Here is a 219,432-nt window from a genome sequence, read left to right as displayed (position 1 = left end):
CCACTATTGAGTTGAGGAAAGCCCCTATTGAGTTAACGATAGCGGCTTCTGTTGTTTGTTGGCAAGTTTGCGATCGCAGGTGAATATCTCACGATAAAGCCTGGAGTGCCAAGTATAGCAACCCAGTTGTTTGTGTTATGACATTAACATCGGTCGGCTGAAAATACTCATGACTTCATTCGGCGGGGTCACCCCGCCCCTACGAGTTACGGGCTTGGTAAATTGATGATTGGGATGTATTTTTATTTAGAAGTGCCTAACTAACGAGCAGTTCTAGAAGTGACAGAACGCTGTAAATTAGCCAAAGCGCGATTGTAATCCAAAATAGCTGTAACTCGATTACCTTCAGCCCTTGTCAAGTCATTTTCCGCAGCAATTACCTCTGTTTGCGTACCAACGCCGGCTTGAAACCGCAGCCTAGCTATTTGCAAAGCTTCCCTCGCTTGAGTTAAAGCCAAAGTAGAAGTTTGCACATTATCGAGATTAGATTGCAACTGGAAATAGTATTGTTCCACATCAAAGCGAATTTGGTCACGCTGGTTAGCAAATTGAGTTTCTGCGATCGCAATATTAGCTCGTGACTGCGCTGCTCTGGCTCTGGCTGCACCACCATCAAATAAAGTTAAACTAGCTTGCAGTCCCACAGAATAGCCATCAGCAACACTAATTTCATCGTTAAACCGATCTTGCAAACTATAGCTACCAGTTACACCCAGTTGCGGCCCTAACTGTGAAAGTGCTTGTCGTCGCTGTTGTTCGGCTTGATTGCGTTGTGCTAAAAATTGGGGCAATTCTGGGCGGTTTTGAAAAGCTTGTACAATAGTCTGTTCAAGTGTTGGCTGCCACAACCCAGCTAATTTTACTGGATCGGCGGCACTAATATCAACCGACTGTGGCAAACTTAAGAGCGTGCCAAATTGACGGCGGGCAATTCGCTGCGATGAAATTGAATTAGTCAGTTCTTGTTGGGAATTAGCTAAATTCACTTGAGCTTGTAGTACGTCGAATTGTGTACCTACTCCCGCTTGCAGTCGAGCTTGAGCATCTCGTAAACTAGCTTGGGCATTCGTCACCGCAGACTGATTAATTCTTACTAGTTCATCTGCTCCTTGTAAATTGTAGTACTGGGTAGCAACATTTAAACTAGTTACCAAAGATTGATTTTCAAAATTCAATTCATCTATACGTACTTGTTCCTCAGCAGATCGAATATTAGCTTGTCGGTTACCGGAGGTATAGAGGTCATAATTTATTTGTGCTTGACCGCTAAAAGATGTACTGGATTGAGTTGAACCACGGGTAAACAAATTATTACCATTATTATTCAAATTCCCATTAATATTAGCGTTAGGAAGTAAAGCAGCCTGAGCTTCCCGTAGCGCACCCTGACTACGTTCTAACTGCAATTGCGCTGCTTGTAACTCCCGATTGTTGCGTTTTGCTAGTTCCAAAGCCTGATCCAAAGTAATAGATACATTTCTCTGAATTCTTACTTCCTCTGGTTTGGTAGGAAATTGTAAAGGATTAGGATTGGGGTTGAGATTATCGAGAATCGAGGCAGAATTATTATTTGGAATACTTTGAGATTGCAGTATTTGGGCGGTAGTTTCTGCATCTGCATTTTTGGCGAAAGTTGTGATTAAAAGAGCAACTAGCACTGCAATCCAGGGAGAATGCACACGGAATAAGATGAAATTCATGGGTGATGTGGTAGTAAATTTGGTTTATTTCACGCAGAGGCAAGGCAGTGCGTTGGGCGGGTTTCCCGACTTGAAGCAACTGCCGCGCAGAGCCGCAAAGAAGAATGCAATATTTTTGTCTAAAAAAATGAAATGCTCTAAATATAAAAATTCATCTGTAACTCGATTTCTCTGCGCCTCTGTGACTCTGCGTGAGACGAATTCATAATTGTTGTTTGCACCGCAGATTGAATTTTTTCAGCCCACAATTAAACCATCCTGTACGCGGATAATTCTTTGAGTTTGAGCAGCAATATCTGGTTCATGGGTAACAATGACAATTGTAATTCCTTGTTCATTTAATTCTGTTAATAAATTCATGACCTCGTAAGAAGTTTCCGTGTCTAATGCGCCTGTGGGTTCGTCTGCTAAAACTAATGCAGGTCTGTTTACCAACGCGCGAGCGATCGCTACTCTTTGTTGTTGTCCTCCAGAAAGCTGACTAGGACGGTTCGCCACACGTTCTTTTAGCCCGACTCTTTCTAATGCTTCTAATGCTCTTTGCTGGCGTTTTGGCTTGGGTACATTAGCGTAAACCATTGGTAGCATGACATTATCTAGCGCTGTTGCTCTTGCCAAAAGATTAAATTGTTGGAAAACAAAACCAATTCTTTGATTGCGAATATAGGCTAATTCATCATCATTAAAGGTAGTTAAATTTCTACCTTCAAAAATATAATGTCCTGCGGTTGGACGATCCAAACAGCCTAAAATATTCATTAGTGTGGATTTACCCGAACCTGATGCACCCATAATAGAAACATATTCTCCTTCCTCTATTGAAAGTTGAATTCCCTTAAGTATGGGAACATCAAGTTCTCCTAAGTGGTAAGTTTTCGTAATAGATTCCATCCAAATCATTGTTGTCATTTGTCAGTTGTCAGTTGTCAGTTGTCATTTGTCATTTGCGATTGGGCATTTCTTATTTATCTCCCTTTTCCCCCTTGTCCCCCTTGTCCCCCTTAATCACTCCGTAAAGCGGTAATCGGATCTAATTTAGCGGCATTTCTGGCGGGAATTACACCGGCGATTAAGCCAACGCTTAAAGAAAGTCCAAAACCAACAATTATTGATATCAAAGAAATTACAAATGGAAATTTAAAAATAGTTGAAGCGCCAAAAGCGATCGCCACGCCACTTACCATCCCAATGGTTCCACCGGCAATGGAAATGACGATCGCTTCGGCTAAAAATTGATTTAATATGGCTGAATTGGTGGCTCCTACGGCTTTGCGAATGCCAATTTCTCTGGTGCGTTCGACTACGGAAACTAGCATAATATTGGCAATCCCAATACCGCCAACTACGAGGGAAATTCCGGCGATCGCTACTACCATTACTGTAAATAAACCAACAACGTTGGTAAAGGTGCTGACAATATCAGCTTGGTTAGTTAAGCGAAAATCATCAGCTTGCGGTGGATAGATATTGTGACGCAGGCGTAAGAGATTAGTAACCTGAAACTGCGCCGCTTCTAACTGTTCTTGATCGGCTCCTTTGACTAAAATGCCACTCACAGAAATTCCTGCTAGGGCATTGTTACCAACTAGTCTGGCGGACATACTAGTTAGGGGGATGAAAATTTGGTCATCTCGATCCATTGGCCCCTGAGAACCTTTCGGTTCCATGACACCAATGACTTTATAAGCCTCTCCCCGAATGCGGATGGTTTCATCTATAGGATTGGCTCCCTGGCTAAAGAGAGTTTTCTGGACTGTAGGCCCAAGCACAGCAACCTGTGCAGCAGTATCGAGTTCTTCTTGGGTAAAATATCTTCCCTGTTGGGGATGAGTATTTCTCACTTCTGGGTAGTCCAAATCAGTTCCATAAATTGTTGTTGATGTGTTTTGTCCCGCATAAACAACTTGAGCGCTCCGCTGTAGATAGGCAGAAACCATCTGCGCCGATGGCGCTTGTTGCGCGATCGCCTTAGCATCTTCCCAGGTTAAAGTGCTGCTCGAACCTATCCCTTGACTGATATTTCCACTTCTAGCTGCACCAGCTAAGATTTGAATTACATCTGTTCCCAATGCTTGTATTTGTTGCTCAACTCCTTTTTGTACCCCTTGACCAACGGAAGTAATCGCAATAACTGAAGAAATACCAATAATTACGCCCAGCATCGTTAGTCCTGTGCGTAATTTGTTACTCCATAAAGTCTCTGTTGCCATTGACAAGATTTCTAGCAACGGCACTGTACGGGTATTTTTTGTTTTGTAAAAACCGGGGAATATCTTAAACATAGGGGCTAGGGGCTAGGGGCTAGGGGCTAGAGGGGACAAATGACCATTGACCATTGACTCTTTAAAGTGAACCACCACCTTGAGAACGTCCACCACCGCCACCACCACCGCCTTGAGAACGTCCGCCGCCACCGCCGCCACCACCTACACCAGGGAAGACTCCGCCTCTTGGTGTTGATTGGGGTCTTGACCCTGGTGGGAAACTGAGCAATACTTTTTCTTTTCCTGTCAATCCAGATTTAACTTCGGTAAATTTATTGACAGTAACGCCAGTTTCAATCGGGGTAAATACTGGTTTGTTATCTTGTCCTGCCACAAATACACCTGTGGCATTTTCTCGGCGCACTACTGCTGCTGTTGGTACTACCAGTACATTCTCCAATTGACCTACTTGGAAATCTGTGGTGACGTTCATCCCCGACCGCAGTAACCTTTGCGGATCGGCAAGTGATACTCTGACTTCAAAACTAGTAACGTTTTGGCTGACTACAGATTGGGCGGCAATTTGCCTGACTCTACCTTCAAATATTTTTCCGGGATAAGCATCTGCCCTGACTGTAACTTTCTGACCAATGCGGATTTTAGAAATATTAGTTTCCGCTAAATTGGCGACAACTTCATTGGTAGAAGCTAGAGCCAAAATTGAAGAAGAAGTAGCAGATGATACGTCACTACTCGCCGTTGTCGGAGTGACAAAAGCCCCAGGATCGGCGTATTTTTTGGTCACTACACCTTCAAAGGGTGCGCGAATGATGGTGTCATTAATTTGGGCTTGGACGTTTTGCAGGGAACCACGGGCAGATGTTACTTGGGCGCGTGCTGCGTCTATGTCTTCTTGGCGCGTTCCTGCTTTTACAAGTGCTAAAGCTTGCTGTCTTTGGCTAACTGTAGCTTTTGCTTGCTCGATGTCTTCTGTCCGCGATCCGGCTTTTTGTAAATTTAATGCTTGCTGGGCTTCATTCACCGCAGCTTGGGCGCTGTCACGATCTGCACGTTTTTGGTTGACTGTCTGAAGGGAAATCCCACCAGAATTGTAAAGTTGCAGATTGCGACGGTAATCATCTTCTGCTTTACTCAGGGCAGCTTGGGCGCTTTGTAAGCGTGCTTGTGCTTGGGCAATATCCTGAGGACGATTCCCTGCTTGTACTTTTTGCAAATTCGCCTGGGCTTCGTCCAATGCTCCCTGTGCTTGAGCAATATCTTGAGGACGATTACCTGCTTGGGCTTTTTGCAGATTCGCTTCAGCTTGTGCCAATTGTCCTTGAGCAGAGGTGAGTTGTCCTCGCAGGTTGGAATCATCCATGTAAGCGACAATCTGCCCTTGTTTGACGATATCTCCTTCCTTAGCCAAAAGTGTTTTGAGAATGCCGGAATTTTTCGGGCTGAGGTTAATTGAGCGCTCTGGTTTTACCGTACCATTCGCGGAAACTGCGATCGCTAAGTTCTGCCTTTCTACAGGCTGTGTCAGCACTCGCCGTCTCGCTTGCTGAGTCGGAGCCACAGCTACTTGGTAATAAATTACGTAGCCAATTCCACCTAAAAGCACAAGGGTAAGTAGCCACGGCAGCCATTTAATCCTGCCTTTGCTTCTTTTGACTTCGGGAATCAAAACTGATGAATCTACAGGGTTTGAGGCATCAATTGTCATAGCTACTCTTTTTTTTTAACGGTAAACATGACTTGACCACAATATTTTTGTATAAATTCATGCTAGTAATTATCGTTCATAATCTGCCAAATTGGTGCATGACCAAAGTCACTAGTAATTCCCAACTGGCACATGACCAAAGTCACCAGTTTTTCAGAAATAAAGTGCATTTCAGTGATGCAGCTACACGCGAAATTAAGCCAGCAAAAAAATTATCAGCGCTGTGCCTAGTAAACATTTCACACATGACTAATTTTTATACTTTGTGATCAATAATTGCAACTATCTATCATGTGAGGCTGATTAGCCAAATTAAGCATCAGGTTAGAAAACTGTTTTCATAGTGATATACTGAAAAATCCTCTTATTACTAATATACTTTGTAGCTATCTATATCTTGATTGAATTATGTAACTTTCCAAGTTGCTTTTGTTGCTTGCAAGTGTTCGTAGAGATTGAGTCTAGTTCAGCAGAGCCACTTAATTTGCCTACATTTGTGGTTGTTACTGATAACAAATTGCTACGGTTTAGAGTTAATGCTCTTTCATCGAATAAAGTGTCTAAAATAACTTTAACTAACTCAAGTCAGAACAAATTATTTTCTCAGAGAGTTGGACATCTAATGGTTAAAATTGGAGAATTTTGTTAGCTCATATAAAGCAACTACCGCAGGATATAAATCTACTTACTCGTAGAAAATGACTCAGTAACAACATGCAATTAGAACCCAAAAAGTAAGCAATCACTTATTAATAAGTCAAAAAAAGATTGATAGAAGTTGCTCGGTTGTAGCTATCTGGGAGAAATTCCTTGCCAGAGAATGTCCACAAGATTGTCAACAAATACTAATTCATCTGTGGGTAGAGATTCTGGCGATGATATCTGCTCTAACAATACATGGTTCATTAAAGACCCTAATAAAATATGCGCGATCGCCTGCGGTTGGCAAGGGCGAAGCCGACCCTGTTTAATCTCAAACTCCAAAAAACTAGTTAATACCTTGACATCCCGAATTGGCTTTGATTCTAGCTTCAATCCCATTTCTGGAAGTGCATTTCCTTTAGCACGCAGCATCATCATTCGCGGCATAACATCACGGTAAAATTCGAGAATTCCAACACAAACCTGATTCAGGTTGGCTTTGAGTTCGCCTTTACCAGAGAGTGATTCCAGCTGATTCACCCAAGGGGGTGTTTCTGGAATTCCCATCGCCGCAAAAAACAATTCTTCTTTGGTGGAGAAGCGTTTGAAAATCGATGCTTCAGAAATACCAGCTTTTCGCGCTATTTCTTGAGTTGAACCGCCGAAGCCTTTCTCTAAAAAGACTTCTGTTGCCGCCTCTAAGATTTGCTGATTGGTTATTTTGGGAAGACGCGCCATAAATAAGTGAGTGTATACTTATTAATTTAAAAGTTTTTCAGAGGAATGTCAACTCAAGGATGAAGGATGAAAAACTTCATCCACAATTCGGAGTTTGTGGGAAAGGTGAACTCGTTGACCCTTCTGGAGATGAGGGAGATAAGGGAGACAACCAGACGCAGGGACAGGGAGAATGACAACTGACAAATGACCAATGACAAATGACTATTGACTATTGACAAATTTGCCTTTCGTCTAGAGCGGAGATCGTTTAAGCTAGCTGAAAGATTCGTTGATTTGTGGTAAGAGGGGGTAGTGTGCTTAAAAATGTTAAACTAATTTCTTTTCTAGTTGTCTGTAGTTTGTGGAGTATGCCAAAAGCTGCGCAAGCACAGGCCCTAGTACCGCATACACTGCAACTTGATACAGGGAAATTGGAAAAACAAGGTTTGAGCTTGGCACAAGAAGCGGCTCAACTAGGTCAGTTTCAACAGTTTGAGTTAGCTTTACCACGAGCTAAGCTGGCTAGTCAACTAGCTCCGCAAAATGATAAAGTTTGGTTTCTCTTAGGTGGTTTGCATCTACAAACGAAAAAGTTTGATGAAGCGATCGCGGCTTTGAAAAAAGCACAATCTCTCAATCCAAAAAATCCTGATGTGTTTTTTGCGATTGGTTCAGCTAACTTTCAGCAGCAGAAATATCCAGCAGCGATTGCTAGTTACCAAGCTGGCTTGAAGTTAAAACCCAACGATCCAGAAGGTTTATTTGATTTAGGGAATGCTTACTATATGACTGGTCGCTTACCAGACGCGATCGCTCAATATCAAAAAGCTGTGTCCCACGATCAGAAATTTTGGCCGGCGATTAACAACACTGGCTTAATTCAATATGAACAGGGTGATATCCCAAGTGCAATTAAGCAATGGCAAACTGCCGTATCCTTGGATAAACAAGCCGCAGAACCTTTATTAGCCTTGGCAGTGGCCTTATATACTAAAGGCGATCGCCAACAAGGTTTAGCAATGGGAGAAGCGGCAATCCGCATCGATCAGCGCTATGCTGATTTAGATTTCCTCAAGCAAAATCTTTGGGGTGAGCGTCTACTCTCTGACACCAAAAAATTCCTGGAATTACCCAGAATTCAAGCAGCTCTACAGCAAAAGGAAAGTCCATTAAACCCAAGCCAACCGCCTGCTCAATAGGAGAATAGTGATTGGCAATTGGTAATTGGAACCGCTTTTACCCAATACTCATTACCACTTGCCGAACCATCCCCTTTCATAGTACATATATACTCAGGTAACTTCGGAGCATTGCTGACAGCAGTCACCAATTCTCAGCTTTTGTCTGTGGGTAGAAGTGCCAGGATTTGGTCAACAAAAAGTTGATGGTCAACTACAGGCTTAGAGATGTAGCCGTCAGCGCCGCTTTGCTTCAAGAAGTTCTCGCGATCGCCTTCCATAGCGTGAGCGGTAACCAGAATTACAGGTAAATTGGCTGTTTTTGGGTCAGCTTTTAACATTTGTGTAATTTTGATGCCATCCACAGATTTACCTTGGTAAACACTTCGGGAGAGAGAAACGTCCATTAATATCAGGTCTGCATCGCCAGCTTGGGCGATTTCGATTACTTCTTCCACATTTTCTGTATGTTTAACATCTAAGCCACCGCGCTTGGTCAAAATCTTGGAAAAAACGCGAGCATTGATTAAATCGTCTTCTACAATCAAAACAGTTTTCATGAGAATTTAACTTATGAGAATTGGGGGGATGAACTCCTTTTTAGTCTTCAATGTGTCTCCCCGTCATCAAGGATAATACTACTGCTTTTTATCCTATGACTATCAAGATTTGGTTAGAAATTGCTTTTCATCCGTTATGCTGTGGTTGTTGCAGCGTTAATTTACAGCGACTTTTGTGTAGTTAAATTTCAGGGAACAAGCTCATGGCAAAACAGTTAAACCTTCTCTCAACGGGACAGGTAATCACCACAGCCCTGCACACTGAGATGCAACGGTCTTACCTAGAATATGCCATGAGCGTAATTGTAGGGCGAGCGTTACCAGATGTGCGTGATGGCTTAAAGCCAGTGCATCGGCGGATTTTGTATGCGATGCACGAACTGGGATTGACACCGGATAGACCCTATCGCAAATGTGCCCGTGTCGTGGGCGATGTCCTAGGTAAGTACCACCCCCACGGCGATCAAGCGGTTTACGATGCCTTAGTTAGGTTAGTACAAGACTTTTCCAGCCGCTATCCCTTACTAGCAGGACATGGTAACTTTGGTAGCGTTGACAATGACCCACCAGCCGCGATGCGTTACACAGAAACGCGCCTCGCCGCCATTGGTCATGAAGGAATGCTGACAGAAATTGGCGAGGAAACGGTAGAATTTATCGGTAACTTCGATAATTCCCAGCAAGAACCAACAGTATTACCAGCACAGTTACCATTTTTATTACTTAATGGCTGTTCTGGTATTGCTGTGGGAATGGCGACAAATATTCCGCCCCATAATTTAGGGGAAATTGTTGATGGTCTAATCTCCTTAATTGACCAGCCAGATTTATCAGATGAAAAATTATTCGACCTAATTCCTGGGCCTGATTTTCCCACCGGTGGAGAAATTATGGGGTCAACCGGAATTCGGGAAGCATACACCACAGGTAAGGGTAGTATTGTTTTACGCGGAGTCGCAACCCTAGAAGAGATACCACCTGTTAGAGGTAGTAAGCGACGGACGGCAATTATTATTACAGAACTGCCATATCAAGTAAATAAAGCAGCCTGGATTGAGAAAGTCGCAGAATTAGTAAATCAAGGGCGTTTGTTAGGAATTTCTGATATTCGTGACGAGAGTAATCGCGAAGGAATGCGCGTAGTCATTGAACTCAAACGCGATATCAATCCCCAAGAAATACTCCAACATTTGTATCATCAAACCGCTTTACAAACCAACTTTGGGGCCATTCTCTTAGCGTTGGTAGATGGACAACCCCGCCAGTTAAGCTTACGCCAGCTGTTGCAGGAATTTTTAAGTTTCCGGGAGCAAACCCTTTCACGGCGCTACAGTTACGAGTTAGGTAAAGCCGAAAGTCGCCTGCATTTGGTAGAAGGGTTACTATTAGCTTTGTCTAACGTCGATACAGTAATTGAAATTTTGCGCCAAGCGGCTGATGGTAGCACCGCCAAAATTAGTCTTTGTAGCCGACTAAATTTCACGGAAGTACAAGCAGATGCTATTTTAGCTATGCCATTGCGCCGCTTAACCAGCTTAGAACACCAGAATTTGCAGCAGGAGTTTGAGCAACTGACAGCACAAATTAATTTATTACGGATATTATTGAGCGATCGCAAAGAATTACTCAAAGCACTGAAAAAAGATTTGCGATCGCTCAAGCGCAAATACAGCGATCCGCGTCGGACTAAACTACTACCTTTGAGTGCGGAGGTGAAAAAACCCGAAGAGAAGGGGAAAGTTCGCCAACCAACAGAAGAAGATGAGGAAAATCCTCAATCCTCCCTACCCGCAGAAGAAACGATTTTAGAATTTACCCAACGGGGATATGTGCGCCGGATTCAGCCCAACGGTAAAAAACCCAAAGCTGAAAATGGTCTTAATGATAACGACTTTATCATCCAAACTCAGTTAACTGACACAGCAAAAGATCTGTTGGTACTTACCAGTGGAGGTAAAGTCTACCCGGTGACGGTAGGAGATATCCCCCTGATTACGGGGCGTTCTCCCAAGGGAAGACCACTGATCACCATGCTGAGTAATACAGCTCAAGGTACTCAAGAAGCTGTTGTTAATCGCTTTGTCATACCAGAAAATGCTGAAACTACTCAGATGATTCTGTTGACAAAACAAGGACGAATTAAGCGCCTGTCTTTGGAAGAATTGACTAACCTCACACGTCGGGGAGTGACAATTGTCAAGCTCAAAGACGATGATGAATTATTATTAAGCCAATTCACTACTACAGGAAAACATCTGATTGTCGCCAGTTCCAATGGACGTTTATTAAAATTTCCCGTGAATGACGAACAACTACCCGTTATGGGTCGTGCTGCTATGGGACTCCAAGCCTTACGAATGCTCAAACATCAGCAAATGGTAGGCTGTGTAACGGTGAATGAACAAGAAGATTTGTTGCTAGTTACCGAAGAAGGATATGCCAAGCGTTTTCCTGTAAATCAGTTACGATCTGCCAATAGAGGAGATTTAGGCACGCAATACCTAAAATTCACGAACAAAACTGACAATTTAGCCGGAATGGTAGCAGCGATCGCCTCTGCTGAAGTAGCGTTAGTGACAAATAAAGAACGGGTAATGCGCCTACCAGTAGAAAGCGTACCCCTATTGAATAGAGATAGCAAAGGAGAAAGCATCCTCCAACTCCACCGTGATGAAAAAATCATCACCGTCGTCGAAGTGCGTTAGCTGAATTTTTCCGCCATAAAATTATTTTCCCCCGTATGGCGGGGATACCCCGTGGCGATCGCATTCCCCGTTAGCATTCCCCAAGCGAATTTGTAAATAAATATTGATATTTCTGAGAAGAAAATTCATCTAATTTTTCCGAAAAATACCTCACAGACTTTGTAAAGACTTGATATCTAAAGTTTCTACAACAGATTTCTCTGTTGGCAAGATTTTTGCCAATTGAGCAACTCTCCTAAGATTAGGTAAAATATTTGCAAAAGAATTTCAATAAATTATTGCATTGCTCAACACTAAGTAATGCCAATTCAGCCTCTAGCTTAAGATTGGAGCATAAATTGTTGATTTTATTGAGTATAATTACCCAGTATTTTTTCCAGCAATTCAACTGCTTCCCTACCTCTAGAGATAGATATTTCCGCCCCTGAGTATCAGGCACTGTTTTTTAAGTCAAGTTTTAGCAACAAAAATACAAATTGATTCTGGCAATTATGAAAATAGTTGTTATATTAGTTTACATAAGTCAATAAACCTTAGTAATCACCCTTTGGAGTTTCCACCATGACTAATGCCACAAAAACCCTTACCGCTCCTGTAGTAGAAGATCGCAATGCTTGGCGCTGGGGTTTTACTCCCCAAGCAGAAATTTGGAACGGTCGCTTAGCAATGATCGGCTTTTTAGCAGCGGCTTTAATTGAGCTGTTTTCTGGCCAAGGCTTCCTACATTTTTGGGGTATTCTGTAATCCCAATTTTGCATTTGCACCTGTAATACTTGGCAATGATTCAAAGCTTTTGCTATCAGGCTGTTGTTTAAGCATTAAAATACAAAATTAACTACAAATGAAAAACCTGGAGATGAAAATATCCCCAGGTTCTTTATTGTTGATGATTTGTATTTGGTTATTGTCAGGAGTCAAATACAAATGACTAATAACCAGTGACTAATGATTAACGGATATATTCCTTAAGAACACTGTTACGATTTGGGTGGCGTAACTTGCGGAGTGCTTTCGCTTCAATTTGGCGAATGCGTTCGCGAGTGACGTTAAAAATCTGCCCAATTTCTTCTAAAGTCTTCATCCGACCATCATCCAAACCGTAGCGCAATCTAAGAACATCTCTTTCGCGGGGGCTAAGACTGTCGAGGACTTTTTCCAAATCTTCGCGCAGCAGATTTTTGGAAACTTGGTCTTCTGGAGTCTCGCCATCGGATTCAATAAAATCACCTAATCGAGAATCTTCTTCTTTCCCGATGGGTGTTTCTAGAGAAATGGGCAATTGAGCCGATTTAGCAATAAACCGCAGCTTCTCAATCGTCATTTCCATGCGGGTAGCAATTTCCTCTTCAGTGGGTTTACGTCCCATTTCTTGAGAAAGCAGCTTAGTGGTTTTCTTAATCCGAGAGATAGTTTCGTAGAGGTGAACAGGAAGACGAATCGTGCGGGATTGATCGGCTATTGCTCTGGTAATTGCTTGACGAATCCACCATGTAGCGTAGGTAGAAAACTTATAACCTTTTTCATGGTCAAACTTTTCCGCAGCACGAATCAAGCCAAGACTACCTTCCTGAATTAAATCTTGGAAGGACAGACCACGATTCATATATTTCTTGGCAATTGAAACTACAAGGCGCAGGTTGGATTGCACCATTTTATCTTTCGCCCTGCGACCGATATGTAGTTTGTAGCGAAACGCTGACAATGGTAATTGCACAGCTTCTGCCCATTCGCTATCCTTGGGATCGCGTTCCAACTGTTCGGAAAGCCTTTCCCTGATCCTCTCTAATTCCAGCAATTCAGCGATTTTTCGCGCCAATTCAATTTCTTCGTCTGCCCGCAACAGACGAATTCGGCCGATTTCTTGCAAGTAAAGACGAATCGAATCTTCGGTATAATGCTTTTTCTTGCTTTGTGCCCGACGACGCGACTTAGCGGCTTTTCCAGACTTTGCGTCGTCCTCATCAGACTGAGGCTCTAAAAATTCATCAATTTCGCCTTCATCGCTGAGCAATAAGTCCTCATCGACTTCGTCGTCGATTAACAATGGATCTAACTCGAGATCAGGCTGATTTATCATTTCTAGGTCAGGCTGATAAATGCTTTCGAGTACGTTGTTAGCCTGGTTCATGCCGCGTTCCTCATGCTCCTTGCAGAATCAATTACTCAAGATGTGTTTACTTACTGCTCTTATTTAATGAGCTAGTTTACTACCGAAAATATGTTTTTGGGCTGGGTTGCCTGGGATATTTTCGGAAATTTTATCTCTCCTTTGGAGGAGTTTTTTACTAAGTGTGGAAATCACCGTTGTAGCTGACTTACTCACCATAGTAAAGGCTATGCGTATTTTTATCGCATACTACCTTTAACTGACTTGTCTCAAAAAAGACATGTCTTGAGAAAAAAATTTACCTCTACAGTTAAATAAGTATAACTGTTGGTAGATTTCTTCCGTAAATACTGTTCCGATTGTAGCCTGTTTCACAGAAATTGCACTCTTTTTGTGTGTTAATCTTGTAGTCCTTAAGAGAGGTAAAGCCACTATTATCAAAAAGAACTTCAAAATGGTAGTCATACCCTTAAATCTTTTCTGAAACTTTTTGGAATTGCAGTGGCATTGTCATTACTTTCAAAAGTAAGTACACCTCTGGATGCACGATTCTAAGTACAATGAACAACATTAATTACTTAAGAACAGCGCATTTTATATTAACTCAACCCAGAAGCAATAGCGCAGGTATTTTTACATTTCCTTCATAAATGAAGGAAGTTCGTGAAGAAGCAGCGAAATCAAGCGCTAGGTAGATACAGCACATATGATGATGCTACTCTTGGGGGACTCTGCATTGTGTGTACTATTTACCTAAACTAAGGAGTTGAGGTAATGGTGGAATCAGCCTGATAGCAGATCAATTTAGATTCAACTATTTGCCCTTATTCACACGTTAGCGCACTACTGCAATTTCAGCCCTATGAATCTTGACAAACTTTTCCTATTGTATACAACGATATTTTAATCAATTCATCAAAGATTTGACATCATAGACGCTCCATTATTTGCCCTTTGAAGCTTAAGAATTTAGAACGTGGGTTGGACACCTACTAAAAGATGTACTTTAAGTAAAATAAATGTAAAGTTTAATACCCCTTGTGCTAGTAGTTTATCAGCCTGAGGTTTAATGATTAACCTTTAAGTTACATAGCAAATGCATCATAGTATATGAGATTAAGCATTGCTCTTTCAGGATAACAAATACCTTTCTAAGTAGGGTAAAAAATTTACATGTATCCATTAAGTGTTGTTTTAAAGTTGTTGTGAAATAGAGATGAAGCTAGGAAATTTGCCAATGCTCAATCCCGGAAACTAACAACCATGACTTGACAAAAAATAATTTATATGTATTGCAGAATTTCAATGAATTTTATCAGCTTTGTAATTAATGTTTATTTATTGTATCAACCAATTCTCATTGTCTAACTTGCCAAACTAATTTTGTGGGGTATGTAGTGAGTGCTATGGCGCTAGCTGAAGCTGAGAAGGGAAAGTGAAGAATTTTAAACTTGTAAAGGATCTGTGACAGATTAATAGTATAGGAAATGTCTAAAACCTTAACGCCCAGCGCCGAGACGGTAATTTTCTCACGAATAAGCTGCGAAGCATCTAATTTGTCATCTAATTTGTATATAAGACGCGGGCAAGATGCCCGCACTACAATTATTTTGCGTTTTTGATTTATATAATTTAGCTGCACATCAGCTTAGCGCATAGTGTTTTAGAGATGAACAGCTAGAGCCAAAAAATAGGGCGCGGTAACCGCGCCCTGCAATTTATTGTAATAAACCTAGTAGAAAGTTAACTATCAGCAGACTTTAAATGTCTAAATCCGTTAAATTCAGTTTAGATCCATAGGTTTCGATAAATTCTCGCCGGGGTGCGACGCGATCGCCCATTAAAATTGTGAAAATGCGATCGGCTTCGGCAGCATCCTCAATTTCCACTTGCTTCATTTTCCGGGTTTCTGGGTTCATTGTCGTTGTCCAGAGTTGTTCTGGCATCATTTCACCCAAACCTTTGAATCGTTGGATAGTATAGTTGGCATTGCTAGGAAATGCGGCAATTTTTTGTTGTAATTCGCGATCGCTATAGCAATACTCATGATTGCGTCCCCGTTCTAATTTATAGAGTGGCGGACAAGCAATATAAATGAAACCCTGTTCAATTAACGCCCGTTGATACCGATAGAAAAATGTTAACAAGAGAGTACGGATATGCGCCCCATCCACATCAGCGTCAGTCATAATGACTATGCGATGATAGCGCAGTTGGGTAGAGTCGAATTCCTCGCCTTTGACACCCAAACCTAGTGCTGTAATTAAGGCTTGGATTTCATTGTTTTTATAAATTTTGGAATCGTCAGTTTTCTCAATATTGAGGATTTTACCGCGTAGGGGGAGGATGGCTTGGGTACGGCGATCGCGTCCTTGTTTGGCACTTCCACCTGCTGAATCGCCTTCGACAATATAGATTTCCGATTCGCTGGGATCGCGAGTACTACAATCAGCCAACTTTCCAGGTAATGGTGATGATTCCAGTACCGACTTGCGGCGTACTAATTCCCGTGCATGACGCGCTGCTTCAGCCGCTTTGAAAGCTTGGATGGCTTTATCTAAAACTGAATCAGCAACACCTGGGTGAAATTCTAGGTATTCGGTGAGAACTTCACCAACCAATGAATCAACGATTCCCCGTACTTCAGTGTTACCAAGTTTGGTTTTAGTTTGTCCTTCAAACTCCGGATCGGGGACTTTTACAGAAATAATTGCTGTCAAGCCTTCGCGGACGTGTTCACCACTGAGGTTAGGTTCATTTTCTTTAATTTTGTTACGTTTGCGGGCGATCGCATTTAATGTCCGAGTCAGAACTGCCTTCAAACCTTCCAGGTGTGTACCACCATCAACTGTACGAATATTATTGGCAAATCCTAGGACATTATCTGTATAAGCATCAGTACACCACTGCAACGCCACTTCAACTTGGACATGACTGCGTTCTCCCTGCACATAAATAATTTCTTCATGTAGGGGCTGCTTCTCGCGGTTCATGTAGGCAATATACTCTTTGATCCCACCCCTGTACTCGTATGTTTCTACCTTGGGTGTATCGCTTTTGAGCAGTTCTAGTCGGTTATCAGTAAATGTAATTTTGACCCCTGCATTCAGATAAGCCAATTCCCGCAGGCGACCCGATAAAGTAATATAATCAAACTCAGTACCAGTGGTAAAAATTTGCGAATCAGGTTGAAAGGTGACCGAAGTTCCGGTTCTAGCTTCTTTGTAAGGCTTCGCTTGTAGTTCAGTAACTGGGATACCCCTTTCATAACGCTGGAGATGAACCTTTTTATCTCGCCAAACTGTCACTTCTACAAATTCAGATAAGGCGTTAACAACAGAAATTCCTACTCCGTGTAATCCTCCTGAAACTTTGTAGCCACCGCCACCAAACTTGCCTCCGGCGTGCAATATGGTCAAAACCGTTTCCAAAGCTGATTTTCCGGTTTTGGGGTGAATATCTGTAGGAATACCCCGGCCATCATCTGTTACAGTCACAGAACCATCGGCGTTAAGATCCACCTCCACATGGGTACAGTAACCGGCTAAAGCTTCATCAACAGAATTATCCACCACCTCGTAAACTAAATGATGGAGTCCCTTCGGACCAGTGGAACCGATGTACATACCTGGTCGTTTGCGGACGGCTTCCAGACCTTCCAGAACTTGAATCTGATCGGCACTGTAACTGCTCGTCATGAAAATTCTCCTGATGTGTGGGGTTAAAATCGCTTAAATGCTGAAAAAGTCAAATCACTCCAAAATTTTAACACAAAAGCCTTGCTAGCGTCTGTAGGGCAATTTTGTGAGAAGTTTATACAGGGACTGCATCCCTAGATATGGGAGCAGGGGAGCAGGGGGAACAAAGAGAAATAATAAATGACTATTGACTATTGACAACTGACAACTGACAAATGACTAAATTAGTTGTAATTTGTGGAGCAACGGCGACGGGTAAATCAGGTTTGGCTTTGGCTTTAGCTAGGCGCTTGGGTACTGTGATCCTCAGTGCAGATTCTCGCCAAGTTTACCGGGATTTTAATATTGGCACAGCAAAGACTACAGTAGCGGAACAAAAATTAGTGCCGCACTATTTAATAGATATCTATGCTCCGACAAACACGATGACGGTAGCAGATTACCAAGAACAAGCGCAAGCTTACTGTGCTTCTGTTTCTGATTCTCCTTTATTGCTGGTTGGGGGTACAGGTTTATACATACGTTCTATTGTCCAAGGTATGAAAATTCCCAGGGTAGCACCGCAATTAGAATTGCGATCGCAACTCGCAGAAATTGATCAAAATCAACTTTACGCTATGTTGCAACAAGTTGATCCTACTGCTGCACAAAAAATTCATCCCCATGACTCAGTTCGGACTTTAAGAGCATTAGAAGTGTATTACGTTACGGGAATACCTATCTCAGCACAACAAGGGGAAAACCCCCCAGATTATCCGATTTTGCAAATTGGTTTAGATTGCGATCCCCAAAGGTTGCGTCTACGGATTCACCAACGTACTAAGCAGATGATCGCCGATGGATTAGTTACTGAGGTCGATGAACTTTGTCAGAAATACGGTGCTGATTTACCTTTGTTGAATACTTTAGGCTACCAAGAAATCAAGCAATATTTGTCGGGAAAAATTTCTTTAGATGCAGCTCAAGAATTAATAGTTTTACATACGCGACAATTTGCCAAGCGACAACGCACTTGGTTTCGAGCATATCCACAAATTGAGTGGTTTGATGCCGATGATCCTGATTTATTCGCGCAAGTTTTACAACGAATTAAAGAATTTATTGACAAATGACAAATGACAGTCTTCATGCCAAAACTACAACACTAACCTTTGATAGATTCATACAAAGCATCTAATCTAGCTTGTATAGCTGGAGGTTTAGCAGTGAAATGTAGATAAAAATTGCCATTTTCTGCTTGTTTGTCGAACACCTTGGCATAGATATCTTCTTGAAGTTCGGGTGGGATGTTTGGTACTAATAATTTGAGCTTGATATTTGTCTGTGCTGGCGGTAAAGAACCTATGACTGCATTTTCGATGCGAATCTTAGCACCCTTAGCTGAGAGTTCAACGATACTTCCCTGATATATAGTTGTGCTAATATGCTTGTCTTCTAAAATTGCGTATTGTACAGGAATAATTCCCGAAACTGGGAAAAATTCTTCTTCTTCTCTAGGTATGAAAAGATTGTAATCTCCGCTGATGCCGTATACTTCGTAGATAGTAATTGGCTGTTTTACACCTTTGGGTTGTACCTGTTTGTGTCCACTTACTTTGACAATTGATCCAGCGGCTTTTAATGTCTCCTCGGAAATCAGAATTTCACCACCTGTTGTATAAGATTCGATGCGGTAAGTTAGGTTGACTTCACTACCGACGATCCCGTATTTTGTGCGTTTTTCTGAGCCGATATTTCCCAAAATTACCAGTCCAGTATTGATCCCAATGCCCATGTCTAATTGAGGAAAGCCTAAATTTTTCAATTTTTGATTTACAGCACCCATTGCTAATTGCATCGCACAAGCACAAGCTACCGCTTGAACAGCATCGTCTTCTTTTGGCATAGGCGCACCAAATAGAACTAAAATGCCATCACCCATGAATTCGTTAATAGTTCCGTGGTACTGGGTAATGACATCGGCCATGTATTCTAGATAAATGTTGAGGATAGTAATTACTTCTTCTGGTTGCGATCGCTCTGATATGGCTGTGAATCCTCTTAAATCGGAAGTCAGAATCGTGATTTTCCGCCTCTCACCGCCTAATTTCAATCCTTCAGGACTATCTAACAAATTTGTGACTATGTCATCACTGAGATAACGTCCAAACACCTGACGAATCAGCGAGTTCCTTTTTTCTAAATCTGTGTTGGCTTGAGCTAAATCAGCAGTGCGTTCTGTCACACGCACTTCTAACTCCCTAGCAGTTTGACGCAGCCTACTAATCACCAAGGTTAACCCAGTGAGTCCCAATACAGATAAACCACCCAACATCATAGATGCCGTTTGCAAACTTTTGTTAGTCTGATCTGTAAAGCTATCTAGAGATTGAGTAACAGATAAAACTCCGCGCACGTCTCCCACTTGCCAATTCTTCTTGGGACTATTCGGATCGGTGTTATGACAAGCAACACAAGTCGCCTCCATACGCACTGGTTCACCATATCGCCAGAAGCTGCGACCGTTTTTTTCTTCCAGGCGTGCAAAATTTTTCTCTTCAGGATGTGCTCTCAAGAAGGTGAGAGCCTTTTGCTCAAAATCATCTTTGGGACCACCTTCAGCTTTTCGCCAGGGAAAGGGATAATCACTGTATAGACGGACTGACATCCCGTTTTGTTTGACACTGATATTTTTTCCCAATTCAATCGCATAAGTTGAAGGTGGAGGAATTGCACCGTCTTTGATCAGGTAGTCGTGAACAATGCTAATCCCTTTGACTTTTTTGGCGCGATCGGCAGCTGCATTGCTATATAGTGTCCAAGCATCCATAATTGATTGGGCTTGTAATTGAGCATTCGTCATTGCTTGGGCTTCCATTAGATTAGTCGAGAGGTTAGACATATTTGCCAACGCTACACCCACGCCAATGGAGAACAACAGCAGCAGAATCAGGACTGTTTGTTTGAAAAGCAGACTCACCGAAAACTTCCACAAGCGAGAAATCAACTGTTCCATCCCCTTACCTCAGTCGTATTAGTTACTAGATTAAATAGATTATGATATATACTCTTTGTGACATAGCAAAATTTAGCTAATTTTCCAACTTTTTTTGTGCTGTATTTTTCTCTAATGATTACAAAATATTAAAGCAATAATTTCCCAGATGACTGGTTATATTACATTTATTTAATTTATTAGTAAAAGTTAGGAAATGTCTCCAACTGGCTATATCTATACATACACAAGCAAATTCGGAATATATTAGCGACTAGTTAAGTCGCTGAGTTGAAATATTTGCATCAAAAATCTGACGAATATTTCTTTTGTTGAAGATTATTAATTATTGAGAATATAAAATCATTATCTGATTTTTGAAGTATAGCTATTATATAGCAATCCTCAATCATTCGTGAACAGCAAGATCCCCGACTTCTTCAAGAAGTCGGGGATCTGAAGTCCCTACTATTAACCCGCATTTCTCACAAAAAGTAGGGGCGGGTTCACAGATATGCTTTCTTAATTTACGACTATCTGGCTTAACCCGCCCCTACGGCTGTAGACACAGAGAAGAAAAAATCTCGTGAGAAATCCGGGTTAAGTAGCATTAACAAGCAAAACCTGAATGTGGTGGGCAATGCCCAGCCTGCGAATTTTTATAGATATTTTCTGGATCAATACTCATAGACCTAAGTATTTGTGCTAATAATTGAGCGCGGTTTTCTGCTTATCCAGCAAGCTCCTCTCCAGTTGCTAAAACAGTACCATTTTGCGCTTATTTACAGCTTAGTTGACTGGAGTTGGGAAAGTGCATAATTGTTGACCTAATTGCACCCATCTGAGAATCTCTAGAACTGGGTATTTTGCACTGAAGTGAATATAAAAACTTCCTGACTCTGCCGATTTTTCTGAAACCTTGGCATATATATCTTCTTTAAGTTCACCGGGGATACTTGGTACCAATAAGTTAAGTTTGATATTTGTTTGTGCTGGTGGTAAAGACTTGTCAGCTTCATTTTCACAATAAACTTTAGCTCCTTTGGTTGAGAGTTCAACTAAATTTCCTTTGAAGACGATTTCATTAATATGCTTGTCCTCCAAAACTGCGTACTGGATGGGTATGATTCCAGAAAGGGGAAAGAAGATCTCTTCTTCTTTAGGCAGATAGAGGTTGTAAGCACCGCTGATACCATCAACTTTGTAGACAGAGATCGGCTGTTTTACTCCTTTTGGGTGTACCTGCTTTTGCCCACCAACTCTGACAATTGATCCTGCTTCTTGTAATGTCTGCTCGGAAATTAGAATTTCACCTCCTATGGTGTAGGACTCAATACGGTAAGCTAGATTCACCTGGCTGCCTACGATACCGTACTTAGTGCGTTTCTCTGAGCCGATGTTTCCCAAAATTACCAGGCCTGTGTTGATGCCAATGCCCATGTCTAGTTGGGGAAAGCCTAAATCCTTGAGTCTTTCATTCACAGCACCCATTGCCAACTGCATGGCACAAGCACAAGCTACAGCTCTTGCAGCATCATCCTCTCTTGAGGTGGGGGTACCAAACAAAACCAAAATCCCATCTCCCATAAATTCATTAATGCTGCCCTGATACTGGGTAATTACATCTGCCATGTATTCAAAATAAATGTTGAGGATAGTAATTACTTCTTCTGGTTGCCATCGTTCTGATATTGCTGTGAATCCTCTTAAATCAGAAGTCAGGATAGTCATTTTCCGTCTATCGCCGCCAAGTTTCAATCTTTCTGGGCTTTCCAGCAAATTGGCTACGATCTCATTACTGAGATAACGTCCAAAGACTTGGCGAATCAGTAAGTTCCTTTTTTCTAAATCGGTGTTGACTTGAGCCAGTTGGGCAGTACGCTCCTGCACTTTTTGTTCCAGAGTTTGGTAGAGCAGTGCGTTTTCAATTGAAATCGCCGCTTGGCAAGCTAAGATTTTCAAAACTTCCAGGCGGTTGGGCGTAAATGCACCTGTCATCAGGTGATTTTCCAGGTACAGCACGCCAATGAGTTTGCCTTGATTGATGATGGGCGCACAAAGAACTGACTGGGGTTGATGTTGTCTAATAAATGGATCGCTGATAAATAGTCCTTGACGAGTAGCATCCGTAAGCACGACATCAGATTGGGTTCTCACCACATAATTGACGATCGCTGTTGGTAGTAAATCACTGTTGTCCACTGGTAGCGATCGCACAACCCTGACTGCATCGTTATCCGCCTCCTTGATGGCATTAATCTCCAGTTCACCGTTCCGGGAGAGGATGAAGAAGCCTTTGGTAGCTCCAGCATTCTCAATAACTATCGTCATCAATGTTGCCAGCAAGTTCTCGAAAACGATTTCACCTGCGATCGCCTGGGAAGCTTTGATCACGGCTGCCAAATCCAGCGCGTCTGAAACACCAGTCTCAGTGCTAGAAGAAGTTGTGAGGCGACTTAAAGTTTGAGTTATGCTGCTAGAGACTTTTTCAACTCTACCCGATTGTCGGCAAAGTAACTGGGGATAAGTGTTTTCTAGTTGTTTAACTTTCGCTGTGGCTCCCCATTGCTGATAACAATAATGGGCATCCATCATGTAAACCTGGGCAATTTTAGTCATGCCTTTTGCCAGGTAAAATTTTGCTGCCAGTTCCTGCGCTAAGGCTTCTTCTTGGATGTATCCATGTTCTTTTGCCAAATCTATGGCACGATTGTAGTTGTCCATTGCCTGAGCTTGTTCACCAAGAACCCGATGCCTTTCAGCGGCAACTAAATGAAATTTGTGCAAAAAATTCATTGGCGCATGGTGTGCCCAGAATTGCATTTTTTCTTGGTTAGTTTGCACCTTCTCCAAAATATGCATTTTCTCAGGATCTTGGGCATCCGCATACATTGCTAATTGGCCTAAAGAATCATAAAAATTGAAGATCGCTCCTAAAATAAATGCACATCCACTATCTAAATAATTCTCTGCTAGGACTGCATATTGAGTAACTTTAGCAAAATCTTGCAGTAGGTAACTAACTATTAACTTGCTAATCGCAAAAATAAAAATTGAACTGCGAACGCGAACATTGGCTGACAAAAAATATTCCAGAACTATTTCATCATTGAAATCTCCCCGATCCCACCCAATTGGAATTTCCACTCGGCCAAGTAGATTCAGGATTGATTGGCGCAATATTTCATTTTTACAAAGCATAGTTTCTTGTTTTAGGTCAATCATTACATGACTGTACTTTGCCATTTCTTGTTCAGTCTCTATCAATGATCTGCCCGAAATATAAGAGTGACAACCATAATGGAAAGCGGCTCTAGCTGCATATTCAAAATCTGCCATTTCAAAGCCAATTTGATAACTTTGCAGCAAAGGATTCAAAGTTTCTTGAATATGCTGTTTCCAATGTTTAATAGATATGTTAAAAGCAACAATTGTCTTGGCTTGAAATTCTTTAGTGTCAAATTTATCTAAAATTTCTAAGGCAAGTTTACCAAATTGATAACCTGTATCAATATCTCCAACAATCCCCGCTAAAAATAAACCATACCAAGCATAAGATGTGGCAGCAACCGCAGCATTACCATACTGAACTAACAGCTTAATTTGCTGCAATACCATCAATTGGAAGATCATTGGTACGCTATTATAAGCACTGATGATCACGCTCGTCATCAGCCGCATTGCTGCTATTTTATTATCATCTGTCATCTCTGGTAGGTTAATTAACTCCAAAGGTTCCTTACCAGCTAATACCTGTTTTGTTTCTTCGTAACTCTGTTTAACATCTAACTCGCTGGGATTTTGGGGAAATTTAATATCTAACAAATCCAAAATTTCTAAGGTTGTTTCTATCGCTCCCTGCATCTGATTCCAAGCAGCATAAAATTGGATCTTTATTTCATACACTTTTACTTTGTCAAGCACAGTTTTTGCTTGTTGTAAAACTATTTGAATATACCGATCCATTTCCGGAAACTCGCCGTTGATGTATGCTGCTTCTGCCGCTTCTACATACAGTGCCAGTGTCAGTTCATACTGCTCTTGCCAACTAGATGACTCTAACAAATTCATCCCCACCCGCAAGTAATTCATTGCACAACTATAGGCGGCGGATGCCTTGGCTTTTTTCCCGGCAATGAGATTTAATTCTGCCAATTCATGGCGTTTTGATTGATTGATAATTAATTGAATGCCAAAATTGAGTTGATTGACAATGTCGAATATTTTCTCATTTAGTGTATATTCATTATTTCTTAGCAGCAGATACCCTACTTGTAAGTGGACGATTTGCTTCTGGTTTTCTGGAATTAGGCAATAAGCAGCTTGCTGTACGCGGTCGTGCAAGAACTTGTAAGATATCAAAGATGAAATATTCTCAATTGGAAATTTTAACTCTCCTTCTGTTTCTTGATTTGCCCAGTCCTCAGCAATCAGCAGTTGCTCTTCATTTCCTAGTGGCAGAATTAGCCCTGACTCAATTGCTTCCCATAAATCATGAGCGGTTTGGATCGCAGTTTTTTTATACACAATTGACAGAGTTTGTAAATAAAATTGATTACCAATACAAGCAGCTAACTTTAAAATTTGCTGTGCTTGAACAGACAAATCTTGAATTCTGCTTGCCATTAACTCAACGACATTATCTGTAATTTGTGAGGCTTGAATTTTCGCGATATCCCACTGCCATACTCCCTGATTAAAATCAAATTCCACTAGCTCTTGCATGTACAAAGATTTTAAGAACTCGTTCACAAAAAAAGGATTACCATGCGTCTTCTCGATCACAAGTTCTGCTAAGGGTAATGCCCTTGATTCATCGCAATGTAGCGTCTCTGCAATTAACTGGATCACATGGGTCAAATTTAAAGGGGAAAGCGCAATATGATTGACGCTAGGATAAATCTTTTGACCACAATAAATCGCATTGGTTTTTTGAATTTCTTCTAAGATCAACATCAATGGATGAGTTGCACTGACCTCATTGTCTCGATAAGCACCAATAAGGAACAGATATTGACTATCTGATTCTGTCATCAGTAACTGGATCAGTTTTAGGGAAGCAGAATCTGCCCATTGCAAATCATCTAAAAAAATCACTAACGGGTGTTCGGGTTTGGTAAACACATGGATGAAGTTTTGCAAAACCCAATGAAAGCGATTTTGCGATTCTGTCGCTCCTAGTTCTGGTACAGTAGGCTGTTTACCTACAATGAGTTCGACTTCAGGAATTACATTAATAATCACCTGACAATTGATAGGTAAGGCAGCTAAAATTTTTTCCCGCCAGATAGCAATTTGTGCCTCAGTTTCTGTCAACAACTGTCGAATTAATTTCTGAAATGCCTGAATTAAAGAAGCGTAGGGAATATTCCTCTGCAACAGGTCAAACTTCCCAGAGATAAAATATCCTTTGTGCCGTGTAATCGGTTTATAAACTTCTTGTATCAATGCGGACTTACCGATCCCGGAATAACCAGATACGAGCATCATTTGCGAAAAAGAGGATGGGGAATACAAAGATAATTCTTCGCTGTCTCCCCTGAATACTCTTTCACAGGCAGTCAACAATGTTTCAATCTCTCGATCTCTGCCATATAATTTTTGTGGAATTTGGAAAATTGGTGAAATATCCTGCTGTCCAAGTGGGAAGCAGAGAATCTGATCAGTTTCGCGCAACTGAGTAAGGCATCTTTGCAAATCGGCTATCAATCCATAGCTACTTTGGTATCGTTCCTCAGGCATTTTGCCTAACAACTTTAAGACAATAGCTGAAATTGGTTTGGGAATACCTGGATTCAATTCATGAGGTGCTACAGGCTGTTTAGCAAGATGACAATGAACCAACTCCATGACATCGGTAGTTTCAAATGGTAGATGCTGGGTGAGCAGTTCATAAAAGGTGACACCTAGGGAGTAAAAGTCTGTACGATAGTCTATTGACCGATTCATTCGCCCGGTTTGCTCCGGCGACATATAAGCTAGTGTGCCTTCTAGGCAATCGGGATTACAGATGAACTGGATTTCTCTGGAAAGTCGAGAAGCGATCGCAAAATCTGTAATTTTCACCTCGCCTGTTTGCGAGTTAATAATAATATTTTGCGGCTTGATATCCTGATGAATAATCCGATTTTTATGTAATTCACCTAGTGTTTCCACCAGTTTCATGGCAATTGACAAAAATTCGTTGATTTTTAATTCTTGTATCTTCATAAATTGATGGAGTGATTCTCCACCAAAATCTTCCAGGATAAGTACAAGAGAGCCATGATAATTTTTCAGACTATAAGACTTGACAACTCCCGATATATTAATAGCCTGAGTAATGTCATATTCATGCTTCAATCTGGCGATATCAGTCAGGGTAGGATACTCCTTGTTCACTACTTTCATGACTACTGGTTTTTGATCCCAGACTCTATAACCTCGATAAATAACCGTCTTTGATCCTACATAAATCACTGCTGTGATTTGATATCCGGGAATTGTCATCATATTTGTATTACTTAACTCCCAATAAGTAGTGCCGATTTTTTGATTTTCAATCTTCATAGAATTGTTCTTTTCCTAGATATTGAAATCTCAAGCATTATGGGAAAATGCAAAAAATGACTTATCCATTTTTTTTGGATTCAAAACGACTTTTACTTTTACCTTGCATTCACAGCAATGGGATATTTATTGAATGGTAAATTTATTGTGAATGGGAAATTTATTGTCAGATGATTAGATAAAGTTGGAATTTGACGCTGGCAAGCTTGCGGGTAATTTGCTCAAAATCTGAGCATTATAAAAACTTTTTAAATTGAGGAATAGAATATTTACCACTATTTAAAAGTTTAATAGTTACCATTAAAATCTTAAATAGTTATTCAGCAGTTATCAATTGTTTATGATTCAGTAATTCAATCGGAAAAAAGCTTAAATTTTTCTTATAAGTGGTGATTTTAATTAATTTATTAGAATTTTGAGTAAATGTTACAGAAAATAGTTTTTTGATTAAATATTAGGAGACCTAAAATTTAGGCGATCGCTCTCAGGTAATGATATGTATCATCTAATTTTTATCAGAAAAAATGTATTGAGCAATACGGTTTTCTGACAATTTTTTCGGTATTTATTAATAAGTAAAACTCATAAGTAAACTCAGTAACCAATGCTAAAAGCAGCCTCAGTGGTAGCTTCTGAGCGTTAAAGTTAATTTAAAGTTAAAGATAAATAATTTTCAGACTGAGGAGTATTTAGTTTGGCTGTGTTGCAATTATCCACAGTTTTAACTGATAGTCAAAACTTATAATAAATAGTTAAATGTTGAAAATAAGATATACCAATTCAGATACAAAGTAAGTGTTAAAGGTAGTATATATTTGAAATTTTAATTCGTGCAGGCACTCAGATAAATACCACTGAAACCTATACTTAAGTAAGTAAGTCGGTGGAAAAAAACCAAACTATGTTACGAAACGTAAATTGGCTTGAAACCCTTACCAATGACAAATGACAAATGACAGTCCTCGCCAGTTATGTTTAATTGCACCGCCCTACTTATTAAAAACTTTTCCTAATACTTTAGGTTTAATTATCATTTTTATTTAGCACTAATTGAACTTTTTATTCTGAGAATTGAGATCATCTATCTAGAGGTACATTTATTCTGTACACCAGTAAGTCTGACGCTTACAAGCTCTAGATATTCATGATGGAAATGTTAGCTATTACTTGAGGTAGATAAGGAGGAACTAGACAATTGATTAGAATTAAGCGTATTTACAAAACTGCTTACACTTTAACTAAGTAAGTCGGTGAGAATAAACCTAACTATGTAACAGATTGTAAAATCGACATAACACTTGAGATTGCTACCCTTCGGGAAGCCGCTGACGCTCCTTCTCCCAAGGGGAGACGCTACGCGAACGTCGCTACCGCTGACGCTCGAAGACTCGCTAACGCTGCGCTAACGCTAACGCGTCTACATTCCACTTCGTTTCATTCGCAATGACATAGCGTGAATTATTTAAGCCGTTCTACTTAGTACAGCACGGCGTAAATAAAGCTCTCATTACAAATCGCCTTAAGGCTGACTATACGGCTTTCATTTGAGACTTTAGACTTCAGCTTTTGTGTACTAGTCAGGTATATGGTTCATGTAGGCTATAGTATAAGAAACTTTAAGTAAAGTAAAGAAAGTTTATATTTATCAATAAAAAATATAAATCTTATAAAGAATAATAATCAATTGAGACAAAGCTTGCAGACGCACTCGTATGCATCAGCCTTAATTACCTTCTGATTGAGAAACGCCAGAAATACATGGTCATTAAGTGATACAAATCAAAGCCAAAGATGCGATCGCACTCTTGTAACTCCTGTCACAATAATCTTTAGCATTAGCCATGCATTTGCAGGCGATGAGTGCATCCCCATAACAAACCACTTATGCTCACCCAAGATAAACAACAACGTAACTGGAAACCAATCATCAGCGCTTTCGAGGCTGTTCTTGGTAAAAATGGCGTGGTACAACGACGAGAGGAACTAATTACTTATGAATGCGATGGTTTAACAGCCTATCGCCAACGTCCGGCGGTAGTTGTACTACCGAGAACGACAGAACAAGTTGCGGCGGTGGTGAAGATATGTAACCAATACTCCCTTCCCTTTATTGCGCGGGGTTCTGGAACTGGTTTATCTGGTGGTGCTTTACCGCTGGAAAATTCAGTTTTAATTGTCACTTCCTTAATGCGGCAAATACTCAGCATTGATTTAGAAAATCAAAGGGCTGTTGTGCAGCCAGGGGTAATTAATAGTTGGGTGACACAAGCTGTAAGTGGTGCTGGTTTTTACTATGCACCAGACCCCTCTAGCCAAATTATCTGCTCAATTGGCGGCAACATCGCGGAAAATTCTGGTGGAGTACATTGCCTGAAATATGGTGTAACTACTAACCATGTTTTAGGATTAAAACTAGTGCTTCCCGATGGTGAGATTGTGGATGTGGGAGGACAAATTCCGGAAATGCCTGGTTATGATTTAACAGGTATATTTGTGGGTTCGGAAGGTACTTTGGGGATTGCTACAGAAATTACGCTAAAAATCCTCAAAACTGCGGAATCAATTTGTGTATTGTTGGCAGATTTTACTAGTGTAGAAGCGGCTGGGGCTACGGTTTCCGATATCATCAGCGCGGGGATTATTCCTGGTGGTATGGAAATGATGGATAACTTTAGTATTAATGCTGTGGAAGATGTTGTCGCTACAAATTGTTATCCCCGCGATGCTACGGCAATTTTGCTGATAGAAATTGATGGTTTGGAAGTAGAAGTTGGCGGGAATAAACAGCGAATAATCGAAATTTGTCAACAGAATGGTGCGCGTAGTGTGACATCTGCTAGCGATCCTGAAACCCGTTTAAAACTTTGGAAAGGGCGCAAAGCTGCTTTTGCAGCTGCGGGACATCTAAGTCCAGATTATTATGTTCAAGATGGGGTAATTCCCCGGACACAATTACCCTATGTATTACAAGAAATTGAGTTATTAGGTGAAAAATTTGGTTACCGTGTAGCAAATGTGTTTCATGCAGGTGATGGAAACCTTCACCCACTAATTCTTTATGATAATGCTATTCCTGGAGCATTAGAAAAAGTGGAAGAATTAGGCGGAGAAATTCTTAAACTTTGCGTCAGAGTAGGCGGTAGCATTTCTGGTGAACATGGTATCGGTGCTGATAAAAAATGTTATATGCCAGATATGTTTAGCCAAACTGATTTAGAAACTATGCAATGGGTAAGGGAAGTATTTAACCCTAAAGGTTTAGCAAATCCAGAAAAGATATTTCCGACACCCCGCACTTGTGGTGAAGCGGCCAATGCTGCAAATGTCAAGCAGTTTGAAGGTGTGGAAAGATTTTAATTGTCATTTGTCATTTGTCATTTGTCATTTGTTCTTACCTAAATAGGTGACGAGTTCTTGATTAACCTCACCCCTAGCCCCTCTGCTAAAATGAGAGGGGAAAGGAGTAGCTTTTATTATTAGTGAGGAGCAAAAAGCCTAATTTAGCCTTACTCCTCCCTTTGCTTGAATAAGAGGGAGGTTAAATGGGTGAGGTTTTTATAATTCACGTTAACTTAATTACGAATTAGGAATTACGAATTATTTAGATATGAATACATAATCCGGATTCTTGCATTTTATTTTGTAGTTATATATATTCCTTGTATCCATTTAAAAGTAAGTCAAACCCACAGATGAATCGGTTTGCCCGCCGTTATTTTTGTTACTGGCTGTGTTTGGGATTAATTCTAATTTTAATCACATTTTCGCTTCCTTCTCATTCAGTTAATGACCAAAAAGCCAGTCATCTAACCACAACAGAAATTCGTGGGGTTTGGCTAACTAATGTTGCTAGTGGCGTGTTATTTGTACCTTGGGGTATTAACCGTGCTGTTAACCAACTCTCGGCACTGAACTTTAATACGATTTATCCTGTAGTTTGGAATCGGGGACATACTTTTTATAATAGTGCGGTTGCCAAGAGATTTATAGGTATAGATACCCAACCTTTTCTGAAAATTGTGCATGGTGGACAGGATGTTTTAGACAAGTTTATTAAACTTGCTAAACCTAAAGGTTTAAGTATTATCCCTTGGTTTGAATATGGGTTGATGACTCCATCTAATTCGGAATTAGCAAAGAGATACTCGGATTGGTTGACAATTGGGCAAGAAGGTATCAAATCAGTTAAAGAAATTCCCCCGGAGGAAATCGAAAATAATCATACTAGTAAGCAAGCTTGGCTGAACCCTCTACATCCGCAAGTTCAGGAGTTTATTCAAGAGCTAATTGTGGAAGTTGTGAGTAATTATGATGTAGATGGTATTCAGCTTGACGATCATTTTGGGATGCCAGTACAGTTTGGTTACGATGCTTTTACTGTTGAACTTTATCAGCAAGAACATCAAGGTAAAAGTCCGCCAAAAAATCCTTTTAACCCAGAATGGATGCGTTGGCGATCTGATAAAATTACTGATTTCATGGCAGCAATTTATCAAGCGGTGAAGGCGGTTAAACCTTATGCCAAAATTTCTTTGTCTCCCAACTCTCAAGCTTTTGCTTACAAATACTACTTACAAAATTGGGAAGATTGGATCAAAAAAGGTTTGGTGGATGAGTTGATTTTGCAGGTATATCGCGATGACAAACGTAGTTTTATCCGAGAACTAGAACAGCCTGCGGTGGAATTTGCGCGCAGTCAAATTCCTGTAGGTATTGGAATTACAACGGGAACTTTACGGAATTCTGTGGATATTGCGCAAATTCGAGAACAGGTGAAGGTAGTGCGCGATCGCGAATTTCCTGGTATTTCTTTTTTTTACTGGGAAAGTTTATGGGGTTATATCTCGCCGGAATCACCACAACAGCGACGCAGGGCTTTTCAACAGATATTTGAGGCTAAAGCTACAAGACCAATCCTACTACCAAAGAGAATTTGATGCTGTTTGCGCCTGCTAAAACTCAATTTAGCTTTACATTACAATGGACGATCGCCACTTTTAGCGGTTTTTTGGTGAGTTTGCTATTCATTGAAATTGGTGAAAAGCCCGATGTGGGGATTCTACAAGCTGTTATTGGCGCACTAGCGATCGCAGTAGCTCAAAGTCTCATTCTCAGACACACCAGCTTTGCTAGCAAATGGTTGTTTTTCACTGTAGTCGGTTGGATAGCGATCGCAATTATGGGTTTGGGTGTATTGGGTTGGATTGTACCTACAACTCAGTTCTTTCCCCAAAGAATCCTCATGGCTGCATTTTACGGCGCAGTCGGCGGTTTTGTCATTGGGCTAGCTCAATGGTTAGCAATTTACCAATCAGTTCCTTTAGCGTGGCGCTGGATATTCATTAGCCCAGTTAGTTGGGCGATCGCTATGTCTATTGGTTCCGCTATTGGGATAATTTTACGCCAAATTACCCAAATATTTTTAGGCGAAGTCATCGGTTTAGCGATCGCTTGGCTGGTAGTTGCAATTCTCACTGGTATGAATGCATATCAATTGGTTAATTGTCAATAGTTAATGGGCATGGGGCATTGGGCATTGGGCATGGGGCATTGGGCATTGGGCATGGGGCATGGGGCATTGGGCATGGGGCATTGGGCATGGGGCATTGGGCATGGGACATGGGGCAACAGTCTGTAGGGGCGGGTTTATTTAGATCATTGTTGATCCACGAGGATATCTGTGAACCCGCCCGTACAACCGTCAACCGTCAACCGTCAACCGTCAACCGTCAACCGTCAACCGTCAACCGTCAACCGTCAACCGTCAACCGTCAACCCCCATCTATGAAGAATTATCACAATTCTTGACGATCCTGCTTGCTTATACATACAATACGTGCAAAAATCTTAAGGAAATGTTAACAGTCAAATCTCGAAATCTCTTTACACTAATTTAGCCATTCATTTTCGCCTTCCATGAGTAAGAAATTTTTCAGCTTATTTATATAGGCTTTTCGAGATTTTTGATTGTAAATAGCAAATAGAAACAAAATATCAATAAATAAGGGCTGACAATCCTTTGCTTGAGGCGCTAAGGAGCATTTTTACAACACTAAAAATAAGAGAGCGCCTAGATGAGTAACTAATACCAGACAGGGATTCTCTGATGAATATTAATCAATCTGAATCAATTGTAGAGATGAAACCACTATCACCGCCTTATTTTCTCTTCGGAACAGATGCGGATAAAAGTAGTAGTGAGCAGTTTCTACTGAGCATATATGATTCTGGGCAAGCATCTATTTTTGTGGTTGATGTTCTGGAAGATGGGGATTTTCGGTATGTGGCGCTTAACCCTACTCATGAACGATGGATAGGTATTCGTTCAGATGAGCTTAAAGGTAAAAGACCAGAGGATATCCTATCACCAACGGATGCGGCTAGGGTACGCCAGCATTATAGTGATTGCGTGCGTTTTGGCAAAACCATTTCCTACGAACAATGTTTGCAATTTCAAGGAGTGAAGACTTGGTGGAGTACGACTCTGACACCATTGCGGGATGGTAACTCCAGGATTTACCGACTAATTGGCACTAGTAGTCATATTACTCCGGCAAAGCAGGGAAAGGTTATTGATAGACTTGGGCAGCAAAGAGCGCAATTAGTAGAAGAGATCGCCCAAAAAATTGGTCAATCTCCAGAGTTAGAGACAATTCTCTCACAGATAGTTCAACAAGCGCGGAATTTATTAGATAGCGATCGCGTTTTAGTTTACCGTTTTTTGGCTGATGGCAAGGATACGATCGTTGCCGAAGCTACTGTGGCTGCTAGCGGCTCGTTACTGGATAAAAATATCACAGATCCTTGCTTTAGCAGCAAAAATCGCGATCGCTATAAACGGGGTGGAATCCAAGTAATTGAAGATATTTATGCAGCTGGATTACATCCTTGCCAAATAGATTTTCTCGCTTCTTTGCAAGTGAGGGCGAATTTAGTTGTACCAATTATTGTACAGCAAGAGTTATGGGGGCTATTAATTGCCCAGCATTGCGGTAAACCCCATCAATGGCAAGATTCAGAAATTGACTTACTCAAGCACTTAGCAACTCAAATCGCCATTGCGGCGCAGCAGACAGAACTTCAGCAGCAAGTAGAACAGCTCAAAGCTGAGATAGAGTTGCAAAGACATAACTATACAGCCCAGTTGCAGAAAATTCAGGAATTCCAAGCACTAACGCGACGCATCACTGAAACAATCCGCGACAATGTAGACGCAAGCCAGGTACTAGCAACAGCAATTTCGCAATTAGCCGAATTACTCGAAAGCGATCGCTGTCACATTGAACTCTATGATCGTGATTGCACCATAGCAACCATTGCCTATGAGTACAGCAATAGCCCACCTTTCTGTGAAGGATTGAGTAAAACAGTTGCAGACTTTCCCGAAGTTTATCAACGACTGTTAGAAAAACAACCTCTGCATTCGTTGGAAATTTTACCGGAATGGCAACCAAAATTGCGAGTAATTACCCAGACAGCTTATCCGATTTTTGATGCTCAAGGAATAATCGGCAATCTTTGGGTGATTCGCGCCAGACAACAGCCATTTGATCAATGGGAAAATTGCATGGTGGCGCAAATCGCCAATGAATGTGCGATCGCCCTTCGCAAATCTCGGCTGCATGAAGTGATTCAAAGCCAGGCGAAAGAATTAGAAACTAGCGATCGCCTCAACAGCCAATTTCTCCGCACCCTAGCCCAACAACTGCGTACACCGATCACCAGCATCAGCCTTGCAGCCCAAACCCTGGAAGGTTTGCTGACAATCGAGAAACTTGCAGATAAAGACATAGTTTCCCAACTGTTGCAGATTCTTTATAGCGAGTGTGGAAGAGGTAGCAAATTAATTCACGACTTACTGACACTTACCCAAAACCAAACCCCATGCGATCGCCAAACCCTGATCGCCATCGACATCCAAACCTGGCTTCCCCCCATAGTCGAGTCATTTCGCGAAGTGACAGCTTGTCAGCGACAGCATTTAAAATTAGATATTGAAACAGCACTGCCAGCATTAGAAACAGATCTCACAGAATTAGAGCGCATTGTCACAGAACTTTTGAGCCATGTCTGCAAATACACACCTGCGGGAGAAACAATTACAGTATCAGTGCAATTGATAGCAGATATGATGCAGATTAGTTTCCACAACTCCGGATTAGAAATATCTGCCAAACAACGAGCAAGAATTTTCGAGCCGTTTTATCACATTGCCAAAAACGACCCTTGGAAACATAGCGGGACTGGACTAGAACTAGCATTAGTACAGAAAATGGTCAGACATTTAGGCGGTACAATTCACGTAGAAAGTGTAGCCGGGGGAACTACCTTTATCGTCAAATTCCCCATAGCCTAAATATTTCACCGATATAGCACTAGTAAAGCCGCCAGGAATTTGCTATAATCACTTTTCGTATGGGTGACTAGCTCAACGGTAGAGCATCGGACTCTTAATCCGCTGGTTCTGAGTTCGAATCTCAGGTCACCCATCTTTTGAAAGTCTTGAAATTATTTAGATAGCGATCGCATTTTCAATGAAGCTTGAGAGTGAGTGGATGCAATGCCTACGGTGGTAAGACATACACTGTTGCCGATGATGGTTGAGATAAGCGATCGCAAAATTTCATCAGCTGTACTCACTCAAATCACGACGTTCATCGAGAACATGACGACGTTCGTGATGAAAGCGATCGCGTTGGTGACGAATCTAATTACGTTCGTGATGAAAGCGATCGCGTTGGTGACGAATCTAATTACGTTTGTGATGAAAGCGATCGCGTTGGTGACGAATCTAATTACGTTTGTGATGAAAGCGATCGCGTTCGTTACCAACATAACCACGTTCGTGATGAAAGCGATCGCGTTGGTTACCAAGCAAGCGGCTGAGATTAAACTGATGTTTGAGACGAGGAAATGCGATCGCACTATTTTCTAAAACCAAATGGGCGATGATATTACTGAATTTGTCAATATTATTTAATACGAATGTCTTTAGAATTGGTATTGATATAATGACTGATAGCGCGACTAGTTCGCCAAGCTATAATGGACGCGATCGCAAATGACACCAGCATACTCACAGTCACGATTAATCTCTCAACTCCTTTAGTATGCTCTACAGAGATTGTCCTTTCGACCTCTTTAACTTCAGCATTTTCTAAAATGTTAGTCAGTGTTTGAGAAAGCTGCTCTAGCCGCATAGCTGTGTCGCCGTGCATAATTTTGAGCAACCGCTTTCGGACTGAGTCAATTTTCTGCGGCTGCACGTTTTTGGCATCAATCTCCCGCAACACAGGCTCTATCTGATTAACATAAGAGTCTAGGTTAGTTGCATAATCCTCCAATAAAGCCTCGAAAGTAGTAATTGTTGCTGCTAATGCTTGAGGTTGTGCGTCAATAAAACCATTAATTTGTGACTCGAAGCGCTTAGCTTTCTCTACACTTTTTAGAAAGTCAGCTTTTTTAGTTTGTAATATTTGTGGATCTTCTAAGACTGCGACTAAGTTGAAGCTATATAATTGTGCCCCGATAACTGCGTTTTTATAATTGGTAAGTAGTTGACTTTGCTCATGAGCTTGGTTAAATTGCCTAACTTCTCTTCCCCGGTAATAGTTTGCGATTACCAAACCTATGATCGAGCCATTCAACGCAATTCCAATTGCTACAACATACCCATAGCCAATTTTTTGTTCTATCGTCCAGGATTTCGCTGGCAGATTTTCTCGAATCCACTTATTATTAAAAACTTCTTGGTAGATACGATTCCGTACACATAAAAAACCATGTTTGGGTCTTACAATACCTGAAAGCTTCAAGTGGGATATAATAAAAGATTGGTCTTCATCGGAAATGGGAGGCTTACCTTGGCGGATCTTTCGATATGTACTTAAGAGATAAATCTTCTCTGGTGCCCACTTAACTAGCATATCGCGTACAAATTGCAAGTTATTATCTTGCATACTCATCACACCAAAAAAAGTGCTGCTCACTATTTGGTCTATGAGGACTTCATTAAAAACATAAGATTGTCCTGCTGCTTCTAATCCTTCAGATTTCATGTGTTTTAATAAAACACCACACAAACGCTGGGTTAAATATGGGTGTCCCCCCGTCCACTTCAGCACCCACCGAAGCACTTGCTTTGCCTCCTCCGTAGGCAAACTCAATCCATCAGCCAGGGGTAAAGCTTCCTCAAAAGTAAAATCAGTTAAATCCACACGTTGGCCAATGTTAAACGGCGTGCGCCTGGGATCGCGAATTAAATCGCTGGGAGTTGCCACACCAATCAAGACCCAAGAGAGACTCTGAAACTCAGGATTAGTCGCACGGGCAACGTAGAGATAACGAATCGCTGCATAGAAATCATCTGTAAACTCTAGGCTGAGAGTGGTATCAATCTCATCGACAAAAATCACCACTCGTTCCTTTACCTCAGCCAGTAACACCTGCTGACAGAACAGCGTCAGCCGTTGCGAAACTCCCAAATATTCGTGTTCTTGCCACCAACTCACCACATCTGTATTAAACATGAGTTGGTCATCCAGCTTCACCAAAAAGCCAAAGTACCATTGTTCTGCTGTAACCTGCGCCCCCAATTCCTGAAGGTCAACAATAACAGCCCGTATCCCCTCCTCTGCCAATGTTTGCGCCGTGCGTACCATCAAACTCGACTTGCCCATCTGGCGCGGCGTGAGGACATAAGCAAAAGTTGCGTCCCGGCATAAATTCAATAATTCCTCATCAGCTTGGCGGGGAATGTAAATCCCACCACCAGCCTGCACCGTCCCGCCGACTGTGTAAATGGTTGGTTTAGACATGATTATTCCCCCCTTGCCCACTTATTCTTTAACTGGATTGCAACGCCGTCGTCACCCCACCCCTTGGCAAGGCTACAGTGTACACACAAATCGGAGTTACTTTGAGATCCGGGTTTTACCCCCCTTAATCCCCCCTTATAAAGGGGGGAAACCGGAAAAACTAGTTCCCTCCCCTTTATAAGGGGAGGGTTAGGGTGGGGTAATTCGAGGACTGGTAATGATTCGATAACTTGTGTGTACACCTTAGCCTCACCCACGAAGATTCTCCCGGAAATAATCAGCGTAAAGTTGACAACGCGGGATCACTGTTCTCCCCTCCCGGCGCACCAAACCCGCACCCCGCAACCTAAAGAAAACGCGCTCATCATCGCAAGTATTATGGCGAATTACCTGAAGCATACTTTGCACCAATTCCGCTTTACTATGCAACCTAAACAAATGGTTACGCAAATGATTACCAAAGGGGCCATTATCCGCCGTGGCTTTGGCAAATAATTCGGCAGTGGTGAAGCGCTGACTGGCTATTACATAAAGCGCCAACCGCACTAAATAAGGATGTCCATTCAGCAACGCCATTAACTGCTGTGCTTCATTCGAGTTCAGCGGTGAACTGTGACGGCGATTGAGGTCTGTAACTTGTGCAGCGGTAAAATCTTCTAAGTCAATTACCTCGCCCACATTAAACGGCGATTGGTTGAGATTATCAATTAATTGGTAGGGTTCGGTGGAAGTCACCAGGGCTAAATCGAGTTGCTTCCAAATCGGTGTGGTGGCGCGGTTGTTGTGCCAACTGCGAAGCATTCCAAAGAAATCGGAACGAAATTCGGTATCAAAAGCCCTCTCGACTTCATCCATTGCTAACACCAAGGGCTGACCAAATTCTTTCAATAAATAGCGCCCAATATAGCGGGTGCAACACTGATTATTACTTAACTTGGGATTCCAAAATTCATCAACTCTATCCGCCATTTCTATTTCATCCGTTAGCCAAGAGCAGAATTGCCGAAAGAATAAGTCAGCATTAGTTAAGGCTGCTTGATCAAATAATTGAAAATCCAAGAAAGCCACCCGCTTACCTGCTTTTATCGCCGCGTTACAGGTGCGAATTAACAAGGAACTTTTGCCCATTTGTCGGGGGCCTTTAATGGTGATTGTCACACCTTGTCGCTGAATTGCATTTAAAGCTAGAACATCACAAGCGCGTTCCACATAAAACTGAGACTCGCTATCCATTGTCCCTTCTGGCATTTCCAGCGATATCGGCTGTGCGGAAGGAAATGGCTGAGGTAAAGCTGATGCTTGACGTGGCTGAAGTATATCAGCTTTATTTGAGTTTGCGATCGCCAATTCACCCCCAGAAATCGCCTGCATCAATTCGGCAATCAAGCGCGGTGTATCCTCGGCATTTCGCCAAATTGCCCAATTAATCCCATCAAGATAAGCACTCAAAGGATACTGAAACGGTTCTAGATACGCCAGCCGCACGGGGAGAATCATCGGTTTTCCGCCTTGTTGTTTAGCCATGCGGTTGGCGGTAGCAATTTCCGCTTCTACCATCTCACTGTGGACAGAATGCTCGGAAAGGAAAACAATCAAAAAATCGGCTTGGTAAAGTTCAGCTTCAATGCGTTCAGCCCAGCGTGTACCTACCGTGATAATTTGGTCGATGAAAACTGTGTGATGTTGAGCCAGCGCTTGGTAGACTTGCAACGCAATCGGCTCATCGGGGGTAACATTACGCTTGTAGCTGATGAAGATACGTTTGGGTGAGGAGTTGGGGGAGGGGGAAAGGGATGAGATTTCTGGTTGTGGTGCTTGTTGTGTAAGTGGGGGTTTACGGCTTTTTAGCACAGGGGTTGCATATTCGGGGATATTTTCTAAATCAATGGCAATTCGCCCAAACTCATAAGCATCATCGTAGGATCTACCTGCCCCTAGAGCATCATAAAACCCGACAGCAAATTTAATTGCCGCGCGATCGCCGATCGCTTGATTCATTCCCACTACATAATTAATATGCTGGTAAATCGCCTCAGCTTGCGCCTCACTATAACAGGCGTTTAACACCACACACTCTATGCTGTCCTGAAATAAGTTAAACAGCCTACCGAGTGAATCTGTACTCACCAGCTGCAACTTTCCGGTATCATCTTCCAAAACCAAACCTTTATCCCCTTCTCCATGTCCAGAGAAATGGACAATCTGAGGTTGATGATCTAAAAGCGATCGCCGCAAATCCTCAGGACGCACAGCCCATTTTGTAATCATCTCAAACTGCTCTCGAATCCGGGCACGTTCCAACCCCGCCTGAATTTCCCTTACTTCCTCATCCAAGCGCCGTCTCGCCGTATTCTTAGGATTTGCTGATAAAACCAGGATTTTTTTCACAATGCCATTCAGTATTGCCACTAGGCTTTGTCTTTAGTTGCAGTTTACTACAGCAGAGTTATGGAGAATTACGCGCAGTGTTAAGAATGTTGGGGGGAGGGGGGAAGGGGTAAAGGGGAAAGGTGAAGCTAGTGGCAAATGAGATCTAAATACTCGTTAAAGGACATCCAATTTTTTAAATACCCATTAAGACCCCGCCCTTAATTGTAGTGCGAGCGTCTCGCTCGTTAGTGTTCTCATTTGTAGTGCGATCGTCTCGCTCGTTGGTGTTCTCATTATTTAATACGTGTAATTATTTACTTATATTCTGACGGTATTTATTAAGTAATAAATCGCACTAATTTTATTACTTAAATAAGTCAGTAACAAAAAAATAATGTAGATAAATAAATAAATATAAATTTATATTGAAAGTGTGTTTTTACTGAGGTAATGGTAACTAGAATTATTGACGTTGCGTTGTCGCGCAGCCTGAAAAAAACGCTATTTTATAGTACTTTGGGAACCACAGCAAAGCATTGGCTTATCTACATTGAAATTTGTGAACATAGGTTTAAATTTTACGCTGACTTACTTACTTATCTTGTGAATCTGTACAGATTATTACAAGAGAAAAATTACCAAAAATAAAAAGGTAAGTAAAAAGAGTACAAAAATATACTAAACATATGTTAGATTCATGTCTATTGTTTTTCCTGACTCCAGAGGGTAACCCTCAGAGTAGGGTAAGCAAATGAATGTGTATGTGATCCCAATGACAAGGCTGACAGGTGGAAAATGCGTGATCGTTTAACAGATCTAAAAAATTACTCAATGTCGAAGTATGAAACGCTTAGTTGTCTGCTGTGATGGAACTTGGCAACAGTTAACCAATCCTTACCCAAGCAATGTGGTGAAGTTAGCTCAATCCGTCAAACCAATTGCCAAGGACGGAGTAGCGCAGATCATATTCTATGATGAGGGGGTTGGCACTGATAGTCAAAAAGTTTTAGGTGGAGCAACCGGATTAGGAATCGATAAAAATATCGAAGATGGCTATCGGTTTCTTTGTCTCAACTATGTTCCGGGTGACGAAATTTATCTGTTTGGCTTCAGTCGTGGTGCTTACACAGTCAGAAGTTTAGCGGGGATGATTTATTGTTCAGGTCTTCTAGAACGTCCCCATGTGACTAAAGCACATGAAGCTTACGAACTGTACCGGACACGAGGTATTAAACCAAAGGATAAAGAAGCAGTAGAATACCGTCAAAATTATGGCGATCGCGTTCCGATCACCTTGCTGGGTTGTTTTGACACTGTTGGTGCGCTGGGTATTCCTGGGTTAGCCGCCTTTAAAAAGTTTCACGATCAGATCAATCAGCGCTACAGATTCCATGACACTACTTTAAACAAAAGTGTCCAGAATGCACTGCACGCTGTAGCCATTGACGAAATGCGGGAAATCTTTGATGTCACTCCCATGCAAAAGCACCCTGAAGCCCAAAACCAGAAAGTGATTCAAAAGTGGTTTCCCGGCGATCATGGTTGCGTTGGCGGTGGAACCAAAGAAAAGAGCGGGTTATCAGATGCAGCCTTAGAGTGGATGATTGATTCTATCGGTCACCTAGGATTGGGGCTGGACTTGGATACAAATGTGATTCCCACAGGTATTCACCCTGATTATGAATGTGAGTTTAAGAACGATCCGGGATTCTTTAAATTGGCAGGAATCAAGCTGCGTGATGTTGGCGAAACGATAGAAGATCTTCATGAAAGTACAGTCAAGCGGTTGAAACTGCGCAAGGACTATCGACCCAAAAATTTACAAAAGATTATTCCCAAAATCTTGGATTAATTGTTCAAAAGAGATTCTAGGTTCAAGCAAAACACCTAACACATACACGAAGAGTCTCATGTCTGATTGAGAACAGTATGATAATATCCCTGTGGAAAAGATTGCAAAAAGAGCCAAACTTGTCGGTCAGTAGATAGCGACTGATTGGCGCGGCTTGTTGACAAAACTGAGAGAAAATTGAATACAAAATTGGAAAAAAAGAGGAATAATTATGACTGGTAAAAGAGACACATCTAAAGACGGATTCAGCAACAAACTGCAAACATTTGTTTTAACAAACTTTAAAGGAATTTGGGAGTTAGTCCAAAGCAATGAATCGCTAAAACGTAAAGTGAATAAAACACTGCTCAATAGTCTCATCTACAAAATTCCGACTCGTCCCAATCCCTACAGTATGATGACACTAGATGAGCATATTCCTGATACTAAAATTCCTAAGAAACTTGATACTTATACTTCTTGGGAATCACTTAACGATCGCACTTATACCGGACGACATTTACCACCCGATCCCAAGTTCAATTCTGAGGATAACCTCCCAAAAGTTGAAGACCTAGCTGTTTTATTTCGTAAAAGAGATGGTCAAACCATTTACTCTACCAAATCAAGTATGCTGTTTCCCTATTGGGTCCAGTGGTTTACTGATAGTTTTCTCCGCCTGGATAATTACAATAAATTAAAAAATACTTCCAATCATGAAATTGATTTATGTAATGTTTATGGTTTAACCAGAAAACAAACACACCTTTTAAGAACCTTTGAAAAAGGTAAATTAAAAACTCAAAAACTCAAACGCCAAGATGGTGTAGAAGAAGAATATCCTCCGTTTTATTATGCCGATCCAGCGCAGGGTCTAGTTGACTCTCAATTTATTGGTCTTTATGAACCCATCAATGATGAAAAAAGGCAGCCAGCAGATAAAAAACAATATCTGTTTGCGATGGGAGTCGAACGAGCAAATGTGCAAATTGGCTATGTCATGCTCAATACTTTATGTTTGAGAGAACATAATCGTCTATGTGATGTATTAGCAAAAAATTATCCCGATTGGGATGATGAACGTCTCTTCCAAACTGCCAGAAATATTCTCATGGCAATTATTCTCAAAATCATCATGGAAGAGTACATTAACCATATCACTCCCTATCACTTTAAGTTGTTTGCTGACCCGGAAGCTTTTATTAAAGAAAGTTGGTATCGTCCTAATTGGATGGCAATAGAGTTTGACTTTGTTTATCGCTGGCATAGTGCAATTCCAGAAACCTTTAAATGTGACGGTAAACCCACTCATGTTGCTGCTACTCTTTGGAACAATAAGATATTAATTGATCAAGGATTAGGGGCATTAATGGAAGAAACTTGTTCCCAACCAGGGACAAGAATTGGTTTATTCAACACTCCTGATATCTTAGTTGAGTTAGCTGAGTTACCCTCAATTAGATTGGGGCGGAAGTTACAATTAGCCAGCTACAATGATTATCGGGAAATGTGTGGTTTTCCCAGAGTAACGAGTTTTGAGCAAATTACTGGTAATGAATTTGCGCAACAGAAACTCAAAGATTTATATGGACATGTTGATAATATTGAGTTTTTTGTGGGACTCTACTCTGAAGATGTGCGGCAAAATTCAACGATTCCTCCTTTAGTAGCACGGTTAATTGGAATTGATGCTTTCTCTCAAGCACTAAACAATCCTTTACTATCACCCAATATCTTTAATAAGGAGACTTTTTCTCCTGTAGGTTGGGAAATAATTCAAAATACAAACACCGTCTCAGATTTAGTTAATCGCAACGTTCCGCCCGCAAACAAGAAGTACAAAGTTAGTTTTGACCTTTAAGAAATTATCAGATTATTCCACATGGCGAGCGCCATGTGGAATAATCTGAATCAGGCGCTAGAGAATTGATGAATTAATCAACTTAAAAAAATGAACCTATTTACCGAATACCCAGAAAAAGACGAAGCCAAATATTGCGCTCTCATGAGTGAGCTAGTCAAAAAGAACATGGACAACCTTTACAAAGGTGAAAAGCAAAAAATTGCCAAGAGAGATACTCACTCAAAAACCCACGCTGCTGTTCAAGGTACGCTAGAAATCTTTGATTTTGATGAAGCAGGAATTAAGCAGGAATTAAGCAAACTCACTTCATTAACTGAAGCTCAACTTTCTGCAATTTCTCTAAAACAAGGTTTATTTGCACAACCGAAAAAATATCCAGTTTGGCTACGATTTGCCAGTGGTGCGTTTTCAGTTAAGAATGATTATGAAGGAGATACGCGCTCTATGGCCGTAAAAGTCATAGGGGTAGAAGGAGAACGACTAGCGCAAAGTCACGAGTTAAAAACCCAAGATATTATAGTCCACAATACTGAACTCTTTTTTATTAGAACCATCAAAGATTTCCACAGCTTTTTCTTGGCAATTTATCGAGCTGGTCTGTCTCCAATTCTCAAGCTGTTGGTGCTTTTATGGCTAAAGTTGCATCCCTACGAAACTACACTTTTACAAACCAGTTTCAAACGGTTTCCCAAGACTTTGCTAATAGAACGCTATTGGAGTGCTTCGGCGTATGCTGTAGGACTAAAATCTGATTTTGATCCATCCCAACCAGGTCGAGTTCCTGTGGAATATCCGGCTGTAATTAAATATGGATTTATTCCGGTTTCCAGCCAACCACCTCATCAACCACTTCCTCTAGAGTCCAGACCAGAAAGTGAACTAAAGCAAGCTAAAGCATCAGGTGCAGAGGACAACTACTACCGAGATGATATCATTCAAACTTTAGCAAAACCTGAAGCTGAATACACTTGGGACTTTCAAATTCAATTTCAAACTAAACCAGAGATGTCTATTGATGATACTACTATTCCTTGGAATGAAGCGGAATCACCTTTCTTTACAGTTGGTCGTCTGACAGTTAAACATCAGCAGGTTGATTCTCCCCCAGAAAATGACTTTGGGGAAAATCTCAGTTTTTCTCCGGGAAATGGTCTAGCAGTACATCGTCCTGTCGGTGCGATTAATCGATTACGCAGCATTGTTTATCCTATTGTTGCTAACTCCCGTCACAGTAAACGAGGAGTCAAATATCAGGAACCAACAGATGAGGTAAAACTTTAAGCGATCGCGCAACTAGTGGTTGATCGCATTAATTCTCTAGGTATAACTAGTTTGTAGTCAGGACTTCAATTGGTGGCTTTGGAAGCACGATTTGTGCTTACTAAAAGCACAGAACTGTTAAAATATCCTCTCGGAGGATACTCAAATTTTTAGTTGGACTAGGGCGATCGCACAGCTAATACAAAAAGTGATCGCATTTTCAATGAAGCTTGAGAGTGAGTGGATGCAATGTCTACGAAAAGGCTGAGGTAAAGCTGATGCTTCCCGTGGCTAATGTTCCCTACTATGTAGATAATTCCAGCCTAAATGAACTGTTTAAAAATATGGAGCGATCGCTTATAAAATACTGAGATAGGTTTGCTCAGAATTATTGGCAAAACCCGCAACTTTCGATTTTTCAGATCCGGTTCTAACCCTAAAACTTCCATAGGTGTAACACCCAAAAGAGCATAGGGTACATCCGTTAGTTCCAAACAATCAAAAGTGCCTTGGCGTTCTCCAATACTTAGTTCAACATCTCGGAAAATTCGCCCTTGCTGCATTCCCGCAGCCGTCTCTACCTGAGCTTCTCCACCTTGGACTAAACCTAATTGACTAATAATGCTCTCAAACTGCAACGCCATATAAATAGTTATGGAGTGATTATTTTCAGTCCGTACTAACTTAATAAGAGATACTCCGGATGAGATTCCAATTGGTATTCTTCGTGATCAGTTTTGTGACAAACTCAGCATGGCAAATTCAAGATATGAAGCAATGTGCGAAGAGTCATGAAAACTCTGTTGAAACTGGGCGAAATTATTTTGTTTTTCAGCAACGCTTTGCGGTTAAATCCAGACGAGTTTATGCACAGGAACTCAGCTTCCAGCCCAATTCTGCCTATAAAAAAGAGTCAATTCACGGTTTTTCAGTCTGGATCGCTCAGGATGTGCTTGAACACAAGCAAAAAGCTAAAGAGATGCTCAAAGAACTAGATTGGCAGCTTCTACGAATAACTCGTGTTGTGCCTCCCAAGCCACTGTCCGCCTTGCAAAAAGTCCGGATCTGGGTTGAGTGGGAAAAGCAAAACGGGGCTGCTGAATTCCACGCTTCTGCAGAATGGCTCAGGCACAATGGCTACAACCCCGATAAGGCTGGTTGTGTTGAGGTGTCAAACACCCGCAACTTCGTCAATTGGTCTCGTAGTGATCAGCCCTGGATAATTTTGCACGAGCTAGCTCATGCCTATCATTTCCTCATACTTGGTAATCTGTATCCGGGTATTGAGGCTGCCTATCAGCACGCAGTGGATAGCAGATTGTATAAATCTGTCGATTACATCAAGGGTGGCAAACGGAAAGCCTATGCTCTGACAAATGCCAAAGAATACTTTGCCGAGTTGTCAGAAGGATATTTTGGGAAGAATGACTTCTACCCTTTCACGCGCACTCAATTGAAAAAATACGATCCAGTAGGCTATCAGCTGATGGAAAAAACTTGGGGCAAGCCTAATAACTCCAGCGTATAAGTAGCTCAACCTAATTAAACGTCAAATGTCATTACGAGCGGAACGCAGTGAAGCGAAGTAATCGCCAAGACTCTATTTTAAGTTTTTCAATGTTGACCTACTTATTTCATTTCACTCTATTTAATTACTTTCACCATTGTCCCTTGCACGTTGTACCTTCTCAACTTGCTTGAGCGCTTCTACTTCTCTAAAGAGTAGAATCGCTTTATCAAAATTTTCCTGACTTTTTTCTAATTCTTCCATCTTTTGATAAGTCAATGCCAATTGATAGTAAGCTTTAGCAAGGTCACATTTAGCACCTATTTTCTCCAGCAGTTCTATCGCTTTTGAATGATAAGAAAATGCTGTTTCAAATTCTTGCTGTTCTCGATAAAGTTCTGCTAGACCAGTTAAAGCCCTAGCTTTAATTTCAGTGTAATGGTTCTCATCAGCAAAAGTAACAGCCTGATTGTACATTTGAAAAGATGTTTTGATATCTCCTAAGTTTTTATAAGTTAATCCTAGAAATATAAATCTATGTCCTATAGCCCATTCATTTAATTCATCTGAATCATCTTTTGATGGATTATAACTTTTATTCGCAAAATCTTGTGCTTTTTCTTTAAAGGATGTATTTGAATATATAAAAGCTAAAGAATAGTATGCTTCTATTTGAAAATTATAATGATTTTTTTGCTGAGAAATTTCTAAAAGCTTTAAAAAAATTTCTTCTGCTTCTTGCATTTCTAATAAATCTATTTTACAAAGACCCTTGCCTACTAATGAGACCATATAAAACCTATCTAATATTAAATCATTCTGGCTATTAGTATTTGCATGTAAGCATTCTATATGTAATATTTCTGCATTTTCATACTCCCTAAGGCTTTCAGAAAGATTACCAACAATCCAATAGCTTACAGCAAGATTAAGGTGAATGCTTGTCAAATTTATTCCACGTAAAACATTACCAATTATTTGAGTTCCTGCTAATATCAGTTTTTGTAATAAGCCTAATGTCCGAAGTGAAGTACCTAGATTTTCTCCACCTTCTAAATTATGCCATTTCCATTTTGATTGTCTTTTATATACAATTACACTACAAGCCGCTTCAAAATCATCAATAGCTAAATAATGATAGTAAGCTTCAAAAGCTTGTAATGCTTCTTCAAGAATATCAACCTTATTAACACTATTTGTCCAAAATTCTGCTGCGTTACGGTTTGCTGTCTCCCAATCTTCACTTACTCTCAGTTTATTTATTGCTTCTTCTCTAATCACTGGATGCAACCAGTATTTGCCATTTTGAAACTCTACTAAAGAGCGATCGCGCAAAGAATTAACTACGCGCAGATGTTGTGACTCTGGCACATCCCATAGCAAAGAAAAAAGCCCATCAATCGGAACTGTTGCAATATCTTGATAACGATAACATCCTAAACGGCAGAGGAGTTTAAAAGCTGGAGAGTGGTGTTGTGACAAACGATTAAGCTGACTGGTGACTAAATCTCTTAAATCAGCCTCAACTAACAAATCTCCCTGATTCATTTGCCAATACTGCTCTACATTGCCTGCATAATCTACTTGAATAGCACCAACAATAATTTCCATTGCTTTAGCATTTCCTCCGTAGGCATTATGCATAGCACTCAAGGCTGAAGAATTTGTTTGAATATTGCGGCTGTGAAAATATTGTTGCCATGTATTAACAGACAAACCTTCCAGAATATAATTCCAAACAGAAACATCAGATTCATGTAGGCGATCGCGGCTGGTAATCAGCGTCAAGGACTGCAAACTTGCATCGGCTAAAACTCGCAATAGCTCTACATAGCGGCGGTGAGGCTTGATAAATTTACCATTCTCATCCAGTGCGGGTTCAAGATTATCAATTAAAACTCCAATTCTTTGAACCTGAAGTTTCTGCCGAAAGCGTTCGAGTGATACGCCAAACTCCCGCCCTGGTTCTTCATTAAGTTGGCGTAGCCGTTCCTCAAGTAAACTTTCGATGGGAGTAATATTCTCGGTTTCTTTGGCAATCGGAAACTCTATATAAGAACCAAATTTTTGCTTGAGATAATTTCTGGCTAAAGTTGTCTTACCTACACCACCTTTTGCTTGAATCAGGATAACTTTTGCACCTTGGCTGTAGAAGTCGTTGACATCTGCGATCGCACTTTCACGCCCGACAAAATTATTATCTGGTATTCTCTTCTGAGTTATCGGTTCTAATGTTGCGGTTTCTATAGAAGTTTTACCACCTACTAACTCTGGCTTGTACTGCTGAAAAAGAGCAATCAAATCAGCACGTTTTGAACGGCGTTCGTCTGGAAACTCATTTTCCAAACCAAACTTCCCAGAGATGATGCTGATGTATTGTCTTACCGTTGCTGTAGTAATATTTCGGGATTTGGCGATCGCTTCATCTGTCTCTCCAGCCAAAAACTTGATCAATACTTCCCGTTGCTTGTGTGTTAACTCGTTGAATGCTTTGTCAAACTGTCCTTTACTCATATTTTTATGCTAGATGCAAACGGCTTCACAAGTGTTTACTGGACTTGTTTATTAAGACTCACAGTTTTGTGCAGTCGGTGTTTATTCAACCAGTGCAACTATGAAATTAAGCCGATATCGGTTTAACAAAGCAACAACAAAACAACAAACCACTAAGTTGCTCAAAATTATCTCAAATACCAGGAGGCAAAAAGTAATGAGTAGTTTCGAGAAGATTTCCGCCCTCATAGCTGTCATCGGTTTGAGTATCCAGTTTTCCGGGTTATGTATTCAGTTTACTAGGTCTTTCGACCCACCTAAGTTAAATAAAGTACAAACACCAATGCTTCAAACAACCTCTGATATTAAACAAAGCAAAAGCTATATTGCTGGCTGTACTGAAGCTTTGATATTTTCCAACTCCCAACATTTAACTCTGACACAAGGGGAAACACCATGAAAACCACTGTAGATAATAGTTACAATCTCCTATTTAAGTGGACTTGTAAGGGACTGAAATATTTTCTACTGACTTTGTTTGGTTTTGTAATGGCCTATGTCATTTCTCAAGTTTTTGGGGCTGACACAATTGTGCAGATGCTTTTATCTCCAATTGTCAGGGAATGGCTTTTACGCATTGCAGTACTGCTCTTATGTGGTTTTGCGATCGCCATAATCTATGAGTCTACGCGCTAATTCTCTATGGAGATTTTTTTCACCTATGCAATATTCGATGAGATTACCTGTCCAACTCACTAAGCACATTAAAGAAATATGTTTGAGCAAAAGTATGAGTATTCAACGCCACACTGCTTTAATTCCAGTTGCACTCAGCACTATCTCTTTGGTTTACTACTTGACAGTTTTTGCAAAAGTGCCAATTCATCTAACCCTAACTACTTCTACTTTTACTGTGAAGATGATGGTTGAAATTCATCCCGATAAATGTATACATAAACCAGAGATTTACCGCTAAAAGTGTTGCTAGCTAATGGCTTCTAAAATTATGTTGTTTCATAAATTTAAAGCAACACCCTCAACAATTTCTGATTTTTTACTTGTCGAATTGAGTGTATCCTCTAAAAGCAAAAACCAGTCAAGAAGTCTAATTTTTTCAGACTTCTTGACTGCTATTTCTGTATTATCGGCTATTGTCCAGAGGTTGTAGGGGCGGGTTAAGCCAGATAGTCATAAATCATTGGATCGTATCTGTGAACCCGCCCCTACGAGAAATGCGGGTTTTAAACCATCTCAGATGAAGTCTGCACTACAGGCTGCGGCTGGGGTTGGAACATGAACAAGGAGTAAACCACATCTCGGCGGATGTTGACCATCATATCCAAGAAGAGTTCATAACCTTCGCTCTTGTACTCAATCAGCGGATCTTTTTGACCGTAACCACGCAAGCCGACAGATTCGCGCAGTGCATCCATTTGTTGCAGGTGTTCGCGCCACAGAGTATCAATCCGTTGCAAAATAAAGAAGCGTTCGGCTTGGCGCATCAATCCCGGCTGAATTTGGTCAATCTGGGCTTCCTTCATGTCGTAGGCAATTCTTACCTGTTCATGGAGAAAAGCTTTAATTTCCGCGATCGCCATATCTTCTAATTGACTTGGTTGTAAGTCCGCTAGCAGATAGACAAATTCTTTAACCTTTTCCACCAACTTTTCTAATTCCCACTCTTCTGAGGGCAAATCTGGGTTGATGTAGTAAGTAACGATGTCATCCATCGTTTTTTCGGCGTAGGTGATCACCTGTTCTTTTAAATCTTGACCTTCTAGCACCCGGCGGCGTTCGGCGTAAATGGCGCGACGTTGGTTGTTCATTACTTCGTCGTACTCAAACACCTGCTTGCGGATGTCGTAGTAGTAGGTTTCAACTTTTTTCTGTGCGCCTTCCAAGCTGCGAGTTAACATACCCGATTCGATTGGCATATCTTCTTCGACGTTGAAGGCGTTCATTAATCCCGCAACGCGATCGCCACCAAAAATACGCAACAAGTTATCTTCTAAACTGAGGAAGAATCTTGTGGAACCAGGGTCACCTTGTCTTCCCGCCCGTCCGCGCAATTGGTTGTCAATCCGGCGCGATTCGTGGCGTTCTGTACCAATTACGTGCAAACCGCCTAATTCTACAACTTCTTCGTGTTCGCGGGTAGTGAATCGTTCATATTCGTGCTTGACAAGGTTGTAAGCAGCCCGCAATTTTTGGATTACAGGGTCATCAATGGGGGCTTTTTCGGCGGCTACAGCTACTTTTTCTTCGGCTTCTAATTCCGGTAAACTGCGATCGCCATATTCCCGCACCGCCAAATCTACAGCTTCTTTTAATTGCTGTTCGGCTTCTTTGGACAACTGTGTGGGGAAAATTTCTGGCGAAGCTTTCCAAGTTTTCACTTTTTTGCCGGGGACAAAGCCTTGTCCGCCACCAGTTCCCGTTGGCAAACCTGATGCCCTTTGAATACCAAAGGTGTCCTCATCTTCTGGCTGCACAATCCGGGGCATAAAATATTCCCGCAGCTTCAACCGCGCCATGTATTCGGAGTTACCACCAAGGATGATATCAGTACCTCTACCAGCCATGTTTGTGGCGATAGTCACAGCACCCCTGCGTCCTGCTTGGGCGACAATTTCGGCTTCCCGTTCCACGTTTTCCGGACGCGCATTCAGTAATTCGTGGGGAATTTCCATCTGCTTCAGCAGTTTGCTGAGATACTCAGATTTTTCCACACTGGTAGTACCTACTAACACAGGTCTACCGAGTTGGTGCATTTCTGCACATTCTCGCGCGATCGCTTGCCATTTGCCTGGTTCTGTCTTAAAAACCATATCAGACAAATCTTGCCGTCTTCTAATCCGGTTGGTAGGAATGATTGTAACTTCAAGTTTGTAAATTTTTTCAAACTCTGCTTCTTCTGTCTTGGCTGTTCCCGTCATTCCCCCCAGTTTGGGATAAAGCAAGAACAGGTTTTGATAGGTAATCGTCGCCAGAGTTTGAGTTTCCGGCTGAATTTCTACGTGTTCTTTAGCTTCAATGGCTTGGTGCAATCCATCACTCCAACGCCTTCCGGGGAGCACGCGACCGGTAAATTCATCAACAATCACCACTTCGCCGTTGCGGACGATATAGTTTACATCCTTAAGGAACAATTCTTTAGCTTTAATCGCATTAAATACAAAGTGCGCCCAAGGATCTTCTGGGTCAAATAAATCTGTTACACCCAACAAGTTTTCTGCTTCCGCAAAGCCTTCATCTGTCAACAGCACGTTCCGCGCTTTTTCATCTACCTCATAATGCTCATCTTTTTTGAGAGTAAAAGCGATTTCGGCTGCTTGCAAATATTTTTCTGTCGGTCTTTCTACCTGTCCAGAAATAATTAGAGGTGTCCGCGCCTCATCAACTAAAATTGAATCTACCTCGTCGATGACGCAGTAATTAAATGGGCGTTGCACCACATCTGCCATTGATGTCGCCATGTTATCCCGGAGGTAATCAAAACCTACCTCACTGTTGGTAACATACGTAATATCACATTCATAGTTTTTCTGACGTTCACTGGGAATCATGTTCGCCTGAATTAGACCCACACTCAATCCCAGGAAGCGATGCACCTGACCCATCCATTCCGCGTCCCGACGTGCCAGGTAATCGTTTACGGTAATAACGTGTACACCTTTACCAGTTAGGGCATTTAAATAACTCGGCAAAGTCGCCACCAGGGTTTTACCTTCCCCAGTTTTCATTTCCGCGATTTGCCCAGTGTGCAGAATCACACCGCCCAACATTTGGACATCAAAGTGCCGCAAGCCTAAGACTCGCCGTCCTGCTTCCCGAACCACCGCAAAAGCTTCCGGCAGAATATCATCAAGGGTTTCCCCTTTGGCAAGCCGCTGTCTAAACTCGCCTGTTTTGCCTTTCAACTCATCATCGGAAAGGGCTTTAATTTCTTCCTCTAAGAGGTTAATTTCCGCAATGTAAGGTTGGTATTTTTTAAGTTTACGAGCGTTGGGATCGCCCAACAAGTTTTTTAGCATGGCAGGTTATGGCACTAAATAAAGGGGGATGGGAATTAAAGTTTTGGCATAGATTATAAAAATTTAACCCAACCCAGCTCTTTTGGTTGTTGATGGGTAGGAAATGAGAATTAACTCACAAACAGCAAAAAGGCTGGCCAATCAGTTTACTAAATGATTGGTTTTATTTCATTATGTTATGTTGTCGGGTAGGGCAGGGGCATTTCTGTCCCTTTCCCCCCTAAGAACCGTGCTTACAGGTTTCCAAGTACACGGCTCAAGCAAGTCAATAGCTACCATATTAGTACTTCCTCTGATTGGGAGGAGTATTTCGTATGATTGGAATGGATTTGTTGATGGCAGTAGTAATGCACTAATTGTAGATTGGCAAGATTATTTTTGCCGTTTTGGTGTCGGGGGGTGATGTGGTGTCGGTGAAGAGTTTCACCGTTGAATAGGGATTCATGACACACTGGGCAGAGATAGTCTTGTTTTTTTGCTATCTTTTGGTTATTGGGTTCTAGAGTTTGGAATTTGCTCTTTTCTCTTTCAGCCCAGTATTGCCTTAGTTCCGGGTCATCGGGTGAGGATGTACCTTTTACTAGGGTGTGTCTTTCTATTTTGAACCAGGAAAATTTTAACAGGATTTTATTGGATGCTTTGTTGCCAAAAACCCAGTTATCCATCCTGTCTAGGTTCAATCTTCCCCAGTATTTTTTCTCCCGCCACTTGTCCGACTTGTTAGGGTGCATTCTCTTGGTGTATCTTTTTTCCCTAATGTACATCCAGCAGTCAAGACTACTGAATGCTTCTGCGGAAACTCCTACGCGGAGATAATTAGCTATTCCCCTGATGATGGGGTTTAGTTTATCTATTAGGTAATCGATGTTCTGGCTTTTATTTTCTAGCCATACTTGTCTGATTTTGTTCCGCACATTCTGCATGGTTTGTTTACTGGGTTTTATCAGTAGTTTAAATCCTGTTTTCGTGTTGGATACAGGGTATTGTCTGACGTTGAATCCAAGGAAATCGAAACCTTGTATGAGGTGAACGATTTTTGTTTTCTCCTCAAAGAGGGAAAGTCCTCTGTCTTTCATCCAATTACTCAGGATGTCTACTGTTTTTTCTGCATCTTCTTTGGTTTCGCAGAATACTACAAAGTCATCAGCATATCGGACAATGGCGCGTTTACCTATTAGTTCGCCTCTATTATTGTGTTTTATGCCTAGAGCTTTTTCCAGTCCATGCAGGGCTATATTGGCTAAAAGAGGACTGATGATTCCGCCTTGGGGAGTTCCCGTTTCGGTTTCACAAAAAGTCCCTTTATCCACGTACCCCGCTTTTAACCATAGGTTGATTAATTTCCTTGCTGGGAAATTTCCTATGACTTTCATTAAGGGTTCATGGGAAATATTATCAAAACAACCCTTTATATCCGCATCAACTACCCACTTTTTTGCCCTATGGGGACACGCAATACCATATATTTTTGTTATTGCATCGTGAGCGCTTCTGCCTGGTCGAAAACCGTAGCTGCTACCTTCAAATTTGGATTCCCAGTATGGCTCCAATGCGTTTTTTACAATCGCCTGTAGGCATCGGTCTATGATACTCGGTATTCCAAGAGGGCGTTTCTTGCCATTAGCCTTTGGGATGTACACCCTCCTAGTGGGATATGGTTTCCAAGGGATAAATTTGGTTAGTATATCTACTAACAATCCTCTGGCTGCTGGCGTTTTTACCACTAGCTTATCCACACCTGGAGTCTTTTTACCCTGGTTGATTTGCGTCACTTTTCTTACTGAGATAAGAATGTTTGAGTAGCTTCGCATTAGCAACCTTTGCAGGTTGCGAACCAGTTTCAACTTCCCAGACCTTGTAGCCTTGAATATTCTTTGTCTCAATCGCCTGACTACCTTATTGGCTTTGCGCCATTTGACGCAATTCCATTGGGTAGTTCTCTCAGTTACATTCGCATTCCTTACGGATTGCATCCAACTTTTCCTTTTGAGTTAGGTAATTTTACATCGGTATTCAAGAGACTCACCTGCCATACGTCAGCACTCTTTCGAGTTGAGTATTACTCTATCTGTCCGGTTACTTATTCCCGTTGCCTTTCGGCTGACAGCATTCGCTTTTTATGGCATCCTTTTCCCACTGAGGAGTTCGGGTTGGATTACTCCTTCCTTACTAGTGACATAGGTCTAGCCTCTAGACCCCATTGGGCTTACTTCGTTCCACACGTATGAGATGCGATTGAGTTAGGTACTCTCTATATTCCGGGGAGTTTGGTGTCCTAGCATTAACCAGTCCAGAGGTTGTTGCCTTTTAACAAGAAAATAGTCGTTTTCTTGCCCTTTCCCAACACTGTCGTTGTATCAATTTCTTGATCACAGCCACTTGCAACAGCCTTGAATTAACGAAACCTAATTGAGAGTTCATTTTCATTTACCTTATCAATCTTCCTCTTGCCTCCCCCCGAATGTGGTTATCAGGAAAGGTTAGGCTTTTCTCTTTAGCTGTGAAACAAGGTAATTACTTACCTTGCCCCTTTGAGATGAGGACAAGCGTTGGACACTCGCTTGTAAATATCCTTCGGCATCGGTGCAATAATTTTGCTTTGGTTAAGACCTTATCCAGTCAAGATATTTAACTCAATACGTGCGACATCGAATCGCACTGGACTTTATTCATAGTATCATTTCACCCCCAGCTGAGGCAGAGAAAGCCCACCATGCTCAAGTAGCGATTTCACCCATTTGGGGCATGGGGCATGGGGCATTGGGCATTTGTTTCCCTTGTCCCCCCTCATGCCTTCACCCTTCCTCACCTGAAAAATCAGCGACAATGGCGCGAATTTCATTTGCGCCGATATCTTCTTGGTCGGATTTAGAATAAATCGTCAGTAGCAAAATACTTGTAGGTGATTCAAGTTGATAAATGAGGCGGTATCCAGCACTTTTACCTTTTTGAATATTGCTGTTGCGAACTCTCACCTTGTAAACAACATACTCCTCACCCAGACCGCTAATCTTATCTCCGACAACATTTCCTTGTTGTAGTTCCTCGATAATTGGTTGAACATCAGAGCGAATATTGCGAAATCTTTTAGAAAGGTCACGCAAGTTTTGTTTATATTCAGGAGTTAAATCGATGAATACCGATGGCTGTTCATTCGGCATCAATTCCCTCCCACATTTGGGATAGTGGTAGGCGTTGTCCTGCTTTGGCTTGCTGTAAGGCTCTCCTCAGGCTGGCTTTAATTTCCTCAACGGGTGTATCATCAGGGTCAATCTCTGCTACTTCTGAGTGTTCTGGAATCAACACAATCACCTGAACCTGATGAGGATAACTCGTTTCCTGAATCGGCTCATCGAGAATTAGGTTTCCCTGAGCGTCAATCCTACCAGTAACTGCGATCGCTTTCATCTGCCATCTACCTGATTTTGTAGCAGATCCTAACACGCCCAAATTCAGTCAACGGTCAACCGTCAACAATCACGGCGAGTTCTCCATTTCCGGACTCAGGCGGCGGAAATTGTAGTCACCTGCGCTGGGATGACAGCTAACACAACTATTAATTTGTACAGGACGTGGTAGTTTGACTTTGGGATGTAAGGCTTTAAAATAACGTGAATTGTTGACGCGATAAGCTGTTTCTTCGTCTTTGCGCTGGGGACGAGAAAAAGTTTGCAGATACCTCCACACTAAAACGCGGGGCGGATCGATTAATGGCTGTAGCTGTGCGCCGTAATGCTGGGAGTCTTCCAAAAGATTTTTCCAGGTTTGGCTAGGTAAAACTGCTGGCGGTAAAGCAATGTGACAAGTTGAGCAGTTTTCTAAATACAAGTCTTGCCCCAGTGTATATTGGGCAGGTACTACGTCAACAGTGCCAATTTCTGTATTAGGGGTAGCACCTTGGACATTGCTAGCTTGGGCTAACAGCCAGCCCATTGCTAGGCTCCATGCCAATACTACCAAAAGTAACCCTAAGGGTTGGCGTTTAAATTTGCGATCGCCTTTCGGGCGAGTTCTCCGCTTGAGCAGATTTGACATACCTCACATCCCCAAATTCACAACCTATAGCACTGATATTACAGATATTGCGCTGCCAGATCCCCGACTTCTTCAAGAAGTCGGGGATCTGATCCTATATTGTGCGACGCGCAAATTTTTGCATATGTTCTCCCTCTATGAGATATAGATGATTACTGCTATTTGAGGAATATCATGTCATACCATCTTAAATCCCTCACCCTGTTTACTTTAATACTTTCTTTAATTTGCCCTGTAGCCTCAGCAGCTAATAACCGTCTAGCACTCAAGGATACTTTAGCCCAAGCTACAACAAATCAAAACCGTCAAGCCCAAGCCAATAAGCTGTTACAGCAAGGAATTACCCAATTAAATGCTCAGCAGTTAGATGCTGCATTAAAGTCTTTACAACAAGCATTAGCTATTTATCAACAAATTAAAGACCGTGCGGGAGAAGGTGAAACACTGAAAAATTTAGGCAGTGTTTATGCTAATAAAAAAAAGAATTCTCAAGCTATTGAATTATATCAGCAGAGTTTGGTAATTGCGCGAGAAATTAAAAATAGCGATTTAGAAGCTGAAAATCTGCTGAATTTAGGTACTATTCATAACAGCATCAAGCAACCCGATCAAGCGTTGGGATTCTTGCAGCAGAGTTTGCAGATTGCTCAAACAACTAAAAATCGTGAGGTGCAATTCAAGGTTCTGCCCCTGTTGATTGAAGCTTATAATGCTAAAGGTGATCCTCAAAAAGCCCAGGAATATACACAGCAATTATTAACTAACTTTCCTGGGTTATCAAAATATTTATTAGCCTTCACTTTATTTGGTCAGCTATCAGCATATAATCAGCAAAAAAATTACCCTAAAGCTATTGAAGTAGGTCAGCAAGCCTTAGAAATATTTCAGAAAACAAAATTAGAGCCAGAAGACGTAAACTTATTGCTGAGTTTGTCCGATACAAAGTTAAAAGGTGCTTCAGCCGAGTTGATACAGACAGTTTTTCAAATTCTAGTCATGGGAGAAATTTTAACATCTTATGATGCTATTACTGACTATCCAAAAATTATTGATTTAGGACAGCAATTAAGAAAGCTTACTCAAAAACTGAAGGATGATGACTGGAAATTTATTGCAGATGTCTCAGGAGAGAATCAACCCAAGCGATCGCCTGATTACTTCAAGAAAAATTTTCAATTATTCGGTGTATATTTACTCAGTAAGGCATATGATATTTCCGGTGATTATGAAAAGTCTGTTTCCTTTGCTCAAGAAGCATTGCCAATTTCCAGGGAAATAAAAAATACGGAAACTGAAGCAAATGTTTTACTAACTCTAGCTAGTGCGTCTAATTCCCTAGCTGTGTCTGATGCGGAACATGAAAAAAGTTTGACATTGGCTCAAGAAGCTTTAAAAATTGCTAAACAAATTAAAAATATAGAAATTGAATCGGAAGCTTTAAATAAAATAGCTGATATTTACGACGATTTGGACGAATATCAAAAAAGTATTGAGTTTGCTTCTGCTAGTTTAGCAATTGCTAAAAAAAGTAAAGACCCATCTGCAATAGCCAAACCTTTATTGACATTATCTAGTACTTATCTCAATCTCGGAGATTACCAAAAATCTAATCAGTTCGCGCAAGAAGCCTTAACCACTGCACGAAAACTTAAGCAAGTTCCTACAATCGAAGCATTTTCTTTGTTATTTTTGACTTTAAATCAGTTTATTCAAGGAGATTATCAAAAAACAATTGCTTCTGCACAAGAGGGTTTAAATTTAGTACCTAAAATTAATATTCCTTACTATCAACAGCAGTTTTTAATGTTTAATAACCTGTTTTTAGGAATAGGATATGGTGGCTTGAATGATAACCAAAAAGCCATTGATTACGTTCAAAAAAGCTTGCAAGTAGCTAAGGATGCAAAAAATGCTAAATTAGAAGCTCAAGTGCTAGCATTTTTAGGTGGATTTTATCGGAGAAATAAACAATATCAGCAAGGTATTGATGCATATAATCAAGCATCGGCGATAGCTGACAAATTAAATTATGATGGTAATCGCGCTATATTATACGCAGGTCTAGCTCGAATCTATCGGGAGTTAAATCAACCAACTACTGCTATAACTTATTATCAAAAAGCGATTAACGATATCGAAAAAGTCCGAGAAAAAAATAAGGGTTTATCACGAGAATTACAAACATCTTTGCTAAAAGCAATTCAGGATGCTGATAGAACTAGCATTGCTGATATATATCGAGAGTATGCCAATTTATTACTGTCGCAAGGTCGAAGTTTAGAAGCTAGTCAAGTATTAGAACTATTAAAGGTACAAGAATTAAGTGAATTTACCAATAATCAAAAATTTGGCAATGTACCTAAGCCAATTGCGCAAACTCCAACTGAAGCAAAACTTATTCAAAAGTATGGAAGTTTGATTGCTTTTGGGCAAAAATTTGATGAATGTCAAAAGACTAGTTGCTCAGAGAAAACTAAATTAGCCGATGAAAGGGATGCTTTGATTTCTGAATTTAATCAGAGAATTCAAAACCTAGAGAAAAATGTCCGCGATCGCCTTTCTAAAGACCGAGGTAATTTAGATACCCAAGACTTACGAAGTGTCGGGAAGAAAATTGTCGAATCTCAAGAAGCTACAGTTTTAATTAATGTATTTGTGGTTGAGGATAAAACTTGGGTATTGTGGGTATCTAAGGGGGGTGTGGTTAAAAGTGTAGAAGTGTCCGTAGGTGAAGCAAAAATTCGGGAGACTGTCAATAAATTCCGCAGATTATTACAAAATCCCAGTTCTGATATTCAGGAGGTTAAAGCTACTGGTAAACAACTTTACGACTGGTTAATTAAACCTGTAGAACCAGAATTAAAAGCAAATAAAATCCAAAATCTGGTATTTTCCTTGGATCGGGCTGCGCGTTATATCCCGATAAGTGCTTTATTTGATGGTCAACAATACCTGGTGGAAAATTACAATATTTCTACAGTACTATCGGCTGGTTTAACAGATACCGAATCGCGACTTCCTTCCGGAACAGCCAATACCAAAGTTTTAGGCTTAGGTTTATCTAACGCTGTATCAGGATTTAATGCTTTACCCAATGTCCCCGCAGAAATAGACGCAATTATCCGCCAAAAACCCAGTGATAAAAATGGTATTTATCCTGGTGAAGAATATCTTAACCAAAAATTTGACTATCGGGCTTTGCGTGATAATCTGAAAGGACATAATATTTTGCACATCGCTACTCATGGCGTATTTGTACCCGGAAGACAAGATGATTCTTATTTGGTATTAGGGACTGGGGAAAAATTACCAATTCCCAAAATTGATAATTTAGAAGATTTAAGTGATGTGCATTTAGTAGTATTATCTGCTTGTGAAACTGCACTGGGAGAAACAGCAAAGGATGGGATAGAAATTCCTGGTGTCAGCTTTTATTTTCTCAACCGTCGCGCTAAGGCGGTGATGGCTTCTTTATGGTTGGTAGATGATGCTAGTACTAGTTTGTTGATGCAGCAATTTTATGGGAACTTAGCTAAAGATACTCACCAAACAAAAGCCCAAGCTTTGCGTCAAGCCCAACTAAGTTTGTTGCGTAGCAATAATTCTGCAAATACAAATGTTGATCGAGGTGCGATTAATGTTGAACAAGTACCAGGTGCATCTACAAAACCACCAAGAAATGCGACTAACTTTACGCATCCATATTATTGGGCACCCTTTATTTTGATTGGTAATGGATTGTAATATTACCTAAGTCAAAAATCTTTGTACTCAGGACTTTAAGACTACAAACTCAGTAACCATGTATTCGCTATTGTTATAAACACACTCAAAACGGGAAAACTACCAGTAAATACAATTAAAGCAAACTATGTAAAAGGGATAAAGGGGAAAGGTTTTTACATTATTACCTAACTCTTTACCCTTCTTAATATAGTTATGTAGCTTTTCACTAAGCTACTTATATTGTGTATATCCTAACTGGTAATAAATACAATGCAACCCCAACGTACTGCTGTGCTATTGATTGGTTTTCAAAATGACTACTTTGCTGCTGATGGGATTTTACATAATGTGATTGAGGAATCTTCAAGAGCTACCAAAGTACTAGAAAACACCGTTAAGCTTATACAATGTTTAGTAGAAACTCCAGTGTTGCTCATTGCCACGCCAATTTTTTTTACAATGAACTACCAGGAGTTGGTTGAACCTGTTGGCATTCTCAAAACTATCAAGGAGGTTGGAGCTTTTCAAGCAGGGACGAAAGGATCGCAGATGATTGATGAGTTGCTACCCTTTGGTAACAGAATTCTCGAAGTTCCGGGAAAACGGGGATTTAATGCTTTTATCAATACTAACTTAGATGTGATTCTCCAGGAAAAAGAGATTACCCATGTAGTTCTGGCTGGTGCAGTCACTTCAGTTTGTATTGATTCTACAGGTCGTTCTGCCCATGAAAAAGGTTATCAGGTTGTTGTTTTGTCTGATTGTACCTCTGCTCGCACGGTGTTTGAGCAGGAGTTTTACCACACTCATGTCTTTCCTTTATATGCGGAGACAATTAATCACACCGAATTACTTCAGCGTTTGACCAGTATACTCTAATGTCCGATTTCAACAATGAGTTGCACACACAAATTCAGTACAGTTTGATTGAGAAGTTGTCTGAATCCGAGCGGCGTTACCGACTATTAGTGGATAGTCTGCGCGAGATTGTATTTAAATGCGATCGCTTGGGTAATGTCAACTTCCTCAACCATGCTTGGACAAAAACCCTTGGTTATCCGATAGCAGATGTCATCGGTAGTCCTTTAAGCAATTTCATTGACGGAAACGATCAGCACTTGTGGGAAGAAACTCTAGAAAAGTTACAAACCGGAGTAGAGGTTTGTCAAGAACTGCGTTTTCAGCATCAAACGGGTGTAATTGTCTGGTTGGAGATGTCTGTTCAGTCTCGCGGTGAACCAGAATTTTCTGGTTCACTGATCAATATTAGCGATAAAAAACGGGCGGAAGCATTACTTAAGCAAACAAATGAAGAACTGGAAGCTAGGGTAGAACAACGAAATACTGAGCTAATTCAAGCTAACCACGACCTAAAAGTGACGCTGGATCAACTTAAATATACCCAGGCTCAACTGGTGCAAACTGAAAAAATGTCGAGTCTGGGACAATTAGTGGCAGGGATTGCGCACGAAATTAATAATCCAGTTAACTTTATTTATGCTAATCTTATCTATGCATCAGAGTATACGCAAGTCTTATTCCAAATCTTGCAACTCTACCAGGAAACCTATCCAGTTCCGCCGCCACATATTGAAGAAGCAATCATCTCCTTAGATTTGGACTTTATTCAAAAAGACCTAGTTAAGCTTTTGAACTCGATGCAGGTTGGTAGCGATCGCATTCGGGAAATTGTCCTATTGCTGCGAAATTTTTCCCGCTTGGATGAAGCAGAAATCAAAAATGTTGATATTCATGCAGGTATCGATCACTCAATTACATTACTACGTCATCGCCTCATCAGCAATTCGGACAATCTAGCAATTCAAGTAATAAAGAATTATGGAGTAATTCCCTGTGTAAATTGCTATCCTGCACAATTGAATCAGGTATTTATGAATATTATCAATAACGCTATTGATGCTTTACAGGAAGCAATTACCCAATCTCAAACCTTTGTTCCTACTATCTGGATTAGTACGGAAATAATTGAAAAATTTTGGCTGAATATTCGCATTAGGAATAATGGGTTAGTGATTCCCGAATCTATCATTGCCAAAATATTTGATCCGTTTTTTACCACCAAGCCTGTTGGTAAAGGAAGTGGACTTGGCTTATTTGTTAGCTATCAAATTGTTGTAGAAATGCACCGAGGTAAGTTAACCTGCTCCTCTTTGGCAAGCCAAGGAACAGAATTCTGTATCCAAATTCCGATTAAATAGAATTATTGCTGACAAAAGATTGGCTTTGAAAACGTCCTCTAAGAAACGTCGCTGATAAAACGTTTAAGGGCACAACATTGTTCACCTGTGTCAACTTAACGCGAAACCCTTGCCAAGATGTGATTTGATACAAAATCACGTACCACCAAGATCCGCGCTACCCCACCCCAGTTTTGCTGACGCAAAACGTCCCCTCCCCGTAAACGGGGAACTCGGGGCCCCCTCTGGGGATTAGGGGCAGGGATTGAGGGGTGGGGTAAAATGCCTGTGGAATAAGCGTTTTGACTTAAGTTGACACGTATGAACATTGTTGTGCCCCTACCCATGTTTTGCATTCTTTTTTCAAATTGGTATAACTCGTGAATGAGGCTTTTTGCTCCGTTAATGAGGCTCGGAAGTTCATTAATGAGGCTTTTTGCTCCGTTAATGAGGCTCGGAAGTTCATTAATGAAGCTCGGAAGTTCATTAATGAGGCTTTGAACTCCATTAATGAGGCTCGGAAGTTCATTAACGAGCCTTTGAACTCCATTAATGAGGCTCGGAAGTTCATTAATGAGGCTTTTTGCTCCGTTAATGAGGCTTGGAAGTTCATTAATGAGGCTTTTTGCTCCGTTAATGAGGCTTGGAAGTTCGTTAATGAGGCTTAGAAGTTCATTAATGAGGCTTTTTGCTCCGTTAATGAGGCTCGGAAGTTCATTAACGAGCCTTTGATACTCCAGTATTTTGAAGCACAAAGCGTGCTGAGTGCGATCGCTCAATATTAAAGACTTCAACCAGGACTAAGTAAGTCGGTGGAAAAAAACCAAACTATGTTAAGAAACGTAAATTGGCTTGAAACCCTTACCAATGACAAATGACAAATGACAAATGACAGTCCTCGCCAGTTATGTTTAATTGCACCGCCCTACTTATTCTCCAGACAAATAGCATTGTAAAGCTGATCGAGCATCGCTCGTACAGATGGCGGCAGGGATGTAAAGCAGATGTAGAAGCTATTCTCCGGTGCAGGTTTTTTTAAGACTTTGGCATAAAAATCTTCGCCTACTCCTTGAGACAAAGTTTTATTGAGCAAAATCAGCTTGAGATTTGTCAGGGGAGGTGGTAATTCTCCATCATCGCTTTTGTACTGAATCAAGGCTTCCCGCTGGGAGAGTTGGATGATTTCTCCCTCATAGAAGCGATCGCCTACATGTTTGCTTTCTAAGGTGACGTACTGGAGTAAAATCGGCTCTGGTAATTCTCGGTATTCTTCAACTGATTTGGAGAGAAATAAGTTATACTCTCCGCCTATACCGCTGATTTCATACAGGTTAATCGGGTCTTTAACTCCCTTCATCTGCACCTGTTGCTTTCCATCTACCTGGACGATATCCCGGACTTCCGATAAAACATCTTCGGAGATGATAATTTGTCCGCCGACGCTACAGGCCTCAATGCGGTAGGCGAGGTTGATGTGATTACCAACGACACCATACTTGGTACGTTTTTCTGAGCCGATGTTACCGACGACAACCTCACCTGTATGCACACCAAGACCCATTTCCAGAGGTGGGAAGCCCCATTCCTGCATCTGTTTGTTGACGGGAATCATGGCTTGTTGCATGGCGATCGCACAGGCGATCGCTCTTTCGGTGTCGTTTTCTCTGATTGTGGGCGCACCAAATAACGTCAGAATCCCATCCCCCATGAATTCATCGATTGTACCTTCATAGTGGGTAATTACATCTGCCATATATTCCAGATAAAAGTTGAGGATAGTGATCACTTCTTCTGGAGATAGCCGTTCTGCTGTCGCCGTGAAACCACGCAAATCTGAGATCAGGATAGTAATTTTCCGTCGCGTCCCGCCTAACTCTAAACCTTGGGGATGTTCGAGGAGATTGCTGACAATTTCATCACTGAGGTAGCGTCCAAAAACTTGACGAATCAGCGCATTTCTGTTTTTCAGTTCTCCATTTGTCTTGGCTAATGCTTGGGTGCGATCGCGTACCTTTGCTTCTAGGGTGTCAAACAATTCCTTTAACTGTTTCGCCATACTGGTGAAAGACTCAGCCAGTTCTCCAATCTCATCAGATCGTACAATTGGTAGCTTTTGCTCCCAGCGTCCATCAGCCAGTTCCTTAGCAGCCATATTCAAACGCTGAATCGGCTTGACAATCCAAAGAGATGTTTGCAGCCCCAGCACCGTTGCCACGATCAGCGACACTAGACACAGCACTACTGTAATTCGGGTATTTGCCTGAATTTGCCCCATAAAATCTGCTTCCGGGACAACTACCGCAATCAACCAATCCAACCCCCTACCATCCTGTAATGGCGTAACCTGGAGAAATTGCCGTTCTCCCTGAATCTCAAAGTCTAGTAGTTGGCTCTGATGAATTTGGTTAAAATTACTGAATTTTTTGTGTAAATGTTTAGCACTCTGCTGAATCAGATAATTTTTACTCTCAGAAGCTTGAATCCGTTGCGTCTGGTTACTGGTAATTTGATAGGTTGGATCGGGCGTAGATGTAGCCACCAGCATTCCCGAACGTTCCATAATAAATGTTTGCCCAGATTTGCCAATCTTCAGGCTTTGCAGAAATGCATTTACCTGGTAAAAAATAAAATCGCTACCTAATACACCCTTGAGTTTTCCTTGCTTGTCATAGATAGGTTGGGTGGCTGTAATCGACATTCCCCCTGTACTAAAGTCGCGATAGATGGGACTCCATGTCGGTTTACCTGCTGCAACAGCCTGCTTGTACCAAGGACGTTGTCGCGGATCAAAATTAGGTAGAGATTGGATCAGTTTTGTGCGATCGCCTTGTTCATTGCTAGCAAAGTACTGGTTATATCCTGTAGACTGATTGCGTTCAATTACCTGCAAATCACCAGTTGCTAAGCGTCTGGCTCCTAAATATTCTCCTGTAACACTACCGTAAAAGTTGTAGGTAATCACTGGAAAGGTACGAATTTGCTGCCAGAAATACTTCTGCTTATACTGAGTATTTTGCGTATCTAACTGCCCTAATTCAATAGCATTTGCATTCAGCCGATTAATCAGATGGGGTGTTTCTACATACAGTAGCAGCCGTTCGTGAACTCTTGCACTCACTTCATCCCGCAGTTGGGTGGCGACTTCATTCACAGCCTTTTGTCCATTCCGAAAGGAGAAATATCCGGTTAGCCCTACAGCCGTAATCACCTGGAGTAGAGTGGAGAGAATAAAAATGATTCTTAATGGTACTTTGGAATACATATTTCTTTGGGTAGATGCGTGGTTTGCATTAAGTACTTTCAGTACTGAATATGTTTCTTTTTTTATAGATTCCCATATCACGAGATGAATGTCACCAAAAATTTCGGGTTGATTACCTTTACTCAAATTCAACACCCTAGAAGGATGCTCTGATAACAACAAAGCCCGCGCAGGCGGGCTATAAAGATGGAAGTACTGTACTTAGGGAATGGGGAGCGATCGCAATAATCGCTCGACAACGCTTCTCGCACTCCGCCCTCCCCTAGGAATCAGACGATGGCAAAGCACATGGGGAACAAGAAATTTCACATCATCGGGAATGGCATAATCACGCCCTAAAATAAAAGCTAAAGCTTGGGTCGCTTTTTGTAAGGACACCGTACCCCGAGGACTCACACCGAGAGAAATTTCCTCATCCTGCCTAGTAGCCCGCACTAAATCTAAGATGTACTGTTGTAAAGCAGGTTCTACTCTGACTTGAGAACACAGTTGCCGCAATTGCGCCACTTCTGCCAAGGTAATGCAAGGGCGTAAATCATCAACCTTGATATTATTCGCCAGATTTTGCAGCATTTGCAGTTCTTCTGACTCCGAGGGATAGCCCAAACTCAAAGACAGCATAAACCGATCCATCTGCGCTTCGGGTAGTGGGAAAGTCCCTTGATACTCAACTGGGTTTTGGGTAGCAATCACAAAAAAAGGCATGGGAACAGCACGAGATACCCCATCAACTGTTACCTGATGTTCTTCCATTACCTCCAGCAAAGCTGACTGAGTCCGGGGTGTAGCGCGGTTGATTTCGTCAGCTAGCAGCACATTGGCAAATATGGGGCCTGGAAGAAAGCTAAATTCGCCGCTTTTCGGATTCCAAATGTTAGTACCTGTAACATCTGTAGGCAGTAAGTCAGGGGTACATTGTAGCCGTTGAAACTTACCATCAACTGAACGAGCTAAAGACTTAGCTAAAAGGGTTTTACCAACACCAGGAACATCTTCTAGTAAAGCATGACCACCACCTAAAAGAGCAACCAGCACCAAACGTATTGCTTCGGTTTTACCAACGATGGTACGAGACAGGTTTTGTGTTAGAGCGTCAATTTTTTCTCTCATGCATCACAGGATTGGGGATTGGGCATTGGGTATGGGGCATTGGGCATTGGGCATTGGGCATGGGGCATTTGTCCCCCTTGTCTCCCTTGTCTCCCTAGCCCCTAGTCCCTAGCCCCTATTGTTCCCAACCAACCCTCACAACTCATCACTTAGAGAGCAAAACTTGTTTAGCGATAGTGCAATCAACTTGAATTTGTGTTTTCAACGCTTCTAGAGAAGAAAATTTGTGTTCGGGGCGTAAAAATTGTACTAGCTGCACAGCTAGCTTTTGACCGTACAAATCTTCATACCAATCGAACAAATGAACTTCCACCGATGTATCAGTACCAGCGACTGTGGGACGGTTACCGATATTCATTACTCCCAATAGGGGGTTAGCTGGATCTGGTGTTTGATCGACAAAGAAAACGCGGACAGCATAAACACCATTACAGGGCAAAAATTTATCTTTTGGTAGTTGGAGGTTAGCGGTGGGAAAGCCAATTTTTCTGCCCAGTTGTTGCCCTTGAATCACCACACCAAAAAGAGTGTAAGGCCTGCCTAACAGGAGATTTGCGTTTTTGACATCCCCTTGTTCTAGGGTTTGTCGGATCAGCGAAGTGCTAATTGGTAGGTCTGATGTGGGAGAAATACTGACACAATCACTATATTCTGGTAATTCAGCTTGACCTGCATATTTCTCTAAGGTAACTATTGTTACAGGTATCTGATACTTTGCGGCGAGTAATTGTAAATCCCTGGCTGTACCAGTCCGCTGTTTGCCAAAACAAAAATCTTGCCCAACACTAAGTTGCTGACATCGCAGTTGTTGCACGAGAATCTTTTCGACAAATTCTTCAGGAGATAGAGCAGATAACTCTTTGTCAAAAGGTAATAGTACCAGCTGTTCTATGCCGAGCGATCGCAATTGTTCAACTTTTTCATCGAGTGGAGTTAACAAAGCACGGGGTTGTCCGGAAAAAAACTCCTGTGGATGGGGATGAAAAGTGACAACAGTTGAGTATATATGCTCTGGTGTTGATGCTGTGGGGTTTATTGGTTGGGGTGCTGGAGTAGTACAATCTGCGGGTGAGAGTTCTAGCAAATTTCTCTCATCTGCGCCCCAAGCCCTCTGGTGGTCTTGTTTTCTTGCTGGCGGCAAAACTGGTTGAATTACTCTTTGATGGCCAAGATGCACACCATCAAATTTGCCAAGCGCAACAGCCGTTGGCGTTAGCAGCCCTTCGGTCGCAGAAGCAACCCACACAGAACACCCATTTTGAGACAAATTTAGCACTTGGATTCTGGGATTTTAGGTTTATTTAGCTATCAGCCACAAGCTACCCGATGGGTAACCGCCAAGAGGAGGAAATGCGATCGGGACGGTCTAGGATTGCACTGTTTGTCAAGCCGACATGACATTTTGTGCCATCAGCCAAGGTGTTACATACCTGGCTGCTTAGCCAAAGCATACCCTACAAGAAGTTGCAAGTGCTTGACCGCTCGTTGCTGAGTCCAGAGAACCCTATACCAAAGCCAAAAAGGCTTTAGCTGTGCATTTTGGGTTGGGCGAGGATTTGACTCGCAAAAGCCCCAACAGAGCTAGTCTCCAGGCTTTTTTGCTCCTAGGAGTGAACCCGCAAAGCGTGTCCTCCAGTTTTCGCAGTTTACCTCAAAGGTCACTCTCCTGCTGAGAACTTCTGATCACCAATCTAATCTAAAATCTCGAATCGCTGCGACTGCAACCTTTAGACAGCAAATTAGCTTACTGACAAAGATTCTGATAAAGTTCGGGAAACTGGAACATTGAGTACCATTCCTTCCCTGGCCATGATTGCATTCGGAAATTGCTCAACCGCTTGTTTCCCGACATGATCTAAAAAATCATCGTCGTGTGCGGGGTCATGGTGGAAAATTACCAGAGTCTTAACTTTAGCGGCTTTGGCCACTTTCACGGCTTCTTGCCAAGTGGAATGTCCCCAACCGATTCGGGGTGATGTGGGAGAATGGTACTCTTCATCAGTATAAGTAGAATCGTAGATGAGGATGTCAGCGTTCCGAGCTAGCCACAGGACATTTTCATCTAAGCGATCGTGAAAATGTTCTGTATCAGTAATGTAAACAGCAGCGCCGTCACGCCAGTTAACCCGATATCCCACAGCTTCACCTGGATGGTTGAGTGGTGCTGTTTCTAGGGTAATGTCATTAATATGTATTGGTTGCCCCGGGGTAATGTCACAAAAATTCAAGTTGGCCTGCATAATTTGCAAAGGCACAGGAAAATTTGGGTGGAGCATTTGGTCATTGAGACGCTGTTCGATTGTGGAACCGTCGGGAGCAATTGCGCCATAAATCTTAAAATTGTTCCCCTTGACAAACCCTGGTGCAAAGAACGGAAATCCTTGCATGTGGTCCCAGTGGGAGTGGGTGAAAAATATATGACCTTCTAACGGCATTTGGCGCAACAAAGATTGCCCCAAAACATGTAGCCCGGTTCCACCATCGAAAATTAAGCGGTTACCACCGACTTGCATGGCGACGCAAGGGGTGTTACCGCCATAACGCACGGTGTGTGGCCCTGGACTGGGGATGCTGCCGCGAACGCCCCAAAATTGCACGTTAAATTGGTTATCTAACCTAGACATGGGTGTTGCTTTCTGGACTAAGCGGGCGATCAATAAAACAAATTGTTACTTATTATTCTTCAGTTTATGCGGTCTTACCATTTTAGTAGAGGAGAATTTCTTGGTAAAACAGCATACCTTTTTTTAGGCTAGTTGTGTAAACCTGAGTGAGATATTGCTAAGCACAAGCCTGAAGTTTTTTAGGCTGAAGTTTAGCTGTGGGATCAAGAGCGCTCCTACTTTATAGCCTAAATTTGGGGAAAATGTAGTTAATTACCTCCTGAGTTGCAAAGTTTTCTTAAGAACACAAGGTTTTTACGTAAATTTAAATTCCCACTCCGTCAATTGGCTGATGCCAGTTGCGTAGGTGAGATTGTATTGTAATGGCGTTACACTAATGTAATTTTTACGGATAACATGCACGTCTGTGGGAATGTTCTGAGGTAAATTTAAACCTTCTGGGGGTTCTACATCCTCAAGAACTTCACCAGTTAACCAATAGTAGGTTTTACCGCGAGGATCGACGCGCTTGTCAAAAACATCAACATAGCGCCGTATTCCCTGGCGAGTGATAGCCACTCCAGCAATTTCTTCCCACTTAACTGGGGGAATATTTACATTGAGTAACATTAACTCTGTTAGGGGTTTGGCGGCCAGTTGTGCTATGAGAATTTGAGCAAAGCGAGCAGCAGCTTGAAAGTCTTTAGATGTATGACTGGCAAGGCTGAAGGCTATGCTGGGAAGACCTTCAATTATACCTTCCATAGCAGCAGACACGGTTCCGGAATAGAGAATTTCTGTTCCTAAATTGGCTCCTTGATTAATGCCAGAAAGTACTAAGTCAGGGGGTGACTCTAACAAAGCCCAAAGTGCCAATTTCACGCAGTCCGAGGGAGTACCATCGCAAGCCCAAGCTTTGACTGCGGGATGAAAAATCGACTCGACAATTTCGGCGCGAATTGGTTGGTGTAAGGTTAATCCATGACCAGTTGCCGATCGCTCTCGATCTGGACAAACTACAGTCACATCATGACCTGCCTCTGCTAAGCTGTTGGCTAAGGTACGAATACCTAAGGCAGAAATTCCGTCATCATTACTAATGAGTAATTTCATTGTTATTGGTCATTAGTCATTGGTCATTGGTCATTAGTTATTTGTTATTTTTTATTTGCCATTTGTCAATGTCGAGGGTCACAACTAGCAGACAAAAAAACATCTGCAAACACCGAATCCCCTTTAAACTGGTAAACAGAGGTTTGGTTTTTACCCTGACCTTCGGTGAATTAATGGCATACTACTAGGGTTATTTGCCGAATAGTCTACGAATTTGGACTATTGACCATTGACCATTGACTATTGACTCTTGAGTATTAACTAATGACTAGCAATTTAGAGGCTCAACTTTTAGCACTACGGCAGGAAGGAGAACAAGCGATCGCATCTGCTGATACCTTAGAACGCCTAGAAGAACTCAGAGTCAGCTATCTGGGTAAAAAGGGGCAACTGGGGGCACTGTTACGCAGTATGGGGCAGATGAGTGCCGAAGAACGCCCAAAAATTGGAGCGATCGCCAATACTGTTAAAGAATCCCTACAAAATAGTTTAGACAAGCAGCGTACCGCCCTAGAAACTGCTCAAATTCAAGCCCAGTTAGAGGCGGAAACTCTGGATGTGACTATGCCGGGAATTTACAGCCCCCAAGGTCGTATCCATCCTCTTAATGGTATCATTGACCGAGCGCTGGATATCTTTGTCGGCATGGGCTACACTGTGGCTCAAGGGCCAGAGATGGAAACAGATTATTACAATTTTGAGGCGTTGAATACCCCGCCTGACCATCCTGCCCGTGATATGCAAGATACTTTCTACCTCCCAGATGGTAATCTCCTGCGTACTCATACTTCTTCAGTGCAAATCCGTTACATGGAAACTGAAGAGCCACCGATCCGGGTGGTAGCCCCAGGGCGAGTATATCGGCGCGATAACGTAGATGCTACTCATTCAGCAGTTTTCCATCAAATAGAACTTTTAGCCATTGATGAGGGATTGACATTTACAGACCTCAAAGGTGCAATTAAAGTATTTTTACAAGCGATGTTTGGCGATTTGCCAATTCGCTTTCGTGCTAGTTATTTCCCTTTTACAGAACCTTCAGCAGAAGTTGATTTGCAGTGGAATGGTCGCTGGCTGGAAGTTATGGGTTGCGGTATGGTCGATCCGAATGTCTTAAAATCTGTGGGTTATGACCCAGAAGTTTACACTGGGTTTGCCGCTGGTTTCGGTGTGGAACGCTTTGCGATGGTTTTACACCAAATCGATGATATTCGTCGCTTGTACGCCAGCGATTTGCGGTTTTTACGCCAGTTTTAGTCATTAAAAGGTAGCAATAATGACCCAAATCTCTAGGTTTGATCAAATTCTAGAAAGCGTTGAAAACTTATCCGCCGATGAACAAGAAGCATTAATTGATGTGATACGTCATCGACTCAAAGAACGTCGTCGTGATGCAATTGCGGCGAATATCGCTCAAGCAAAGGTAGAATACGAATCTGGTCAGGTTTTTCGGGGAAACCTGAGTCAAATCATGGATGAGTTACGCAAATGAGAAATCTGGTTCTGACATCATCGTTTAAACGGGCATTTAAGCGATTGGTGCGACGACAACCAGAATTAGAACAGCGAATTGAAGAACGATTGGCAATTTTAACAGTCGATCCATTTGATCCACTATTGCAGACCCATAAGCTTAAGGGCAAGTTGTCAGGGGCTTGGGCTTGTTCAGTGGAGTATGATTGTCGTATTGTTTTCAATTTCGTAGAAAATCCAGACTCAGGTGAAGAGGATATTGTGCTAATTGATATTGGCACTCATGATGAAGTCTATTGATTTGTAGCTGAGATTTTGGTATTTTCCTTTTGCTAAGGTGGAACTGAGTTCCACCTTTTATATTAGGATTTTTGCTTTGTTGCCTTTAATTACGAATTACGAATTACGAATTAATAAACAGCGATCGCAATGTCCACAACGCCAATTAGCAGCTTCTTTGTCAAAACCAAAGGCGGTTAGCAAAAATTGCCAGCGACAATGTTTGCTATGCAAATACTGATTCATTTGCTTGGCTGCTTGGAGTTGGGTTGCTGGTTGCTTGTCTACTCCTTGCTTAATTAAGTAATGGAAAGGGTCAAGCCAGTTTAATTGACCGCTACTATGGAGTAAAGATAGGGCGATCGCACCTTCAGGAAATTGTCGCGCTACAGCATTTACTTCTCCCTGTTTTGGGAGTTTTTTCACGAGTTGCTGTGCTGTTAGCTGTTGCGATCGCATTTGGTCTTCAAAAAACTGCTGTCTTTGCTTATCCTCTGCATCTAACCAGCCTGTCGGTTCACTTACCAAAGTCAGTGCTTCGGCGGGTTTACCATCTCTCCCAGCTCTTCCAATTTCTTGCACATATTCCGAAAGCAACAGCGGCGCGTGAAAATGTATTACCCAGCGCACATCTGGTTTATTAATCCCCATGCCAAAAGCACAGGTACAAACCACAAATGGCATTTTACCACTTAACCAGCTAGCTTCGACAGCACGGCGCTCTGTTGCACTCAAACCTGCATGGTAACTCGCTGTAGCATAACCCTTTTCTGTTAACCACGCTGCTAAATTCTCGCTATCGCGGCGGGTACGTACATACACTAACCCCGCTTGTGGCGATCGCTTTTGGATAAATTTGATTAATTTTTGCTTTCTACCCCTAGGAGTCCAAGCTATGCAGACGTTGAGATGCAAATTCTGACGGTAGGGATTGAGACGATAAATATCTGGTTGTTGTAATTGTAAAACTGTGGCAATGATTTTTTGGGCTACAGGGTCGGCAGTCGCCGTAAAGGCTGCAACACTAATTTTTGTTCCTGGTGGTTTTGATTTCAGCAATGCTGGTCGCACTGCCCCTAATCTGCGATAAGCTGGGCGAAAGGTTTCACCCCACTGGACTAAACAATGAGCTTCATCCAAAATGATGCCGTTAATCTGCAATTGCGGCTGAGATAATCTTTCCCAAACTGGGGTACTCAATAAAGTTTCGGGTGATAAATACAGTAATCTGAGTTTTTGCTGTGCCAATGCTTGCAGTGTTAAGCGCCGTTGGGATGCAGGTAATTCGCTATGCAACATTGCTGCACTCAGGTTTAACTGACGTAGTTCCTGCACTTGGTTTTCCATTAACGCCACTAAAGGGGAAACTACCAAAGTTAACCCTGTTTGTAAGAGTGCGGGAAGCTGAAAACAAATCGACTTACCCCCACCTGTGGGCATAATAATCAGTGCATCTTTTTGCGCTAATAAACTACTGACAATTTCTCCCTGTGGCGGACGGAAATCATCGTAACCCCAAATTTTTTTGAAGGTAGCTAGGACTGAATTCCAAGATGTGGCTCCTGCTTGATTCATAATTCATAATAGATGTATCCCTGTCTTTGCTGAATATAGCCTTTTTGATTCAGCAAACGTTTCAGTAATTTCATCATATGCTGCAAACATTTAAAGTTTGTTTTAGATGCCTATCACATGCTTGGATAGCTGTGGAATTGTTGAGTCAAGAACAGCAGTTATCATTCATTGCTTCTTACACACCTTACAATTCATTTCTTGAACTCATAGATGCACTGCTAGTTTTTCTCAAGAGAAGCGATCGCACAGTTGTCAGATGGAATACTGAACCAATTGAATATGAATTTCAGTTTTATAATCATGGTCAGCAGGCAATCTTAGATATTCTAAAGCTTAGAGATTGCTGGACTAATAGGCTAGCAAATGAACTAGTTTTGAGAATAAATAGCTCACATCTATCTATAGTTCTACCATTCTGGCGAGCTTTGCGTCATCTGCAAACTGATAGCAATTTTGAACAACAATGGGGAAGAGCTTTTCCCCAACGAGAAATGAAACTGTTAGGAGAGTGTATTCAATTTTATAAAACCAATCCTCTATCCATAATGTAATTGAGTTCATCATCAAATATATTGAGGTCGCCATGAACGAAGAATTAAAACATAGATTTTACATCAGCACAGATAAATCCAAACTCGATATCGCCATGATTCACAATTTTCTGTGCAGTTCTTATTGGGCGGAAAATATTCCCTTAGAGATTTTGGAAAAATCAATACGAAATTCTTTATGCTTCGGACTTTACGAAGATCATCAGCAAGTAGGGTTTGCCAGGGTAATTACTGATTATGCTACTTCTGCTTTGTTAAAAGATGTGTTCATTCTCGAACCTTATCGCGGACAAGGACTAGGAAAATGGTTTGTACAGTATATTTTGGAATATCCAGAACTCCAAGATGTCCCTAGGTGGTTGTTAGGAACTAAAGATGCTCATGGATTGTATCGGCGCTATGGGTTTAAAAATTTAACAGAACCAGAAAAAATGATGATGCGTTTACATCCTCATGCCGATCAGCATTAAGTTTATGGCTATCGGAGATAATTAATTCATTAAATAAAAAATAATATAAAACTCCCTTGTGATTTTTTCCTCAGAAATGGGCATTATAAATATGGTGACTTTTTTTGGCGATTTTTTATTGGTAAAAACCTCATAATTTCTTTATTTTCTCCTAATAAAATTGGCAAAGAGGCTGACTATAAATTTTTATTGGGCAAAAATAAATCAACAGTATGAGTACACTTATAAGTGGTATTTATGACATTCGGTTATTAATACTTTCAGTAGCGATCGCACTTCTGGCTGCTTACACGGCGTTAGATCTAGCTGGACAAGTGCGTACTTCTTTCGGGTATGCGCAAATCGGTTGGTTGATTGGTGGTGCGATCGCAATGGGAACTGGTATTTGGTCAATGCATTTTGTGGGAATGCTGGCTTTTTGTTTACCAATTCCTGTGAAATACGATATTTACACGGTGCTGATATCTATTCTGGCAGCTATCTTCGCCTCAGGATGTGCTCTATTGGTTGTCAGTCGAGAAGTGATGGGTATCCGCAATTTGCTAGCTGGTAGTCTGTTGATGGGGATTGGCATTACCACCATGCACTACACTGGGATGGCAGCCATGCGTTTACCTGCTAGTATTCATTACAACTATTTATTAGTCGGAATTTCAGGAGCGATCGCTTTTATCGTTTCCTTCGTAGCTTTGTGGTTAGCATTTCATTTACCCGATCAACGTATTAGTGCCCATAGAAAGCAGAAAATAGTTAGTGCAATCATCATGGGTGCAGCTATCCCCATCGTACATTACACAGGGATGGCAGCTACTAGCTTTCATGTTACAGCAGTAGCAGAGATGTCATCAGTTATGACCTTTGATTCTTCTGTGCTATCTACTACGATCGGTATTGTCACTTTTGCCATTTTAGGATTAGCATTACTAATTTCTTTAGAAACAACCGCAATTGAGAGAACAGTAGCCTTAGCCAATCTCGAACATGAAATTGTCCAACGTCAGCAGGTAGAAAAACTTTTACAACAAGAACAAGCTAGGAAACTAGAACAAGCTTTACAACAATTGCAACTTACTCAAGCCAAATTAGTTCATACAGAAAAAATCTCTTCTCTAGGACAGCTAGTTGCCGGTGTTGCCCATGAAGTGAATAATCCGGTAAATTTTATCTCTGGTAATTTGTCTCATGCTAATAACTATATTCAAGATTTAATCGCGTTAATAGACCTTTACCGCCAACAGTTTCCCAACCCAGGTATGGCAATTGACAAGCAAATAAAAACTATTGATTTAGAATATTTACTTGCAGATTTGCCCAAAATAATTTCCTCCATGAAACTGGGTATTGACCGCATTCAAGAAATTATGAAATCGTTGCGGAATTTCTCACGCGTAGACGGAACAGATAAAAAGCTTGCTGATATTCATCAGGGAATTAACACTACCCTGATGATTTTACAGCATCGTCTCAAAGCGCAACCAAACCGTCCAGCTATTCAAGTTGTCAAGCAGTATGGTAATTTGCCTCAGGTTGAGTGCTATATTGGACAACTCAACCAAGTTTTGATGAATTTGCTAGCCAATGCCATTGATGCGTTAGAAGAGTCGAACAATGACAAAAGTTTTGCCGATTTACTTGAGCATCCCAATGTGATTACAATTAGTACCAGTAGCGATGATAGTTATGTAATTATCAGAATTGCTGATAATGGAACGGGAATGTCAGAAGAAGTGCGATCGCATTTATTTGACGCTTTCTTTACGACCAAGTCAGAAGGTAAAGGTACAGGCTTGGGATTAGCTATCAGTCATCAGATTATCACAGAAATCCACGCAGGGAGTTTGCACTGTGTCTCTGCTTTAGGAACAGGTACAGAGTTTATTATTCAAATTCCTCTATTAACAGCAGTTCCCCCCAGTTCTCCTGCTAAACTCTGCATTTCATGATTGTATAACTACCCTTTCAACTAAACCGAAAAATATTTGCTTTCCTCTCTGTGTTCTCTGCGGTTCAAAATCAATTTATCAACCAATACAGTTCACTTAAGCATTTCTTTCTTCTCTGGTGCATCCTACCCTACAAGAATCCGCTGCGCGTCTAATGCGTACTTGGTGAACCAGCGCTGTAGGCGGGTTTCCCGCCGTAGGCGACTGGTGAACCCGAAGGGCGGTTCATTAAAAAAATAACCTTGATGACAGAGTTTCAGCTTTAACACCAAGCGTATTGATTTATGAACCACAGAGACACAGAGATAAGAGATTGCAGAAGGATTAATCGTGTGAGAATTTTTGGCGTTGCTGATTGCAGTATGAATTTTGTTTCATGCAAAGGTGCAAAGAATCTAAAATTTAGATTTTTAAAACATTAATTTTCATACTCTATTCAGCAACGCCGAATTTTTATCCGCTATAAAAATAACCCTTGCAATTCTCTTCTAGTTAAAGACAATTGCAAGGGTTATAAGCCGAGATTTATTTAAACTTTCTGGGGAGTGGCTTCTTCAGACTTCTCTTTACCTTGCAAAGAAGCATACAAACGATTCAGTGCATTTACATAGGCTTGAGCTGAAGCAACAATAATATCTGTATTGGCTGCATGTCCTGAGAAAATGCGCGATTCGTGTTTTAAGCGGATAGTTACTTCCCCAATTGCATCAATACCTGCTGTGACCGATTGTACAGAAAATTCAATCAACTGGTTAGGTACGTTGACTACGCGGTTAATTGCTTTGTAAACCGCATCTACAGGGCCAGTACCAATTGCTGCATCGGTTAACTCTTCACCTTCGGGAGTGCGCAAGGTGACTGTGGCGGTAGGTTGGGCGTTGCTACCACAGGAAACTTGTACCAATTCTACCTTAAACAAATCCGGCGCTTGTTGGATCTCATCGTTGACGATCGCTTCTAAATCCCAATCAGAGATTTCTTTCTTTTTATCGGCGACTTCTTTGAATCTAACAAAGGCTTTATTTAACTCGGTTTCTGACAGTTCAAAGCCCAATTCTTTCAAGCGGGTGCGGAAAGCATTTCTCCCCGAATGTTTACCCAATACTATTTGATTGTCTGTTAAGCCAATCAATTGGGCATCCATAATTTCATAGGTGAGTTTGTTTTTTAATACACCATCTTGGTGAATGCCAGATTCGTGAGCAAAGGCATTTGCCCCCACAATTGCTTTATTTGGCTGCACTAGCATCCCTGTCAAATTGGAAACCAGACGTGAGGATCTGTAAATTTCGCGGGTGTCAATATTGGTGAGTGGCTGTTCTGAATCTACTGTACGTCCTAAGAAGGGATTAAAATATTGTCGCCGCACATGCAAAGCCATGACTAATTCTTCTAAGGCGGCATTGCCGGCGCGTTCACCAATACCATTGATGGTACATTCTAATTGTCTAGCACCATTTTTGACTGCTTCTAAGAAGTTAGCAACTGCTAAACCTAAGTCATTGTGTCCGTGAACGGAAATAATCGCTTTGTCGATATTCGGGACATTTTCTTTTATCCCCTTAATTATTGCCCCAAATTCGCTGGGGGTTGTGTAACCAACAGTGTCAGGAATATTTACTGTTGTTGCTCCAGCTGCGATCGCTCGCTCTAATACTTGATACAAAAATTCTGGATCGGAGCGTCCGGCATCCTCTGGCGAAAATTCTACATCATCAGTGAAGCTTTTGGCATAAGCTACCATTTCTTCGGCGATCGCTATCACTTCTGACTTCGTCTTTTTCAGCTTGTACTGCAAATGAATATCAGATGTGGCAATAAAGGTATGAATTCTGCCTTTAGCCGCTGGTTTAATCGCTGCGGCTGCTGCTTTGATATCATCTTGTTTTGCTCTTGCCAAACTGCAAATCACCGGGCCATTTTCTGTACCGACAACTTGGGCAATTTTGCTGACAGCTTCAAAGTCTCCCGGACTGGCAAAGGCAAACCCCGCCTCAATTACATCTACACCCAGACGCGCCAGCTGCTTGGCTATCACTAGCTTTTCATCTATATTTAAGGTCGCGCCTGGACATTGTTCTCCATCTCGCAATGTCGTATCAAAAATGATAATTCGCTCTGGTTGGCTGCTCATTTTCTCTTTGTTTAGTTGAGGGTGGACTTTTTGCTATAACTACATTGGATCTTAAGTTTTTTACTATTTACTTTTGTAAATATTTGTTAACTATAATTAGCCTTCAGTCTTTTCTATTCGGTCTCTAATATCATTCAAATCTATATATCTATCAGTAGCATTACGTAATTCTCTGGCGATCATCCCTTCTGTCGAAACTACTGTAATATGAGTATTTTTTGAGCGTAATAGTTCAATTGCCCGTTCAAAATCACCGTCCCCACTAAATAAAACTACTCTATCGTACTGATCTACTGTATTGAACATGTCTACAACAATTTCAATATCTAGATTAGCTTTTTGCGAGTACCGCCCCGAGGAATCATCATAATATTCTTTGAGAATTTTCGTTCGTACTGTATATCCTAAACTAATAAGAGCATCTCGGAAACCTCGTTGATCTTGTGGGTCTTTTAAGCCAGTGTACCAGAAGGCATTAATTAAGGTTGTTTCTGATTGTTCGTTTTTAAAGTATTCTAAGACTCGCCTTGGGTCGAAAAACCAGCCATTTTTTTGCTGAGCATAGAACATATTGTTTCCGTCTACAAAAATAGACAGACGATTCATAGGAGAAACCATAAAAAATTACACCTAATAATAGTAAAGATTTTTAGATTGAACAATAGATTATAGCAATTATCAATCGGTCAATTTGCTAATATCTATAAAGTATAACTTCATGTATAGCTTTTATCCTAACCTCTTTTACAAGTTAAAAATTGTCAAAACATTGGAGGATATCCTGAAGGCTGAAACTTATTCATCTCAGACACTACAAGACTTACCCTATGATCAAAATCTACCAATAAATTTGACTTAGTAACAGTAATCTTAACTGTATTACAGTTCAGTTTACTCCTAAAGAGGTATGGTAGTGATTGCAAGGTAGAACTTAAGCTAATGCCCATCTCAAGGTTTTGCCATCAAAAAGAGGACACAGTTTTTGCTAAATATCTCACCCTGTACCAGTGACAGAAGTTGCCAAAGCGAAACTTCTGCTCAAGCCTCTACTAGTACTTCACCAGATAATTACTCTTGGGTTACGAGGGGTCAGATCCCTGACTCGTTAAAGAAGTGGGGGAACTCGCAGCCCATTAAAATTAATGTGGCGATACCAGGGTAATACCTGTGGGATTTCTGGCTGAGGTCTGTGGAAAAATAAAGTTAGCACCGCTTGGGGAGAATGAGGTTGGCAGTGTTAAGAAGGGGAGACTCCTGCACAGAGGCGATGGCAATATAAATTTGTTGAGGAATAATAGATAGTTGACAAATGTATAAGTTTTTCATCTAAGTCCAATTTCAATGTAGTTGCACTAAAACAGGGTCTGAATAAATAAAAGTTGTTGTACCTTAATCAATCAATAACACGATATGGCAGAAGAACCTACATCAACCCTAACTAAAAAATATGTCTCTGCTGCCAATGGCGGGTCAAGCAAACCGACAAAAGCAACTTCGACCACATCAACCAACCATTCCAAGCTGATAACTTGGTTTGGTCATCTGCTGACTGGTGTTTCAGCAATCGGAGCAGCACTGCTGAGTACTTCTGGTATGGGTACGGTGCAATCGATGGAAAGTCAGGCGCTTTCGACTTTTTTCCAACTGCGCGGGCCGGTTGTCCCTCCAGAAGACATTGTGATTTTGGCAATCGACAATGACTCCATATCAGTCCCTGAACAGTACTATAAAACAAATCCACAACAGTATGCTTACCTGGAACCACTGAAATCTTATCCATTTAAACGTGCTGCATATGCCGAAGTCATAGAAAAATTGATGCAGGCTGGTGCGAAAGCCGTGGCCGTAGCTGTGGTTTTTGATACATCAAGTAGTTATGGTGTTGCCGACGATCGCCAACTGCAAGCAGTATTGCAAAAATACGGTAATAAAGTCACCCTAGCAGCAGTCTACGAAGAATCTTGGACAGAACAGGGAAAATCCGTCCAATTGAGGCAACCGCAGCTAATGTTTCATCAGGGGTCAGTCTCAATGGGGACTGTGAACTTTCCCATAGAGGCAGATGGGAAAGTTCACCGATTAACCAGTGAATATCCCAAGTTATTACCAGAAAATGATTTAATCGCCGATAAATTGCCCTCCTTTAACGAAGCGGTACTGAGAGCAGCCGAAATTAATTATCCCCGACCAAAGGGCGATCACATCTATTTTTGGGGACCGGCGGGGACATTTAAGCAATTTCCCTTTTGGCACGTATTCGATCCCGAAAATTGGCAAACCTATTTGCATCAAGGAAAGGTGTTCCAAAATAAAATTGTGGTGATTGGAGCCACAGCCCAGTTGGCAAATAATTTTTATCCAGTAGCGGACAGCAGCAACCCTGAACGCATGTCAGGAGTAGAAATTCATGCCAATGAGATCGCCACCTTGATGACAGGGAAAGCCATCGCCCCAGCAATTGTCAGTCCACCCTTGCGCGGTTTATTTGTGCTGGTGATAGTCACAGGTGCTATATTCCTCTGTACTAGAAGCAAGCGCGGCATCAATCGATTTATCTCTAGCATTGGCTTGGCGAGTATTTGGGGAGTCATGAGCTATGTATTATTTGTACACGATCAGTTGATTTTTCCCACCACCATACCTATGGTAGCGATCGCTTTTTCTGGATTGTCCTATCTGGGAACCGAAGTCGCCAGAGAAAGCATTAAAAAACGCCAATTAATCGATATCTTTCGGAAACATCAATCTTCTGCGGTTGTGCAAGAAATTATCAGTCAACAAGATGACTTGCAAGACCTACTCCAGCAAAGAGATTTAGCCTTAGCCGGCAAAATACTTGGTGGACGCTACAAAATTGTCAAAGTTCTTGGTTCTGGTGGATTCAGCGAAACCTACATTGCTGAAGATATCCAACGTCCGGGAAATCCCCGATGTGTAGTGAAACAACTAAAACCAGCAAACACCAAAACAACAGGATTGCAACTGGCTAGACGGTTATTTAACTCCGAGGCGCAAACCTTAGAAAGATTGGGCAAACATCAGCAAATTCCCCAGCTATTGGCTTATTTTGAACAAGAAGAAGAATTTTATTTAGTTCAAGAATTTATAGTTGGACATCCTCTGAGTCAAGAATTGCAATTAGGTCAATCCGTTTTAGAAGCCAAAGTTATCGATATTTTACGAGATTTATTGCAAACATTGGCATTTGTCCATGAAAATAGCGTGATTCACCGTGATATTAAACCTAGCAATATTATCCGGCGACACTCAGACTGGAAGCTAGTATTAATTGACTTTGGTGCAGTCAAAGAAGTATCTGCACTGCAAATGGAAAATCAAGAACATACCCCCTTCACCATTGGGATTGGAACTAAAGGTTATGCACCAAATGAACAATGTTTTGGCCGTCCCCAATATAGTAGTGACATCTATGCAGTCGGGATGATTGGTATCAAAGCTTTGACTGGTATCGCCCCCCACGAGTTCGCCAGAGATAGTGAGGGAGAGTTGCTATGGCAAGATCAGGCAGCAGTCAGCCAAACTTTGGCAGAAATTCTCAGTAAAATGGTTTTGGAAGACTACAAGCAGCGCTATCAAACTGCAATAGAGGCGCTAGAGGCGTTTAATCAGTTGATAGGTTATACACCAAGAAACTATGTAAACGACAACCAATCATCAATTAAAACTGCACCTTCAGATGATCCAGATGCATCTACTACACCTTGGGAATGATCGTCTGGAAAAACGGCGTTGCTGAATCTAGGATGAATGTCTCACGCATACCAGCGAGGCGGAACCTGCTTGGTAGACGCAAAGGAAAATTACGAAAATCATCTTGCATTTATGCAACGCCAAAAAAAACTTATACATGAATTTGGCGATCGCACTTTTATGCAACAGCTGTACTGTAGAAGAAATTCAGATGAGAACGCTGTAAATCTAATTTCTTTCGCCACCTCAGCTATTTTTCCTTGGGGAAGTCACATATATAATTAGATTTATATCTATACAGGTTCAATAATTTTAACATTTTGAGACTCATAACCCTACCTTCCTGAACACTGGTAGAGTTTATTTTTCACATTTAATTGTCAATAAACAGCTAAATTGCTGTAATGAAAGCACTGAAACCTTGACATGATTTTTATTGTTATTACAGGAATAGATGAGAATAATATCAGTGCTAGCTGTTAAACTTCAGAACTGGCAGAGCTTTCAAGGGGTAGGGAGTCAACACTTGTATGTCAGAATTATGGAATATTTTTTTTAGTTCCGGGTCTTTTATCCCGCATGGGCACTGCTATCTATGGAAAACTGATTTAGTTTGGCTACATATCTTATCTGACGCAGTCATTGCACTAGCTTATTATTCAATTCCATCTACACTTTTCTACTTCGTTAACAAGCGGCGGGATCTTCCCTTCCATTGGATATTTCTACTTTTTAGTGGATTTATTGTCGCTTGTGGCACTACTCACTTAATGGAAATTTGGACGCTTTGGCATCCAACCTATTGGCTATCAGGATTAATCAAAGCCCTAACTGCAACTATATCTTTATTTACAGCAGTACAACTTGTACCTTTAGTTCCAAAAGCATTAGCACTTCCTAGTCCTGCTCAGTTAGAACAAGCAAACCAACAACTACAAACACAAATAACTGAGCGGTTAAAAATAGAGGCGGAACTCAGAAAATACCAAAATCATTTGGAAGAGTTGGTTGCTATTCGCACTAATGAGATTACCACAACCAACGAACAATTACAACAAGAAATCGCTGAACGCCAACGCATTTTAGAAGCTCTACGTCAAAGTGAAGAACGCTACCGTTATCTAGCTGAAGCCATTCCCCAACTGGTATGGACAGCAGATGCTAACGGGCAATGTGATTATTTCAACCAAAAGTGGTGTAATTACACTGGGCTAACATTAGAACAGTCCTTGGGTTCTGGTTGGGTAGCAGCATTGCATCCAGATGATGTCGAAAGGACTTCGGAAATCTGGTTAAATGCTGTTAGCAATGGCACTTTATATGAAACTGAATACCGCTTTAAACGAGCGGCTGATAGTTCCTATCGTTGGCAGCTAGCACGCGGCTTACCCTTGAAGGATGAGCAAGGTCATGTAGTGAAGTGGTTTGGAACTTGTACAGATATTCACGAACAAAAGGAGATACAACAAGAACGCGCCCATTTACTAGAATTGGAACAAGCAGCCAGAGCTAAAGCAGAAACAGCCAATCGAATTAAAGATGAATTTTTGGCTGTACTTTCCCACGAATTACGTACCCCAATGAACGCGATTTTGGGCTGGTCAAATTTGTTGCAAAGTGGCAACTTAGAACGAGAAAAGACATTGCAAGCCCTAGGGACAATACAGCGCAATGCCAAGTTACAGATGCAACTGATTGAGGATTTGCTGGATATCTCGAGAATTTTACAAGGTAAACTGACACTGAATGTGAGGAATATTCACTTAGACTCTATCGTTTTGTCTGCACTGGAAACAATGGCTGTAGCTGCACAAACCAAGTCAATTCAGGTGAGTACAGTTTTTCAGCCAAGTGTGGGGCCAGTATTGGGTGATGCAACTCGCTTGCAACAAGTCGTTTGGAATTTACTTTCTAACGCTGTCAAATTTACTCCCAACGGCGGAAGGGTAGAAGTGCGCTTGAGCAAAACTGATGGCTATGCTCAAATCATCGTTAGTGATACAGGTAAGGGGATTAGCGCTGAGTTTTTACCTTATGCATTTGATTACTTCCGCCAAGCAGATAGCAGTTCTACCAGAAAATTTGGGGGATTAGGTCTAGGATTGGCAATTGTCCGGAATATAGTCGAAATGCATGGCGGTACAGTCACAGCAATGAGTGCAGGAGACAATCAAGGTGCAACTTTCACAGTCAATTTACCGCTTCCGCAAAACGAAAATCAAGATTTGATAGCAGAACAAAATCCTTCCTCTGACTTAAGACCTAAGTTTTTGTCTCTGGCTGGAGTGCAAATTTTAGTGGTTGATGATGATCCAGATTCGCTAGATTTTGTGGCGTTTGTCTTAGAGCAAGATGGGGCTATGGTAATAACAGTATCTTCCGCCTTAGAAGCATTGCAAGCTATAGAACAGGAAAAGCCAGATGTATTAGTCAGCGATATTAGTATGCCCGATATGGATGGCTATACCTTATTGCGTCAACTGAGAACTTGGAGTGCAGAAAAAGGAGGACAAATTCCGGCGATCGCTCTGACTGCTTTCGCGAGACAATACGATCAGCAGCAAGCATTCCAAGCTGGTTTTCAGGTTCATTTACCTAAACCTATAAACCCAGAAGAATTAGTTGCAGCCATTGTGAGACTTGCTGGGGTAGGGTGAGTCTGGTGAAAATATTGCTAATTCTGGAATTTAAGTTTTTACTTTATGTATGTTAAGGTAGGCGATCGCTTTAAATATTTTTATTGAGGTGATTGAGGAAAAGTTTTACTTTTACTAATCAAACGTTTAATTTCTCCTAATAACACTGTCGGTTCTACAGGCTTATTCACATAGCTTTGAAAACCTGAATCCAGCGCCATGCTGCGACTTTCGTCAGAACTCAAAGCAGTTAAAGCGATGGCTGGTATCTCCCGTTGTTCGGAAATGCTGCCTTCCCTAATGTTGCGAATTAAAGAATAACCATCCATTTCTGGCATAGCGATGTCAGAAATTAAAATATCAAATTTTGATTGTTTGATTGTTTCCAGAGCTTGTGATACTGATGTTGCTGTTTTTACTTGCAAACCAATGTTTTCCAGAATAAACGTCGTGAGGATTAAGCTGTCTTCATTATCATCTACTAATAAAACTCGCAAGCCATCTAGAGATTGAAAGTCTTTTGTCTCTTCTTGGAGATGCGGATCTTCAGCGTTATTTGTCATGTTTAACATGTGCCTCCTTAGTTGCCTGCATCAATTACGGAGGAACTCCCAACAGACAGCTATTATTTAGCCGTCTGTTGGGAATCTAACAACAAGCTACCACAACATTAGGCATCCGCCAGGGGAAATATTTTTTGCTTAATGCAATACACAACCTCTGTAAGCCTGTATTCAGTTCTGTATTATTTTTAAAGGCGGGTGCGGGAATTGAACCCGCTATCCCCAAAATGTTGGAGATAAAACCGATAAACCTAAGTTCTTCGTCCCCGAAAGGCAAGTTGCGAACCAGGATAACCCGCCATGTAGTATAAATTCTCAAAGTTGAAGGGAAGGAGGACAAGGGAAGAGGGACAAGGGGGACAAGGAAGCAGAGGAAGCATAGGAGAAATAACAAATTCCCAATGCCCAATGCCCCATGCCCTATGCCCACACCTTTTTAAAGTTCCCCAGTAGCTAGCATCTGGATAATGCGAGGTGTTCCTGGGTCGAACCCAGCTAAATCCCAGGAAAGGGGATCTTGAGGATCTACCAAGGTAATGTTGTAAGGTGCTAGGGTGACATATACTGCCTTAGCGTTGGGGTTCACCTTCTGGCGGTACTCCGCCAAGGCTTGACTGGGATGCTTAGAACCAGCCCATGACTCATTGTCAGTCCAAAAGCAAACTACATCTGCTTTGAACTTATGTTTAATCATCCAGTCGTAAGCGACAGAAGCATCTGTACCACCGAAGTTTTGCTGGCTAGCTTTACGCAGTGCAGAACTAAAAGTATCTTTGGCTGTGATACCTAATTCGCGAAATTCTGTAGCAAAGCCCCGAATCATGTAGTTTTGCTCAGCTTTGGCTGTGACTAACGCCATTGTCGTCGCAATTTCACAGCAGCTTAAACCAACTGAATCAACCACACCCCAAGACATGGAGCCAGAAACGTCTACAGCGTGCATGAAAACTTTACCTGTGGGTTGGACGACATCAAAAGATAGTTCAACCGCCTTTTCTAAGATGTCTACAATCCGGGGGACTGGTTCCCATGTCTTCTGGCTGCGTCCTAATTTTCCACCAGATTGATAAGTTTTCAAAGCTTTTAAAACATCAATCGGATGGATACGACCTTTGCGCAGATGTTCTTGGTTGTTGAGAACTCCTTCGACTCGCAGAATATTGGCACTTTCATCAGTTCGCAGTACACCTAAGTCAGTCAAAGAACCAAGGTTACGCAGCATTGCACCAATGGGCATTTCTTGGAAAAGCAGCTGCCAAGCTTGTTGATCCATTTTACCCACAGGTGCAGCCATTTCGTGGGTGAGGTGTCCTTGCGCGATCGCAGTATGAGTTTCGTTAGGATTCCGCTTTAACCACTCATACCACCAAATCTGCGCTAATGCTTGCGAAGGGATTTCTGCTGGCAAATCTTCCCAACCTTTAACTACCCACTCAAATAATTCACGGTGAGTTTCTGTAGGTGGTTTGACATGAAACAACCGCAATGCATCTCGGTGAGTGAAGCCTTGACGCTGTTGATATTTCAACAGTTGATAAGCCAAACCTTTGACATCTTCACGAGATAGCCAAGTTTTCCCAGCTTCGCGCACCACCTTACCAAATCCCCGCAGCGATTTGGTGTAGTTTAGCCATTCGTAGAAGTGGCTACCTGTGCGGATAACTTGCCCAAAGATTTCCCCAAACGCCTTTTTAGCTTCTGGTGTTTCACCCATCGACAGCAGCACTAAAGCCAAGATAGGCGCACTGTTGTTGATGGCGCGGCCATCGCTAGCATAGAGAATTTCCTCTGCAACACGCCCTGGATTCTCTGCCACAGCTTGTTTGACAACATTTACAAAATCTTCTGTTAGTTCCTGCTTTCCTGCGTAGTAAGTGCTTTTTGCTGTGCCAATTAACAGACAACGGCGCAGCATTTTCCAAATACCCGCATCAAACATATACCCGCCGGAACGTCCTTTAATCATCTCTGCTTCCCGTCCGGGGATAGGCTGATTTTGCGGTGTATTGGTTTTCTTTTTAGTGAAGAAATTGTAATTCATGACTTCATCTCCCGGCCCTTGCGGGCAAAAATGAAAGGTGGCAGGGCAGGATTTGAACCTGCGACATCCCGCGTGGAAGGCGATAACCCTCATTCTTCGGCCTTTGCAGGCAAGGGGTGAACAAGGATGTTTTAGGCGCTCTACCAACTGAGCTACCTGCCACATGAAAATTTAAAATTAGATTTTGGCGGATGGGGCAGGAATTGAACCTGCAACTTTTGAATTGACGATAACCCTCGAATCGTCGGCCTTTTCAGGCAAGGTTGTGAACCAAGGACTATGGGTGTTAACCCATTCAACGCTCTACCAGATTGAGCTACCCATCCATGTAAAAATTCAAAATTAGATTTTGGGTGGCGGAGCAGGATTTGTAGACGCATTAGCGAAGCGGTAGCGACGTTCGCGAAGCGTCTCCCCTTGGGAGAAGGAGCGTCAGCGGCTTCCCGAAGGGTACCTGCAAAACCTATAGGTTGCTAGATACGATAACCCTCAACTCTTCGGCCCTTTCGGACAAGTCATGAATTAAGGTTTTTTTTCAAGTGCGTTTACCAATTTCGCCATCCGCCACATAACTGTATTTGGTGTAGTGGGGCGGGATTTGAACCCGCGATTGCTCGTTTTGCATACGATAACCCTCAATTCGTCGGCCTTTGCAGGCAAGAGGTGAATAAGGGTGTTTAGCGCCTTACCACTTGGCTACCCACCACAGGAAAATTCAAAATTAGATTTTGGGTGGTGGGGCGGGAATCGAACCCGCGATCGCTCGAACCCAATCGATAACCCTCAATTCGTCGGCCTTTTCAGGCAAGAGGTGAATAAGGATGTTTAGCGCCTTACCACTTGGCTACCCACCACAGGAAAATTCAAAATTAGATTTTGGGTGGCGGGGCGGGATTTGAACCCGCGACCTTCCCGATTATCAGTCGATAACCTTTATTCTTCGGTCTTTTCAGACAAGGGGTGAACAAAGATGTTTTTGGCGCTCTACCACTGAGCTACCCGCCACATAACAATTCAAAATTCATCTATCCGCTACGGTTGAAAGTTGACTCCTTTTTGAACGTTGCTTTGTATTATTAATGTAGTATGCGTATTACTAGTTGTCAAGTGCTTAATTTTCTTAACCTTGATTGCCAGATCCCCGACTTCTTTAAGAAGTCGGGGATCTAAGTCCCTTGCTGCCAATGCATACTGGTATATATAAGTATTTTATATTACTTTACAATACATATTGTTCTATTTTGGCTTAGCGGCAAAATCAAGGTTTTGCGGCAAAAATCCTTTATTAAAGGGAATTACAGACTCAATATTTGGGCGATCGCTCCGGTATTTTTCAGCGTATAAAAATTATTAATGTTATATTTTTCCTACAAATTTGCCGTAAGTTTGCCAAAATATACAAAAAAATGTCACAATTTTTGCCAAGATAATAGTTATTTCTTTTTTCACAATTCACTTGGCAAAAATGAGCATGAGTGAAAAGACATTAGAAGGCAGCGGGAAGGCTTTTCTCGTTCTGCTTTTGCCAATCTCGTTTTTGATTATTTTCCTGGTTACTACTTGGAAATTTTTGCTAGCTTTGATGCTGCTGCTGATGGGTTTCAATATTTGGCAGTGGCAGCAATGGCAAAATTGGTCTCGGCAAGTTAATCCAGTTTTCCATCGACTAGTTATGGACAACCAGGGCAGAGTAACACCGATGGACTTGGCAATCAAGGGTAATTTTTCTGGAACAATCGCCAAACGTTACCTAGATACGAAAGCCAGCGAATTTGGTGCGAGTATTCTAAATTCTGAAGATGGAAGTCCGGTTTATTACTTTATCAATGCCACCATTTTGGGAAGCATACTCGAAAGTAGTGATCCAGTCAAAGAACTTCCGGCTAAATCATTTGTTCAAACTGCTCCTGTATTATTAGCACCAACGCTACCACAGCCGCAGCCAGAAGAAACCGAGGCTGAATTATTGCCAACAGCAACTCATGAAGAAGTCAAAATCCCTTTGGAAAAACAGTTAGTTTTTGGCTCTCTGATTCAATCAGAACTGGCTAAAAGACTAAATGTTTATTCCAGCACGGTATATAAACGGCGTAATGACCCAGATTTTCCCGAATGGAGCCGCAGCCGCGATCCAGATGGCATTGCTTGGTCATTTTCCCGCAGAAACAAGGAGTTTTTCCCCCTGGAAGAAAAAGATAAAAGTTAAAATTATTAGCTTGATTTTCCTGGTTTTTTGCCAAGGAAAAAATATCAACAATCAGTCAACAGTGAACAGTGAGGAGTTTTTCAGATGGGATTTAAATTAACCCATTTCTGGAATTTGTAAGTTTGAGTTGCGGTATCAATCCCAACTCAAACTTTAAGAATTTATCGTTCTTAACTCTTCTCAATTTTTAGTTTTTGCGGCTAAACCGACAGCCGCATTAATGGAAGTTAATCCGCTTTCTTCTAACTTAGAAAGTAAACCTGTGAGAATGCGGCGTACCATCAATGGGCCTTCGTAAATCCAGCCTGTGTAAACCTGAATTAGGCTAGCACCAGCAGTAATTTTTTCCCAGGCATCTTCTGGGGAAAAAATACCACCAACGCCGATAATTGGCAATTGCCCTTGGGTTTGCTGCCAAATAAAACGAATTACTTCGGTGGAACGATCGCGTAATGGTGCGCCGCTAATTCCACCAGCTTCTTGTATCACAGGGTTTCCTGTTTTGTCAATTATTTGAGTTTTGAGCAAATCACGGCGAATAGTGGTGTTAGTGGCAATTAACCCGGCAATTTGGTAGGTATTAGCCAGGGCAATAATATCAGCGATCGCTTCCCATTCTAAATCAGGTGCTATCTTGACAAAAATCGGCTTTCGTGTTTTATTGTCTTGTTGCAATAAATCCAAAATAGAGCCGAGCATGGCTGCATCTTGGAGCGATCGCAACCCTGGCGTATTGGGGGAAGAAACATTGACAACAAAATAGTCTCCTAAATGCTGAAGTAAACGAAAACTATTGAGGTAATCGTTTGCAGCGGCTTCTAGGGGTGTTACTTTAGACTTGCCTAAATTTATACCTATAGGTATTCGCTGGTTTAATTCTTGTTTCCCTTGTGCCAATCGCTCTGCCATTGCCGCCGCACCGCTATTATTAAAACCCATGCGGTTGAGGACTGCTTGATCTAAAGGCAAACGAAACAAGCGGGGGCGGGGATTTCCCGGTTGGGGAACAAATGTGACCGTTCCCAGTTCTGTAAAACCAAAACCAAAATTTGACCAGATCTGGGCAGCAACGCCATCCTTGTCAAACCCAGCTGCTAAACCTAGAGGGTTGGGAAAGTTTAACCCAAATAGAGTTTGTTCTAAACGGGTGTCGGATAAGCATAATGACTGCACCAGGAGGTGATTAACCCATCTAGCGCTGAGGCGATCGCTTGAAAGTGATAGCCAGCCGAGAGTGTTCATCGTCTTTTGGTGTAACCACTCTGGATCTGTTTTGAGCAGATTAAACAACAGTGGCCTAATTGCTAATTGATAAATATCCATTTCAATTTGAGTTGCCGACTAATAGTATCGAAGATAGGGCATTGGCCAAACAGGGCATTGGGCATTGGGCTTGTGGCGGGACAGGGTTATTGGGCATTTGTTATTTATCCTCTGCTTCCTCTGCCATCTGCCATCTGCCTTTTTGAACAACAAAACCTTTTCCCATCTCTGCTATTTTTAGATGCTATTTTTAAGCGCAACTTAGTATCAGGGTGCTTTTCTGGGCATCTTATATATTACAAGTTATGTTGACTAATAATCAGATGGGACCGCCAGAAAAACCTATAGCTGCTGAAAAACAGATACTTTCCTTGGGGCGTGTCCTTCAGAAACTCAGGGAAGAGGATAATCTTGAAGTCTTAATTGAAACCACTATTGCTTATATTAAAGAGCATTTTGACTATGAACTCATTTGGATTGCTCTTTACGATCGCCTAAAACATACATTAACTGGCAAAGGTGGCATCACCCCTACGAAAGAAAGTAATTTCTTACATCAGCGCTTAGTTCTCAGCCCAGGAGATTTATTAGAACAAGTCGTTATTGAACAGCGTCCCTTAGGTTTAGCGGATTTAAGAGAAGAACATCGGGATCAGACATTAAAAGAAGTAGCAAAAAAATTTCAAATCCAAGGAACGGTTATTTTACCAATTCGCTATCGAGACCGCTGTCTGGGTTTGGTATTACTCGGTTCCCAACGCTGGGGCTATTTACTAGGTGGAGAAGCCAAAGCAAGGCTATTAATAGTGTTAGCCGAATTGGGGGCAGTACTGTATCAATATGAGATAGATTTGCTGCACAAGCAAACTAAGCGGATTGAGGAGCCTTTGTTGCAATTACTAGAAAATTTACGCTCCCTCAATAACTTGGAGCAAAAACTAGAAACATTAGTGGAAGCAATCCATAAATTTGTTGCTCCCTCGCGAACAAATATTTACTGGTTTCAAAGAGAAGGACGCTACTTTTGGTGTCGGATGAGCGATCAGCCTCCCAACCTCAGTCGCGACGCTGGCCCCCAGCAACCAGCAGTAGGAATTTCCGCCCAGGACTTAACCGAATTTTATCATGCTTTAGCTCTCAATCAAATTGTCTGGATTGGTGAATCACGTAGTTCTCTTAACAGCCATGTTACAGGCAAACTACTACAACGCTTGCGAGTGCGATCGCTTTTGGCTGCTCCCATCATCTGCCAAAAGGACTTATTGGGTTTTTTAGCAGTAGAAGGCTATCAGCCCCGCATCTGGGCTGATGCAGACAAGAATTTCATTCAAAGTGCTGCTGGCTTAATTTCTTTAGTTGTCCCTACTGACGACATGGAAAGCACTATCAAACAAATTCAAGCCGATGCCCAGTTAACTAGTCAAGTTGCCCAAGCTATTTATAGTCAGCATGACCTTCAAGAAGTATTACGCATTTGTGCCCAGAGAGTTTTAGAGCGACTAGCCACTACCCGCTTTTTAGTGTTGCGGTACGATCCTGACCAAAATTACTATCAAATTCTCCACCAAACCCAACTTCAAAATCGCCGATCTTTAACATTTACCCTCAGTGCGCTCAAAGATTTGGATAGACAGCTTTTGCAGCGTGTCACAGAAACCGTGGAGATTGAGAATTTAGACGAAGATTTGCGATTTTTTAATTGGCGTCCCTTTTTTAGCGAACATGGCGTGCGTTCCTTGCTGGTTTGCAACTGCTCTCAAGGGAATTCACCTACAGCGCTTGTAGTTATTGCTCATGAAAATTACCGTTCATGGACGACCTTAGAAAAAGAACTGCTGTGGGTTGTTAGCCAACAAATTGGTGTGATTGTCCGTCAGTGGCAGCTACAAGGCAGTAATGAGCAGCAAAGAACCATCTTGCAAAGCTTTCAAGAATGCCTGCGTATCCTGGCACAAACCCAGAGTAAAACAACACAGACAGAAGAATATCATCTAGAACACACTGCACTGCAACAAATCGCATCTGTTCTCAATTGTCCCTTAGCAATCATGCTATCTTGGTCACCAGGTGAGTATCAAGCAAAAATTATTCCTGGGGTAGTTAGCAATGAGGGATTTGAGGTTGTTGTCAATACATCGATTTCCATCCAAACTGAAGCTCTAATTCAGTGGGCACTTACCCAAGAAAGTTACCTCAGCCTGAGGGTAGAAGATTTGCCAAGAGAAACCAGAACTTGGTTCAACGGGGCTAATATTGGTCAAATTTTGGTGATGGTATTACGCACTGCTAATGCTTATCAACCTACAAGTGTAGTCATATTAGCAGACCATCGAGAGCGTTATTGGTCAGAACAAAGCCTCAGTGCGGCGGAAACTCTTGTTTATCAGTTAGCTTGGTTGCATCGTCAAAAGCAAATCACTCAACTTCTCGATTCCGCAACTGAGGACTTACAGCAACTCAATTGGTACAAGCATCGCCATCTAGAAGAAATTTACACAGCAGTAACACCATTGCTCTCCCAAATCAATGATTTAGGCATTCCTACTCAGGAAATGCGGGAAACCCGCTCTTTCCCTGGATTGCGACAGTTAGAGAATGCAACAGATGCGATCGCCAAACTGCTAAAACATGAGCAGTGGCAGTTGCAGATAAAATGGGAAACTATAGCCGTAGCCAGTTTACTCAAGCGTGCAGTCGCCAGATTAGACAATTTACTCAAACAAAATAAGCTGTGGATCGGTGTACACGGTTTAGGATCATCAGATGCAAATCCAGATTCCCTAAAAACTTCTCCGGATCTTAGTACTCAAAGCTTTGTCAATCAATCTGCAATGGCGATCGCTTGTGACATCAAAAAAATTGAACTAGTACTGTATGAATTGTTGCTTGCAGCCTGTCACCGTTCTCCGTCTGGCGGCAGAATTGATATTTGGTGTCGCCGCCTAGAGAAGGGAATGTTAGATATTTCCATTACAGATAATGGTTTGATAGAAGCACAGCTACTGGCAGAACTTAATCAAACCCAACCTAAAGATGTGCTTGCTGTCTCTAGCCTAGATCAACCGCCGGGTTTGCATTTCCTCATCTGCCAACATATCATCCAGCAAATGAAAGGAGAATTGCATTTCTATCAGTTAGCAGATAATCGCATAGTCAGTCGTTTAGTGTTGCCTTTAGCAACTCATTGAACTGGGGATTGGGAAAGGGGAAATCAAAACAATAATAATTTTTTCTGAACTGCTGTCATACATAAAGCAATGCGGGAATTGATGTCTTTTTGCTCAACTTCATCAATACCCAATTTCACTTTCAGGTGTTGGATATGATTTTGCACAGCCCTGAGTGATATGTAAAGACGATCAGCGATCGCTTTGCCTAGATCCCCGACTTCTTAGAGGATGCTGCTGGCGAATCAGGAGTAATACCCCTCACTGATCCCGAAATCCCGCCCTCACCATAGAATGGTGGGGCTAATCGAACAAAGCCCACGAAGGTGGGCTTTGTAGCGTTAGCCCCAGGCTTTTAGCCTGCGGGCGGTATGTCAGGTAAGTGAGATAACAGTGTATATCAATATTGACGGATCAAACCCACCATTCGCCAGCAGTATCCTTAGAGAAGTCGGGGATCTGAATTTTCTGTGGTAAAAAGTGCGATCGCCCATGAGGGGCTAACTGGAAAATGAGGCGTTGGAAATTTGTCAGGGTTTCCTCGCCCATAACGACTATTCTTGACACGCAATTATGAATTTAAGTGGCTAAAACAGCAATTTTAGCCTCAAAAATAGCAATTGTAGTCTCGAAAATAGCAATTGTAGTCTCAAAAATGGCAATTGTAGTCTCAAAAATAGCAATTGTAGTCTCAAAAATAGCAATTGTAGTCTCAAAAATGGCAATTGTAGTCTCAAAAATAGCAATTGTAGTATCGAAAACAGCAATTGTAGTCTCAAAAACAGCAATTGTAGTATCGAAAATGGCAATTGTAGTCCCAAAAATAGCAATTGCGTATATGTATTCAGGTTTTTTTGAATTAGTAATTTAGTCTGTCAGCGCTATAAATGCTTTGGTATCTAAGTAATTATCTGTATTTAAGAAGTTTTTATAATTACAAACATTGTTAACTGATTTTGTGAGGGGTATGACCCATAAATTTGCGGTATTTTTGCTAATTGTGAATCCCTGCGCTCACTGAGATTTTTCTGGGTATACATAGCTGGTAATACAGCCAAAATCTTTGTCTAAAAGGGCTTTGACAACTGATATAGAGTCTCAACAGCCAGAAATCTGCCTGAATCTCTCGCTAGGATGAGGGGAAATAACCCTCTAGGGGGATTAACCCCACATTTCTTGGGAAAAAGTATCCTCCTTTTGTAACAATTTGGTTATAATATTTTTCCATCGCTCTCGCAAATTTTTTTTCTCATCTGCACAGGAGCAACATGGGGCATAAACGTTCTAAATCTGACTTGCCTACCAAAATCTGTCCGGTATGCGAACGTCCCTTCACCTGGCGCAAGAAATGGCAAGATTGCTGGGACGAAGTTAAATACTGCTCAGAACGTTGCCGCCGACGGCGTTCTGAAGTTAAAAACGAAACAGATTCATAAGCACACCACTCTCGTCGCAAATAGCGCAAATAATATATGAAGTTACAGGTGCAGCCAAAATTAATTATTCATGGAGGGGCTGGTAGTTCACTACACGGAAAAGGTGGAGTGGAGGCGGTGCGCCAAGCGCTGTATACAGTGGTAGAGGAAGTCTATGCCCTGTTGATTTCTGGAGCAAGTGCTTCCGAAGCGGTGGTGCTGGGATGCCAATTATTGGAAGATAATCCCCGTTTTAATGCTGGTACTGGTTCAGTACTGCAATCTGATGGACAAATCCGCATGAGTGCTTCGCTGATGGATGGGACATCAGGGCGCTTTAGTGGTGTAATTAATATCTCGCGGGTGAAAAATCCCATTCAGTTGGCACAATTTTTACAAACCTCACCAGATAGGGTACTCTCAGATTACGGTTCCGCAGAACTGGCGCGGGAGTTGCAAATTCCCAGCTACAACGCTTTAACAGATTTGCGCTTGCAAGAATGGATACAGGAACGTCAGGATAATTTTAGAAGCACGATGGCTGGGGTGGTAGCAGAACCAGAACTTGTGGAAACCAGCAATGCCGGACGCGGGACAATTGGTGTTGTAGTTTTGGATACACATGGTAGAATAGCTGCTGGCACATCTACTGGTGGTAAAGGCTTTGAGCGGATTGGTAGAGTGAGTGATTCTGCGATGCCTGCGGGTAATTATGCTACAAGCAAAGCTGCTGTGAGTTGTACGGGAATTGGGGAAGATATTATTGATGAATGTTTAGCAGCCAAAATTGTAGTCCGTGTGACTGACGGAATGTCTTTAAATGAGGCGATGCAGCGATCGTTTGCGGAAGCAGATCATAACCAGCGGGATTTAGGAGCGATCGCACTTGATGCGACTGGTGCGATCGCTTGGGGTAAAACCAGCCAAGTCTTACTCGCCGCCTATCACGACGGTAACAAAATTGGTGATACCTTAGAATTGCCAGTGGCTACAAATGTCGGCTGTATCGTTAGTGCGGAATAATTAAAACTAGCCATAAAAAATTGCATAACCTCTGGGGTGTGGGAGATATATAACTTGTGAAGCTCTGCTAGTCATAATTTGACCTACCCACAACAGAAGTTATGCGTTATTGCCGAATCCTTTTAATTGCTTTTATTACCTTCCTGGTAGTAATTTCACCAACCTTTGGGCAAAATTTATCAATATTGTTCCCTGCAACTCAGGTGTTAGCCCAAACGCCGAATCAGACAAAAAATGCTGCTGTATCAGGGAACTTTGTTGATTATTTTGCCGAGTTACAACAATTTAAAGGACATGAGGGTAGTGTTAACAGCGCCAACTTGAGCCAGGATGGTAAACGCATAGTCACCGCAGGTAGTGACGGAACTGCCCGGATCTGGGATTTTACGGGTAAAGAGTTGGTGGTATTACAAGGACATCAGGGAAGTGTGCGGAGTGCGAATTTTAGCGCTGATGGACAGTTAATTGTCACCGCATCTTTTGATGGTACTGCTCGGGTGTGGAATAATTCCGGGCAACAGTTAGCTGAACTCAAAGGACATGAGGGTAATGTTTACAGCGCCAATTTTAGCCCGGATGGAAAGCGGATTGTGACTGCGGGTGCTGATAAAACTGTGCGGATTTGGGATGTTTCAGGAAAGCAGTTGGCGGAATTTAAAGGGCATGAGGGGAGTGTTTACAGTGCCAATTTTAGTCCTGATGGGCAGAGAATTGTAACTGCTTCGGCTGATAAAACGGCGCGTGTTTGGGATTTTTCGGGTAAGGTGTTGGCGCAGTTGCAAGGGCATACGGACACGGTATGGAGTGCGAATTTTAGCCCTGATGGTAAGCGGATAGTTACAGCATCCGATGATAAAACGGTGCGGGTGTGGGATTTATCAGGGAAGCAATTATTAGTTTTGCAAGGGCATAAGGACAGTGTGTTGAGTGCGAGTTTTAGCTCCGATGGCAAGAGAATTATCACAGCATCGGTTGATAAGACTGCCTTAGTTTGGAATTCTGCGGGGAAGTTGATAGGTAAGTTAAAAGGACATCAGGGTGGGATTATTGGCGTAGCTTGGAGTCGAGATAGCAAGTGGATTGTCACTGCATCTATTGATGGTACTGCGCGGGTGTGGGACACTTCCAGCAAACTTTTTACAGAACTCCAAGCAAATCAAAGTGATATTGATAGTGCCAGTTTTAGCCCCGACGGGAAACTGATTCTCACTACATCTTATGATAAAACTGCGAGAATTTGGGACAATTCTGGCAAGCTAATAACTGAACTTAAAGGGCATACTGATATTGTTAATAACGCGAATTTTAGTCCAGATGGTAAGTTAATTGTTACTGCATCCAGGGACAAAACCGCCAAAATTTGGAACACTTCAGGTAATCTGTTAGCTGAACTCACTGGACATACTGATAATGTCGAAACAGCTAGTTTTAGCTCAGATGGCAAGTTGATTGTTACTCGATCTACCATGCCTGACACAGTTCGGGTGTGGGATAAAAATGGTAAGTTCCTGGTACAACTCAAAGGGCGTAATAGTGATGTGAATATTGTCGGTTTTAGCCCAGATGGGAAGATGCTTGTTATAGCATCCAAGGACAATCCTACTCGAGTCTTGGATACTTCTGGCAAGCTGATAACTGAACTCAAAGGGCATCATAGTTTTGTCACCGATGCCAGTTTTAGCCCGGATAGCAAACTAATTGTCACTAGATCACTTTTTGGTAACACCGCTTGGCTATGGAATATATCTGGCAAGCTGCTCGCAGAACTCAAAGGACATGATGAAACAGTCCGACAAGCCAGTTTTAGCCCCAATGGTAAGTTAATTGCCACGGAAGATAAGCACACTACCCGATTGTGGGATACCTCTGGTAAACTGCTTGCTCAACTCCCAGAAGGTGTAAGTGCCAGCTTTAGCCCCGATGGACAACGCATAATTACTGCATCTGGTCGAATATGGGATATCTCTGGAAAGCTGCTCATAAAACTCCCAGAAGGTGACAAAGCCAGCTTTAGCTCAGATGGCAAGTTGGTTATTACCGTATCCAATGACACAGCCAAAGTATGGGATACCACTAACCAATTGCTTACCAAACTGGAGTTACCCAAATCATCTCCTTCTAATATTCAGAAACCCCAGCAAAAGTCCAAAAAGCCTTTAAGTAATGAGTCGGATCAAGATGTTAACACAGCTTATTTTAGCCCCGATGGTAAGTTGGTTGTGACTGCATCAGATGACGGAACTGCCCGCTTGTGGGATACATCGGGAAAGTTGCTTGTTGAACTCATTGGGCATCAAGAAGAAGTCAAAAGTGCCACTTTTAGTCCGGATGGTAAGTTGATTGTAACTGCATCAGATGACGGCACTGCCCGACTATGGGATACCTCTGGCAAAATGCTGGCAAAACTGTTCACTAAAGGTCAATATTTAGTTTACAGCGCTAGTTTTAGTCCAGATGGCAAGCTGATTCTCACCGGATCTGGCGATCGCACTGCTCGGTTGTGGGATACTTCAGGTAAGCTGCTCACAGAACTTAAAGGGCATACTGATAGTGTTGGCAGTGCCAGTTTTAGCCCAGATGGTAAGCTGATTCTCACCGCATCTTGGGATGGAACAGCCAGGGTGTGGAATATCTCTGGTAAGCTACTAGCCGAACTGACTGGGCATGAAGGTTGGGTTACTAGTGCAGAGTTTAGCCCCAATAGCAAGTTCATTGTCACCACATCACTTTTGGGTAAAATCGTCAGGGTATGGGATACTTCTGGTAAATTACTAACTGAACTCAAAGGGCATCCGAGAGAAGTTAGAAATGCCAGCTTTAGTCCAGATGGCAAGCTAATCGTCGCCGCATCATCTTATGATGGCACTGCCTTGGTGTGGGATATCTCTGGTAAGTTATTAGTCAAACTTACTGGCTATTCAGGCGGTTATGATGTGGCCAGTTTTAGTCCAGACAGCAAACTGATTGTTACCGCAACCGGATCATCTGAGAATGGTGCTAGTGCCGAAGTATGGAATACTTCTGGCAAGTTGCTTGCAACTCTCAAAGGACATAGTAGTAGTGTCAAAAATATCAGTTTTAGCCCTGATAGTAAGATGATTGTTACCGCATCTAATGACGGTACGGCTCGATTGTGGGATATTAATGGCAAATCCCTAGCTTTCTTCAAAGGAAATCCCAATTATTTCAAACACGCTAGTTTTAGTCCCAATGGCAAACTAATTGTCACCGCAACTGATGACAACACTGCTCAGTTGTGGGATGCAAATGGTAAGCTTTTAATCCAACTCAAAGGGCATCAAGGCAAAGTTAACATTGCTAGTTTTAGCCCAGATAGCAAGTGGGTTGTCACCGCATCTGATGACAATACTGCCAGGGTGTGGGATACCTCTGGTAAATTACTAACTGAACTCAAAGGGCATCAATATTTTGTCAGATATGCCAGTTTTAGTCCTGATAGCAAACTAGTTGTGACTGCTTCTTGGGACAACACTGCTAAGGTGTGGAATACAAATGGTAAACTTCTCACCGAACTTAAAGGGCATCAACAGCAAGTCAGCAGCGCCAATTTTAGTCCTGATGGCAAACTGATTGTCACTGCTTCTTATGACAAAACTGCTAAAGTATGGGATTTATCTGGCAAACTGCTCACCGAACTCAAAGGGCATGAAAGTGTACTCGAAAGTGCCAGTTTTAGTCCAGATGGTAAACTAATTCTCACAACACCTTGGAGTCAACCTGTTCAGGTGTGGAATACAAATGGCAAACTGCTCACTGAACTCGAAAGCGTATCTTTAAGACACAGTGCCACTTTTAGTCCCGATAGCAAGCTGATTCTCACCCCATCTATTGATCCCAAAGTTTGGGATACAAACGGCAAATTGCTAGCTGAACTTAAACTTAATAAAGGTTATGCCACAAATGCTAATTTTAGCCTCGATAGTAAGCTGATTGTCACCACATCTAGTGAGGGCATTGCTCAGGTGTGGGATACCTCTGGCAAATTGCTAGCTGAACTGATTGGGCATCAAGGCAATATTAATAGCGCTAACTTTAGCCCAAATGGACAGCGCATAATTACTGCATCTGATGATAGTACGGCTCGTATATGGAACATCTCTGGCAAACAACTAGCCTTATTGAAATCGAATGAAACAATTACCTCTTCCCCAAAAGTACAAGCCAACAGATTGCGCGATTTAGAGTTTCCCGCCCCAAATTGTGCCCTGGCATTCAACCCTTGGGAAAAAGCCCAGAAAATCTACCAAGAAATTGCAGACTATGAAAACCAAGCTGTTATCCAAGAAAAACTAGGCAACGCTTACTATTGTCTCAGCGATTACACTAACGCTATTAATTTCTACATCCAAGCATCAATCATTGCCCAAAAACACAATTACCCAGAAATTACAGCCAGAAATCTCTCAAATCTTGGTAGCGTTTACAATTCCTTAGCAGATTATCAACAAACAATTAAGTTTTACGAAGACGCATTAAAACTTCTCCAACAACAAGACACTCAACTCAAAGCAGAAATTCTCCGAGGTCGAGGTAATGTTTATAATTCCCAAGGTAAATATAACGAAGCTATTAAAGATTACTCGCAAGCATTAGCCATCGATGAGAATCTGCAAAACGGCTCTGGTATAGGAAAAGATAAAGTCAATTTGGCCAATATTTATTATGTTTCGAGTGATTACTTCAAAGCTATTCAATATTACAAAGAAACTCTAGATTTCACACCTAGCGAATCTTTAGCAGGTTTAGGAAATACTTATCTTTCTCTAGGTGACACCGCCAAAGCAATTGAACTCCACAATCAAAGCTTGGCGAAAGCACGACAAAATGAAGACAAGGAAGCAGAAGGTAACGCACTGAATAATTTAGCTTATGCTTTGATTAAATCAAAGAATCAACCAGAAGCCGAGAAAAACCTCTTTGAAGCTATAAAAGTTTGGGAATCTCTGCGCGCTGGATTAAATGATGCTAATAAGGTTTCTATCTTTGAAAAACAATCTCGCACCTATCGCCTGTTGCAAGAAGTTTTAATTGCTCAAAATAAAATTAATCAAGCGTTAGAAATTTCTGAACGCGGACGTTCTCGTGCTTTTGTGGAATTACTCGCAAGGCGCTTATCTCCAAACAAAACACAGCCATCAAATATTACACCGCCAAATATTGAGCAGATTAAACAAATTGCGAAAGCACAAAATGCCACTTTGGTGCAATATTCAATAGTTAATCAAGAAGATAAACAACAAACCAAAGAATCAGAAATCTATATTTGGGTGGTTAAACCTACAGGTGAAGTTGCATTTCATCGCCAAGACATCAAGCCGTTATTGCAAACAGAGAATAAAACTTTAACCCAATTAGTTGATATCTCCCGACTCTCTATAGGGGTAAGAAGTCGCGCAGGTGGGATTGTCGCCGCAGCAGCTGATAATGCAAATAAACCCAAACGCTTACAACAACTGCATGATTTGTTAATTAAACCGATCGCAAACCAGCTACCTAGCAACCCCAGCGATCGCATTATTTTCATCCCCCAAGGTTCCCTGTTCTTGGTTCCTTTCCCCGCATTGCAAGATGAGCAAAACAAATACTTGGTCGAAAAACACACAATTCTCACTGCGCCATCGATACAACTGCTGGATTTAACTCGCCAGCAAAAGCTAGCACAGAAAGGCAAATCGGCTGATCTAGCAAATTTAGTGGTCGGTAATCCTACGATGCCTTTTGTATCTCTGATACCAGGAACACAACCGCAACAGTTGACACCTTTACCAGGTGCAGAAAAGGAAGCAAAAGCGATCGCACCGCTACTCAACACCAAAGCGATCACCGGTTCTCAAGCAACAGAAACAGCGATCGCGCAAAAAATGACCCAAGCACACATCATTCATTTAGCAACGCATGGATTTTTTGATGATTTACGTGGTTTGGGAAGTGCTGTAGCCCTTGCACCGTCTGGTAAAGATGATGGTTTGCTGACTGCTGAAGAAATTTTGGATCTGAAACTACCAGCAGAACTCGTGGTTCTCAGCGCCTGCGATACTGGACGAGGAAAAATTACAGGGGATGGGGTGATTGGTTTATCTCGCTCTTTTATCAGCGCAGGTGTACCCAGCATTGTGGTTTCTCTGTGGCAAGTTCCGGATAGTCCAACAGCATTTTTAATGACTGAGTTTTATCAAAATATAAGTAAAAAACCTGATAAAGCTAAAGCGTTGAGAGAAGCAATGCTAACAACGATGAAAACCAACCCCGACCCTGTAAACTGGGCGGCGTTTACCTTAATTGGAGAAGCGGAGTAAATTCAACAAAACAAACCTCACCCACCCAACCTCCCTCTCCTACAAGGAGAGTCTGGGGTAAGAAAAAGTACAATTCTTACTCCCCTCTCCTGTTAGGAGAGGGGTTGGGGGTGAGGTCAATTGTTTAAGGCTGATTCTCAGCACTTTTGTTGCGCCAACCAGGTTTGACTACCTGACGCGCACGGGCAATCACCATCGCATCATCAGAAACATCTTCTGTGACAGTTGAACCAGCGGCTATATAGACATCATTACCTAAAGTAATTGGCGCAACTAAAACGCTATTAGCACCAGTTTTAGTGCGATCGCCGATTTTGGTACGATGTTTTTTCACACCATCATAGTTGGCAGTAATAGTACCTGCACCGATGTTGACTTTTGTGCCAGCGGTAGTATCACCTAAATAAGACAAATGTGCCACATTAGTGCGATCGCCTAACTGAGTATTTTTTAATTCCACAAAATTACCAACACGACAGCCAGCGCCTACTTGCACTTGACCGCGTAAATGGGTAAAGGGGCCAATCTGACATCCAGCTTGTACAATGCTGCCCTTAACTACAGAATATTGTACTGTGACATTTTCACCTAACTGGCTATCTTCAATTAAACTCCCAGGCCCAACATGACTTCCGGCTTTAATCACAGTATCGCCACGCAGGTGAGTTTGGGGTTCAATAATCACGTCTGGCTGTAATTCTACAGTGTCATCAATCGTAATACTATGAGGATCTATGAGCGTGACACCCGCCAACATCCATTTTTCTTTAACTCGTGTTTGTAAAATCTCGTAAGCACTTGCCAGTTGTAAGCGATCGTTGATGCCAAGAATTTCTTGATAGTCTTGCACATCAACAGCCATCACTTTTCCAACTTGAGTCACAGCATCGGTGAGATAATATTCTTGTTGACTATTATTTGCCTGGAGATGGGGCAGTACTTTTGCTAAATTTTGCCAACGGAAGCAATAAACCCCAGCATTAATCCGGCGATTCTGTTTTTGAGCATTGGTGCAATCCTTGTCTTCCACAATTTGTTGCACAATATTTTCACTATCGCAAAAAACTCGCCCATAACCTTTAGCATCAGGCAAATATGCTGTGAGAATAGTGGCAGCATTCTCATGTTCTTGGTGAGTTTGCCACAAAGTTGTGAGGGTTTGGCTAGTTAATAGCGGCACATCACCGTTTAAGACGATTAAATCCCCGGCGTAATCTTCCAAGTGAGGAAGTAATTGCTGGATCGCATGACCAGTTCCTTGTTGTACAGTCTGTTCGACAAACTCCAAACCAGGAATTGACTGCATGGCTGCTTTTACTTCCTTGGCCTGATATCCCACAATCACTAACCGCCGTGAAGGAGAAAGAGGTTCTACACTGTTAATCACTCTCTCTACTAGCGATCGCCCACCCAAAGAATGTAAAACTTTGGGCAGCTGTGATTTCATCCTTGTGCCGCGTCCCGCCGCTAGAATTGCTACAACTACCATAACTTAGCTATCAGCTATTAATGAATTGCGCTTTCGCGCTTGGTATTTTGAGATTGAGCCTCAAATATTACCAGCTAATCATCATAGTCTGAAATACCAAGAATTAATTAGATCAATATCAAAGCTATTATTAAGTCAAAAGGTTTTCATTTTCACCGTAGAGCTTGGTTTGCTACTTCAATTATCTGTTTTGCGGCTTTTTCCTTGCGTTCGCTGTAGCGATCTGTGAGGTAGTCTACTTTGTCACGTAGTAACAAGGTGAACTTATAAAGTTCTTCCATCACATCCACAACGCGATCGCGATAGGAGGAATCCTTCATCGTACCGTCCTCGTTAAACTCCTGATAGGCTTTAGCTACCGAGGATTGATTGGGGATAGTAAACATCCGCATCCAGCGCCCCAGAATTCTCAAGGTGTTGACAGCGTTGAACGACTGCGATCCACCGCTGACTTGCATCACAGCCAAAGTTCTCCCTTGAGTTGGGCGAACGGCTCCAATATTTAGGGGAATCCAGTCAATTTGGTTTTTCATAATGCCACTAATATTACCGTGGAGTTCCGGGCTAGACCAAACCTGTCCTTCTGACCACTGGCTCAATTCCCGCAACTCTTGCACTTTTGGGTGAGTGTCAGGTACGCTACCGTGGATTGGCAATTCTCGTGGATCGAAAAACTTTACCTCTGCGCCAAATTCTTCAATGATGCGTGCTGCTTCCTCTGCTAAGAGGCGGCTATAGGAACGCTCACGCAGAGAGCCATACAAAAACAAAATTCTGGGGGGATGGTCAAATGTTGTCATAGAAATGTCAGCATAGAAATTAATCATCTAAAACGGATCGCAAGGAAAGAAAAATACATGGTAGGGGCACGGCATCATCAAGATTGTTAACTTATCGAAAAAATTTTGGCTGCCGTGCCTTCTGCCACTGCTACTATCATCCCAGCACGACAAATCTTTATCCCACAGGGGTAAATTCTGCTGTCAGTGACTCAATTAATTGAACCACTCGTTCTTTAATCTCATCGCGCACTCTGGGGAAAATTTCTGGCTGTTCTGCTGGATCATCTAATTGCCAATCTGCAAATACTTCTCGTACAACCCACTCTGTTGGCAAATTCACACCACAGCCACACAGAGAAATCACGACATCAAAATCTTCTGCTTGGAAGTCACTTAGAGGTTTGGAATGTTGATCGGTAATGTCGATGCCAATTTCTTTCATAGTAGCGATCGCTTCTGGTCTAACTTCACTTGCTTCTAATCCAGAGCTAGTTACATCAATCTTTCCCTTACCCAGTGTTTTGGCAAAGCCTTCCGCCATTTGGGAGCGTGCGGAGTTCTTTTTGCAAACAAACATGATGCGTTTCATAGTTAGATTCCTCTAGAAAGTTCTCGATTCAGATGCTGAGAAATAACGTTTTTCAAACCAGAAAGCAACATTAACAAGACTAATTAATACAGGTACTTCCACCAGCGGCCCAACAACAGCTGCAAAAGCCGCACCTGAATTAATACCAAATACTGCGATCGCCACTGCGATCGCAAGTTCAAAATTATTTCCTGCGGCTGTAAATGCTACACTTGCGGCTCTGGAATAGTCTGTCTTAATTCGCCAAGCCATGTAAAAGCTGACCAAAAACATGAAGATAAAGTAGATAATCAGCGGAATTGCAATCTTAATCACATCTAGAGGAATTTGAACAATTAAATTCCCTTTCAAGCTGAACATGACGACGATTGTAAATAACAAAGCAATCAATGTGATGGGGCTGATTTTAGTCACAAATTCCTCGTGATACCAGCGCTTGCTTTTCGCTTTCACTAAAAAGAAACGAGTGAAAAATCCAGCTAAAAAGGGAATACCAAGATAGATGAATACACTTTGAGCTATCTCGGAAATGCTGACGTTAACGATACTACCTTGCAATCCAAATAGAGGAGGTAGCACACTAATAAAGAACCAAGCATAAGGGCTGTAGAAAATGACCTGAAATATGCTGTTGAAAGCAACCAATCCAGCTGTGTACTCAGTATTGCCTCGTGCTAGATCGCTCCACACAACTACCATTGCAATACAACGGGCTAATCCAATTAAAATCAATCCCGTCATGTATTCTGGATAATTACGTAAGAAGATAGCCGCCAACGCAAACATGAGAATTGGCCCAATAATCCAATTCTGAATTAGTGACACACCGAGAATTTTTCCGTTACGAAATACATCACCTAACTCTTCATACCGCACCTTGGCTAGGGGTGGGTACATCATTAAAATTAAACCAATGGCAATTGGTATATTGGTGGTTCCTACCTGAAACTGATTAATAAATGCTTCGACTCCAGGAATAAAATAGCCTATACCCACCCCGACGGCCATTGCTAAAAAAATCCATAAAGTCAGGAAGCGATCGAGAAAAGAAAGCTGTTTAGAAATGGTTTTCGTTGTCATCACTTATTCCACAAAAACTTATCAATGTTTGAGTTGAAAAAGACCTAGAATTTCGCTTCTTTGCGTAACAACTCACCAATTGTTAAGTTCATTTGGGCTTTTCCATCAAAGACTGTTCCTACTTTGCCTTTGTACAAGTGAACATAATTGATTTGGTAACCATCATCTGGTAAAGGTATATACCCTACAGAACTGACTGCTTTTGATGCGTTCTTAATATAGAAATCTGCGAACGTGTACAGCGTTCCTCTGTTTGCTAAAGACTGCGGATTGACATAGATAAACAAAGGTCGAGAAAGCGGTTGATACTGACCTTTCTCGACGGCTTGACGTGATGGCGAGACTGCACCACGTCCGTTATCAATGGAGAGCGCTTTTAACTTATCTTGATGTTTTTCATAATATGCGTAGCCAAAGTAACCCAAAGCATTGGGGTCTTTACGTATCCCGTCTACCAATACTTCATCATCTTCACTGGCTGTATAATCGTTACGAGAGGCTCGGACTTTACCTACAACTGCCTCTGTAAAGTAGTCAAAAGTACCAGATTTTTTACCTGCACCGTACAAAGATAAAGGACGATCTGGCCAAGATGGGCGTATTTGGTTCCATTTGGTAATTTTTCCTTCAGCCGCAGGTTCCCAAATCTTCTTTAATTCTGCTACTGTGATATCTTTAGCCCAGTTATTTTGCGGATGAACAGCAACGGTAAGGGCATCAAAAGCGATCGGAAGCTCTATGTACCCTACCCCATTTTTCTTGCAAGCTTCCATCTCTGAGAGCAAAATCGGTCGGGAAGCATTGTTGATATCTGTTTCTCCAGCACAGAATTTTTCAAATCCGCCTGTAGTACCAGAAAATTTCACTTCTACTTGCGACTTGTTATTGGAGTTCGCTGTAAAGTCTTTGGCGATCGCTTGCGTTATTGGATATACAGTACTAGAACCATCAATTTTTATTGTTGTGCCATTCTTTTTAGTATTACTAGCTTCTATAGCATTTGGGGACTGTTGACTTTCACTACTAGAAGTTGAGCTAGCTGCACAACTGCTTACTAAAGCCACCGTTCCCAGCGCCAGAGCCAATTTCTTGACTTGTGCTTGCATTGACTTCTCTACCCTGTGTTGTCGCTAAGTTTGTAGACCTGTCATTTCAATAAAACTTGATATGTCAGTATCTTGTCAACTACAGAATATAAAAATTCATCAAAAAAATTTGATGTATTATTGGTAAATTTAGCAGGGGCGGGCAGGTAAAATTTTGGCTAGGCGACGATAATCGGATAAATATTGTTCTAGAACGAGAAATTGAGCCACATTCAGGCTGTAGTAAATCCAGCGTCCTTCTTGACGCGATCGCACTAAGCCTGCATCTTTGAGAGCTTTGAGGTGAAAAGACAGCTTTGACTGCGTAACTCCTAAAGTCGCGCACAAGTCACACACACACAGTTCTTGCTCGCGCAACAGTTCCAAGACTTTCAGCCGCAAAGGTTCAGACAGCGCATGAAAGCCTGCTGCGATCGCATCGGAAGTTAAGGTCGAGGAGGAATCCATCAAGTTTAATTGAAATATTTTGTGCTGTTTATCATACTAAACTAACTTCAACCTTAACTTCATTGCACCTGGGCACTAAGAAACTTTTGTTTTGATGAAATCGACAAACTGCTGCACGAGTTCAGGATTGCGCCAACCGGTATTGGTTTCTTCTAGCATGATATTAAGTGCTTCCTCTGGAGTAAAACTCCTTTTGTAAGGTCGTTCGCTGGTTAGAGCATCATAAATATCGATGATCTGAAACACTTGTGCTATGTAGGGAATATCATTACCTTTGAGACCATCAGGGTAGCCCGATCCATCCCAGCGCTCGTGGTGATGGCGAATAATCGGAATTACACCCCGCATACTGCGTAGTGGCTGGCAAATTTTTTCCCCAATAGAAACATGCTGTCTCATAATCTCCCACTCTTCCTCAGTGAGTTTGCCTTTTTTCAATAGCACAGCATCAGGTATGCCTACCTTGCCAATATCATGCAGATAACCACCCCACATCAAATCTCGAATTTGGTTGCGTGAGAGACAGAGGTATTCACCAAAAGCTTGTCCTAGTTTTACCAACCGTTCGCAGTGGTCGCCAGTATTGGGGTCTCGACTTTCGATGGCTCTAGCAACTGAAAATAGGACTTTTTCGGCATGATCTAAGTCTTCATTGAGACGCTTTTGACTGACTAATGATTTAACACGGGCTGCAAGTTCTACCCGATCAAAAGGTTTGGTGAGAAAATCATCTGCTCCAACTTCAATACCCCGAATACGCGATCGCCTATCATTTAAAGCCGTAATAAAAATGACTGGAATTAGCCTAGTAAGCTCATTTTGTTTCAAGATCTGGCATACTTCAAACCCATCCATTCCCGGCATCATCACATCCAGCAAAACTAGATCTGGTTGTTGTTCTGAAACCAGATCCACTGCCTTAGAACCACTGTCAGCTTCAATAATTTCGTAACCTTCCATCCCCAAAAGTGCAACAGCAGTCATCCGACTGGCGGCATGGTCATCTACTACTAAAACTTTTGGTAGATCTGAATCCCCGCTATTCACTTTAGCACTTTGGTTTTGTGGCTTTCTCGAGTCTAATGATTCGTCATCTTTATGCAAATTTTGCTGTTTCATCCAAGAAGGCAATGCTGGGGTGTTTTCAAGCATAAACTCTCCTTTAGATAAGCCCATTGAATCACCCTCTACATTTTGTAATTCTAGGACATGATTTGAACTTATATTCGTTAATTTGCTGAGGGGGTTAGACCCACTAGCGACTTTTTCGTTAGAGTTTGTATGCTTGCGTTCCCATTGAATCACAAAAGTGCTCCAGTTTTTTCAATAAACGTCAACGGTTTCACTTTTTTAAACTTGTTAAGTTTAGTATTTGCCTTGATGACAGCCAATATCTTGCCAAATTTCCTAATTAATTTATAATACACATATTTTTTTCCCTTAAATACATTATGTTTTTTAATAATTTTTGAAAAAAATTAAATAAACTTCCTCACTATTTTAGGTGCTTGATTTCTGCCTGAGACATTGACTGAGCAAAGCGTATCAGAATTCATTTTTTAATTGCCACTGCTCTAGAAGACAATAGGCACTCTGGCAATGGTCATTTCTGACAAAATTTCTGTTCGTCGGAGACCTTGGCGTACCCCTGCGCTTAAGCAAGCTAGCAAGAGGCTATCCTTGAGCAGACACGAGATGATCGGGACCTTCGCTGCGCTTACGCCGAGAACCGACGCTCAACGCCAGATGCTTTCCGCAGTAGGGACAGGAAGGCAGTGACTCGACGGTAGCAATTTCTCATCGAGCAAATGGATATGGGTAGGCAGTGAGTGACGGGTACGCAGGGGTTTCTCGTGGGCGAACTGCCGTCATGAGGCATGAGATTTTTTTATGAATGATTGAGGATCGCTAGAGAAAAATTTCTCTTTATTTATCAGTGAGTGGGGAATTTAAGTTTTTTCTTTTCCTCTGAAGATATTAAATAATTTCGCTAATTGTCTTTAGTGTAGTATCTACTAAATTAATGCTATGTTTGGGTGATTTAGAACACAAAGATTAATGATCTGCATTACTAGGAAAAACTTCAATTAATTGGGAAGTAGGTATGAGAGGCTAGGGATGAGGGATGAGGAAAGAGTTTTCGCAATACCTATAACCCCAGACCCAATACCTGCGTAAGTCTTAACCAAGTGAAAATCTGCTGTAAATTAATTAAGAATTGGCTTGTTGAGAATTGCTGGCAGCACTGTCAAACAGCCACCTTTTTCGCCAGCGAGAGGTAGACTCTAATGAAGAAGCTTGTTGCTCTTGTTGTCGTCGCATCAATATTACATCAGCAGGGTCGATCAATTGGGGGTCACGGTAAGGAATAGCAGCACGAGTGAGTAAATGCTCTTTTTCTGCTTGGCAAAGGGGCAAAAGTGTTAAGTTACCAGAATATTTCTGATGAACTGCTACAGTACCAGGCGATCGCCTTCCTACTGGTGGGGTAGAACCGATAACTAAACCAGCGCTTAATAGAGCCGTGCGTACAGCAGCAGCACAGGAATAAGTAGCTAAAATGCCATGTGGATGCAAACACAAAGAAATTTGGTTGACGAACTCCACAGTCCATAACTGAGGACATTGAGGCGGGGAAAAAGGATCGAGGAAAATTGCATCCGCTAAAAAACCAGATTGATTGAGTAATTGAATCGAATTTCGCGCATCCCCAATGATTAACTCAGCCTTCAGGTATTCCTGCTGCACTTGATAGTTAAAAGCTAGCTGATGCAAAATATCGGTATACTTGTAGCCCCAATTGTCAAATAAGTGATGGGCGATCGCCGCTTGTGGGACAGCAGGATTAAGTTCTAACGCTATGATTTCAACATGACAATGAGGATTTATGTCCCAGATTGTCTGCAAAGCAGCAGCTGTGTTGTATCCTAGACCATAACAAATATCCAACAGCCGCAAAACTGGTTCTTGAGCGCGGAAAGCCAGTTGAGTCGGTTCTGCAAACTTGAGAAAACTCTCCTGCTTGGCTCCATAATGACTATGAAAGTCTTCGCCAAACTCTTTGGAAGTAAAAGTGAAGGAACCATCTGCCGTAGTTTGGGGGATAAATTGTTCAGAATCTAGCATTTTATGAATAAAAGAGAGATATGGAACTGGAAGAAGGACAAGGGAGACAAGGAGAAGATGACCATTGACAAATGACAACTGACAAATGACAACTGACCATTGACAAATGACAAATGACAAATGACAACTGACAAATTAGTTATTTCACCAGCATGGTTATTTGAACATCTGAATGATCCGCAAGTTGTAATTGTGGATTGTCGGTTTTCACTTGCCGATCCACAATTGGGAAGACAGCAGTACCAATTAAGCCACATAGAAGGATCTTATTATCTAGATTTAAATCAGCATCTTTCCAGTCCTGTAGCAGAACATGGCGGGAGACATCCTTTGCCCAATCCTCTAGATTTAGCTCGTAAATTAGCAGAAATTGGTGTTAATTACCAAAAAACTTTGGTTGTAGCTTACGATGATTCTCGCTTCGCCTTTGCAGCGCGTTTGTGGTGGCTTTTGCAATATTTAGGTCATGAACAAGTAGTAGTACTTGATGGCGGCTTTGCAGGATGGCAAAAAGCTGGTTATCCCGTAACCAATATTATTCCTCAACCCCAAACTGCTAACTTTGTGCCCAAAATCAAAACAGATAAAGTAGTAGATATTAATACGGTAAAAAGTACAAAAGATTTGCCAGAGGTAGCTCTAGTAGATTCCAGAGAAAGCGATCGCTATCGAGGTGAACGCGAACCAATCGATAAAATTGCCGGTCATATTCCTGGTGCTGTTAACTATCCTTGGCAAGAAGTCACAGATTCTTCAGGGTATTTACTCCCCCCAGATGCACAACGCCGTCGTTGGGAAAACTTAGCAAAATCTGAGGAAATTATAGTTTACTGTGGTTCTGGTGTTACTGCTTGCGTAAATTTACTCTCCTTGGAATTAGCAGGGATTTCTCAAGGTAAATTGTATGCTGGCAGCTGGAGCGATTGGATTAGTTATATGTAGTTTTTAGTTGTTAAATTTGCGGCGATCGCTATTGGCGAAATAATCTATTAGAATAAAATAAAAATTGTCAAGTTTTTTATTGATTATCCGGAAAACTGCACAGCTAAAACTGTAGCAAAAGTAGTGGGCAACATCATTCAAGCTAAGAGCAAATGAGCGAAACTAGCCAGCGTCGAATTGTTATTGGAGATGTGCATGGTCAATATGAAGGATTAATGACTTTATTGGCAGCCATTGCTCCAGCATCGAACGATCAACTTTATTTTTTGGGAGACTTAATTGATCGCGGTCCTCAAAGCGCACAGGTAGTGAATTTTGTCAAAAACAATAACTACCCTTGTCTGCTGGGAAATCATGAGCAGATGTTGTTAAATGTATTGACCGGTAGCAGCGCTTCTAATTCAGCGATGCAATCCTGGCTATACAGCGGTGGTCAAGCAACCATAGCTAGTTACCAAGAAGCGACCATTCCCCAAGAACATATCGATTGGTTGACAACCCTGCCCACTTATATTGATTTAGGGGATGTTTGGTTAACCCATGCTGGTGTTGACCCACTGATTCCTTTAGAAAAACAAACCGCCGAGCAATTCTGCTGGATCAGAGAAGAATTTCATGGCATTGAAAAACCATACTTCCCTGATAAATTAATTATTATTGGTCACACTATTACCTTTACCCTACCTGGTGTTACTCCTGGTCAGCTGGCACAAGGAAGAGGATGGATAGATATAGATACTGGTGCGTATCATCCCCGTAGTGGCTGGTTGACAGCACTAGATGTCACAAATAACCTGGTTTATCAAGTTAACGTATTTAAAAAGCGCGTCCGCACTTTACCTTTAAAAGAAGCAACCGTTATCATCAATCCATCGGAAATCAAAGGTACTCGCCGCCACCAGCAGCGAGCATAGTCAATTGAAGGATGAAATATGAGGGCTGGGATGAGGAAGATTTTGCTTCCCCATCTCCCCCATCTGCTTTTTGAGTCTGCACAATATTCGCAAAATTAAAGTAAGGCGCGGATATTAGCTTTATAAGCAGCATTATCTAATCCATAACGCCCATTGCTAGGTTGAGAATTAATAGAGCGTTTGAGAGTATTAATGCGATCGCTAGTTGCAGGGTGAGTACTTAAAAATGTCGGCGTAGAACCCTTACCTAGCAGCTTTTGCATAAAGGAAACCATTCCCGATTGAGCATAACCACTACGGGTCAAAGTTCTTAAGCCTCTTTGATCCGCATCAAATTCATCTTGACGACTACGGGGAAGGTTAAGTGCTAACTGTACACCAAGTCCTACCACTTGATTGCGATCTAAACCTGCGGCTGTAGCTAAACCACCAGCAATGGCTTGTTGTCGCATCTGTTTGACTAAATGTTTACCGCCAATGTGACCGATTTCATGAGCAATGACACTGGCTAGTTCCGCTTCATTGTCAGCAGCTTTCAGCAAACCGGTGTGGACATAAACATAGCCTCCCGCAGTCGCAAAAGCATTAATAGCCGGATCGTCAACTACTTGGAATGTATAAGGGAGATTGGGGCGATCGCTATTAGCAGCCAACCGCCGTCCAACTTGTTCCACATAGCGATTAACTTCTGCATTACGATAAAGCTTAACTTCACCACTTACTTGCTGATTAATATCCTTACCCAGATCAACTTCCTGGCGATCGGATATATTAGATAGCTGAAATATTTGGACACCCTGGAACAGAAGCGGTAATAAATCAAAAGCCCTTCCGGGAAGAGGTGCAGCCAGAGATACACTCAGCGCAACGAAGAGCGAAATTAACGGATAAAACCAGCGACGCCGCCACAAACGGTAATTTGTCAAAAAGGCATTCCAAGCATTCATAATCCGGTTTTTATAGATAATCGTTGAAGAACATCACATTATTAGACGAATTTAGACTTTCTATGTTGCATTTTTGTCATTAGTCATTAGTCATTAGTCAATTGTCAATTATCATTAGTCATTTGTCCCTTGTCCTTTATTAAACACCCACGACGATGATCATTGACCCTTGACCCTTGACCACTGACCATTGACCAAAACACAAAGCCGGAATTTTAGAAGTCGTGATAAACTGTCGCTTGACTGCAAAGGCCAGCTGCTTCTGAGGCTTGCTAACTAGGTAAAATTGCCATTATCCTTGTCAAGCCTACTGCTACAATCGATTACTCTGCTGATATCTGGGAAAATTTATTATGGCTATTTTAGATTCCAAAGGTCGCTTGTTCGGCAAAATCAATCTCCTTGATTTAGGTGCTTTACTAGTAATTGTGCTAGTTATATTCGGCATATTTGTCTTTCCCGGTACTTCCGGTTCTGTAGCCCAGGTAGGTACAAAAACAGTACCTATAGAAGTAGACCTAATAGTTCGGGGTTTAAATGTCCGCGATCCACAGCAATTATTTGATAAGGGATTGAAAGCCAATGGTAAAACCAACGTAATTATCCGCAATCAACCTCACGGTGAAATTACTATTAAATCTGTAAAACAACTACCAAGAACAATCAATGTTCCCCAACCGGATGGTTCTCTCAAAGAGTTACCAGATCCCAAAACCAACAATTATAGTACAGATATGCTGTTGACATTAGAAGGTAAAGCACAAATTACGGCAAATGGCCCAGTTTTAGGGAACAGCAAAGTAAAAATTGGGATGCCATTTGAGTTAGAAGGCTTCAATTACAACTTTAATGCCACAGTCATTGATTTAAGATTGCAAGAAAAATAGAGATGAGGAGCTAAAATTGTGACTCCGCAACAGCGTTCAATATGGAAACTGGGCAAATTCTCTTGTATCAAAGTATCAGCAGTCTATTAATCCAGTACCGATACAGGGTAGGATAGGACATCGACAATTAACAACGAAAGTGTTAAAACGCCTTTACGTGGATGTCACATCGACAGTCCTCTCCTACCTAACCTCCTAAACTGGGAGGAAAGGAAGAAGTAATTTAAAAATCGGGGTTTTCTGCTTCTACTTTGATCGCACAAAAGCCAAACCACATTCATCGAACTCACGTTAATTGAGTTTTTACCAGAATTACCAGAAAAATCGCCAAATTTCGATTTGGGTCGGTTTTGGGAAACACTGCTGCTTTACATAGTTATTTTTTCCTTCTCGTTAGAGAAATTTTGAAATCCGTAGACGAAGTAATAGAGCCTTGAATAAGCTATTGTTTACAGGTAAATCTTTTCGCTTTATGACTTGTGTCGTACCGCTGTTAATGTGGTGGGGATACAAGGAAATTAAAAGTCAAATTGTCCAACCGCAAGCAGTTTTAGTGTTAGGCGGTTCCACGAAAAATTTAGAGCGCGAGAAATTTACAGCAAATTTTGCTAAGAGGCATCCAAATTTACCAATTTGGATTAGTGGTGGTAGTCCACCGAGATCGACTCAAAAGGTGTTTGCTAAAGCAGGAGTTGATCCCGACCGTTTACACTTGGATTATGAAGCTGTAGATACAGTTACTAATTTTACAACCTTAGTCGATGATTTGCAAGCTCATGGCATCCAGAGTGTTTATTTAATTACTTCCGACTTCCACATGCGTCGTGCTTGTGTCATTGGTGAGATTGTTTTGGGTAGTCGGGGGATCAAATTTAAAGCTGTGTCAGTTCCATCACCGAAAACGTCGGAACCTATCGAAAAAACTTTCCGTGATGGCGCTAGAGCTATACTTTGGGTAGCTACTGGTTATACGGGCGCAGAGGAGACAGCGGCTAAGTAGGGGCTAGGGGGGATGAGGGAGATGAGGGAGACGCGGGGACACGGGGACACGGGGACGCACAGAAATCATCAATGCCCAATGCCCAATGACGCCAGTTGCCTCAAGTCGGGAAACCCGCCCACGGCACTGGCTCCCCAATGCCCAAGTTCACACTAAATCCTGATGAGTAAATGACTTAGCATTCGCTCCAGTGTAGGTAGCTACAATATGACCATCGCCTGTCATTTGATATTTATAGGTTACCAATCCTTCTAAACCAACAGGGCCTCTGGGAGGCATTTGTTGAGTACTGATTCCGACTTCTGCGCCAAAACCGTAACGGAAACCATCGGCAAAGCGGGTAGAACAGTTGTGGTACACTCCCGCTGCATTGACAAATCCTAAAAAGGTTTCCGCAGCGGCTAAATCTTCTGTGACGATTGCTTCTGTATGGCGGGAACCATATTCGTTAATATGGGCGATCGCTTCTTCTAAGGAATCGACAATTTTAATTGCCAAAACTAAATCGCTATATTCTGTTTCCCAATCTTTTGCTGTGGCACTATTAATATGAGGCAAAATTTTAACAGTGCGGCCATCACCTCTTAATTCCACATGTTTTTCTTGCAATGCTGTGGCAACTTTGGGTAGGAATTCTGGGGCAATGCTGGCGTGAACTAGCAAAGTTTCTATAGCATTACAAGCTGCGGGATATTGAATTTTGGCATCAACAGTAATGTTAACCGCTTTGGCAATATCCGCTGCTTGATCTATATATAGATGACAAATGCCATCGGCATGACCCAGTACGGGAATGCGGGTATTGTCCTGAACAAACCGGACAAAAGAATTAGAACCTCTGGGAATAATTAAATCTACATATTTATCTAAATTTAAAAGCTCTAAAGTTTCTTCCCTGGTTGTGAGCAACTGTACTACATCTGGGCTAACAGCAGTGGGTGCTAAACCTTGCTTAATTGCTTTGACAATCGCTTCGCAAGAACGTATTGCTTCTTTACCACCTTTGAGAATTACACCATTACCGGATTTGATAGCTAAAGAAACAATTTGAATTGCTGCTTCGGGACGGGCTTCAAAAATAATCCCCAAAACGCCTAAAGGGCAAGTAATCCGCTTGAGAACTAAGCCTGTATCGAGTTCGCGGTGAATCTGGACTTTACCTACAGGATCGGCTAGTTTGCCTACGTCTCTCACTCCCGCGATCGCATCTCTTAATTTATGTTCATCCAACTGCAACCTTTTATACAAGGGTTTGGCAATACCATCAGCAGTAGCAGCTTTACAATCCGCAATATTAGCTTGCAAGATTTCATCCTTTGCCGATTCTAAAGCGATTGCGATCGCCTCAATAGCTTGATTTTTTGCCTCAGTCGAGAGAACAGCCAGCTTAAAAGCAGAGGAACGGGTTTTTTGCGCGATCGCAATCAGGGGAGAAGCAATTTCCAGACTAGTCATAGCAAACAACAACTTTTCAGTACGGCCACAATCTGTGCCTTTTCCCTATCCTACCAACCTTAGTTACTACCTAAACTAATTCTCTACTGGAATTTACTGCCCCTTTGATTTGACTGCGGCTACAAACGGTAAAAGCACAACGGCGGTTGTGCTCTCACAAAAGATAGATATTCTACACAATTGAAAATGACTATACCAATCCTAAATTATTTAGGAAATATCCCTTACGAACTGTTGACTGTCAACTGTAGTCAAATAATAGCTAGCAATGATGGCTTTCACAAATGAAATAGGATGGCTATCTAATTTCCTAACCCTCATCTCCAATGATTAATAATGAGTGTGAAATGAATCGATTTTTATCACACTAAGCAAATAGAGATATTAACTCAACCACGTTGAACTCGTTTTTCAAATTCTTCACGGGTTTGTTCAACTACACCAACAGCAGAGGAATAGATATCATCATGTTCCTGTTGCAGCCAAGTTAAAAGGCTAGCAATTTGGGCATTCCTTAAATCTAGGTCTGTCTGAAAAATAATTGAAGTTGCCATCAATTGAGCATATTGAGGTGGATGGCCTTGTTGCACCAAATGAGCTATTAAGCCGGCTAAAGCTTCTTGCCGGACTGGATCGGGGTTTGCTTCCTTAAACATTTGTTCTAGACAATGATAATTGTTGCCATCATCCTATTTCATGTAACTGACTATTTTGTATCCGTAGTTACACTGAAATTGAAGAGCGATCGCACTATATAAGAGTGAGTGATGTTTACGCTGATATTTTCATTCTGAGTTTTGTAACAACCTTAACTTATACAAAATAGACAAGATACAGTAAAAAACTTACAAGTCAAATACAGCAAGCTATTTTTAAATCAAACAATTTAAACATTTTTAAGTATTCACAGTGTATTTTCTTAAACATTGTTATATTTGTTTACATTATTTATGTTGTAATGCTCTTTACATTTGAAGCAGGTGTTAATAGGATAGTTGCAGAGATTGAGAAAAGCGAAAGCCAATCAATCTTCAAAACGACAACAATGAGTTTAAGGTACAAAAAAATGGCAGTTGAAAAGACTAATTCCTCCTCCAGCTTGGCAGAAGTTATTGATCGCATCTTAGACAAAGGTATCGTTGTAGATGCTTGGGTACGTGTTTCTCTCGTAGGTATTGAACTATTAGCTATTGAAGCTCGGATCGTTATCGCTTCTGTTGAAACCTACCTGAAATATGCAGAAGCTGTTGGTCTAACTCAGTCAGCCGCAGTACCTGCTTAATTATTAAGTAGATAGAAAAACAATAGAATTAGCAATTAACTAATTCTATTGTTTAAACCTTGTCCAAAGCAAACACAAACCACAACCAAATTAAGGTGCAATCATATGGCAGTCGAAAAAACTAATTCTTCCTCCAGCTTGGCAGAAGTTATTGACCGTATCCTAGACAAAGGTATCGTTGTAGATGCTTGGGTACGTGTTTCCCTCGTAGGTATTGAACTACTAGCTATTGAAGCTCGGATCGTTATCGCTTCTGTTGAAACCTACTTGAAATATGCAGAAGCTGTTGGTTTAACTCAGTCAGCCGCAGTACCTGCTTAATAACTAAGCAGCATTCAAAATCAGAATTTTTGGGTTGAGATTCTGATCTTTAGTCTGCTTTTTTCTGATTATCTGGATTTGCTGCAACCAAGCTGATCCAAAAGATAAAAAGAAAAGAGCAGATATTCCTTGAGCTACATTCACTGCAATAAGTTATATGCAGTGGATGTAGTTAATTCACGATGATTTAGTTTTATTGCGGAGAACCTCATGACTCCTTTAATGATAAGAATCAGGCAAGAGCATCAAGGAATAGCTGAGGAAGTAACTCAACTATTTCAAGATACTCAAGAATTCTTGTCCGCGACCACAGCTAAAAGAAAAGCGCAAGCTAAAGAGCAAGCAGAAAATCTGCACCAATTCCATCAGGAATTAGAGCAAAACACTGAAGAGTTTTTGTCAGATACTGCTAAACAAAGAATGGCGCAAGCTAAACAGCAAGCAGAAAATCTGTACCAATTCCATAAGGAAATGGAGCAAAATACCCAAGAGTTTTTGTCAGATACTGCTAAACAAAGAATGGCGCAAGCTAAACAGCAAGCAGAAAATCTGTACCAATTCCACAAGGAAATGGAGCAAAATACCCAAGAGTTTTTGTCAGATACTGCTAAACAAAGAATGGCGCAAGCTCAAGAACAAAGACAACAGTTACACCAATTCCGCCAAGATTTGTTTGCTAGCATTTTTGGCATATCTATTGGTTAATTAATGCTCCGAACAAAAGGAGTTTATCTGTTGAAGAACAGGGACCAATAGTAAAACCCCCTAATCTTCCAGGTAAAAACTGGTAAGACCAGGGGGTAGTCAAATTCAACAATGAGTTTTAGCACGAAACATAAATAACATATATTGTCACTGATGACAAGGCTTCAGCAAAAAACACTGACAACCTCTTTTTTACCTCTTTTCTACCAGTGAACAATATATAACTCTAACGAGTTTTAATCATCCAAACAACCGATAGAGGGTTATTTATAGTTTCTATCACCATCGTAGCACATAGATGCATAAATCGCATCTAATTTCTGTTATTTTTGTAAATTTTTCTGCCCATCATCATCAACTTATGACTAACACCGAAAATCATAAAAAAAGAGCCGTTCTTCGTGTCCGTCCTGGCCAGTTTGTCATCACACCTGCTATTGAGCGAGTAGCAATTCGGGCGCTGCGTTATCTCACTTCAGGATTTGCAATTCACTTACGTGGCCCAGCGGGAACAGGAAAAACGACCTTAGCCATGCATCTAGCCAACTGTCTAGATAGACCAATCATGTTGATTTTCGGAGATGACGAATTTAAGAGTTCTGATTTAATCGGTAGTGAATCTGGTTACACGCACAAAAAATTATTAGATAATTACATTCACAGCGTTCTCAAAGTCGAAGATGAATTCAAACAAAATTGGGTTGATTCTCGGCTAACTTTAGCCTGTCGGGAAGGCTTAACTTTGGTCTATGACGAATTTAACCGTTCAAGACCGGAAGTTAATAACGTTTTGCTCTCAGCTTTAGAAGAAAAAATTCTGACCCTTCCTCCTAGCAGTAATCAGCCAGAATATTTACATGTTCATCCTAAATTCCGGGCTATTTTTACCTCCAACCCCGAAGAATATTGTGGAGTTCATGCTACTCAAGATGCTTTAATGGATCGACTGGTAACTATTAATATGCCAGAACCAGATGAGCTAACTCAGACCGAAATATTAACCCACAAAACAGGACTAAATCACGAATATTCTCAGCTAGTTGTGCGATTAGTCAAAGCATTTCGATCGGTAACTGGTGGAGAAAAGACTTCTGGATTACGGTCTTGTTTGATCATTGCTAAGATCTGTGCAGAACACGATATTGTGGTCACACCAGAAAATTCAGATTTTCGAGAAATTTGTGCAGATGTTCTGTTCAATCGGACAAAATTAACTGCAAGCGAATCGACAACTGTGTTCCTAGAATTACTCAACCACTTACACGCAAATTCACCATCAGTAGAGCCAGTAGATAACAGTGACCCCTATGATGTGGCTGAGACGGAAATAGTTAGTGAAGCAGAGCCGCAAACAGAAGCGATCGCCGAACCTGTCACTCTAGACGAAAGCTTGTTAAGCGACAATCCCAATTGAGGCTTTCAACAAAAAGCTTAGTGATTAAAAAAGGCCGTGTTTATATCATTCAAGAGTCTAATTTATCGTGACTACCACACCCATCCTGCCAACACGTTCTCAATCTAACTCCAGTCGAGCTATTACCACATCTACCCAAGGTTCTACCTTGGCAGATATTCTCGAAAGAGTTTTAGATAAGGGAATTGTGATTGCTGGTGATATTTCCATATCTATCGCCTCCACCGAACTGATTCATATCCGCATTCGCTTGTTAATTTCCTCCGTTGATAAAGCCAAAGAACTTGGTATTAATTGGTGGGAAAATGACCCTTATCTCAGTAGTAAGTCTCAACGGTTAGTTGAGGAAAACCAACAACTTCAGCATCGACTTGAGAGTTTAGAAGCGCAGTTACGTTCACTTACTACTGCTAATATAAACAATCCAGAGCTATTAACAGTAAATGCTGAAGATGATGGACGCAACGATGACGAAAATTTGCCATTGCCAATAAATTCTCAACTTGATGACTAGACTGAGTTTACTCAAAAAATAAATTACCCAAAGGTGGCATCATGGCAATGGTTTGCACTCCAGTTGAAAATTCCAACGATTTGCTAGCTACCAATTCTCAAGCTAATAAACAAGCTGGGTTAGTTCCTTTACTCTTAACTGTAGTGGAACTAATACGTCAGCTGATGGAAGCTCAAATAATTCGACGTATGGAACAGGAGTGCCTCACTGAATCTGACTTAGAGCGAGCCGCAGAAAGTTTGCAAAAGTTAGAGGAACAAGTTTTAAATTTGTGTCAGATTTTTGAAATTGATCCAGCAGATCTAAATATACATTTAGGAGAGCTTGGTAGTCTTTTGCCGCGTGCTGGATCTTATTATCCTGGGCAAACTGGAAATTCTCCTTCTGTACTAGAACTCTTAGACCGTCTTTTAAACACAGGAATTGTTGTAGACGGTGAAATAGATTTAGGTATTGCGCAAATCGATCTCATTCACGCGAAATTGCGTTTAGTTTTAACTTCAAAACCTTTGTAATTACAAAATAATCTTTTCTTATGGATGCTGGGCTTTATTTGTACGGTATTTTTTCTGAGCCAATTCCGCCAACAGTTGCTCTCAAAGGATTAGATTCCCAACCTGTTTATAGTCAAATCGTTGAGGGGTTTACTTTTTTATATTCAAACGCTAAACACGAAAAATACTTAGCTTCTCGCCGAAATTTAATCAGTCATGAAAAAGTTTTAGAACAAGCCATGCAGGAAGGGTTTCGGACTCTTCTCCCTCTCAGATTTGGATTAGTTGTGAAAAATTGGGAAACAGTAATTGCACAACTAATCCAACCTTGTGAAAGACAGTTGCGAGAGCTATTTCAAAAATTGTCAGGTAAACGAGAAGTTAGCGTCAAAATTCTTTGGGATACCAAATCAGAATTACAAGCAATGATGCTGTCTAATCCCGAATTGAAGCAGAAGCGCGACCAAATGGAAGGCAAAAATTTGAGTATGGAGGAAGTTATTCAGATTGGCCAATTAATTGAAAGCAATTTACAACTTCGTAAAGAGGCTGTCATTCAAGCTTTCTTTAATGAGCTAAATCCCTTAGCAGAAGAGGTTGTAGAAAGTGACCCCATGATGGAGGAAATGATTTACAATGCTGCTTTTTTAATTCCTTGGGATAACGAAGCTTTATTTAGCCAACGTGTCGAAGCTATTGACCAAAAATTTGGTGACCGTTTACGCATTCGCTACAACAATTTCACCGCACCTTATACATTTGCCCAAATTGATTAATTGGAGTTTATCGTATGCTTGGAAAAATTTTACTATTCCCAGTCATGGGGCCAATTAGTGGACTGATGTGGATTGGAGAACAAATTCAAGAGCGTACTGATACTGAATTTGACGCTCAAGAGAATTTGCATAAACAATTATTAAGTCTGCAACTTTCTTTTGATATTGGCGAAATTTCTGAAGAAGATTTTGAAGAACAAGAAGAAGAACTGCTGCTGAAAATTCAAGCTTTGGAAGAGCAAGCTCAACTAGATGCAGCATCCTTAGAAGATGAAGAAGATGAAGAGGATAAACAGGATGAAGTAGAACAAACTTACTTTATAGCAGAATCGGAAAACGATAAAGTTCTGGCTGAAGTATTGCGGGGTAATAACCAATATGAAGACAATGAAAATCTCGTGTTATCACCCTAATCTTTCTAGCACATGACTTTAATGTTTAGATTCAATTAAAAACCCGCATTTGCGGGTTAATAGTTTAATTTTAGGCGTACTGATATTGACGAATTAATTGAAGCTAGGAAAATCAATATTCTATTTCAAATGCTTGATAATTTTTAGCTTCAAAAAAGATATTAGGGCGCTTGGGTAAAGAAGAAGGTCGAGAATCAGCGTGGCGTAATTTATTAATAACTGTTTCTGTTTCTGCTATCTGATTCTTGAGTGAACCCAAACGTTGTTTTAAAAGTACTGTGCGCTGCTCTATAAACTGCAACTCCTGCTTAATTCTTTGCTGTTCTGTTACCAATTTGTAAAGCTCCAATTGACTAGACGCTTCAGATTTACTACGAGGCATAGTAGTTACTTTAGGTCTAATAGAACCGCGATTCCGAATAATTTTCATTGAATTTACCTGAACAATTGATTGTATTATAACCAAGAAAATCAGATTGTAAAGGCTAAAAAATAATTTCTTAGTTTTGTATTTAAGGTCATTATGGGTGGTCTAATAATCAATAAAAATCTCACTCCTTTGGATTTGGTTAAAAAAATGGAATCATTAAATCTTTACACCTATGCTTTTTGTCAAACCCTTAATATTCCCTTGAATTTACCAAAAGGTCATGCAGGTCAGCTATTCTTAATTAATAGTTCTGGTATTTCAGCCGTTGTCGAACAAGGACTATCTTTAGAATCAGTACAAAATAATGATGAGCAAGTGATCAAAATGGTGTTAGATCACGATCGCATCATTCGTGAACTATTTCAACAAACCACAGTTTTACCTTTGCGTTTTGGTACTTCTTTTGCTTCTTCTGACACCTTGCTCAACCATATACAATTTCATGCTGAAGAGTACCGAAAAACATTAGATAAAATTCAAGGAAAAACTGAATATAATTTAAAACTAGTGCCTCGGACTGTTAAAGAACCTGTAAGATCAACTGTGGGCGGGGGGAGAGACTATTTTCTAGCGAAAAAACAGTATTTTGAATATCAAAAAACTTTCATGATTTCACAGACTGATGAAAAATCCAGTCTGATTAATTTAATTACAGAGATTTATCAATCTTCCGTTATTGTTCAAAATAAAGGAGAAGAAATCAAGATTTATATTTTAGTCAGTGACCAAGATAAACCTTTATTTTTAGAACAATTTTTGAGTTGGCAAGAAGCTTGCCCATCTTGGGATTTCTTCTTAGGAGAAGGTTTACCTCCCTATCACTTTGTTTAATGATGATTTACAAGTTCTGTTGTAAGTTTAAAGGTGAATGATGAACAACTACGATTCTCTAAATTTAGTCATGTTTAGCGGTAAAGGTGGGGTTGGTAAAACCACCATATCTTGCAGTTTTGCGCGTTATTGGGCAAGAAAGTTTCCTCAAGAAAGAATTTTATTAATTTCTACAGATCCAGCCCATTCTTTAGGAGATGTTTTACTTGCAGAAGTGGCAGATATTGCCTTACCTGTAGCCGATTTACCTAACTTGAGTGTTCAGGCATTAGATGCACAAAAACTGCTATTAGAATTTAAAGCAAAATATAGCCGCTTTTTAGAATTATTAGTTGAGCGGGGGAGTTTAGCAGACGGAGAAGATTTAGCGCCAGTTTGGGATTTAAATTGGCCGGGTTTAAATGAACTCATGGGGTTGTTAGAAATACAACGGCTGCTTTCGGAGAAGAAGGTAGATCGGATAGTTCTAGATATGGCTCCTTCTGGACATACATTAAATTTATTACGATTAAAAGATTTTTTAGATGTTATTTTAAATTCCTTTGAATTATTTCAAGAGAAACATCGTGTGATTACCCAAAGTTTTAAGGGTAGTTATACAGAAGATGAAGTTGATAACTTTTTAGTTGACATGAAGTTTCAGTTAGCAGAAGGCAGACGCTTACTGCAAGATGAAAAATTTACTGGCTGTTTAGTCGTAGCAATTTCTGAACCTATGTGTTTTTTAGAAACTGAACGATTTTTAGCTAGTTTAAAAACCTTAGAAATTTCCTACGCCGGATTATTTATCAATCGGTTTTTGAAAGATTCTGCTCTCGAAAAAGACCGTTATGCTGAACAGCAAAATTTACTCAACAAATACTTACAAATAGCACCTGACAAACCTGTTTTTATTGTACCGCAACAGCAAGTACTCCCCTTAGGTGGGGTGTTGTTAGATAATTTAGCTACCCAATTTCAAACCATTGATCGAGTTGAACTTGCACCACCACCATTAATTCAATGGCCGAATAAAATCCTCCCTAATTTTGGGGATTTTTTGGCTAAAGGATGTCAACTAATTATTGTTGGTGGCAAAGGAGGTGTAGGTAAAACAACAGTAGCAGCCGCAATCGGTTGGGCTTGTGCGCAGCATTATCCCCATAAAAAAATCCGTGTAATTTCCATAGATCCGGCGCATTCTTTAGGAGATGCTTTTGGGCAAACTTTAGGTCATGAGCCTGTAATGTTAACTGCTAATTTGAGCGGTCAAGAAGTTGATGAAACTAAAGTTTTAGACCAATTCCGTGCTGATTATCTCTGGGAATTAGCAGATATGATTAGTGGTGAGGGAGCAGGAACAGATTCTCAAGTAAATGTTGCCTACTTACCAGAGGCTTGGCGACAAATTATGTCTCAAGCTTTACCTGGTATTGATGAGATATTATCTCTGGTAACAGTGATGGATCTATTAGACAGCAACCAACAAGACTTAATTATTTTAGATACAGCCCCTACAGGTCATCTGCTGCGCTTTTTGGAAATGCCATCGGCTTTAGGAGATTGGTTAACCTGGATATTTAAGCTGTGGATGAAATATCAAAATGTTTTGGGTCATGTGGATGTAATTGGGCGGTTGCGAGGTTTACGTCAACAAGTTGTGCAGGCACAAAAGAAATTAAAAAATCCCCAGGATACGCAATTTATTGGTGTAATTCAGGCAGAAGCAGCAATCATTGCTGAACACATAAGATTAACAGCATCATTGGCAAAGATGGGAGTTAATCAACCCTATGTGGTACAGAATCGCTACAGTCCCGAAGCGGAAATTGATGGCAGTTTATTTCCTGAACAAACAATTATTCGCTTACCACGCTTACCACGCTCTGTAGAGCCACTGGCGAGAATTCAATGTGCAGCACATCTGTTATTTGAATTTGAGGAATTAATTGCCAATAACAGATGAATGTCACCAAGAAAATAGTGGGATTTTTGGAGTCAACTATCGGAGGTATTTTATGAGTGAATTATTTAAGGGATTTGAGCAGTTATTAGAGTTAGTGAAAACTCTAGAAGAAAAAGTAGAGAAGGGCGAAATTAAGACAGATGTGCAAATTAATTCTCGTCCGATGAGCAGTATTCCGCGTCATGGGAATATGCCGCGTCCTAATAATATGGCTAATGATGTGGGCACTAGTCGCTTCCGCACTCAACCTCCAGCTAATTCTGGTGGTGGTGGTGGTAATGATCCAGCATCTGACCCAATTGTGCCACCTAATGCACCTGCCGATCATAGTCTCAAAGATGTTGGTGGATTGAGTGAAGTTCTTAAAGAACTTAAGGAACTGATTGCTATCCCCTTAAAACGCCCCGACCTACTAGCAAAACTGGGGCTAGAACCGACACGAGGGGTGTTGTTAGTGGGGCCTCCTGGTACTGGCAAAACACTCACCGCCCGCGCCTTAGCTGAAGAACTTGGCGTTAACTATATCGCCCTCGTGGGGCCAGAAGTTATCAGCAAATATTACGGTGAAGCTGAACAAAAACTGCGGGGGATTTTTGAAAAAGCTGCTAAAAATGCTCCCTGTATTATCTTTATTGATGAAATCGATAGCTTGGCCCCAGACCGTAGTGCTGTAGAAGGCGAAGTAGAAAAACGCTTGGTGGCACAACTATTGGGACTGATGGATGGTTTCTCCCACAGCGATGGTGTAATTGTCCTAGCGGCGACAAACCGCCCCGACCATCTCGACCCAGCTTTGCGCCGCCCGGGAAGATTTGACCGGGAAGTACAGTTTCGCATCCCCGACTGCAACGGGCGCAAAGAAATTCTGCAAATTCTCACCCGCGCTATGCCCTTGGATGAGACAGTTGACCTGGATTTCATCGCCGAACGGGCTGTGGGATTTGTGGGGGCTGACTTGAAAGCCGTCTGTCAAAAAGCTGCTTACACAGCCTTGCGCCGTCAAATTCCTTCGATTGATGTGCAAGTTCCAGAGAATATGACAGTTAACCAGTCTGATTTTTTACAGGGACTCAAAGAAATCAAACCGGCGGTACTGCGGAGTGTAGAAGTTGAAGTTCCCCATATTGCTTGGGAAGATATTGGTGGTTTAGACACAATTAAGCAAACCTTGCGCGAATCAGTAGAAGGGGCGTTACTGTATCCAGAACTGTATCTGCAAACCAAAGCTTTAGCGCCCAAAGGGATATTACTGTGGGGACCTCCGGGAACAGGTAAAACCTTATTAGCCAAAGCTGTAGCTTCCCAAGCCAGAGCGAATTTTATTGGTGTCAACGGCCCAGAATTACTCAGTCGGTGGGTAGGAGCCAGTGAACAAGCAGTAAGGGAATTATTTGCCAAAGCCCGACAAGCAGACCCCTGTGTAGTATTTATTGATGAAATTGATACCTTAGCCCCAGCCAGAGGCAGTTATAATGGTGATTCAGGAGTAAGCGATCGCGTAGTTGGTCAATTACTCACCGAATTAGATGGGTTACAGGTGGGAACTACTATCTTAGTAATTGGGGCGACAAATCGACCTGATGCCCTCGACCCAGCTTTATTACGCGCTGGACGCTTAGATTTACAGATGAAAGTAGATTTACCAGATTTAGCCAGCCGTCGGTCAATCTTGCAAGTTCATAGCCAAGGACGACCACTGCAAGATGTGGATTTGGAATATTGGGCAGAAATGACCCAAGGCTGGAATGGTGCAGACTTGACATTGCTGTGTAATCAAGCGGCTGTGGAAGCTATTCGCCGTTTCCGCTCTCAAGGACAAACATCTCCTGATGAGATTCGGATTACTACTGATGATTTCAATTATGCTTATCAGGTTTTAACTGAACAGCGGCCTGGTTAATATTAGGCTTCGACTTCGCTCAGCCGCCAGGGCATGGGGTATGGGGCTTTGTCCCCTTCCCTTCCTTGTCTCTAGCCCCTAGTCGCTAGTTTTTGAAGTTTTACGGAATAGTAATTACTTTTTAGATCCCCGACTTCTTGAAGAAGTCGGGGATCTGGCAATTTTATTTACGTACAATCTGCTGTAATTATAACACTCAAAAAATATATTAAGTATATCTACTACTATTCTTTCATTATTGATTGACCAGAAAAAACCCTTCTCCAAAAAAACTCACTTTTGCGGAAAATCGCTAATTTCCTATGTATTTATATTTAGTGAAAGTCGCTTGAGAGTTTGATTTTATTCTTTGATTATCAAATATTTTTTGGAGAATTTATGGGTTTAATAACAAAGTTGACGGTGGGATTGTTGACTTTTGGAACATTGATGAATACAGTACTACCTGCAATGGCTCGTCCAGCAACCTTGACGACTGACAGTAATTTGCGAACCAGTGCATCGTTGACAGCATCTGTACAAGAAGTCTTACCATTGGGTAGTGATGTAGAGGTTTTGAATATTACCTACGGCGATGAAGGCGATTACTGGTACTATGTGCAACCAAGGGTGGAAGGAACTGCCAAGGGTTGGATACGTGGGGATTTAGTTAAGTTTCAGCCGAGTAAGAAGCGTTATGCAACCATAGCTGGGGAGCGCGGGTATACAATTAATGTGCGTGCCTCTGCTAACTTAAACAGCAAGGTTCTGTACAGCGCAGTGTCCGGTGATTTGGTAACAGTTGAAGATTCGTTCCAAAAAGCGGGTGAATATCGTTGGTATCGCATCAAGTTCCCCAATAATGTGATTGGTTGGGTGCGAGAAGACTTGCTATCGATATGGCCACAAGGATGTATTATCACTTGTCCATCGCATTAGGCGATCGCATCTGGGCAAAAACCTTAACCCTGGTTCCCCTAGCCCCTAGTTTTTAAAGTTTTACGAAATGGCAATGACGAATCCTGTATCTATTGAGTATTGATCGATCAAATACTACTCCTTTTTTAAGGAGATACTATGTCATTGCAATCTGGTTTAGATGCCTTTAACCAAGGACGTTATTCCGAAGCTGTTCAAATCCTAGAACAAGTGTGTCGGAATACTGTTGATCAAAATTCTTCAGATTATCTGTCAGCGCAGATGTGGCTGATGAAAGCTTATCAAGGTACAGGCGAAATTGAAAAAGCTAGTATTTTGTATCGCAAATTGTTGATGAGCGACAATCCCCAGGTTCGCAGTTGGGCTGAACAAGCGGGAACATCTCTGACACAAGTACCAGCAACCCCTGCTCATGCTATCCAAAAGGCTGGACGTGCGGCGACTGCGGGCGCGAAATTAGCAATGGGTGGTGTCGGCGGAAGTCTTGTATTAGCTTCTGGTGTCACCATCACCTTGCTGTTTGGCATTGTATTGGCTTTAGGTTTGAGTTTAGTATTTATTTTGGGTAGCGACGATCCACTTCAAGGATTAGCGATCGCTCTGACTATCACTATAGTTTTTAATCTGGCTGCTTTTTTCCTCTCGCCTTTCTTGATGGACTTAACCCAAGGTTGGCTTTACCATACCCGTTGGGTAGAGTTAGCAGAAGTGGAAAGCCTTAGCCCAGAGACAGCAAGAGTTATTCAGCAAGTTTGTCAACAAAAGAAAATCAAAACCCCTCGACTGGGTATTATCAACGACCAAAACCCCACAGCTTTTACTTACGGCTCATTGCCAAATAGCGCCCGGTTAGTCGTCAGTCAGGGACTTTTTACTTATTTAGATGATGATGAAATTGCTACTGTCTACGCTCACGAATTAGGGCACATTGTTCACTGGGACTTTGCCGTGATGACGGTAGGTTCTACTTTAGTGCAAATTTGCTACTTAATTTACAGCACAGCGAGGACGTTTGGTCGCGGTGGCGGTGATAGCAAAATTAAAGACGCGATGCAGACTGCGGCTCTCGTTGCCTATATTTTCTATATTGTAGGTACTTACCTCCTACTCTATCTTTCCCGTACCAGAGAATACTTTGCTGACCACTTTGCTGCTGAAACCACGGGCAATCCTAATGGATTATCCCGCGCTTTGGTAAAAATTGCCTATGGGATTTTAGAAGAAGGTTCGCGCACACAAGAACCCAGTCGGTTGATTGAAGGAACCCGCGCCTTAGGTATTTATGATCCGAAAGCGGCTGCTTCCACGGGAACCGCTTACCGCATCGCTGATGATACTCAAAAAATCGGGCGCGTCTTTTTGTGGGATATGTTTAACCCCTGGGGTTGGTGGATGGAGTTAAATTCTACGCACCCCCTCACAGGTAAACGTGTCCGCGCCCTTAGCACCTATGCAGAACAGTTGGGTTTACCAATTGAGTTTGATATGGGGCGAGTAATTGGTGAAGGTAAGAGTCTGAGTAAAAAAAGACTTTACGGTAATTTCTTTTTAGATGTCGTGCTGTACGGCGCAGAAACCATTGGGTTTATAGTTGGCTTAGTTATCAGCATTATTTCGTTGTCTAGTTCCTCCCATTCTGGTTTGGTATTTGGCGCACCATTCATTGGCTTAGGCTTAGGAATTTTGGTCAAAGCCTTGGTGATGTTCCCCGACTACAAACAAGCACCACAAACTGATATTCTCACTTTGATGTCCGACCCCTACGCTAGTCCTTTACGGGGTCAACCTGCAAAACTAGAAGGACAACTCATCGGGCGTGGTGACGCAGGTTATAAATTTGGTTCTGATTTAAAAATTCAAGACCGTAGCGGCATGTTATATCTGCACTACGCCTCACGTTTTGGCCCCATTGGTAATTTCTTGTTTGGCATGAAGCGCGTGCAAAGCTTAATTGGTGAACAAGTTGGGGCTGTAGGTTGGTTCCGTCGTGGCGTTGCGCCTTGGATGGATTTAATTCAACTTCAAAGCGAGAACGGTACGGTTGTCAATAGTTACCACCGCTTCTGGTCATTTTTACTGGGTGGTGGGGCAATTATTTTCGGATTGGCCTTGACGATACTTGTGAGCAGCAGTTAGCCTGTCAAGAGAGCATTTCTAATTTATCCAAGCTGTAATTTGATAGGGGTGGTGAATAACTACCTCTGTTTTTTTGTCATTTGTCATTTGTCATTTGTCATTTGTCAACGGTCAACAGTCAACGGTCAACGGTCAACGGTCAACAGTCAAGCCTATTTCCAAATTAGAGGCTAGCAAAGCGCTTGTCTGTTCTCTATCCAAAGGACGGGAGAATAAGTAACCCTGGGCTTGGTCACATTGCAACAACCTAAGTTGTAGCAACTGGTTTTTTGTTTCCACCCCTTCGGCGACCACATTCATCCCTAGGTTGTGCGCCAAGGTCACAATAGCGCGAATAATCGCTAATTTCTCACCATTCTCATCCATTTGATTGACAAAAGAGCGGTCAATTTTCAAAACATCAAGGGGAAAATGGTGCAAATAAGCTAGGGATGAGTAACCTGTTCCGAAGTCATCAATACACAATTGCATACCCAAAGCTTTGAGTTGTTTGAGAACAATGGCGGCTTTTTCTGGGCTGGTGATAATTGCGCTTTCGGTGATTTCTAGTTTTAAGCTACTGGGAGCAAGACCAGTTTCTTGCAAAGTTTGGTGGATTTGCTCAACTAGATTGGGCTGGGAAAATTGTTTACCAGAAAGGTTGACGTTGATTGTCAAGGGCTTCATTGTGGGAAATTGTCGCTGCCAGTGGCGCAGCTGTTGGCAAGACTCACGCAGTACCCATTGACCAATGGCGATGATTAGCCCTGTTTCTTCTGCTACCGGAATAAACTCATTGGGTGAAATTAGTCCTCGTTCTGGATGCTGCCAGCGCACTAGGGCTTCAAATCCGGTAATCTCTGCTGTGGCAACAGACACAATTGGTTGATAGAAAACTTGCAATTCCTGGCGCTCAATTGCCCAGCGCAAGTCTGTTTCTAACTGCAAAAGCGCTACTGCTCGGTCATACATAGTAGTGTCGAATACTATGTGCCCAGCTTTACCCTGCTCTTTAGCACGGTAAAGGGCAGTATCAGCATCTCGTAGCCAATCAGCAGCTTGATTATATCCAGTCGTACTTAAGGCAATGCCAATGCTGGCACTTGTAAAGACTTCATATCCATGCAAGTTGAACGGTAACTTAAGTAATTGATGAATTTGTTCTGCTGTACGGGTAGCATCATCGCTGCTGTGGATGTGAGAAAGTAAGATGGTAAATTCATCTCCTCCTAAGTGAGCGACAATATCGTCAGGTTGTAGGCTGCTTTGCAGGCGTTGGGCGAGTTCTACTAGTAGTTGATCGCCTACCAAGTGTCCTAAACTGTCATTGACAACTTGAAAGCGATCGAGGTCAAGACACAAGACAGCAAATAGCTCATCCGGGAAGCGTTGTACCCGTTCTATAGCTTGTCCTAGCTTGTCCATAAACAAAACTCGGTTGGGTAATCCGGTGAGCGCATCATAGAAGGCATGGCGGACTAACTTTTCCTCCATCTGTTTACGCTCACTAATATCTGTCGCAATTCCTTCAATGCGAATAGGCTGACTATTGGAGTCATAGATTAAATGACTGCGGTTCAACACCCAGCGTACCTGGCCATCTGGTCTGATAATCCGGTATTCTAGTTCTTGATACCCAGTCAAGAATAAGGGTTGAATTGCCGCCTGAATTCGTGGTTGATCGTCTGGGTGAATCACCTCAAACCAAAGGTTTAAGTTATCAAAGAATTCAGCTGCGGGACGACCATAAATATTCAGGACAACAGGATTGATATAGAGAGTTTCAAAAGTATCGGCGGAAATCGACCAGACAACATCTTCCAGTGAACACAAAATTCCATCGAGACGTTGTTTACTTTCCTGTAATGCGGCTTCTGCTTGTTTACGTAAGCGAAGCTCGTCGTAGACATCACTAATATTAGTAATCATGCCCAAGACACCAGCATAATTCCCCTGGTCGTTAAACATTGGGGCACAAGAAACGATCGCCCACAAATCTGAACCGTCTTTACAGCGGAATTTAAAATCGTGTTTCTCGTTAATACCTTGATGACGACGCTCAAGGTTGGTTTTAGCAATCTCTACCCCCTCTGCATCCATAAAGGAAAACAGTGTCGCCCCTAGCATCTCATCGGTAGTGTAGCCCAACATCATTGCCATTTGTTGGTTGACAAAAGATGTCTGGTTATGCTCATCCAGTACCCAAATGCCCTCGGTTGCTGTTTCCACAATCCGGCGATACTGTTCTTCTCGCTGCTTTAGAGCCTCCAGCGCCTGCAAGTGTGCGGTAATATCGGTCTGCACGCCAATAAAGTGAGTTAAGTTACCCAAGGCATCAAACACAGGCGCTATGTAGAGTTCATGCCAAAAGGCAGTCCCATCTTGACGATAGTTGCGTAAAATTACGTGACATTCTCTTTGTTCTTGAATAGCTGTACGCAACTCATTTAAGGCGGGCTGATCGCGATCGCTTCCTTGTAAAAAACGGCAGTTACGTCCGATAACTTCACTAGCAGCGTAGCCTGTAATGGCTTCAAACGCGGGATTGACGTAAATAATCGGATTGTCTGGTTGCTTGGCATCTGTAAGAATAATCCCGTTACTGCTAGCGGCGATCGCTCTTTCCATCAAATTTAAGCGTGTCTGTGACTGCTCAAGTGCGATCGCTAACTCTTCATCTCTTGTATATTCGGGAATACTTGCAGGACTTACATCTGACAACTTAGTTTGAGTTTTATCTATGAATGTGAACAGCGCCGCCAGCTTACCATCATAATGAACAACCTTGGCACAGAGTTGGGCGGCAAAAATATCTCCGTTCACTCGTTTGAGTTGGACTGCACGATGCTGAACTGATTTGCCACTTTGAAGTTTGCCAATCAACTCATGCCATACAGCAGGATTAGCGTAAAAGTCGGAGGTGATTTTGTCGATGCTTTTGCACGATTCAACGCCAAAAAAATGTTCTAAAATCTGGTTTTTTAATAAAATTTGCTGACTTTCCAAACAAATCAGCGCCACTGGAAATGGGCTGAGTTCTGCAAACGAGTTTATTAGTTCTTGCCATTCTAGTTTCGACTGTTTATAAGCCTCTACTGCGGCAAATAAAACTCGACTCGAATTTTTACATTCAGCATTGCACGCGGGAATTAGAGATAACAGGTTTTTATGGGGATAATTGAACCTATTCTGATTTTTATACACGTAACCTTGAGTAAAAACCATTGTTACTGTTTTATAAATTGCCAAAAAAAATCAGGCAACCTCTGACAATTTAGCTCAAAGCACTTTTCTTCTAGTAGAAGAGAAAAGCAGTGATTTTGCTTTGATTAATCTAGAAATAAAACTAATTTTCCAGTAAACGTGGTAGCAGATATCACAGATATCCGAAAACAGTTTAACTGTTTCGAGTTAAGCATCTACGAATTTAGAAGTGCTAAGCTTTTGTTTGTCAAAGATGATTCTTAAGCTAATCTTAACTTTACTCCTTCAGATAGATGTAATTACATTTCTTATAGAAAATTCATATTTACAATATATTTCTTCATTTTTACTCTGCCCCTAACGAAAAATTGAAAGCGATTATTTTGTAAAACTAATGTTAAGCAAACATGAAAAAGTCATAAAGAAAATTAGCAATTTAACTGTATACGAGGAAACATAGTTAATAGATTTAAGCAAATTTTTTCATAGCTTAAGGAGGACCTGATGGTTACAGCAACAGTACCAGGACAACAGGTCAAAATCGGCCCAACCCAGCTGCTGATCAATAATGAGTGGGTAGACAGTATCAGCGGTCGCCGATTTGCAACGATTAACCCAGCGACAGGCGATACTATTTGTACAGTAGCAGAGGCAGACGCAGCGGATGTAGATAAAGCGGTGCAAGCAGCTCGTAAGGCTTTTACCAGTGGGGACTGGCCGAAGATGTCTGCTACCCGTCGCGGCGAGTTACTTTTGAAGCTAGCTGACTTAATTGAGCAAAACATTAATGAGTTAGCACGGCTGGAAACTCTAGATAATGGTAAGCCTTTACATGATTCCTTGGGTGACTTGGGGTTAGTTATAGCTTGCTACCGCTACTATGCAGGCTGGGCTGATAAGGTACAAGGTAAAACCATCCCGATTAACGGCCCTTATTTCTGCTATACACGCCATGAGCCTGTGGGTGTGGTTGGTCAAATTATCCCCTGGAATTTCCCCCTGTTGATGCAGGCTTGGAAATTAGCGCCGGCTTTAGCTACAGGTAATACTGTGGTGATGAAAACGGCGGAACAGACACCTTTATCAGCATTGCGGGTAGGGGAATTGATTGTTGAGGCTGGTTTCCCGCCTGGTGTGGTGAATTTGCTTTCAGGATACGGCCCCACGGCTGGATCTGCCATTTCTCATCACATGGATATTGACAAAGTGGCATTTACTGGTTCCACTGAAGTCGGACATTTGATTATGGAAGCAGCTGCCAAGAGTAACTTGAAGCGCGTTACTTTAGAATTGGGCGGTAAGAGTCCAAACATCGTCTTTGCTGATGCTGATATGCACAAAGCAATTGAAGGTGCCCACCAAGCTTTATTCTTTAATCAAGGACAATGTTGCTGCGCTGGTTCTCGGTTATTTGTGGAAGAAAAATGTTATGACGATTTTGTGGCTTTGGCTGTAGAAAGAGCTAAACAGCGGGTTGTTGGGAATCCCTTTGATAGTAATACAGAACAAGGGCCACAGGTAGATCAAGAGCAATTCAACAAAGTTATGGGTTACATCGAGTCAGGAATGCGAGATGGCGCTCAAATGCTTTGTGGTGGTAGTAAAGTGGGTGATAAAGGTTTCTTTATTGCACCTACAGTCTTTACTGATGTCCGCGATGACATGAAGATTGCTCAAGAGGAAATTTTTGGGCCTGTGATGAGCATCATCAAATTCAAAGATATTGATGAAGTGATTCAACGGGCAAATAATACCCTGTATGGTCTGGCGGCTGCCGTGTGGACTCAAGATATTACAAAAGCCTACGCGATCGCAAATAATGTCCGTGCTGGTACAGTATGGATAAATTGCTACGACGTATTTGACGCAGCTGCACCCTTTGGTGGCTTCAAGCAGTCTGGTATCGGTCGGGAATTGGGCGAGTACGGCTTGCAACAATATACCGAAGTTAAAACAGTTACTATCAAACTGTAAGTTATAGATGCTGCTAAATCAGGACTTCAGTCCTGACTACGAGTAATTAGCCCCCCTGATTCAGTTAAAAAAATTGGGTGTCAGGGGGGTTACCTATGTGATATTTGTGATGGGTTGGGAATGATAGATAGATACTACATACCACCTAAAGAAAGTTCTGATGATAAATGCGATCGCAAATAGATTTCGCCAATTTATGATTGGCTGGAAAAGCCAGATTACCTATTTTTACAGAGGTTACGGGAAAAAGAAAAGCCAGCGTTCCCCACAACAACTTATTTGGCTAGCATTAGTAGGCGGACTGATAACACTATTGCTGGTGCTTTCCGTCGTCAACCCAGGAATCGCCCAACAACCTGAACCAGCAACAAAATCATTTTTAGTAGCTACAAGAGTTATCCCACCCTTTGTATTTGCTGACAATGGTAAACTATCAGGCTTCAGTATTGAACTTTGGCGCAGCATTGCTAATAAGATAGGTGTACAGTCGAAATTTGTTGAGTATTCAACTGTACCTGATCTGCTTGCGGCTGTTAAAGATGGCAAAGCAAATGCCGGAATTGCAGCTATATCAATTACCGCCGAACGGCAAGAGAATTTTGATTTCTCTTTACCAATGTTTGCGGGTGGGCTTCAGATTATGGTAAGACCGCCAGAAGCTAATAGTGGTGGTTTTTCTAATATTTTGCAATTGTTATTTTCTGCTACTCTGTTGCAGGTATTTGGTATTGCTTTGCTGTTGATTGTTGTAGCAGCTCATGTGATTTGGTTGTCAGAACGCAACCATAAAGAAGGGATAATTGATAAATCATACTTCCCAGGAATTTTCAAAGCTTGTTGGTGGGCAGCGGCAACATTAGCAACTCAAGCCGACGAAATGCCCAAGGGTGTATTGGGAAGGGTAATAGCTATTATCTGGATGTTCATCGGCGTTCTCTTCGTCGCCTACTTTACAGCCGCCGCTACCACCTCGCTAACTGTGCAGCAACTTCAGGGTGATATCAGAAGTGTAGACGATTTACCGGGTAAGTTAGTAGCAACCACAGCTGGTAGCACAGCAGCCAAATATTTACGCGATCGCAAAATTTCAGTTTTGGAAGTTCTCAAGATTGAACAAGCTTACGATGCCCTACAAAGCAAAAAAGCTGATGCTGTCGTCTTTGATGCTCCCGTACTTCTGTTTTATGCTGCTAATGAAGGTAAAGGAAAAGTAGAGGTAGTTGGTAGCGTCTTCCGTGAAGAAAACTACGGTATTGTCTTACCTAATGACAGTCCCTACCGCAAACAAATTAATAGTGCATTATTGAGTATCAGAGAAGATGGCACATATCAATCGCTTTATGATAAGTGGTTTGACGTGAAGAAATCTTAAGTTAACTTTCATCAGGCGATCGCTGGAAAATCCCACCCAAATCATCCCATCTTAGGAAAAAAGCGATCGCCTTGAGTAATTTAATTTTTGAAAGTCCCTTAACGGAAAAATATATGATTTAGGTGCGTATCAGCTTATAGCTTCATCCACCATATAACTCATTACAGTTAACTTCTTGCATATGTCAAAATAGAGATCGGCGGCTGTCAGACAATGGCTAATCAAATTCCATTTAGCAACCATGACCCCTTCCTCACCCCTAGCGATTCCTCAAACAGACCAAAAAGATGAGATAATTTTTCCCCAAGGAGAATTTTGGAGTGATGAACCTCCTTTGGAAAGTAATTTACATCTACGGCAAATTTTAATCCTAATTCAATGTCTAGAATGGGCATGGCAAGATAGAGATGATTACTTTGCTACGGGTAATCTGACTATTTACTATAGCCCTCATCAAAAAAAGTCAGAAGACTTTCGCGGGCCTGATTTTTTTGTCGTACGGGGAACAACTCGAAATCAAGAGCGCAAAAGTTGGGTAGTTTGGCAAGAAGGGGGAAAATATCCCAATGTAATTGTCGAAATTCTCTCTGACAGTACCGCTAAAATAGACAGGGAAGAGAAGAAAGAAATTTATCAAGATATCTTCCGGACACCAGATTATTTTTGGTTTGACCCCGATAGTTTAGAATTTCAGGGATTTACCTTGATTAGAGGAACCTATGAACCCATTGAAACCAGCGAACAAGGATGGTTATGGAGTCAACAATTAGGGTTATATTTAGGAATTCATCAAAAACAATTACGCTATTTTACTCCTGATGGGGAGTTAGTTCCCAGCCCGGAAGAAGCAGCTACACAAGCGCAAAAACAGGTTGAACAAGAAAGACAACGGGCTGAACAAGAAAGACAACGGGCTGAACAAGAAAGACAACGGGCTGAACAGTTAGAAGCAAAGCTGAGAAGTTTGGGAATTGACCCCAATGAATCATGAAATATTTATTTCGTTGTTTGTGTCCCCTCCCTCATCCTTCCTGCGCAATTTGCGCCTTTGCCTGTTGCCACAAAGCTTCCAACTCTGCCAAAGAGTAATCGGAAAGGGGGCGGTCAACAACTGCCTCCATTTTTTGTAACCTTTGGATAAAGCGTTGATTTGTGCCTTGCAAACCGACGCTAGGATCGAGATTATGCCAACGGGCTAATTGAATGGTTGCAAATAGTAAATCGCCTAATTCTGCTTGTTGTGCTTCCGGGGTTTCTGCGGCTAAAGCCTGTTGAAATTCTGCTAACTCTTCATGAAACTTATCCCATACCCCCTCAATGTTTTCCCACTCAAACCCCACAGCCGCAGCTTTTTGGGAAATCTTCATCGCTGCCGTTAAGGGGGGAAGGGTACGCCCATAGCGACTGAGTTTAGCGCTGAGTTTTTGATTTTCTGGGGATGGTTCGCCCTTTTCTGCGGCTTTGATTTCTTCCCAGTTTTGCCGCACTTCCTCAACACTCGCCACTTCCACATCACCAAATACATGGGGATGACGGCGAATTAACTTTTGGGAAATCCCTTCAGCAATTTCTTTGAGAGAAAATTGCCCAGATTCACTAGCGATTTGCGCTTGCAATACTACTTGTAAGAGTAAATCACCTAACTCTTCCGCGATCGCCTTTTGATCGCCACTCTTAATTGCATCCACCACCTCATAAGCTTCCTCAATCACATAAGGAGTCAGACTTTCCGGTGTTTGCGCCAAATCCCAAGGACACCCCCCATCAGGCGATCGCAATTTCGCTACCACCTCAATTAATTCTTGTAATGCTGCTAAATTTTGGTTCATAGTTATTGGTCATTGGTCATTGGTCATTGGTCATTGGTCATTTCCCCGCGTCCCCGTGTCTCCCCGTCTCTTTGTCTCTCCCATCCCCCTTGTCCCCCTTGTCTTTCTTGTCCCCCCTGTCCCCCCTCTCCCTGTCCCGTTCGCCGAGCGAAGTCGAGGCGCTACCCCCTTCCGCGTTGATTTACGTTTCTTAATTTTCCCACTTGGTAGTAACGCCTTGATGCCTTGTTTTTTCACCCGCTTGTATGTGGAATTGCTCCAATCGCTGAGAGAATGGCTCATCGCACCGAGTTCCATGCCTAAGAATAAGGCGAGAAATTCAGTACTGTAACTTGTGAGCGATCGCCCAACTTTTCCCCCGACGTTTTGCCAAATAGAGGCGATATTCAACAGCTTTTCGGCAATTACTAAAATAAAAATAGCGGCGATCGCAATTAAGCAACTCAGATAAATTACTCGTAGCGTCGTGCCAATAATCGGCCCGTGGGATAAAAAAGAGCGATGACGCAAACTTTTTTGATAGGGTAGCCAAATCCAGCGCAAGAAACCCCAGCGTTGGTATTGAATTGAGTAGATATCTAAATCGGGGCCGAACATCAACCCGCCAAACAGAAACCCGCCGGCAACGAATAAAGTCACATTGCTACTGCCAGTCTGCCAGAAAGTCACACCCGCCACAACCGGCAGAGCATACAGCGTAATGCTATCGTGGGTTCGACCAGAGGGCATTTTAAGGTTCTCAAAAAATTTTTTCTCAAAAATACTAGCGCGATTCAAAATCTTTTGCTATATTCTTTAGAAGTGAGCGCAAACGGGCGGTTAGCTCAGTTGGTAGAGCGCCTGCCTTACAAGCAGGATGTCATCAGTTCGAGTCTGGTACTGCCCATCACGTTAAAAAGGCTAGAAGCAAGTTAAAAGCTGTTTCTAGCCTTTTTTAATGCTTCCTGAAAAGGCAGTGGTACCCTGCGGGTTCTGCTTCGCAGTACTACTTAGCGGTAGTTGAGCGAAGTCGAAACTACCGCTAAGTCGAAACTCACCAAACGGGCAGACGACAGAGCGCAGAAAGGAAGAGGTTTTTAGGTAAATTTTCATTGCACCCAGATTTTATAACAATTCCCAAAAATCTTGATCCAGATATATTTGTTGTAGGGGTTTAGCATTGTTCATTGGTGTCAACTTAAGCTAGAAATAGCCTCTCTCATAGCTTTGTCACCCGCCTTGGAATTCATTCCAAGGCTAACAGATCAAGTAGGGGCGGGTTAAGCGAGATAGTCGTGAATTATTGGAGCATATCTGTGAACCCGCCCCTACTGAAGTAGACTAGGGATTTGTGAGAATTTTTAGTCATCTTTAGATGACTTTTGTTATGAGACTCCGAATTCATAAGGGAGGCGGGCTATGGGTTTCGCGTTAAGTTGACACCAATGAGCAATGCTAAACCCTTAGCCACATATTTGTATCATGATAAAAGTGAAATGGTATGAGACGAGATTTAAGTCATTGAAAAATTTGCAAAAGGTATGTAATTCTCATGACTACAAACACACATTTTAACGCTAGAGTCAACAACGGGAACATTGAAATTCCTGTTGAGTATCAAGACGAAATTCGCAACGCGGAAATTGTGCAAATTGTTATCTTGAAAACCAACCCAAGTAAAAAAAGCTTTCCCAAAACAGGTATTATTGCGCAGCTAACCGCAAATCCCATTCAAGTTGTAGGTTTCAAACCACTCACCAGAGAGGAAGCCAATGAACGCTGGTGAAGAGAAGCGATGCTTTGTTGATTCTAATGTTTGGTTATATCGTTTCATTTTGAGTTCTACTGATGCAAGTGCAATCCAAAAGCAACAAATAGCCACAAACATTACAAGTCAAGAAAACTTAGTTGTTAGTACACAAGTAATCAATGAGGTTTGTGCGAATTTAATCCGCAAAGCAGGTTTTAATAACTCACAGATTCAAAGCTTAATTACAGAATTTGCAACAGGCTGTGAAATTTTACCTGTTGCCCTGGAAACGCTTGAGTATGCAGCACAATTGCGGGATGGCTATTTGTTCTCGTTTTGGGATAGCCTCATCGTTGCTAGTGCAATTGTAGGGCAAGCAAGTATTTTGTACTCAGAAGATATGCAAGATGGCTTAATCGTTGAAAATGCCTTACAGATTGTGAATCCATTTGTAGAGCCAAAAACTTGACTCTTGAAGTTTACTCCAAGACATCAAAATGAGAATAGCTATATTTTGTCTTTTATTGATAAGTTTTGCTTAAGCTGTGGTAACGACAACATAAGCGTTTGCCACAAATAGATAAGCATTCGTAACGAAACAAGTTGCGTTGGTAACGAACGGATAAACATTCGTAACGAAACAAATTGCGTTGGTAACGAACGGATAAGCATTCGTAACGAAACAAGTTGCGTTAGTAACGATCGCATAAGTTGTCGTTACCAACGGATAAGCATTCCTAACGAAACAACTTGTGTTGGTAACAAAAGGACAAGCTGTTGTTATCAACAGATAAATATAATCAACTACGCCGCAACCATTCTACAATTTCGTCAATCGGCTGACTGGGTGGAAAAAATTTGAGAGTGTTGTGATTTGGTATGGGGTTGCTCATAAAACAAATCGCTCCCTCAAACTTGCTAATGTCACTGAGAAAGCGATCGCTGTATTTCACCTCATCTGTAGTATTAGTTGCGCTTGGGTAAAATACTAAAACCACACGCTTATCAGTTTCTAGCAATTCCCAATAGGTTTGCAGTTCCGCCATTGTTTTCGGCGTACCATCTTCACATTTAGGACAGCCAGCTTTGACGATTGTAGTGTAAATTTTGCTAGCTGGGTTATCTGGGTCGATGAATTTACTGGTGTCGATACAGATTAAGTGAATGTTGTGGCTGAGTTGAGAGTCATTGTTAATTGCAGCTTGAAAGCTTTGAATGAAGTCAATTTGGTTAAAAGTTTCTTGACATTCTATCTTTTCATCTTCATACTTGCCTTGATGCCAAGCATTATAGAAATCTGTATAGTGCATATTTTGGGCACAATGCCAGAGGACTAAATAGGAACATTTGAAACGATAGAATTGATTTTCATAGGCTACAAAAGGCTCACCATGAGATGGAATTGCAACAAACTGATCTATGCTTAAACAGTCCCTTAAACCTATGATCACTTTTTTCATAAGCAAACTGTCTGCAAGAATATTTATTAAGCTCAAAGCAGACCTCAGAATAATACTCCGATTTTGGCTAGAGTACAATCTATTCAGTAATTTATCTATTGCATCATTACTTTCTCCAAGACTTTTAATTGCATTTAACTCAATATTTTCATACTCAATTGAATAATTAATTGGGTTTAAGTCGGATTTATTTTTCCAATGCTCATTGCAATTGTCGCCAAACAAAGTTAAGTAGATACAATTAATAGCTTCTCTTTTCATAAAAGTAGGATAATCATCTATATCATCCTCACAGGACTTTTCTATATCATCTATGTATTTAGATAATCGAACATAATCAAATTCTGATAATGTTGCCATAGCTGCCTTGCTAAGGGGGTTCTCATCAGAATGACCAAGGCTCCATTCAAAAAGCTGTGCGACAATATTATCACTTTGAGTGCAATTTTTAAATTCTACAATACCCATTGCTGCTAAAAAATAAGCTCTGAAGGAATAAAAGCCCATACAATTATCATTAAATTCCACCAGTAATTTGATAAATTCTTCCTTACTCTGGGTAAAATCTTTATTTACTTCTCGTCCTAGCCACAATAAAATAACCTCTTGCCATTGCGGCTCAAAAATACGGTATACACAATTTTGTTCGTGATTTTCTAAACAATAGTTATAAAGTTTTTGGTTATAGTTTGGCCAATTAGTCCAAATACCTATTTCTTGACCTGCAAAATAATCATAGTTTCTAGGATTAAAAATAGTTCCAAAAGATTTGTAATTTGGCAATTCTATTTTGTTATTGTGATCAAGAAAAACTTGCCAATCAGTAATTGCTAAAGCTGCAAAATATTCTTGAAAATTAGGATGGAAGAAAGCATAAACTTCTTCATCATCTATAGCTATTCTGTCTACTAAGTTTAACCAACCGACATCACAAGCTAATTTAAGTAATCTCTCACCCATTTCTTGATGTGCTAACTTCCGCTGCAAGCGAAACCTCGCACTACTGTTAATACCTGCAAACGCTAATCGGCTTAAGGCATCATGTAATTCATTCTTTAAATCATCAGATTGATATAACTCAGCAAATAATTCTGATTTCCATTCATAAAAATAGTGGGTAAACCTCTGATAAAGCGCTGCTTTTGTTTCTGGCAATTCTCCCTGCCGATCCAAATCAAATGTCTGACACAACAGCGATAACCGCAGAGGATTTGTCACTAATTTACGAATGTTTTCATGTTTTGTTTCTTTTAATTTTACTTGTAGTATCTCTCCTTTTTGGGAATTTTTATAATTTTTAAACCACTGCTGAATAAAGTCATCAATATGTTCGGGTTTAAACTCTTGAGTTTTATAAGTATCAAATCCTGTGAGTGGATTGCTAACCTTGGCATCCCAAACATTTAATCGACAAGTCAATACCACCCGCCCTTGTCTCAGAGATGCTGTCAATTCTTGGGTAATTTTGGCTAATGCTTGCACCGGTGAATTTTCACCCATTTCATCCACACCATCTAACAGTAGCCACACTCCCCCCTTACCAAAACACTCAATTAATTGACGTTCAATTTCTGGAGTAGGTACAACAGTAAGTTCACCTGCTCTCATCGCTTCAGGAAGCCATTGCTGACGTAAATATTCCTCAATTGTTCTTCCCTGTAAGTTGGCGAGAGAAATAAAGATGGGTAAATCTTGAGTTTTGTCTTTAATAAAGGAAGCAATGGTACTTAATAAAGTAGTCTTACCTGCTCCTGGTTCGCCGATGATAGCAATATGCTTATTGTTTCCAGGTGGCTGTTGTGCAATTACTTCTCGGAGAAATGCGTCATGTTCATAGGTTTTGACAATTACTTCTTGGGTTAATTCATAGACATTTTCTCTGTCTCGCTGTTCATCTAAGTGTCGGCGTTGCTGCTGTTTGCGTTCCACCAACCCCAAGGGAACATAAATGTTAATTTCAAAACCTTGCTCTGTCGCTTTGCGTCTGAGTCTTGCAGCCTCCTGCTGACTTTTCAGCATTGCGGTGCAAACCTCACGCCAATTGATGTTTGTACTAGTATCTATGATTTGAGGTACTGTTTCTAACTGCAATTTCTCTTGAACTACCGTTATATTTTCAGGTATTGAGGCATCTTTATGTTTTAAAGTGAGGGTGAATATCCAATATCGTGTATTCTTCTTATTTTCAGGACGTTCATCCTTCCACATTTCCAAGTATTCTAAATATTCAAATACATTTTGCACTACCTCAGCTTTTCTCTGTTCTGTATTGACTCCAGCATTCTCATGCTGACGTTGGGGAAGCTGCAAAGAATTATCTGTTTTCTCTGCAAGTTCCCATAAAGCATGTTTGGTTGTACCTGCAACAATTTTGTTTTTTATTTTATTTTCCCCAGTTACCTGCAATTGGTTATCTGTAACCCATTGCACCTTAACTGCTGATGCTGCTGGTTCCTCTGGTGTCAATTCTTGATTTGATAGCATTAGTAACGCTTTGACAAGACTCAGCACATTCCGTTGATGAGTTTCTCCCGTGCCAAATTTGCGTTTAGGTTTTTCGGGCATTTCGGAAAATATAAACTAAATATTAAGATTTTTGTGCTATCTCTTTGGGCAAGATTCCCCAAGCAGCTAATGCTTATTATAGACAAGCTCAACGATTGGCTTGGGGAATTTGTCTGGGGAAATGCCCAAAAAAATAATTCACCTTGTAACCCAAAAAACAAGGTGGTTGAAATGTCTGCTAAGAAATCTAATTCCCGCCCAAGTCAAAAATTAATCGCTGTGTTGCTAAGTCTAAAAATCCTACTAGCTGGTATGCAAGCCGCAGATAGTATTCACAAAGGTGAGTCAGTAACAGAAACACTAATTTGGCTAATAAATCAATGCATTCCGGTATTGCAACAAGCCAGTCACCAGGAGGATGAGGATAAAAAGAGTGATGAGTAAATGTGAGTGCGATTGAAATCATCTAAGGCTGACGCACAAGCTAAGATTTTAGATTATTACGTTGGCGTTAGCTTTTCTAGAGTGCGATCGCGCACCTGTTGACAAAGCAATAAGGGCACAGCAGTGCTCATTGGTGTCAACTTAAGCTAAAAAGCTATATACGGCGCGTGTTGTACAAAAACCCTCGCCCTCATCCCCTAACCCCTTCTCCCTAAGGGAGAAGGGGAATTGAATCTCTGGCTCCCCTCTCCCTTGGGGAGAGAGGCTGGGGGTGAGGGCAAAACCTTGCCACCAAGCGGGTTTCACGTTAAGTTGACACGTATGAGCAGTGCTGTGCCCCTACGGTAGATTATGTAGATGTGGGTAATTAATTTTGGGAACGGGGGGCGTTGAAGGCTTCCCAGGCGGCTTTGGCGGCATTTTGTAAGCGATCGCCAAAATCGGCGATTTCTTTTAATAGCAGGTGCCAATTTTTATCAGCTTCTTCTTGGATAACTGCAAAAGAACGTTCTAGGCGATCGCGTTCAATGAGTTTTTCGCCTTCTAAAGCTTCTCTGGCTTGGCGTACAGCGTTCAAATATGTTTCGCGGGTGAGAGTACCTGCTGATTCGGCTTCAGTTTGGGCGCGTCTTTTCAGTGCTTCAATTAATGCTTTGGTTTCGCGCTTGACTTCATCTGTTTCGCCAGCCATTTCAGTTTCTACTAATTCCTCAGTTTGAGGACTAATTTCGACTACTACTGTCGATTCAAAATTTTTCTCAGTCATAGTTGCGATATCCTTTGGCTATGGTTGACGGTTGACTGTTGACTAATAAACTGTTGTGGTTAGTTCTCGTTCTAATTTGAGTAATTCTTCTACACGCGCATCTGTGGCGGGGTGGCTGGAGAATAAGTTACCTAAAAACTGTCCAGAGATGGGGTTGATGATTAACAATGGCTCAAAGGCTGGATTCCCATCTAAAGGTAACTGTTTGGCTGTCAGTTCTAGGCGTTGCAATGCTCTCGCTAAGGCGCGGGGATTACCTGTTAATCTTGCAGCACCAGCATCGGCGGAGAATTCTCTGGTGCGGGAAATTGCTAGTTGGATGATTGTGGCTGCAACAGGGGCAAGTATTACAGTTAACAACACTCCTAAGGGATTACCGCCTCTGTCATCATCGCGGGAACCACCGCCAAACCATAAACTGTAACTTACCATTTGCGCCAAGAAGGAGATTGCACCAGCAACTGTGGCTGCAACAGCTTGGGTTAAGGTGTCGCGGTTGATAATATGGGTGAGTTCGTGGGCAATTACGCCTTCTAGTTCATCTTCCGGTAATATCTGCAAAATCCCTTCTGTTACAGCAACAGCCGCGTGTTCTGGATCGCGTCCTGTGGCGAAAGCGTTGGCAGTTTGACCAGGAACAATATATACTCCCGGCATGGGAATTTTCGCGCGATCGCTTAATTTCTTCACCATGCGATACAGCCCCGGTGCTTGGGATTCTGTTACAGGCTGGGCGCGATATACAGCCAGGGCAATTTTATCTGATTGATACCAAGAAAATAGATTTGTAACTGCTGCTAAACCTATACCTATAATTAAACCACTGCTGCCACCAATTACCCAGTAACTAATTGCAATTAACAAACCACTGAGAGTAGCTAGCAATACTAAAGTTTTGAATTGATTTCCCATATTATGCTCTCCTGGTAATGCTGTAATTGATGTTTTAGACAACAGCATTATTTAAGTCGCTCTTTGATCTTACCTAGCTCATCCCTAATTTAGATTACAGAAAACCTCCCATTGAAGTACGGTTTTCCCACGTTATTGATGCCAATGTCATCAAAGGTACATAAAAGGATTTAGTTTTTTTAATGCTTTTTTTACCAAAAAATTAGACAGCAAATATCATAATCAACAGCATCTATCTATGGTATTGAATTTAATAAATAGGAAATAAAAATCTATGAATAAAATTCCTCAAATTACGTTTAAACCGCAGAGGACGCTCCAGAGCGCAGAGAAAAAACAGATTGCTCACAGAAGTGTTGAAACTCACTAATCGGGGAATGTGGGGAGTTTTCTTTCCCATCTTTGCCCAATGCCCAATGACGGCAGTTGCTATAACGGGGGGAACCCCCGCAACGCACTGCCTCCCCAATGCCCATTAACTTATTTCTGGAGTGCTTGTTGAAATGTCTTGATTGCATCAACATGATTTACTATATTGATGCAACGTACTAATAAGTCCAAATCGATTCCTTTGACTTCTTCACTACTGGAAATTTTTTCATACTCAAGTGTATTGCCTTCTCCACGCAGGTGATAGACTTCTAGTACTCCATCTTCCCAAAACCACACTTCTTTTATTTTCAGTCGTTTGTAAGCTTCTAACTTGTTGATACCGCCACTGGTAAATACTACTTCGATCGCCAAATCGGGACGCACTCGACCAGGAGCAAGTTTATAAGATTCATCCGCCTCTCGCTTGACGGCGACTCCTTCATTTTCCAGGGTCATTGAACCAGTTGGAGTAAAGTCAAATCCTGCCATCAACAGGTAAAGCTCTAACAAAGCAGCAATTCTCTTTTTAACGGTTTCGTGGGGTTCTCCAGGCATTCGTCGAATCTCCAAAATTCCATCCAGGAACGATAACCGATATCCTGGACGATCTAACAATTGCTCAACGGCTTTGAATTCTCTCCAAGTCAGTCCCTCAAACAGAAGGGGTGATTCTTTTGGTAGTGTGGCAATCGTTGCTAGGGTCATGTAAGTCTCCAGTTGGTTTCCAGATTAGAAGTAATCAGGTTTGGAGGGCGATCGCTCTATTCTAACTGATCAATAAACTTCCGTACCTTCATCTCATGAGGGGTCAGATCCCCGACTTCTTGAAGAAGTCGGGGATCTTTTAGTGCATGAAAATTAATGTGGTGGAATACGCGATCGCATCATAGTTTATAAAGACAAGCCGGTGGTAATCCGCTGCATTGCTTCTTCTACATTCTCCCGGCTATTAAATGCAGAGATGCGGAAGTAACCTTCGCCAGCCGCGCCAAAGCCAGAACCAGGAGTTCCGACGACGTTGACGTTTTGTAGTAATTTATCGAAAAATTCCCAACTGGATAAACCATTGGGAGTTTTCACCCAAACGTAAGGTGCATTCACGCCACCATATACTGACAATCCTGCGGCTGTTAGCTTCTCGCGGATAATTGTGGCATTTTCTAAATAAAAGCTGACTAATCCTTTAATTTGCGCCTGTCCTTCTGGGGAGTAAACCGCCTCTGCACCCCGTTGGACAATGTAAGATACACCATTAAACTTGGTAGACTGGCGGCGATTCCACAACTTCCACAGTTCGACATCGGAACCATCAGCGGCTTTAGCTGTTAATGTCTTGGGAACGACAGTTAAGGCGCAACGAGTTCCGGTAAAGCCTGCATTTTTGGAGAAGGAACGAAACTCAATCGCCACATCTCTTGCACCTTCTATTTCATAAATAGAATGAGGAATTGCGGGGTCAGTGATGTATGCTTCATAGGCAGCATCAAAGAAGATAATCGAGTTATTCGCTTTCGCATAGTCTACCCATGCTTTCAGGTGTTCTTTGCTTGCAGTTGCACCGGTGGGATTATTGGGGAAGCAAAGATAAATTAAATCAACTTTTTGGGCAGGTATCTCTGCGGTAAAGTTATTCTCGGCGGTAATGGGGAGATAAACTAAGCCGCCAAACTCGCCTTTGTCGTTAGCGTCACCTGTATTACCCGCCATGACATTAGTATCTACGTAGACAGGATAAACCGGATCGGTAACTGCGATCGCATTATCATGACCAAATATTTCTAAAATATTCCCTGTATCGCACTTAGAACCATCAGAAATAAAAATTTCCTCGGCGGAGATATCCGCCCCCCGTGCTTGGAAATCTTGCGCCGCAATCTTTTCCCTTAACCAAGCATAACCTTGTTCGGGGCCATAGCCTTTAAAAGTAGCGCGATCGCCCATTTCCTCTACAGCCTTAATCATCGCTGTGCGACAAGCTTCTGGTAGAGGTTCTGTGACATCGCCAATCCCCAAGCGGATAATTTTAGCATCAGGATTGGCTTGGGCAAAGGCATTTACCCGCCGTGCAATTTCGGGAAATAGATAACCTGCTTTCAGCTTTAGGTAGTTGTCGTTAATCGTTGCCATAGTAGATTAAGAAAATGCCATCACAAGCTTACTGCGAACAGATTACAAATTATAAAGTTTTGTGCTGATTCCCGAATTGTTCACAGCCAGTGACATCACCGCAGGTGTAATATTGGTGACCACAAACGTGATTTACCTAGGGGTTTAGCACTGCTCATTGGTGTCAACTTAACGTCGCCCGCCCGCCTCAGAATGAATTCTGAGTCTAAGAGGATGTTTGAAAAGTCCTGTCGTGGGTAGCAAAACGTTTGAGATCCCCCTAAATCCCCCTTAAAAAGGGGGACTTTGATTCTTTTCCCCCCTTTTTTAAGGGGGGTTAGGGGGGATCTATTAGTGCTAAGATACAGCCAACCACTTTTCAAACAACCTCTAATAGCAAAAGTCATCGTCAGATTCCTAAATATCCCTCAAAATTTTGAGTCTACTTCAGTAGGGGCGGGTTCACAGATATGCTCCAATAATTCACGACTATCTCGCTTAACCCGCCCCTACTTGAACTTTGGTCTTTGGAATTCATTCCCAGGCGGGCAAAAGCTATGTGATAAAGTAGCAAATGAAACCTTTAACTAATCAGGCGATCGCCAGAACACAAATTAGCAGTTAGTTTTAGTTTCAATTAATTCAAAAAATTGCGAAATATCTTGAGTCGAGCGAATGTGATAAACACTTTTGCTGCTTTGAGCCTGCTTAATATACTCACGATACTTTGGGGTCAAATATTTGTCACATAACCAAAGCACGCGGTAGCTAGTCAGCGAACTCTTCCATATTGGACTATTTTCCGGCCAGCCTGCTGGTGGTTTAAGGTAGCCTGTGATTAGTCGTTTAGTTACCCACCAGAAATGCACGTATAGAGGTAAATCGATAAATACCAGAGTATCCGCCTCGTTCAGTCTTGGCCAAAGGGTTTCTATTGAACCAAAGCCATCAATAATCCATCGGTCACTAACTAAAATTTCCTGATGGATGCGCTGATAGTCTTCATCTGGAACCTCAACACCCCCTGATTGATATTTAATCTTGTCTAAGATGTAAAGTGGTAAACCAGTGATTTGGGATAATCTGTTGCTGAGAGTTGATTTACCGCCTCCAGCATTGCCAAACACTGCTACTTTTTTCATTGCCACTCTCCTTTTAGTGCAATCAAGTCAGCTCATAGAATAGATTCAGTAAATTGCAAAGTTTTTCCAGAGAAAGTACATGAGAATTTTGTAACTTAACGTCTAAATTTTGTCAGGCGATCGCTTTGAGCAACACTTCATCAACAATAGTGCGTAGGCGTAGCCCGTCGTAGACATCGCTCATATTGTACAAATCCCTACATAAACTCGTAGACGCACAGTGGCTCCTCAAGAGACATCGCTATATACTGAAAACCCCTACAAAAAATAATTACGAATTACGAATTATAAAGTTTTGCTGTAATTCGACAATTGCCTGCATCCAGGTGAAAGTCTAGAACTGACATCATCACAGGAGCGATCGCGCTTTTTAAAGTCAAGCTATCATGTACTCGACAACTATGCAGCATCAAACCCAAAGTTTTGCATGAAAGTAGCAGTCTTCAGTACCAAAGCCTACGATCGGCAGTTTTTAGAAGCTGCAAATTCTGACAAACAGCACGATTTGGTATTCTTTGAACCCCGCCTCACAAGAGATACAGCCATCTTAGCCGCCGGATTTCCAGCGGTTTGTGTATTTGTACACGATCAGGTGGATGCTTCAACCTTAGAGGTTCTCGCTTCACACGGAACTCGTCTGATAGCCCTCCGCTGTGCAGGGTTTAACAATGTAGACTTAAATACCGCAGCGGATTTAGGAATTACAGTTGTGCGTGTACCTGCCTACTCACCCTATGGGGTCGCAGAACACGCGGTAGGATTAATTTTGAGCCTGAATCGCAAAATTCATCACGCCTATAGCCGCGTGCGCGAAGGCAATTTTTCCCTCAATAGATTGTTGGGATTTAACCTCAATGGACGTACCGTGGGAGTTATCGGTACAGGGAAAATCGGTTTAATTTTAGGGCAAATCATGAAAGGGTTTGGCTGTCACCTCCTGGCTTATGATGTGTATCACAACCCAGAATTAGAAGCATTGGGTGGCAAGTATGTAGAATTACCAGAATTATTTGCCAACTCTGATATTATCTCTCTCCATTGCCCCCTGACTGAGGAAACCCATCACTTGATCGACGAGCAAGCGATCGCCCAGATGAAACCTGGGATGATGATCATTAACACTAGTCGAGGTGCGCTGATTGATACCGAAGCGGTAATTGAAGGGTTGAAATCTGGTCAAATCGGTTATCTTGGTGTCGATGTATACGAGCAAGAATCAGAATTGTTCTTTGAAGATTTGTCTGGTGAAATCATCCAAGATGATGTTTTCCAGCACCTCACAACATTTCCCAACGTGCTAATCACTGGACACCAAGCCTTCTTTACAGAAGAAGCTTTGCGTAATATTTCGGATACAACAATGTCTAATATTGCCGACATTGAACAGGGTCGTCCCTGTCACAACGAAATCCGCGCCCAACCGCAAGCTGAAAATAAGGTATTGGTGAAGTAAACCTGAAGAAGAACAAGAAGATTTTGCTTTTTGTTCTTCTTTGGGACTTCCAAATAAAAAAACACTCAACCACCTAATACCAATTTAAATAGTGTTCGCGGCACATCAATATATTCTAGAGGGCATGGCAATGCCCATTGGTGTCAACTTAAGCTAAAAGGCTTATTCCACAGGCATTTTACCCCACCCCTTAATCCCCTCCCCGTGAACGGGGAGGGGACGTTTTGGCTTTAGACAAAACTGGGGTGGGGTAATGCGGATCTTGATGGTAGACGATTTGAGGCAAAATCAATTCCTGATAAGGCTTTCGCCTTAAGTTGACACGTATGGGCATTGCCATGCCCCTACCATCTGTCGCATTCTTTTTTTAAATTGGTATAACGCAAAAAATCTCTCAAACCCTCATTCCTCTGCGTCCTCTGTGTCTCTGTGGTTAGTTTATTCACCGAGCAGCAACCGTGCCAGACTGGGTAAAGCTTCCCCATAGGTGGGATGGATGTGAACCGATCGCTCTAACAACTGCCAAGTTGCGCCTGCTTCCATCAGGGATAAAAATACATGGACTAGTTCAGCAGTTTCATACCCCACCAGGGTTGCGCCCAGGATTTTGTCTGTATCGCTGTCGATTACCAGGCGATAAAATCCCAGGTCATGCCCCCACTCGATGGCACGGGCAATTTGGCTCATAGGTAAGGTGACAGCACGGGCGTTGATGCCTTGTTTTTGAGCTTGTTCTAAGGTCATACCCACTCGCCCCACCTGGGGTTCTGTGTAGACTGCATAGCCCAGGACGCGATCGCTTCTTGTCCGGTTTTCTCCAGACAAAATTGCTTTTAAGCGGCGATAGTCTTCCCACGACACATGGGTAAAGGCAGGCTGTTTGGCAGCATCCCCGATGGCATAGACTCCAGAACAGGTGGTATGGAACTGGTCATCAATTTTAATAAACCCGTGATCGTCTAGCTCAATTTTGCTGGCGGCGGCATTTAATGCACTGGTATTGGGTTTTCGTCCAATCACAACCAACAAGGCTTCCCCCTGGAGTTGTTCGCCATTGCTCAGGGTTAAACTAAACAGATTATTCTCGTGGGCGACGTGATTTACATTGACTCCAAAGTGCAGATGAATTCCATCCTGCTTTAATGCTTCTGCTAAGACCTCGCTGACATCAGACTCTTCTTGCCCCAGAACGCGATCGCCCCGCACAATTAAGTGAGTTTGGCTGCCCAACCGCGCTAGTCCTTGTCCCAATTCCAAGCCAATATAGCCGCCGCCAATCACTAATAAACGGGGTGGTAAAGTGTTCAAGTCAAAAAAATTGCGGTTGGTCAAATAGGGAGTGCCGACAAGTCCGGGAATATCAGGAATCAGCGCTGACGTGCCTGTGTTAATGATTACCAAAGGAGCCTGAAGGGTAACATCCCCACCTTTAACCGTCCGTTCACCCACAAAAGCAGCTTCGCCACAAATGACTTTGACACCCGCAGTTTCTAATCGCTGGCGAACTCCCTGATTAAAGCTGCTGCGGATTTCCCGAACTCGCTCCATGACAGCCGGAAAATCCACCTCCACCTGTGTGTGGATGCCTAACTTCTTAGCCTGACGCGATCGCCCAGCTGCATGAGCCGCTGCTAAGAACGCTTTAGACGGAGTGCAGCCATAGTTGATACAACTGCCGCCTAAAGCATCTCGCTCAAACAAGACAACCCTACATCCCTCATTGGCAAAATCAGCCGCCAGTGGAATGCCTCCTTGACCACTGCCGATGACAATGACATCTGCTGTTTCCATCAGCGCTCAACTCCTTGGAGATAGTTTGCTTTCATCACAATCTCATACTCAAAGTTAAAAACTCTCTGCCCATTGAGGTAGGGTTTGAATTGAGTTATGACATCTCAAGCTAGCGAAGCCCACCCGTGATGTACAGGGTTTCGCCAGTAATCCAGGCGGAATCGGCACAAGCAAGGAAGACAACGGCAGGGGCGATGTCCTGTGGCTGTCCAATGCGACCTAGCGGTGTTTGCGCTTCAGCTTGTTGGCGACCTTCGCTTTCGGTAATTCCGGCTGTGTGCGTACCTTCTGTTTCCACCATACCAGGATTGATGGAGTTGACACGGATGCGGCGGGGGCCCAATTCTTTGGCTAGGGACTTCGTGATGGCATCAACAGCCGCTTTGGTAGCGTTATAGATTGAGGCATTCGGGGGTGTCAGGGTGCTGACGATGGAACTAATATTGATAATGCTGCCGCCCGCCGAGCCGAAGTGCTTTACAGCTTGTTGTGAAGTGAGGATCAATCCCAGGACATTGATATCGAATTGCTTATGGAAGTGCGCTTCTGTGATGTCTTCCAGTGGGGCAAATTCATAAATTCCCGCATTGTTGACTAAAATATCAACCCTGCCGAATGCTTGCTGTGTCTCTGTAAATAGATGTTCAATCTCTGCTTTTTTGGCAACATTTGCCTGGACTGCGATCGCCTTACCGCCCTTGCTGACAATCTCGTCAACCACGCGATTGGCTCCTTCTTGGCTCGATGCGTAGTTGACGACAACACTTGCACCTTCTGCTGCCAGATGTTTGGCGATCGCAGCACCGATGCCTTTAGAAGCACCTGTAACGACTGCGATTTTCCCCTCTAGTTTTGTCATGCTTGTGATTCCTGTGGTTGTTGGGCTGAAAATATCTATCCGTAACAGGTGCAAACTTATACCAATTTGAAAAAAGAATGCGACAGATTGCAGGGGCACTACCGTGCCCTTACGTGTGTATTAGACTCAACCGATAACCGCTATATCTGGTTCAAATATGTGAAAACTGCTGTAAAATCCTTCTGCGAGACTAAGAAGAGTTGGGGAGAGGTTTATTTACCGATAAGACTTTCCAAACTTGGTACATTTACCCAGCTTGCTGTTTTATGGGATTCATGGGATAAATCCATCAATAATTGGGAGTAAACTCCTTCTCGCAGTGATGGGACTATTTGTTGCTGGCTGTAAATTCCTTGTACCCATCGATCTACTACGCGGATAAATGCAGAAATGCGTCCATCGGCGTGGTTTTCGGAAAACATCAATTCTGATGGGATTTCGATTTCCGTTAAGGCTTTACCTGGTTGGGAACCCCAAACCCGAAAACCGTGGATGTAATCTTTTTGATTTTCACTACCTAAAACTAAAGTACCGCGATCGCCATATACTTCTACCCAATGGGTTCTCGGTGCATGGACAACTGCACTAATGGTAAGTTGGCAAGGTGTACCATCTGCTAATTCCAAACTCAGCACACAGGTGTCATCTGTATTTACTGGCTTGTTTTCGCCGCTAGCAGGATCAAGGCGTGTGGGAATGGCGGTAGTCAAATGGGCGTTTAATCGGCGTACAGGGCCAAATAACCAGTATATATAATCAAAGGCGTGGGAACCTAAAGATCCTAATGCACCGCCTCCTTTATCTTGAGAAGAATACCAATTCCAAGGGCGAGAAGCATCTGCACGAGAAGAACCTAACCAATCAATTCTAATTAAACGCTTGTTTCCCACATAGTCTGCGGATAATAGTTGTGAAAACTTTAGCCATCCGGGAACAAAGCGAAATTCAAAGTCTACTGTGGCGATCGCGCCGTTTGTTTGGGCTAACTGATAAAGTTCCTTCGCTTCAGTGACATTTAAGGCTGTAGGTTTTTCCAGTAATAAATGTTTCCCCGCTTGCAGTACTGTTTTTGCCATTTCATAATGCAAAAATGGTGGGGTAGCGATGGTGACTGCTTTGACTTGTGGTAACTTCACGATATCTGCAATTGTATCGCAGGCATTGGGGATACCATGAGATTGTGCGATCGCTTTGGCTTTATTGATATCTCGATGATAAACAGCCACCACCTCAGTTTGCGGATGTGCTTGCAATCCGGGAATGTGGACTTTCTGTCCAAATCCTGTACCCACAATCGCCACGCCAATCTTTTCTGGATTTGTTTGTAATCTCGCAACCATAAGGAATACAATTATTTTGACTATTGACTATTGACTATTGACTATTGACTAAAGGCATATTTCATCTTAAAAATCTAATTGTCCAAGGATAGCGATAATGTTCACCTTTATAAGCTTTGAATGCTGCAAAATTAACTAAGAAAAATTGGATTAATATCATTACTGATGTTAATGAAAGCCATACCATTAATAAAGTATCTAAAAGTGTTTGTATCTCTTTCCCCGTACTATTAGTAGTTACAGCAATCCCGCATATAGTTAGCATCATCAACAAGGATACAATAATGACAATCAAAATATAAAATGTCAGCGAGATTTGAAAATTTAAAGATTCTTTACCTTGGAAATCAACCCAAGAAGATTTGGTTTTATACAATCGCCAAATAATTAGGGGTAGGAAAATATTCAGGGGTAAATATAAAGGAATACCGAGAAATACTAAAAAAAATAACAGCATCCAAGCTAATAAAGCCGAAAGATGGCAAAACATCGCCCAGACACGCATTTGTTGTTGGGGTTTTTCTCTCATGGCTTTTTATTTATGGCTGGATTGAGCAAATAAAAAAAGCCAAACCAACGTTTAAAATTTGAGTATTTCTCGGTCATAGTTTTCCGGGAGGGGTTCTATTTCCCAGACTATACCTTCACCTGGTTCTAGAGCAACTTCTACGAAAAGTTGTTCGACGGCAGTTGTGGCGGTATCCTCGTTGTTAGGGAAGGATTGTAAATCTTCGGTGAGTAGTCGCAGTTTAAAGCCACCGGGGATGGCTGCACCTACTGTAGCGTTACGCAGTTCAAACCGCCAAATAGGTGCATCGGGTTCGCCTTGGGGGATGACTAAGAGTTCGTATGTTTGACCAGCGATCGCCAGTTGCCGAGAAACGATAGAATCTGATGGTGTTTCTTCCACACCTCTACCACCAACAAAACTCAATTGCAAATTCCAGCGTCCCCAACCGATAGTTTCCGCTGCCCCAGAAACGCCGCTTTGCAACCATTGCAAAACAGACCATTGTTCTGGTAATCCTAAACGTTGTTGATATAAGCTTTGTCGCCAACCCCCATGTTCAATTAACCCACCCCAAAGTTGAAAAGGGATGGCTAAACGGGGTGTCAGCACTTCGGACTTTCCCAAGCGAGCAATCAGGTTTTGGGCTTGTTGTTGTGGTAAACTCGGTAAAGGTAAAATGGCAGTGCGTGTGTTTGTTTGCGGGCAAAGTTCTTGAGTTACCGCTAAAACCCCAATATCATTTACAAGCTCAGTGCTATCTAAAGAATAAGTGCGATCGCCTGCATCATAATTGCCCCGATTCTTCAATTGTTCATGGGTACAGTAGCCCCAAACCCTAACATAGCCTTCATCTGGTTCTACCTGCACTGCTAAGTAATAATCACCAGCCCAACTAGGTAAATCCACCCATTCCTGTGGTACTCTTAATTCACTTAAATCTATTGTTTCACTGGGAACTAAAATCAATCGTCTTGTGTCTACTAGGATTGCGGTTCCATTTACCAGTTCCCAAAAACTAGGTAAAGCTGTGGTACTTGGCCAGACCTTTGCCTGCGGTGTAAAATCTTCTTGCAACCAAGGCAAGACTGCACTCAGGCAAAGTTCATTAATATAACCTTGATAGCGAGAAGTGGGGTTAGAAAAAGATGGACTCTGAATATCCGCTTGATTTTGGGCGTTAACGGGAATTTCTAAAATTAAATCACTGGGATTGGCAAAAGTTAATACAGTCATGGCGGTTCCTCCGGGATTTGTCAGTTGTCATTGGGCATTGGGCATTGGGCATTGGGTATTGGGCATTGGGCATTGGGCATTGGGCATTGGGCATTGGGCATTGGGCATTGGGCATTGGGCATTGGGCATTGGGCATTGGTGATTGAGTCTTTTAGTAATTCTGTTTTGTTGCTTCAATTACTATTCGGGGATACTCAATTACTATTCGGGGATACTCAATTGTTATTCGGGGAAACCCAATTGTTATTCGGGGATACTCAATTGCTATTCTGGGATACTCAATTGCTATTCTGGGATACTCAATTGCTATTCTGGGATACTCAATTGTTATTCTGGGAAACCCAATTGCTATTTTGGGAAACCCAATTGTTATTTGGGGAAACCCAATTGCTATTCTGGGAAACCCAATTGCTATTCTGGGAAACCCAATTGTTATTCTGGGAAACCCAATTGCTATTCTGGGAAACCCAATTGCTATTCTGGGAAACCCAATTGCTATTCTGGGAAACCCAATTGTTATTCTGGGAAACCCAATTGCTATTTCTACCTTCCAATGCCCCATGCCCCATACCCCTCATTCCAGAGATACACCGTAATAGTTTTGTAACCATTCTTCCATTACTGTACTCATACTCTTGAGTAGGTCTGGAGTAATTGAAATATGCAAGGAGTCTCTACTCCAAGTAGCTAAAGACCGCAGTAAGTTTTCCCTGGCTTTTGTCAATCGCCGTGAGACAGTGTACTGTTTGATTTCTAGTTGTTTGGCGATTTTATCCTGATTGAGACCTTGAGCGTAGTAAAGTTGGACAATCTGTTGCGCCTCTGGTTCTAATTGGGCGATCGCATCCGCTAAAATCTCATTAATTTCAGTTTGTTGCGAAGTTCTGGTTTGTTCTTCTTCTTGGGTAATAATGTCCTCAATTAATGATGGTTGTTGATTTCCTGGGAGATTATCGAGTACTTCCCAAGAATTATCTCCGCCTTTAGTTATATTGAGAGATTCCTGGGTGGGATAAAGATATTTGCGTGAAGTTTTAGCCGCATTGAGTAAGCACTTTTCTAAATTTTGGATATTGATCTGCTGGCTACTTTGAGAATTGTAAGCGTTGGCGATCGCTTCCCAGATGCGATCGTCTGGGCGAGAAAGCTGGCGCGAGGTTCCTTTGGCGGTGGGAACATAAAAGGTTTTAAAACAGTTCCACGCCAGGATGTAGCTCTGAACCTCATCTTTGGATAAACCCGCATATTCCAAAGCCTCCTGCAAACGCTTTTGCGAGATTTTGCGTAACATTCCCCAATCTGTACAGATATCAACTTCGTGACGTTGGCGTAAAGTTTCGCGGATCGCACTGGCAAAAATCGGGCTGGCGTAGTTTTTAAGAGTATAACCTTGACTAGAGTTAAAACCTTTGAGGACGCGATCAATTTGAGCGATCGCGATCTGAAAACAGTCTGATAACTGGTACTGCGTACTAGCAAAACCATTTACAGTTTTTAGCGCTACCCAATAGCAGGATTCTTGCAAGTAAGCAGTGAGATGTTGCTTTGCTAGGGACTGAGTTTCGGGAAGTTGCCAAAACTTATACCAATAAAGTGCCCAAAAGTATTCCGAACTTTCTTGCGGTGTGCGTTTGAGACAACTTCGCATACTGCTACGCAATTTTGATTCTGTCGCCCAATGACTGAAGCGATCGGCAACAAATTGCACAAAAGTTGAAAAAGTTTCAATGATGCTTTGCCGAGGGTGCATAAAAAACGTGAAGCCTACCTAGAGAAGTAGTGAAGGCGTTTAAGAGTGCCTCCACAAACTTTACTACACCAAATGAGAATCATGTTGCGACTTTCAATGAAATCTTTAGCACTTGGTGGTATGGTAGCCCTTTCTACAGCAACTAGTGCTTTTGCGCAAATACCTGTGCTACAAAATTTACATTTAACTCAAGTACCAAGCTTTAATTGTGTTCCCCATCTTCAAACTTACACTGTCAAGCCTTTACCTGGATTTCTCACAAAATTTTCAAACTTAAGTTTTCTCGTTGTTAATAAATCGTAGGGGCGGGTTAAGCCAGATATTCACGGATGATGGGAGCATATCTGTGAACCCGCCCCTACAGCTTGTGAGAAATGCGGGTTTAGATAACCGTCAAGCTCAAGGTATCCGTTGCGTCAAATTGAGTGAAGGTGGACGAGGAAAAAGTTAACTCCTGTGACTGGCGGTTTTGATGTTACAGGTGCTTGGAGTGAAAAATGGCGGTAATAAATTGGTAAATTATCAGTCCTAATTTCCGCCAATATCTATCTATTATTTTCAGCAAATACAGAAATAAACTACTAAGATTGGAGACCTAATACAATGTTGAAACGTTCTTTAATGATTGCTGCTTCTAGTGTAAGTTTAGCTGCTGCACTACTCAGTCCGGCTTTGGCTGCACCTGCTGATTTCGTTGGAACTTGGGTTAATAAAGATAGTAACACTCGTGGTGTAACTCGCTTAGTTGTCACCTCAGCAGGTAGCAATAAATTAAACATTCAAGTATTTGGTAAATGTCATCCCACAGATTGTGATTGGGGAACAACATCAGTTGTCACCTATGGTCTAAATGTGCAAGATACAAACCACACTTATGCAACAGCTAACTACAATAAAGGTTTTTCCAACACATTATTAACCTTAGACAATGCTGGCTCTCAAATTATGTTGCAAAGCTTCACTCAATTTTTAGATAATAGTGGTCGGCAAAATTATTATGCTCGTGACTACTTTCAAAAATCTCTAAAAGTGAGAGTTACTCTGGATTTACCAACATATCGCATAAACCCAAGCAGATAAGTTAGATTTGCCAATTACAGGACTTAATATCTTCTGGTCAAGAGTCAATGGTCAAGGTTTTTTGGACATTTGACTCTTGTCTCTGGACGGTTTTTGCTGAAAGAATCTCACACTTACGTAATACCAATTTAATATGAAGTTGCATATATCTAGATCCCCCTAAATCCCCCTTAAAAAGGGGGACTTTGATTCTAGTTCCCCCCTTTTTAAGGGGGGCTAGGGGGGATCGAATTCTATGCAGCCTCATAAAAAATCGATATAAGTCCTAAATTATTACAAACCTCCTAATTAATACCAATTTGCAAAAAGAACGCGACAGATTGATTAACAGAACTCATACACAGAGACTAATCCAAAATCTAAAATCTAAAATCCAAATTGATATTAATTGAGCGGATCGAAATGCTGCAAGATGAGAGCTATGAACACTACTGGCAAGCCTACACCCATACAAATGAGAGCTTGGGTAAATGTTAAAGGTGTGGTATCAAACACTTGATTCATCATGCTCCACTGACTGAAAAGACATTGTAAAATCACTACAGTCACAATTCCAAAGGCAGGTGCATAGGCTACGGGTGTACGTTTACCTTGAATTCTGGCAACTAGAGATGGTAAAAACTGGCTAATGCTTAACAGGTAAAAGACTTCAGCCGCCACTAACCCATTAATTGCCATTGTTCGCGCCAATGGTTCATTGCCTGTAGTTTGAAGTATCCATTGAAACACCCCAAAAATTACCAGCCAATTGAAGACGGAAATCGCGATGATGCGCTTGAGTAACCCACCCGATAAAAGTCTTTCTCTGGGGTTGCGCGGTGGTTGTTGCATCACCTGTCCAGATTTTGGCTCAAAGGCGAGGGGAGCAATTAATGCTATTGAACTGACCATGTTAAGCCAGAGAATTTGGATTGGTAAAATGGGAAGCACGGTTGCCAGGAGAATGGCAATCAAAATCGTCATGGATTCTCCAACATTGATCGGCAGCAAGAAGGCGATCGCTTTTCGCAAGTTGCGGTAAACACTACGTCCTTCCTCCACAGCAGCTTCTATTGAGGCGAAGTTATCGTCAGTTAGCAGCATATCCGCCGATTCTTTGGCAACCTCTGCCCCAGCTATGCCCATCGCTACACCAATATCAGCCTGTTTGAGAGCAGGAGCATCGTTGACACCATCTCCAGTCATGGCCACAATTTCACCTTTGAGTTGCAACGCTTTCACCAGACGCAACTTTTGTTCTGGAGCAACTCGTGCAAATACCATGCCTTCCTCAGCTGCTTGGGTGAATTCTTTTTCATCCATCTGAGCTAATTGCCGTCCGGTGAATACCTGTGCTTCAGTCGAGCAAATTCCCATTTGGCGGGCGATCGCAGCTGCTGTTAGTGCATGGTCGCCTGTAATCATTTTTACCTGAATCCCAGCAGATTGACAAGCATTTACTGCGGCGATCGCTTCTGCGCGAGGCGGATCAATTATGCCTTGAAGTCCCAAAAACACCATTCCTTGAGCGATATTATGGCGCTCCAAAGATTGCTGAGCAGCAACTTCTTTTCTAGCAAAAGCTAGCACTCGTAAACCTTGCTTTGCCATGCCAGCAACTTCCTGTTCCACTGCGGCGGGATTAAGCGCAGCCTGTTGTCCTTGAGCGTTGAGCATGTAATCGCATCGTTGGAGAATTGCCTCTACAGAACCTTTGAGATAAATCACATTCAGCCTTCGCTTTGCATTTAACTCATGCAAAGTCGCCATGTATTGAAATTCAGACTCAAAGGGAATGGTATCTATTCTGGGTAATTCTTGTTCTAGATTTTCTCGTGTCAATCCTGCTTTATTAGCCGCAGTAATCAATGCTCCTTCGGTTGGGGTTCCGACTAAGTTCCACCGTTTGTCTCGCCATTCGATGTGAGAATCATTGCACAGTAATCCTGCTTCCAGGGATTCCCAAATAGCAATATGTCCATCTGCATTCAAATCAACGGGTTGCTGATTCATCAGGATTTCACCATCTGGAGCATAACCAATACCGCTAACGGTGTAATGTTGCCCACCTGCATAAATCTTTTGAACCGTCATCTGATTTTCGGTCAACGTGCCAGTTTTGTCAGAGCAAATAACGGTGGTACTTCCTAATGTTTCCACGGCGGGTAACTTGCGAATAATCGCATTACGTCGTGCCATCCGGGAAACCCCGATCGCCAAAGTGATAGTAACGATCGCAGGTAATCCTTCGGGAATCGCACTGACTACCAGAGCCACACTCGCTTTGAAAACATCAATCCAAGATTCGCCTTGTCCTAATCCGATTGCAAATGTCAAACCAGCCAAACCTAAAATGACATACAACAAGCTTTTGCTAAACTTGTCAATATTTCGTGTCAGCGGTGTTTTCAGATTTGTGCTGCTTTCAATTAACTGCGAGATGCGACCGGTTTGAGTAGCATCTGCGATCGCAACTACAATCCCTTCTCCCTGTCCAAAACTAACGAAACTTCCTGCATAGGCCATATTGCTGCGTTCGGCTAAGGGTGTTTCCACAGCCAACAATGAAGTTGCTTTCTCCACCGGAACAGATTCCCCTGTTAAAGCAGACTCATCAACTTGTAATCCACGCACACTTAATAACCGCAGATCCGCAGGTATTTTATCCCCAGAAGCTAGCAGTACCAAATCACCCAGAACAAGTTCAGTTGAAGCCAGACGGGTTTTTTGACCATCGCGAATCACAGTTGCTTCAGTAGTGACAGCTTTGGATAGAGCTGCGATCGCGCCTTCTGCTTTCGATTCTTGAATGTAACCAATGATGACATTAATCAGGGTGACACCAAAAATTACTCCCGCATCTATCCAATCTCGCAGCAGCAGCGTTACTACTCCCGCCGTCAGCAAAATATATAGTAGTGGTTGATTAAATTGCTCTAAAAATTTTAGCCAAGGACTTTTGCTACCTTTAGTAGTTATTTGATTTGCACCCATCTGTTGATGCCGTTTTGTAGCTTCTTTATCGGTCAAACCTGCTTCTGGATGGCTGGCTAAGGTTTGTAAAATTTGTTGTTCCGCCAGAGTATGCCATTCATAATTGAGTAAATCCTTTGTGGAATCAGCAAAAGTATTTTTAGCGATCGTATCTGCTGTCATCTCTGTCTCCAAAAAATAATTAGTAATTAACAGATTTCATCTGGATTTATCTGTTTGAATCTGTACGTTTCATTTTTCCAATTGGTGTGAGTACGAGAATCTTTTGTTGAGTTCAAAAATATGCCACTCTCGCACACCCCAGTAATGGAGAATCAATTCTGCTTGCCATATTTCATCGGCTGTTCCCTCTACCTTCACCAAAAATTCTTCTTGACAGGTGCTTGGCTCACAGAGTCTAGTTTGCCTTTCGGGAGCAAACCAACCTTGAAATGCACCATAAACACTGCCAAAAATCGCACTCGCTCCACCCGCCAGCAGTGTACCCATCACAGATTCAACCGCTAATGCCGGGCCAAAACCAGGAATAATTAATACGCCAAGTCCGGCTGCGAGTGTCAGGAAACCCCCGGCTGTCCCTCCTGTAATTGCTCCCGCTTTGGCACCTTCGATAGGAGTTATGGGATATTTACCCGCATTAACGTCCTCATGCAAATTTTCTTGTTCAGAGTCTAAAGTAAACACAGAAATTTTCTGCATAGGAAAGTCAATTGCTCTAAGTTCATCAAGCACCTGTGTTACTGCCTGACGGGTAGAAATGATGCCGATTGCATTTTTAACTGGACTGAAATTCATCACAACATCTCCTATAAAAATCAGTAAGTTTAAAACGAAGCTTTATTAATTTCCAAATAGGAAAAATATATTTTTATAGTGTGAGCATGAACCGTATTAGTTCGGATATTAGTTTTAAACCTCAGTTGGTTGAATTTCGTTTCTCTGCTTCTTTTCCAGGATGACGGATAAATGTGAACGAAAAGTGAATAAATCATTTATCCTACTCAATTTCACTTTTAAATCACATTTGTCCCTCAAGTTTAAAGACAACACCTGTGAATGAAGTAATTGATGATGAGAACTGCAAATTAGCTTTAAAAAAAGGTCAGTAGTTTCCTCTCATGGACTTTGCTCACTTTTCATGGATGTGTCGTTGTGAGAGACAATAACTCTACTACGAAATATACCTGCGGGATTGTCAGTGAGCATTATTGTTAAATCATAGAAATATTTGGGAATCTTAGATGTAATCCAAACAGTTCCTCTCGCCAAGCTCTATGCTCTCCATCACTGAATCTCTGTCTGAGCCGCCGTTCCACCTCCCTGGTTACACCCTTGTCGAGCAGATATATCAGGGTTCTCGCACCGAGGTTTATCGAGCGATGCAAACGGCTCAACAGCGTCCAGTGGTGATTAAGGTGTTGCGGCGAGAGTACCCCAGCTTCAGCGAATTGGTACAGTTTCGCAACCAGTTTACGCTCCTGCGGGGCATCACCGATGCTCACAAAGAACACCAACCCGTAGCGGGAGTTATTCAGCCCCTGAGCCTGGAACCTCTGGGGAAAGGCTATGCCCTGGTGATGGAAGATTTTGGGGGGATTTCGCTCAATCACTATGCCCATCAGCGCCCCCTGGAAGTAATCGAAGTGCTGGCGATCGCGGTTCAAATCGCTGAAATTTTGCATGACCTGCACCGACATCGCATTGTTCACAAAGACCTTAAACCCGCCAATATTCTGATTCATCCCGACTCAAAACAGGTCAAACTGATTGACTTCAGCATCGCCTCCTTGTTGCCTAGAGAAACTCAAGAAATCCAGAACCCAAATCAGTTGGAAGGAACCCTGACTTATCTGGCTCCCGAACAAACAGGGCGGATGAATCGTGGGATTGATTATCGCGCCGACTTCTATGCGCTGGGCGTGACGCTGTATCAGTTGTTGACCGGGCAGTTGCCATTTCAATCAGATGACCCGATGGAGTTAATCTACTGTCATCTGGCGAAGCACCCCACCGAGGTGCATCATCTGAATCCGTCGGTGCCGCCGATGCTCTCGGAAATTGTATTCAAACTGATGGCAAAGAATGCGGAAGACCGCTATCAAAGTGCGATCGGACTCAAGCACGACCTTGAACAATGTTTGAAAGAATGGCAAGACACAGGAAATATTACTGAATTTAGATTGGGGCAGCGGGATTTAAGCGATCGCTTCTTGATTCCCGAAAAACTTTACGGGCGTGAAGCAGAAATTCAGCAGTTATTAGCAGCCTTTGATCGCGTCGCCAACGGCAAATCAGAACTCATGTTGGTGGCGGGATTTTCTGGTATTGGGAAAACAGCAGTTGTCAATGAAGTGCATAAGCCGATTGTCCGGCAACGGGGTTATTTCATCAAAGGCAAGTATGACCAATTCAATCGCAACATTCCCCTCTCCGCCTTTGTTCAGGCATTGCGAGATTTGATGGGGCAATTGCTGTCGGAATCGGATGCCGCCTTGGAGCAGTGGAAAAACCAAATTCTGACAGCCGTGGGTGATAACGGACAAGTCCTAATCGACGTGATTCCAGAATTGGAGCAAATCATTGGTAAACAGCCAGCTGCTCCCGAATTGTCAGGCAGCGCCGTCCAAAACCGATTTAACTTGCTATTCCAAAAGTTCATTGAGGTTTTTACCACTCCAGAGCATCCCTTGGTGATCTTCCTGGATGATCTTCAGTGGGCAGATTCCGCCTCGCTGCAGTTGGTCAAACTGCTGATGAATGACAATGGTTATCTGCTAATGCTGGGTGCTTATCGAGATAATGAAGTCTCCCCCGTTCATCCCTTCATTTTGACTGTAGAAGAACTCAAAAAAGCTCAGAAAACGGTTAATACGATCACGCTATCACCGCTAACCTTGCAAGACATGAGTCATTTGGTTGCAGATACCTTAGCTTGTTCGGCTGAACTGGTTCAACCACTGACTGAGTTAATCGATCGCCAAACCCAGGGCAATCCCTTTTTCATCACCCAATTCCTCAAAGCAACACATACAGCAGGTCACATCACCTTTAATCAGGATCGGCGCTATTGGGAATGTAACATCGCTCAAATCAGTGCTGTGGTGATCACCGATGATGTAGTGGAATTCATGGCGCAGCAGTTGCAAAAATTGCCACCGGAAACCCAAAATGTGCTGAAACTAGCAGCTTGTGTAGGCAATCAATTTGATTTGAATACGCTGGCGATCGTTTCTCAACAATCCCAAACAGAAGCCGCAACTGCACTGTGGAGAGCGTTGCAAGAAGGCTTGATTATTCCCATTTCTGAAACCTACAAGTTTTTCCAAAGCCACGAAAACCAAACGGCTCAACAGAATATTGCTGTACCCTACAGATTTCTACACGATCGCGTCCAACAAGCTGCTTACTCTCTCATTCCTGAGACTTTAAGAAAATCAACTCACTTTCAAATTGGTAAACTTCTGCTGGCTAATGTTTCCCTAGAAGAACAAGGTAGCAAAATTTTTGCGCTCGTCAATCACTTAAATAAGGGCTTTGAACTTCATCGCAGCCAGGAAGAATATTCAGAACTTCTACAGCTAAACTGTATTGCCGGAAAAAGGGCTAAGGAGTCTACTGCCTATGGAGTTGCTGTCAACTACTTTAAAATGGCTGAAAGTTTGTTACCTCAAGATAGCTGGCAGCAATGCTATGAAAAGTCTTTAGAAGTTTATTTTAATTTGGCAGAAGCTAAATATTTGTCCGGAGATTTTGCATCTTCTATGGCAATTATTGAAACAATCTCTAGCTTTGCCAGACAACCAATTGAAAAAGCTGAAGCCTTTAACCTGGCAATTCAAATGTTCACATTGCAAGGAAAATACCTCCAAGCACTTGAGTATGGACAAAAGGCATTATCTTGCTTGAATTTTGATTTATCAGAAATCGATTTATCAAATAAACTTGAATCTTACCAACATGAGATTCAAATTAAATTGGCGAATCGTCAGCCAGAGCAGTTGGTAAATGAACCAGAAGCAACTGCTCTAGATAAACGCTTGATTATTAAAATCCTAAATAATTTAATCGTACCCGTTTATGTTCTCCAAAAAGGAGAGCTATACTTTTTAGTTGCATTATCGATGGTTTCTGTATCTCTCAACTTTGGCGTGATAGGTGAATCTGGAAACGGATTTTCCGCCTATGGAATGTATCTGGGATATTATCACAATGACTACCAATCTGGTTATGAATTTGGAGTACTTGCAGAAAGTTTAGCCAAACGCTTCAAACAAGCAGATAATCTCTGCAAAGCTTGCTATATGCTAGGGAATAATCTCCTTTCCTGGGTGCGTCCTTTACGTTCCTCACTGCCTATTTTTGAAGAAGGATTAGTAGCAGGACTACAATCTGGGGAGATGGTTTTCTCCGGTAATCTTTTGATGTATAAGCTGCTCAATTCGTTTTATGCAGGAGACAGCGTATTAGAAGTTCAGCAAAATCTTCCTGAATATTTAGAATTTTCTGCCAAGAAACTTAACTATCAACTTGCCGTAGATGTCATCTCTGGATTAAAAATTTGGCTCCCTGAACTGACAGCTAATCGTACAGAAAATCTCCCAACTGAGCAGCAGCATCTTGAGGTATGCAAGAGCAACAATAGCGACTATGCAATTTGTCACTATTTGCTTCTCAAAACTCAGGTCTTATGTTTTTACGGGCGTTATGCAGAAGCAGTGGCAGCCGCTGGGGGGGCTGAAGACCTTGTTGGCACTATTACTGGAAAATATCAAGTCGCAGCTATCAATTTTTATCAATCTATTGCTATAGCTGAATATTGTCGGACTCATTCTCTAGGTTTAGACAATAGTTATATCCAAAAAGTTAAATCAAATCAAGCACAACTGAGTTTATGGGCAGCGAGTTGCCCGGAAAACTTTGCTCATAAGTACGCTTTAGTAAATGCGATTTTAAGCATTTTATCGGGAGACAAAGCAGAAGCAATTGAACTGTTTGATCGCGCTATTTCTCTTGCTAAAATCAACGGCTACCTCCAAGAAGAAGCCTTAGCCAACGAACTTGCAGCTAAATTTTACCTGGAGTGGGGCAAGGAAAAAATTGCAGCCAGCTACCTACAAGAAGCTTACTACTGCTATGCCCGCTGGGGAGCTAACGCCAAAGTCAATGACCTGGAGCAACGTTATCCCCAATTGTTACGCCCGATTTTGCAAGCCCAACATAGCCAACAGACGATTTTAGAAACTTTGGCTACTATCTCGGCTCCTAACTATTTACACCCCGCTACCAGCAGCAAGAGTTCTGACAGCGGCAGTATCAACACCACGCTCGATTTCGCCACCTTGCTGCAAACCTGTCAAACCCTTGCCAGCACAATTGATCTAGATGAATTGCTGAGCATCCTCACCCAAACCATGCTGCAAAACTCTGGCGCAGACAAATGTGCCCTGATACTTTGCCCGCATGGGCAATGGCAAGTTCGGGTGATCGCCGATCTTGAACAAACGACTCTGCAAGTTACCCCCCTAGAAAACAACAACGCGGTTCCTGTCAAACTCATCCATTATGTTAAAAATACGATGACCACCGTTGTCGTAGATGCGCTAAAGACTGATCTCCCAGTGGTAGGTGAGTATTTGCATTACCATCAACCCCAGAGTGTGCTGTGTATACCAATTCTGCGTCAGGGCAATTTAGTTGGCATTTTGTATTTGGAAAATCAGACAACTCGTGGCGTGTTTACCAGCGATCGCATCCTTGTACTCAACTTCCTCTGCACTGAAGCCGCGATTTCTCTCGAAAATGCCCGCCTCTATCAACAAGCCCAAACCTATGCCCAGCAGCTAGAGCAATCCCAACTGCAAATTGTCCAAAGTGAAAAAATGGCATCCTTGGGCAATCTGGTTGCAGGCATTGCCCACGAAATCAATAATCCCATTGGTTTTCTCAATGGCAGTATCAACAATGGCAAAGACTATGTGCAAGATTTGCTCAATCATCTCGCGCTCTATCAACAAAACTATCCCAATCCTGTCTCATCGATTCCAGACAATGCAGAAGATATTGATCTTGACTACCTGATTAATGACTTACCCAAGCTGCTGGACTCGATGGCAGGGGCGACTAATCGCATCAAAAATATCAGCACCAGCCTGCGTACTTTTTCTCGTGCTGATACAGAACATAAAGTCAACGCCAATCTGCATGAAGGTCTGGATAGCACGCTATTGATCCTCAAGTATCGTCTCAAAGCCAATGAGTTTCGTCCGGCAATTCAAGTCACTCAAAACTATGGCGAATTGCCAGATGTGGAATGTTTCCCCGGACAACTCAATCAGGTGTTTCTGAATATCCTGGCTAACGCCATTGATATGTTTGATGAAGTTGCCCAAACCCATTCTTTTGAAACACTCACAGCCCATCCTCAGAAAATCATCATTTCTACAGAACAGGTTGCGAATCAGGTATTAATTCGGATTCGAGACAATGGTAAGGGAATGAGTCAGGAAGTACAAGCCAAAATCTTTGATCATTTGTTTACTACCAAAGCGGTAGGAAAAGGAACCGGATTAGGATTGGCTATCGCCCGACAGATTGTTGTAGAGAAACATAACGGCAAGCTGGAGGTACAGTCTGCGATCGCTCAAGGAACCGAGTTTTGGATCTCAATACCGTTGGCAAAATAAGAGTATGAACAGGTAGGGCGTTTCGTAGTAGAGTTATTGTCTCTGACAGTAGCGTCTCCCCTGCTCCCAAAGGGAGAGGCTGCGCCAAGGCAGAGGACAGGGCTATAGTGAGGGTAACCGCAAAAACGGCAAGTAGACTCACCACCAACAAATAACTACCAAAATATACAGTAACAGTGCTGGCTCATCGATTAAATATTGATGTTCCTCAGAGATTTGAAGCCATGAATCAAACATTGAAAACTAAAGCAGAACACATTCATCATTGTTATTCCACAAGTTCATAGCGCACTAACTTTCTAACATCCTCACGGGGTAAACCTAGTTCTTGGGCAATTGTCACTTCTATCTGGCTGAACTCTATCGTTGGTAGTTCTAATTCCAATCGCTTCAGGATGGGATCTGCTGTTTCCACTTCTACTTGGGTAATTTTCTGAGTTCGGTTTACAGTGGCGTTAATCAGCAATACATTGACTGACACCCGTGCTTCGAGTTGGGTATCTGACTGAAGTTTTTTGTCTGTGGAGTAGGATCGGCTTAACTCTTGGGCAGCCAGAAAACTACAGCCAAGCCAAAACACAACCGCTACCACTGGTAGCGGCAACCAAAACTCTAATCCCAGTCCTCGCAGCCAACGTTTACTAATACGCCACACTCTACACCTACTTCGGATTTTGCTCGGTCACACTTCATCTATATCCTAATGAGATAGAGAATCCCAAGAAATCTAACTGATGAAAGACGCTCTCGATAATTTCAATACATTATTGTTTATAAAAACAAGTGTGCAGAGGTGATGAAAATCTTACTAGCCGAGGATGATCCAAAGCAATTAATGCCACTGCAAACGGTTCTTTCTCAAGCTGGACACAGTGTCGATGGTGTCAAGGATGGTGAAACCGCTCAATGGCTTTTGGGTGAAAAAGAATATGACCTGCTGATTTTGGATTGGATGTTACCTCGGATTAGTGGAGTAAGTTTGTGTCAACAGTATCGGGCTGCTGGGAAAACCGCTCCTGTATTAATGATTACGGCTAAAGATACAACACTTGATAAAGTAACAGGATTAGATGCCGGAGCAGATGATTACCTAGTCAAACCAATTGATATTATGGAGTTCATGGCGCGGGTGCGAGCATTGGGGCGGCGATCGCCTCTTTGGCAAGGAGATACCCTCTGCTTGGCAGACCTGGAACTTCATCTGGACGCACTGACTTTGGAGCGACAAGGGGTGATCGTCTCCCTTTCCAGTCAAGAATTTCAATTACTAGAATATCTTATGCGTCATCCCAGGCAAGTACTCACTCGTAACCAGATTGAGCAAGCTGTATGGCAGTGGGGTAGTGAGCCAGAAAGTAATGTCATCACCGTTCTAGTGCGTAAACTTCGCCAACGTTTGCAAATAGTAGCAGCAGCTGATTGGATTGAAACCGTCTACGGTATGGGCTATCGCCTCCAGCCTCCAGAATCATCTTGAAACTTAATAATGGCTGAGACGGAGACTAGGGAGTAGTGTGGTTCAATTATTTGAAAAGTCTTGTAATTACGAATTACGAATTACGAATTAGCATAAGTTGTGTTTAACCGCAGTCGTCGTAACTTAGCTCGTTGGTTTACCCTTTCGATGGGGAGCATTCTTGTTCTCTTTGCTGGGGTGATTTATCACATTGAGGTCAAAGACAAAGTTCATGCATTAGATCAATTGCTTTATAAAAGAGCAGAGTTAATGGCAGCTAGTTCGCAATATCGACTGTATCAAGGACAAAAACAAGTCGATTTGAGCAATATACCGCTATTAGGTAATGGTTCTCATCCTGCTGATATTGAACTAGTCTATGTTCGCTGGTATGACCCGAATGGTAAACTTAAGCGTTTTTTTGGGACTCCAGCTCTAGAACAGTTAAAAACATCATTTGGCTTTCTCACCATTAAGTCTGTAGACTCGTTCACGGGTGAGGCACTTTGGCTGCGTCAATTCACCCTACCTGTTCAAGGAGGAAATTCGGTCATCGGCTATCTGCAAGTGGCTATTCCACTCCAAGATACTCAAAACGATCTCAGACAATTTCTGTTAATGTTGACGCTGGCTGTGCCTGTAGCGCTTTTGTTAATTGGGCTTACAGGTTGGGTACTCGGTGGTATAGCCATGCAACCTGTTCAGGAAGCTTATAACCAACTGCAACGCTTTACATCCGATGCCTCCCATGAATTGCGATCGCCCCTTTCGGCAATTTTGACCAATGCCCAAGTTGGGTTACTCATAGCCGCAGATCATCCCCAAATCCATCCTTCAGTGGAGAACATTATCGATAGTGCCAAGTCGATGAGTACCTTGGTCAATAACCTACTGCTATTGGCTCGCCATCAGGGACAATTAACTCCAGAATCACTCAAAAAAGTTAATCTCAATAGCTTGCTAGAGAATTTAGTTGTTTATTACAATGATGTTGCTGCAAAAGCGTCGCTCAAGTTGATCAGCCATTTACCAGAAAAACCAATTGAGTTATGGGCTGACCCTGCTTTGCTGCGGCTAGCTGTTGAAAACTTGCTCAACAACGCCTGCAATTACACTCAGTCTGGTGGAACTGTTTGGTTACGCTTAGAACCTCACCCAGAACGGGCAATAATTCAGGTTATTGATACTGGAATTGGAATTCCAGCGGCAGATTTACCTTACATTTTCGACCGCTTTTACCGAGTTGATACAGAACGTGCCAGAGAAAGCGGCGGATTTGGTTTGGGATTAGCGATCGCTCAACAAATTGTCCAGGCTCACGGCGGTCACATTCAGGTGATGAGCAATGAGGGTAAAGGCTCGACGTTCCAGATAAAATTACCGCTTATGAAGCATAATTTTCCGCGCCAGCTAGTCTCTAAAAAAGTGATGTAAGAGCGCTAATATGCCGCCGCTTATTGAAGATCATATTTGCGGCCAGGAACACCAAAAAACTCAAGAATCTAACATCGCTCTTGGGTAAGATTGGCAATTTGTTGGATGTGGGCGATCGCAACCTTTAAATGCTCAACGCATAAGGTACAGCTACCTTCTGATGTTTATTCAGATAGTTAACAAATAATTGCTTCAGTCGCGGACTTACGCCAGCATGTTCAAAAAACCCAAAGCCGAGATTCTTCGCTTTGCTTAAAGTTTCTTCTGGTGTTAACCCCTCTTGAATGGCTACACTCAACAACGCAATTCCCGTGGAACGCATAGCAGCAGCGCAATGTATAACGGTTGGTTTAGGAAGTTGGTCTAGTGTTGTGAGGATTTTTGTAATCAGCTCCTCATTTAAATTTTCTAGCTTCAGCGGCACATTCGCATAATCCAGCCCCAATGCTTCCACTATCTGTTGCTCATCCTTATTAAATCCTAATTCGTCTGGGGAACGCAAATTTAGAACCGACTTAAAACCTTCTTGCTTAGCTTGTTGAATCTGTTGTTGTATTACTTGTCCTGTTGTTGTCAGGTTTTCATTAATCCGAATAGCGTTGTTCACGTTCACTCCTTTGAACTGTAAATAGTAATTTTGCAAGACGAAGAGTCAGGATTCAAAATAGAATCCCGGTTCTCAGATTTTTGCCAGCAGTTGCGCATCTGCTGTTGAGTCGGTTTTGAGAAGCTATGCAAACAAGCACAACCAAATACAGCAAAAATCAAAAACTCTTTCTTGATGGTTTTGAGATTTGCTTTCTCAGGTTATTGTGATTGCCGCTTACAAACTACGGTTAGTCGCTCGGTTTTAAGTAATTTAAGCTATTATACACTTTACCGATAGATTTACGAGTGTTTGCATGAGAAATTTTTCTGAGCGAGAAAAAGCTTTTACAGTCAGCAACAGAGCATCACTAGGGCTTTCTGTGCATCAAAAATAAAAACTCCAGATTCACTAATAGTGAGTCTGGAGCCAAGAAACAAAGGAAAATAATGCATGACTCTTCACCTAGCTATAATCACCCCTTGCTCGCGGGATTTCATCTACGCCAGGTACATTATTACCTGATTCATTTGTAAATGAAATTGGTTACTTCAAAGACAATATAAAATACTTATTTAGATTGACTACTGCCACCACTTGAGTAAATATTTCTTTCATCGTATCAAAGGAAATAGTGCGCTCCATATTTTGTGGAGTCGTCTGGCACTTTATCAAAGCATTCATCGAAATATTTAAGCGGGCAATCACTATTTTGTATACTTAACTTACATTATTGCCAGAATGTCAGCCAAACCACATCTATTTTGAGAACCATAGTTTTAAAAGTAGTGGGAGCATTTTGCTCCCTGCTCTTCGTAGCGGGCTTTCAGTCCCGCACCACTCCAGGTTTCAAAATGGACGAGGTTTAGCAAAGAATCTATAAAGACTTCATATAAATTAACATACAAGGCAGAATGAAATTATCGGATACAAAATCCAGGTTTTAGAGAAGACTATAACTTAAAACAATTGTTCTAAAATCAATCTAGGTAGGGTTGAAAGCTATGATTTTTAGGGCTTAATCAGCCACGACTTTAAAGCAGACTTAGCTATTTTTGTAGTGATCAAAGTGATGACTATAATTGCGATACAAGTTCTGTATGGATGCTCACCACGCTCATCTTGATGGTAATTCTGACTTTGAGAAGCATAATTATGGCAATCATTAAGCGATGCACATCTACTAGCAACAGTATCTTGAGGAATAGCTAAAGTTAATATAATTGCTATTAAGCATGGACGAAACAGTAAAGTCCAACGATTCATAAAATAGGAACCTAGGAACTAGACAGTTATTTCTACACAAGCTGAAAAATCAATTTCTGAAATCTACGCAAAATTAATCAAGAATGTCTAAATTTTTCTAGCTAAACAACCCGGTTTTGACGGATACACTCTGCATACCATTCATAGCTAGCTTTGGGAATACGTTGTTGCGTATTGTAATTTACATAAACAATCCCAAAAGGACGAGAATATCCCCAAGCCCACTCGAAATTATCTATAAAAGTCCAGAGAAAATATCCCTTCAAAGGATAACCTTCATTGATAGCTCGATTAGCTGATTTAAAATACTGCCGTAAGTACATAATCCGGTCAGTATCTATCATTTCACCATTAGCATTTAAATCATCCTCTGCGGCACAACCACTTTCAGTAATCATCACTGGTAAATCATCACGTCCTAAAGTCTCACTGACGTGACGAATTCCCCAATAGATACTTTCAGGTACAATCTGTAACCAGGGCATATGCATTCGCGGGTAGCCTTTGGGAAAGTTGAGTAATTCATACCCTTTTTCGTTATCTACAGCCCGCACATAAGCGCCGCTGTAAATATTAAGACCAATTGCATCTAAGGGCTGATGAATTATTTCTAAATCTCCAGGTTTAATCTCTGGAGCATTTTCTCCTAATTCCTCAAGCATGGCTGGACTGTAAGCGCCAGTGAGGGCGGGTATAAGAATAGCCCCATTGAACCTAAAAGTCGGGAATGCTTTTTTAGCAGCTTCTATATGGTGAGGAGATTCGTTGATGGGAACAGTCACGCCGATGCTATCTACTAAAGCAACTTTGCAAGGAACCGGTGAAGCGGCGCGGATAGCTTGACATCCTAATCCGTGAGCAAGTAAGGCGTGATGAGAAGTCTGGAAAACTGCTTTTTGGCTGCTGAGGCGTTTACCTGGTGCGTGTAAGGGTTCTAGCTCAAAACCATAACTTGCGTGTGTGAAATAATAAATTTCATTAAGTGTCATCCAGTGGGTAATGCGATCGCCTAAACGACTGACAACCGCAGTCACATAATCAGCAAAATCTACAGCCATCTGCCGATTTTGCCAAGTTCCATATAAATCTTCTAGGGCTTGGGGGCTATCCCAGTGATATAAGGTAGCGTGAGGGGTAATATTATGCTTGTGCAGGCAATCTACCAGCCGCTTGTAGAAATCAACACCCTCTTCATTAACTTTGCCGCGACCATCGGGAATAATGCGGGGCCATGCAATACTAAAACGATAGTGCTTGATTCCCAATTCTGCCATCAGCGCTACATCTTGTTCATAAAGATGATAATGATCGCAAGTAATGGTAGCAGTATCATTATTCAGAATTTTTCCGGGTGTAGTAGTAAATGTATCCCACACACTGGGTTTACGCCCACCTTCATTAACTCCTCCTTCTATTTGAAAGGAAGCGGTAGCAACGCCCCAATAAAAATCTTCAGGAAATTGATATATAGTCATTTTTAATACTTTCTCTTAGAGAATTGGCATTAGGAAACAGGTTACTGATTAGACTTTCCCTAACTCCAAGTTAGATTGCACTCACATGCAATAGAGCTAACATCTTTATTCTCTTTATTAAAATTTACGCACTACAAAAAAAGTTTACTTACAAGCTTAGTTTTACACTCTTTGGTCAGTAGGATTAAGTAGTTGTTTCTCCCAGATTATGTGTCAGATTGAGATTCAATAGCAGCTTTGACATAAGCAACTACCAAAGGTATGAGTTTAGTTTCCAGTTGAGTGACAAAAGCGCGATCGCGTTCTGACCAAACTCGCGGTCTGCCAAAGACAGCAGGTTGTAAAATTCCCCATAATTGATGATTTTGGCACAAATGAGCATGTATCAAAGCTCTATGTCCCATGTACTTATGCTCAAATTCTTTATTCACAACTTCTGGACTGGCGGTTTCTATATCTTCAACATAAACAGAAGGATCATTGCGGAGTGCAGCGGCAAATAACGGATCTTCTTGGGGTAAAGATTCTGGATCTAATCTCCAATTTAAGTCTGTAATATCTGGTATCTCTTGATTTCGCCGCCAGCAATAGGCGACTTTTGCTAACTTAGTTTGAGGATTTCGCAAATAGAGAAAACAGCGATCGCACTGCAATTCGTCGCCAATTATCGGCAAAATTTCCCGGAAAATAGCATCTGGCTCGGTGTTTTTATCTAGAATTTCTTGTACAATTTCTGGCAGAACTAGGTTAGTCATCAACAGGTAGATAATTTCCTTTGCTATTTTCTCAATGCTCTGCAATCGAAAACATCATCCTGCTGATACAGATAGCTAACTAGGCTGTTAACCTTTCTCTTTTTCCTCTACAAAACTTTACATAGTTCGGTTTAATCGCGCCTACTTGCTTTGTGCAGGTTTGATCAGTTAAGAAGCTGACACTATCTCAAAACTTACGTGTAGTGACTCAATATTTTTGCAGGAGGCTCAAAGATGCAACTTATCTCTGTCAATGTCGGACTTCCTCGTGAAGTATCTTGGAAAGGCAAAACTGTGACAACTGGTATCTTTAAGGAACCAATTTCCGAGCGAGTGATGCTCAGAACGCTTAACTTAGATGGTGATGGACAGGCCGATTTAACTGTGCATGGTGGTGTGGATAAAGCAGCCTATGCTTACCCTTGTGAACATTATGACTACTGGCGTAACGAACTGCCAGATGTGGCTCTATCTTGGGGAGCATTCGGGGAGAATTTTACAATAGTTGGATTGAAAGAGGATGGTATTAATATTGGCGATCGCTTCCGCATTGGCACAGCTGAAGTTATGGTTACACAACCACGTCTGCCCTGCTATAAACTAGGAATTAAATTTGGCCGAACTGATATTGTGAAACTATTTTTAGCAAGTCGTCTGACTGGCTTTTACTTTTCAGTAGTACAAGAAGGTGAAGTCGGTGCAGGCGATACACTGGAACTCGTTCATCAAGACGAAAATCAGATTACAGTTGCTGATATCACTCGGCTGTACCTCCACGAAACTAACGATTCAGAACAGCTGCACCGTGTTGTCAAACTTTCAGCATTACCAGCAAGCTGGCGAGATTATTTTATCGAGCGGATCAACAAACAATAGAAAGCACAAGAGATTTTTAGCTTGTTTACACAACTCTCTAAAGTTTAGCCTTTTAACCTACTTCCACTGTCTCCAGACTGCTTTCCATCCCAGAAACTATGAGGCTCATCGTTTGTAAAATTGCGGCGCGATCGCCTATTTGACACCGCGCAAACAAAATTTCTGCATCTAATTCCTCATGCTCTGCTATTGTTTCAAGAATATTTTCTTTAGCCTTGATGTTGTTATTGGCACAAGCAGCATAAAGTAAAATCCCTGCCATTGTGTACATATCTAACATCGGCTCATCAGTACCTTCGAGATGGACAATCTTGGGAAACTCAGAGAGTGGATGAACGAATTGGTCAAAGGTTAATTGAGTCATAATTGTAGTTGAGTCAAAAATCAGGCATTAAGGCAATCTGCTACGGTTGAGACGAAAGAATTAAACTTACCTTGGTTACTAGGCGAAATTCTTTGTGCAGTTAACCATACTCTAGTAACAGGATGCAACTGGAAATTAGCGTAGACAAATTCAAGAGATTACAATCTCATGTTGCATAATTTGTACAAGCATATATACTTAATAAATAAGGGACAAGCAACCCTTGGATTCCTAAATAAAGATGAGAAGCTAACTACTAGAAAAAGCAGCTAGCTTCCAGGTCGTCTACCGTTTCTTAGTCTTCAGCCGCTTACTGCTCCTTGTCACTATACTAAGCTTGTCATTTTTTTTTGTCAAGCTGTCATTTAAATGTGACAAAAACAAATGTCTTGCGTTTTGGACTTCCTGAGAGAAAATAGAGACAAGGATAAAATTCACAATTTCGGCATATGACTGATAGAAGGCGTTCTGATGATTACAAGCAAATTAGCGGCTATATCCCACTGGATTTAGCCCTAGAGTTCAAAAGCATTTGTGCCCGCTTAGGCATCTCCCAAAGCGACGCTTTAGAAGAGATGACTCAAGAGTGGATAGCCAAAAAAACAGATGCTCATGCTCTCAACGCCCAAAAAGCTACCCCAAAAACAATTGCTGATTTAGTCCGAATCAATATGGCAAAACTCAAGCGTTGTGGGGTGAAAAACTTGCCCGCCTTGGCAAAAGGCGAAGTACTACCAACACCAGGGGACTTTGCCATCATTACATCGGCTTTAGCCCTACCGGAGGAGGAAAGAAAAAAAATCTGGCAAGAAACTTTCAAAATTTCCGTGTATCAGGACTCTCAGGGTGTAAAAGTATATAAAGATTCTGGAGGTGTCAAAGAAGATGAGTGCGAGTATTCTTAAAATCCTCAACTTACCGGGGTGGAATTATAAAATGTCTCATGAAGGGGTTTCAATTTTTGCCCCAACAAAACGCGATGCCACGTATCTGGCGCAAAGCTACGGAGAAGAACTCAGCGAAACTGCATGTAAAATTAATGGCAAAGTGCGGATTAAATGGCGAGGCTGCAAACAACCGATTGAATTTTTCTCTTGGATGGCAAGTAAACAATTGCCTACAGCCTCGGAAACAGCCGAACGCATTTTGCAATATCAGGGTGCAGTTTTTTGCAGCCAGTTACACATCCCATCACAGTTGTTGTACAGGATGGTTGCGGCTGCGGAAAATGATCGTCCCGTAAGTATAGTCAGACAAGATACTCGCAAACAAATCATTGTGAATAAGCCAATGGCTGACATGTTACAGACACCGCCAGAAATTGCCACTCACAGGATTATGACCCAGTTTTGGCTACCTGAGGATTTAGCCGAACTGGAACAGAGATTGTACAACGATCGGCGGTTCACTTGGACTTATTCTGCTGGGCTAAATGAAAAAGCTTGGGCAATCCTGACAACCCAATTTGAGGCTTTTGAGGTTGAGGGGATTTGGTATAGACAGGGAATATGCTTATCAACTCCGCAACTTGTGCCAATTCCCTCAGGAGTATTTGAACCAGCTTAGATCAACAAATTAGCTGCTTTACGAACTCAACTAAAAGTTATCAGGTGCTTCCATTTTTTCGGATAAATAGCTGAATCGGGGATGGGGGAGACAAGGGGGGACAAGAGAGACAAGGGAGACAAGGGGGACACGGGAGACACGGGAAGGGGGACAAATGCCCAATACTTCGACTTCTGGTGCGTCCGCTACGCGCTAAGCGTTGGCGCAGCCTCTCCGACAGGAGAAGCTATGCCGCAGGCTTTACGCTCAGTACAAGTGCCCAATGCCCAATGCCCCATGCCCAACTTAATACTGAGTGCCAGATTTACGATGTTCGATGGCGGTGACACCGTCATGTTCTAATACTTCTCCCTTATCGATTACGGCATAAATCAAGTATCTGTCACCACATTCGAGTTGATTTTGTACCGTACATTCTAAATAAGCTAACGCCTCAGAGAGAATCAAGCAGCCATTATCGGCAGTTTGGGTGGGAAGATTAGCAAAAGGATTTTCGCCTAAAGTGCTGTGATTAGAAAAATAGCGGCGAACATTTCTGCCTTCCTTGAGGATGTTCAATACAAATTTGTCCCCAGGATGACGCATTAAATCGGCATTTTGTTCTTGAGCGATCGCAATCATAATCCCTGGCGGGTTAAAAGTTGCCTGGGATATCCAGGAAGTTAAGATACCTTTATGGTTGTCTTGATCGCGAGTGGTGACGACACACAAAGAACCAATAATTCTACCTACTGCTTGTTCGGTACGATCTACTTTGGCTTCTGTTACAACCTGACGGGAAGTCCGCAGTTTTTTCGTTTTCTTCAAGTTTTGGGCAAAGGTAGCGCCTGCATCTTGGCACTGCTGTATAGTATACGGCGTAGGGCTGAAGCGTACCCGAATTGTCTCAAAGCCTAAACGATAATTGGCATCTTTCAGCTTATTTTCCAGTAAATCAATAGCTTCGCCACTCCAACCGTAGGAACCAAACACCCCAGTTAGCTTAGTTTTAGCCGCAGATGAGAGGACTATTCCCAAAGCCGTTTGAACTTGAGTTGGTGCGTGTCCCCCTAAAGTGGGTGAACCAATAATAAATCCATCACAAGCTTCGACAATGCGGCTAATCTCTGCTGGTTGGGCTAGTTCACAGTTGATAGATTCAACATTAATACCATTTTCAATCAAACCTTGAGCGATCGCATTGGCGAGAATTGCTGTATTACCATAAGCCGAGGCATAAAGCAAAGCCACGCTTAACTCTTGAGACTTTTGCCCTTGACACCATTGGCGATAATCATAGGTAAAACGGCTAAGGCTGTAACGCACAACCGGGCCATGTGCTGGGGCGTAACATTTTGCACCCAAAACTGTTAATTTATCTAAAGCAACTTCAACTTGTTTAGATTGAGGAGCATGAAGACAGTCAAAATAGTATCTACGCTCCGGATCTAAAGCCTTCCAATCTTCATCAAATAAAGCATCTTCACAAATATGAGCGCCAAAGAACTTGTCAGTGTAGAGAATTTTGGTAGCCAAATCGTAGGTACAAAGCCCATCAGCCCAACGGGGAGTAGGGACGCTGATAAATGACAGTTGATGTCCTTGTCCTAAATCTAGGGTATCTTGCGATCGCACAGATTGAATACGTGATTCCCATTCAGGAAAGGCGGTTTTTAAAGCATTAGCCGCTGGGCGAGAACAGATTAAAGTTGCTTGAGGGGCTAAAGACAGCAACTCTTTTAAAGTGGCTCTACGGTTGGGGTTGACATGACCAAGCACAATATAATCTAAAGTTGTCAAATCTAGATGCTGTGCTAGTTGTGCCAAGAAAATTTCCGTAAAAGATTCACCGGGCGGATCAATTAAAACCTTTTTATCAGCTTGGATCAAATAAGAGTTGGCTGTAGTTCCTCGTTGACGAGAATACTCAACCTCAAATTTTAGCCGTTCCCAAGTACGCGATCGCAATATCAGCGTATTTACACCAATATCCGCAACCTGAACATCTCTATGGCGATTGGGTATTAAAGTAGCAGTAGACATAGTAACCTCTTTGTCAATGGTCAGTTGTCAGTTGTCATTCGTCATTTGTCATTTATTATTTCTCCGCGTCCCCGCGTCTCCATGTCTCCCCATCTTCTTCCTAACGTCCGTTGTTTTTCGCTAATTCTTCTTGATGGAGACGTTTATAGCGTTTAGATACTTCTTGTTCTGGATCAATTCCTTCAAAGGTAGGGGGTAACCAAACTCGCAAGAAAAGTAGGACTCCTAAAACTAGTAAAAATGCACAAGTTGCTAAAACTTGACTCGAAGTTATTTCTAGTACGCCTTTAACAATGACTTCTCGCAAGGCGGAAACGATAGAAACTTCCACAGCTACGCCAATAGATATTCGTTGTTCTTGGAGATAAATAATTAGGAGTCGAAATAACTCAACTAAAATGAGTAAAAAGAGGATATCGGCAGTTACAAGATGAAAATCTAGAGGCGGAAGCAACGAGAGAAACATATCTCTCACCTGAATCACCATGAAACTAAATAAACCGATACACAAAGAAATAACAATCAAGTCTTGGATAAATTCCAAGCTGCGAACGATACGCGCTCGATTGATTTGAAATATAGAGATTGGATTATTTTCAGCAGGCTGATACATATAGCACTCTCAATTAATTAGTGAAGTGGTAAGAAGTAGATCGGCGTTATGAAAAAGCAGAGAGGTTGGGGAAGGAGGGCAAAGGAGACAAGGAGGACAAGGGAGATAAATGCCCAATGCCCAATGCCCATTTAATAATGATTGCCAATTTTGCGATGATGAACGGCGGTTAATGCATTGATTTTGGCAACTCTTCCAGTTTGCACAGTGCTATAAATAATCCAATGATCTCCACAATCCATGCGGCTGGTAATTTCACATTCCATATAAGCTAAAGCGTCAGCTAATATGGGAGATTCATTAGTTGCAGGATAAGTTTTAACGCCAGCAAAGCGATCTGCACCAGGCGCAAAGCGCTTGAGGAAATGTTTCATTAATCCTTGATATTTGCCTTCTTCTAAAACATTTAAAACAAAGCGATCGCCTACATGCATCAAGGATTCTATGGCTCTGTCTTTAGAAACAGCAATTGCTACTCCTAAAGGATTGAGACTCGCTTGTGTGACCCAAGAAGCCAGCATTGCACTTTGAACTTCGCCTTTTTTGGCTGTAATAATATACAGTCCATTACTAATCCTACCTAGAGCTTTTTCTAAATCTGTATTGATGGATTTAATTTGTTTAATTGTGCGATCGCGGGTTAACCATTGACCTAAATCTGTCCCAGCTTCTTCACACAATTGTTCTATAGATTGGGTAGGATGTTCTTTGACTAAAATAGGCGCGAAACCTTCAGTTAATCCTAATTCTTGGAATTTGTTGCGTAAGGGATAAACTGGTTCATCTTCGCCTCCACCCGACTCTACTAAACCAATTGTTTGTTTCTGATGAACCGCTGCTAAAATAGTGCTGATAGCTGCTTGAGCCGTAACTGAATTTTGGGACGGCATACTAATAACTAAACCAGCAGCTTGTCCGACTAATTCCCTAACTTCTTGCGGTTCAGCACTATTAATATCTACTAATTCTACTGCTACACCTGTTTTTGTACAACCATGCGCTATTGTCCTGACTAATTGTTCACTATATCCATAATCTTCAGCATAAAACATTGCTACTAATGTCTCTGTTTTTGCTTGTTCTCGGCTCCAAGTTCCATACTTGCCCAACCATTCAGAAATATACTGTTTTAGTAAAGGGCCATGTCCTGTGGCAACTGTGCCGATTTCTAATTTTTCAATCCGCTTTAAAGCTGCTAAAACAGAACGTGCATTCGGCCCCATCAGACAGTCGTAGTAATATTTAAAATCTTCTTCTATGACATGAAAATTCTCATCATAGGTGTGATCATCACAGTAATGCATTCCAAATACATCACAGGTGTAGAGAATTTTAGTTTTATGGTCATAGGTCAAAATTGTGTCTGGCCAATGTAAATTAGGTGCAGAAACAAATTCTAATTCATGCCCATTACCTAAGGCTAAACGTTCTCCACTTTTCACCAATATTGATTTAAATGGCTGGTGAACCATATTTTCCAGAAATTGAATGGCTACCTTTGCACCAACTATGGTAATGTCAGGAGCCAGTTCTAAAATGTTTTTCACTAAGCCACTATGATCGGGTTCTGTGTGGCTAATAATTAAGTAGTCTATTTTGCTTGGCTCAATTAATCCAGTGATTAAGTCCAGATATAAACTTTCAAATTTGCGGTGAGAAGTATCAACTAAGGCAATTTTTTCACCTTGAATTAAAAAAGAGTTATAGGTTGTCCCATTCCGTAACCCAAATTCAATATCAAAACGTTCTCTATCCCAATCAAGACAACGAATTGCAGTAGTTTCGGCAGCGATTTGGGCAGTTTCAATGGTCAACAGTCCGGGAGTTGTATTAACTGGAGTTGCTTCTGTAAGTAATGCCATGTGTTTTTACCAACAATATATTTTCTATAGTTAAAGTTCTTATTCTTATATTGACTGCAAACTAGTCAATTAGTAAAATGCTAATTTCTAAATATAGCCATCAGAAAGATTTATTATTGTGGTATTTGAATAATCATTGAATTTACTCAATGGTTATCATTTAAGTTTTAAAGTGTGGTATTCAATACTACTCAGTTAAGCGTTTTGAAATTAAAATTGGTTTTGGGTAAAAGGTGAAAGGGTAAGGGTTAAAGGTTTTTTCTTTCCCTTTTCCCATTCCTCTTTTTCCCCTTAACCGAAAAGTATTGGTGTGGTATTTGAATAACCATTGAATTTAATCAATGTTTATCATTTAAGTTTTCAATTATTAGGAATAAATCTGCGTGTCGGTCGTTCGTCATTTGTCATTCCTCAAAGGGAACAGAGAACTCTTAACAGGAGAAAACTTTGAATTATTTGTCTTCCTTGTCTCCCTTGTCCCCCTTGTCCCTCTCTGCTTCCTCTACCTTTCTTTCCTGACGCGCCCAAATGTAGCTCTAAATACAATTTACGGGCGTTTTTTGGTATTAAATACAAGATATTACTTGAAAAAACCTATATCTTTAGTAGGAGAAGAAATCTATCTAAAGACATAAAAACTTGCCAGATAATCAATTTCATCTTATAAATGGATAATTTGGGTAATGACAAACAATTGTTTGTCTGACTGCGGTGGATTTATTGAGTGCGTAGGTTCAAATTTTTTGGGAAGTATTGGCAAGGCTGACTGAAGACGCATGAATCCACATTTTTTCCTCAAGACGAGAATCGCTTCAGCTGGAAAACTAAAGGATGAAATACTGGATCGGGAAATTAGTCATTTGTCTATTTTTTCTGTATAACTGGTTACTAGGAACTAATTACGCAGTCGCCAGCCAACTTGCAAATATTGATGTGCCGGAACTTCCTGGACTGACCGCATGGGAAAATATCGCCAGTGCTGACAATATTTTTGGCGAAAGTCGAAAGGAAGATTGGCGGCGATTTCGGGAGATAGTCAAAGTAACTGAGAAATTAGAGGGACTATTCACGGTTTATCGCCATCCAGAAGATGGAAGAATTTACTTAGAATTGACACCAGAACAGCTGAATAAAAATTACTTAGCTACAGTGACATTAGAATCGGGATTGGGGGAAAGTGGGATTTATAGCGGCTTACCCCTGTCTGATTTTCTTTTCTATTTCCGGCGAGTAAATAACAATTTGCATTTTGTAGTCCGGAATGTTAAATTTCGTACAGAACCAGGTGAACCAGAACAGCGATCGCTTGCTCGTTCTTTTAGCGATTCCGTTCTTTATGCCCTGGAAATAGACACTATTGATCCACGTAGTAAAAATATTCTGATTAACCTAGACAATCTGCTGATGCAGGATTTTCCAGGTTTAACTCCTTTATTAAAATACTCTTTGCAAGCTGATTATCGCTTAGACCCAAGTAAGTCTTATTTTGATGCTGTCAATAGCTTTCCCGAAAATCTAGAGATTGATTCCATTTACGGGTTTTCCTCATCAGAAGGTGCAAATTTAGTTACCTTACCCGATAGTCGGGCACTCTCGTTAAAAGTACACTACAGCTTTTCCCAACTGAGAGAAAATAACGGTTATATACCGAGAATTGCTGATGATAGAGTAGGATATTTTATTACAGCCTTCCAAGATTTCTCAGGCGATCGCACTCAAAAACCATTTGTACGTTACATCAATCGTTGGCATCTAGAACCAGCCGATCCTGATGCACCTTTATCGCCACCCAAGGAGCCGATTGTGTTTTGGATTGAAAACGCTGTGCCATTAGAGTACCGCGACGCGATTCGTGAAGGCGTGCTGATGTGGAACAAAGCCTTTGCTAAAGCGGGATTTAAAAATGCCATTGAAGTGCGACAAATGCCAGATGATGCTGATTGGCAGCCCGCAGATATGCGTTACAACACTATCCGCTGGTTCAATTCCCTAGATGCAGGTTTTGCCAAGGGGCCGATGCGCGTTAACCCATTCACCGGGGAAATATTGGATGCAGATATTATCGTCGATGCAGGTATGGTGCGTTCAATTCAGCAAGAATATCGCGCCTTGATGGATGCAAATGCGAGTAAAAACCCATGTGGAGATATTGGGGAACACTCAGTTCTCCTGTCGGAGACGCTACGCGAACGACTCCGCTCACTGAGCGAAGTCGAAGTGAGCGGAGGAGAAGTGAGACAGATCGGAGAGGGTAAGAATTCTCTGCTTCTACCTTCTTCGGAAATATGCTTTGGCAAGGATTCCTTAGATCAAGCAGCTATGGGGGCGCTGGCTTTATCGCTGTTGCAGAACAATACACCCAGTAGCGAAGCCATGAAGGAATATGTGCATCAATATTTGCGTTCTGTGATTGCCCATGAAGTTGGACATACGCTGGGTTTACGCCATAATTTTCATGGCAGCACCATGTTAGCGCCCCAGGAATTAAATAATACGGAAATTACCCAAACCAAAGGTTTAGCTGGTTCGGTGATGGATTATTTACCTGTAAACATCGCCCCACAGGGAGAACAGCAAGGTGACTATTTTCCGGGGGTTGTGGGGCCTTATGACGAATGGGCAATTGAATATGGTTATAAGAGAAGCCCGCAAGCTGCACTTGATTCTATGATGCCAGAAGCAGAAAAAAGCTTTTTAGAACAGATTGCTTTAGCGTCGCCGCAGCCAGAATTATCTTACGCTACGGATGAAGATATTTGGGATATCAATCCCCTAGCAAACCTCTGGGACATGAGCAGCGATGTTTTAGTATATTCCCAATGGCAAATGGATAATGCCCGCGTCATGTGGGAACGTCTGGATCAGCGTTATCTCCCGAAAGGAGAAAGCTATAGTAATTTGCGTGTTTTATTTAATCGCGTCCTGAGATACTATTTTCGCAACGCCACCTTAGTTTCTCAATATATTGGTGGGCAGTCTTTCCGACGTGTTCATGCTGGTGATGATACATCTTGGGCATTTGTACCAGTTTCTTTAGACAAACAACGTCAGGCATTGACAAAGCTACAAGAGTATGCTTTTGCTGAGGATGCTTTTAGTTTTTCACCACAATTATTAAATCAACTAGCACCGTCACGTTGGCAACACTGGGGGAATCCTGTACCTAACGATCGCCTAGATTATCCCATCCACGATCGCATTTTTCGCTTCCAAAGTCGGATATTGCGATCGCTCCTCAACAGCGATCGCCTAAATCGCTTACAAGATATAGAATTAAAAACACCGCCAGGAGAAGCACTTTCCATCCCCGAACTGTTTGATACCCTCCAAAAAGGTATCTGGACAGAAATTTTAACTCCCCAGAATCCAAAACCAATTTCTAGCATCCGCCGTTCCTTGCAACGGGAACATTTGAATATTTTGCTAGAAATGATGTTACAGCATACTGACGCAGCTGAAGATGGGCGAACCTTGGCTTGGTATGAATTGCGTCAACTGCAAACAGCGATTGACAGCCAAATCAAGCAATTTGGTGAAAACCTCGATATTTCCACGATAGCTCACTTGGAACTTTCGCGAGATCGCATCACCAAGGCGTTCAATGCACAGTTACTTTCTAATTAGTTTGGTCATTTGTCAATAGTCAACCGAAGGCTGAAATATTCATACTTCATACTTCAGTTGAATATTATAGCATTTCCTAATCATATGAAGTACATCATAGCCCCCTCCTCGCTTGCGGGGAGGGGGTTGGGGGTGGGGTGACTATACCTCACTTGACAGAGAAACGCTATATCAAGCTTTGTTGCAACTTGGTGTGAGCCAATGAAAATCTCGCTAACTTGAAGATAACTCTGTACTAAAATCAAGTCGGGGGAATTAATAGCTATGACAGGAATAATTTTAGTTTCGACTTTCTGCTTGCTTTGGCTGGTTGGCTTTTCACTTTTGGCAGAAGCTTGGTTTTTTGAAGAAGAAGAACAGTAATAAAGGCGCTAATTATTGCTTAATAAACTTTTCTCGTGAAAAGTTAGATCCCCGACTTCTTAAAGAAGTCGGGGATCTGGACAGCGTGAATTTTCCTAAATTATATAGGATTGCTATAGGCGGGATTTACCCGCCCCTACAAATTTATGTATTACTCATTGTTAATGTGGAAGTAAGTATATCTTTGGGTTTGCTAACTGATGATATCTGACGAAAATATTGGCGAATTACCTGAATGTTTTTCTCAATTTCTTGGCGAGGATAGCGAGGATAGGTAGGCAAATAAAATAGTTCTTGCTCAACTTTTTTAGAGTTGGGACAGTCACGATAAAATTCTTGATATCGGGGAGAATCAGCAGTGCTAGTAAAATGACCAGCCGCTATATCTCGATGATGAGTAAACATAAATCGTAGTAGATCATCGCGACGCGAATATTGCACTGGGAACCAAAGATAGGTATGAGAGCCATCAGTTCGCAAAGGAGGTAAAATTAATTCATCAATATCTTTCAACCCTTCGTAATAAAGCAGAGCATTATCAATCCTCTTCTTAATATCATGATTGATGTACTTCAGCCTTGATAAACCAAGGCGAGCCTGAAATGGTGTGTACAAGGACTTGTATACATCAGGTAGATGTTCTGCTGGTTGGCTTTCTTGGGGTTTTCTACGAACTTTTTCGTTCACAACTTCAATGTCTTTCAGGTAACTAAATCTAAGTAGGGGATAGGTAAATAGCTGAAAGATTACAGGGAAGGAAGCAATGTCTTGTATCAATCCTGATTTAACTTTCCGCTTAATACCAGGAAGCGGGGGATAGCTAAAACTTTCTAATTCAGCACGGATTTTTTCTACCAAATCTGTGCGGTTGGAAATTACTGCTCCTCCCAGCCAGGTAGTTAAATTTTTATGCATTTCAAAGCTGAAGACACCAACATCGCCAATTGTCCCGACAGCTTTTCCTTGTTCATACGCGCCAAAGGATTGAGCGCAATCTTCGATCATTGGGATGTGAAAGCGATCGCAAATTTTCTTAATTTGGTGAGCCTCAGCTGCAATTCCATGCAAATGAGTAATCAAAACGGCTCCCGTATTTGGGTTTATCAGACGTTCTACCTCAGTAGGAGAAATATTGCAGGTTTGGCGATCCACATCTGCAAAGACAGGACGCCCTCCCGCAAAAATCACCATATTGATCACATCCGCGATCGTGTAAGGAGACAAAATCACTTCTTGTCCTGGCTTGATTAAAGCTTTGACAGCAAGATATATCCCCATTCGACATTGATACACGCAAATTGCATGTTTAGTAGCAAACCGCTCACACAGCGCCTGTTCAAAAAGCTCAATATCTTTTCTATCTTGCTTTGATTGCCCTCCCAGAATATAACCTAAAAACAAGAAGTAACTGTTCAGATTTGTATATAAACGATTCTTAGGACTAGTCCCAAAATTCAGCATATTTTTTCCCTCTAAAACTTGATTATTCAAAACTAGGATATTCTTTCTATATCTTTGAGACATTGCATAAATGCGTTGATTGTATGAATTTTTCTTTGCATCTTTGCGACAGACATTTTGAAGACTGTTGCTAGAAATCGGTGAATCCTTTTAGCAGTCGCTACAACTGAGGAAACTTCCTTCCTTTTGGATGATCTAAAAGCGTCGCTGACAGCGACGCTATGCTGAAGGTTTGACGCTGCAAATATCGCCAGTCGCCTGCGGGAAAACCTCCCGCAACGTTGGTCTCGTCGCAATGCGCTGTCTCCTCAAATCGGGAAACCCGCTAACGCAACTATCCTCATCTTTGAGGGAGACACTCTTCCGTTGATTGAGCAACGGTAGCTTTGGTATTTGTAATACAAAGTGCTTATTAATTTGTCATAATTTTAATACACCGAACCGGAAAATATTGTAGTTTTCCCCGTTGTTTATGTATTTCTTCATGTTAAATTTATATTCAAACAGTAACATTATTTACTTATCACTCATAGTGAGAACTTTAGTTAAAAATCTCGGGGAATACAGGTGCTTAATAAACAGCAAAAATGCAGTTAGAGACAAGTGCGTTCGTCGTTCGTGTAGCGTTTCACAGAAAAAAAGTTGCCGTAAAACGCTTCGGGCATAGCTTCATACTAAATTTATATACACTAGGTTCAAAAGATGACACAATCTTCTGAAGATACGTTAAAAATTGCGCAGCAAGCCTTTGAGCATTTTCAGCATGGTCTAGCAACTGCTGAATGGCAAGGGTTTTTAAATATGCTGACAGAAGACTTTAAATTTTGGTTTCCCATAGGTAAATTTCACGGTTGGAATCAAGGAAAAGAAAAAGCTAGAGAGTTTTTTCACTATGTTTCTACCGCTTTTAATCAGGGTATAAAGCTGACTTCTTTAGACCGGATTACTAGTAACCAAACAACAGTTGTGTTTGAATTTCGGGATGAAGGACTGTTATTAGGACAACCTTACAAAAATCGGGTAGCTGTTTTTTTTGATGTGCGTGGAGACAAAATTTGCGCTTATCGAGAATATTTTGGTAGCGATGGCAAATCTTAATTAATTATGAAAATTCGTAATACCAGCAATTATAAAAAATCATAACACAGATACATCCGTAGGGGCGGGGTCTCCCCCATTGGTGTCAACTTAAGTTAAAACGCTTATCCCACAAGTCTTTCACCCCACCCCTTAATCCCCTCCCCGTAAACTCTGAGGGGACGTTTTGGCTTTAGACAAAACTGGGGTGGGGTAACGCGGATCTTGATGTTAAGCGATTTAATTCAAAATCAAGCTTTGGCAAGGGTTTCATGTTAAGTTGACACGTATGGGTCTCCCCGCCCTTTGCTTTGCGACAATTCGTATGTCAGGATATTAATAAATTCTTAATTACGAATTACGTTAGCGAAGCGGTAGCGAGGAACGAGCGTCATTACGAATTAGTAATTATTTTGTTAATTATTCTCCAGATTAGGTTGATTAATTTCTTTGCTTTTAGCCTCTGCGGCTTGATATGCATTCAAGTAATTTTTACCACCTAACATCACATCACCATAATATTCATAAGGTGCGTCGCCATAAATTGGTAGGGGGTCATCTTCGGGATAATCTTCTTTAGATTCTTCGATGATTGCTTTTAGTTGCTTGACAGTGAAGCTTTCTGCGGGAAAGTAGTAAAAATACTTGGTATTTTTTTGCAGATAGGGTAGGTTTGGATCAACAATAGACTCTTCTAATTCAACCCAAGCGTGTTCAATGGGTCGATACGGCTGACCAGGAAACACTAAAAATCCCTGGACATACTTTGCTTTCTCAGTCGCCAGTGCTGCTTTATAAGCATTATCAAAGGTTTTTTTGGCTTTGCTTTTGATGCGTTGAGAAATTTCAACCGAAAGCGCTTCATCCAATGGTTTATTCATCGATCGCAACGAGTCAAGCAGCTACTCCAACATCCTACCACTCACAGGGATTTGAGTTGCTACAGTTGCATAATTAAACCCTTGTTTACGGACTAATTTGTCTGTTTCGCGTACCCAGAATCAACTTCAGGGTTCCCGGAATTAACTTCAGGGTTGACGTTTCCGTGTTTCGCGTACCCAGAATCAACTTCAGGGTTCCCGGAATCAACTTCAGGGTTGACGTTTCCGTGTTTCGCGTACCCAGAATCAACTTCAGGGTTGACGTTTCCGTGTTTCGCGTACCCAGAATCAACTTCAGGGTTCCCGGAATCAGCTTCAGGGTTGACGTTTCCGTGTTTCGCGTAGTCTGTAGCAACTTCCGACTTCCCTGTAGGAATACCAATTGGAAAAAAGAATGCGACAGATGCGTAGGGTTTCCCCACCCTTTGCAACAATCCGGATGTCACAAGCGGTAATTGAATTGGATCAGGGGAATGTTGACTGTTGACTGTTGACTGTTGATGGTTGACTGTTGACAACTGACAAATTATTAATAATAATGTCGCTAAATATATACCTAAAGATATATTGTAAAAAAAACAATTTATTTATATTGTGAATAATTGCGATCGCTCCGAAGCAAAAGAAAAAACCTAGAATTAAACAGAGTTTAATTAGCGGCTAGGGTAATAAGTTATAAATAGTAAGAGTGTTATCTTAAAAGCAAGGTCATTTACTCAGTTTTTGAGGAAAAAACCATGACGGCAACGCTCTTAGCAGGTAGTTCTATCGAGTCTTTTTTAGGTAAAGAAGCAGAAGATCTGCTGACCTACAAAGCAAAAGTTTCTCAAGATTTACTACATTTACCGGGACCAGATTTTATTGATCGAGTTTGGTTAAACAGCGATCGCAATCCCCAAGTGTTGCGTAATCTCCAACAACTTTATTCTACTGGTCGTTTGGCAAATACGGGCTATCTCTCAATTCTGCCGGTAGACCAAGGTATTGAGCATTCAGCCGGAGCATCTTTTGCACCTAATCCGATTTATTTTGATCCAGAAAATATTGTGCGGTTAGCAATAGCTGGCGGTTGTAATGCTGTGGCGACAACTTTGGGTGTATTGGGCAGTGTTGCGCGCAAATATGCTCACAAAATCCCTTTTATCGTCAAATTAAATCACAACGAACTGTTGACTTTTCCCAATCAATTTGACCAAATATTATTTGCTGATGTCGAACAAGCTTGGAATTTGGGCGCAGCAGCAGTAGGTGCGACGATTTATTTTGGTTCAGAACAGTCTACCAGGCAAATTCAAGAAATCAGTCAAGCATTTAAATATGCCCATGAATTAGGCTTGGTAACTATTCTCTGGTGCTATCTGCGGAACAATGCTTTTAAACAAGATAAAGACTATCATGTTGCAGCTGATCTTACCGGACAAGCAAATCATTTGGGTGTCACAATAGAAGCCGACATTATTAAACAGAAGTTACCAGAAAATAATAATGGTTACGGTGGTGTAGCCAAAGCCACTGGTGAATCTTACGGTAAAACCAACGAGCGAATTTACACAGATTTGACAACCGACCACCCAATTGATTTAACTCGTTACCAAGTACTCAATTGTTACTGTGGACGTGCAGGATTAATTAATTCTGGTGGCGCTTCTGGTAAAAATGATTTTGCAGAAGCAGTGCGCACAGCGGTGATTAACAAACGCGCTGGTGGTACAGGATTAATTTCTGGGCGTAAGGCGTTTCAGCGTCCCTTTGAGGAAGGTGTGAAACTATTTCACGCTATTCAGGATGTTTATTTATCCCCAGAGGTGACGATAGCTTGAGGCTGAGAAATTAGAAGGAATATTTAGCTAAAAAGGTGGGCAATTTGTCCACCTTAATTTTATCAGGACTTACGCAACTGGCACATATATTCTGGTCAAGAGTCAATAGTCAATAGTCAATGGTCAAGATTTTTTGGACATTTGACTCTTGACCGGAGGCGGAGCGTCTCCGGCTCCGCTCTGGACGGTTTTGGCTGAAAAAATATGACACTTGCGTAAGTCCTATTTATGATTAAATCGCTCATAGCAGATGATTAACCACTCAACTTAATCACACCTTGACTTACCAAATTTTCCAGTTGAGAATTGTGTTCTATTTGTTCGCGGACTAACTTAATCTGCTCGTGGCTGACAACATGTAATCCCGGACGGATAACATATCCTTTGATGGTGACACTTTGTGGCTGTTGGCTGTCGCTGCGATTGTAAGTAATAGAAGGCATATTTGCACAAGGTAGTTGAGAACTAAGGCACAGGAGAATATTTCACTTTATTCCTACAGCTTTACACAGGTTTTTAAAGCAAGGGAATTTCTCAGACTTATCTGGTATACTTTTGAGCTAGCTATCAATTGGGTGCAATTCGTTGCATGGTAGTGGTGGACAGGTTTCTTGGTAAGCTGAGATTGTAGTGATCTGCAATAACGCCAGATCAATTGCGATCGCTACTTCCATAGGTTAACAGGCAGAACATAGCATAGGGCGACAATGCAAAAACTTCTTTTTCATGACAGAGGTAACTTTAGAGCGCAGGCCCTATTCCTTGGTAAGAAAATTAACCTACAATCATTGGAGAATTACGTTTGCTTGGCGACTATGCCAATTATGGTTACAGTCGGTGAGCATGGCTGTGCAGTACTGCTGGGCTATGGTGCAGTTGTCCTGTTTAACCTTGAGCCTGTAGAAAAGGTAGCTTTCTTAACTAAACTATCCTCTCAAGTTATTGACCCTTTTGCTAACCCGGAAACAGAAGAGGTAGAAATTCAGCTCAAACTTGCCGAAAGTGAGAGAGTGAAGGAAGGAAAAATTTTACTCCATGATTTTAGTATAGAACGCTTGCAGATCGTGGCTGATATTCTCGCTAAGAGTGTTGTGCTGTCTCATTATGAAACTAGCCTAGCTACTGTATTCGATCAAATTGAACCGTTTGCTGCTAGTCTCCAGAGTGAACACAGGAGTACACGCCAGAGTCGGGAATTACTGCGTCAACTCGGTACTACGTTGCTAGTTCAACATAAGATTGTGGGTAGAGTAGAGATTATCGATAAGCCAGAGTTGCTTTGGGAATCCCCACAGCTAGAAAATTTATATCTGCGCTTGGAAGATGAATACGAAATTCGTGAGCGTCACCATGCTTTGGAACGTAAACTAGAGCTAATTTCCCAAACTGCACAAACAGTGCTGGAGTTTATGCAGCATAGCAGTAGCCAACGAGTAGAGTGGTATGTAGTAATTCTCATTGTGGTGGAGATTCTGCTGTCACTGTACGACATCATTTTTAAACGCTAACGCACCACATCTACTACTGTTGACTGTTGACTGTTGTACGGGCGGGTTTGTACGGGCGGGTTTAACCGACATATCTGTTTTCTTTGTAAAGATCTCACAGAACCCGCCCCTACAGACTGTTGACTGTTGACTGTTGACTGTTGACTTCTGCACTAGCCACCATAAATTCTCTTTTCAAAACCTACCCATTCTTTCTCGCGTAACAGATATTTTTGAATTTTACCTGTACTAGTTTTGGGCAGAATAGTAAATTCAATCGTAGTAGGACATTTAAAAGCAGCAATTTGCTGGCGACAAAATTGAATTAATTCTTGTTCTGTAACTTCTACGCCCTCTTTCAAGGTAACAAACGCCTTGGGTACTTCACCGCGTTTGGGATGAGGTATGGCAATAACAGCACACTCTAACACGGCTTCATGGCGATAAAGGCATTGTTCAACTTCAATACTAGAGACATTTTCGCCGCTAGTAATGATGATATCTTTCATGCGATCGCGGATTTCAATATAACCATCAGGATGCATCACTGCTAAGTCGCCACTATGAAACCATCCGCCCCTAAATGCCCTTGCGGTCGCTTCTGAGTCGTTATAATAGCCTGTCATCACCATATTTCCTTGCATCAGCACCTCACCCATTGTTTGTCCATCAGCGGGGACATCATTCATATTTTGATCGACAACTCGTAACCCATCTCCTCCAATATAAGGTACGCCTTGACGCGCCAGAAGTTTTGCTTTTTCGGTAATATTTAAATCGTCCCAATTCGATTGATATTCGCCCACTGTATAAGGGCCATAAACTTCCGTCAAACCATAAACGTGAATAATTTTTGCACCTATTTCGCTAATTTTGCCAATCAATGTTGGTGAAGGTGGTGCGCCTGCTGTGGTGATGGTGAGAGGTTTTTCTAAAAATGCCGGACAGTCGCGATTATTTACAAGAGAAATTAAAATTACAGGTGCAGCATTTAAATGTGTAACTCCTTCTTGTTGAATTAATTGCCAAACATGGCTAGGGTTAAATTTACGCAAACAAATATGAGTCCCACCGATAGCAGTTACCGCCCAAGTAAAACACCATCCGTTGCAGTGAAACATCGGCAAAGTCCAAAGATAAACTGAATCAGCAGTTAATGTTGTCTCTATTATTTCTCCTAAAGAATTAATATATGCGCCTCGATGGGAATACATTACACCCTTGGGTTTCCCAGAAGTTCCACTAGTATAATTAATTGAAATTGTCTCCATTTCATCAGTAATTACCCAAGGTAAAAGAGTAGGATTCCCAGTTTGGAGAAATGCTTCATAATCTTCCCCATTTAAAGGTGCAAATTCTGGTATATCGCTGATATTTATAATATGTTTGACAGTCTCTAAAGTATTTTTAATCGGTCGAATGATATTTGCTAATTCTGTATCAACAAACAAAAATTTAGCACCACAATCATTTAATATATAAGCAACTTCTTGGGAAGTTAATCGAGTATTAATAGATACTAAAACACCCCCAGCCAAAGGTACTGCAAAATGGGCTTCTAGCATGGGGGGAGTATTGAAACAAAAAAAGGCGACGCGATCGCCTTTTTCCAGTCCAGCATCACGCAATGCTGAGGCTAAACAATTGATCCGTGCTGCATATTCGCCGTAAGTGAAGCGTTTTTGATTATATATAATCGCGACTTTATGGCTATATACTTTAGCATTGCGTTGAATAAAAGTTAACGGTGTGAGGATGCTGCGATAAACGACTTCAGGGTTCATAGCTGATGCTAATAGTGAAGATTCACAAGCAGCATATCATTAGTCAAGAGTCATTGATGGGGGACAAGGAAGAAAAATGACAAATGACAAATGACAAATGACAAATGACAAATGACTAATGACTAATGACTATCTCACATTTCTTACTAAAAAATCTGACTGTCCACAGCTTGTTCGAGACATGTTAAGAATTTCCTCACTACAAATACCTGGTTTACCGTCTTTAGAATAGCAAAAGAAAACTTCTTGCAAAAATCTTCCTGAGCCAGAACAATAAGGAGCTATGCTATTACTATTTAATTCGGGATTAGCATTAACAAAGGTATTTTGGAGTCCTTGAATTGTTGTGCGGAAAGGTTTGCTAGGACGATTATAAGCTGTAGGAATAGCAACAGAATTTTTTAATTGTTTAGATAATGCCAAATATTGTTGAGGAGTTTTACCAGAACAAGTACCATGTTTTTCCCATTCATGGCCATAAAGCTGATCGCTAGGGAATAAACCCGGAAACTGCTGTTTGACTTTTAGTGGTAATTTTTCAGTAGAACAATTAGCCGGATAACCTTTTTGATACTGAGGCCAAAGCCCATGTAATACAAAACCGAGTTTCTTACCAGCTTTGCATTGCTGTGGATCGCGATCGCCATTTTTGGCACAATAATCTGGTGACCAGGATAAAGTCAGTACGTAAAAATCAAACTGGCCAGTAGTTCCCCGATTTTGGGCGCTAACGGCGTTAGGGATCGCAAAGCTGGTAATTACTAGGGAAGATGCTACCAGAATGTTCTTGAACTGCATATTCGTAGTCAGTGTTAAGTGTAGTTAAAGTTACGCCTTCTACCTTAACCTATGTCTATAAAACTTCTAGCCCACCTTCGTGGGCTTTGTTGATTTAGCCCCAGGCTTCTAGCCTGTGGGCGTTTTTGCGTTTACTTCATATCGTAGCCAAACAAATTCGGGTCAACTTCACCTAGTTGCAAATCTGCTAACCCATACTCAGCCCAACGTCTATCAACCATCGCCGCTACATCTGGATCTGATTCCAGTGGCGCGCCCCATTCATGGTCTGTTTCTGGGGGAATTTTGGTGGTAGCATCAATTCCCATGCGTCCACCTAAACCAATTTTCTCGCTGGCAAAATCTAAAGTATCAAAGGGTGTATTCGGTAAAATAAACACATCCCTGGTGGGGTCAACTTTAGAACTAATCGCCCAGACAACTTGGCGGGGATCACGAATATTGATATCTTTATCAACCACAATCACAAACTTGGTGTAAGTAAATTGTGGCAAAGCACTCCAAAACGCCAAAGCTGCCCGTCGTGCCTGTCCGGGATATGCTTTATCAATGGAAATAATCGCCGCTTTGTAACTCAAAGCTTCCATTGGTAAGAAGAAATCGACAATTTCTGAGACTTGTTGTCGCAGAATAGGGGTGTAAATCCGATTAAGTGCGATCGCCATCATCGCTTCTTCTTTGGGTGGACGACCGCTAAATGTTGTTAAGTAAATCGGATCTTTGCGGTGTGTCATACATTGAAAGCGAATTAATGGCGAATCTTCCACACCGCCGTAATAACCCATGTGGTCACCAAAGGGGCCATCGGGTAAAACTTCCCCTGGTGTAATTGTCCCTTCTAAAACAAATTCTGAATCCGCAGGAACTTCCAAATCTACAGTCTTACACTTAGCCAACTGCACCCCAGAACCGCCATATAGCCCAGCAAACAGCCATTCTGATAAATCTACAGGTATGGGTGTCGCAGCTGCCATAATAATTAAAGGATCTACACCAAGAGCGATCGCAATTTCTAATTTCTTTCCCCGTTCTGCGGCTTTGCGTAAATGTCTCGCCCCACCCCGTACCGATAACCAATGTACGGTCATCGTATTTTTTGATTGCAGTTGCAAGCGATACACACCTACGTTTGGCGTACCTGTCTCACAATCCTTGGTAATTACTAGCCCTAGGGTGATAATCTTTCCTGCATCCCCTATATAAGGACGTATCAAAGGTAACTTATTTAAATCTAACTCTTCCCCTTGAATTACCACCTGCTGACAAGCGGGGAAAAAGTCTCGTCCTGGTTTAGCTTTCAGGACATCAAACAGCACCTTACCAAAATCTATCGCTTGGGAAATCTTCTTCGGCGGCTTTGGTTGTTGCAGCATACTCAGCTTTTTCCCCAGAGTTTCCAATTCCTCTGGCCGCTGCATATTCATCGCCCAGCAGATCCTTTCCACAGTTCCCATCAAATTCACCGCCACCGGGAAGGATGCGCCTTTGACATTTTCAAACAATAACCCCGGCCCACCTTGTTGCAGCATCCGGTTAGAAATCTCCGCAATCTCTAACTCTGGGTCAACTAAAGCAGAAATTCGCTGTAATTGTCCCCTTTCTTCCAGAAGTTTGATAAATCCCCGCAAATCTCTCGCCATTGTTTTAGTAAAGCTGAATAATTAAGAACTGTGAAGCGTTCTCTTATATTATTAGCTATTCTTTGCCCTTTCACACCGAAGAAGATGCATAAGCGTCTTACGCTTAATTAAAGTAAACGAATTAATATATAAGGTCAGGGTAGGTGGGTGAGTGCGTTATCTGATGAGGAAATATACCAGGAAGTCGGTAAAATAGTAGCAAATTTTGAGCTATATCAATGTTATGAATGTGCTTGTGCTGTAATGCATTGGTTAAAACAAAATGAGATTAAAGGACGGATTAAGTAAGTCGGTGGAAAAAAACCAAACTATGTTACGAAACGTAAATTGGCTTGAAACCCTTACCAATGACAAATGACAAATGACAAATGACAGTCCTCGCCAGTTATGTTTAATTGCACCGCCCTACTTATTAAAATTCAAACAGCTTTCGGTGAGGATTATATAATTAGTAAACGTCTAGAATCACAGGGAATAAACGATTCGATTACTTTAAATGGAACTCATTACGGTATGGAGGTGAAAGATAGAGTATTTGATAACCTATCAATACAAGGATTAAGTGTTAGGGATTGGCTAAATGATTTTGAATGTCCAAGCGGAGAATTTTTGATTGATTATTTAGATGAAATTGCATAAATAATCGTTGCAGGTTTTAGAGATGAGTAAATTATTTGAGATTTTGCAAAAAATCCAAACCAAACCAGGTATGTATCTGGGACAAGCTTCGGTCAGCGATTTGTTCCATTTCCTAGTAGATTTCAAAACAGCTTTGAGAGAATTGGGAATTGCAGCTACAAAGGAAGAAATGGATTTTTATCGAGAGTTTCAGCCTTGGTTACAAAAGAAATATCACCTGTCAACCTCGAATTATTGGGCAAAAATAATTATGCTCAATTGCGCGAATGAGCAAGAAGGTTTTAATACTTTCTACAAGTTATTAGATGAATTTCAAAATCGCAATAAAAATAATGACCCTAACCAATCTGACACATTACTCGTTGTACTGGAATCTCAACTATAAACTCGGTTCCTTGCCCAGGAGTGGAATAACAATAAATCTTGCCGTTGTGTTTCTGAGTGATAATTTGATAGCTGATAGATAATCCTAGCCCAGTACCTTTACCAATGGGTTTGGTGGTAAAGAAGGGATCGAAGAGTTGAGAACGGATTTCTTCGCTGATACCGATACCGTTATCAGCGATCGCGATCGTTATCCAGTTATTATTGGTAACGCAGGTACGAATAGTAATTTTAGGTGTGCTGTTAACCCTTGACTCTTCCAATGCATCAATAGCATTACTGAGAAGATTCATTACCACCTGATTGATTTGGCTAGGATAACATTCCACCATTGGCAGTTTTCCATAGTCTTTGATGACTTGAATTGTGGGATGTTCAGGGCTGGCTTTGAGGCGGTGTTGCAAAATTAGCAGAGTGCTGTCGATACCTGCGTGAATATCCGCAGGTTTGAGTTCGCTTTCGTCTAGGCGTGAAAAGTTTCGCAGAGACAGCACGAGTTGGCGGATGCGATCGCTCCCCAGTTTGAGAGAATTAAGCAACTTGGGTAAGTCTTCCGCCACATACTCCACATCCACCTCTTCCATCCAAGCTTGAATTTTCGGATGGGGTTGAGGATGACATTCCTGGTATAAAGAGACAAAGGTAATCAAATCCTGAATATGTTCTTCGGCAGGTTTCAAGTTGCCATAGATAAAATTGACGGGATTATTAATTTCGTGGGCTAGACCTGCGACCAGTTGACCGAGGGAAGACATTTTTTCACTCTGCACCAAATGCATCTGTGTCTGTTTTAAGTTGTCTAGCGCCTGCGAGAGTTCGCTGGTGCGTTGTTCCAGAACCTTTTGGGAATTGTGCAGTTGCAGGTGTACTCGAATTCGTGCTAATGCTTCTTCATGTTGGATGGGCTTTGTAATATAATCCACTGCACCCAGACTCAACCCTTTGACCTTATCCACTGTATCAGAAAGAGCGGTCATAAAAATCACAGGAATTTCGCGGGTGGCTGATTCAGCTTTGAGTCGCTGACAGGTTTCAAACCCATCAATTCCTGGCATCATTACATCTAGTAAAATGATATCAGGCTGATAAGATTGTAAGCGTTGTAGGGCTGCTTCCCCACTTTTGGCGATCGCCACTCGGTAGCCAATTTCGCTTAATATATCAAACAAAACTTGAATATTGGTGGGGTTATCATCCACTACTAAAATAGTTCCGGTGCGAGCATTAGTTTCAACGATCATGGATGAACTCCTTATCAAAATTAAAACTAGAAAATTTAAAAATGGATATTTTTAATAATTAATTTTAATAAGTATAACTACATATAAGGTTGTAGCAAATTAATTATGCCCTCATCATCAAACTTCTGACTCAGGTCTAGCAACTTGTTAGCAAAGGACGTGTACTGGGGATTGAGTTGCTTGAGGCGGTTCGCTTCCTGCTGGATGTCAGCCATAAAGCCGTCCTGGGCTGCTTGATAAAGGGCTGCCAGTTCCGCTGGTACGGGCACGACCCAATCCGCCAGATTGTCAGCTACAGCAGAAGTTTCATTCGTCTGTGGTGGAGTTTCGTAAATCCACTGCAACTCTAAGTGGCGCTGCAACTCACCTAACAGTCCGGCGAAGTCTATCGGCTTAGGGAAAAAGCTATTACAGCCTGCGTCCATCGTCTGTTGCATATCCACCTCAGACAAACTGGCCGGGGAAGCAATAATCGGTGTTTTAGCAAAATCTGGCAGTTGACGTAGGCGGCGAGTCATTTCCAGCCCATTCATGTTTGACATCATGACATCGGTAATAATTAAATCTGGACGGATCTCGATTGCTTTCTCCAATCCAGTCTGCCCATTGTCTGCCTCCGCTAACTTGAAACCTAGGGGTTCTAACATCCCAATCACCACAGCACGATTCTCGCGGTAATCGTCAATCACCAAAATTTTGCGCCGTTCGCCTTGATAGCCGATCACCTTTTGGTGGGCAGTTGCAGTCTGAGAGAGCCAATCTGCGGCGGTGGGCAAATCGATATCAAACCAGAAAGTGCTGCCTTTGCCAAGAATGCTTTTAACCTGAATTGTGCCGCCCATCATCTGCACAATTTGCTGACTGATTGCCAACCCTAACCCTGTACCTTCAATATTGCGATCGCGTTTTCCGGCTTGTTCAAAGGGTAAAAAGATGGCTGCTAGTTTTTCTGCTGCCACACCAATACCCGTATCGTCTACCTGGAAGCGGATTCTTGTGCGATCGCCACTTTCCCCATTCTCTATTGCTTCAACGCTAAATGTCACGCTGCCAAAGTCGGTAAATTTCACTGCATTGCTCAGGAGGTTCAGCAACACCTGCCGTAGGCGTTTATCATCTGCGTGAACTGCGATCGGTAATTTATCAGCCAGCTGGTAATGAAACCCTATGCCCTTTTGCTCGGCTTTAATGCGGCAGATTTCCACCGTAGTTGTCAGGAAGTTTGCCAAATGGAAATCCTGGGGATAGAGATCCATTTTCTGCACCTCCAGTTTAGACAAATCCAGAATGTCGTTAATTAGCGTCAACAAGTGAGAACCGCACTGATGAATCACGCCCAATCCCTTTTGCTGCTTGTCGGTGGTTGCTGGATCGCGCTGGAGGATTTGAGCATAGCCGAGGATACCGTTCAGAGGGGTTCGCAATTCGTGGTTCATGTTAGCAAGAAATTTGCTTTTGCTGTGGTTGGCAGCTTCGGCGGCTTCCTTTGCCTGTTGCAGTTGGGCGGTGCGTTCTTCTACCCGTTCTTCTAGAACTGCATTACTTTTTTCTAAGGCAGTGAAAGATTCGCGCAATTGCCCTACCATGTGGTTAAAGGAATGGGCAAGAATGTTGAGTTCCTGGATATTACCCTCTATGACTGTCTGCTCTAAGTCACCGCTTGCCATTGCCTGACTTGCCTGATTCAGGCGCAGGATGGGACGCGCAATCCAACGAGAGGTAAAGATACCCACCCCGGTTGCCACCACTAGCGCCCCAAAACAAAGTAAAATACTAGTCTGGGTGTTGGCATTAATTTGTGCCATAAAGGTGCTGTCAGGAACGCTGGTCACAACCAACCAGTCCAAGCCATATTGGTCACGCCAGGGAGCAATATGTACATGATATTTTTCGCCTTGAAAATTGATGTTCAATTTCTTGGTATTGGTGATTGTCTTGAGGTTGGGAATGCTTTTTTGCAGCTGCTTGGCAATACCTTGAACAACTAAATTGGGGCTGTCTATTGCTTTGAGGCGTTTAATTTCGTTATTGGTAACAGTAAAAGGTTGCTCCTGAGCGGAATTGGCAACTAACATCCCATCCCGCTCCATAATCAACACTTGCCCAGAGTGACTGATATCTAAAGTTCGCAAAAATTCGCTCAATTTCAACAGATGGATGTCAACCCCCACCACAGCAATCAGCTTTTTGCTGGCATCATAAACCGGGCGACCTGCCGATGCCACAATATAAGGAGGAAAAGCGGGATCATAGTAAGTGTAGATGCGATTCCATATCGCTTTTCCAGCTTTGGCGGGTTCGGTGTAATTAATCTCGTTGAGGGTATCCCAGGTAGCAGTCGTGAGGATTTGAGTCCGGTTGCCATCGTTGTCCGTCAAGTAAGTGATCATATTTTTCGGTAGACTGGGCGTTTTGGCGACATTATCGTCAATAGTGACAGTCTTGCCATCGTAACGGCCTGCTCCACCCCCTTCTCCTGTAGGAAGGTTGAAGCTAATGTAAGTCAAGTCATAGGCTTGCATTTCGTGCCAGAAGAACTTACCAACGGTTTTGCGATCGCGCACATTCAGCAACCCCATCCGAATTGCATCAGCATTGATTTGGTTGACTTTATGGGGAATCGATAGGTAAGCATCCAAATGGTGATCTACCTCGCTGCTGGTTCGCTTCATCAACTGCGCGGCTAGATCCTGAACCGCTTTTTCACCATTTTTGAATGACAAATATCCCACCAACCCCACTGCGCCAAACACTTGCACCACAAAAGGAACGATGAGGACAAGCTGTAATGGCAATGCCCGGAATTTACTGGATGATGGATGGGTGTTCATAAACTAGAAATTTTGGTTCATTTTGCAGGCTGCTGGCACAGATCTGAATTCACCGATAGCCTTAACTAAGATGATTCCCCAAAAATTTCTACCTTGAACACAATTCGCTTCACACTTCCTGTGAGTTTATTCCTGCATGATTTTTTCCCTCCAAAATGGAAGAAATTATTAACAGGTGATATTTCTCTATTAACTACAACTTAACCAATTTCTTTACTTTTCTTAACGACTGATGCTGCACAATTTGGTTAACCTAAATAAGGATAAAGCATTATTTATTACAAATAAGCGTTAACCAGATCAAACATGGCCAGAATATAAAACTAAACCCTGGCAGGCAGTCTGATTATCTGACACCTGCTGGGTTTATCTATTTGCAAATTTACTAGTGTCAATTGCACTCAGGGATGAGGGAGACAAGGAGAGAAGTCTGAGCGGAGGCTTCCTCCGATCAGAACTTCTCCCAAGGGGAGACGCTGCGCGAACGGAGGGACAAGGAGAATTATTGACCCTTACCCAAATAATCCACTGACATAATCTGCGGTTTTTTTATTTTCTGGGTAATTAAAAATCGCCTCTGTTTTACCAAACTCGACCAACTCACCTAAATACATAAACGCCGTATAGTCAGAAACACGGGCAGCTTGCTGCATATTGTGAGTTACAATCAGGATGGTAACCGTTTGCTTAAGTTGAGTAATTAACTCTTCAATGCTAGAAGTTGCGATCGGATCTAAAGCCGATGTTGGCTCATCAAATAATACAATCTCTGGGTCAGTTGCTAAAGCACGGGCAATACAAAGCCGTTGCTGTTGACCACCAGAAAGGTTAAAAGCTAAATCCCGCAACCTATCTTTAACTTCATCCCACAAAGCTGCACCACGCAAAGCTTTCTCCACTTTCTCATCAATAATTGCCCGTTTAGATTCACCTCGCACCCGCAAACCATAAGCCACATTTTCATAAATTGACTTAGGAAAAGGATTAGGTTTTTGAAACACCATGCTAATCCGCATCCGGACTTCAATTGGATCAACTTTATTACTCAATAAATTAATCCCATCCGGTTCTAAAGTAATTTCCCCGCGATAACGATTTCCCGGATACAAATCGTGCATCCTGTTGAAACAGCGCAACAAAGTAGTTTTACCACATCCAGAAGGCCCAATCAGTGCAGTTACTTGTTTATCACCTACTGGTAGATTAATATCCTTGAGAGCGTGAACTTTGCCACCATAATAGAAATTCAAGTAATTAACCGCAGCTTTGATTGGTCTTTCTAAAGTTGAAGATTTTTTTTCTACCATTTGATTTTTTGACGTAAACGATAGCGGAGAAAAATAGCTACAGCATTCATAGCCAAAGTCATAGCAATTAACACAATACCTGCGGCTGCGGCGTTCACCTGAAATGCTTCTTGGGGACGAGACACCCAATCGAACATTTGAATCGGTAGAACAGTAAAAGGTGCTAATAACCAGGAAAAGGAAATAAAAGGAAACTCGCCTTTAATTGGAGAATCTGGTAGAAAGGCAATAAAAGTTAGTGCGCCAATGGTGATTAGAGGTGCAGTTTCACCTATAGCCCGTGCTAAAGCCACAATAATTCCTGTGAAAATGCTACCAGTTGAATAAGGTAGAACATGATCCCAAATCATTTGCCACTTAGAAGCCCCTGTAGCATAGGCAGCTTCGCGGATACTATTAGGAATAGCACGCAACGCTTCACGAGTGGTAACAATTACCACTGGTAGCACTAACAGTGCCAATGTCAACCCCGCAGTTACTACACTAGGGCCAAGCTTGAAACCATAGACAAATAAACCCAAAGCCAACAAACCATAAATTATGGAGGGAACACCAGCCAAATTGGTGACATTAATTTCGATTAAATCGGCAACCCAATTTTTTTTAGCATACTCTTCTAAATAAATTCCTGATGCTAGACCAATAGGAATTGCCGCTGATGCTGTTACTAACATTACTAAAAGCGTTCCCACCCAAGCGGAGAGGATACCTGCATTTGCTGCCCTGCGGCTGGGAAAAGAAGTAAAAAATTGCCAAGAAAGACGCGGCGCACCGTCACTAAATAAATCAAATATGAGTGCAAAAAGAGTGACAATCCCAATCAGCATCGACAATAAACCAACGATGCCAAAAATATATTCAGTAAGCTTATTGCGTTTGATAATATTGCGAACTTGCCGCATATTTTGAGTTGTCATAATAGAAGGCGTAATTCGTAATTCGTAATTAAATAACTAATGACAAATGACAACTGACAAACTAATAAATTTCTCGATAGCGCTTGGCGAGGAAATGACCGATGATGTTGAATACCAAAGTCATCAGCACGAGAGTCAGTCCCACAGCAAAGATAGTCTCGTATTCCAAAGTTCCATGTGGTAAGTCGCCTAAACTAACTGCAACAATATAAGCAGTCATGGTTGCAGCTGGTTCCATCGGGTTCAAGGTGAGATTGGGTTGACCGCCAGCTGCGATCGCGACTATCATCGTTTCACCAACTGCACGGGAAATTCCTAAAATATAAGCTGCTGATATCCCAGAAATCGATGCTGGTAATACAACTTGCAAAGCTGTTTGCAACCGGGTAGCACCCGTTGCATAAGAACCTTCCCGTAAATCTGCTGGTACTGCACGCATCGCATCTTCACTCAAGGAACTGACATAGGGAATAATCATAATCCCGATGACTAAACCCGCACTCAACATATTAAAACCAGGTAGTTCTGGCAATATCACCTGCAACAAAGGTGTAACAAATAATAATGCAAAATACCCATAAACTACTGTGGGAATACCTGCCAATAATTCTAAAGCTGGTTTGACTACCTCTCTCACTAATGGTGGTGCAAATTCACTCAAGTAAATTGCAATAATTGTACCTAATGGCACTGCTACTAATAAGGCAACCACTGTGGTAACTAAAGTTCCTGACACTAAAGGCCAAATCCCATAGTGTTTGTCATCAAACAACGGTGTCCATTGGCTATCTGTGAGGAACTTCCATAAAGATACTTGCTGAAAAAATAATATAGATTCGTAAACTAAAATAGCAACAATCGCTAAGGTAGTCGCCACAGAAGAAAGTGCTGCAAGAAACAAGACAAACTCAATTGTCCGTTCTCGTATATTACGCATTAGCTTGGGAGAAAGTCGAGTTTGTTTTGTACCAATCATGCTGGAAATATGAATTGCAAGTAAGATAAAGAGAGGTAAAAACCTCCCTTTAATAAATTTTGAATTTTGCGCGAATTTAACTTGAGTTCGACGCACAGAATTTTGACCTCTCGCCTAGAAAGACAGAAGCTTAAAACGCTGATTATTTCTTCTACTCTTCTCTCTATTGCTAGGAGAGGGAGGCTAGGTGGGTGAGATATTTATAATTCACCTCAATTCAAAATTCAGGAATTGGTTTATTCCTTAGCATCACGGCTTAGCAGCTCGTTAATTTTTAAACCAACTGCTTCCTTACCACCAAATACGCTACCAAATCTCTTTTTACTGAAATGGCTCTGGGCGGTAGTATAAGCTGACCCTGGTAGGGCAACATATCTTACCTCTTTGGAGAATTTAGCAGCATTCTGCAAATAAAATTTCACAAACTGCTTCACCTCTGGTTTATCAATAGCCTTAGAACTGACATAGATAAACAGAGGACGAGATAAAGGAGTATAAGTGCCATTTTTTACTGTAGCTTCCGAAGGCAATACACCATTAATTGCTACAGCCTTCAGTTTGTTACTATTCTCTGCGTAATAGGCATAGCCAAAATAACCAAGGGCATTTTTATCCCGGGAAATACCCTGTACAAGAACATTATCGTCTTCACTGGCAGTAAAATCACCCCGGCTAGATTTAGCTTTGCCAACCACAGCTTCAGTAAAATAGTCAAAGGTTCCAGAATTAGTACCAGGGCCAAACAACTTTAAGGGCGCATTGGGGAATCCTGAACGCACTTGGCTCCAGTTATTGACTTTACCCTGTGCGCCTGGCTCCCAAACTTTCTTGAGTTCAGCAATTGTCAGATTCTTTGCCCAGTTATTTTGAGGATTAACTACAACTGTTAGAGCATCATAAGCTATTGGTAGTTCTACATAACGAACGCCATTAGCTTTACAATCATTAATCTCTTTCTGTAGAATAGGACGAGAAGCATTGGATATATCAGTCTCACCGCGACAAAACTTTTTGAAGCCGCCGCCAGTACCAGAAATACCAACAGTAACTCGAACTCTACCCCCTTGGGACTTTTGAAATTCTTCTGCTGCTGCTTCGGTAATCGGGAAGACGGTACTAGAACCATCTACTTGAATTGTGTTAACACTTTGGGACTGAACCGCAGACATTGATAAACCAAAGGTGGCTGTGACCAATGACATTAAACCTAAGACTGTCAAGCTATTAAGCTTCAAGTTCATTTTGCTCACCAGGATACTCCTCATTTATCGGACGTGCAATTGCCGCCCAATCAATCCAAAACCACAATAATTTTTAAAATTTAAGAGCTAGTGAACATATGAGTGAACAGTTCACTAACTGAAATTTGACGTACTCAGGTAATATAAAAGTTAACTAGTGGTTATATGGAGGGTAACTTGTAATATCAAATCCGTTTTAATTTTTGAAACTGTTTGCGTATGGAGGGAACCGGGAAGAGGAAACAGGGAACAGGAAAGAAAGAATAAAAGTGTACCTAGCTTCGCACAAATCAAATAAGAGTCCTATAGCAAGTAAAATTATGGTTTGTTAACAAATTGATAGCTTGTTTAAAGCTCAAAGGCGATTTACAGAGTATGTATTTAACAACTTCTCACAGACTCTACTATTGAAAATATTTTACTTCTATATAGAAGTTTACAAATAATTTACAAATATTTTCTCAATAAAAGAGTAGAAATAATCTCATAGAGAAAGAAATTTTAACTTTTCTGATCATTCAAATTTGCTATCACGCCTTTGTGACCATGAATAAATTAGTCTCTGCCATAAAAGTCAGCAATTTTAGTTTTTATTACGATACGAAAAAGATACTTGAAGATATCTCAATAGATATCTATCAAGACAAAGTAACTGCAATTATTGGACCTAGTAATTGTGGTAAATCTACTTTTCTCAAATCTCTCAATCGCATGGCCGAACTAGAAGGAGAAGTACGTATTCAGGGAAAAGTAGAATTTTTCAGTCAAAATATTTACGAGCGTCGTGTTAACTTAAATCGGGTGCGTCGCCAAATTAGTATGGTATTGCCAAAACCAAATCTATTTCCTATGAGCGTTTATGATAATGTTGCTTATGGGGTGAAACTTGTAGGATGGCGTCCGAAAGCAGAATTAGATGAAATTATTGAATCTGCTATTAAAAGTACTAACCTCTGGGATGAACTAAAAAATAAACTGCACAAATCAGCTTTAGATCTTTCTGGTGGACAACAACAACGTCTTTGTATTGCGCGTGCTTTAGCCGTCAAGCCAAAAATTCTCTTAATGGATGAGCCTTGTTTTGGACTTGATCCCATCGCTAGCATGAAAATTGAGGAACTAATCCAGAGTTTACGCTCTAATTACACAATTGTGATTGTTACCCACAATATGCGGCAAGTTACTCGCTTATCAGATTTTACAGCTTTTTTTCATACCAATGAAAATCATATTGGTAGCCTGGTTGAATTTGCTACTACTGCTAAAATCTTTGCTAATCCGGTAGATTACCGTACACGCGACTACGTTTTAACCCGTCTAAATTAAGTTACTAGTACAACACGGCGTAAATAAAGCTACCATTTCAAACAGTCACAAGCCTTGATGTATTAAGCTTTTGACTTTTGACTTTTGACTTACTCGGCAGCGATACTATCTACCTTCGCAAATTAATAATTGGAAATAGCAATAGTATCCGTTGTTTCTTATTCTCTTACATTCCCCAATTTAATTTTATTGAAGACTAGTTATTAGATCTCAAAGATGATGAAGTTTTTGATGAGAAGCATGAGCTAGGATGCGCCATCATGGCTGGAATTGCAACCAGGCCTTCACATCAAGGACATACCAAGGATATATGCATCAGCTATATATATAATAATTATTCCTACGGATATATAGATATGACATTAATGACACATAACGGCTAAATCGTTAAGCGTGTTCTGTGTAATTAATTTGAACTACTGATAAATCGGATAAGAATATTTTTACCTTTGAGAAGTAGAGATTAATTATCTGTATATATCTGTATATATCTGTATTTATCTGTAGGATTATAATTTTTTTATATTTTTTCTGTAAAGTTTATAAAAACTTTACGCAATTGTCGTGAATAAATGGGTACAAGTGAGAAAGTCTGCTACTGCTTTCTAGGCGTAAGGCGGACAATAAGAGAGTTTGAGCGACATTTAGTCCCGGTTACATAATTGGGTTTTTTATTCAGTGTCTTTGTGCATTTCTACTTAACTTCATAAAAACTAAACAATTAACCGTTCTGCTCAATCCAGTTTGCGATCGCACATTAATCAACATGAATCACTTACTCCCAGCCATAAAAGTCAGCAATTTTAGTTTTTATTACGATAATAAAAAGATACTTGAAGATATCTCAGTAGATATTTATCAAAACAAAGTAACAGCAATTATTGGCCCTAGTAATTGTGGTAAATCTACTTTTCTCAAATCTCTCAATCGCATGACCGAGCCTGACAAAAAAGTAAAAATTGAAGGAAAAGTAGAATTTATTGGTCAAAATATTTACGAGCGTCGTGTAAGTTTAAATCGGGTGCGTCGCCAAATCAGCATGATATTTCCCGAACCAAATCTGTTTCCCATGAGCATTTACGATAATATTGCCTATGGGGTGAAACTTTTAGGATGGCATCCGAAAGCAGAACTAGATGAAATTATTGAATCTGCGATTAAAAGTGCTAACCTCTGGGATGAAGTCAAAAATAAGCTGTACAAATCGGCTTTGGAGCTTTCTGGTGGACAACAACAACGTCTGTGTATTGCTCGTGCGTTAGCCGTCAAACCAAAAGTTATTTTAATGGATGAGCCTTGTTTTGGCCTCGATCCGATCGCTAGCAGAAAAGTTGAGGAGTTAATCCAGAGTTTACGCTCTGATTACACAATTGTGATTGTTAGCCACAATATGCGCCAGGTTACTCGCTTATCAGATTTTACAGCTTGCTTTGACAACAATGACAGTCAGATTGGCCGCTTGGTTGAATTTGATACCACCTCCAAAATCTTTAGTAGCCTGTGTCTGCAAACTACCTAATCTCGTAGTATATAAAAATCCGGTTTGATTATTGAAAAACTGATCTGCTCTGGAAGCTTAAGTGTAGGTAGGGCATTGTCCACCATAACCAAGATATGGTGGACAATGCCCTACCTAGCTAGAAAATAGAGGCGCTTAAACTTGGGGAACAGAGATTTTCATCTTTGGTTGTGGGATTTTTCCGTGATTGACTGACATAAAAAACTGTTGTGTACCAAGTAAAAAATACTAGTTCCTAGCCCAAGCTTCCCTTTTTCATCTGTCTTGTACGCAATTCATGACAGCTACTTATATTTACAAAATAACAATATCCCAAAACTTACCTCGGCCATTATATTAAAATTTATGAATTAAACTTTTCAGATTGCGCACACAGAAGTGATTATCAGCACAAGACAAGCTGAATAACAAGATGAAATGTCCCCGATGTGAATCAACTTCATACCGCAAAAACGGTCGTCGGAACGGTAAACAGTATTATTTGTGCAAAAATTGCCGTAAACAATTTTTTGAGCCTGCATTAGTCAATTCCCTGAAAAATCAGTTGATTGCAGATAGTAACGGACATACTCAATTACCTTTAGCTGAAGCAACAGAACTTTCTTTGATAGAAAACTCGCTGACAGAAAAGGCTACAGAGGAGGTTGACCAATCTTTTGCTTTAACTTTAGTTAATGAACTTTTGCAAACTGTCTTATCACCTGAATGGCTGGAATCTCCTGAGTTTTCCCAATTTATTCAGAAAATTCACCAAAAAATTGAAAGCAAAACTAAATTAGATCGAGGAATTTCTCTGCTACTTTTAGATGTAGAAAACCTCAAATTAGATATTCCTGCTGAAAACTTTTTAGCTAGTATTTGTAATTATCCTCTACAGGTAAAGATTGCCTTTGCTAACTGGAAAAATCCGAGCAATAGCAAGCAGGATATAGAACTATATGAGCGTGGCTATCAACTTGTTCATGTGCCAGAGGGTAAAGATAGTGCTGATGCGAAAATGATTGCCTTCGGTGCGGGTCTGTCACGTTATTATCCAACAGTTAAAGAAATATTAGTCTGTTCTGGAGATAGAATTTTAAGCCACCTCTGCAATGAACTACAAAACCAAGGTATGCTTGTCTATTGGGTGCGGAGACAATCACAAATTTTATATATAGAAAACCGCAATACTGGAAAATTTATCTATTATTCATTACCACTAGTAACGGAAATTCCCTCTTTAGAAAAAGTTGTTGAAAAAATTGATAATTTAATTAAGTCTGAACAAGAATCAATTAGTTCTAGATTAAGCGATTTGATGGCGATCGCCAATCTTTTTCAAGAAAGATGTAATCTGCAATTTAATAAGAAAAAGTCAACTCAAGACGATCAAGCCACAGCATCTTCAGAGAAAATCAATTCAACAGAGGCTATAAATAGTGTAGAAATAGTCAGTTCTCCTAAAGATATTGGCTCAAAAGAAGATTTAGAAAAACTACTGTTAGAGATTATTAATAGGATGCAATCTCAGTCTCCAACAACTAATTTATCTGTATCTATACTAGGGACAGAATTACAAAAAGTATGCGGACAGTCTCCTAATTCAATTGTCAAAAAGTTAAAACTTGGTTCTAATTTTACTAAATTTCTACAATCGTCTACCCACTTTACTTTGAAGCCAAAAGGCAAACAATTTGAAGTCACAAAATCTGATAAGTAGTAATCATTTCCGGCATACACCAAGATATATGAAAATGGGCATGGGGCATAGGGAAGAAATTACTAATGCCCAATGCCCTTAGACGACTATTAGCGCCAGAAAGCTCACCCGCTCTTGGGATGGAGTTTCCTGCCGCTTTCAATGAAAATGGGTATGGGGTATCGAGCCTCGGAATATTGTCATTCTCGATTGAGCAACTCACCCTGTCAGCGTTTGTTGAAGATTAGGACTTACGCAAAAAACCTCTCAAACTCCTATTCCTACCGAAGTTATGATCTGAAGTTATGATCTAAGGAAGCCTTATCTGGTGACTTCTCTGTGTGTACTCTGTGTCCTGGAGCGGTTTGATTTTCCGTGACCTGTGCGTAAGTCCTGATGTCAATGGGTAAGTCCTAGTTCCTACGCTGTTCAAAATCGCTACTTCTTCAGGTTGGATTTATCCAAAAATCAAAATCCAAACTCTCCCAACCTTGCTAACATAACTCTGTATATATATAGTAGTGAAAACGGATTGTGACTGTTAAACCAGACTGGTTGCGGGTGAAAGCGCCTCAGTGGGAGCGCGTCGGTAACGTTAAAGAAATTTTGCGGGATTTAGCGCTCAATACGGTTTGTGAGGAAGCGTCCTGTCCGAATATTGGTGAGTGTTTCCAAGCTGGTACGGCTACTTTTTTGATTATGGGGCCAGCTTGTACTCGTGCCTGTCCCTACTGCGATATAGATTTTGAAAAAAAGCCCAAGCCTTTAGACCCCACAGAACCAGAACGATTAGCAGAGGCTGTTCGCCGCATGAAACTCAATCATGTGGTAATTACCTCTGTGAACCGAGATGATTTACCTGATGGTGGTGCATCGCAGTTTGGGGATTGTATCGCCGCAGTTCGCACTGTCTCACCCAAAACTACAATTGAGGTTTTAATTCCTGACTTGTGCGGCAATTGGAATGCGTTAGAGATGATTATCGAAGCTGCACCAGAAGTATTAAACCACAATACAGAAACCATACCCCGCCTGTATCGCCGTGTGCGTCCCCAAGGTAACTATGATCGCACATTGGAATTACTATTGCGATCGCGTCAAATTGCGCCTTGGATCTACACCAAATCCGGAATCATGGTTGGACTTGGTGAAACTGATGCCGAAGTTCGTCAAGTTATGCAAGACTTGCGTGCCGTAGATTGTGATATCTTGACCATTGGGCAATACCTCCAACCTAGCCAAAAACACTTGAAAGTAGATAACTTTATCACCCCAGAACAATTTGCTGCTTGGCAAGCCTTCGGCGAAGAACTGGGTTTTCTGCAAGTAGTGTCTTCCCCCTTGACAAGAAGCTCATATCATGCAGAACAAGTGCGGCAACTCATGGAACTTTACCCCCGTAGTCGGGGATGAGGGGGATGAGGGGGATAAGGGGACAAAGGGGACTAATGATCATTGACTATTGACTATTGACCAATGACCAATGACAAATACCAAATGACAAATGACAAATCCGTAGCAATTTTAGGCGCAGGTGCTTGGGGTACAGCACTGGCAAATCTGGCTGCGGCGAATGGTTATGAGGTGCGTCTATGGTCGCGGTGGGGATCGGTAAGTTTAGCAGCAGTGCTAGAAGATGCCCAAATCATCCTTTCTGCGATCTCGATGAAAGGTGTCAGAGATGTGGTGATGCAAGTCAAGTCTTTCCCCCTGTCCCCAGACACAATTTTTGTGACGGCGACGAAGGGTTTAGAGCCAGAAACTAGCTGTACGCCGTCGCAAATTTGGCAAACAGCTTTCCCTAACCATGCGGTAGTTGTTCTTTCAGGGCCGAATTTATCAAAAGAAATTGAAATGGAATTACCAGCTGCAACAGTTGTAGCCAGTACCATTGCTACTGCTGCTGAAGCGGTGCAGCTGGTGTTTTCTTCTAATCGGTTTCGGGTATATACCAATCCAGATCCCGTAGGAGTGGAATTAGGCGGAACACTCAAAAATGTAATTGCGATCGCAGCTGGTGTATGTGATGGTTTACAACTGGGAACCAATGCTAAAGCAGCCTTAGTTACCCGTGGACTTACAGAAATGGTTCGCATCGGTAATTTCTGGGGTGCGAAGACAGAAACTTTTTATGGTTTATCCGGTTTAGGGGATTTACTAGCAACTTGCAATAGTCCTCTAAGCCGCAATTATCAAGTTGGTTACCAGCTAGCTATTGGTAAGACACTTACAGAAATTCTTACGCACTTACAAGGAACCGCTGAAGGAGTCAATACTTGCCAAGTGTTGGTGCAACGAGCCAGACAGCAAAATATTCCGGTTCCCATTACGGAGCAAGTTTATCGCTTACTTCAAGGTGAAGTCACACCCCAACAAGGTCTTGATGAATTAATGCTGCGAGACATTAAGCCAGAATACAAATGACAAATGACAAATGACAAATGACAAATGACAAATGACAAATGACTACTAACAACTGACAACCGACAACTGACAACTGACAACTAATATTTGTATTGTGGAGAATGTGCAAATTTTGGTGCTGGTGCAAATTTACCGCTATTTCCCAGTACTCTCTCCCCAGGAGCAAATCCCCAATCTCTTGGAAAATCAGAATTCAACGACAAAGAGCAGGAATATCAGACGTAATGGCTTGGTATTAGCACTTCAGCGTTACTACTAACGCACTGACCATGACCATCACTTACCCTTCTTACCAAATATTCCCTAGAGAAAAATTAGCAAATTGTCAGGATAGTACTTCTATCCCCATGTAGATATGACTATAGCGATTATGAACATGATTTTTACTGAAATATGTTTATACCACGTTACTTTTGTAACAGTCAAGTCCCATCAAAATTGAAATGTTGAAAAACTGTTTCAAAGCTTAAAGGTTAGCTGTAGATGTGAATAGCTATTGGTTCAATTAGAGAACTACAGCAGCCGACTATTTCGGTAGTCATGTTTAAAAAATCACCAATACAGTTTTTTTTTAGATTTTTTTAAAAAAAACTGTAATTGGACCCTCAACCGTGTTAGTTCACCTTGAATCACGGGAACAATAGCAACAGTTAACTAGCTGACCTGTTATTTTTAGCTGACCGTAATCTATTGTTACCTGGAGCCATTGAGACGATCTTTATGCCAGCAACATCCTTTTACGCAGATGCCCCCTACAACACCCCAAAATCCCAGCAAATCTTGGATCGAGATCTCACGGTTGACGACAATGAGTTAGCTGTAGATGATTTGCAGGATTTGGAGTTGGCTTCTGTAGATTCTGCTCATTTTGCTGCTAACACCAACCGGAGGAGTACAGACCTAGTACGCTTATATCTTCAGGAAATTGGTCGGGTTCGGTTGTTAGGGCGGGATGAAGAGGTTTCAGAAGCTCAAAAAGTCCAGCGCTACTTGCGGATGCGGATAGTGCTTGCCAATGCTGCCAAGCAAGGAGATGCAGTAATTGAGCCTTATCTGCGGTTAATTGAAGTTCAAGAACGTCTAGCATCTGAATTGGGACATCGCCCTTCTTTGGAAAGATGGGCTACCACTGCTGGTGTGAACGTTTCCGACTTGAAGCCTATTTTGTCAGAAGGTAAGCGCCGTTGGGCAGAAATTGCCAAGATGACGGTGGAAGAACTGGAGCAAATTCAATCTCAAGGACTCCAGTCTAAAGAACACATGATCAAAGCTAATCTTCGCTTGGTCGTTTCTGTTGCTAAGAAGTATCAAAATCGCGGCTTGGAATTGTTGGATCTAGTTCAAGAAGGCACGCTAGGCTTGGAGCGAGCTGTCGAAAAATTTGACCCAACTAAGGGTTATCGCTTTAGCACCTACGCTTACTGGTGGATTCGTCAAGGTATTACCAGAGCGATCGCTACTTCTAGCCGGACAATTCGCCTGCCGGTTCATATTACTGAAAAGCTGAACAAAATCAAAAAAGCTCAACGCAAAATTGCTCAAGAAAAAGGTCGTACTCCTACCCTGGAAGACTTGGCGATTGAGTTAGACATGACTCCGACTCAAGTCAGAGAAGTTTTGTTACGCGTACCTCGCTCCGTTTCTCTAGAAACTAAAGTTGGTAAGGATAAGGACAC

166 protein-coding genes, 8 tRNA genes and 1 pseudogene (1 of these 175 running past the window's edge) are annotated in these 219,432 nt (G+C 41.8%); 82 read left to right on the top strand and 93 right to left on the bottom strand.

Going from position 1 to position 219,432, the window contains the following annotated elements; all coding sequences use genetic code 11:
* Positions 1-260: 260 nt before the first annotated feature.
* The 5 genes from AACU32_RS38990 to AACU32_RS38970 form a co-directional block, all read right to left on the bottom strand.
* On the bottom strand, positions 261-1,700 hold the full coding sequence (locus AACU32_RS38990) for a TolC family protein (RefSeq protein WP_096607557.1): 1,440 nt from the start codon (positions 1,698-1,700) through the stop codon (positions 261-263).
* A 237-nt stretch (positions 1,701-1,937) separates the two neighbouring features.
* A complete protein-coding gene (locus AACU32_RS38985) occupies positions 1,938-2,609 on the bottom strand; it encodes an ABC transporter ATP-binding protein (RefSeq protein WP_096607555.1) in 672 nt (223 codons plus the stop codon).
* Positions 2,610-2,701: 92 nt separating this feature from the next.
* Positions 2,702-3,982, bottom strand: coding sequence for an ABC transporter permease (locus AACU32_RS38980; RefSeq protein ID WP_445223210.1), 1,281 nt, complete (start codon positions 3,980-3,982; stop codon positions 2,702-2,704).
* A gap of 61 nt (positions 3,983-4,043) precedes the next feature.
* A complete protein-coding gene (locus AACU32_RS38975; RefSeq protein ID WP_096607554.1) occupies positions 4,044-5,630 on the bottom strand; it encodes an efflux RND transporter periplasmic adaptor subunit in 1,587 nt (528 codons plus the stop codon).
* A 792-nt stretch (positions 5,631-6,422) separates the two neighbouring features.
* On the bottom strand, positions 6,423-7,010 hold the full coding sequence (locus AACU32_RS38970) for a TetR/AcrR family transcriptional regulator (RefSeq protein ID WP_096607553.1): 588 nt from the start codon (positions 7,008-7,010) through the stop codon (positions 6,423-6,425).
* 296 nt (positions 7,011-7,306) lie between these two features.
* Here AACU32_RS38970 and AACU32_RS38965 point away from each other — a divergent pair, with 296 nt between their 5' ends.
* Positions 7,307-8,191, top strand: coding sequence for a tetratricopeptide repeat protein (locus tag AACU32_RS38965; RefSeq protein WP_096608367.1), 885 nt, complete (start codon positions 7,307-7,309; stop codon positions 8,189-8,191).
* A gap of 134 nt (positions 8,192-8,325) precedes the next feature.
* On the opposite strand, the gene AACU32_RS38960 is transcribed toward AACU32_RS38965, so the two are convergent.
* Complete coding sequence (locus AACU32_RS38960) at positions 8,326-8,730, bottom strand: response regulator (RefSeq protein WP_096607552.1); 405 nt, start codon at positions 8,728-8,730, stop codon at positions 8,326-8,328.
* A gap of 203 nt (positions 8,731-8,933) precedes the next feature.
* Between AACU32_RS38960 and gyrA the strand changes: the two genes are divergently transcribed.
* Entirely contained in the window at positions 8,934-11,435 is a 2,502-nt protein-coding gene (gene gyrA, locus AACU32_RS38955) for a DNA gyrase subunit A (RefSeq protein WP_096607551.1), read from the top strand.
* A gap of 561 nt (positions 11,436-11,996) precedes the next feature.
* A complete protein-coding gene (locus AACU32_RS38950) occupies positions 11,997-12,179 on the top strand; it encodes a chlorophyll a/b-binding protein (RefSeq protein ID WP_096607550.1) in 183 nt (60 codons plus the stop codon).
* Positions 12,180-12,384: 205 nt separating this feature from the next.
* Here AACU32_RS38950 and rpoD read toward each other — a convergent pair whose 3' ends face one another.
* Positions 12,385-13,563 (bottom strand): RNA polymerase sigma factor RpoD, encoded by a 1,179-nt coding sequence (gene rpoD, locus AACU32_RS38945; protein WP_096607549.1) that lies wholly within the window; start codon positions 13,561-13,563, stop codon positions 12,385-12,387.
* Positions 13,564-15,302: 1,739 nt separating this feature from the next.
* A complete protein-coding gene (gyrB, locus tag AACU32_RS38940) occupies positions 15,303-17,240 on the bottom strand; it encodes a DNA topoisomerase (ATP-hydrolyzing) subunit B (protein WP_096607548.1) in 1,938 nt (645 codons plus the stop codon).
* Positions 17,241-17,455: 215 nt separating this feature from the next.
* On the opposite strand from gyrB, the gene miaA reads away from it, so the two are divergent.
* Positions 17,456-18,352: a tRNA (adenosine(37)-N6)-dimethylallyltransferase MiaA gene (miaA, locus tag AACU32_RS38935; RefSeq protein WP_096607547.1), complete on the top strand. Its 897-nt coding sequence runs from the start codon at positions 17,456-17,458 to the stop codon at positions 18,350-18,352.
* 32 nt (positions 18,353-18,384) lie between these two features.
* On the opposite strand, the gene AACU32_RS38930 is transcribed toward miaA, so the two are convergent.
* Positions 18,385-20,235 carry an adenylate/guanylate cyclase domain-containing protein gene (locus AACU32_RS38930; RefSeq protein ID WP_096607546.1) on the bottom strand — a complete coding sequence of 617 codons (1,851 nt, stop codon included), beginning with the start codon at positions 20,233-20,235 and terminating at the stop codon, positions 18,385-18,387.
* Positions 20,236-21,003: 768 nt separating this feature from the next.
* Positions 21,004-26,763, bottom strand: coding sequence for an AAA family ATPase (locus AACU32_RS38925; RefSeq protein ID WP_096607545.1), 5,760 nt, complete (start codon positions 26,761-26,763; stop codon positions 21,004-21,006).
* 1,884 nt (positions 26,764-28,647) lie between these two features.
* Between AACU32_RS38925 and glcD the strand changes: the two genes are divergently transcribed.
* The 6 genes from glcD to AACU32_RS38895 all read left to right on the top strand — a co-directional run bounded on the left by glcD (position 28,648) and on the right by AACU32_RS38895 (position 35,252).
* Positions 28,648-30,120 carry a glycolate oxidase subunit GlcD gene (gene glcD, locus AACU32_RS38920; RefSeq protein WP_096607544.1) on the top strand — a complete coding sequence of 491 codons (1,473 nt, stop codon included), beginning with the start codon at positions 28,648-28,650 and terminating at the stop codon, positions 30,118-30,120.
* A 335-nt stretch (positions 30,121-30,455) separates the two neighbouring features.
* Positions 30,456-31,700 (top strand): glycoside hydrolase family 10 protein, encoded by a 1,245-nt coding sequence (locus tag AACU32_RS38915; protein ID WP_096607543.1) that lies wholly within the window; start codon positions 30,456-30,458, stop codon positions 31,698-31,700.
* A complete protein-coding gene (locus tag AACU32_RS38910; protein ID WP_096607542.1) occupies positions 31,700-32,275 on the top strand; it encodes a hypothetical protein in 576 nt (191 codons plus the stop codon). The genes AACU32_RS38915 and AACU32_RS38910 overlap by 1 nt, the downstream gene beginning before the upstream one ends.
* Positions 32,266-32,571, top strand: a complete 306-nt coding sequence (locus AACU32_RS38905; protein ID WP_339378627.1) for a hypothetical protein — start codon at positions 32,266-32,268, stop codon at positions 32,569-32,571. The genes AACU32_RS38910 and AACU32_RS38905 overlap by 10 nt, the downstream gene beginning before the upstream one ends.
* A gap of 298 nt (positions 32,572-32,869) precedes the next feature.
* Entirely contained in the window at positions 32,870-35,119 is a 2,250-nt protein-coding gene (locus AACU32_RS38900; RefSeq protein ID WP_096607541.1) for a GAF domain-containing protein, read from the top strand.
* A gap of 61 nt (positions 35,120-35,180) precedes the next feature.
* Positions 35,181-35,252: transfer RNA gene (locus AACU32_RS38895), tRNA-Lys, on the top strand.
* 19 nt (positions 35,253-35,271) lie between these two features.
* On the opposite strand, the gene AACU32_RS38890 is transcribed toward AACU32_RS38895, so the two are convergent.
* The 5 genes from AACU32_RS38890 to AACU32_RS38870 all read right to left on the bottom strand — a co-directional run bounded on the left by AACU32_RS38890 (position 35,272) and on the right by AACU32_RS38870 (position 39,968).
* A complete protein-coding gene (locus AACU32_RS38890; protein WP_339378626.1) occupies positions 35,272-35,403 on the bottom strand; it encodes a hypothetical protein in 132 nt (43 codons plus the stop codon).
* Positions 35,404-35,598 (bottom strand): hypothetical protein, encoded by a 195-nt coding sequence (locus AACU32_RS38885; protein ID WP_339378625.1) that lies wholly within the window; start codon positions 35,596-35,598, stop codon positions 35,404-35,406. It abuts the gene before it with no gap.
* The gene (locus AACU32_RS38880; RefSeq protein WP_339378624.1) at positions 35,555-35,704 is read right to left on the bottom strand and encodes a hypothetical protein; all 150 of its coding nucleotides are present in this window, start codon (positions 35,702-35,704) and stop codon (positions 35,555-35,557) included. Before AACU32_RS38880 ends, AACU32_RS38885 begins: the two co-directional genes overlap by 44 nt.
* A 31-nt stretch (positions 35,705-35,735) precedes the next feature.
* Positions 35,736-37,580, bottom strand: coding sequence for an AAA-like domain-containing protein (locus AACU32_RS38875; protein WP_096607539.1), 1,845 nt, complete (start codon positions 37,578-37,580; stop codon positions 35,736-35,738).
* 249 nt (positions 37,581-37,829) lie between these two features.
* Entirely contained in the window at positions 37,830-39,968 is a 2,139-nt protein-coding gene (locus AACU32_RS38870) for an AAA-like domain-containing protein (RefSeq protein WP_096608366.1), read from the bottom strand.
* Positions 39,969-40,791: 823 nt separating this feature from the next.
* On the opposite strand from AACU32_RS38870, the gene AACU32_RS38865 reads away from it, so the two are divergent.
* The 3 genes from AACU32_RS38865 to AACU32_RS38855 all read left to right on the top strand — a co-directional run bounded on the left by AACU32_RS38865 (position 40,792) and on the right by AACU32_RS38855 (position 44,926).
* Positions 40,792-41,802: a DUF2235 domain-containing protein gene (locus tag AACU32_RS38865; protein ID WP_096607537.1), complete on the top strand. Its 1,011-nt coding sequence runs from the start codon at positions 40,792-40,794 to the stop codon at positions 41,800-41,802.
* A gap of 211 nt (positions 41,803-42,013) precedes the next feature.
* On the top strand, positions 42,014-43,642 hold the full coding sequence (locus AACU32_RS38860) for a peroxidase family protein (protein WP_096607536.1): 1,629 nt from the start codon (positions 42,014-42,016) through the stop codon (positions 43,640-43,642).
* A 90-nt stretch (positions 43,643-43,732) separates the two neighbouring features.
* Entirely contained in the window at positions 43,733-44,926 is a 1,194-nt protein-coding gene (locus AACU32_RS38855; RefSeq protein WP_096607535.1) for a catalase, read from the top strand.
* Between the two features lie 302 nt (positions 44,927-45,228).
* Here AACU32_RS38855 and AACU32_RS38850 read toward each other — a convergent pair whose 3' ends face one another.
* On the bottom strand, positions 45,229-45,549 hold the full coding sequence (locus tag AACU32_RS38850; RefSeq protein WP_339378622.1) for a hypothetical protein: 321 nt from the start codon (positions 45,547-45,549) through the stop codon (positions 45,229-45,231).
* A gap of 95 nt (positions 45,550-45,644) precedes the next feature.
* Here AACU32_RS38850 and AACU32_RS38845 point away from each other — a divergent pair, with 95 nt between their 5' ends.
* Complete coding sequence (locus tag AACU32_RS38845; protein WP_339378621.1) at positions 45,645-46,433, top strand: hypothetical protein; 789 nt, start codon at positions 45,645-45,647, stop codon at positions 46,431-46,433.
* Positions 46,434-46,553: 120 nt separating this feature from the next.
* Here AACU32_RS38845 and AACU32_RS38840 read toward each other — a convergent pair whose 3' ends face one another.
* The gene (locus AACU32_RS38840) at positions 46,554-48,926 is read right to left on the bottom strand and encodes a tetratricopeptide repeat protein (RefSeq protein ID WP_096607533.1); all 2,373 of its coding nucleotides are present in this window, start codon (positions 48,924-48,926) and stop codon (positions 46,554-46,556) included.
* 196 nt (positions 48,927-49,122) lie between these two features.
* Here AACU32_RS38840 and AACU32_RS38835 point away from each other — a divergent pair, with 196 nt between their 5' ends.
* The 3 genes from AACU32_RS38835 to AACU32_RS38825 all read left to right on the top strand — a co-directional run bounded on the left by AACU32_RS38835 (position 49,123) and on the right by AACU32_RS38825 (position 49,881).
* The gene (locus tag AACU32_RS38835) at positions 49,123-49,365 is read left to right on the top strand and encodes a hypothetical protein (protein ID WP_339378620.1); all 243 of its coding nucleotides are present in this window, start codon (positions 49,123-49,125) and stop codon (positions 49,363-49,365) included.
* On the top strand, positions 49,362-49,601 hold the full coding sequence (locus tag AACU32_RS38830; RefSeq protein WP_096607531.1) for a hypothetical protein: 240 nt from the start codon (positions 49,362-49,364) through the stop codon (positions 49,599-49,601). Before AACU32_RS38835 ends, AACU32_RS38830 begins: the two co-directional genes overlap by 4 nt.
* Before the next feature lie 94 nt (positions 49,602-49,695).
* On the top strand, positions 49,696-49,881 hold the full coding sequence (locus AACU32_RS38825; RefSeq protein ID WP_096607530.1) for a hypothetical protein: 186 nt from the start codon (positions 49,696-49,698) through the stop codon (positions 49,879-49,881).
* A 265-nt stretch (positions 49,882-50,146) separates the two neighbouring features.
* Here AACU32_RS38825 and secA read toward each other — a convergent pair whose 3' ends face one another.
* The 5 genes from secA to AACU32_RS38800 form a co-directional block, all read right to left on the bottom strand.
* Entirely contained in the window at positions 50,147-52,939 is a 2,793-nt protein-coding gene (secA, locus tag AACU32_RS38820) for a preprotein translocase subunit SecA (protein WP_096607529.1), read from the bottom strand.
* Positions 52,940-53,211: 272 nt separating this feature from the next.
* The gene (gene ltrA, locus AACU32_RS38815) at positions 53,212-54,912 is read right to left on the bottom strand and encodes a group II intron reverse transcriptase/maturase (protein ID WP_096607528.1); all 1,701 of its coding nucleotides are present in this window, start codon (positions 54,910-54,912) and stop codon (positions 53,212-53,214) included.
* Positions 54,913-55,734: 822 nt separating this feature from the next.
* The gene (locus AACU32_RS38810) at positions 55,735-56,100 is read right to left on the bottom strand and encodes a type II toxin-antitoxin system RelE family toxin (RefSeq protein WP_096607527.1); all 366 of its coding nucleotides are present in this window, start codon (positions 56,098-56,100) and stop codon (positions 55,735-55,737) included.
* Positions 56,090-56,347, bottom strand: a complete 258-nt coding sequence (locus AACU32_RS38805; RefSeq protein WP_096607526.1) for a type II toxin-antitoxin system RelN family antitoxin — start codon at positions 56,345-56,347, stop codon at positions 56,090-56,092. Before AACU32_RS38805 ends, AACU32_RS38810 begins: the two co-directional genes overlap by 11 nt.
* 69 nt (positions 56,348-56,416) lie before the next feature.
* Complete coding sequence (locus AACU32_RS38800; protein WP_096607525.1) at positions 56,417-56,974, bottom strand: cytochrome C; 558 nt, start codon at positions 56,972-56,974, stop codon at positions 56,417-56,419.
* 174 nt (positions 56,975-57,148) lie between these two features.
* Here AACU32_RS38800 and AACU32_RS38795 point away from each other — a divergent pair, with 174 nt between their 5' ends.
* From AACU32_RS38795 to AACU32_RS38785, 3 genes are all read left to right on the top strand, one after another.
* A complete protein-coding gene (locus tag AACU32_RS38795) occupies positions 57,149-60,718 on the top strand; it encodes a CHAT domain-containing protein (protein WP_096607524.1) in 3,570 nt (1,189 codons plus the stop codon).
* A gap of 252 nt (positions 60,719-60,970) precedes the next feature.
* The gene (locus AACU32_RS38790; RefSeq protein WP_096607523.1) at positions 60,971-61,579 is read left to right on the top strand and encodes a cysteine hydrolase family protein; all 609 of its coding nucleotides are present in this window, start codon (positions 60,971-60,973) and stop codon (positions 61,577-61,579) included.
* Complete coding sequence (locus tag AACU32_RS38785) at positions 61,579-62,919, top strand: PAS domain-containing sensor histidine kinase (protein ID WP_096607522.1); 1,341 nt, start codon at positions 61,579-61,581, stop codon at positions 62,917-62,919. Before AACU32_RS38790 ends, AACU32_RS38785 begins: the two co-directional genes overlap by 1 nt.
* A 904-nt stretch (positions 62,920-63,823) precedes the next feature.
* On the opposite strand, the gene AACU32_RS38780 is transcribed toward AACU32_RS38785, so the two are convergent.
* From AACU32_RS38780 to surE, 6 genes are all read right to left on the bottom strand, one after another.
* Positions 63,824-66,160 carry an adenylate/guanylate cyclase domain-containing protein gene (locus AACU32_RS38780; RefSeq protein WP_096608365.1) on the bottom strand — a complete coding sequence of 779 codons (2,337 nt, stop codon included), beginning with the start codon at positions 66,158-66,160 and terminating at the stop codon, positions 63,824-63,826.
* A gap of 201 nt (positions 66,161-66,361) precedes the next feature.
* On the bottom strand, positions 66,362-67,270 hold the full coding sequence (locus tag AACU32_RS38775; protein WP_096607521.1) for an AAA family ATPase: 909 nt from the start codon (positions 67,268-67,270) through the stop codon (positions 66,362-66,364).
* Positions 67,271-67,415: 145 nt separating this feature from the next.
* Positions 67,416-68,546 (bottom strand): bifunctional riboflavin kinase/FAD synthetase, encoded by a 1,131-nt coding sequence (locus AACU32_RS38770; RefSeq protein ID WP_096607520.1) that lies wholly within the window; start codon positions 68,544-68,546, stop codon positions 67,416-67,418.
* Between the two features lie 43 nt (positions 68,547-68,589).
* Positions 68,590-68,721, bottom strand: coding sequence for a hypothetical protein (locus AACU32_RS38765; RefSeq protein ID WP_339378619.1), 132 nt, complete (start codon positions 68,719-68,721; stop codon positions 68,590-68,592).
* 288 nt (positions 68,722-69,009) lie between these two features.
* On the bottom strand, positions 69,010-69,894 hold the full coding sequence (locus AACU32_RS38760; protein ID WP_096608364.1) for an MBL fold metallo-hydrolase: 885 nt from the start codon (positions 69,892-69,894) through the stop codon (positions 69,010-69,012).
* A 294-nt stretch (positions 69,895-70,188) separates the two neighbouring features.
* Complete coding sequence (gene surE / locus AACU32_RS38755) at positions 70,189-70,986, bottom strand: 5'/3'-nucleotidase SurE (RefSeq protein ID WP_096607519.1); 798 nt, start codon at positions 70,984-70,986, stop codon at positions 70,189-70,191.
* A 264-nt stretch (positions 70,987-71,250) separates the two neighbouring features.
* Here surE and pheS point away from each other — a divergent pair, with 264 nt between their 5' ends.
* The 3 genes from pheS to AACU32_RS38740 are packed head-to-tail and all read left to right on the top strand — an operon-like array spanning position 71,251 to position 72,759.
* Complete coding sequence (gene pheS / locus AACU32_RS38750; protein ID WP_096607518.1) at positions 71,251-72,243, top strand: phenylalanine--tRNA ligase subunit alpha; 993 nt, start codon at positions 71,251-71,253, stop codon at positions 72,241-72,243.
* A 19-nt stretch (positions 72,244-72,262) separates the two neighbouring features.
* On the top strand, positions 72,263-72,478 hold the full coding sequence (locus AACU32_RS38745) for a hypothetical protein (RefSeq protein ID WP_096607517.1): 216 nt from the start codon (positions 72,263-72,265) through the stop codon (positions 72,476-72,478).
* Positions 72,475-72,759 carry a type II toxin-antitoxin system RelE/ParE family toxin gene (locus AACU32_RS38740; protein WP_096607516.1) on the top strand — a complete coding sequence of 95 codons (285 nt, stop codon included), beginning with the start codon at positions 72,475-72,477 and terminating at the stop codon, positions 72,757-72,759. The genes AACU32_RS38745 and AACU32_RS38740 overlap by 4 nt, the downstream gene beginning before the upstream one ends.
* Positions 72,760-72,855: 96 nt before the next feature.
* Here AACU32_RS38740 and AACU32_RS38735 read toward each other — a convergent pair whose 3' ends face one another.
* Positions 72,856-74,313 carry a RecQ family ATP-dependent DNA helicase gene (locus AACU32_RS38735; protein ID WP_096607515.1) on the bottom strand — a complete coding sequence of 486 codons (1,458 nt, stop codon included), beginning with the start codon at positions 74,311-74,313 and terminating at the stop codon, positions 72,856-72,858.
* 77 nt (positions 74,314-74,390) lie between these two features.
* Between AACU32_RS38735 and AACU32_RS38730 the strand changes: the two genes are divergently transcribed.
* The 3 genes from AACU32_RS38730 to AACU32_RS38720 all read left to right on the top strand — a co-directional run bounded on the left by AACU32_RS38730 (position 74,391) and on the right by AACU32_RS38720 (position 77,277).
* On the top strand, positions 74,391-74,864 hold the full coding sequence (locus AACU32_RS38730; protein WP_096607514.1) for a hypothetical protein: 474 nt from the start codon (positions 74,391-74,393) through the stop codon (positions 74,862-74,864).
* 32 nt (positions 74,865-74,896) lie between these two features.
* Positions 74,897-75,334 (top strand): GNAT family N-acetyltransferase, encoded by a 438-nt coding sequence (locus tag AACU32_RS38725; RefSeq protein WP_096607513.1) that lies wholly within the window; start codon positions 74,897-74,899, stop codon positions 75,332-75,334.
* Between the two features lie 212 nt (positions 75,335-75,546).
* Entirely contained in the window at positions 75,547-77,277 is a 1,731-nt protein-coding gene (locus tag AACU32_RS38720) for an MHYT domain-containing protein (protein WP_096607512.1), read from the top strand.
* A 529-nt stretch (positions 77,278-77,806) separates the two neighbouring features.
* Here AACU32_RS38720 and AACU32_RS38715 read toward each other — a convergent pair.
* Both AACU32_RS38715 and AACU32_RS38710 read right to left on the bottom strand, forming a co-directional pair.
* Positions 77,807-79,411 carry a 2-isopropylmalate synthase gene (locus AACU32_RS38715; protein ID WP_096607511.1) on the bottom strand — a complete coding sequence of 535 codons (1,605 nt, stop codon included), beginning with the start codon at positions 79,409-79,411 and terminating at the stop codon, positions 77,807-77,809.
* Between the two features lie 96 nt (positions 79,412-79,507).
* Positions 79,508-80,029: a LabA-like NYN domain-containing protein gene (locus AACU32_RS38710; RefSeq protein WP_096607510.1), complete on the bottom strand. Its 522-nt coding sequence runs from the start codon at positions 80,027-80,029 to the stop codon at positions 79,508-79,510.
* A 792-nt stretch (positions 80,030-80,821) separates the two neighbouring features.
* On the opposite strand from AACU32_RS38710, the gene AACU32_RS38705 reads away from it, so the two are divergent.
* The 3 genes from AACU32_RS38705 to AACU32_RS38695 all read left to right on the top strand — a co-directional run bounded on the left by AACU32_RS38705 (position 80,822) and on the right by AACU32_RS38695 (position 85,779).
* Positions 80,822-83,143: a CHASE2 domain-containing protein gene (locus tag AACU32_RS38705; RefSeq protein ID WP_096607509.1), complete on the top strand. Its 2,322-nt coding sequence runs from the start codon at positions 80,822-80,824 to the stop codon at positions 83,141-83,143.
* 36 nt (positions 83,144-83,179) lie between these two features.
* Positions 83,180-83,407, top strand: a complete 228-nt coding sequence (locus AACU32_RS38700; RefSeq protein WP_096607508.1) for a hypothetical protein — start codon at positions 83,180-83,182, stop codon at positions 83,405-83,407.
* 245 nt (positions 83,408-83,652) lie between these two features.
* Complete coding sequence (locus AACU32_RS38695; RefSeq protein ID WP_096607507.1) at positions 83,653-85,779, top strand: hybrid sensor histidine kinase/response regulator; 2,127 nt, start codon at positions 83,653-83,655, stop codon at positions 85,777-85,779.
* 80 nt (positions 85,780-85,859) lie between these two features.
* Here AACU32_RS38695 and AACU32_RS38690 read toward each other — a convergent pair whose 3' ends face one another.
* From AACU32_RS38690 to AACU32_RS38655, 8 genes are all read right to left on the bottom strand, one after another.
* Entirely contained in the window at positions 85,860-86,321 is a 462-nt protein-coding gene (locus tag AACU32_RS38690) for a response regulator (RefSeq protein WP_096607506.1), read from the bottom strand.
* Between the two features lie 436 nt (positions 86,322-86,757).
* Positions 86,758-88,362 carry a TROVE domain-containing protein gene (locus tag AACU32_RS38685; protein ID WP_096607505.1) on the bottom strand — a complete coding sequence of 535 codons (1,605 nt, stop codon included), beginning with the start codon at positions 88,360-88,362 and terminating at the stop codon, positions 86,758-86,760.
* 37 nt (positions 88,363-88,399) lie between these two features.
* Positions 88,400-88,524 (bottom strand) — tRNA-OTHER (locus tag AACU32_RS38680).
* A 23-nt stretch (positions 88,525-88,547) separates the two neighbouring features.
* Positions 88,548-88,688, bottom strand: a tRNA-OTHER gene (locus tag AACU32_RS38675).
* Between the two features lie 24 nt (positions 88,689-88,712).
* Positions 88,713-88,929, bottom strand: a tRNA-Phe gene (locus AACU32_RS38670).
* Between the two features lie 16 nt (positions 88,930-88,945).
* A tRNA-OTHER gene (locus AACU32_RS38665) sits at positions 88,946-89,068 on the bottom strand.
* Between the two features lie 23 nt (positions 89,069-89,091).
* Positions 89,092-89,216, bottom strand: a tRNA-OTHER gene (locus AACU32_RS38660).
* 23 nt (positions 89,217-89,239) lie between these two features.
* A tRNA-Ile gene (locus AACU32_RS38655) sits at positions 89,240-89,367 on the bottom strand.
* 466 nt (positions 89,368-89,833) lie between these two features.
* Here AACU32_RS38655 and AACU32_RS38650 point away from each other — a divergent pair.
* A complete protein-coding gene (locus AACU32_RS38650; protein WP_096607504.1) occupies positions 89,834-90,568 on the top strand; it encodes a hypothetical protein in 735 nt (244 codons plus the stop codon).
* Between the two features lie 180 nt (positions 90,569-90,748).
* Here the strand turns inward: AACU32_RS38650 and AACU32_RS38645 are convergent, their stop codons facing one another.
* Positions 90,749-91,891: a quinone-dependent dihydroorotate dehydrogenase gene (locus AACU32_RS38645; RefSeq protein WP_096607503.1), complete on the bottom strand. Its 1,143-nt coding sequence runs from the start codon at positions 91,889-91,891 to the stop codon at positions 90,749-90,751.
* Positions 91,892-92,136: 245 nt separating this feature from the next.
* Between AACU32_RS38645 and AACU32_RS38640 the strand changes: the two genes are divergently transcribed.
* Positions 92,137-95,019 (top strand): sensor histidine kinase, encoded by a 2,883-nt coding sequence (locus tag AACU32_RS38640; RefSeq protein WP_339378618.1) that lies wholly within the window; start codon positions 92,137-92,139, stop codon positions 95,017-95,019.
* A 23-nt stretch (positions 95,020-95,042) separates the two neighbouring features.
* Here AACU32_RS38640 and AACU32_RS38635 read toward each other — a convergent pair whose 3' ends face one another.
* Both AACU32_RS38635 and AACU32_RS38630 read right to left on the bottom strand, forming a co-directional pair.
* A complete protein-coding gene (locus AACU32_RS38635; protein ID WP_339378617.1) occupies positions 95,043-95,165 on the bottom strand; it encodes a hypothetical protein in 123 nt (40 codons plus the stop codon).
* Positions 95,166-95,412: 247 nt separating this feature from the next.
* Complete coding sequence (locus AACU32_RS38630) at positions 95,413-95,547, bottom strand: hypothetical protein (protein WP_339378616.1); 135 nt, start codon at positions 95,545-95,547, stop codon at positions 95,413-95,415.
* A 34-nt stretch (positions 95,548-95,581) separates the two neighbouring features.
* Here AACU32_RS38630 and AACU32_RS38625 point away from each other — a divergent pair, with 34 nt between their 5' ends.
* From AACU32_RS38625 to AACU32_RS38610, 4 genes are all read left to right on the top strand, one after another.
* Entirely contained in the window at positions 95,582-95,869 is a 288-nt protein-coding gene (locus tag AACU32_RS38625) for a hypothetical protein (protein ID WP_096607501.1), read from the top strand.
* Positions 95,870-96,266: 397 nt separating this feature from the next.
* A complete protein-coding gene (locus AACU32_RS38620; RefSeq protein WP_096607500.1) occupies positions 96,267-96,434 on the top strand; it encodes a DUF2256 domain-containing protein in 168 nt (55 codons plus the stop codon).
* 36 nt (positions 96,435-96,470) lie between these two features.
* Positions 96,471-97,436: an isoaspartyl peptidase/L-asparaginase gene (locus AACU32_RS38615; RefSeq protein WP_096607499.1), complete on the top strand. Its 966-nt coding sequence runs from the start codon at positions 96,471-96,473 to the stop codon at positions 97,434-97,436.
* Between the two features lie 101 nt (positions 97,437-97,537).
* Positions 97,538-103,753, top strand: a complete 6,216-nt coding sequence (locus tag AACU32_RS38610; RefSeq protein ID WP_096607498.1) for a CHAT domain-containing protein — start codon at positions 97,538-97,540, stop codon at positions 103,751-103,753.
* Between the two features lie 124 nt (positions 103,754-103,877).
* Here AACU32_RS38610 and glmU read toward each other — a convergent pair whose 3' ends face one another.
* The 8 genes from glmU to AACU32_RS38570 all read right to left on the bottom strand — a co-directional run bounded on the left by glmU (position 103,878) and on the right by AACU32_RS38570 (position 112,372).
* The gene (gene glmU, locus AACU32_RS38605) at positions 103,878-105,242 is read right to left on the bottom strand and encodes a bifunctional UDP-N-acetylglucosamine diphosphorylase/glucosamine-1-phosphate N-acetyltransferase GlmU (RefSeq protein WP_096607497.1); all 1,365 of its coding nucleotides are present in this window, start codon (positions 105,240-105,242) and stop codon (positions 103,878-103,880) included.
* Positions 105,243-105,394: 152 nt separating this feature from the next.
* Positions 105,395-106,042, bottom strand: a complete 648-nt coding sequence (arsH, locus tag AACU32_RS38600; protein ID WP_096607496.1) for an arsenical resistance protein ArsH — start codon at positions 106,040-106,042, stop codon at positions 105,395-105,397.
* Positions 106,043-106,199: 157 nt separating this feature from the next.
* Positions 106,200-106,613: an arsenate reductase, glutathione/glutaredoxin type gene (gene arsC, locus AACU32_RS38595; protein WP_096607495.1), complete on the bottom strand. Its 414-nt coding sequence runs from the start codon at positions 106,611-106,613 to the stop codon at positions 106,200-106,202.
* A gap of 12 nt (positions 106,614-106,625) precedes the next feature.
* Positions 106,626-107,693: an ACR3 family arsenite efflux transporter gene (gene arsB, locus AACU32_RS38590; protein WP_096607494.1), complete on the bottom strand. Its 1,068-nt coding sequence runs from the start codon at positions 107,691-107,693 to the stop codon at positions 106,626-106,628.
* Positions 107,694-107,737: 44 nt separating this feature from the next.
* Complete coding sequence (locus AACU32_RS38585) at positions 107,738-108,799, bottom strand: PstS family phosphate ABC transporter substrate-binding protein (protein ID WP_096607493.1); 1,062 nt, start codon at positions 108,797-108,799, stop codon at positions 107,738-107,740.
* 129 nt (positions 108,800-108,928) lie between these two features.
* Positions 108,929-109,246, bottom strand: a complete 318-nt coding sequence (locus tag AACU32_RS38580; RefSeq protein ID WP_096607492.1) for an ArsR/SmtB family transcription factor — start codon at positions 109,244-109,246, stop codon at positions 108,929-108,931.
* Positions 109,247-109,321: 75 nt separating this feature from the next.
* Complete coding sequence (locus tag AACU32_RS38575; protein ID WP_096607491.1) at positions 109,322-110,551, bottom strand: response regulator; 1,230 nt, start codon at positions 110,549-110,551, stop codon at positions 109,322-109,324.
* A 906-nt stretch (positions 110,552-111,457) separates the two neighbouring features.
* Positions 111,458-112,372 carry a tRNA (5-methylaminomethyl-2-thiouridine)(34)-methyltransferase MnmD gene (locus AACU32_RS38570; protein ID WP_096607490.1) on the bottom strand — a complete coding sequence of 305 codons (915 nt, stop codon included), beginning with the start codon at positions 112,370-112,372 and terminating at the stop codon, positions 111,458-111,460.
* 120 nt (positions 112,373-112,492) lie between these two features.
* On the opposite strand from AACU32_RS38570, the gene AACU32_RS38565 reads away from it, so the two are divergent.
* Both AACU32_RS38565 and AACU32_RS38560 read left to right on the top strand, forming a co-directional pair.
* Positions 112,493-113,314, top strand: a complete 822-nt coding sequence (locus AACU32_RS38565) for a sulfurtransferase (RefSeq protein ID WP_096607489.1) — start codon at positions 112,493-112,495, stop codon at positions 113,312-113,314.
* Positions 113,315-113,466: 152 nt separating this feature from the next.
* Entirely contained in the window at positions 113,467-114,228 is a 762-nt protein-coding gene (locus tag AACU32_RS38560; RefSeq protein WP_096607488.1) for a metallophosphoesterase family protein, read from the top strand.
* Between the two features lie 95 nt (positions 114,229-114,323).
* On the opposite strand, the gene AACU32_RS38555 is transcribed toward AACU32_RS38560, so the two are convergent.
* The gene (locus AACU32_RS38555; RefSeq protein ID WP_096607487.1) at positions 114,324-115,175 is read right to left on the bottom strand and encodes a M48 family metallopeptidase; all 852 of its coding nucleotides are present in this window, start codon (positions 115,173-115,175) and stop codon (positions 114,324-114,326) included.
* Between the two features lie 353 nt (positions 115,176-115,528).
* On the opposite strand from AACU32_RS38555, the gene AACU32_RS38550 reads away from it, so the two are divergent.
* Entirely contained in the window at positions 115,529-116,062 is a 534-nt protein-coding gene (locus tag AACU32_RS38550; protein WP_096607486.1) for a DUF4330 domain-containing protein, read from the top strand.
* A gap of 472 nt (positions 116,063-116,534) precedes the next feature.
* On the top strand, positions 116,535-117,062 hold the full coding sequence (locus AACU32_RS38545; protein WP_096607485.1) for a YdcF family protein: 528 nt from the start codon (positions 116,535-116,537) through the stop codon (positions 117,060-117,062).
* Between the two features lie 147 nt (positions 117,063-117,209).
* Here the strand turns inward: AACU32_RS38545 and AACU32_RS38540 are convergent, their stop codons facing one another.
* Together AACU32_RS38540 and AACU32_RS38535 are read right to left on the bottom strand one after the other, a co-directional pair.
* Entirely contained in the window at positions 117,210-118,517 is a 1,308-nt protein-coding gene (locus AACU32_RS38540; protein WP_096607484.1) for a glutamate-5-semialdehyde dehydrogenase, read from the bottom strand.
* 389 nt (positions 118,518-118,906) lie between these two features.
* The gene (locus AACU32_RS38535) at positions 118,907-119,173 is read right to left on the bottom strand and encodes a hypothetical protein (protein ID WP_096607483.1); all 267 of its coding nucleotides are present in this window, start codon (positions 119,171-119,173) and stop codon (positions 118,907-118,909) included.
* 410 nt (positions 119,174-119,583) lie between these two features.
* Between AACU32_RS38535 and gvpA (AACU32_RS38530) the strand changes: the two genes are divergently transcribed.
* The 8 genes from gvpA (AACU32_RS38530) (at position 119,584) to AACU32_RS38495 (ending at position 124,436) form a co-directional block, all read left to right on the top strand.
* Positions 119,584-119,799: a gas vesicle structural protein GvpA gene (gene gvpA / locus AACU32_RS38530; RefSeq protein WP_045871251.1), complete on the top strand. Its 216-nt coding sequence runs from the start codon at positions 119,584-119,586 to the stop codon at positions 119,797-119,799.
* 105 nt (positions 119,800-119,904) lie between these two features.
* A complete protein-coding gene (gene gvpA, locus AACU32_RS38525) occupies positions 119,905-120,120 on the top strand; it encodes a gas vesicle structural protein GvpA (protein WP_045871251.1) in 216 nt (71 codons plus the stop codon).
* A gap of 210 nt (positions 120,121-120,330) precedes the next feature.
* Positions 120,331-120,825: a gas vesicle protein GvpC gene (gvpC, locus tag AACU32_RS38520; protein ID WP_096607482.1), complete on the top strand. Its 495-nt coding sequence runs from the start codon at positions 120,331-120,333 to the stop codon at positions 120,823-120,825.
* 361 nt (positions 120,826-121,186) lie between these two features.
* Positions 121,187-122,239: a gas vesicle protein GvpN gene (gene gvpN / locus AACU32_RS38515; protein ID WP_096608363.1), complete on the top strand. Its 1,053-nt coding sequence runs from the start codon at positions 121,187-121,189 to the stop codon at positions 122,237-122,239.
* A 67-nt stretch (positions 122,240-122,306) separates the two neighbouring features.
* The gene (locus AACU32_RS38510; protein WP_096607481.1) at positions 122,307-122,753 is read left to right on the top strand and encodes a gas vesicle protein; all 447 of its coding nucleotides are present in this window, start codon (positions 122,307-122,309) and stop codon (positions 122,751-122,753) included.
* A gap of 47 nt (positions 122,754-122,800) precedes the next feature.
* A complete protein-coding gene (locus AACU32_RS38505) occupies positions 122,801-123,268 on the top strand; it encodes a gas vesicle protein K (protein WP_096608362.1) in 468 nt (155 codons plus the stop codon).
* A 20-nt stretch (positions 123,269-123,288) separates the two neighbouring features.
* Complete coding sequence (locus AACU32_RS38500; RefSeq protein ID WP_096607480.1) at positions 123,289-124,023, top strand: GvpL/GvpF family gas vesicle protein; 735 nt, start codon at positions 123,289-123,291, stop codon at positions 124,021-124,023.
* A 14-nt stretch (positions 124,024-124,037) separates the two neighbouring features.
* Positions 124,038-124,436, top strand: a complete 399-nt coding sequence (locus AACU32_RS38495) for a gas vesicle protein GvpG (RefSeq protein WP_096607479.1) — start codon at positions 124,038-124,040, stop codon at positions 124,434-124,436.
* A gap of 112 nt (positions 124,437-124,548) precedes the next feature.
* Here the strand turns inward: AACU32_RS38495 and AACU32_RS38490 are convergent, their stop codons facing one another.
* Positions 124,549-124,866, bottom strand: coding sequence for a gas vesicle protein (locus tag AACU32_RS38490; protein WP_096607478.1), 318 nt, complete (start codon positions 124,864-124,866; stop codon positions 124,549-124,551).
* A 147-nt stretch (positions 124,867-125,013) separates the two neighbouring features.
* Here AACU32_RS38490 and AACU32_RS38485 point away from each other — a divergent pair, with 147 nt between their 5' ends.
* The 5 genes from AACU32_RS38485 (at position 125,014) to AACU32_RS38465 (ending at position 132,596) form a co-directional block, all read left to right on the top strand.
* A complete protein-coding gene (locus tag AACU32_RS38485) occupies positions 125,014-125,697 on the top strand; it encodes a GvpL/GvpF family gas vesicle protein (RefSeq protein ID WP_096608361.1) in 684 nt (227 codons plus the stop codon).
* 37 nt (positions 125,698-125,734) lie between these two features.
* The gene (locus AACU32_RS38480; protein ID WP_096607477.1) at positions 125,735-127,642 is read left to right on the top strand and encodes a TRC40/GET3/ArsA family transport-energizing ATPase; all 1,908 of its coding nucleotides are present in this window, start codon (positions 125,735-125,737) and stop codon (positions 127,640-127,642) included.
* 52 nt (positions 127,643-127,694) lie between these two features.
* Positions 127,695-129,542, top strand: coding sequence for an AAA family ATPase (locus tag AACU32_RS38475; protein WP_096607476.1), 1,848 nt, complete (start codon positions 127,695-127,697; stop codon positions 129,540-129,542).
* A gap of 378 nt (positions 129,543-129,920) precedes the next feature.
* On the top strand, positions 129,921-130,460 hold the full coding sequence (locus tag AACU32_RS38470; RefSeq protein ID WP_096607475.1) for an SH3 domain-containing protein: 540 nt from the start codon (positions 129,921-129,923) through the stop codon (positions 130,458-130,460).
* A gap of 138 nt (positions 130,461-130,598) precedes the next feature.
* Positions 130,599-132,596, top strand: coding sequence for a zinc metalloprotease HtpX (locus tag AACU32_RS38465; protein ID WP_096607474.1), 1,998 nt, complete (start codon positions 130,599-130,601; stop codon positions 132,594-132,596).
* Positions 132,597-132,728: 132 nt separating this feature from the next.
* On the opposite strand, the gene AACU32_RS38460 is transcribed toward AACU32_RS38465, so the two are convergent.
* A complete protein-coding gene (locus AACU32_RS38460; RefSeq protein WP_096608360.1) occupies positions 132,729-135,800 on the bottom strand; it encodes an EAL domain-containing protein in 3,072 nt (1,023 codons plus the stop codon).
* Positions 135,801-136,283: 483 nt separating this feature from the next.
* On the opposite strand from AACU32_RS38460, the gene AACU32_RS38455 reads away from it, so the two are divergent.
* The 3 genes from AACU32_RS38455 (at position 136,284) to AACU32_RS38445 (ending at position 140,116) form a co-directional block, all read left to right on the top strand.
* Positions 136,284-137,753, top strand: a complete 1,470-nt coding sequence (locus AACU32_RS38455; RefSeq protein ID WP_096607473.1) for an aldehyde dehydrogenase family protein — start codon at positions 136,284-136,286, stop codon at positions 137,751-137,753.
* 160 nt (positions 137,754-137,913) lie between these two features.
* Complete coding sequence (locus AACU32_RS38450; protein ID WP_096607472.1) at positions 137,914-139,125, top strand: transporter substrate-binding domain-containing protein; 1,212 nt, start codon at positions 137,914-137,916, stop codon at positions 139,123-139,125.
* 241 nt (positions 139,126-139,366) lie between these two features.
* A complete protein-coding gene (locus tag AACU32_RS38445; RefSeq protein WP_096607471.1) occupies positions 139,367-140,116 on the top strand; it encodes a Uma2 family endonuclease in 750 nt (249 codons plus the stop codon).
* 31 nt (positions 140,117-140,147) lie between these two features.
* On the opposite strand, the gene mazG is transcribed toward AACU32_RS38445, so the two are convergent.
* Both mazG and AACU32_RS38435 read right to left on the bottom strand, forming a co-directional pair.
* Positions 140,148-140,954: a nucleoside triphosphate pyrophosphohydrolase gene (gene mazG / locus AACU32_RS38440; protein WP_096607470.1), complete on the bottom strand. Its 807-nt coding sequence runs from the start codon at positions 140,952-140,954 to the stop codon at positions 140,148-140,150.
* Positions 140,955-140,984: 30 nt separating this feature from the next.
* Positions 140,985-141,683 carry a metal-binding protein gene (locus AACU32_RS38435; RefSeq protein WP_096607469.1) on the bottom strand — a complete coding sequence of 233 codons (699 nt, stop codon included), beginning with the start codon at positions 141,681-141,683 and terminating at the stop codon, positions 140,985-140,987.
* Between the two features lie 84 nt (positions 141,684-141,767).
* Here AACU32_RS38435 and AACU32_RS38430 point away from each other — a divergent pair.
* The 3 genes from AACU32_RS38430 (at position 141,768) to AACU32_RS38420 (ending at position 143,152) form a co-directional block, all read left to right on the top strand.
* A tRNA-Val gene (locus AACU32_RS38430) sits at positions 141,768-141,840 on the top strand.
* 645 nt (positions 141,841-142,485) lie between these two features.
* Positions 142,486-142,719, top strand: a complete 234-nt coding sequence (locus AACU32_RS38425; RefSeq protein WP_096607468.1) for a hypothetical protein — start codon at positions 142,486-142,488, stop codon at positions 142,717-142,719.
* Entirely contained in the window at positions 142,706-143,152 is a 447-nt protein-coding gene (locus AACU32_RS38420) for a PIN domain-containing protein (protein ID WP_096607467.1), read from the top strand. The genes AACU32_RS38425 and AACU32_RS38420 overlap by 14 nt, the downstream gene beginning before the upstream one ends.
* Before the next feature lie 331 nt (positions 143,153-143,483).
* Here AACU32_RS38420 and AACU32_RS38415 read toward each other — a convergent pair whose 3' ends face one another.
* Positions 143,484-146,708 carry an NACHT C-terminal alpha/beta 1 domain-containing protein gene (locus AACU32_RS38415; RefSeq protein WP_096607466.1) on the bottom strand — a complete coding sequence of 1,075 codons (3,225 nt, stop codon included), beginning with the start codon at positions 146,706-146,708 and terminating at the stop codon, positions 143,484-143,486.
* A gap of 171 nt (positions 146,709-146,879) precedes the next feature.
* On the opposite strand from AACU32_RS38415, the gene AACU32_RS38410 reads away from it, so the two are divergent.
* Positions 146,880-147,092: a hypothetical protein gene (locus AACU32_RS38410; RefSeq protein WP_339378615.1), complete on the top strand. Its 213-nt coding sequence runs from the start codon at positions 146,880-146,882 to the stop codon at positions 147,090-147,092.
* Between the two features lie 367 nt (positions 147,093-147,459).
* On the opposite strand, the gene AACU32_RS38405 is transcribed toward AACU32_RS38410, so the two are convergent.
* The 5 genes from AACU32_RS38405 to AACU32_RS38385 all read right to left on the bottom strand — a co-directional run bounded on the left by AACU32_RS38405 (position 147,460) and on the right by AACU32_RS38385 (position 152,390).
* A complete protein-coding gene (locus AACU32_RS38405) occupies positions 147,460-147,858 on the bottom strand; it encodes a hypothetical protein (RefSeq protein WP_096607464.1) in 399 nt (132 codons plus the stop codon).
* A gap of 42 nt (positions 147,859-147,900) precedes the next feature.
* On the bottom strand, positions 147,901-148,770 hold the full coding sequence (locus tag AACU32_RS38400) for a zinc metalloprotease HtpX (RefSeq protein ID WP_096608359.1): 870 nt from the start codon (positions 148,768-148,770) through the stop codon (positions 147,901-147,903).
* 480 nt (positions 148,771-149,250) lie between these two features.
* Positions 149,251-149,847 (bottom strand): Uma2 family endonuclease, encoded by a 597-nt coding sequence (locus AACU32_RS38395; protein WP_096607463.1) that lies wholly within the window; start codon positions 149,845-149,847, stop codon positions 149,251-149,253.
* Positions 149,848-150,033: 186 nt separating this feature from the next.
* Complete coding sequence (locus tag AACU32_RS38390) at positions 150,034-151,269, bottom strand: LL-diaminopimelate aminotransferase (protein WP_096607462.1); 1,236 nt, start codon at positions 151,267-151,269, stop codon at positions 150,034-150,036.
* 593 nt (positions 151,270-151,862) lie between these two features.
* On the bottom strand, positions 151,863-152,390 hold the full coding sequence (locus tag AACU32_RS38385) for an adenylate kinase (protein ID WP_096607461.1): 528 nt from the start codon (positions 152,388-152,390) through the stop codon (positions 151,863-151,865).
* Positions 152,391-152,817: 427 nt separating this feature from the next.
* Between AACU32_RS38385 and AACU32_RS38380 the strand changes: the two genes are divergently transcribed.
* Entirely contained in the window at positions 152,818-153,843 is a 1,026-nt protein-coding gene (locus tag AACU32_RS38380) for a 2-hydroxyacid dehydrogenase (protein WP_096607460.1), read from the top strand.
* Between the two features lie 438 nt (positions 153,844-154,281).
* Here AACU32_RS38380 and AACU32_RS38375 read toward each other — a convergent pair whose 3' ends face one another.
* The 5 genes from AACU32_RS38375 to AACU32_RS38355 form a co-directional block, all read right to left on the bottom strand.
* Positions 154,282-155,634, bottom strand: coding sequence for an FAD-dependent oxidoreductase (locus AACU32_RS38375; RefSeq protein ID WP_096607459.1), 1,353 nt, complete (start codon positions 155,632-155,634; stop codon positions 154,282-154,284).
* Between the two features lie 109 nt (positions 155,635-155,743).
* Positions 155,744-156,493 (bottom strand): SDR family NAD(P)-dependent oxidoreductase, encoded by a 750-nt coding sequence (locus tag AACU32_RS38370; protein ID WP_096607458.1) that lies wholly within the window; start codon positions 156,491-156,493, stop codon positions 155,744-155,746.
* Positions 156,494-156,705: 212 nt separating this feature from the next.
* Entirely contained in the window at positions 156,706-157,833 is a 1,128-nt protein-coding gene (locus AACU32_RS38365) for a Gfo/Idh/MocA family protein (protein WP_096607457.1), read from the bottom strand.
* 61 nt (positions 157,834-157,894) lie between these two features.
* Positions 157,895-158,362, bottom strand: coding sequence for a DUF4870 domain-containing protein (locus AACU32_RS38360; RefSeq protein ID WP_096607456.1), 468 nt, complete (start codon positions 158,360-158,362; stop codon positions 157,895-157,897).
* A 51-nt stretch (positions 158,363-158,413) separates the two neighbouring features.
* On the bottom strand, positions 158,414-159,577 hold the full coding sequence (locus tag AACU32_RS38355; protein ID WP_096607455.1) for a DUF1822 family protein: 1,164 nt from the start codon (positions 159,575-159,577) through the stop codon (positions 158,414-158,416).
* A gap of 24 nt (positions 159,578-159,601) precedes the next feature.
* Between AACU32_RS38355 and AACU32_RS38350 the strand changes: the two genes are divergently transcribed.
* The gene (locus AACU32_RS38350) at positions 159,602-160,216 is read left to right on the top strand and encodes a hypothetical protein (RefSeq protein ID WP_339378614.1); all 615 of its coding nucleotides are present in this window, start codon (positions 159,602-159,604) and stop codon (positions 160,214-160,216) included.
* On the opposite strand, the gene AACU32_RS38345 is transcribed toward AACU32_RS38350, so the two are convergent.
* A complete protein-coding gene (locus AACU32_RS38345) occupies positions 160,152-161,327 on the bottom strand; it encodes a sigma-70 family RNA polymerase sigma factor (RefSeq protein ID WP_096607453.1) in 1,176 nt (391 codons plus the stop codon). The genes AACU32_RS38350 and AACU32_RS38345 overlap by 65 nt on opposite strands.
* An 81-nt stretch (positions 161,328-161,408) precedes the next feature.
* Here AACU32_RS38345 and AACU32_RS38340 point away from each other — a divergent pair, with 81 nt between their 5' ends.
* Both AACU32_RS38340 and AACU32_RS38335 read left to right on the top strand, forming a co-directional pair.
* Positions 161,409-161,630 (top strand): hypothetical protein, encoded by a 222-nt coding sequence (locus AACU32_RS38340; protein WP_339378613.1) that lies wholly within the window; start codon positions 161,409-161,411, stop codon positions 161,628-161,630.
* A gap of 300 nt (positions 161,631-161,930) precedes the next feature.
* A complete protein-coding gene (locus AACU32_RS38335) occupies positions 161,931-162,407 on the top strand; it encodes a hypothetical protein (RefSeq protein WP_096607451.1) in 477 nt (158 codons plus the stop codon).
* 384 nt (positions 162,408-162,791) lie between these two features.
* Here the strand turns inward: AACU32_RS38335 and AACU32_RS38330 are convergent, their stop codons facing one another.
* The gene (locus tag AACU32_RS38330) at positions 162,792-165,542 is read right to left on the bottom strand and encodes a cation-translocating P-type ATPase (RefSeq protein WP_096607449.1); all 2,751 of its coding nucleotides are present in this window, start codon (positions 165,540-165,542) and stop codon (positions 162,792-162,794) included.
* Between the two features lie 69 nt (positions 165,543-165,611).
* Positions 165,612-166,175: a hypothetical protein gene (locus AACU32_RS38325; protein WP_096607448.1), complete on the bottom strand. Its 564-nt coding sequence runs from the start codon at positions 166,173-166,175 to the stop codon at positions 165,612-165,614.
* 479 nt (positions 166,176-166,654) lie between these two features.
* Between AACU32_RS38325 and AACU32_RS38320 the strand changes: the two genes are divergently transcribed.
* On the top strand, positions 166,655-172,063 hold the full coding sequence (locus AACU32_RS38320; protein WP_096607447.1) for a trifunctional serine/threonine-protein kinase/ATP-binding protein/sensor histidine kinase: 5,409 nt from the start codon (positions 166,655-166,657) through the stop codon (positions 172,061-172,063).
* Between the two features lie 268 nt (positions 172,064-172,331).
* Here AACU32_RS38320 and AACU32_RS38315 read toward each other — a convergent pair whose 3' ends face one another.
* On the bottom strand, positions 172,332-172,718 hold the full coding sequence (locus AACU32_RS38315; RefSeq protein ID WP_096607446.1) for a hypothetical protein: 387 nt from the start codon (positions 172,716-172,718) through the stop codon (positions 172,332-172,334).
* Between the two features lie 141 nt (positions 172,719-172,859).
* Between AACU32_RS38315 and AACU32_RS38310 the strand changes: the two genes are divergently transcribed.
* Together AACU32_RS38310 and AACU32_RS38305 are read left to right on the top strand one after the other, a co-directional pair.
* Positions 172,860-173,540 carry a response regulator transcription factor gene (locus AACU32_RS38310; protein ID WP_096607445.1) on the top strand — a complete coding sequence of 227 codons (681 nt, stop codon included), beginning with the start codon at positions 172,860-172,862 and terminating at the stop codon, positions 173,538-173,540.
* A gap of 99 nt (positions 173,541-173,639) precedes the next feature.
* The gene (locus AACU32_RS38305) at positions 173,640-174,953 is read left to right on the top strand and encodes a sensor histidine kinase (RefSeq protein ID WP_096607444.1); all 1,314 of its coding nucleotides are present in this window, start codon (positions 173,640-173,642) and stop codon (positions 174,951-174,953) included.
* 124 nt (positions 174,954-175,077) lie between these two features.
* Here AACU32_RS38305 and AACU32_RS38300 read toward each other — a convergent pair whose 3' ends face one another.
* From AACU32_RS38300 to AACU32_RS38285, 4 genes are all read right to left on the bottom strand, one after another.
* Positions 175,078-175,560, bottom strand: coding sequence for a beta-lactamase hydrolase domain-containing protein (locus AACU32_RS38300; RefSeq protein ID WP_096608358.1), 483 nt, complete (start codon positions 175,558-175,560; stop codon positions 175,078-175,080).
* A gap of 990 nt (positions 175,561-176,550) precedes the next feature.
* A complete protein-coding gene (locus AACU32_RS38295) occupies positions 176,551-176,805 on the bottom strand; it encodes a hypothetical protein (protein WP_339378612.1) in 255 nt (84 codons plus the stop codon).
* Positions 176,806-176,906: 101 nt separating this feature from the next.
* Entirely contained in the window at positions 176,907-178,280 is a 1,374-nt protein-coding gene (locus AACU32_RS38290) for a GH1 family beta-glucosidase (RefSeq protein ID WP_096607443.1), read from the bottom strand.
* 206 nt (positions 178,281-178,486) lie between these two features.
* A complete protein-coding gene (locus tag AACU32_RS38285) occupies positions 178,487-179,035 on the bottom strand; it encodes a GAF domain-containing protein (protein ID WP_096607442.1) in 549 nt (182 codons plus the stop codon).
* A gap of 234 nt (positions 179,036-179,269) precedes the next feature.
* Between AACU32_RS38285 and AACU32_RS38280 the strand changes: the two genes are divergently transcribed.
* Entirely contained in the window at positions 179,270-179,911 is a 642-nt protein-coding gene (locus AACU32_RS38280) for an MOSC domain-containing protein (protein WP_096607441.1), read from the top strand.
* 52 nt (positions 179,912-179,963) lie between these two features.
* On the opposite strand, the gene AACU32_RS38275 is transcribed toward AACU32_RS38280, so the two are convergent.
* Positions 179,964-180,275, bottom strand: coding sequence for a hypothetical protein (locus AACU32_RS38275; RefSeq protein WP_096607440.1), 312 nt, complete (start codon positions 180,273-180,275; stop codon positions 179,964-179,966).
* Positions 180,276-180,724: 449 nt separating this feature from the next.
* Here AACU32_RS38275 and AACU32_RS38270 point away from each other — a divergent pair, with 449 nt between their 5' ends.
* Positions 180,725-181,180: a hypothetical protein gene (locus tag AACU32_RS38270; RefSeq protein WP_096607439.1), complete on the top strand. Its 456-nt coding sequence runs from the start codon at positions 180,725-180,727 to the stop codon at positions 181,178-181,180.
* A complete protein-coding gene (locus tag AACU32_RS38265; RefSeq protein WP_096607438.1) occupies positions 181,161-181,841 on the top strand; it encodes a hypothetical protein in 681 nt (226 codons plus the stop codon). Before AACU32_RS38270 ends, AACU32_RS38265 begins: the two co-directional genes overlap by 20 nt.
* A 285-nt stretch (positions 181,842-182,126) precedes the next feature.
* On the opposite strand, the gene AACU32_RS38260 is transcribed toward AACU32_RS38265, so the two are convergent.
* The 3 genes from AACU32_RS38260 to AACU32_RS38250 form a co-directional block, all read right to left on the bottom strand.
* Positions 182,127-183,863, bottom strand: a complete 1,737-nt coding sequence (locus tag AACU32_RS38260; RefSeq protein ID WP_096607437.1) for a diflavin flavoprotein — start codon at positions 183,861-183,863, stop codon at positions 182,127-182,129.
* A 100-nt stretch (positions 183,864-183,963) separates the two neighbouring features.
* The gene (locus tag AACU32_RS38255) at positions 183,964-184,476 is read right to left on the bottom strand and encodes a phosphate-starvation-inducible PsiE family protein (RefSeq protein ID WP_096607436.1); all 513 of its coding nucleotides are present in this window, start codon (positions 184,474-184,476) and stop codon (positions 183,964-183,966) included.
* A 131-nt stretch (positions 184,477-184,607) separates the two neighbouring features.
* Positions 184,608-186,338 carry a diflavin flavoprotein gene (locus AACU32_RS38250; RefSeq protein ID WP_096607435.1) on the bottom strand — a complete coding sequence of 577 codons (1,731 nt, stop codon included), beginning with the start codon at positions 186,336-186,338 and terminating at the stop codon, positions 184,608-184,610.
* A gap of 831 nt (positions 186,339-187,169) precedes the next feature.
* Between AACU32_RS38250 and AACU32_RS38245 the strand changes: the two genes are divergently transcribed.
* Positions 187,170-189,962 (top strand): zinc-dependent metalloprotease, encoded by a 2,793-nt coding sequence (locus AACU32_RS38245; protein ID WP_096607434.1) that lies wholly within the window; start codon positions 187,170-187,172, stop codon positions 189,960-189,962.
* A gap of 507 nt (positions 189,963-190,469) precedes the next feature.
* Here AACU32_RS38245 and AACU32_RS38240 read toward each other — a convergent pair.
* On the bottom strand, positions 190,470-191,786 hold the full coding sequence (locus AACU32_RS38240; protein WP_339378611.1) for a DegT/DnrJ/EryC1/StrS family aminotransferase: 1,317 nt from the start codon (positions 191,784-191,786) through the stop codon (positions 190,470-190,472).
* Between the two features lie 702 nt (positions 191,787-192,488).
* On the opposite strand from AACU32_RS38240, the gene AACU32_RS38235 reads away from it, so the two are divergent.
* Positions 192,489-192,884 (top strand): nuclear transport factor 2 family protein, encoded by a 396-nt coding sequence (locus AACU32_RS38235; protein WP_096607432.1) that lies wholly within the window; start codon positions 192,489-192,491, stop codon positions 192,882-192,884.
* Positions 192,885-193,279: 395 nt separating this feature from the next.
* Here the strand turns inward: AACU32_RS38235 and AACU32_RS38230 are convergent, their stop codons facing one another.
* Both AACU32_RS38230 and AACU32_RS38225 read right to left on the bottom strand, forming a co-directional pair.
* Positions 193,280-193,744: a hypothetical protein gene (locus tag AACU32_RS38230; RefSeq protein ID WP_096607431.1), complete on the bottom strand. Its 465-nt coding sequence runs from the start codon at positions 193,742-193,744 to the stop codon at positions 193,280-193,282.
* Between the two features lie 92 nt (positions 193,745-193,836).
* Entirely contained in the window at positions 193,837-194,262 is a 426-nt protein-coding gene (locus tag AACU32_RS38225) for a hypothetical protein (protein WP_339378610.1), read from the bottom strand.
* Positions 194,263-194,481: 219 nt separating this feature from the next.
* Between AACU32_RS38225 and AACU32_RS38220 the strand changes: the two genes are divergently transcribed.
* The gene (locus AACU32_RS38220) at positions 194,482-195,564 is read left to right on the top strand and encodes a class I fructose-bisphosphate aldolase (RefSeq protein WP_096607430.1); all 1,083 of its coding nucleotides are present in this window, start codon (positions 194,482-194,484) and stop codon (positions 195,562-195,564) included.
* A 254-nt stretch (positions 195,565-195,818) separates the two neighbouring features.
* On the opposite strand, the gene AACU32_RS38215 is transcribed toward AACU32_RS38220, so the two are convergent.
* Positions 195,819-196,007: a hypothetical protein gene (locus tag AACU32_RS38215; RefSeq protein ID WP_096607429.1), complete on the bottom strand. Its 189-nt coding sequence runs from the start codon at positions 196,005-196,007 to the stop codon at positions 195,819-195,821.
* A 264-nt stretch (positions 196,008-196,271) separates the two neighbouring features.
* Here AACU32_RS38215 and AACU32_RS38210 point away from each other — a divergent pair, with 264 nt between their 5' ends.
* Positions 196,272-197,072 carry an RMD1 family protein gene (locus AACU32_RS38210; RefSeq protein ID WP_096607428.1) on the top strand — a complete coding sequence of 267 codons (801 nt, stop codon included), beginning with the start codon at positions 196,272-196,274 and terminating at the stop codon, positions 197,070-197,072.
* Between the two features lie 152 nt (positions 197,073-197,224).
* On the opposite strand, the gene AACU32_RS38205 is transcribed toward AACU32_RS38210, so the two are convergent.
* From AACU32_RS38205 to AACU32_RS38195, 3 genes are all read right to left on the bottom strand, one after another.
* A complete protein-coding gene (locus tag AACU32_RS38205; RefSeq protein WP_096607427.1) occupies positions 197,225-198,835 on the bottom strand; it encodes an acyl--CoA ligase family protein in 1,611 nt (536 codons plus the stop codon).
* Positions 198,836-198,964: 129 nt separating this feature from the next.
* Positions 198,965-199,633 carry a ribonuclease T2 family protein gene (locus AACU32_RS38200; protein WP_096607426.1) on the bottom strand — a complete coding sequence of 223 codons (669 nt, stop codon included), beginning with the start codon at positions 199,631-199,633 and terminating at the stop codon, positions 198,965-198,967.
* Between the two features lie 131 nt (positions 199,634-199,764).
* Positions 199,765-201,273, bottom strand: a complete 1,509-nt coding sequence (locus AACU32_RS38195) for a UbiD family decarboxylase (RefSeq protein ID WP_096607425.1) — start codon at positions 201,271-201,273, stop codon at positions 199,765-199,767.
* Between the two features lie 147 nt (positions 201,274-201,420).
* Between AACU32_RS38195 and AACU32_RS38190 the strand changes: the two are divergent.
* Positions 201,421-201,912 (top strand): annotated as a pseudogene (locus tag AACU32_RS38190) (papain fold toxin domain-containing protein).
* Between the two features lie 22 nt (positions 201,913-201,934).
* A complete protein-coding gene (locus tag AACU32_RS38185; RefSeq protein ID WP_096607422.1) occupies positions 201,935-202,297 on the top strand; it encodes a hypothetical protein in 363 nt (120 codons plus the stop codon).
* On the opposite strand, the gene AACU32_RS38180 is transcribed toward AACU32_RS38185, so the two are convergent.
* The 6 genes from AACU32_RS38180 to AACU32_RS38155 form a co-directional block, all read right to left on the bottom strand.
* The gene (locus AACU32_RS38180) at positions 202,251-203,537 is read right to left on the bottom strand and encodes a sensor histidine kinase (RefSeq protein ID WP_096607421.1); all 1,287 of its coding nucleotides are present in this window, start codon (positions 203,535-203,537) and stop codon (positions 202,251-202,253) included. The two genes, AACU32_RS38185 and AACU32_RS38180, sit on opposite strands and share 47 nt — an antisense overlap.
* Before the next feature lie 77 nt (positions 203,538-203,614).
* Positions 203,615-206,368, bottom strand: coding sequence for a hybrid sensor histidine kinase/response regulator (locus tag AACU32_RS38175; protein WP_096607420.1), 2,754 nt, complete (start codon positions 206,366-206,368; stop codon positions 203,615-203,617).
* Positions 206,369-206,880: 512 nt separating this feature from the next.
* Positions 206,881-207,675, bottom strand: coding sequence for a phosphate ABC transporter ATP-binding protein PstB (pstB, locus tag AACU32_RS38170; RefSeq protein WP_096607419.1), 795 nt, complete (start codon positions 207,673-207,675; stop codon positions 206,881-206,883).
* Positions 207,669-208,592: a phosphate ABC transporter permease PstA gene (pstA, locus tag AACU32_RS38165; RefSeq protein ID WP_096607418.1), complete on the bottom strand. Its 924-nt coding sequence runs from the start codon at positions 208,590-208,592 to the stop codon at positions 207,669-207,671. The genes pstB and pstA overlap by 7 nt, the downstream gene beginning before the upstream one ends.
* Positions 208,593-208,653: 61 nt before the next feature.
* The gene (gene pstC, locus AACU32_RS38160) at positions 208,654-209,568 is read right to left on the bottom strand and encodes a phosphate ABC transporter permease subunit PstC (protein ID WP_096608356.1); all 915 of its coding nucleotides are present in this window, start codon (positions 209,566-209,568) and stop codon (positions 208,654-208,656) included.
* A 236-nt stretch (positions 209,569-209,804) separates the two neighbouring features.
* Positions 209,805-210,818 (bottom strand): PstS family phosphate ABC transporter substrate-binding protein, encoded by a 1,014-nt coding sequence (locus AACU32_RS38155; RefSeq protein WP_096607417.1) that lies wholly within the window; start codon positions 210,816-210,818, stop codon positions 209,805-209,807.
* Between the two features lie 537 nt (positions 210,819-211,355).
* Between AACU32_RS38155 and AACU32_RS38150 the strand changes: the two genes are divergently transcribed.
* The 7 genes from AACU32_RS38150 to sigC all read left to right on the top strand — a co-directional run.
* On the top strand, positions 211,356-212,135 hold the full coding sequence (locus AACU32_RS38150; RefSeq protein WP_096607416.1) for a phosphate ABC transporter ATP-binding protein: 780 nt from the start codon (positions 211,356-211,358) through the stop codon (positions 212,133-212,135).
* Between the two features lie 766 nt (positions 212,136-212,901).
* Positions 212,902-213,654, top strand: a complete 753-nt coding sequence (locus AACU32_RS38145; RefSeq protein WP_096607415.1) for a phosphate ABC transporter ATP-binding protein — start codon at positions 212,902-212,904, stop codon at positions 213,652-213,654.
* A gap of 412 nt (positions 213,655-214,066) precedes the next feature.
* A complete protein-coding gene (locus AACU32_RS38140; RefSeq protein ID WP_096607414.1) occupies positions 214,067-215,353 on the top strand; it encodes an IS1/IS1595 family N-terminal zinc-binding domain-containing protein in 1,287 nt (428 codons plus the stop codon).
* 513 nt (positions 215,354-215,866) lie between these two features.
* Positions 215,867-216,745 (top strand): lipoyl synthase, encoded by an 879-nt coding sequence (gene lipA / locus AACU32_RS38135; RefSeq protein ID WP_096607413.1) that lies wholly within the window; start codon positions 215,867-215,869, stop codon positions 216,743-216,745.
* 84 nt (positions 216,746-216,829) lie between these two features.
* A complete protein-coding gene (locus AACU32_RS38130; protein WP_096608355.1) occupies positions 216,830-217,756 on the top strand; it encodes an NAD(P)H-dependent glycerol-3-phosphate dehydrogenase in 927 nt (308 codons plus the stop codon).
* Between the two features lie 87 nt (positions 217,757-217,843).
* Positions 217,844-217,981: a hypothetical protein gene (locus tag AACU32_RS38125; protein WP_339378609.1), complete on the top strand. Its 138-nt coding sequence runs from the start codon at positions 217,844-217,846 to the stop codon at positions 217,979-217,981.
* Between the two features lie 495 nt (positions 217,982-218,476).
* Positions 218,477-219,432, top strand: partial view of an RNA polymerase sigma factor SigC gene (gene sigC / locus AACU32_RS38120; RefSeq protein WP_096607412.1) — the 5' portion only. 295 nt of this gene lie beyond the right edge of the window; only the first 956 of its 1,251 coding nucleotides appear in the window; it begins with the start codon at positions 218,477-218,479; its stop codon lies beyond the right edge, outside the window.

The organism is Calothrix sp. NIES-2100, assembly GCF_963875285.1.
Lineage (GTDB): Bacteria > Cyanobacteriota > Cyanobacteriia > Cyanobacteriales > Nostocaceae > Aulosira.
This window is presented reverse-complemented; position numbering and strand designations above follow the sequence as displayed.

Excerpts from the sequence above, each read along its gene's own strand:
- AACU32_RS38365 (WP_096607457.1), bottom strand. The coding sequence starts at position 157,833 with ATGGTTGCGAGATTACAAACAAATCCAGAAAAGATTGGCGTGGCGATT.
- AACU32_RS38175 (WP_096607420.1), bottom strand. The coding sequence starts at position 206,368 with ATGAACACCCATCCATCATCCAGTAAATTCCGGGCATTGCCATTACAG.
- AACU32_RS38465 (WP_096607474.1), top strand. The coding sequence starts at position 130,599 with ATGTCATTGCAATCTGGTTTAGATGCCTTTAACCAAGGACGTTATTCC.
- AACU32_RS38420 (WP_096607467.1), top strand. The coding sequence starts at position 142,706 with ATGAACGCTGGTGAAGAGAAGCGATGCTTTGTTGATTCTAATGTTTGG.
- gvpC (WP_096607482.1), top strand. The coding sequence starts at position 120,331 with ATGACTCCTTTAATGATAAGAATCAGGCAAGAGCATCAAGGAATAGCT.
- AACU32_RS38565 (WP_096607489.1), top strand. The coding sequence starts at position 112,493 with ATGACAACTGACAAATTAGTTATTTCACCAGCATGGTTATTTGAACAT.
- glcD (WP_096607544.1), top strand. The coding sequence starts at position 28,648 with ATGCTCACCCAAGATAAACAACAACGTAACTGGAAACCAATCATCAGC.
- AACU32_RS38535 (WP_096607483.1), bottom strand. The coding sequence starts at position 119,173 with ATGTTTAAGGAAGCAAACCCCGATCCAGTCCGGCAAGAAGCTTTAGCC.
- AACU32_RS38255 (WP_096607436.1), bottom strand. The coding sequence starts at position 184,476 with ATGTATCAGCCTGCTGAAAATAATCCAATCTCTATATTTCAAATCAAT.
- AACU32_RS38240 (WP_339378611.1), bottom strand. The coding sequence starts at position 191,786 with ATGCTGAATTTTGGGACTAGTCCTAAGAATCGTTTATATACAAATCTG.
- AACU32_RS38780 (WP_096608365.1), bottom strand. The coding sequence starts at position 66,160 with ATGTATTCCAAAGTACCATTAAGAATCATTTTTATTCTCTCCACTCTA.
- secA (WP_096607529.1), bottom strand. The coding sequence starts at position 52,939 with ATGCTAAAAAACTTGTTGGGCGATCCCAACGCTCGTAAACTTAAAAAA.
- gvpA (WP_045871251.1), top strand. The coding sequence starts at position 119,905 with ATGGCAGTCGAAAAAACTAATTCTTCCTCCAGCTTGGCAGAAGTTATT.
- AACU32_RS38245 (WP_096607434.1), top strand. The coding sequence starts at position 187,170 with ATGAAATACTGGATCGGGAAATTAGTCATTTGTCTATTTTTTCTGTAT.
- AACU32_RS38875 (WP_096607539.1), bottom strand. The coding sequence starts at position 37,580 with ATGTCTAAACCAACCATTTACACAGTCGGCGGGACGGTGCAGGCTGGT.
- AACU32_RS38425 (WP_096607468.1), top strand. The coding sequence starts at position 142,486 with ATGACTACAAACACACATTTTAACGCTAGAGTCAACAACGGGAACATT.
- AACU32_RS38695 (WP_096607507.1), top strand. The coding sequence starts at position 83,653 with ATGTCAGAATTATGGAATATTTTTTTTAGTTCCGGGTCTTTTATCCCG.
- AACU32_RS38910 (WP_096607542.1), top strand. The coding sequence starts at position 31,700 with ATGCTGTTTGCGCCTGCTAAAACTCAATTTAGCTTTACATTACAATGG.
- AACU32_RS38400 (WP_096608359.1), bottom strand. The coding sequence starts at position 148,770 with ATGGGAAATCAATTCAAAACTTTAGTATTGCTAGCTACTCTCAGTGGT.
- AACU32_RS38355 (WP_096607455.1), bottom strand. The coding sequence starts at position 159,577 with ATGACTGTATTAACTTTTGCCAATCCCAGTGATTTAATTTTAGAAATT.
- AACU32_RS38280 (WP_096607441.1), top strand. The coding sequence starts at position 179,270 with ATGCAACTTATCTCTGTCAATGTCGGACTTCCTCGTGAAGTATCTTGG.
- AACU32_RS38475 (WP_096607476.1), top strand. The coding sequence starts at position 127,695 with ATGAGTGAATTATTTAAGGGATTTGAGCAGTTATTAGAGTTAGTGAAA.
- AACU32_RS38330 (WP_096607449.1), bottom strand. The coding sequence starts at position 165,542 with ATGACAGCAGATACGATCGCTAAAAATACTTTTGCTGATTCCACAAAG.
- AACU32_RS38500 (WP_096607480.1), top strand. The coding sequence starts at position 123,289 with ATGGATGCTGGGCTTTATTTGTACGGTATTTTTTCTGAGCCAATTCCG.
- AACU32_RS38180 (WP_096607421.1), bottom strand. The coding sequence starts at position 203,537 with ATGATCGTTGAAACTAATGCTCGCACCGGAACTATTTTAGTAGTGGAT.
- ltrA (WP_096607528.1), bottom strand. The coding sequence starts at position 54,912 with ATGCAATCCGTAAGGAATGCGAATGTAACTGAGAGAACTACCCAATGG.
- AACU32_RS38485 (WP_096608361.1), top strand. The coding sequence starts at position 125,014 with ATGGAATCATTAAATCTTTACACCTATGCTTTTTGTCAAACCCTTAAT.
- gvpN (WP_096608363.1), top strand. The coding sequence starts at position 121,187 with ATGACTAACACCGAAAATCATAAAAAAAGAGCCGTTCTTCGTGTCCGT.
- AACU32_RS38310 (WP_096607445.1), top strand. The coding sequence starts at position 172,860 with ATGAAAATCTTACTAGCCGAGGATGATCCAAAGCAATTAATGCCACTG.
- AACU32_RS38285 (WP_096607442.1), bottom strand. The coding sequence starts at position 179,035 with ATGACTAACCTAGTTCTGCCAGAAATTGTACAAGAAATTCTAGATAAA.
- AACU32_RS38385 (WP_096607461.1), bottom strand. The coding sequence starts at position 152,390 with ATGAAAAAAGTAGCAGTGTTTGGCAATGCTGGAGGCGGTAAATCAACT.
- AACU32_RS38250 (WP_096607435.1), bottom strand. The coding sequence starts at position 186,338 with ATGGCATTACTTACAGAAGCAACTCCAGTTAATACAACTCCCGGACTG.
- AACU32_RS38555 (WP_096607487.1), bottom strand. The coding sequence starts at position 115,175 with ATGAATGCTTGGAATGCCTTTTTGACAAATTACCGTTTGTGGCGGCGT.
- AACU32_RS38885 (WP_339378625.1), bottom strand. The coding sequence starts at position 35,598 with ATGTTGGTAACGAACGCGATCGCTTTCATCACAAACGTAATTAGATTC.
- AACU32_RS38650 (WP_096607504.1), top strand. The coding sequence starts at position 89,834 with ATGAGTGAAAAGACATTAGAAGGCAGCGGGAAGGCTTTTCTCGTTCTG.
- AACU32_RS38390 (WP_096607462.1), bottom strand. The coding sequence starts at position 151,269 with ATGGCAACGATTAACGACAACTACCTAAAGCTGAAAGCAGGTTATCTA.
- AACU32_RS38505 (WP_096608362.1), top strand. The coding sequence starts at position 122,801 with ATGGTTTGCACTCCAGTTGAAAATTCCAACGATTTGCTAGCTACCAAT.
- AACU32_RS38640 (WP_339378618.1), top strand. The coding sequence starts at position 92,137 with ATGTTGACTAATAATCAGATGGGACCGCCAGAAAAACCTATAGCTGCT.
- AACU32_RS38445 (WP_096607471.1), top strand. The coding sequence starts at position 139,367 with ATGACCCCTTCCTCACCCCTAGCGATTCCTCAAACAGACCAAAAAGAT.
- AACU32_RS38980 (WP_445223210.1), bottom strand. The coding sequence starts at position 3,982 with ATGTTTAAGATATTCCCCGGTTTTTACAAAACAAAAAATACCCGTACA.
- AACU32_RS38830 (WP_096607531.1), top strand. The coding sequence starts at position 49,362 with ATGAAAACCACTGTAGATAATAGTTACAATCTCCTATTTAAGTGGACT.
- AACU32_RS38450 (WP_096607472.1), top strand. The coding sequence starts at position 137,914 with ATGATAAATGCGATCGCAAATAGATTTCGCCAATTTATGATTGGCTGG.
- AACU32_RS38865 (WP_096607537.1), top strand. The coding sequence starts at position 40,792 with ATGAAACGCTTAGTTGTCTGCTGTGATGGAACTTGGCAACAGTTAACC.
- AACU32_RS38230 (WP_096607431.1), bottom strand. The coding sequence starts at position 193,744 with ATGAATAAACCATTGGATGAAGCGCTTTCGGTTGAAATTTCTCAACGC.
- AACU32_RS38825 (WP_096607530.1), top strand. The coding sequence starts at position 49,696 with ATGAGTATTCAACGCCACACTGCTTTAATTCCAGTTGCACTCAGCACT.
- arsC (WP_096607495.1), bottom strand. The coding sequence starts at position 106,613 with ATGAAACGCATCATGTTTGTTTGCAAAAAGAACTCCGCACGCTCCCAA.
- AACU32_RS38325 (WP_096607448.1), bottom strand. The coding sequence starts at position 166,175 with ATGAATTTCAGTCCAGTTAAAAATGCAATCGGCATCATTTCTACCCGT.
- arsH (WP_096607496.1), bottom strand. The coding sequence starts at position 106,042 with ATGACAACATTTGACCATCCCCCCAGAATTTTGTTTTTGTATGGCTCT.
- AACU32_RS38370 (WP_096607458.1), bottom strand. The coding sequence starts at position 156,493 with ATGACAAAACTAGAGGGGAAAATCGCAGTCGTTACAGGTGCTTCTAAA.
- AACU32_RS38805 (WP_096607526.1), bottom strand. The coding sequence starts at position 56,347 with ATGAAAGCGATCGCAGTTACTGGTAGGATTGACGCTCAGGGAAACCTA.
- pstC (WP_096608356.1), bottom strand. The coding sequence starts at position 209,568 with ATGATTGGTACAAAACAAACTCGACTTTCTCCCAAGCTAATGCGTAAT.
- AACU32_RS38915 (WP_096607543.1), top strand. The coding sequence starts at position 30,456 with ATGAATCGGTTTGCCCGCCGTTATTTTTGTTACTGGCTGTGTTTGGGA.
- AACU32_RS38480 (WP_096607477.1), top strand. The coding sequence starts at position 125,735 with ATGATGAACAACTACGATTCTCTAAATTTAGTCATGTTTAGCGGTAAA.
- gvpA (WP_045871251.1), top strand. The coding sequence starts at position 119,584 with ATGGCAGTTGAAAAGACTAATTCCTCCTCCAGCTTGGCAGAAGTTATT.
- AACU32_RS38495 (WP_096607479.1), top strand. The coding sequence starts at position 124,038 with ATGCTTGGAAAAATTTTACTATTCCCAGTCATGGGGCCAATTAGTGGA.
- AACU32_RS38185 (WP_096607422.1), top strand. The coding sequence starts at position 201,935 with ATGAGTAAATTATTTGAGATTTTGCAAAAAATCCAAACCAAACCAGGT.
- AACU32_RS38615 (WP_096607499.1), top strand. The coding sequence starts at position 96,471 with ATGAAGTTACAGGTGCAGCCAAAATTAATTATTCATGGAGGGGCTGGT.
- surE (WP_096607519.1), bottom strand. The coding sequence starts at position 70,986 with ATGAAATTACTCATTAGTAATGATGACGGAATTTCTGCCTTAGGTATT.
- AACU32_RS38320 (WP_096607447.1), top strand. The coding sequence starts at position 166,655 with ATGCTCTCCATCACTGAATCTCTGTCTGAGCCGCCGTTCCACCTCCCT.
- AACU32_RS38645 (WP_096607503.1), bottom strand. The coding sequence starts at position 91,891 with ATGGATATTTATCAATTAGCAATTAGGCCACTGTTGTTTAATCTGCTC.
- AACU32_RS38260 (WP_096607437.1), bottom strand. The coding sequence starts at position 183,863 with ATGTCTACTGCTACTTTAATACCCAATCGCCATAGAGATGTTCAGGTT.
- AACU32_RS38925 (WP_096607545.1), bottom strand. The coding sequence starts at position 26,763 with ATGAAGATTGAAAATCAAAAAATCGGCACTACTTATTGGGAGTTAAGT.
- gyrB (WP_096607548.1), bottom strand. The coding sequence starts at position 17,240 with ATGACGAGCAGTTACAGTGCCGATCAGATTCAAGTTCTGGAAGGTCTG.
- AACU32_RS38490 (WP_096607478.1), bottom strand. The coding sequence starts at position 124,866 with ATGAAAATTATTCGGAATCGCGGTTCTATTAGACCTAAAGTAACTACT.
- AACU32_RS38720 (WP_096607512.1), top strand. The coding sequence starts at position 75,547 with ATGAGTACACTTATAAGTGGTATTTATGACATTCGGTTATTAATACTT.
- AACU32_RS38550 (WP_096607486.1), top strand. The coding sequence starts at position 115,529 with ATGGCTATTTTAGATTCCAAAGGTCGCTTGTTCGGCAAAATCAATCTC.
- AACU32_RS38215 (WP_096607429.1), bottom strand. The coding sequence starts at position 196,007 with ATGCCTTCTATTACTTACAATCGCAGCGACAGCCAACAGCCACAAAGT.
- AACU32_RS38470 (WP_096607475.1), top strand. The coding sequence starts at position 129,921 with ATGGGTTTAATAACAAAGTTGACGGTGGGATTGTTGACTTTTGGAACA.
- AACU32_RS38435 (WP_096607469.1), bottom strand. The coding sequence starts at position 141,683 with ATGCCCTCTGGTCGAACCCACGATAGCATTACGCTGTATGCTCTGCCG.
- AACU32_RS38730 (WP_096607514.1), top strand. The coding sequence starts at position 74,391 with ATGCTGCAAACATTTAAAGTTTGTTTTAGATGCCTATCACATGCTTGG.
- AACU32_RS38150 (WP_096607416.1), top strand. The coding sequence starts at position 211,356 with ATGAATAAATTAGTCTCTGCCATAAAAGTCAGCAATTTTAGTTTTTAT.
- pstA (WP_096607418.1), bottom strand. The coding sequence starts at position 208,592 with ATGACAACTCAAAATATGCGGCAAGTTCGCAATATTATCAAACGCAAT.
- AACU32_RS38455 (WP_096607473.1), top strand. The coding sequence starts at position 136,284 with ATGGTTACAGCAACAGTACCAGGACAACAGGTCAAAATCGGCCCAACC.
- AACU32_RS38610 (WP_096607498.1), top strand. The coding sequence starts at position 97,538 with ATGCGTTATTGCCGAATCCTTTTAATTGCTTTTATTACCTTCCTGGTA.
- AACU32_RS38410 (WP_339378615.1), top strand. The coding sequence starts at position 146,880 with ATGTCTGCTAAGAAATCTAATTCCCGCCCAAGTCAAAAATTAATCGCT.
- AACU32_RS38690 (WP_096607506.1), bottom strand. The coding sequence starts at position 86,321 with ATGACAAATAACGCTGAAGATCCGCATCTCCAAGAAGAGACAAAAGAC.
- AACU32_RS38790 (WP_096607523.1), top strand. The coding sequence starts at position 60,971 with ATGCAACCCCAACGTACTGCTGTGCTATTGATTGGTTTTCAAAATGAC.
- AACU32_RS38975 (WP_096607554.1), bottom strand. The coding sequence starts at position 5,630 with ATGACAATTGATGCCTCAAACCCTGTAGATTCATCAGTTTTGATTCCC.
- AACU32_RS38195 (WP_096607425.1), bottom strand. The coding sequence starts at position 201,273 with ATGGCGAGAGATTTGCGGGGATTTATCAAACTTCTGGAAGAAAGGGGA.
- AACU32_RS38585 (WP_096607493.1), bottom strand. The coding sequence starts at position 108,799 with ATGCAAGCACAAGTCAAGAAATTGGCTCTGGCGCTGGGAACGGTGGCT.
- AACU32_RS38415 (WP_096607466.1), bottom strand. The coding sequence starts at position 146,708 with ATGCCCGAAAAACCTAAACGCAAATTTGGCACGGGAGAAACTCATCAA.
- AACU32_RS38765 (WP_339378619.1), bottom strand. The coding sequence starts at position 68,721 with ATGCTTTGGCTAAGCAGCCAGGTATGTAACACCTTGGCTGATGGCACA.
- AACU32_RS38855 (WP_096607535.1), top strand. The coding sequence starts at position 43,733 with ATGAACCTATTTACCGAATACCCAGAAAAAGACGAAGCCAAATATTGC.
- AACU32_RS38715 (WP_096607511.1), bottom strand. The coding sequence starts at position 79,411 with ATGAGCAGCCAACCAGAGCGAATTATCATTTTTGATACGACATTGCGA.
- AACU32_RS38630 (WP_339378616.1), bottom strand. The coding sequence starts at position 95,547 with ATGGGCGAGGAAACCCTGACAAATTTCCAACGCCTCATTTTCCAGTTA.
- rpoD (WP_096607549.1), bottom strand. The coding sequence starts at position 13,563 with ATGAACCAGGCTAACAACGTACTCGAAAGCATTTATCAGCCTGACCTA.
- AACU32_RS38570 (WP_096607490.1), bottom strand. The coding sequence starts at position 112,372 with ATGCTAGATTCTGAACAATTTATCCCCCAAACTACGGCAGATGGTTCC.
- AACU32_RS38235 (WP_096607432.1), top strand. The coding sequence starts at position 192,489 with ATGACACAATCTTCTGAAGATACGTTAAAAATTGCGCAGCAAGCCTTT.
- AACU32_RS38145 (WP_096607415.1), top strand. The coding sequence starts at position 212,902 with ATGAATCACTTACTCCCAGCCATAAAAGTCAGCAATTTTAGTTTTTAT.
- AACU32_RS38140 (WP_096607414.1), top strand. The coding sequence starts at position 214,067 with ATGAAATGTCCCCGATGTGAATCAACTTCATACCGCAAAAACGGTCGT.
- AACU32_RS38335 (WP_096607451.1), top strand. The coding sequence starts at position 161,931 with ATGTTGAAACGTTCTTTAATGATTGCTGCTTCTAGTGTAAGTTTAGCT.
- AACU32_RS38900 (WP_096607541.1), top strand. The coding sequence starts at position 32,870 with ATGAATATTAATCAATCTGAATCAATTGTAGAGATGAAACCACTATCA.
- glmU (WP_096607497.1), bottom strand. The coding sequence starts at position 105,242 with ATGGTAGTTGTAGCAATTCTAGCGGCGGGACGCGGCACAAGGATGAAA.
- AACU32_RS38775 (WP_096607521.1), bottom strand. The coding sequence starts at position 67,270 with ATGAGAGAAAAAATTGACGCTCTAACACAAAACCTGTCTCGTACCATC.
- AACU32_RS38290 (WP_096607443.1), bottom strand. The coding sequence starts at position 178,280 with ATGACTATATATCAATTTCCTGAAGATTTTTATTGGGGCGTTGCTACC.
- AACU32_RS38340 (WP_339378613.1), top strand. The coding sequence starts at position 161,409 with ATGTTGCGACTTTCAATGAAATCTTTAGCACTTGGTGGTATGGTAGCC.
- AACU32_RS38460 (WP_096608360.1), bottom strand. The coding sequence starts at position 135,800 with ATGGTTTTTACTCAAGGTTACGTGTATAAAAATCAGAATAGGTTCAAT.
- AACU32_RS38725 (WP_096607513.1), top strand. The coding sequence starts at position 74,897 with ATGAACGAAGAATTAAAACATAGATTTTACATCAGCACAGATAAATCC.
- AACU32_RS38985 (WP_096607555.1), bottom strand. The coding sequence starts at position 2,609 with ATGACAACAATGATTTGGATGGAATCTATTACGAAAACTTACCACTTA.
- AACU32_RS38270 (WP_096607439.1), top strand. The coding sequence starts at position 180,725 with ATGACTGATAGAAGGCGTTCTGATGATTACAAGCAAATTAGCGGCTAT.
- AACU32_RS38380 (WP_096607460.1), top strand. The coding sequence starts at position 152,818 with ATGAAAGTAGCAGTCTTCAGTACCAAAGCCTACGATCGGCAGTTTTTA.
- AACU32_RS38540 (WP_096607484.1), bottom strand. The coding sequence starts at position 118,517 with ATGACTAGTCTGGAAATTGCTTCTCCCCTGATTGCGATCGCGCAAAAA.
- AACU32_RS38200 (WP_096607426.1), bottom strand. The coding sequence starts at position 199,633 with ATGCAGTTCAAGAACATTCTGGTAGCATCTTCCCTAGTAATTACCAGC.
- AACU32_RS38760 (WP_096608364.1), bottom strand. The coding sequence starts at position 69,894 with ATGTCTAGGTTAGATAACCAATTTAACGTGCAATTTTGGGGCGTTCGC.
- AACU32_RS38930 (WP_096607546.1), bottom strand. The coding sequence starts at position 20,235 with ATGGAACAGTTGATTTCTCGCTTGTGGAAGTTTTCGGTGAGTCTGCTT.
- AACU32_RS38130 (WP_096608355.1), top strand. The coding sequence starts at position 216,830 with ATGACAAATGACAAATCCGTAGCAATTTTAGGCGCAGGTGCTTGGGGT.
- AACU32_RS38545 (WP_096607485.1), top strand. The coding sequence starts at position 116,535 with ATGACTTGTGTCGTACCGCTGTTAATGTGGTGGGGATACAAGGAAATT.
- AACU32_RS38840 (WP_096607533.1), bottom strand. The coding sequence starts at position 48,926 with ATGAGTAAAGGACAGTTTGACAAAGCATTCAACGAGTTAACACACAAG.
- AACU32_RS38810 (WP_096607527.1), bottom strand. The coding sequence starts at position 56,100 with ATGCCGAATGAACAGCCATCGGTATTCATCGATTTAACTCCTGAATAT.
- AACU32_RS38265 (WP_096607438.1), top strand. The coding sequence starts at position 181,161 with ATGAGTGCGAGTATTCTTAAAATCCTCAACTTACCGGGGTGGAATTAT.
- AACU32_RS38950 (WP_096607550.1), top strand. The coding sequence starts at position 11,997 with ATGACTAATGCCACAAAAACCCTTACCGCTCCTGTAGTAGAAGATCGC.
- AACU32_RS38740 (WP_096607516.1), top strand. The coding sequence starts at position 72,475 with ATGAGAAATCTGGTTCTGACATCATCGTTTAAACGGGCATTTAAGCGA.
- AACU32_RS38970 (WP_096607553.1), bottom strand. The coding sequence starts at position 7,010 with ATGGCGCGTCTTCCCAAAATAACCAATCAGCAAATCTTAGAGGCGGCA.
- AACU32_RS38685 (WP_096607505.1), bottom strand. The coding sequence starts at position 88,362 with ATGAATTACAATTTCTTCACTAAAAAGAAAACCAATACACCGCAAAAT.
- AACU32_RS38395 (WP_096607463.1), bottom strand. The coding sequence starts at position 149,847 with ATGACCCTAGCAACGATTGCCACACTACCAAAAGAATCACCCCTTCTG.
- AACU32_RS38205 (WP_096607427.1), bottom strand. The coding sequence starts at position 198,835 with ATGAACCCTGAAGTCGTTTATCGCAGCATCCTCACACCGTTAACTTTT.
- AACU32_RS38785 (WP_096607522.1), top strand. The coding sequence starts at position 61,579 with ATGTCCGATTTCAACAATGAGTTGCACACACAAATTCAGTACAGTTTG.
- AACU32_RS38295 (WP_339378612.1), bottom strand. The coding sequence starts at position 176,805 with ATGAATCGTTGGACTTTACTGTTTCGTCCATGCTTAATAGCAATTATA.
- AACU32_RS38860 (WP_096607536.1), top strand. The coding sequence starts at position 42,014 with ATGACTGGTAAAAGAGACACATCTAAAGACGGATTCAGCAACAAACTG.
- AACU32_RS38705 (WP_096607509.1), top strand. The coding sequence starts at position 80,822 with ATGGCAGAAGAACCTACATCAACCCTAACTAAAAAATATGTCTCTGCT.
- AACU32_RS38220 (WP_096607430.1), top strand. The coding sequence starts at position 194,482 with ATGACGGCAACGCTCTTAGCAGGTAGTTCTATCGAGTCTTTTTTAGGT.
- AACU32_RS38580 (WP_096607492.1), bottom strand. The coding sequence starts at position 109,246 with ATGGATTCCTCCTCGACCTTAACTTCCGATGCGATCGCAGCAGGCTTT.
- AACU32_RS38700 (WP_096607508.1), top strand. The coding sequence starts at position 83,180 with ATGTCTCACGCATACCAGCGAGGCGGAACCTGCTTGGTAGACGCAAAG.
- AACU32_RS38275 (WP_096607440.1), bottom strand. The coding sequence starts at position 180,275 with ATGACTCAATTAACCTTTGACCAATTCGTTCATCCACTCTCTGAGTTT.
- AACU32_RS38800 (WP_096607525.1), bottom strand. The coding sequence starts at position 56,974 with ATGTCAAATCTGCTCAAGCGGAGAACTCGCCCGAAAGGCGATCGCAAA.
- AACU32_RS38405 (WP_096607464.1), bottom strand. The coding sequence starts at position 147,858 with ATGACTGAGAAAAATTTTGAATCGACAGTAGTAGTCGAAATTAGTCCT.
- gyrA (WP_096607551.1), top strand. The coding sequence starts at position 8,934 with ATGGCAAAACAGTTAAACCTTCTCTCAACGGGACAGGTAATCACCACA.
- AACU32_RS38835 (WP_339378620.1), top strand. The coding sequence starts at position 49,123 with ATGAGTAGTTTCGAGAAGATTTCCGCCCTCATAGCTGTCATCGGTTTG.
- pstB (WP_096607419.1), bottom strand. The coding sequence starts at position 207,675 with ATGGTAGAAAAAAAATCTTCAACTTTAGAAAGACCAATCAAAGCTGCG.
- AACU32_RS38850 (WP_339378622.1), bottom strand. The coding sequence starts at position 45,549 with ATGGCGTTGCAGTTTGAGAGCATTATTAGTCAATTAGGTTTAGTCCAA.
- AACU32_RS38620 (WP_096607500.1), top strand. The coding sequence starts at position 96,267 with ATGGGGCATAAACGTTCTAAATCTGACTTGCCTACCAAAATCTGTCCG.
- arsB (WP_096607494.1), bottom strand. The coding sequence starts at position 107,693 with ATGACAACGAAAACCATTTCTAAACAGCTTTCTTTTCTCGATCGCTTC.
- AACU32_RS38345 (WP_096607453.1), bottom strand. The coding sequence starts at position 161,327 with ATGCACCCTCGGCAAAGCATCATTGAAACTTTTTCAACTTTTGTGCAA.
- AACU32_RS38990 (WP_096607557.1), bottom strand. The coding sequence starts at position 1,700 with ATGAATTTCATCTTATTCCGTGTGCATTCTCCCTGGATTGCAGTGCTA.
- AACU32_RS38210 (WP_096607428.1), top strand. The coding sequence starts at position 196,272 with ATGCAAAAACTTCTTTTTCATGACAGAGGTAACTTTAGAGCGCAGGCC.
- mazG (WP_096607470.1), bottom strand. The coding sequence starts at position 140,954 with ATGAACCAAAATTTAGCAGCATTACAAGAATTAATTGAGGTGGTAGCG.
- AACU32_RS38745 (WP_096607517.1), top strand. The coding sequence starts at position 72,263 with ATGACCCAAATCTCTAGGTTTGATCAAATTCTAGAAAGCGTTGAAAAC.
- AACU32_RS38375 (WP_096607459.1), bottom strand. The coding sequence starts at position 155,634 with ATGGAAACAGCAGATGTCATTGTCATCGGCAGTGGTCAAGGAGGCATT.
- pheS (WP_096607518.1), top strand. The coding sequence starts at position 71,251 with ATGACTAGCAATTTAGAGGCTCAACTTTTAGCACTACGGCAGGAAGGA.
- AACU32_RS38360 (WP_096607456.1), bottom strand. The coding sequence starts at position 158,362 with ATGAGAGAAAAACCCCAACAACAAATGCGTGTCTGGGCGATGTTTTGC.
- AACU32_RS38735 (WP_096607515.1), bottom strand. The coding sequence starts at position 74,313 with ATGAATCAAGCAGGAGCCACATCTTGGAATTCAGTCCTAGCTACCTTC.
- AACU32_RS38960 (WP_096607552.1), bottom strand. The coding sequence starts at position 8,730 with ATGAAAACTGTTTTGATTGTAGAAGACGATTTAATCAATGCTCGCGTT.
- AACU32_RS38710 (WP_096607510.1), bottom strand. The coding sequence starts at position 80,029 with ATGGTTTCTCCTATGAATCGTCTGTCTATTTTTGTAGACGGAAACAAT.
- AACU32_RS38795 (WP_096607524.1), top strand. The coding sequence starts at position 57,149 with ATGTCATACCATCTTAAATCCCTCACCCTGTTTACTTTAATACTTTCT.
- AACU32_RS38560 (WP_096607488.1), top strand. The coding sequence starts at position 113,467 with ATGAGCGAAACTAGCCAGCGTCGAATTGTTATTGGAGATGTGCATGGT.
- miaA (WP_096607547.1), top strand. The coding sequence starts at position 17,456 with ATGACTAAATTAGTTGTAATTTGTGGAGCAACGGCGACGGGTAAATCA.